A 230,686-nucleotide genomic window follows, 5' to 3' on the forward strand; every position below is an offset into this window, starting at 1 on the left:
ATCTCGACACCCGGCTGCCCCTGGAAACGCCGCAGGAACGCACCACCAACAAAGCCGGACGCGCCGGTCACAAGAATGCGCAGGCTCATCGCCACTCCGGTTGGTAACGGTCAAGACTGGGTTGGCAATGCGACGGCAGGATTGCCAGCTCCGGATGCGACTGCGACAAGGCGTGCAAGTGATGCACGGTGCGCTGGAATGCTTGCCAGTCATGCATCAGCAAACGCGTGGGCCACGCTGGCCATTGCAGCGTTGTCCAGGTGGCCGACGACCACACTGCGTCCGCACACAGCAACACCCCGCGGTCGTGCTGGTCGCGTACCAATAGCCCCATTTGGCCGGGCACGTGCCCCGGTAGCGGTACCGCGAGCACGCTGCCGTCTGCGAACAGATCGTAGGCAGGGCCGAGCGCCTGCCAGGCACCGGTCAATGCACGCTGCGATGTTTGGTCGGCAAACTGCAGCCGTTGATCGAAGTCGTCGGGTAGCAATTGCGGTAGCAAGGCGCGACGCAATCCACCCACGCGTGAACAGCTGCGCAACTGCTGGTAATCGGCACGCAGGCAGATAAAGCGCGCATGCGGCAGATCGCGCAGACCGCCCACATGGTCGGCATGGAAGTGGGAAATCAGGCACCAGGCAATGTCATCCAGCGCCACGCCGCGTTTGGCCAACTGCGCGCCCAGGGTTTCGTGGGTGGGCAAGGTCACTGGTGTGGTCCAGCGGTACAGACGCTCCGGCCACGCATCGGTGGCGCGAAAAAAATGCGTGGCGTAGCCGGTGTCGTACAACAGCGCGCCACGCTGCGGATGTCGGATCAACACGCTCAATGCGGGGAATTCCACTGCATGCCAGTGGCCATCGGCACGCACCATGCGTTCGCAATGGCGACAGTGGCCGACGCGCAGCAGCTCGAGCGAGACGCGCACGAGCATCAGTAGCGCAACACCATGCCGCCGATGGCGAGCCCGGCGCCGGTGCCGAGTAGCGCGACCAGATCGCCGCGCTGCAGGCCCAGTTCGACGCATGCATGATGCAGCGCATGCGGCAACGAAGCGGCGACCTGGTTGCCCGTGCGTTGCAGGATGCGCACCACCTGATCGGGGCGCAGTTGCAGTGCCTGCACGACATGATCCAGGCCTCCGCCGGAGGCCTGATGCGGGACCAGGCAACGCAAGGCTGCAGGGGTGGTACCGGCCTCGCGCAACAGCTGTTCCCAAAACGCCGGCAAATGCCGCGCGGCGAAGCGGTAGGCGCCGCGCCCGTCCATGCAGAACACGCGTGAGGCATCGGGGGGGCTGTCTTCGCCGTGCGGATAACGCGTGCCGCCGCCGCGAATACGGCACAGCTCCGCGCCACTGCCGTAACTGGACAGCCGGCTGGAAAGCAGCGCCGAGCCCTGCCCTGCGTCGCTGCGTCCAACAAACACTGCCGCTGCGCCATCGCCGAACAGGCCGGCCGTGGCCGGGGTCGCCGCATCCAGCCCGGCCGATGCGACCTCGCTGGAGACGATCAGCACGCGCTTGTAGCGTCCCAGCGCAAGCGCATTGGCTGCCATATCCAGTGCCACCAGAAAACTCAAGCAGGTGGCATTGACGTCGAATGCGGGAATGCCCGAATCGCCGAGGCCGAGCGCGCGTTGGATCAACACCGCCTGGCACGGGATCGGCTGCTCCATGACGCTGCAGGCGGAGATCAGGCAATCGATTTGACTGGCATCGAGACCGGCGCTGGCCAAGGCCTGTTGCGCGGCGGCTGCACCCATCGACGATGCGGTCTCGCCCTCGCCCACGTAATGGCGGGTTTCCACGCCCAGACGTGCGAACGTGGTCCCCGCCGGCAACTGCCAGCGGGCGTCCAACTGGCGCGAGGTGACTTCCGTCGCCGGAACATGGCACCCGGTGCCCAGAATGCGCAGCGGCAATGCGTTCAACGCGGAGCTCTCAAGACACAAGGCGCGCAGCATACCGTGGCGGCATCGGCAGGACTAACCTCGAAGGGGATAGCCGATGCAGCACTGCGATGGTTGGCGCGCACGTCTTGCATGGCCTGCCATTGAGGGCAGCGGCAGACGCTAGCTGACGGTCAGCCTCTTCGCTGCCAGACAGGCGATATCCGTGACCTCACGCAGGAAGGCACCAGAGGCTGCAGGGAGCGGCAGGCGGCTTCGCATCTGCGTCGCAGCTGCTAGTGCCGCTATCCGGACATGCAGTACGTCGGACCTTGAGCAGGACGCCCCTGTCTCCAGACGCTTAGCCACACGACGTGTACCAGGCCACGCCGATACGGGCGCCGCGCACAAGCACGACAACCGCATGACAGAACGACCGACCCGTGCCTGTGCTTGCCTCCACGGAAACAGCATGGCACGCAGCGAGCCTCACCAAACCGGCTTAGGGCGCTTCCACCTCATAGCCCAGCGCCTGCAGGCGCGCCAGATAGCCATCTGGGGCGGTCAGCCGGCTAATCGGCAGCACCGCGAAGGTGCTGCGATTACGTTGTAAGGCAGCGGCGGCGATGCTCAGCCAATGCTCGCGCATGCGCCGTTCCAGATCGTCGATGCCGCGCTTCTTCGCGGCACCAGAGCTGGCCATCGCCCCCATGCAGGCGGCCTGCGGGTCTTCGCGCGGAAGCTGACGCAAGGCTTCGATATCACCCACCGACCAGGCATTGGCACGCTCCACCATCGTGGGAAGATCGCGTTCCACCGTCACCAAGATGCTGCGGAAGCATGCGGTATCGTCCATGCCACCGGCACGGAATTCCTTGAGCGCCTGGCGCGGGTCCGCGATCTTGTAGTCCAGCGCCGTGGGCGTCGGCTTGATGCCTGCGCGCTTGGCGGCACGCTCCACGACCGACCAGATCACCGGCGAGCGGGCCAGGCCCGAGCGCTTCAGCGCCGCCTGATACAACTCGCCGGCTGCCAGCATCGGGCGCTTGCGCTCGACACCGCGGTCGCCGCCGATGTAGCGGGCCTTGGCCACGCTCCAGCGCGCATATAGATCGGGTGGCAGCACCTCGCGCAGTTCGCGGCCATGCTCGTTCTTCACTGCCTTCATTGCCAATGGCAACAACGTCAGCCTGCCGAAGAACCCCATGCCGACATCGAGCTCGATGGTCGGCGCCATCAATACCTGTTGGGATTGGCCGATGATGGTTTCCACTTCGGTCGATTGCCACTGCAGCCGCTTAGGCAATGGTGACAAGGTGGCCAGTATCCACAACACATGGTCGCCCTTGCTGACCTTCCACAAGCCCGGTCCGGGCTGCACGCCGCGCACGACCATGGCCTCCAGATCCACCACCGGCGGAGGCGGTGGCACAGTCTTCGGTGGCGCAGTCTTGCCGGCGGTCGCCAACAGCGACACCAGCATCAAGCCCACTCCCCATCCCGCTACCTTGCGTTGCATTGCGTGTCGCCCCCTATTTGAGGCGGACAGTACGCGAAGCCGGCAGCGGCCGCGTTAGGGAAGCGTTCGGCCGTCCTCGTCCTCGGTGTTTAGCGTGGAAGCAGCGTGTCCAGGTGCGTCGCCAGCGGCGAGGCCGCGTCGAGCAGCGCGAAACCTTCCCACACGAAACCCGGCGATACCGTGCAGCCCACCAGGCTGAAGTCGCCGAGCGAACGCGCCGCCTGCCAGCAACCAGCGGGCACCACATGCATCGGTTCACCGCGCTCGGCGGCATCCACGATCACGCGCTGCAATTGCGCGCCGGAGGGGTCGTAGATCAGCAGTTCCAGCGCATCGCCCTGCTGCCAATGCCAGGTCTCTTCGGCATCCACACGGTGCCACGCACTGCATTCGCCTGCGCTCAGCAAAAAGCGGATGGCGGTCAACGCCGGGCGGGTTTGGCCGTTGTCGATGACCTGGCGTGCGGAAGCATAGACGCGGCGATAGTGCCCGCCTTCGGGATGCGGGGCGAGGTCCAGCGCGTGGATCAGGGCGGCTGCGGTCGGATGCATGCGTGCATGCTAGGCCAGAGGCGCCACCACTGCATCAGGGCAGCTGTTTGCCCGCGCGCAAACAGGTGCGGAAGAACACCAGCAGATCCCAGCTATAGCGCTTGAGCAAACGGCGGGGCTCGTTAAGCAGCCGATACATCCATTCCATATGCAGGCGCCGCACCCACTCGGGCGCACGCTTGGCGGTACCCGACAAGAAGTCGAGCAACGCGCCCACACCGAAGACCAGCGGAACGCTCAGCGCCTGGCTGTGATCCAGGATCCAGCGCTCTTGCAGTGGATTGCCGAACGCCACCAGCAACACATCGGCACCGGAGCGATTGATCCGCTCGGCTAGACCCTCGCCCGCCGCAGCGAATTCGCCGTAGCCGTCGCACATGCCGACCACCTGCTGCCCCAACGTCCCGGTCAGCGTGGCTGCAGCGGTCTTGCCGACGCCGGGACGACCGCCCAGCAGAAAGAACTTGAGCGGCTGTGCACTCTCACGGCACAGATACGGAATCAGGTCGGTGCCATTGAGGTTACCGGCGAAGCGACGGCCATGGATCAGCCGCGCGGCCAGATCCATGCCGATCCCATCGTTGACGATGCGCACGCTGGGCTCGCGCATGCGCATCCGCAGTGCCTGGCACTGCACGATGAAATTGGTATTGGCGAAGAACACCCGACGCGGCTGACGGGCTGCCAGCGCATGGAACAGATCCAGCGCGAACGCTTCCTGCGTGGTGGACAACACCGGAAAGCCACCCAGCGGAATCACCACACCGGGCGGCGTGGTCCCGTTGGCGATTCCCGTTGTTTCCATGTCCACGCGCTGGCCCTGCATCATCGAATCACCAAAGGTCGTAAGGGAATGCAGCCAACAGCCCGGCCTGCAGTTTTTCCAAATCGAAATCGCCGTTACCGCCCAACTGCAGACACTCTTCCACGCTATTACCGGAATGCCACTGCATGCGTCCGGTACCGTTGTAGTAGTCGTCGTACTTGAAGCGATCTTCGCCGTTGCCCCAATCCAGATACACCGCGGGGATTCCGTAGGCTTCGGCAAGAATAAGGCCGTGCAACGAACTGCTGATCACCAACTCAGCGCCAAGCAACGCGCTCATGAAGGTTGCAGGCTTGACGTTGGGAAAGACCAAGTGGTCCTTGTACGCGCTGTACTTTTCGACCGGCTCGTTGAAGTGCGGAACGATGGCGAACGGCCGCTTGTTGATCGGGCCGAGCGCGTCGGCCGGGAAGAACATCGGCGTTAGCAGCCCGGGATCGCCATACACCTCTGGCACCGCAATGCCGCGATCGAGCAGAAACTTGCGCGTCTTCGGCCCGCGCACTGCACGCACGTCAAGCGTACTAAAGGTGTTGCGTTCGGCAGGAATCTGGCCGTTGATGCCACTGCCCCAGACGGTGTCACCGTCTTTGGCGAAGTGCAGCACCGAGCCGATCGCAATCAGCTTCTTGCTCAGATCCTGCTTCTCGATCAGCGTCTTGTCCTGCAAGGACAGCACGCAGGAGACGATCACCTTGGACAGGTGGTCTCCCATATTCACGCCAGCGTTCTTGGGCTGCCACCAGAACAGTGCACGACGTTCTGCATGTTCTATCCATTTCTGCAGCAAGGCGTTGGCCATAAGGTATGAATCTCCTAAGAAGAAAAGATGTGCGCGGCATCAATGCGAGAGCGCAGCCTCCGACGACGCATGCACCGTTGCGCTTTGCTGTGGATACAAACGTGTTTCCGCATACGCGCTAGGATTCAGCACGCGATCGGTGGTGTCGGACCAATTCAGGCACTGGCGATAACGTACGCGCGGTGCTTCCAGGGCGCGGCCAATTGCCGAAATGACAGAATCAGCGTTGCCAGGAGTGTAGCCGAAACGCGATTGATACGGCCCGACCACGGCATTCGGACACACCGCAGGCAAGCCGAAGAAGTCGTACTGCAACAACTTCATCGAACTATCGGCCAGGTACACCGGCACCTGCTCGGACGCGTAGGGCGCAATTCCGAAACGTGCGTGTTTTATGTAGCCAATCGTCTCGGCGTGCTTCATCTCGCCGTAGACCACGACGTTATCGCCATAGCCCGGATGCCGGCCCATGCCCGAGCCGATCACGTGAAACGTCACCTGCGGAAAGGCCTTGCTGGCGACCACGAAGAACTCCGGATCGAACAACATCGAACCGACAGCGACCGCATGAATGCCCTCACCGTACGGTGATGGGTCGCCGAGCTGATCAAGGTTGTGATCCACGCCATGGCCCACGTGATAGACGTTGTCGCGGCTGGCGATTTCGTCTGCCATTGCCGGCGACACCAACGCGATCACATCGAGCATGGGCGCGACGCGGTCGAACTCGCGTTCGATATAGTACGCAACATTGATCGTGCTCAGTCCATCGGACGCGCGATAGACCAGCTTCGCCCCCGGATTGATGCGTTTTGCCAGTTCGATGAAAGCGACCGCAATGCCGCTTTCGAACACGATCACATCCGACTCGCGCATCCAGTCGAGCAGTTGGCGTGGCGGGTGTGCGGCGTACCAGCGGAACATCGCATCCTCGACCGAACGTAGCCATGGACGGCGCGTATTGAACGGATGCACCGTCGTGCGCCACAGGTAGCACTCGACACCCTTATGCGAGACGACTGTATTTGCCGTCTCGTCAAGCGGCAGCCGCATATCACCCTTCATCCGCGACAACCGGCTGTAACGCAGCGAGAAAAACCGCGTGGTTCCGCGCAGTGCCAGTTGATCGGTGATGAAATGGATATTGGCGCGTCGCGGCGTGCGGTAATCGTGGGCGGACAAGACCAGATAGCAAGGCCGGCGGATGCCGGAAGCGGCGGCGGGTGTGTCGCTCATGGGCCGTGTCCTATGAATGAGTGAGAGAAATGATGCCTGATTGCAGGCGAAAACAATGTCGACTCATCGACGCGCCTTGGCCTGCATCAGCAGCCTGCGGATGTTGATGATGGCAATCACATCGCGACGGAATGCAGGCCAGATCGCCAGGGCGAGCAGGCAAACCGCAGCCATCGCCGCTGCGCCGACGGCCAGCTGTTCCCAGAGCGGACCGCCAACGGTGATGGAGGCGTAATACGCGCATCCACCCGCAATGCCGTACGCGGTCATGGCGCGCATCGCATTGGTGAAGAGAGCCCCGACCGGCGCATCGGAAATCTTGCCAATCCATATCAGCGATAGCGGCCAGGTGAGCAACAGACCGAACGAATAGCCGATCGCCACGCCCATCGCGCCCCAACGCGAGCCGACGAAGATGCAGGCGATCAGCAGGACGCGGCTGACCAGCGAATACACCAGCTGCGCGCGCATCAATCCCCGCGCAAGGAACACCCAGTACGTCGCATAGGCGGCCGTCTGGAAAATACCGCCCAGCGTGAGCACCTGGAACAGCGGCACAGCCTCGCGCCATTGCTCGCCCAGCACCAGCACAATCAGCGGCATCGCCAGTGCGCAGGCGAACGAGAACAGCGCAAAGATCAGATGCACCATCACGGTTTGCCCGCGCAATAAGAATGCGCTGAAGCGTTCGCGGTCATCCTGTAGCTGCGACAATACCGGCAATGCCACGCTGGTGGCCGGCGCATTGATCTGGTTCAACGGCATCATCAACAACTGGAATGCGCGGTTGTACAAGCCCAGCGCGTCTGGCCCGGTCCGCCACCCGATGATCACCTGCCCCACGTTGCGACTGGCATAGCCCAGCAACTGCGCAGCCATCAGGTTCCAGCCGAAATTCATGAAATCGCGCATCGGTGCCGAACGCTGATAGCCACCCGGCAACCAGCGTGCGCAGCTTGCGGCGATAACGAAATTGACGATGGCCTGCACCACCTGCTGGACGACCAGCGCCCAATAGCCCCAGCCCAGCAACGCAGCAGCAACCGCTGCGCCGAGGCCAAGCACCTGCGAGCCCACGTCGCTCAGCGCGACCTGCCCGAAGTGCAGCCCGCGGCTCAGATGCGCGCGGTACTGCGTGGTCATGCCGTTGATCAGGAAGGTGACCGCCAGTGCCTGGGAAATCGTCACCAGGGCCGGCTCTTTGTAGAAGTTCGCAATCAGATGCGCCGACGCGAACACCACCAGCGACAGCAGCAAACCAATGCCGCTATTGATCCAGAACAGGTTATCGCGTTGCTCGCGGCTGACATGCTTGGCTTGCACGGCCGCTGCCGACAATCCGAAATCGCGCAGGATCTCGGCAGCGCCCACAATCGCGGTGACCATTGCCATCAGACCGTAGTCGTAAGGCGTCAGCAAGCGCGCCAGCAGAATGATGCCGCCGAACTGCACCACCATCTTGGCCGACTGGCCAAGCATGGTCACCGCAGCGCCGCCGGCAGCGCGCGAGCCCAGGCTGCGTTGCGGAGGCGACGGTGGTGTGGAAGATGTCATCGTAGGTGTCTCTGCGGTCACAGCGCGGCGTCTCCATCCTTGCCCAGCGCTTCCAGATAAGTGCGGTAATGCAACTGCCCGATACGTGGCCAATCACGCTGCGAGAGATCCGGTACCGGCCCGCGCGGTGCGGCACGCACCTTGTCCAGCATGCCGGTCAGCAGCGCCGCATCGAACTCACCGTCATACAGGAACACCCAGCCAGGGCCGACTTCTTCGGCGATGGCCGCGTTGGATTCGCTCCAAGGCGCCAGCACCGGACGCGCCAGCGACAACGCCAGCAGTAGGGTGCCGGAGTTATGCATCTGCCGATACGGCAACACCACCAGCTCGGCCTCACTGACTTCGCGCGCCAGCACCGGCTCTTCCACATAGGCCAGCAATGCGCTGATGCGCGGATCCTGCGCGCAAGCGTCTTCCACCAAGCTGCGCATCTGCGGCGTGGCCGGGTTGCCGACAATGCGTAAGGTCACGCGGGTATCGTCGACCTCGCGCATGACATCCAGCAGGGTTTCGACGCCTTTGTACGGGCGAATCAGACCGAAGTGGAGCAACCGCCCCGGCACCGTGCTGCCCTGCTCCATCGTCGCGAACCAGTCGCGATAGTGGCCATGCAGAATCGTATCGGTGAACGGCGGACGCGGCGGCGTGGTCGCGTTGATGCGGATCCAGCGACGTGTCAGCCGGTCAATCCAGCGCAGAAGGCTACGTTCACGCCAACCGCGGTCTTCATGCGGCGCAAGATTGTGCAGTGTGCGCACCACCGGCGTGCCGGTCAGCTGCAGCTTGAGCAACAACACGGCAGCACAGACCTGCTTGGCCAGGGTGCCGGCAGCGGTTGGATGGCGCAGCAGGTACTCGGGCCAATGCAGATGCAGCACGTCGTAGCGCGACAACAAGGCATCGCGCATCGAAAAAAAGCGCGGGTGCACTGCGGCGGGCAATGCGTCGTAAAGCTGGGTCAGGTACGGGTTGGTGCTGGCATTAGGTTTTTCGGTGGAAAACAGCACCGTGACCTGCGGCTGGGTTGCCGCATGCGTCATCGAAGGAGAGGCCAGCGCGCTCATCGCACCGCCTCGTGCACGCGCGGGATGCCCAGCGCATCGTGATATTCGTCGATGTAGCGCCCGACCACGTGCTTCCAGTCGTAGCGGCTGACGTAAGCCATGGACGCGGCACGACGCGTGTCGAAATCGCCATCGGCCTGCAGCGCAAGTGCCTGCACTTGATCGGCGGCGGCCTCGATCTTGTCGCGATTGACGATCAGGCCCTGGCCCGATTCGCTGGCAAGCCGCACGAACGGCGGAATATCGCTGAGGATCGGAATCAGACCCGCACTCATCGCCTCCACTGCCGCGATACCAAAGCCTTCATGCCGCGACAAGCAGACGAAGAAGTGCGCCTGCCGCATCAGCGCGCGCAATTGCTCCTGAGAAGGCGACATGCTCAGCTGCACCTTGTCCTGCAAGCCACGCTCGGCAATCGCCTTGCGCAAATCGGCCTCGTTCAGATCGTACTCGCGACCGGCGATGATCAGCCGCCATTGCGGGTCACGCTTGAGCGCGGCTTGCAACAACTCCAGCGTTTCGATCAGCCCCTTGTTGACCGACCAACGCCCGAAATACAGCATCGTTCGGCCGGGCGTGGCCGCACCCTGCCCTGCATACTTCTGCACATCCACACCGTTCTCGATCACCCGCAACCGCGATGGTGACACCACCTTGGCAAACAGGTCGCCATCGTTTTCGCTGGTAGCGATCACACGTGCATAGGCCAGTGCCGAGGTGCGCGTCAGGGTTTGGAACCACAGCTGCTTCATGCGCGATGCGTAGGCAGTGTGGAAAAACCCGCCATGCGTGGACACCACCATCGGCTTGCCATGCAGCGGCTTGGTCAACGCCAGATAGTCGTAAAAAAAGTCGATGCCGTGCAGATGGACAACGTCGGCCGAACGAATCGCACCCAGTACCGACGGCGCCAGCGGATAGCGCGACGATCCACGATAGCCAATCCGCCGGATTGGCAGCCCTTGATGCGTGTCCTGCGCTGAAAGCTGAGCGCTCGGATCGGTGAACACACGATCCAGCGTCACGACCTCAACCGTATCGGTACTATTGGCTTGATGTTGGCGGGCAACATTGAGAACGACCTCTTCCATGCCTCCGATCGAAGGATGGAATTGGCGGACGACATGCACCACTTTCATTACGCCAATCTCCTTTGCCAGCGACGCGCATCGAGTTGCTGCGACGGCTGATGATTCTGAAAACTCGTCATTTGCGTTTCAATCCCAACATCCACGGCGCCACCCGCACCAGCACCGCGCGCATCGGCACGCTCGTCGCGATCGCGAAAGCACTTAGCCCCAACGCCCAGGCGGGCGTACCGATTGCGCTGCGTGCGATCAGGCCCGTACGTGCCACCACGCTGGTGGCCACCAGGAAGACCAACGTATGCGTGCACAAAATCAGCAGCGTATTGGTACCGATCCACTGCACCCAGCGCACGCCCCGAATGAAATAGGCGACGCAAAACGTCATCACCGTTCCTAGCAGGCTGACCAGCAGGAACACGGCCGCCGACTGCCCGAACTGCAGGTTGTTCACGTCCACCTGCCCGTTCCAGCCGGCCAGCCACCACCACCCTGCGGCCAACGGCAACAACGCCAGCGCCCACACCTGCGCGCCCAGCAATCGCAACGCATCGGCAAAGCGCGACAGCCAGCCGCCGATCGCAATGAAGAACAACGCGACCGGCAGCACATCCAGCGCGAGCGGCAAACGCAACTGCAGCGACGGGAACCAGCCGGCCCATGCCAGCGCCAGCGGCAAACTGACCGCCGCTACCGCGGCCGCAGTCAGTCGCGCACGCAAGGCAATGTAAGCGAGCGTTGTGACAAACAGCGCGGGAAGAAACCACAGCGCCGGAAGCACATACAGACGTGAACCATTGGCCCACAGCAATCCTGTGAGTGGGTGCCACAACGGTCGCGTCTGTGGATGCCCCGAGTGCCCATCGAGCACAGCGGTCAGCAACCACAGCGCATAGGCCACCATAAAGAATGCGAGGTACGGAACCAGCAAGGTGCGCGCCAGCTTTGCAACCGTTGCCCCCGTCAATGCGCGCTGCCCAAACCGTTCGCCAACCCAGCCCGACAACACGAAAAACAGCGGCACATGAAAGCTGTAAGCGAACAGCTTGTACGCGGACGGCATTCCACTGGCGTGGCCCAGCACCACTAGCGCGATGGCCAGCGCCTTCGCAGCATCAATCTGCCAATCGCGCGTCGGCCGGGCGTCTGCCGGGCTATGCGCACGCGCGACGAATGATGGAGAGAGTTCGCTTGTCATGCCAAAACGCCGCTCATGCCGCCACCCGGCGCGCACCCAGCGTCCATGGGACGAAACGCATCAAGATCCAACGCAGCGGCACGCAGGCGGCCAACGCAAACAACGTGACGAAGACTGCCCAGCCAAGTCCCGGACGCGCACCGCCGAACCCACCGGCCAGTGCCGCAACCCCGGACAAAACAAAGAACACCAACATATGCGTGCAAAGAATCAGCAGGGTATTGCGGCCGATCCACTGCAGCCACGCCCAGCTCTGTACCAGCCGCGCCGCGCAGATCACCATCAACGAACCAAGCACCGAGCTCACCAGGAACAGTGCGTGGTTGTGACCGAATTGAAGCATGTTGACGTCGATTCGCCCGTTGACTTTGGCCAGCCAAGCCACCGCTAATGCCAACACGACGGTCGCCAGGGCGCTGCCAGCCAAGGATGTCGGCAGGCGCGGCGCCACATGGATCAGCAAGGCGCCCAACGCGTAGAAATACAGCGACACCGGTAGCACGTCCAAGCCGAAAAAAATCCGCACCTGCTGTGCTGGGAGCCAGTTCATCCAGAACCACGCCACGATCAATGCCAGCCCTGCGATCAATATCGGCGACATCAGACGGCGCAATACCATGTAACTCACCACGGTCACCAGCATTACCGGCAGGAACCAAAGCGGAGGCTGCACATACAGGTCCGGGCCGATACCGGTGAACATCGCCACGATCGGCTCCCACCAGGGATGACTTCCCCAGCGCGCAGCCTTCTCGCCGATATTGCGTGTCAGCAACCAGTACGCGTATCCCAACAGATAAAAGGTGACGTATGGCAGCAGCAGGCTACGTGCCTGCTTGGTGATCGTCTGCGTCAAGCCGGTATTGCGCGAGGCATAACCCGCTGCCAACCAACCCGACACCAGGAAAAACAGCGGCACGTGGAAGCTGTAGGCAAATAAAGTCATGCCATGCGGGACGCCCTTGGCGTGGCAGAACACCACGAGCAGGATGGCGATCGCCTTGGTGGCATCGATGCGCGGATCGCGGGCGCGACCAGTAGTTGCAACCTGCGCGCCGGCGGCCGGCAAAGCCGACAACCAGGCCGGCGTTGCCGCCGCGCTCATCGTGCCGCTCCCGCAGGCAATGGCAACTGCGCGCCATCTACCGTTGGCTCGTCCTTGATCAAAGCAGCCTGGGTGCCGGACGCAGACAAGGTCGGCAACATGTGCCACATGCAACCACAGACAAACCACCACAGCGCCGACGTCTTGATCGAGAAGTAGCCATTGGACACCAGCAGACTCAATGCGAACGCAAAGATCGCCAGGTTCTTGAACAGCTGCCCTTCCTTGCTTGGCATCAGCAGCAGGAAGGAATACGACAGCAAGAACGCAAGCACGCCTACGATCGATTGCGATGCGATGAAGTAAGAAATACCACTGTCGAAGTAGCGGTATGCCTGATCAAAATCCAGTCCCATCCAGGACTCGAACGACAGGTTATTCATCGAATACACGGTGAAGAACACGCGCCCCATCGTGGTGTCCTGGTAGGCGGTGATGCCAGTCACCCAGACCAGCAACCACGCGCTCATGATCACCAACAGAAACACCAGAAACGCCAGTCGTTGATCCAACCGTTTCAATAGTGGCGACAGCAACACCATCAGCACGCAGGTGCCCGCCGCTAATCGTCCGTCCGAGGCCACGATCATGAAGCCGATCAACCCGACCGACAGGATCAGCGCCGCCGGCCGCATCCATCGCCAGAACACCAGCACAATCGCGGTAAAGAAGCAGATGTAGTTGCCCATCGTCACCGGCTCGATGAACATCGAGGAGGCGCGCGGCAAATTGGAACCCGGCAGGAAGTTACGCTCACCCGGGCGCGTGGCGCTGACGAACAGATTGCTGTCTTCGTTCCAGAAGCCTTCGGCGCTCATGCCACGCGCATTAACGAAGAAACTCTTGGGATTGATCAGATCACCGTACTTCACCGGCATCGCCAGCTCAAAGGCGGCGACCAGCGAGACGATGATGGTCATGCGGATGAACAGCTTGGGCACTGAGCCGGTGTAGGCCGAGCCAAGCACAACGAAGGCGAACACCACCAACGCGTCGCGGAAAAACTTGGGGTCGACCTGCCAATTCACCAAAAAACGCACGAACATCAGCGCGACGATGAAGCCGAGTCCACTGACGATCAGGGCAATGCGCTTGCGGCTCATTGAGCCTAGGCCCAGCAAGAAGCAGGCTGCGTAGACCATGAACTCGACTGCGTAGGTAATCACCGGTCGCACGGTGAACACGTTCGCATTGATGAACGCCAGCACCAGGTTGTAACCCACGCCCACAAGCAACGTCAGCTCAATCAGCAGGTTGTGCCAGCGGACGCGAGTTTCCTCGCTCATTCGAATCAGCATGCAGCCGCCTGCTTGAAAGAGGCGACTGCGATGCAGCCGCCTGCGGCGCCGAACGCGCCAGGTCGCACGCTCCCCACCATCATCAGTACGCGGTCTTCTGTCCGAGCACGCGCACTGCGGTCAGTACGATGATGCGGATGTCCAGCCACAGCGACCAACGACGGATGTAATCGAGGTCGTACTGAATACGCTTCTTCATGGTGCGAAGTTCCGGGGTTTCGCCACGGAAACCGTTCACCTGCGCCCAACCGGTGATACCCGGCTTGACGTAGTGACGCTGCATGTAGTGGTTGATCAGCTTTTCGTAGTGCGTGTTGTGCTGCGCGGCGTGCGGACGAGGGCCGACAATCGACATGCTGCCACCCAGCACGTTGAAGATCTGCGGCAACTCGTCCAGGCTGCTACGGCGCAGGAACGCACCGAAACGCGTGATACGTGCGTCGTTCTTGGTGGCCTGCTGGATCGTGGTGCCATGATCGTCATGCACGCGCATCGAGCGGAACTTGAACATGTAGAACTCGCGGCCACCCAGGCCATGACGGCGCTGACGGAAGAACACCGGGCCCGGCGAGCTCAGCTTGACGCCCACTGCAATCGCAGCCATCAGCGGCCACAGGCCCATCAGCGCGATGACAGCAAGAATCTTGTCCTGCAACGCCTTGGCCACCACAAAGTAATTGTCGCGGTCCACGCCGCCCTGGCGCAGGTTGATCACCGGCACGTTGCCGATCTGCTCGCCAGACTGATTGAGCAAACCGAAATCGAACAGGTCCGGCACCAGCTTGACGTTGATCGGGTACCGGTCCAAGCGCTGCAGCAGCTGCTTGATATGGTCGCGCTCACCCAGCGGCAGCGAGATCCACACCTGCTCGACCTGGTTTTCCTTTAGATAGTCGATCAACGCATCCGGCTCGCCCAGGCACGGCAGCGACTGGCGCTGCTCGGTCACAGCAATGTCGTACGGCGTGCGGAAATAACCGACCAGGTTCATACCGACCCACGAGTTGCGGCTCAGGTAGTGATTGATCTTCATCACCGGGTGACGCAGACCCACCACCACCACGCGTTGAACGTCCACACCTTGGGTACGCAGATGATTCAAGAAACCGCGCAGCACCGTGCGGGCAGCGACCAACGAGGCCAGGCCACCGACGAACCACAGGCCGATCCACCCGCGCGACACCTGCTCGCCCACCTGCACGATCAACGCATGCACGGCGAACAGCGCGAAGACACCGCCGAACGCGCCGCCCAGCACCATCAGCTCGCTCAACAGGCCACGGCCGCGCCAGCTGCGGTACAACGGGAACAACGCAAAGCAGATCACCGAATACAACAACGTGGTAGCGATTGCCAGCCGATACGGCGCTGCCGGCACCCAGGAACCGAACACAATGCGGTAAGCGACCAGACCGGACACCACAACCATGGTCAGGTCGAAGACGCGCAGAACCAGATCGGCCGCAGCCGAATATTTGGACAACAATCGCGGCGAGGAAGTTGTGTAAGTCGCGCTACTCAAGTCTGCTAAAAGCATGGGGATGTCCTCCAAACTCGATACGACGCATGCGGGGGAACATACGAATCGCACGCGAGCTTTCAATCATCTCCGTCAAGCGATCACCGCGGTAAAACCTACCGACCCCAGATCACTCGACAGCCCTTTGTTTCAACAGAGACAAACCTTCGAACGAGGGAGCCCAAAACATACGGGGTCCCACCTTTTCCACGCTGAATCAGTTGTCACTTTAATTAACCATCGTTTTGCAACATCACGATGTCAGTCCAACTGCGTTTCCTGCCCATTGACGCGCAGGAAGTACCGCACGAGAGCCACCGCCAAACCTAGGAATACGCCAAAGATGAGACCTAAAGCGAGGTTCAATTTCAGTTTCGGCGAAGTCTTCGACGTAGGCACATCTGCGGTATCGACGATGGTCACGTTGTTGGCGCCGACATTGCCTGCAACACCGATTTCTTTGTAGCGCTGAAGAAGCGCATCGTAGAGCTGACGGTTGGTATCGACGTCGCGCTTGAGCATGTTGTAACGAATGCTGCGGCCCTGCAGATCGAGCTCGTTATTGCGCAAACCAGCAATGCGTTCGTTGAGCAACTGCTCCTGATGCACCGACGCGTCGTAGGTAGCCTTCAGCGACTGGCGAACATTGATGACCTCGCCGTTGATTTGCCGACGCGACTCTTCGATCTGCGCCTTCAGGCGCTGCATCTCCGGGTAGTCCGGCTTGAAGGTCGAAAGCTTCTGCTGGTATTCGCTGGTCAGCTGCACTTGCTGGGTGCGCAGGCTTTGGATCAAGGGGCTGCTGAGCACCTGCGGCAGCGACATACCGTCGCCACTTTCCGCCTGACGCCAGGCAGCCTCGGCCTTGATCCGGGCATCCTGCGCCGAAGCCAGCAATGCGTTGAGATCGGTCAGATTCTGCGCAGGCAACGAAGGTTTGTCGTCGCCCACCGAAACAATCTGCTCGTCGGTCGAGTACGCAACCAACGACTTTTCCGAGTCCTCCACCTTGCCGTGCAACTGCTCCAATCGCTCAGCGAGGAACTTGGTCGCAAAGGAGGACGCCTTCATGCTGCGCTCCTGCGTACTGATGATGAACATCTTCGCGTAGGTATTGGCGACCTTGGCCGACAGCACCGGGTCCGGTGAATCGTAATTGACGTAGACCAGGCGCGAATTGAGGATCGGCTCGACCACCAGACCGGCCAACAGCGTATCGATGAGGCTGCGCTCGATGATTGCCTGGCGCGAATCCACCGATTTCCCCGCTTCGGGATTCTTCGCCGCGGCCTTCTCCAGCGCCTCGTCCACCTGGTCCTTGAACGCCGGCTCCTTGTCGAGTTTGGCTTCGCGGATCACGGCACGTGCCAGTGAACGGCTCTGCAGTAACTGATACTGGGTCTGGTAGAAGTCGCGATCCTGCGGCGACTCCACCGGCATCAGGTTGTCGACATTCACCACGTTAAGCGAATCGCGTTCGATCTGCAGCGTGCTGGTCGCGCGGTACTTCTCTGGCATGAGCAGCGTAATGGCCAGCGCCAGCAGCAACACCGCCAGCGTGATCGCAATAATCAACCAGCGCTGCGATACCAGGGCGCGCCAGTAGTCGAGCAATCCCACATCGGCAAGTTCGAGATGCCCATGGCGCTGCGACGAAGAGGAACGATTGTCGGAATTCATGCTCATCGGTAAGCGCGCCACACCATCACAAGAGGAGTCAGTTCCAGCATGGTGCGCAACCACACGCGCGCATCCGAGCGGTACACCACGACAATGTCACCGCCATAAATCTCAGGATCCGGATTGGTCCCCTTCTCGATTTCGGTCAGGTCGAAGCGCGCGAGCATCTTCTGCCCGTTGACCATGCGGAACACGATGACATTGCTGCGGCTGGCGACCGTACTCACACCCTTGGCCTGCGCAATGGCCTGCTGCAAGGTCAGGTTGGCGCCGATCACCGGATAAATGCCCGGCTCGTCAACCGCCCCGGTCACGGTGACGCGACGGCCGTTGGACTCCTGCACGAACACCGACACCTGCGGATTTTGCAGATAGACGTTGCGATACCGGTCGGCCACCATCTTTTCCAACTCACCGACGCCCATGCCGGCCGCATTCACATCGCCAATGAGCGGCAACGAAATGTGGCCGTTCTGATCGATACGGACCTGCCGCTCCAGATCATCGATCTGAAACACCTTGACCAGCAACAGGTCGCCTGGCGAAAGCCGATACTCGGGCTGCACTGCCGACATTGCGAGCGGGTCAGGCAGCGGCAACGAGGTCGCCATGTCTTTCCCAGTGCTGCAAGCGCCCAGTGTTATCGAGCAGATCAACGCCAGGCTGAGCGCTTGGCAAAATCGTCCGATCAGTTTCTTCATGCGTGTGGCTGGCTGCCTCGGTTGGGTGGGACAGGAGCTCGCGCAGCATTCAACCGGCCAAACACGCCAGCACGAACGTACGACAAGAGAATTCATCCCAAGACATCGGGATCACGACAGCTAAGGCTGTGTTGCAGTGCACTATGGCACAGAAAGATTGCACTGCAAGACACTAAACGCCAGTTTTTTGACGGCGTTGGCCTATTGATTCAAGTTCGTCGATATCGCGTTAACGAATCGTGATCCGCGTTCTGATTTGGCCTCAAGGTTTTAGAGCTTTTTCGGACACTTAGCATCATTTCGTGACGCAAGTCCATAGCAAACCGAGCCGCAAAAAGCGATGACTAGCGTAGTGTTCATGCTCCAGTACGATATGCCGATCTACATATGCATAGAGCCAGGCGCAGACACAAAAATGTAATGTTGCATCGCAACAAAAAAGCCCATGACGTGGCGTCATGGGCTCGATGTTTGGTCGGGGTAGCCGGATTCGAACCGACGACCACTAGTCCCCCAGACTAGTGCGCTACCAGGCTGCGCTATACCCCGAAGATGCTGCATTCCGCTGCGAGAGCGGCCTGCGATTATAGCGGCTTTGTAAAACATTTTCCTAGCGGCGCAGCAGTTGCAGCACTTCTTCCAGCTCCATCCGCACCTGCTTGATGATCTGATTGCTCAGCGCGGACTCGCTCTTGGCACCCTCGCCCTCCAGGCGTAGGCGCGCACCGCTGATGGTGTAGCCCTGTTCGTACAACAGCCCGCGGATCTGACGCACCATCAGCACGTCATGCCGCTGGTAGTAGCGCCGGTTGCCGCGCCGCTTGACCGGCTCCAGGCTGGGAAATTCGGTTTCCCAGTAGCGCAGCACATGCGGCTTGACGTCGCATAGCTCGCTCACCTCACCGATGGTGAAGTAGCGCTTGGCCGGAATCGGCGGTAGCTCGCGATTACTGCCCGGATCCAGCATAAGCCTCCACCCGTTCCTTGAGTTTCTGCCCGGGGCGGAAAGTCACCACCGTCCGTGCCGAGATCGGAATTTCTTCGCCGGTCTTGGGATTGCGACCGGGCCGTTGGTTCTTGCGCCGCAGATCGAAATTGCCGAAACCGGACAGCTTCACCTGACGGCCCTGCTCCAGCGCATCGCGCAGCACATCGAAGAACGCGTCGACAAATTCCTTTGCCTCACGCTTGTTCAGACCGACCTCGTCGAACAGACGTTCGGCCATCTCCGCTTTCGTCAATGCCATGCCAATCCCCTGGTTACCGCCTCAACTCCGGATCCGGGCGCGATGCTCGCGCTCGATCACAGCCACCACATCGGTGACGACCGCATCAACGTCCCGGTCGGTGAGAGTGCGCGAGTTATCCTGCAAAATCAAGCCCATAGCCAGACTCTTGAAACCTGGCTCGACCCCTTGCCCGACGTAGCGGTCGAACAGTTGCACCTCACGCAACAACGGCCCGACCGTGGTCCGCACGCTCGCCGACACTGCCGCCCAACTCACCTCTTCCGGCACAAGGAAGGCCAGATCGCGGCGTACGGAGGGAAAGCGCGACAGCTCGCCGGCACGCGGCAGCGCCCGCTGCACCAACGGCGCCAGCTGCAATTCGAATGCGACCACGTCCACATCGATGTCCAGTGACTTGGCCAGGCGCGGATGCACCTGCCCTATCCAGCCGATGCAGGCACCGTCACGGTAGATATCGGCCGACCGGCCCGGATGTCCGAACGGCTGCGCGGATGCCTGGAACTCCAGCTGTGCGCCACTGGCCGCGGCCAGTGCCATCAGGTCGCCCTTCAAATCGTGGAAATCCACCTTGCGCGCAGCCTCGCCCCACTGCAGCGCCAGCGCATCGCCGCACACCGCCGCGGCAACGTGCTGCGATTCCAGCGGTGCTGCACCTGGCTCGGCGGCAGCGGCAAACACCTTGCCCAGCTCGAACAAGCGCACCCGCCCCGCCTGACGGGCCGCGTTACGGCCCAGGGTCGCCACCAGGCCCGGCAACAGGCGCGGCCGCATGATCGCCAGCTCCGCACTGAGCGGGTTGGCCAACGGCACCAGGCCATCGGTGACCTGCCAACGCTCCAGCAAACCGGCATCGACGAAGGCGTAGTTGATGGTTTCCTGCAGCTCGCGCGCCACCAGCTGGCGGCGCACGCTGAGTTCGTCCAACTGGGTTTCGCTCGGCATCGCGATACGGCTGGCGCCACCGGGCAGCGTGGTCGGCACCCGGTCGTAACCGTGGATGCGCGCCAACTCTTCAATAAGATCCTCTTCGATGGCGATATCGAAGCGACGGCTCGGCGCCATCACCTCCCAGCCCTCGGCAACTGCATCGAGTTGCATGCCAAGCGCACGCAACATGCGCACCACGTCGGCATCGTCGATCTGGATGCCGAGCACCCGTGCGATACGCGCGCGACGCAACAGGATGCGCGCCGGCTGCGGCAGATGCTGCGGCAGCTGTGCATGCACCACCGGACCAGGCGTGCCGCCAGCCAGTTCCAGCACCAGGCGCGTCGCCACTTCGATCGCCTGTGGCGGCAACGCCGGATCCACGCCACGCTCGAAGCGATGCCCGGCATCGGTATGCAGGCCGAGTTTGCGGCCGCGCCCCATGATCGCGGCCGGGTCGAAATATGCCGACTCCAGGAACACATTGCGCGTGGTCTCGGTCACGCGCGTGTCCAGCCCGCCCATCAAGCCGGCCAGCGCCACCGGACGCCCGGCATCGGTAATGGTCAGGAAGCCGTCGTCCAGCGTGACCTGGCGTCCATCGAGCAACGCCAGCTGCTCGCCGGCACGCGAACGACGTACGCCGATCGGACCGTGCAAGGTATCCAGATCGAACGCATGCATCGGCTGGCCGAGTTCCAGCATCACGTACTGGGTGATGTCCACCAGCAACGAGACCGGGCGCACGCCACTGCGGCGTAGGCGTTCGGCGAGCCACACCGGCGTTTTCGCAGATGGGTCGATCCCTTCGATCACACGACCGCAATACCGCGGCGCTTGCTTGCCGGCATCCAGCTCCACTGCCAGCGTGCGCGTGGAGACCGGCGCCACGGCACCGGCGTCGAATGCCACCACTTCACTGGCGCACGCGGCGGCCACGTCGAAGGCGATACCGCGCACGCTGAAGCAATCGGCGCGGTTCGGAGTGAGTTTGATTTCGATGCTGGCATCGGGCAGGCCCAGATACTCGGCAAGTGCCTGCCCCACCGGCGCATCGTCCGGCAGCTCGAACAGGCCGGAGGCGTCGCTATCCAACCCCAGCTCCTTGGCCGAACACAACATGCCGTTGGACGCCACACCGCGCAGCTTGGCAGCGGTAATGGTCAGCTCGCCGATCTTCGCGCCGACCAATGCCAGCGGCGCCACCAGACCCGGGCGCGCATTCGGCGCGCCACACACGATCTGCAGCAACTCGCCCTGCCCTGCATCGACGCTGCAGACCTGCAGACGATCGGCTTCGGGATGCCGCACCGCCTCGACGATACGCGCCACCACCACTTGGCCCAGCGACTCGCCCAGCGGCGTGACTTCTTCGACTTCCAGGCCAATCGCCGTCAGCGTCGCGGCCAGTTCGTCGCGCGCGGCCTGGATCGGAACGTGGCTACGCAGCCAATTTTCAGAGAATTTCATGAGAGGCCGGGAATCGAGAATGGGGAATGGGGAATCGCAAAAGCGGGGTTGTCAGGCTTTGGGGAGCGAACCGATGGAGCACAAGGCTCTTACGATTCCCGATCCCATTCCCGACTCACCGCCGTCAAGCAAACTGCCGAAGAAAGCGCACGTCGTTCTCAAAGAACGCGCGCAGGTCGTTGACGCCATAGCGCAGCATCGCGAAGCGCTCCACGCCCAGGCCGAAGGCGAAGCCGGTGTAGCGCTCAGGGTCGATGCCGACGCTGCGCAACACATTCGGGTGCACCATGCCGCAGCCCAGCACTTCCAGCCAGCGCGTGCTGCCATCGGGCTGCTGCCAGGCAATATCCACTTCCGCGCCAGGCTCCACGAACGGGAAATAGCTGGGGCGGAAGCGCATTTCGAAATCGCGCTCGAAGAACGCACGTACGAACTCGGACAAGGTGCCTTTGAGGTCGGCGAAGTTGGAATGCTCGTCCACCAACAGGCCTTCGACCTGATGGAACATCGGCGAGTGGGTCTGATCCGAATCGGAGCGATACACCTTGCCGGCCGCGATCATGCGCAGCGGCGGTTTGTGTGCATCCATGTAGCGCACTTGCACGCCCGAAGTGTGGGTGCGCAACAGGCGACCGTCGCCGAAATAGAACGTGTCGTGCATCGCGCGCGCGGGATGGTGCGGCGGGAAATTCAGCGCTTCGAAGTTGTGCCAGTCATCCTCGATTTCCGGGCCGTCCGACAATTCATAGCCGAGCCGCGCGAAGATTTCAACGATGCGCTCCAGCGTGCGCGTCACCGGGTGCAGACCACCGCGTTCGCTGCGGCGGCCCGGCAAGGTGATGTCGATGCGTTCGCCAGCCAGACGTGCGTCCAGCGCGGCGGCTTCCAGCGTGCTCTTGCGCTCGGCCAATGCGGCAGTCAGCGCGTCGCGCGACAGATTGATGGCCTCGCCAGCGGCCTTGCGCTGATCGGCGGGCAAGGTGCCGAGCTGCTTGAGCTGGGCAGTAATGCTGCCGCTCTTGCCTAGCAACGCAACACGCAAGGCTTCCAGTTGGTCCGGCGTCTGCGCCGCGGCAACATCGGCCAGCGCGCGTTCGGTCAGGGATTGAATCTCACTCATTGCACTTGCGCCTCAAACTGCTAGCCGAACGGTGTTTCCGGATACACCGGAACGCATTGTCACTGCATTAACCTGTCATCGCCCACTTGGCGACTTCGCTAAAACGCAAAAGGGGAAGGACTCGCGCCCTTCCCCCTGCATCTCTGCGTTTCACCTCATCGAAGCAGCACACCAAGTGTGACCACATCCGATGACTCGCTTCTTTGAGCAGTCCGCACATGGATGTGCGGGCTCCTGCGAGGGACTCGCACATACCGCGTGCGGGCTCCTGCAGAGGGACCTGTATTTACGCAGCCAGCGCGCCCTTTGCCTTCTCTGCCAATGCGGCAAAGCCGGCGGCGTCGTGCACGGCGATATCGGCCAGCACCTTACGGTCCAGGGTGATACCAGCCTTGAGCAGGCCATTCATGAAACGGCTGTAGCTCAAGCCGTTGATGCGGGCAGCCGCGTTGATGCGGGTGATCCACAGCGAACGGAAATTACGTTTCTTCTGCTTACGGCCAATGTAGGCGTACTGCTGTGCCTTGATGACCGCTTGCTTGGCAACGCGGAAGACCTTGCGGCGAGCGTTGTAGTAACCCTTCGCAAGGGTCAGAATTTTCTTGTGGCGGCGGCGCGCCTGCACACCACGCTTTACTCGTGCCATGGTTCAGTCCTCAGAGATAGGGAAGCATACGATCGAGCCGGCCTGCGTCTTCGGCACGGACGTGATTCGGCTGCCGCAGGTTGCGCTTCCGCTTGGTCGCCTTCTTCGTGAGGATGTGGCTACGGTTCGCGTGGCCGCACTTGTACTTGCCGGAGGCGGTCTTGCGGAAACGCTTGGCCGCCGCCCGGTTGGTCTTGATCTTGGGCATTGCAATGTCCTTAATGATGTTTTGTCACTGACATGGGCGGCAGTCTTGCGACCACGCTTTCCATCCTTGCCCTTGCCTGCTTGTAAGTCCTTGATCGAACACGATCCGGACAGGTCCTGGTGCCGCTCGCACGGCGCCCCAATAAAAGCGGGCCGCGCATTCTACCCGTTGCCGGGAATTCTTGCAACTGATTGATCTTGCAACCACAACGGCCCCGCCGAGGGGCCCGTGCGGCAACGAAGAAGATCTTCAGATCTTTTTCTTGGGCGCGATCATCATGACCATCTGGCGCCCTTCCAGGCGCGGACGCGACTCGATAACGATGTCGTCGCCCAGATCGGCTTCGATCCGCGCCGCCATCTCGCGGCCAAGCTCCTGATGGCTCATTTCACGGCCACGGAAGCGGATGTTGACCTTGACCTTGTCGCCCTCTTCCAGGAAACGGCGCATGTTGCGCAGCTTGATCTGGTAGTCACCCTCGTCGGTGACCGGGCGGAACTTGAGTTCCTTGATCTCGACCTGCTTGGTCTTTTTCTTGGCCTCGTTGGCCTTTTTCTGCTGCTCGAACTTGAACTTGCCGAAATCCATGATCTTGCAGACCGGCGGATCGGCCTGCGGCTGGATTTCGACCAGATCCAGGCCTTCTTCGTCGGCCTTGGCGAGCGCTTCGTCGCGCGACAACACGCCGACCATCTCACCGTCGCTGCCGATCACGCGAACGCGCGGCACACGGATTTCTTGGTTCTTGCGGTTCTGTTTGTTGTCAGGGGTACTGATATTGCAATCTCCCAGAGGAATCGAACCGGCGCATCCGGATCATCCAGACCGGCCGGGGTTGGCTCACGCTGCCTGCTCTGCCTGCAGGCGTTCAACGAAGGCCGAGACCGTCATGGTCCCAAGGTCCTCACCCGAACGCGTCCGCACGGCGACAGCGCCATTTTCCTTCTCACGGTCACCGACCACGAGCAGATATGGCACGCGTTGCAGCGTATGCTCGCGAATCTTATAACCGATCTTCTCGTTACGCAAATCGGCGCTGACACGGAAGCCTTGATTTGCAAGGGTTTTCCGCACCGAGTCGACATATTCAGCCTGAGCGTCGGTGATATTGACGACAACGACCTGCACCGGGGCCAGCCAGGACGGGAATGCGCCAGCGTGGTGTTCGATCAAAATGCCGATGAAACGCTCCATCGAACCCACGATCGCCCGGTGCAGCATGACTGGATGCTTCTTCTGGCTGTTCTCGTCCACGTACTCGGCGCCAAGACGGCCCGGCATCATGAAATCGACCTGCATGGTGCCCAGCTGCCAGGTGCGGCCGATGGCGTCCTTGAGGTGGTATTCGATCTTGGGACCGTAGAAGGCGCCCTCGCCCGGCAGTTCCTGCCATTCCACCCCGCACACGCCCAGCGCACTGCGTAGCGCGGCTTCGGCCTTGTCCCAGGTGGCATCGTCGCCCAGTCGCTTTTCCGGACGCAGCGCGATCTTGATCTGGATGTCGTCGAAGCCGAACGCAGTGTAGACCGCCAGCGCCTGCTGATGGAAGGCGGTGACTTCAGACTCGATCTGCGATTCCAGGCAGAACACGTGACCGTCGTCCTGGGTGAAACCGCGCACGCGCAGGATGCCGTGCAGCGCGCCGGAGGGCTCATTGCGGTGGCAGGCGCCGAACTCGCCGTAGCGGATCGGCAGGTCGCGGTAGCTGTGCAGGCCCTGGTTGAACACCTGCACGTGGCCGGGGCAATTCATCGGCTTGACCGCGTAGGTGCGCTTCTCCGACTCGGTGAAGAACATCGCATCCTGATAGTTGTCCCAGTGGCCGGATTTCTGCCACAGCGACACGTCCAGGATCTGCGGGCAGCGCACTTCGCCGTAGCCGCTGTCGCGATAGACCTTACGCATGTATTGCTCGACCACCTGCCACAGCGACCAGCCCTTTGGGTGCCAGAACACCAGGCCGGGCGCCTCTTCCTGCAGGTGGAACAGGTCCTGCGCCCTGCCGATGCGGCGATGGTCGCGCTTGTCGGCCTCTTCCATGCGCAGGATGTAGGCGTCCAGCTGCTTCTTGTCGGCCCAGGCGGTGCCGTAGATGCGCTGCAGCTGCTCATTCTTGGCATCGCCGCGCCAGTACGCGCCGGAGATGCGGGTCAGCTTGAAGGCCTTGAGGAAGCGCGTGTTGGGCACGTGCGGGCCGCGGCACATGTCCACGTATTCTTGGTGGTAGTACAGGCCCATCGCAGTGATGTCCTCGGACATGTCCTCGATCAGGCGCAGCTTGTACTCCTCGCCGCGCTGGGCGAACACCTCGATCACCTCGGCGCGCGGGGTGACTTTCTTGATCACGTCGTAGTCCTGCGCGATCAGCTCCTGCATGCGCTGCTCGATCACGGCCATGTCTTCCGGCGTGAACGGGCGTTCGCTGTAGATGTCGTAATAGAAGCCTTCGGCGATGACCGGGCCGATCACCATCTTGACCTCGGGATACAGCTGCTTGACCGCATGCCCGACCAGATGCGCGCAGGAGTGACGAATGATCTCCACGCCCTCGGCATCCTTGGCGGTGATGATGCGCAGGCTGGCGTCATGGTCGATGACGTCGCTGGCGTCGACCAGCTGGCCGTCGACCTGGCCGGCGATGGTGGCCTTGGCCAGGCCAGCGCCGATCGACTGGGCGACTTGCATCACCGAGACGGGGGATTCGAATTCGCGGCGGCTGCCGTCGGGGAGCGTGATGTTGATCATGGGCAAGAATGAGGTCTGGTCGGGCTGCAGCGGTCTGCTGCAATGAGAGATCTACCCATTGCCGGGCAGGCTCGAAATAGGGTTCGGTAGGCTTGAAACAGAGGCGCCACCACGCAGGCGCGTTGCGCGCTGGCGCAGGCAAGGATCAGCAGTGGGCGGTGGTAGTGCTCATGTCGCACGCTGGGCCGGCGCTGGGCGCGGGCCACCTTCTCGCAAGGGGTCTTGGACGTGAATGGTAAACCAATCAGCCGGCCGCTGCGTGCGGCGGCACGGTGCAGGCGGGCGCGTGGCGTGATGCCGCGACTGAACAGGTCGACTACACCCGCGGCGATTACGCAGCGGCGCTGATGAAAGGACGCACCGATCCGCAGGCCACCGAAGCGATGCTGCAGCAGGTCACCCGCATGACCGGGCTGGACCCGGCATACGTGCGGCGCTCCGGCGGGCGCCTGGAAACCCAGGCCTATCTGCGCGAGGTGTTTCTCGACAAGGGCGAGTTGGGCAGTCGTTACGATTCCAACGTGACCGCCTTCGACCCGTTCCCCAACGATGCCGAACAACGCGCCAACGACCCGCTGCTGGACAGCAGCATTGCCCCCCCACCACCGCGATGGTGGACTTCGTCACCCGCGTGGTCGGCTGGAGGATCGATGCGCAATATCGCGCGCTCAACTACGACGTGAACAAGCTCTGGGACTGGAACGACGAACTGCGCAAGGGTGCGGTGACCCAGTTGCGCCAGGCGGTGGCGATCGAGCCGAAGCTGCGCGTGTTGATCGCGCATGGCTGGAACGACCTCTCCTGCCCGTTCATGGGTTCGGTCTTGACGGTCGATCAGATGCCGGCAATGGGCAGCGACTTGAAACGCGTGCGGGTGCGCGAATATCCGGGCGGCCACATGTTCTACAACCGTGCCGACAGCCAGGCTGCGTTCCGCAACGACGTCAAGGCGATGTACGAAACGCGCTGAATGACTGGATCGCCGAGCAACTCAACGTCCTGCGATGCACGAGCGAAATAGGCTGGTGCCTACACTGCGCCAGGCGCGGTCGCTTTCACGTTCCAGCCCATCCATTGGTAGAGCTGATAACGCGCAATGCCGAGGTATTCGTGCAGCGCCACATCGGCCAGGGTGAAGTTGTAGCTCTGCGGCAGGATCGACCAGCTGGCGGTCAGCCAATCGGCGCGCACCGGCGTGGCATCGATACCGAAATGGCGGAAATACAACTCGGCGCGGCGCAGATGCGTGGCCGATGACACCAGCACGATGCGATCGGGCCGGTATGCGCGCAGCAGGGGCTGGCTGAACTGCGCGTTCTGCCAGGTATTCATGCTCGACGGCTCCAGGATCAGGTCCGCCTGCGGAATCGCCAGGCCAACCAACACGCGCTGATACACCACCGCTTCGGACAACCCCAGGCCGCGTGCATCGCCGCCGCTGATTTCGATCTTGCAATCGCCACCGCTGTGCCGGCATTGCTGATACAGCCGCGCCGATTCGACGATGCGGCCGTAGGCAAACATGTTGGCTTCGGCCACCGCGTCACGACCTTCCGGGCGCACGGTGCCGGCGCCCAGCAACACGATGACGTTACGCCCGCCCCAGGCGTTGAAATCGTTGACCCCGGTGTGCTGCAGGCGTTGCAGCATCCAGGAAGGCAGCGGACCGCAGCCCACCGCAAACACCAGCAATAAACTGGTGAGACCCAACACGCGGGAAAAGCGCCGCAATCCGCGGCGGTCGATCAACCAAGCGAAGCCGAACAACACGCACACCAAGGCCAGCATCATCGCGGAAGGGTCTCACTCATAACGTGCGGACGGACCCACCGAAAGCGGGTCTACGCGGTACGGCATCGCAGCGTGCCCATGGTGCGTGACCGCACCGCGAAACGGCTCAGGTCCAGCCGAACAGTTCGAACAGCATCAGGATCAGATACGCCACGCCGCCGGCGGCCGGGATGGTCAGGATCCAGGCCCAGACGATGCGCTCGATCACGCCCAGGCGCAGCGACCGCGGGTTCTTGGCAAACCCCACACCCATGATGGCGGTGGAAATGCTGTGCGTGGTGGACACCGGCATGCCGAAATGCGCCGCCACGGTGAGCACCGTTGCCGAGCTGGTTTCTGCGGCAAAGCCGTGGATGGGATGCAGCTTGACCATCTTGTGGCCGAGCGTCTTGATGATCTTCCAGCCGCCCGACGCGGTACCGGCGGCCATCACCACCGCGCAGGTCAGCACGATCCACATCGGGATACCGGCGCCAGCTGCCAGGCCGGTGCCCGGATGCAGGAACGACAGCCAGCTGGGCAGGTCATCCAGTGCACCGGCCGACTGCGCGCCGATCAAGGTCATCGCGATGATGCCCATAGTCTTCTGCGCGTCGTTGTGGCCATGCGCATAGCCCATGTACGCGGCCGAGGCGATCTGCGCCTTGCCGAAGAACGCGTTGACCCAGCGCGGCCGCGCCAGCCGCCCGATGCGGCCACCGAGCTTGGACATGCCGGCGATGATTGCCCACAGCAGCACCATCACCACGATGCCGAGCAGGAAGCCGGCGATCGGCGAGGTGATCATTGGCACGAATACCTTCCACAACAGGCCCTTGTTCTTGGCCCAGTTGCCGATGTTTTCCGACCAGATCAGCGCGTCCCAGTTGTTATGCGCCGCAGCCAGGCCAGCGCCGCACAGGCCGCCGATCAAGGCGTGCGAGGACGACGACGGCAGCCCCTTCCACCAGGTGATCAGATTCCAGATGATCCCGCCCAGCAGCGCGCACAAGATCACCTGCGGGGTGACTTCGACCACGTTGGTGTTGAGCAGGCCCGAGGCAATGGTCAGCGCCACGGCGGTGCCGGTCAGCGCGCCGATCAGGTTCATGCCGGCCGCCAGCATCACCGCCCAACCGGGCGAGAGCACCTTGGTGGCGACCACGGTGGCGATGGAGTTGGCGGTGTCGTGGAAGCCGTTGATGAACTCGAATACCAACGCAGCCAGGATGACCACCAGAACTAAGCTAAGCACGCGGCGACCTCAGCTGTTCTTCAGCACGATCTGGTAGACCACCACACCTGCCTCGCGGCAACGGTCGATGGCCTTTTCCAGAATCTCGAAGAACTCCTTGAGCAGGAACATCTGCAGCGTGTCCAGGCGGCCGGAATAGATGTCGCGATACAGCTCCAGCATCAGCCGGTCGGCTTCGTTTTCTAGCATGCGCAGCTTGTCGTTGAGCGCGGTCATGCGGTCGATGTTCATCTGTGGCAGGTCGGTCACCATCTCCACCACCACGCCGGCGGCCTGCTCCAGCATCGCTGCGCGCGGGGCGAAGTCGATGTGTTCCAGATGCTTGGTCGCCAGCGAATAGCGGTCGGCGAACTTTTCCACCTGCTTGGGAATCTTGTATAGCGCCGAGCCCAGCGCTTCGATGTCTTCGCGCTCGATCGGGGTCATGAAGCTGTCCACCAGCGCCTGGCCGATCTTGTCGGAGGCGGCGCGTTCGCGCAGGCGGGCCAGCTTGAAAGCGTCCAGCGCGGGTTGGCGGTCGGACTCGCGCATCAGAGCGTGCAACGCCTTGGTGCTGTCGTAGGCGGCCTGCGCCGCTTCGTTCAGAAGCGAATAGAACTGCTTGCCGGAACCGAAGATGGTCTGCAACGAGAACATGGGTGGACAACTTCCTGCCGTCGAGGGAGAGACAGCGCCAGGCGCGAATTATGACCGTTCCATGACCTCTCTGGGTATCTCGCGCCAAGAACTTGCCTTCACATCGGCATTTCCCGGCTCGAACCACCCTGTGGTTTGCTAACATGCCCCCGCGCCTTCGGGTGCACCCTATGGAAGACGACCCTATCCCCCCGTGTTGCCGCCCGGCCTGTTCGCCCGCCGGCAGACCCAGTGCTCCCCCGCCCTCCCCTTCACTGACCGGGGAAGACGCCCGTGGTTGAGTTTTTAATCGTCATTGCCCTGATTGTGTTGAATGGCTTCTTCGCCATGTCGGAGATGTCGTTGATGACCTCGCGCAAGAGCCGCCTGAAGCAGATGGCCGGCTCCAGCAAGCGCGCCGCACGGGCGCTTGCATTGGCGGAAAGCCCGGAAAACTTCCTCTCCACGGTCCAGATCGGTATTACCCTGATCGGCATCCTGACCGGTGTGTTCGGCGGCGAAGCGATTGGTGAGGCCATCGCCAGTTGGCTGCAGGGCGTGTTCCCGGCCCTGGCGGCCTCGTTCGAACTGGTCGGCAAGCCGCGTCCTTATTCGGTCGTCATCGGCAGCACCCTGGCGGTGGCGCTGATCACCTTCCTGACGCTGATCTTCGGCGAGCTGGTGCCCAAGCGGTTGGCGTTGCGCAATTCCGAAGACATCGCAGGCTTCGTTGCGGTGCCGATGGCCTGGCTGGCCAAGATTGCTGCGCCCGGGGTGTGGGTGCTGGCGCGCTCCACCCGGCTGGTCCTGCGGATGTTGGGCATGGGCAAGAATGAATCGGCATCGGTGACCGAAGAAGAGATCCGCATGCTGGTGGCCGAAAGCCACGAAGCTGGGGTGATCGACGCGCACGAGCGCGACATGATGAATCGCGTGATGCGGCTGGGCGACCGCACCGCCGACAGCCTGATGACACCGCGCAACCGCATCGCCTGGCTGGACGCCAACGCCGAGCCGGAACGCAATCTGCAGGTGATGCGCGAGCACGAATTTTCCCGCTACCCGGTCTATCGTGGCAGCGACCAGGACATTGCCGGCGTGCTAGAAGTCAAATCGCTGGTCACGCGCATGGGCGGGCACGGCGAGAACCTGTTCCAGGCACTACGCGATACCTTGTTCGTGTCCGAATCCACGCACGCGATGAAGTTGCTGGAAATCTTTCGCGAAGAACAGCAGTCGATGGCGCTGGTAGTCGACGAATACGGCGAAATCCGCGGCTTGGTGACCATCAGCGACCTGATGGGCGCGGTGGTCGGCCGTCTGCAGGCGGTCGAAAATACCGACGAAGACGCGCTGGTGATCACGCGTGCCGACGGCTCGCTGCTGATCGACGGCTCGCTGCCGGTAGAAGAACTCCGCGAAGTGCTCGGTGCCGACTTGCCGGACGCCGACGAAGGCGATTACCACACGCTTGCGGGCCTGTGCATTTACTACTTCGGGCGCATTCCGCAGGCCGGCGAATTCTTCGATTGGGCCGGCTGGCGCATCGAGATTGTCGACCTGGATGGTGCGCGCGTGGACAAGCTGCTGTTGAGCCGACTAGGCGACGAGGACAGCGATGACATCGTCGGATGACGGCAGCGCGCCGCGCGACGACACCAGCGAGCAGATGCGTTACCGCAACGAAGGCATCCGCAGCTTGTTGGCGGCCTTCAGCGAGGGCGACCCGGACCAGGTGTTACGTGTCCGCGAGATCTTGGCAGACCTGCAGCAAAGCGCTTTCGGCGTGTTTTTGTTCCTGGCGATCTTGCCCTCGTTCATCCCGATTCCCGGCGTGGCCGGTGGCATCAGCGGCCCGCTGACGGTATTGATCGGCCTGCAAATGATGTGCTGCCTGCGCAAGCCATGGGTGCCGCGCTTCATCGGCGAACGTGGGCCGCGCCGTCGCACTAGCCAGCGCTTCGTCTCCAAATTGGGACCGACGCTGCAACGCCTGGATCGCCTGCTCAAACCACGTCTGCATGGCATGCTGGACCGGATGCCGGCGCAGGTATTCACCGGCGTGCTGCTGGTGCTGGTCGGCATATTGCTGACGCTGCCGATTCCGTTGACCAACTATCTTTTCGGGTTGATCCTGCTGCTGTTCGCGCTAGCCCTGCTCGAACGCGACGGTGCGCTGATGCTGGTGGGCTGGGCCGCTGCGCTGATCTCGGTGGCCGTATTCGGCGTCACTTCCGACCAGCTGGTGGACCTGATTCGCGACTGGTGGCCGGACGCCTGGCGCTGAGCGCAAGACGTCCGGCGCGTGTCTGACGCAGTTACTTCAGATCGACCACACGGTTGTCCGACAGGCTGGCGGTATCGTCGGTCACTGCCGTCATAACGAAGTACAGCGCCTTGCCGAGCAACCCGCTGGGGCCATCCCAGTATTCGGCCGATTCGGCGCGCACGTGGATCAGGCGCAGGTTCGGGTCGTCCTTGCCGCCCGGGAAAAACACCTTCATTGCCGGGGACCACAGTGCGTCGATCTTGGCGCGGTCATGGACCACGCGTGCGGTACCGGCCACCGAGACATAGGTGTTTTTCGATGCCGATGCATAGGCCACGTTGACGCGCGGATCGGCGGCGATTTCCGCCACTTTCGGGCTGTCGGCGGCGGTGGCGAACCACAGGTCGCCGTCGAACTCGACTTCCTGCGTGCCCAGCGGGCGGCTCACCAATTTACCGTCGGCCGACACGGTGGTGAACATCGCGATGTCCACGCCGCGAATCAATTCGGCCAACTGCTTGATGCTCTCGCTGCGTTCCTGAAATTGCATGCTTGTCTTCCAAATGGATGTGCACTCATCACAGCGGATCGCCGCGCAAAGCGACGTGAATCACGCGGTGGTCACGTCCAGTTCGCGGCATGCGGCCGCGGCAATTTCGAAGGAGCGCAAACGTGCTGCGTGGTCGTAGATGTTGGCGGTGAACAACAGTTCGTCCGGCGTGTGGCGCTCAATGAAATCGGCCACGCCTTGGCTGATCTGCTCGGCATCGCCGAGGACAGTGCAAGCCAATGCCCGCTCCACACCCACGCGCTCATGCGGCTGCCAGAAGCTGTCGATGTCGTCGATGGGCGCGGGAATCTTGCCCGGCTTGCCGCGACGCAGATTGACGAAGCTCTGCTGTTGGGTAGTAAACAGACGGCGTGCCTGCGCTTCGGTGTCGGCCGCCACCACATTCAAGGCCAGCATCACGTGCGGCTTGGCCAGCTGTGCCGACGGGCGGAATTCGCGGCGATAGATCGCCACCGCTTCGTCCATCGCGTCGGGTGCGAAGTGCGAGGCGAACGCAAACGACAAACCCATCGCTGCCGCCAGACGTGCACTGAACAGGCTCGACCCCAGCAACCACACCGGCACCTCAAGCCCTGCGCCGGGCACGGCCTGTACGAGCTGCCCCGGCACCGCCGGTGCGAAATAGCGCATCAATTCAGCCACGTCCTGCGGGAAGTGGTCGGCGCTGTCGAAATAGCGACGCAACGCGCGTGCGGTGGGCTGGTCGGTACCGGGCGCACGGCCCAGGCCCAGGTCGATGCGCTGCGGATACAGCGAGGCCAGCGTGCCGAATTGTTCGGCCACCTGCAGCGGGGCGTGATTGGGCAACATGATGCCGCCGGCACCGACGCGGATGGTCTTGGTGCCGCCAGCGACATGGCCGATCAACACAGCAGTGGCGGCGCTGGCGATGCCCGGCATGTTGTGGTGCTCGGCCAGCCAGTAGCGTTGATAGCCCCAGCGCTCGGCGTGCTGAGCCAGATCGAGCATATTGGCGAAGGCCTGGGTGGTATCGCTGCCCTCGCAGACTGGCGCCAGATCGAGCACGGAAATGGGGGTCATCGGGTGACTCCGGAGAAGAGTGATGTGCAAGAGATGGGGCTGGCCTGGCGGCTTTGCCAGCGGCTCGGAGGGTGCTGAGGGGATTACAGCATTCCAGCAGTCGGACAACGGACGGATTGATGGGCTCGGACAAGCAGCAGCTGGACTGTTGAGCTTGCTGCTGGCAGAGCGCGCTGTATCTGCGGGTTGGGTGGTGCTTCGGTGCCGATGTGGTCGCATTCGCTCCGTTTGCGCGACCACATCATTTCGATACAAGCGAATACTCGGCACCCTCCCGCGCGCAGACGAACGCATCGACTGCGCGACGAAGCGTGGCCGCTGTGCGAGCTGGACGCTGGCTATCATGGCGATGCCCTGCCTGCGGTTACCTGCCCATGTCTCCAACTGCCTCGCCCGCCCCTGCACAGCCCTCACCTGCAGCACAGATCGCGGCGCGGATCGATCGGTTGCCGGCCAGTGCGACGCTATGGCGATTGGTGGGGTTGCTCGCACTGGGAGGGTTCTTCGAGTTTTACGACCTGTTCCAGACTGCCTACATCAGCCCCGGGCTGATGCGCGACGGCATTTTTGCCAGCGGTGCGGATGGCGCGTTCGGCATGTCCGATCAAGCCGCATTTGCGGCGGCAACCTTCCTCGGGCTGTTTGTCGGCGCCGCGTTATTGAGCCCGTTTGCCGACCGGTTCGGGCGTCGGCCGGTGTTTACCTTCGCCTTGATCTGGTACACCGCTGCGACTGTCGCGATGGGCCTGCAGAGCACTGCTACCGGGGTGATCGTGCTGCGCTTTGTGGTCGGCATCGGGTTGGGGATCGAGCTGGTTACCATCGACACCTATCTGTCCGAACTGGTGCCGAGGCACATGCGCAGTGCGGCGTTTGCATTTGCATTTTTCGTGCAATTTCTGGCGGTGCCCACGGTGGCGCTGACTGCGTGGATGTTGGTGCCGTATGCGCCCTTGGGTGTGAGCGGCTGGCGCTGGGTGGTATTGCTCAGCGGTGTGTTTGCGCTGGCGATCTGGTGGCTGCGCAGCCGCTTACCAGAATCGGCGCGCTGGTTGGCCGCGCATGACCGACATGCAGAAGCCGATGCAGTAGTGACCGAGCTGGAAGCGCGCTGCATGCGCGATGTGGGTGCGCCATTGCCCGAGCCGCAGGCAGCCGCACCCTCGCCTGCCGGCGTCATGCCGACATCGCTGCTGTGGCGCGCGCCATATCGCGGGCGCATCGGCATGTTGGTGGTCTTCCATGTGTTTCAGGCGATCGGCTTCTTCGGTTTCGGCAACTGGCTGCCGGCGCTGATCTCGGCACAAGGCGCTGACGCAGGGGTGACCAAGAGCCTGGCGTATTCCTTTGCAATCTCGCTGGCCTACCCGCTGGCGCCGTTGCTGTTGCTGCGGTTTGCGCAGCGCTGGGAAAACAAATGGCAGATCACCGCATCGGCGTTGGGCGCGGTGCTGTTCGGCGGGCTGTTCGCGTTACAGCATGAAGCCGTCGGCATGGTGCTGTGTGGGGCGATGGTTGCGTTCTGCAACGCCTGGATGAGCTTTGCCTATCACGGCTATCAGGCAGAGCTGTTCCCGACCGGCTTGCGCGCGCGTGCGGTGGGCTTTTGTTATTCGTTCAGCCGCCTGTCCACCGCGGTGAGCAGCGTGCTGATCGGTTGGCTGCTTGCGCAAGTCGGCAGCCATGGCGTCCTGGCCTTCATCGCGCTCAGCATGTCGATCGTGGCGAGCGTGATTGCAGTGTTCGGGCCGCGCACACGCAATCGTGCACTGGAAGAGATTGCGGGTGAAAACGGCTAAACGCGGTGACTAGGCGCACGCCTGGCGTGCGCGGCCGGTGCGCAGCGCAACCAGCCCATCAAGCGCCTGCGTGTTTTCGACTTGATCCTGATGATTGCGCGCTCTGTGTTGTGAGCGACTTCCGGAGCGAACGACCCGCCAGCGTGTGACGCGCCTAGCGCACGTCGTACGGTGTGGCAATTTCCGCCGAGCTGATATGCACTCGTCTAGCAGGTGCACCACCCAAGGTCACCGTGCGATCCGCCACCGCGGCCAGGCTGGTGCGATGCGACACCACCACCAGCACGGTATGTGGCAGACGCGCGCGCAAGGTGCTTAGCAGCTGATGTTCGGCATCGGCGTCCAGCGCGCTAGTTGCTTCGTCCAACACCGCCAGGGTCGGCCGCCGCAGCAAGACCTGCGCCAACAACAGGCGTTGCGACTCGCCGCCAGAGAGGCGCCCGTCCTGCGCATGGATCGGCGTGTCCAGGCCTTGCGCATCGCGCTGCAGCCGCGCACACAGGCAAACATCGGCCAGCACTTCCCACATGCGTGCGTCGGAGGCACCGGGCAGCGCCCACTGCAGGCAATCGCGCACCGTGTGTTGCCACGGCCGGACGCCCTGGCCGATATAGGCGCTGTGTCGCACCAGCTGTCGATAGGCGGAAAACGTGAGCCGGCGCCCGCCCATGTGCGCAACGAATTGCGCCGGCAGCGTCTGGCCGGAAAGCACGTCCATCAGACTGCTCTTGCCCACGCCGGAGGCGCCTACCACTAACGTCATCTGACCCGGCACCAGCAAGATTGATTCGAGTGCAAGCTGCGGCAGCGGAGGTGACAGCCCAATGTGTTCGATATGTACCGCGGCCGGCAATGGTTCGGCGGTTTCTTCCGGCACATGAGCACGCGCAACGCCCAGGTCCACATAGCGGCGCCACAACTGCAGCGCCGGCCATGCCGAACGTAATTGCTGCACGCTCTGCCGTGTGGTGACCAGGTACGGCAGCAAGCGGCCAAGCAACAGACTGACGGTGATCAGCGCAGCGCGATCGGCCCCCTGCCAGCGATTGGCCAACACCAGAATGCCCGCAATGGCGACCACCGCAGTGAGCTCGAGCAGCAGTCGGCTGCCGGCAACCAGCTCTTGCTGTTGCGCATACCCCTGCCCCAGCCGCGCCGAGATGCGCGCGTAATGCGTTGTCTCGACGTTTTCACGCTGAAACGAACGCACGTGGCGCAGACGACGCGGAAAATCTTCGCTTAGCCAGAACAGCTGCGTCATGTCCGCCACATAGGCACGACTGATACGTGACTGTGCATCGGCGCTGGAAATACGTAAGCCCAACCACGCCAGCACCGCCAGCAGCGGTGCGGCGATCAATAGCGCAGGGGCGATCAGCACTGCGATGCACACGCTCACCAGCGCAGTGATGGCCGCGACCAATAGCTGCAGCACCGCGCTAAAGCCTTGCGTGGCGATCTCGATGTTGTAGGTGAGCACATTGGCGATTTCTGCCGAACTGGCACCGGACAAGGCAGGCAATGGCGCATCGATCAGTGCCGCATGCACGCGTGCCCGCAGACCGATGGCATAGCGGCTGGTCAAGCGCGCGGCCAGCCGTGCGCTCTGCCAGCGCAAGGCGGCAAATAGTACGCTCACCGCCACAAACAGGCTCGCCTGCATGGCTAGCCCGCCCGGTAATGCCAAACGATAGCCGGCCAGTTGCACGCTGTGACCGGGCTGCACCAGCGGCAGCAGACACACGGCCACAATGCTGCCGACCAACGCGGCGGCCAACGATAACGCGACGTAAAGTGCAATCGCCGCCATGTCTGCCGGCACCAGCGTGCTCACGAAGTGCTGCAGCTTGGTGCGCATGCGCTGCTGCGCTGTCATCGCCGGCATCTCAGGTGCGTACAACATGCATTTCCCAGCGTGTTACCACGGGTTGTCGCCTACTTGCGCTGCGGCACGCTTGCGGGCAACTGCTCATTGCAACAACTGCAGCAGCGCATCCACCGATGCCTGCGGGTGCGTGCCACGGTGCAAGGTAAACATGCCGATGCGCTGCACCTGTTCGACAAACCGCTGCCAGCCGGGCTGACCAGCGGCATAGGGTTGATCGTGGGCCAGGGAAGCAGCGACCTGCTTTGTCGGTACCGCCACCAGGCGCTGCGCCGAGACGCTGGCCGGTGTCCTTGAAAGCATCACCACCGCGTGCAACTGCATGGGCTTAGCCGCGAGATGCGCACGACCATGGCGGATATCGACCTCGTACTTTTCCACACCGCTGCGGCGGCGGATTACCGGCGACGCGCTGATCCATGCGTGCGTCTGCGCATCGACCAGGCCCAGCGCTTCGGCGCGCAGATGCAGGAAATTGGCAACGCCGGTGGTCAGCAGGCTGTCCGGCGCCACGAAGACGCCGTCTTCAGCAATGAAGTCCAGCCCGTGGAGCAGGCTATGCAAGGCCAGCGTCGATTTACCCGCACCACTGGCGCCGAGCAGCAACACGCCGCGGCCGCGCTGACCGACGCAGGCGCCATGCAACGGCACCAGCCCGATGCCACGCGCGGCCAGCAGGAACACGGCGAATTCGATCAACTCGTAACGCACGTGATACGCGTGGGCGAGCATGTCTTCGGACACGACCAGCATTGCGCGGTGCTGCGGCACCGACAGCATCAGGTAATTGCACGCATCCATGACGCCGCATAACAAGCCACCGCTGGCATGCGTGCGCACCGGTGGCGGTTCTGCACCGATGCTGCCCGGCGCACGCGGCAGCAGGTCCAGCGTGACGTGAAATTCTGGTGCGCCCGGCAAGCGATGCGCGGGCAAGCCGGCATAGGCGGTATCGACCAGTGCCAGTAGCGCTTCGCTATCGCTTTGGAAGTGGAACAACGCGCCGAGAATCTGCCGACGCACGGTCAAGCACCGCGGACGCTGCTCGCCGAACGGATCCGCAGCCACTGCAGCCCCTGTTGCGATAGCAGTTGTGCCATCGCTCAACGAGATGTGTTCCGCCCATGCAGCCAACTGCGGCATGCCTGTATCCAATGCACTGAATCAGCCGATGTGTGTCGATTCTCTACAGAAAGGTTGCGTCGCCAGCGGCTGTGTCTGCGCAAACCACTACGCAACCAAAGGCGCCTGCATGCGCACCTACTGCCGAGCCGAATGCCGGCGTCTGCGCACGCCGCCGCTGCGCCCGCCTGGCGACAGAACGAGAGCCTTGTGCAGATGCTAAAGATCCAGGTCAGTCATTCGTATTTCCTGCGTTACGACTCCAAACAATGGGAGCGCGGCAAGCCGTATCCGCCATTGGCAACGTTGCAAATCGCTGCGCTGCTGCGCGAACGCGGGCATGCGCTGAGTCTGTTCGATGCGATGCTGGCCGACGATGTGGAGGACTACACCCCCGCACTGCATGCGGCGCAGCCGGATCTGGTGGTGTTCTACGAAGACAACTTCAACTTCCTCACCAAGATGTGCCTGAGCCGGATGCGCGACGCTGCCTGCCGCATGATCGGGCAAGCCCGCGCCGCCGGTTGCCGCGTGCTGGTGGCGGGCTCGGATGCCTCCGACAACCCGGATGTGTTCCTGACTGCCGGCGCGCATGCCGTGTTGATCGGCGAAGGCATCGCTCCGCTGCTTACGTTGCTTGAGCGCGTGGAAGCACAGCCGGACATCGCCACCGAACATTGGCTGGCAGGCGTTGATCGGATCGCCACCAGCCTGCCTGCGACACCCCATGTGCATCCTGGCGCGCAACCGCCGGACGCACGCCTGAGCGGGTTGCCGGCCTGGGATCTGGTCGATATGCCGCGTTACCAGCGCTTCTGGCAACAACGACACGGCTATTTCAGCTTGAACATGGCCGCCTCGCGTGGCTGCCCGTTCCGCTGCAACTGGTGCGCCAAGCCGATCTGGGGCAATCACTACAAACGCCGCGGCGCCGAAGAGGTGGCCGCAGAAATGATTCACCTCAAACGCAGCTTTCAGCCTGACCATATCTGGATGGCCGACGACATCTTCGGCTTCCATATCGATTGGGTGGAAACCTTTGCGCAGCAGTTGAGCGATGCCGATGGTGCGATCCCCTTCACCATCCAGACCCGCGCCGACCTTGCCAGCGAACGCATGGCCGCAGCGCTGGCACGTGCCGGTTGCGCGGAGGCGTGGATCGGTGCCGAAAGCGGCAGCCAGCGCATTCTCGACAAGATGACCAAGGGTATGCAGGTTGGCGAAGTAATCGCCGCGCGTGAGCGCCTGGGTACGCAAGGCATACGCGTAGGCTTCTTTATCCAGCTGGGGTATCTGGGCGAGGAACTTGACGACATCCTGGCCACGCGCGCACTGGTGACGCAGGCTAACCCGGACATCATCGGCGTCAGTGTGTCGTATCCCCTGCCCGGCACCAAATTCTACGAAGAAGTAAAAAATCAGCTCGGCAGCAAGACCCATTGGGAGGACAGCGATGATCTGGCGATGATGTTCCGTGGCGCGTACGACTCCGAGTTCTATCGCAGCGTGCGCGATCTATTGCACACGCAGGTCGATCTACAACAGGCGCGCGTCACGATGACGGCCGATGCGTTTGCGCAGGCATCGGATCAGCTGGAAGCACGCTGGTCGGCCTTGATCGCCAGCGAAGGCCAACACCGCACCGAGCCGCTGACCTACAGCGTTGCGCTTCAGCCACGGCAGTTGGCCACCGTGCTGGTGGGCTAACCCTCGCCTGCTCTGAATCTGTTTCCTCCATCGCTTTGCCTGACCGGACCACGCGCATGCAGCCCTCCCTTCGCACCATCAAGCACCGCCTGCACACGGCGACCGAGCGACTCGCTCAGGAGCTGGCCCAGCCGGGCGACGCATTGCCGCAGTGGGACCGACTGCAATGGCAGCTGGCGGCCGCAGCGGCGGCGGCGCATGGCATCTCGCCACTGCTGCAACGCCGTTCGTTGTGGCAGGACGCCGAATGGAACACCTTCCTGGGCGAACAGCGTGGGCATGTGGAAGACCGCCATCGGCGGATCGCGCTGTTGCTAACCCGCATTGACGCAGCTGCACGCAGTGCCGGCATCGCGCTGGTGGGCCTGAAAGGCACCGCCTTGCATCGGCTGGGCCTGTATCTGCCCGGCGACCGCCCAATGGCCGATATCGACCTACTGGTGGAACCGGAAAACGCGCCTGCAGTGGCCGTTCTGTTGTGCGAACTCGGCTATATCGCGTCTTTCGAACAGTGGAAGCACCAGGTCTTCAAACCGGTGCAGGGCGAGGCCGTGGCGGGACTGGGCGAACACCGCGATGCGCCGATCAATATTGAATTGCATACGCGCATCCAGGAGCGCTTGCCGGTGAGTAGCGTGGAGATCACTGCACGGATTTGGCCGCAGCACCCGCAACCGGGCTTGAACCCCTACCCGTCCATCGGCGCATTGATGTGCCACTTGCTGCTACACGCGGCGGGCGGTATCTGCCATCGCACTATTCGCCTGATGCATCTGCATGATCTGGCCTTGCTGACCACGCGCATGGGTCCGCGCGATTGGGAGGAATTGCGGGAAGACAGTTCCATGCCACCGTGGTGGGCGCTGCCGCCACTGCTGTTGCTGCAGCGTTATTACCGCGCCGTGGTACCGGCTGCGGTGATGGCGCGCCTGCATGCAGCCTGCCCTCCACTGCTACGGCTGCGCGCAGCTCGGCAAACGCTCACCGCTGCATCGTGTTCCAACCTGTGGCTGTCGGCGTTGCCGGGGATTGAATGGTCGCGTTCGTTCGATGAGGCGCGGCAGTATCTGCGCAACCGCGTCGTGCCTTCAGCAGAAAGCCGCAAAGAACGTGCGGACATGCTGCAGACGCAGTTATGGCTGCAAGATCAGCCGTGGGTGCGACAAACCCAGGTACGCCGCTTGATGACGCGCCTGACTCGACCAGTGCCCCGCACCGACATGTTGTATGTGGTGCGTGCGGCGCTGGATGGGTATCTGCAGCCGGCGTGAGGCTGGGCAAAAAGGTTTTGTCCAGCACGCTCCTCAATCAAGACGCGGGTGCACAAGAGCACCGAAGAAAACTCCCCGCATTGTCACGCGCATCAATGCAGTCAATACAGTGGTCGCTGCTCACACCAACTGGCGATACAGCTGCTCGAACAACCGCGTCGTCAACGCAGCATCTTCGCGGACGGCACGACACTGCGCCGCCCAGGCCAGACGCAAGCGCAGTTCGTCGTCGCCGAGCACCTGGCGGATGGCCTCGGCCATTCCGGCCCAGTCGCCTGGTGGCACCGCCAGTGCCGCGATCGGTGCCCATTCGACCAAGTGCCCGACAGCAGTGCCCACCGTTGGTACACCGGCAACGGCGGCTTCCAGCAGCACCAACGGCCCGGCTTCATGCAGCGAAGACAACACCAGCAGATCGGCCGATAGCATAATCGGGCGCAACTCGCGCTGGGTCTTGAAGCCGAGAAAGCGCACCTGTTGCTGCAAGCCGAGTTGCTGCACCAGGCGCTGCATGGCGCCGTCCAATGTGTCGACGCCCACCATGTCCAGGGTGAAGGCAACACCGGCACGCTTGAGTGCGGCCATCGCCTGCAACATGGTGGTCTGGTCCTTGACCGGATTGAGGCTTGCGACATGCAGCAGCCGCGCAACCGATTCAGCGCGCGCCCGCGGCGCTGCAGGCGGCCAGGCGCGCAGATCCACGCCCAGCGGCACGCGTTGCGCAGCGATGCCAAGTGCCTGCAGCGAATCGATGATGGGCGCGCTGGCAGCCGTCACCCGATCGGCAAGCCGCAAAATTACCGCTTCGCGCAGACGCCCGCGCCAACGCCGGCGGCCGCCGTAGCCGATGCGATGCAGTGCGACCAGCTCGCCACCGGCGATATGCACCACGCTGGGACGGCGCAGCAACTTTGCCGCAATCACCGCAATCAAGCTGCAATAGCCCGAAAAAATTGCCTGGATCACATCGAACGGCGCACGCCGGTGTTCATCGCGAATGGCAGCGATCGCGCGCAGCCGTGTGCGGCGTGCACCGATGTTATGCACGGTGGCGCCGCGCAGGCTCCAGGTGCCGGGCTGCGGTTCTTGATGCAGCACGAAGACGTGTACTGCATGGCTGCGGGCCAGCCACTCGATCACGGTCAGGAACACCGGGATCACGCGGACTTCCCCACTGCGATCCACGCCACCGGGTACCACCAGTGCCAGTTTCATGCGATGCGCTCCGGCGCGGCGGCGCGTAATTGGGTGTATGCCTGCGCCCAGCGCTGACCCACTGCGGCAAACGACAGGCGTGCGTCGAAATGCTCGCGCACCTGCGCGCGCGAGGGGCGTTGCCAGCTGACGCGCAGCAACAGTTCCGACAATGCCGAAGCATCGCCCACCGACCACAACTCGCCCATTGCGCCGTCATCGCTGAGCGCGCGGAACGAGGCAATGGCGGTGAGTAGCGGCAGGCAGCCGCAGGCATAGGCTTCCAGAGCGGCGTAACCGCAGCTTTCCGTATGGCTGGCAGACACGAACAGATCGGCCGCGCGCAATAGCTCCTGCACGCGCGCATGCTCGACCTTGCCCAGCAACTGCACGCACTTCGCCAGCTGCGGGTCGCTGCGCAAGCGCTGCTGCACCTGCTCCATCAACGGCGCCTGGTCGAACACACACCACAACCGCAACCCGGGCACCATGCGCGCAGCCATGGCTACCGCGTCGAGCACGCATAGCGGGTCCTTGGCCGGGCTTAAATGTCCTATCCACAGCACACACGGATCGCCGTGCAAGCGTGTCTGCTCGCGTGCCTGCAGTCGATCGCCCGGGGTAAAGCGGCTGCTCGATTCGGGGATTGCAAACAATTGCGTGCTGCGACGGAACAGCCGCGAACGCGTGAACGGCTGCGCCAGCTCCAGCGAAGTGAATGCAATGCCAGATGCGGCCGCATAACGGGTGCGCCACAGGCTTCTGCTCCACCAGCGCGGCGGCCGGTTGGCGTGATCCTGTAGCAGAATCGGCAGCTCCGGCAGCAGGCGCGTCAGACGCCGCGCATCGCCTGCGAATTCCAGACCGTGCACATGCAATACGTCAGCATCGATCTCACCCAACAGTGCGGCAAGCGTGCGCGCACGACTTGCGCTGCCACGTCGTTGCAGATCGGCAAAGCGGTAGTCCACGCCCTGATGACGCAGGCGGGTGTTCAAGGCAGATGCCTGGATCACCGACACACGCACACCTGCGCTGGCGACGGCCTCGGCGATGTCGGCCAGCGATTGCCATTGCGCGAATACCTGCTCCGCGCTTAAGCCATCGGGCGTGGGAACCAGATTCAGCTGTGCGACGTGCAGGCTCATATGGATGACAGCACTTGCACGTCGATCAATGTGACGACACCGCCATACGCCGCACTCGCGGCGTGCCAATGAATGGCTGCGCATACCGCACAGACAGCGACCACCGCGTGCAATATCTTGCTCATGCGACGCGCCGCAGACGCAGCACCAACGCAACCGGTACCTGTAATGCCGTCTGGTCGAAACGCGCGCCTGCGGGAATATCGGCGGGGTCCAGCATCGGCTCGGCAACGGCTTCGATTGCAAAGCCGAGTGCGGTGCATGCCGAATGCCAGTGGCTGTAGAGATGCTGGGTATGCCGCACTGCGTAGTGCTGCCCGTCCGCTTTGAAGTCGCGGCGCCAGCCCAGCGCGTGACCGATCGGATGCACGTCGCTGCACAGCACGATGCCGCCGACGCGGGTGACGCGATGCAGTTCTTCCAGCGCGGGCCACAGCCGTTGCAGATGCCCCACCACCAGACCGCACACGCTGAGATCGGCTACCGCATCGGTCAGCGGCAACTGATCCAGACTGCCTTGTTGCAAGTCGATGCGTGCGGCCGGCCAGTCCTGTACCAACTCGGCGCCGGCACGCTGCAGCATCTCCGGCGACAGATCGACACCGCTGACGTGCCGCGCGCCGCGGCGCAATGCGTGCAGGATGTAGCGGCCGCTGCCGCAGCCGGCGTCTAACACGTGCTGGTCCTGCAGGTTGGCAGGCATCAGGGCGAGCATGGCGCGTTCTTCGGCCAACATCACCGGGTTGTGCGCGTGCGGCGGATACGCCTGCGCCCATAGTGCATATGCCGCGGCGGGTTCGAGGACCGGCACTGCGCTCACGAAAGTGCTCCATTGGCAGCCAGCGCATGCGCGATCTGCGCAGTGGCCTGCGGTGGCTGCTCCAGCGACACGCGCTGCAGGCCGGGTTCGAGCGCCAGCACCCCCGGGTCGGCCAATGTGGCGTCAAGTAACTTGGGCCGCCCATCCAACAAGACCGGCACGGTCTGGATGCCGGCCGCGTCGAACCACGGCGCAAAATCTGGATCGGCAATGCGCGGCTTGCCATTGCGTATCACTGCACGCAACGCACTGCGGTCACAGCCGATGATGCTGTTGGCATGCCCGCCGCCGCGGTCGCGCACGATCAGCAGATCTGCAACGGCACCGGGGGCGATACGTCCACGCGTTGCCATGCGCAGGATGCGTGCGGAGTCAGTGGTGACCATGCCAAACAACAGATCCGGCGCCAACCCACTCTCGCTGGCAACGCGCAATTCTTCCAACAGGTCGCGTGCGCCACTGATGCGCGAATCGGTGCCCAGCGCCAACCGGCCGGCCGTGCACAAGCGCCACGGATCGAGCGTGCGCCCGAGCAGCGCCCGATTGCTGGACGGGCACCACACCACGGCGGCGCCACGCGCAATCACCCGCTCGATATCCTGCTGGCCCATGCCCACGCCATGGATCAACACCGTGTTGGCGGCCAGGCAGCCAAGCCGGTCGAGTTCGTCCAGCTCGGCACGCGCTACGGCGTCGGTACCTTCGGCCAGATGGATCATCCAGGGATGCGCAGCAGGAGTTGCGGCAAAACTGCGTTGCACTGGCGGACCGTAGCCGGTCCAGCCCAGCGCATAGCTCCAGCCGAATTTGCGCAGCAGGCCCACCGGGAAATTCGCTTCATCCAGCGTGGCGTGCCATGGGTCATGCTGGGCCACGCAGGTGACGCCGGCCAACAGGTTCTTCAAGCCACCATGGCGCAGCCGCACTGCCTTGGGCACGCGCAGTGCGGCGGCAACGTCTGGGTGCTGAAAATGCGCCTGAAATGCCTCGATCCATGCATAGCTGTTGGCGAACGGCGCGGTCTGCGGCAGCGGCGGCACGCAGTTCACCTGCAAATGCTCGTGCGCGTTGATCAGGCCCGGTGCCAGCACATGCCCTTGCAGATCCAGCCGCAAGGTGCCGGTGCCGACGGTGCCGCCGAAGTGCCCCGCACGGATGGTCACTGCGGTGCGCGACGGACCCGCTTGTGTCACCGTGCGCGCGCCTTGCAGGCAGACATCGGCCATGGCCATCGGCATCTCCACTCAGCGCTTGCGCATCACGATCAGAAAGTGATCGCCCATGTCGCGCAGCAGCGGCAGCCCGCCCATGCGGTCGTCGCAGCGCCCAAGGCGCTCGGACAGGCGCGGATTGCGTTCGCAAAAATCCACCAGATACGGCGGCGGCAGGAACAAGCTCAAGGCACGGTAACTTTCCAGCACGAAATGCTTTTCGAATGCGCGGTAGAACTCACGCGGCAGGTGATACCAGGTCCAGATGGTATGGCCGTTCATGCCCACCGCAATTGCCCCTTTGGCGGCACGCACCGCGGCGCGCTTGAAACGCCCACGCAAGGCGTAATGGCCGATTTCCCAGGGACAGATCCGCCCGATCACTGAAAACACCAGGCAGCCATCGGCGCGCAGCAGACGTGCGCATTCGGCGGCGACGGCCGGCAGATCGGGCGCGCAATTGAGCGGGCCGAAATTGGAGTACATGCCATCGAAACTGCCTTCCAGCCGATCAAGCTGCTGAATACCAACATGCGCGGCGGTGAGGCGTTCATCCAGACCCTGCGTTACCGCGCGGTGGCGGGTGCGCTCGACCATTGCCGGCGACCAGTCAGTGGCCAGAACGGAATACCCGCGGCGTGCGAATTCGCCAGCATCCAGGCCGGTGCCGCAGCCCAGATCGATCAGCCGCGAACCCACCGGCAGCTCGGCTGCCACCGTGTCCCACAACGTGGTGCGCATGCGCTGGATCAGCGCGTTGTTACCACGTGGGCCATCGTAGTCGGGAGCCACGCTATCGAACGCGCGTTGCGTTTCCAGCAATTGTTCCGGCGCAACCGTGCCACCTCGCGCCGCATGCTCATTGATTGACGACATGCGCAGCCTCCCACACCAGTCCTGCTGTTCTCACGACCCTCTCCGGACGCAACGCCGCCAACGCGGCATCGCTTGATAGACCTGTGAGTGTCAGGTGCTGCCTTTTTGGTTGCAGCGTGGTGGGTAAAACGCACGCTGTTCAGGCGATCACGTTCGACACGAGTACGTGGGCTCGACGCACAGCAATGCACAGTGCGGCCTACCTTTTGCGGCCATAGCACTTAGCACCTGCGTAACGCGCAACTCAACCCATCGCCATTGTGCCGATGCTCCACCGCAGCCGTTAAGCAACAGCGCTTACAGCGGCTGCGCACGGCGACGTACCGCATTGCGCAGCACCGCGACCAGCACGCCCAGCCCTGCCCCGGCCAGCAGGCCGGCTGCCCAGGCGGTGATCGCGTTCGGATACGCCTGGCGGTCGGGCACATACAGCGGCCATGCCAGCGAGGTCTGATAGGTGTAGCGCGCGGTCAGGCGTGCCACCAGATCATCGCGCTCACTCTTCAAAGCACGAATGGTGGTGTTGCTGTCGGTCAACAACACGCCGGCCAGTACCTGCGCAGGCGTGGCAGCGGAACTGCCCTGCCCGGCTTGCAACTGCTTCTGCGCCTGCTCGCGGTTGGTGGTGGCCGCACGCAGATCCTCGCTCAAGCCTTGCAGGCGCGCACGCGCAAGCTCGAGCGCAGCCGTATTGGTGTCGCCATGCAACATCTGCAGTTGGGTTACGGTGGCCATCGCCAAGGTGCGCGCCTGCTGCGCCGACTCGGCGCGAATGGTCACACCGATCAGATTGGCGTATGGGTCGGGGTCCGGCTTCAGGCTGCCGCGATACAACTGCGCAGCGCGGCCCGTGAGCGGCACCTGCGCCTGACGCAACACCGCATCCTGAAAGAGCCGCGTCTTCATGCGGTCGATGACGCGTTGGAACGGCTCGACCTTGGGGTCGCGGCCAGCAGGGGTCGGGCCGATCTCGCCAACCTGGATCCATGCGGTGGCTTCCCATTGCGGTTTGGCCAGGTGGATGAATGCAAAGGTCAGGCCCAGCACCACCACCAGCGCCGCCGCTGCCCAGCGCCATTCCCGGCGCAGGATGCGCCACAGGTCGATCAGATAGATTTCGTCGTGTTGATTCATGGGGTGCGGCTCTGCAATGGGGCGAAGAATGGCGTGCTGCGCGCTTACGCGGCAGACGGACATGCGGACAGGCGGTTGGGCAACAACAGCGTGCAGGCATGCAGCACCAGGCACAGCGCAATGAAGCCGAAGTTGGTCCAGGTGAATGCCTGTGGCGCGAAAGGCGACATCAAGCAGGCGTAGGCGATGCGCAGGAAGATCAGTACATGGAAGATCGACAGTGACCCATTGAGCCGGCGCACGCTCCAGACCAAGCCGGCATACAGGGCAAACAACGCCATCAATGCCCCTGGTGCGCCCCATGCCATCAAAAACGGAAAGAACTCGGTGCCCACATTGATGTTGGGTGCATCCAGCGGAATGCTGGTGTCGGCAGTCGCAATCGAACCACTGAACGGCACCAGCTGATTGACCAGAAAACTGGCATTGATGTAGCCCTTGGCCACGATCGCGCCGAAGTTGTACGGCCCGGCGCTGATGTACAGCAGCAGCCATTGCACGCCCTGCGGCATAGCGCGATAGAACGCACTGAACGGCAATGCCACCGTCGCCAGGGAGCCGGACCGAAACGCGCCAAGGATCGAAAACACCCCGCCACCCGCCAGCACTAGCAGACCGACGGTTTTCCACGGCAGGCGGCGTGCCGGGTCGCGGCGCAACAGCATCATCAGCACGAACGAGAACAGGCCAGCGAAGATACGGTTGCGGTCGATCACCACGATCGGGAACACGAACCCCAGCGTCACCATCGCTGCGCGTAGCCCGCGATGGCGCACGCACAGCAGTGCAATCGGCGGCAGGATCCAGCACATGTTGGAGATATGCCGCACATGCGCGCGCAACGGGCTCAAGGTGGCGTACGACGACGGATCGCTGAATAACGGAATCGGAAACAGCACCACGTCGGCGATGCAGAACACCGTCACCACCGCGGCCAAGGTCATCGCCAGGAATGCATCGCGGGTGCCGGCATAACGGTAATGGCGAAAGCGCTCAACCGACGGCAGCTGTGTGCGCAACGCCGCATCAAGCGCGAAGGTTGCCGCCGCCGCAAGCGCGAGTAACACAATGCCTTCTACGTACCCGTCCGGTAGCGCGTAGGTCAGCCACGTCAACGCGCAGCTGAGCAGCATCGGAAATGCGAGATAGGTCGCCGGACGGCGTAGCAGCGCGCTCATGCAAGCTTTGCCGCGCGCGCGGCGCGCTTGGGCCACCATCTCGCTGGCAGCGACAACCATGCGTAGGCCAATAACTGCATGACCACCTGGTGCGGCCGGCGCCGCAGAAACGCGACCTTGGCTGCGATGTAGTGCGCCTGTGCATGCGCCAGCGTGCGATCAGGCTCGCCGAACAATGGCGCGCAACGCAGCGCCACCTGCTGCGACTCGCGCAGGTTGGCGATGCGCGCCGGTACATGCACGGTCTTGCTGAGGTTGTTACCATGCAGGCGGTACGCGCACACCGGTAGATCGACAAAGCCCAGTGCATTACGTGCGGCCAGGCGCAGGAAGAAATCCCAGTCTTCGATACGCAGCGACTCATCCCAGCCGGTGCATGCATCGAAGGCACTACGCCGCAGCAGGGCCACTGCCCCGCTGACCGCCCAGTGCCGTATCACCGCGCGACGGATGCCGGACTCGGAGCGATACAGGTCCGTATCCACCCCGTGCAGATCGCGCATGGCGCTGCCATGCAGCAGTTGCCCATGCTCATCGACCACACAGGCATCGCCAATCACCGCCAGCTTTTGCGGGTGTGCGCGCAGGTAACGCACCTGCGCGTCCAGCCCGCCGGGCAGAAGGTAATCGTCGCTTGCGCCAAGCCGCAGATACTCTCCCCGCGCACGCAACGCCAGTTCGTTGAGCGTAGCGGCTACACCACGATTTTTGCGCTGCACGAAGTGCACCGGTAGCCGCTGCCCATGATCGCTGATCCACTGGCTGATCGTTTCGCCGGTGGCATCGCTGGAGCCGTCGTCGATGATGACGATCTCCTTGCATGGATACGGATCTTCCAACACGCTATCCAGGCAGCGCTGCACGAAACGCTCATGATTGAACGCCGGAATCAGCACCGACACCAATGGCCAGCGTGCATGTGCCGATGCAGTCGCCTGATCGTTCATGCCGTGCGCCCCAGATAGCGCCGCACCACCACAATGTTGAACAACAGATACAGCACGTAGTTGGCGGCGAAGGCATACATCGCACCGATCAGCCCGAACCGCGCGGTGAACACGTACACCAGCGTCAGATAACTCGCCGCAAACACGCATTCGGAGATCACGAACAGCCGCGTCATTGCCTTGGCCAGCATCACGTACGACAGCACGAAGGCGGCGATCTTGATTACGTCGCCCAGCAATTGTGGGCCATACAGCGGCGCTGCCGCGGCAAATTGTGTATCGAACAGCAGCCAAGTGACCCAGTCACGACACACGTAAACGCCGAGTGCCATCACGATCACCGCCGGCATCACGTAGCGATATGCACTGCGAAGTTCCTGGCCCAAGGCGGCAGAGCCGCGCAGCGAGGCCAACTTGGGCAAGTAGTACACGTTGATGGCAGTGGTGAAGAACAGCAGATAGGCATCCGAGACCCGGCTCACCGACTGCCAGTAACCGACTTGCTCCCAGCCGAACAGCAGCGCCAGATGGTCACGCACCAGGATGGTCACCAGCTGCGGCACCAGCGTAGAGGTGAGCGTCATTACCGAAAATGCTGCCAGCTGGTAGGTCATTTGCGCATCGAAGCGCATCCGCCACATGGCAGGCTGAAAATACGGGCTACGCCGCAGCGCCGGGACCGCGGCCAGTAGCCACAGCACCTGGCCTAGCACCAGTGCCAGCAACGCGCCGTGCAACTGTGCCCGGCTGGAGAGCCACGTGACCAGTGCAACGCTCAGCACGGCGCCAGACACTTGCACGAAGGCGAGCCGCCGCACATCCATAAAGCCGTTGATCACCGCCAGCGTGTAATTGAGCAGTGCGATGCCTAGCTGCGCAATCGCCAACACACAAATCAGCGGGCGGTAACTCGCATCACCCAGCAGGCGCTCGGCAATCGCTCCACTGAATACAACCGCCAGCAGTGCCATCACGCAGGCCGCGCAGAACGCATACCAGAGCGCTGCACTCAGCAAGCGCGCCAACGCGGGCGCGTCGTCACGGTACTGCGCCACATACTTGACGATACCGGCACTGATGCCGCCGCCGGCCACGACCGCCAGCACCGACATCAGGTTGAGAAACTGGCCGAGCCGGCCCACGCCCTGCGGCCCGGCATAGACGGCAACCAACTTGACCAGGACCAAACCCGCCAGCAGCTTGGCCAGCGTTGCAACGCCGGTGTAGGCGCTGCTGCGCACGACATTCATGTGCCGCAACCGAACGACCGACAGGCCGCAATCACGTGCGCAACCGCTGCGTCATCCAGCGCCGGCCCCATCGGCAGGCTCAGCACCTCTTGATGCAAGCGCTCGCTCAGCGGCAGGCAGGCCTCCCCCAAGGTGGCGTACGCCGGCTGCCGGTGCGGCGGCACCGGGTAATGAATCTGCGTCTGGATGCCTTGCTGCAACAGATGCTTCTGCAATGCATCGCGTTGCGGGCTGCGCACCACGAACAGATGCCAGACGTGCTGCTGCTCGGCCACCAGTGTGGGTAGCACGATCAACGGGTTGTCGATGCCTTGCAGATAGCGCTGCGCCACTGCTCGCCGCAGCGTGATCTCTTCTTCGAGATAGCCCAGTTTGACGCGCACAAATGCAGCCTGCATTTCATCCAGACGCGAATTCACGCCTTGGCAGAGGTGGTGATACTTCACCTCCGAGCCGTAGTTACGCAGCGCGCGAATCCGCTCGACCAGGCGCGCATCCGAGGTCGTCACTGCACCACCATCGCCCAGCGCGCCAAGGTTCTTGGTCGGGAAAAAACTAAATGCCGCTGCATCGCCGAAAGCACCGGCGCGTCGCCCCTGTGCGCTTGCACCGTGGGCTTGCGCGGCATCTTCGATCAGCAGCAGGCCGTAGCGGTGGGCCAGTGTCTGCAAGGCCTGCATATCAGCCAGCTGGCCATACAGGTGCACCGCGATGATGGCGCGCGTGCGTGGCCCGATGGCCTTCTCCACCTTGGCGGGATCAAGGTTGAAGGTGATCGGGTCTGGTTCCACCGGCACCAACACCAGCTGGTTCTGGCTGATCGCCAGGAACGTCGCGATGAAGGTGTTGGCCGGCAAGATGATCTCGTCGCCTTCGCGCAACACGCCCAACTCGCGATAGCCACGCAGGATCAACGCCAGCGCATCCAGCCCATTGCCCACGCCCACTGCATGCGTGGTACCGCAATAACTGGCGAATTCGTCTTCGAACGCAGCCAGCTCTTGACCGAGCACATACCAGCCAGAATCGACCACCCGCGCCGCGGCGGCTTTGAGTTCATCCGCATAGCGCGCATTGACGGCGCGCAAATCCAGGAAAGGCACATCCATTACAACGTCCATCGATAGAAATCCTGCACCACGGCGCGCGCGCCGAAGCGTTCCTTTTGTTCCACCAACCCTTCGTTGAGCACCTGTCCACCCTGCTCGGTCGAGATGCCAAAGCTGAAGTAGTCGCGCTGCGCGTACACATCGGTAATCAGCTCGGCCAGCAGCAGACTCAGCGCATCCAGCTGGCGGCCCTGTTCGGACACCGCCAGATATTGGGTGTGCACACTGCGGCCGAAATCGAATGCCAATGCGGCCGCCACCAGCTGCCCGTCAGCGCGCGCTTCATGCAGCACAATCTGCTGTGCAAACCGGCCTTGCAGCAGTTGCAACTCATCCAGCCGATGCGTCGGCGCTACGCCATGCCGCTGTAATACGTGGGTCAGCAAGGCATGAAAGGCGTCCAGCTGAGTTCCGCGCTGAATCTGCACGCCGGCCTTGCGGGCCTTGGCGATGGAGCGCCGCCTCTCGGCACTGAAGGCAAGCGGCTTGCGTAGCGCAATGACCGACGAAAGATCGCGCCGATAAAGCTGCGCGCCGACCCGATGCAACGCGTACAAGTCTTCTTCGGCCGGATACGCATGAAAGATATGCGGCACTGGCTTGTAGACAATCTGGCGCACGCCAAGCGCTCGGTAGTGCGCGGCAATCTGTTCAAACACCTGCGATGTCGCGCCGGCGCGCAGCGCCATCGACGACAACAGCCCGGCATAGGTCAACCCGGCATGGCTACTGACGCAATCGCCGTGCACGTTGGCCGGGAACACCGCTACAACCTCGCCCGCGCGTTCCACGAGCAATGACGCATCCACAAAACGCGCGGCGTGATAGTCCATATAGCCGCGCCGATGCAGCAGATTGCCATTACGCGACGACGCCACCAGGTCATCCCACGCGGGCGCATCGCCTGGCACGTACGGCCTAACCGAAAACATGGCCGCCCTGTAACGCAACCGGCAACGCCGCCTCTGCCAGGCCGAAGCCCGCCTGCCCCATCGCGTTGCCGTTGTAGAACATCAACACGCGCTGGCCGTGCTGAATCAAGGCGGGGTAGCACAGCGTTTGCGCATCCCAGCCGTCATCGGACAATGCAAGCCCCAACTGGCGGTCGTCGCGTTCCCAGTGCACCCCATCGCTACTGAAGGCGATGCCGGGAAAGTAGCCGCCCTGGAGGTCGCCACGGGTGAAATACATCAGATAGCGCTCGCCGAGCCGGTACACGCGCGGACGCCCGATACGGTATTCGTCGCCGCGTGGACGCAGGCACACAGCATCGTCGGCGGGGATGCAGCGCAGGTCGTCGGCCTGGGCGTAGCGGATGTGGTAACGCGGATATGGCTGGCCGCCGATCGTTTCCCAGTCATCGCCCACCGCGTACCACAATCGCCAGCGGCCCTCTTCGTAGCGTGCCGAATGCACTGCGGCAATCGTGCTGCGACCGGGGGCGCGATCGAGCAGCGGCGTTTCCTGCCGACGCTGGAAGCTCTCGCCCCCGTCGCAGGAGACCGCCAGACCAGTGAAGGCGAGAAACTTGGCCTTGGCCACCCGCTGGAACCCGACATAGAACATGTACAGCCCGTCCGGCCCGGCCACCACATCACCCAGGATCATGCCGTTGTCGTCGAAGCACCCATCGCGGCCGATGTCGAGCACTGGTTGCTTGCTGACGCCGACGATCTGCGTGGGTGCGTCGGCGCGCACATCCACATAACCAATGCGGCTCACGCCCTGCGCATCGCGAAAGCCGGCGTACACGCGCAGCACCTGTGCGGAGAGACGGTGCGGCGTGGGCGTCAATGCGGCATGGTGCATCCAACCGCCTACGCCATCACGTGCGACATCGAACACCAGCCCGCGTTTTTTCCAGGCAAACACGGCTCAGAGCTCCACGTCGAAGCTGGATTTTCCCGCCACCGCGCGCGCCGGCGAGCCCACGTAGACGCGCTCGGCTTCGGTATGTCGGGTCACCAGCGCGCCGGCACCGATGACATTGTTTGCTGCAATGCGCACCTTGTCGCTCAACGTAGCGTTGACGCCGATAAAGCTGCCCTGCCCGATCTCGCAATAGCCGGAAATCACCGCATGCGAGGCAATGAACACATGATCCTGCACCACCGTGCGGTGACCGATATGGTTGCCGCTCCACAACACGCAGTTATCGCCGATGCGGGTAAATGGCTGGACCACGTTACCCTCGAAGATGAAACAATTGGCACCAATCTGCGCGTTATGCCAGACGAACGCACGCGAACTCAAATAGCTGGCGCAGCGATAGCCGCGCTGCACCACGTGCTGAAAAAAGCGCGTGCGCAGGCGATTGAGGTGGGTCGCCGGAATCGCGACGAACACCGCGTACCGGTCAGGCGGGTAGCGTTGCTCCAGTTCTTCGTAAGCCACCACTGGCAACCCGGCTAACGTGCGCCGCAACAGAAAGTCGCGCTCCACGCTGAAGGCCACCACGGTGTAGTCGCTGTCGTGCCGGAAGTATTCGCAGGCGATCTGCGCGAACTCGCCAGCGCCGACGATCACCAATGGTTTTGGTGCGCTCATGCTTCCAACCTGCAGGCTTGCGGCTGCGTGCTACTGCGCACTTCGCTCACGAATTGGTCGTAATCCAGAATGTAATCGCCCGGGTCGTAGAGCTGGTCGGCCAGCACCATCAGCACGCAGTCGGCACTGAAGCGGTACAGATCGCGCCATACCATGTGGCCGAGCAGCAGGCCTTGCGAGGGGTCGTCCAGCACCACTTCGCTGGCACCATCGCCGTTGCCTTCGTCGAGCAGAATCGTCACCGAACCGTGCAAGGCCACTGCAAATTGATTGAGCTGGCGGTGCGCGTGCTGGCCACGATGCACGCCGTCACGCGTGCCGAACAGGTAATACACGCGACGGATCTCGAACGGGATATTGCGCTGCTGCTCCAACGAAATGAGCAACCCGCGATCGTCACCGTGGGTGTGCAACTGGATGCGTTCGATGGCCATGATCGGAGAGGCGTAACCGCTGACTGCACGTGGTGCGACATGCCTGAGTGCGCCGGGTTGCGCGAAAGGTTGCGCGCGGTCGCGACCCTGCGAAGCGATGTCCGCGCAAGCGCAATCGAGCGTGCCGAAGCACCGCGACATGCAGCGCGTGCCAGCGATGTGCAGAGGCGATGCAACCTTTTTCCGACATCGCCGCACCCATCGGTACACGTTCACCTGGCCGCCATTCGGCCGGCGTGGGGAGCCAGGCCTGGCAGCACAGCACGTTGCCGGAACCAACGACCGCCACCGGAAGACAGATCAGATGAGTTCATCCCCACAGGCGCCCGTCGGCGCTCCCGCCTCCGGCGCAGGCACCTCGCCCCTGCCAGAACAGACGCCCCCATCTGCGCGCGTGCTGCCGCTGCCGAAATCGATGCGCGTGCTGCATTGGCTCACAGTGCTGTGCCTGATCATGGCAGCCACGCTGATCCTGCTGCGCGCCGAACTGGATGGCCGTGCATTGCGTCAGTGGCTGCTGGAAGGCCATCGCCATTTCGGCCTGCTGGTGCTGCTGCTGTTCGCGTTGCGCATCGGGTTGCGCATGCGTCTGCGCACGCTGCCGCCCGGCCCACCCGCGTCGCTGCCGATGCGTCTGGCTGCGGGTGCCACACATGTAGCGATGTACGCACTGATGCTTGCGCTGCCGTTGCTGGGCTGGTCGCTGAGCAGTGCCTACGGCAAGCAGGTGTATTTCTTCGGCATCCCCTTGCCCGCGCTGGTCGCGCCGGACGGCGACCTCGGCGATACCCTCGGTACATGGCACTTGAATGCCGCCTGGGCGTTGCTGGCGCTGGTGCTGCTGCATATCGGCGCCGCGCTCTGGCATCACCTGGTGTTGCGCGACGGCCTGTTGCGCCGCGTGCTGCCGGGCAAGCGCGCATGAACCGTCGCGCCCCGCCTTCTGTCGTTCGTTTACTCGCCCATTCCCGCACCGCTGCCTCCCGCACCGTCGAACAAGGACTTTCCATGCCCATTTCCCAGCCCATTCCGCGTCGCACTGCCACGCGTACCGCCTCCCTGACCTCCTTGTTGTGCGTGTCCGGCCCATTGCTGCTGCTGGCCAGTACGCAGGCGCAGGCGATTCCCTCGTTCGCACGTCAGACCGGCTCGTCCTGCGCGGATTGCCATGTCGGCTCCTACGGCCCGTCGCTCACGCCCTACGGCATGCGCTTCAAACTCGGCGGTTTTACCGATACCGATGGCGACGGCACCAAGATTCCGGTGTCCGGCCAGCTCACCTGGTCGCGCAACAACCCGAACCGTGGCGATAGCACCTCACGTCTGCGCGAAGCGGATCTGTACCTGGGCGGCCGCCTCAGCGACAACATCGGCGGCTATTCGAAGATCCGCTCCAGCAACAGCGGCAATGCGACTTTCGATACGCGCCTGGACGATGTCGATCTGCGCTTTGTCAGCAAGCCGTTCCAGATGGCCGGCAAGGACACCATTATCGGCGTCAGCGTCAACAACAACCCGGGCATTTCCGACCCGGTGCACGTGTTGCCGAACGCCTCCACGCTGAACCCGGCTTCCAACGGTGGCGCGTCCACCATGCTCAGCTCCTCGGCGCTGTCCAACCGCGTCATCGGCGCGAGCGTCTATGGGCTGTACGACCGCAATTGGTACGGCGAAGTGGGCAGCTACAGCGCGCTGTCACCATCGGCGCAGGATCGCCTCGGCTGGCCGGTCAACGGCGACCCGGGCAAGCTCGGCGGCACCAGCTATGCGCGTCTTGCCTATATGAAGGACATGAAGCGCCAGTTCTTCTCGGTGGGCCTGACTGCGCTCAATACGCGCCGCCAGCCGCTGCGTGTCGGGCCCAGCGACGACCTCACCGATTTCGGTTACGACCTGACCTACCAATTCCTCGGCACCCGCGAGCACGTGCTGTCGTTGGCCTACGTCAACATCTATGAGCGTCGCAAATACGGCAGCCCGCTGATGTCGACCGACCCGACCATGCCGGCACTGGACCGCGGCAGCGTGCGCGATCAGACCATCAGCATGAACTACGCCTTCAAGCAGTCCTACGGCGTGCTGGCCGCGCACATGATCAACACCGGCTCGTTCGATGCGGCGCGCTATTCGCCGGTGGGCATCCCCGACACCACCAGCAATTTGATCCTGGTGTACTGGACCCCGTTCGGCAAGGAAGGCACCTACACCTCGATCGCCAACCTGCGCGTGTCGGCTGGCTGGTTCCGTTTCGACAAGTTCAACGGCAGCACGTCCAACGTGTTCCGTAGCGCGCCGATCACCAATCCGCGCGACCTCGACAGCTTCACCCTGTCGGTGAACCTGACCTTCTAATCCCCCCCACTTGTACGGATCTCCATGAACTCACCCCGCAAACTCTCCCTGTGGTGCGCGCCGCTGGCTGGCCTGTTGCTGGCAGGCGCACTGCCCATGCCCTCGGCACACGCTGCCGACGGCGCCGGCATCCTCCTCACTGAATGCGGCGAATGCCATAGCGCCAAACAGGGCAAGAACAAGAAAGGCCCATCCCTGTTCGGCGTGGCTGGCCGCCCTGCCGGCAGCGTGGCGGACTTCAGCGGTTACTCCGACGCGCTCAAGAACAGCAAGTGGACCTGGACCCCGGCCCAGCTCAAGACCTATCTGTCGCAATCCTCGACCAAGGCCCTGCCGGGCACCAAAATGAAGTACGACGGCCTGGACGATCCAAAGCAGCTGGACGCGTTGATCGCCTACCTCAACACCTTGAAGTAGGGTCGATCAGCGCGTGGCGCGTCGGCATCCGCCGGGCGGACGGATGCCGCACGGAACCGCAACGCACGTTGCCTGCCTGCGGTTGCAGTCTTCGGCATCGCGTGCACGGCGCCACAGCCGCGGCGGCCTTCGCTGGCACCGTGGTTGTAGTTGATGCGCTTTCCAGCCGCGGCGGCCTCTCCGTCGGCCGGCTGTCCAGTCCGGATCTGGAGAATCCTGCACGGGCCGGACAGGGCGGATGTGCGTTGCCGGACGTTGTGCCTTCGCGTATACGGACGAAATCGCCGCAGCCGCGGCGGTCTCGCTCACCGTCATAGTTCACCATCGCGCCCCGTCTCACGCCCAGCTCTCACCCCAGTGCAGACCGTTCCAACTTCCAAGCCGCTCCCCCTGCGACCGCAACGCCACTGCGCCCGTGGTAGTTTTCCGTGGACGCACTGATGGGCATTGCCGTCCGCCACGAACATGCCGAGGCCCCGCTAGCCGCGCCCACTCAGCGGCACGCGCGCCTGCAGATGCAACGCAGGCAACCCCGGCTGTTCCAATGGCTGCTGCTCACGCTGGCATCTGGCTGCTGCGGCGGCGCCCTGGCCAACGACCTCGGCGGCGAGGTGGCGGTGACCTCCAGCCTGATCGACCGCGGCATCTCCATCGCGCCCAACAAGGTCACCGTGCAGGTGGCCGGTTACTGGCTGCCCTCCCCCGGCTGGTCGGTCTCTACCTCGGTCGCGCTGCAGTCGCCCGACTGGAGCGACCCGGTGGCAGTCGCCGCCCAGGTCGGGCGCGCCTGGATGCTGGGCGACCGCTGGCAGATACAGGCCAGCCTGCTCTACTACGGCTACCCGACCGACCGCTCCACCCGTACCTTCAACCGCCAGGAAGCCAGCCTGGCCTGGTCCTACCGCGACGTACTGACGTTTGCGATATCCACCTTCAACTTCCCGCGCGCGGACCAGTCGCCGTGGAATGCGGCATTCGACATCACCGCCAACATCCCGCTGCGCAACGATTTTAGCCTGTTGCTGGGCGCCGGCTCCTCGCGCTTTCCGGCCATGGCTTACGGCGCGGCGCACTCCGGCCGCTATCAGTACGGTCAATTGGGCCTGAAGTGGAGCCGCCTCGGATGGACGTTGAAAGCCGAGCGCATCCTGACCAGCAGCAATACCCCACGCATGCAGGGCGGCCCCGGCGAAACGCCATGGCTGGGCACGGTGTCCAGAGCGTTCTGATCCTTACGCAACCTTTTGCCCGCCTACGCGCACTAACGTGCGTTACCCGCCATGCCTGCCTTGATGAATGACACCGACACCCTGGGCGATGCCACCGACCGCATGCTGTTGCGCCGCATGGCTGCGGGCGATCGCGACGCGTTGGCCAGCATGTACCACAGCTACCACGGCCGGCTGTGCCGGTTCCTGTCGCGGCTGACCCGCCGCCCGGACATCATTGAAGAAGCCATCAATGATTGCTTCTGGATCGCCTGGCAGAAAGCCGGCGACTTCCGCGGCGACTCGCAGGTGTCCACCTGGATCATGGGCATCGCCTACCGCTGCGGGCTCAAATGCCTGCGCCAGCATGACGGCGAAGCCATCGACGACACCGCGGTGGTGGAGGACCACGCCCCCAGCGCCGACGACAACGACGACCGCGAACTGCGCGACTGGCTGGACAAGGGCATGGAACGGTTGTCGCCAGACCAGCGCCTGGTGGTCGAACTGGTCTACGGCGTCGGCCACAAGCTCGAAGAAGTGGCCGACATCATGCAGTGCCCGGTGGGCACCATCAAAGCCCGGCTGTTCCACGCCCGGGTCAAATTACGCAATGTGCTGCCCGGCCTGGCCGGCAGCGCCCCTTACACGGAGACCATGCAATGAAGACGTTTTTCATCGCGCCTGGCAAGGAATGCTCGCACGCCTGGGAATTGATGCCGGCGGTGCTGCTGGACAGTGCTACCGAGGAAGAAAATACCTGGCTGATTGCGCACGTGGCCAAGTGCGCCTCGTGTAGCGCCGAATTCGCCCAGCAGAACCGCCTGCGCCAAGCATTGGCGCTGCCGTCTGCCGTCAAGCTGGACCCGAACGCCGGGCTGCAACGCCTGCTCGGCCGCCTGGATGCACCGGAGCAGCACACCGCACCTGCGCGTGTGCCGGCAGCCCGCCGCTCCGGCAGCTGGACGGTGCGTGCGCTGGCCGCAGCAGCGCTGGTGCAGGCCATCGGGCTGGGCGTCATGGGCGTCAAGCTGGCCTCGCCCGCGCCGTCGCACGACTACCGCACGCTCAGCAGCGCCACCGCCCTGCCGGTGCCGCAAGGCGCCATCCGCGTGGTGCCGGACGCGAAGATGACCGTGGCCGACTGGGACCGGCTGCTGCATGCGCAGCAGTTGCAGGTGGTTGGTGGCCCGAACGACATGGGCGCCTACACCGTGGTGCCTGCCGCACCGCAGCCGCCCCTCCAACCGCAGCAGACCGTGCAGCAACTACGCGCCAACCCGGACATCAGGCTGGCTGAGATCGTCTCGGCGCCATGAATCGTCTGCTCGCCATCGGCCTGATCGCCGCACTCGTTGGCCTAGGCGCGCACACAAGCGCACACGCTGCCGCAGTTCTCCAGGAGCCAGCAACGGACGGCGCCGGCTCCGCCACGCCGTCCGCAGATGCGCAGATGCCCGACAGCAGCCGCGACATCCTGCTGGCGGTGGCCAACCCGCTCGCTGCACCGCCAGCCCGCGCCGGATCCAGCCTGATCGGCTATGCATCCAGCTATTACGGTGCCGGCCAGAAGGCGGCCGCGCGCATGGACAGCATCAAGCAACGCTACAAACTGCGCGAAGTCTCGGCTTGGCCGATCACCTCGCTGGGTCTGTATTGCGCCGTGCTGCAACCCCCGCCTGGCGTGTCGCGCGATGAACTGGTCAGTGCACTCGCCGACGACGAAGGCGTGGAGCTGGTGCAGCCGGTGCAGGATTTCTCGGTGTTCTCGGCCGACGCGTCGGAACAGACCACTTCGCTATCCGGCTATAACGACCCGTACGTGGACATGCAACGCGGCTTCATCGACACCGATGCCGCCAGCGCGCAGACCGTCACCCAGGGGCGCGGCGTGGTGATCGCAGTCGTCGATACCGGCGTGGATACCAACCACCCGGATCTGAAGGCGCGCATCCGCGACGTGCACGATCTGGTCGATGACACACCGGTGACGACCAGCACCGATTCGCACGGCACCGAAGTGGCCGGCATCATTGCTGCCGGCAGCAACAATCACCAAGGCATCGTCGGCATGGCACCCAAGGCCATGTTGAGCGTCTACAAGGCGTGCTGGTACGCGCCCACGGTCGGCGCCACCGCACGCTGCAATACCTTCACCCTGGCCAAGGCGCTGGCGGCGATCAACAACAGCTCGGCGCGGGTGATCAATCTGAGCCTGGGCGGCCCCGCCGATCCGCTGCTGAGCAAGATGCTGGAGCAGTTGGTGCAACAGGGCCGCATCGTGGTGGCGGCAATGCCGCCGAACGGGCGTCTGGACGGATTTCCCGATGACGTGCCCGGCGTGCTGGTCGTGCGCAGCAGCAGCGCAACTCCGGCCATGCCGGGCGTGCTCAGCGCGCCCGGCAAGGACATCCTGACCACGCAGCCAAACGGCCGTTACGACTTCACCTCCGGCTCGTCGATGGCCACTGCGCATGTCAGCGGCATGGCCGCGCTGCTGTTGTCGCTGCAACCGTCGATGGATGCCAACGCATTGCGCGAACTCATGCAGCGCACCAGCAAGGTCTCCGACGGGCAGTTGCAGGTCAACGCCGGCGCCGCAGTGCAGGCGTTGGCGCCTCACGCCAAACATTCCAACTGACGGCACCGGCATGGCCAAGTGGATTCCCCTGTGGCTGCATCAACTCAGCTCGCCGCCCACGTTTTATCGCGTCGCCGGTAGCGTGCATCCGTGGGCGCTGGGGCTGGCGTTGCTGCTCGGCGCAGTGGCCGCATACGGCGGCCTGGTGCTGGCACCGCCGGACTATCAGCAACACGATGCCTATCGCATCATTTTCATCCACGTGCCCAGTGCCTGGATGAGTCTTTTCATCTACGCGGCGATGGGTGTTTCGGCATTCATTGCGCTGGTGTGGAGGATCAAGCTGGCCGAAGTGGTCACCATGGCCTCGGCACCAATCGGTGCGGCCTTTACCTTCATCACCCTGTGCACCGGCGCACTGTGGGGCAAGCCGATGTGGGGCACCTGGTGGACCTGGGATGCGCGGCTCACCTCCGAGTTGCTGCTGCTGTTTCTGTACCTGGGCGTGCTGGGTCTGTATTACGCCGTGGAGGACCGCCGCCAGGCGATGCGCGCCGCCGGCTTGCTGGCGCTGGTGGGCCTGGTGAATCTACCGATCGTGCATTACTCGGTGGTGTGGTGGAACACGTTGCACCAGGGTTCTACCGTACGCCTGCTCGGCCCCTCCAAAATGAGCGCAGACATGCTGTGGCCGCTGCTGACCATGATGCTGGCAACCAAGTGCTATTACGTGGCCAGCTTGTTCGGCCGCGTGCGCGTGGAATTGCTGGCGCTGGAGAGCGGCAAGGAGTGGGTCCGCCGCATCGTGTTGACGGAGCGCACCGCATGAGCACCGTTCTGGCGATGGGCGGCTACGGCCACTACGTGTGGACCGCTTACGCGTTGTTCGTGCTGGTGCTACTGGCCGATCTTGCAGCGCCGTGGCTGCGGCGTCGCCGCTTGCCGCGCGAACTGCACGGGCAGTTGCAGCGACAGGTACCGCGACGCGTGCGCGATCAACCCGCCCCTGTGCTGGAGCGGGACGCGCCATGAATGCCACGCGCAAACAACGTCTGTGGTTGGTGATCGGCGTCCTCGCCGCCGCCGCGCTGGCCGTTACGCTCATCGTGTTCGCGTTGCAGCGGAACATGAGCTACCTGTTCACTCCCAGCCAGGTGCACGCTGGCGAAGCAACCGGCTATCAGCAGTTTCGGCTCGGCGGCATGGTCAAGGCCGGCTCGATCCAGCGCGCCGCCGATTCGCTGAAAGTCAGCTTCACCGTCATCGATAAAAACGCTGCGACCCAGGTGGAGTACACCGGCATTCTTCCGGACCTGTTTCGCGACAACCAATCGGTGATCGCCAACGGGCGCATGCAGGGCGGGCGCTTTGTCGCCAACGAAGTGCTGGCCAAGCACGATGAAACCTACATGCCGAAAGAGTTGAAGGATGCGATGGCCGAGGGCCACGTTGGAAAACCAATCCCCGCCAGCGCCGCACCGCTAGCCACGCCGCGTTGATGCGCTTCTGGTTGGTGCCACGTCCGTCGATGATTTCCCTCCATTCCACCCTGCGATTCGCCCATGACGCCTGAACTCGGCCAGATCGCACTGATCCTGGCGCTATTGTTATCGCTTGCCCAGGGCGTGCTGCCGTTGATCGGCGCGTGGCGCGGCAATACCGCGTTGATGGGCATTGCGCGGCCTGCGGCGGTGGGCCAGGCGGTATTCGTGTGGATGGCGTTCGGCTTGCTCGCCTGGTCGTTGTTGTCGCTGGATTTTTCGGTTGGCTACGTCGCCGCCAACGCCAACATCGCCCTACCCTGGTACTACCGCTTCGCTGCGGTGTGGGGCGCGCACGAAGGCTCGTTGCTGTTGTGGATCGCCATCCTCGCCACCTGGACGGTGTTGCTGGCCGCCCTCAGCCGGCATCTGCCGCAGCATTTCGCCGCCCGTGTGCTGGCGGTGCTGGGGCTGATCTCGGTGGGCTTTCTGGCCTTCATCCTGCTGACCTCCAATCCATTCGGGCGGCTGTCGCCGATTCCGCTGGATGGCAACGAACTCAATCCGGTGCTGCAGGATCCGGGCATGACCTTCCACCCGCCGGTGCTGTACACCGGCTATGTCGGCTTTTCGGTGGCGTTCGCGTTCGCAGTGGCGGCATTGCTCGGTGGCGAACTGGAACAGGCCTGGGTGCGCTGGGCGCGGCCGTGGACCAATGTGGCATGGGCTTGCCTCACCGCCGGCATCGTCGCCGGTAGCTGGTGGGCGTATGCGGAACTGGGCTGGGGCGGCTGGTGGTTCTGGGATCCGGTGGAAAACGCCAGCTTCATGCCCTGGCTGGTCGGCACCGCCTTGCTCCACACCCAGGCAGTGACCGAAAAACGCGGTAGCCTGCGCGCGTGGACCATCCTGCTGTCGATCCTGGCGTTTTCGCTGTCGCTGCTGGGCACGTTCCTGGTGCGCTCGGGCGTGCTGACCTCGGTGCATGCCTTCGCTGCCGATCCGCGTCGCGGCTTGTACATCCTCATTTTTCTGGTCGCGGTGGTCGGCGGCTCGTTGCTGTTGTATGCGCTACGCGCGCCCAAGATTGCCAGCGGCAAACCGTTCGCTGCCGCCTCGCGCGAAACCGGCATCCTCATCGGCAACCTGCTGCTCACCGTGGCTGCCGCCATGGTGTTGCTCGGTACCTTGTTCCCGCTGATTGCCGATGCGTTCGGCCTGGGCAAGGTGTCGGTCGGGCCGCCCTACTTCGGCCTGCTGTTTCCCTTATTGATGTTGCCGGTGGTGCTGTTGCTGCCGTTCGGCCCGTACCTGCGCTGGGGCAAGGCCGAAGCCGCACCGTTGAAGGCACTCGGCACGCGCGCCGGTATCGCCGCGATCGCCTGCGCGTTGGTCGGCAGCGTGGTTGCCGATGGCCAGGCCAAGGCGATTGCTGGCATCGGTGTCGCCGCATGGGTGGCCGCCGGCACCGCGTTGTACGTGGTCAAACGCTGGCGAGACATGCCGCGTGGCCGGCGCTTTCCGGCTGAAATGGCCGGCATGCTGATCGCGCATGCGGGCGTTGCAGTGTTCGTTGCCGGCGTGTTGGTGTCCGAAAGCCTGTCGGTGGAACGCGATGTGCGGTTGTCGCCCGGCGAGAGCGCGCAGATTGCCGGCTACCGCTTCCGCTTCGACGGCGTGCAGTTGGTGGATGGGCCGAACTGGAAGGCCGAACAAGGCGGCGTGCAGGTCAGCCGCGACGGCCAGGTGGTCGCGCAATTGCATCCGCAAAAACGCCTGTACAGCAGCGAGCGCATTCAGACCGAATCGGCGATCGATCCCGGCGTCACCCGCGACCTGTATGTGGCACTCGGCGAGCCGCTGGATGATCAGCACATCGAAAACGACTGGACACTGCGGTTGTACTACAAACCCTTCATTCGCTGGATCTGGGCCGGCGGCCTGCTGATGATGCTGGGTGGTTTTGTCAGCGCCTGCGCACGTCGATTTCGTACGCCGGCGACCGCAATCACATCGGCCGCATCTGCAGCACATCCGGCTGTCGTCATCGCACAGGAATCGCTCCCGTGAATCGTCTACTGCCCTTGCTGGGCTTCCTGTTGCTGGCAGCACTGTTCGGCTTCGGCATCTTGTGGACGATGCAGCACAATCCGCGCGATGTGCCTTCGCCGTTGATAGGCAAACCGGCACCAGCGTTCTCGTTACCGCGACTGGATCAACCCGAACAACGCGTCAGCCGTGATCAATTGCTGGGCAAGCCGTACGTGCTCAATGTGTTCGGCAGCTGGTGCGCCGAATGCGTGCACGAACACCCGGTGCTGATGGCGCAGGCCATCCGGTTGGGCGTGCCGCTGATCGGCTACAACTACAAGGATGTGCCCGCCGATGCCACCGCCTGGCTCGCGCGACTCGGCAACCCGTATGCGCTGATAATCGCCGATGAAGCCGGCCAGACCGCCATCGACTTCGGCGTCTACGGCGCGCCGGAAACATTTCTGATCGATGCGCAGGGCATCATCCGCTACAAGCACATCGGCGTGCTGACCCCGGATGCCATCAACGATGAGTTGCTGCCGGCCATTGCCGCGCTGCCCAAGGGAACGCCGTGATGGCGTCGGCGCGTCACACACTGCTGTTGCATTGGCGCACAGAAGGCCGGCGTGTGCGCCTGCTGCTGGTGTTGCTGCTTGGTGTGCTGCTGGCGCCCTCGCTGGCGGCGCAGGCGGTGGACCCGCTACCGTTCAAGAACCGCAGCGAGGAGGCGCGCTATCAGCATTTGACCGCGCAATTGCGTTGCCTGGTGTGCCAGAACGAAAACCTGGCCGATTCCAATGCCAGCCTTGCGCGCGACCTGCGGCATCAGGTGTTCGCGCAACTGCAGGCCGGCAAGAGCGATGCGCAGATCAAGCAGTACATGGTGGAGCGCTATTCGGATTTCGTGCTGTACGACCCACCGGTCAAGCGCGGCACCTGGCTGCTGTGGTTCGGGCCGGCGCTGATGTTGGTTGCCGGTGCGGGCGTGGTGATCCACACCGTGCGCAAACGCGCGCGCGCCGGGACACCGGTGGCGCCGCAGGCTGAGGAAGAGTGGTGATGATGGGTTTTTATGTCGCAAGCGCAGCCCTGGTGGTGGTGGCGTTGCTGCTGTTGTTGGTGCCACTGCTGCGCCACCCCACCGGCAATACAAACGCGCGCTACAGCTTGTCGATTTTATTGGTGCTCGCCCTGCCGTTAGCCACTGCCGGTTTATATCGGCTGGTGGGCGCGCCGGAGGCGATGGCCACGCGTGTGTATGCGTCACAGCCGCCGCAAGCCGAGGCGACAGCACCAGCTACCGCGCAGGCGCAGGCTGCAAGCACCGCTGCCGCCCCCCAGGAACAGGCGCTGGAACGCTGGATGCAGCAGGCCAAAACGGACGAGCAGAACGACCGCCCAGCCGACGCGCGTGAGGCCTATGCGCAGGCGCTCAAGATCGCGCCCGACATCAGCGCCGCCATTGTCGGCTGGGTGGCAGCAGATATGGCCACGCATAGCGACTTCGCCATTGATGCAGCCTCGCGCACACGATTGCAACAGGTGATTGCACGCGAGCCGGACAATCAGCGCGGCCTATGGTTGCTCGGCATCAGTGATTTTCAGCAGCAGGACTTTGCCGCGGCCACCGCACATTGGCGCCATCTGCATGGCTTGCTGGAAACTGGCTCGCCGATGCAGAAAGCGGTGGCAGACAAGATCGCGGTGGCCGAATCGATGGCCAGTGCGCGGCAGTCCGAGCGTGGCGCGCGCTGAGGCAGGCGGCTGCTGGGTGGCTGGCCCTGATGCGCGATGGCTGCCACGCGAGGCGATTAAACAGCGCACGTATTAGGCGAGTAACAGGCTCCATGCGATGTCCATGCCCAGCTGACGACACTCGCTAAGTTGTGCTACTCACTCTCAGACCGACGGCCCCAGCACTTCGTGCAGCTTTCCGCTGAACTCGCCCAGGGTGAATGGCTTGGCGATCATACTCATACCTTCGCCGAGAAACTCGCCACGGTCGCGCGCCGTTTCCGCGTAGCCGGTCATGAAGATCACCGGCAAATCGCGCCGCGACTGCCGCGCGATCTCGGCCAACTGGCGCCCGTTGAGGCCCGGTAAGCCGACATCGGTGACCAACAGATCGATCTGTCGTGGCGAGGCCAGAATCGGCAGCGCCGCGTCCGCATCGGCCACCACGTCGGCCTGGTAACCCAGTTCGCTGAGCAATTCGGTGACCAGCAACCGTACCTGTTCGTCGTCTTCCACCACCAGCACTTGCTGGCCCTGCCCGGCCAAAACTGCATCGCTCTGCGTGGGCGGCAACACGCTTTGCACGGAAATCCCGGCGGGCAGATACAGGCTGACCGTGGTGCCCGCGCCTTGCTGCGATTCCACCCACACCTGGCCGTTGGACTGCTGCATGAAGCCGTAGATCATCGACATGCCCAGGCCGGTGCCCTGGCCGGTCGGCTTGGTGGTGTAGAACGGCTCGAATACGCGTTCCCGCACATCCGCCGGCATGCCGGTTCCGGTATCGGCCACCGACACCACCACGTAGTTGCCAGGCGCTAACGCGATGCCACGACCGAGTTCCAGCGGCTGATCGTCCACCTGCAGGTGGCGCGTCGCGATGCGCAGCTGCCCACCATCGGGCATGGCATCGCGCGCGTTGATGGCCAGGTTGAGTAGCGCGCTTTCCAGCTGATTTTCGTCGACGTACGCCTGCGGCAGATCTGCTTGCAGATCGGTTTCCAGGCGCACCGACTCGCCCAGCGTGCGCGTCAACAACTCCTGCAGCGACACCACCAGATCGTTCAATTGCAGATGCCGCGCTTGCAGCGATTGCCGACGCGAAAACGCCAGCAGCCGCTGGGTGAGCGCGGCCGCGCGCAAGGCCGACGCCGAGGCCACATCCAGAAAGCGGCCCAGCCCTTCGGTGCGCCCCTGGTCGATGCGCAGCCGCGCCAGATCCAGCGCAGACAAAATGCCGGTGAGCATGTTGTTGAAATCGTGCGCGATGCCGCCGGTGAGCTGGCCCACCGCTTCCATCTTCTGCGCCTGGCGCAATGCTGCTTCGCTGGATTCGCGCGCCAGCATCTGTTGCTGCAGTTCAGCGGTGCGTTCGACCACCTTGGCTTCCAGCACGCTGGCCTGCTGCTGCATCGATTCCAGCGCCAGCGCGCGCGCGGTCACATCGGTGGCGAACACATGGAAACCATCCACCTGGCCATCCGCATCGAAGCGCGGCATGTAGCGGATTTCTGCCTCGCGGCGGCGCCCATCGGCATGCGGCCAGCTGGTCTCGATGGTCAATGTCTGCCCCGCCAAGGCCGCCTCGATCCAGGCGTGGCGCTCTTCGACCATCGCAGGCCCCACCACGTCCGCCAGCGGCTTCCCGATCACATTGGCAGGCGGCACGCCGATCCAGTCTTCGTAAGAACGATTGGCGAAGCGGTACACCAGGTTCTTATCGATAAAGGCAATCAGCACCGGCAGCGCATCGGTCACGCGGCGCAGTTCGGCTTCGCTCTGCGCAAGGGCCGCACGGCTCTCGGCCAACTGCGCCATCTGGTCGCGGATCACGAACTGCTTCTGCCGCGAGCGCAACGCAGTGGAGATGGCGCTCAGCAACGAGGCCGAACTGAGTGGCCGTTCCAGCTCGATGACATTGGTCATCTCCGCCGGTAAACGCATATTTCGCTGGTTATGCGCACCACGCGGCGTGCGCAATAACACGAACGGAATGTCCGACCACGCCTGCTGGTCCTGCAGAATGTGCGACAGCGCATGCAAGTCGCCGCTGATCGCTTCGTCGGTCAGCACCACCACGCCGGAGGCGTCGTGCAGATCGCCCGCCAGCGCGGCCAGCGTGGCGTAGACGCGACGCGTCAGCCCACGTTCGCCGACGATGCCGGCAATGCTTTCGGCATCGCGGCCGAACGGCGCGATGATGTGGACGATGGAGCCGTCCGGGTCACAGATAGTCAAGGGGACGATCCAGCAATGGCTCTTCGTCTCCAACGAACTGCGGCGTCCCGGTCAACACACCGTGGAATTTCTCCAGCGGCTGGCTCAGCTGCAGACCATTGCTCCCGACGCGCAATTCACGGATCGCATCTTCATGCGCACCGCTGCGATTCTTGATCACCGACAACGCCTTGCGAATGCGTCCCTTCGCCTCGAAAAAGCGCAGCAGGATGACGGTGTCGGCCATGTAGGACACATTGAGACTGCTGCTGGTCGCCATGCTGCCCACCAAACCCTGCTGCGGATTGATCAGGAACGTGGTCACGCCGCTTTGGTTGAGATACGACAACAGCTCGTGCATTTGCAGCATCAGCTGCTTTTCCTGCGGCATCGACGACAGATACCCGTTGAGGCTGTCGATCACCAGAATGCGACAGCCGCGCTCTTCCACGCTGTCACGCACCGTCCAGGCGAACTCGCCCGGAGTGAGTTCGGCCGGGTCCATCTGGTGCAATTCCAGCAGTCCCAAATCCAGATACTTGCGCAGATCCATGCCCAGGCCTTCGGCACGCTTCAACAAGGTCCCGGTGCGCTCATCGAACTCAAGCACGCAGCAATGCTCGCCGCGCTCACACGCCGCCACCAAGTACTGCAACGCCAGGTTGGTCTTGCCAGCCCCGGCAGGCCCGGTCAGCAAGGTACTGGTGCCGCGCAACGGGCCGCCATGCAGCAATGCATCGATACGCTTGACACCACTCGGCACTGGCTCGCCGACGAACGGGGTATGGTGATCGGAGGCGATCAGACGCGGATAGATACGCATGCCGCCGGTGACGATGGTCAGATCGTGATACCCGGCGATGAAATCCACGCCACGCAATTTCTGCACCTGCATGCGCCGCCGCGCTGCGCCGAAATCCAGCGTCATGCGCTCCAGCGAAATCACCCCGTGGCACAAGCTATGCAGATGCGCATCGCGCTCACCATTCTCGCCGGTGAGATCGTCCACCAGAAACACCGTGATGTTGCGCGGCGCGAAATACTGCTTGAGCGCCAGCACCTGGCGGCGGTAGCGCAGCGAATCCTGCGCCAGCAGGCGCAACTCGGACAGCGAATCGAACACCACTCGCGTTGGCTTGACCCGGTCCACTTCGGCCTGGATGAGCTTGATGGTGCCATCCAGCTCCATTTCCCACGGATGCAGGATGGATTGTTGCCGCCCATCGCCCAGAAACGCCTCTGCCGATGCCAGTTCGAAGATGCCCAACGCATCCAGCGACCAGTTGTGCGAGGCAGCCACCTCGGTGAGCTCGTCGATGGTTTCAGACAAGGTCACATACAGGCAACTCTCGCCCTTGGCCGCACCATCCAGCAGGAACTGCAGTGCGAGCGTTGTCTTGCCGGAGCCAGGTTGGCCTTCGAGCAGGTACAAACGATTGGGCGGCAGACCACCACGCAAAATGGTGTCGAGCCCGGTGCTGCCAGTAGTGATGCGGTTTGCGCTCATCGGCTTCACGTTCTTCATAGACCTGAATTTATCACGCAGGCGTTACGAGTCAGTACGCGCGCGACTGAATTCATCAGCTTGCCGCGCTTGACGCGGCGCTGCAATCGCTGACGTGACCTTCGTCGCAAGACGGCGCCGACATGGCTTCTTGGATCTTTCTTCTGCTATCGAATGGACGGACAAACGACTTCGTTACAGCAACTTTCGTTATCCCACGCCTCCATCACGCAACCGCGCCTACCGTGACCGGAGAAGCACACCGCAACTGTTGCGATTAATCGAGGACCGCAGTGACTGACGCATCACCCAACGCACGCATCCTGTTGGTCGAAGACGACGACGCAATCCGCGAAATGGCTGCAGATATTCTTGGCGACGAGGGCTACCACGTGGTGGCGTCCGCCGACGCCGAACAAGCGCTGACGCAACTCACTAAAGCATGTCCGTTCGATCTGCTGCTGTCCGACATCTGCCTGCCTGGCATGAACGGACGCGACCTTGCCGATAAAGCACGCATCATTTGCCCCGCGCTGCCCATTGTGTTCATGACCGGCTATGCGGGCGAAATCGCCAAGCGCGCTGACTTCCTCGATGCCGGCATGCGTCTTTTGACCAAGCCATTTTCGTTGCGCGATCTGCTGGGCATCGTCCAAACGGCACTGTAAGCAAACACAACCGCACCTAAAAGCTGGCATCTGTTGCGCCAGCTTTTAGGCGATCGCGTGACGCACGTTGTCAGGCTGCATGTTGTTACTCGTAGCTAACGCGACTCGCAAAGCTTACTGCACGCGCCGCTCCAGCAATTGCGCCATCCGTCGCTCCAGCTCGATTGCCTGGAAGGGCTTGGTCAACACCTCCATGCCCTCATCCAGCTGCCCTGCGCCCACCGCAGCCGTGGCGGCATAGCCGGTGACAAAAAGCACCGGCAGTGCCGGCCGCGACTGCCGCCCAGCATCGGCAACCTGGCGCCCGTTGAGGCCGCCGGTCAGGCCGACGTCCGTCACCAACACATCGATGTGCTCGTGCGAGCGCAAACGCTCTATCGCCGCATTGCCCTCGGCGGTTTCGATCACGCGGTAGCCGGCTTCGGTGAGCACCTCGGAGATCAAAACGCGGATCGCGGTTTCGTCTTCCACCAGCAACACGGTGTAACTCTGCGAAGCGTTGCGCTGCAGCGGCCGGTTCGAAGGCGTTACGTCATCCTGCGGCAATACGCCGGTGAAACGCGGCAGATACAAGGCCATGGTTGTGCCCACGCCCACTTCCGAATCGATGCGCACGTGCCCGCCGGATTGGCGGGTGAATCCATAGATCATCGACAGGCCCAACCCGGTGCCCTGGCCGATCGGTTTGGTAGTGAAAAAAGGTTCGAACACCTTGGCCATCACCTCGGCGCTCATGCCGGTCCCGGTATCTTGCACGCTCAGGCACAGGTAATCGCCGGCAGGCAACTCCAGCTGCTGGGCGGCCGCGACATCCAGCGTGCGGTTATGCAGGCTGATGGTGAGCTCGCCGCCATCGGGCATGGCATCGCGCGCGTTGATGCACAGGTTGAGCAGCGCGTTTTCCAGCTGCGGCGCGTCCACCAACACCTGCCACGCTTCGTCAGCCGGACGCAGCTGCAAGGCGATCGAAGGGCCCAGCGTGCGCGCGATGATGTCGTGCATGTCGCGCACCAGCGCCTCCACGTCCACCGCGGTCGGCGCCAGCGTTTGTCTGCGCGAAAACGCCAGCAGCCGCTGCGTCAACGCGGTGGCACGCGCCGCGCTGGATTGCGCCATCTCCACATAGCTGTCCAGGCGGTCGTACTTGCCCTGCTCGATGCGCGTCTGCAGCAGTTCCAGGCCAACGCTGATGGCGGTGAGCAGATTATTGAAATCGTGCGCCAGCCCGCCGGTCAGCTGCCCCACCGCTTCCATTTTCTGGCTCTGACGCAGCTTTTCTTCGGCCAGCAACAACGCCGCGCTACGTTCGCGCACGCGCTCTTCCAGCGTTTCGGTGAGCTGGCGCAGCTGCTCTTCGGCGACGCGCTTGTCGGTGATATCGGCCGAGGTACCGAACCACTCGGCAATCCGCTCTTGCTCATCCAGCAGCGGAATCGCGCGCATCAAGGTCCAGCCCACGCGTCCATCAGCGCCGAGCACGCGGTATTCCACATCCACGCCGGACCTGTTGGCAGTCGTCTGCGCCAGCACGTCTGCCAACCGCGCGCGGTCGTCCGGGTGCACCATCTCCTGCCAGTGTGGCGTAGCCGAAACCGCCTCACTCAACACACCATCGCCCACCAGTTGGCGCAGCTGGCGCCAATCTGCGCTGGCGGAAAAAATCGACTGCGAGGAGGCGCGTACCAATGCATCCAGGCGCCGTTCGCTCTTTTGCAAGGCTTCGCTCGCCAGCCGCTCGGCGGTACGGTCGCGCAGCACCTTGACGAACCCGATCGCCTCACCGGTTTCTTCGCGCAGTACCATCAACGAGCCGTTGGCCCAGAACCGCTCGCCGGATTTGCGCACGTGCCAACGCTCGTCCATGCCGCTGCCGCTTTCCAGCGCCGCCGCAGCTTCGATCAGCATCTGGCGGCGCTCGACATCTTCCGGAGTGAACGTGCGCTGCAACGATTGGCCGAGCATTTCGGCCTCGCTCCAGCCCAGAATGCGCCGCGCGCCTTCATTCCAGGACGTCACCCGCCCGTGCATGTCGGTGGCGATGATGGCGTAATCCATCACGCTGTCCAGGATCTGCCGGTTACGCACCTCGGCCTCGCGCACCGCGCGTTCCAGGCTGATGCGATCGGTGATGTCCAGGCCCTGCACGAAGATGCCGGAGATGGTGCCATCGGCGCCGGCGATCGGCTGATAAACCAGATCCAGCAGGCGCCGTTCGCTGGGGCCGCCCGGCACGGCTTGCACGTTGTACGGCAGTGCATTGGCCGCAAACGCACGCCCAGACCGATACACCTCATCCAGACGAAGCAAATGCCCCTGCTCCGCTGCATCGGGCAGTGCCTCGGCCAGCGGCCGCCCGATCACATCGCGATGGCCGATCAGCCGTGAATAGCACGGGTTGGCGAACTCCACCCGATGCTGCGGCCCGCTCAAAAAGGCCATGAACATCGGCGCCTGCTCAAACAGCCGAATCAAGCGCTCGTGTTCGTCGGCCAGCCGCGCTTGCGCCAGCTTGCGTGCAGTGACTTCGTTGGTCACGCAGAACGCGCCGCCCACCTGGCCATCGTCCAGATAGATCGGCGAGAACGAGAACGTCCACCAGGTCTGCTCCGGCACGCCGTAGCGGTTCATGCCGATCGGCAGTTCCTCGAAGCGCGAGGCCTGGCCTGCGAACGCTGCCTCGATCGGCGCACGCACGGCCTCCCACGCATCGGCCCAAAATTCACGCAGCGGCGCGCCCAGCGCCTGCGCATGGCGCGGGCCCAGGATCGGCGCATAGGCATCGTTGTAGAAAAAGGTCAACGCATCGCCCCACACCACATACATGCTCTCGGGCGAACCCAGCATCAGCTCGATCGCATTGCGCAGCGGAGATGGCCACTGTGCGGTGGGTCCCAGCGGGCTCACCGCCCAGTTGCGGTCGCGCACCGCCTGCGCCATGACGCTGTCACCGTGCGGAAACCTCGTATTCATAGGGTGCTTGCCTGCACTGCGTCTGCGCGCAGGCAACCGCTCCGGCAGGCGCCGCGCATGACTGCGGCGTCGCCTGCTATGCGCTTATGCATTGCCCATCCGTACATCGTTTCCAACCGTTGAAGCCGAGGTAGCCAGCTTGCGCATCACTTGTCGGCGAGACGGAGTGCGCACGCGGTCGCCCATCATCTGGCCTATGACAGTTGGCGTCCAGCCACCTCGGGCGCAGTGACTGAACAAGTAGCTTCCCCTGCCGTGTTTGCGACACCGTGCAGCGTGCGCAACGGCCAACGCAGTTTTTGGCCTGCACGCATTTGAGCGTGCCCGGTTGCGCGCCGCTCAACAGCGCAATTTCGCTTCAGCAGCCAAGCGGCCAGGCATTTGCGCTTGGCCAAGGGGCACCTAAGGATGGTCTGATCAACGCGACCGGAAAACGAAGCAACCGCATCCGCCGCGCTGAGGGCGCTCAAATCGCCGATTTTTTGCCGGTTTCGGCACGTTTGCGGGGTGTTGCCTGGATTACAGGCACAGCTTCCCCGCAGCAGGCATTAACGCTTTGCGCGTCAGCCACAGATTCGATAGTGCAAACAGCGTCAGCACCTGTGCGGTGTTCTTCGCCAAACCGCGATAGCGCACCTTGACGTAACCAAACTGACGCTTGATCACCCGAAACGGGTGTTCCACCTTCGCACGCAGGCTGGCTTTGGTGTGCTCCCAGCGCTTGGCCAACTTCAGTTCGCGCTTATTCTTGATCTGCTTCAGCTTCGAGGGCTTCTCCGCGATCAGGTAGCGCAGCGTGCGCTTGCCCTTCATCTCATCGCGCTTGTCCAGCCCGGTGTAGCCGCTGTCGCCGCTCACAGTGTCTTCCTTGCCGTGCAGCAGCTTGTGCGCCTGCGTGATGTCCGCTGCGTTGGCCGCCGTGCATTCCACGTGGTGCACCAGGCCCGACTCATCGTCCACCCCGATGTGCGCCTTCATCCCGAAGAAGTACTGGTTGCCCTTCTTGGTCTGGTGCATGTCCGGATCGCGCTCGCCATCCTTGTTCTTGGTCGAACTTGGCGCCGCAATGATCGTGGCATCCACGATCGTCCCGCCCCGCAGACTCTGCCCTTTACGCGACAGGTGCGCGTTGACCCGGTTGAACAGCTTGCGCGCCAAATCATGCCGCTCCAGCAAATGCCGGAAGTTGAGAATCGTCGTTTCATCCGGCACCTCATCCAGCCCGCCGATCTTCGCAAAACGGCGCATCGACACCGTGTCGTACAGTGCTTCTTCCGCCGATGGATCGCTCAGTGCGTACCACTGCTGCAAAAAGTGGATGCGCAGCATCGTCTCCAGCCGATACGGCTGTCGCCCCGGCTGCCCCGACTTCGGGTAGTGCGGTTCGATCAGTGCCAGCAGATCCTTCCACGGCACGACCTGGTCCATCTCGGCCAAGAACACCTCACGCCGCGTCCGCTTGCGCTTGCCGTTGTACTCCGCATCGCCGAAGGTCAGTTGCATCGTCGTTGTCCCGTTGCGTCTGTGTGATTGTCGCAGGATCAAGGGGAGTTGTTCAGAGTTTCCCTAACGGCATACGCGCTGCAGGACACGTAAAATCGCTGGAGGCTCCAGGCAATACACGGTCGTACAGATGCTGGATCAGAATGAACTCATCCATCCGCACGCTGCGGTCGCGCCTGGTTATCTGGCCAACCACGCAGCGCGGGTCTTCAGCCGCCTGTTCGATGCCGAACTGCGGCCGCGCGGCGTTTCCGCTGGCACTGATCGGCCCGATCATGCTGCTGTCCTGGAAAGGCCCGATGTTGCAGCGTGACCTGGTCATCGCCTGGGCCGTGAAACAGCCGGCCATGTGGCGCTGCTCGACAAGTTAGAAGGCCTGAAGCTCATCAAGCGCACACCTACCCGCAGGATCTCCGCGCCGCGCTGGTGGCGCTCACCGCACGCGGGCGCAAGATTGCCGAAGTCGGCAGCCGTGCTTTGTCGGGCATGAATGCAGTGGCGTTGGAAGGCTTTTCCGAAGACAAAGTGCGGCAGACCGTCGTGCTCATGCACCGGCTCATCGCTAACTTGAAGTGTTGTGGTCAGGACGTGTAATACCGCTCTGATATTTCATCCCACGGGTGACAACAATGCCGCGTCGGCTCCTCGTCACCGGCGTCAGCATTGCCGGCAATATCGCCTGGCCCCTCATCCATCATGGCGTCACCGCCTCGGCATCCACCTGCTGCATGGCGCGCTCAAACGCGCCAGCCAGCCAAGCGAGCAGCACATTGCAATCACGTGGGTGACGCCCGCGATCTAGGCGCCGGATCTTTCGCACTATCGGTAAGCGCTGTGACAGCACTGATGACCCGCGCACGGCAGCGCCACGGACGCAAGCGCCATGGGTTATTTCGCAACGTAATAGCCAGCCCCACCAGCACCTGAATCAGCAGGCGCAATGGCTTCAGTTCCAAAGCAAGAGGTCGCTAACGAACGAGTCGAGACACAACAGAAGCAGCGGCAGTTGCGCTGGCTCCTGCGGCGTCGCGTGCGCATTCGTCCCTGCTGTTGCTGGGCCTTCCCGCTCTTCCGTTAGTCGGATCCCGATCGAACCCCTATGCATTTCATCTCAAATTTGCGAATTGGACAGCGCCTGGCCCTCGGTTTTCTCGCGATCATCGTGTTGATGGTGATCCTGACCGTGGTCGGCATCCAACGCGTTCGCAGCATCGACCAGCAGCTCACTGCCATCAATGAAGTCAACAGCGTCAAGCAGCGCTACGCGATCAACTTTCGCGGCAGTGTCCACGACCGCGCCATCGCCCTGCGCGACGTCGTGCTGATGGACGACCTCACCAACCGGCACGCCGCAGAACAATTGATCGACAAGCTCGCTGCCGATTACGCACGCTCCGCGCAACCGCTCGACGACATGATCGCCAATTCAAGCGATGCGAAAGAAAAAGACATCCTCCAGCAGATCAAGGCCATCGAGCAGCGCACCATGCCACTGATCGCCCAGGTGCGGGGCTTCCGCGATGCCAGTGATAAGCCGCATGCAGAACAGCAGCTGCTGCAGGAAGCGCGCCCGGCCTTCATCGCCTGGCTGGCCAGCATAAACGCCTTCATCGACCTGCAGGAAACCAAGAACCGCGCCGCCGCCAAGCAAGCCGTCGCCACCGCCGGTGGCTTCGCGACGTTGATGGTTGCTTCCACCATCATCGCGCTGCTGCTGGGCGCCGCCATCGCTTTCCTGCTCACGCGCAGCGTGGTGTTGCCGCTGCGTCAGTCGCTGCGCCTGGCAGAGCGCATCAACGACGGCGACCTGCGCAGCCAAGATGCACCGACCAGTAACGACGAATCCGGACAACTGCTGCGCGCCATGCAACAAATGCAGCGACGCCTGCAGGAAGTGATCTCGGCGCAACGCAATATGGCCGCGCGCCACGACGTCGGCGAAATCAGCTACCGCACCGATGCACAACGTTTTCCCGGCGAATACGGCGACATGGTGCAAGACACCAACGCACTGGTGCATGCCCACGTGCAGACCCAGTTGCGCATGACCCAGGTCATGGGTAGTTACGCGGTTGGCGATCTCACCCAGGACATCGAACAGTATCCCGGCGAAAAAGCCGCCATCACTGCCACCATGCAACAGGTCAAGCGCAACCTGCAGGCCATCAACGCGCAGATCCAGGAACTCACGCAGGCCGCATGCGCAGGCAACTTCGCGCTCCGCGGCCAGCCGAAAAAATTTGAACACGACTTCCGCCTGATGGTGGAAAACCTCAACACCATGATGGCTACCTCCGACACCAACCTGGCCAAGTTCTCCGAGCTGCTGCGTTCAATCGCCGATGGCGACCTGACGGTGCGCATGTCCGGCAACTTCCAAGGCGTGTTTGCCTCGATGCGCGACGACGCCAACAGCACGGTGCACCGCCTCACCGACATTGTCACCCGCATCCAAACCACCACCAACAGCATCAGCTTCGCTGCAGAAGACATCGCCGGCGGCAATCAGGAACTGGCGCAACGTAGCGAACAACAGGCCGCTAGCCTCGAAGAAACTGCCGCCTCGATGGAGGAACTGACCTCCACGGTCAAGCAGAATGCCGAACACGCAACCCGCGCCAACCAGCTCGCTCGCGGCGCAGCCACCATTGCCTCGGAAGGGCGCGACGTGGTCGGCCAGGTGATCGAACAGATGTCCAGCATCGAAGCCTCGTCCAGGCGCATCGCCGACATCATCTCGGTCATCGACGGCATCGCCTTCCAGACCAATATCCTGGCCCTCAACGCCGCGGTCGAAGCCGCACGCGCGGGCGAACAAGGCCGCGGCTTCGCCGTGGTCGCCTCCGAAGTGCGAACCCTCTCGCACCGCTCCTCCGATGCAGCGAAAGAAATCAAGCGGCTCATCGACGACTCGGTACAACGCGTCGCCGACGGCTCTACCTTCGTACACAAGGCCGGCACCACCATGGGCGAGGTCGTCACCAGCGTCCAACACGTCACCGACATCATGGGCCACATCTCCGCCGCATCGCAGGAACAGGCCGGCGGCATCGAACAGGTCAACCACACCATCGCCCAGATGGAAGAAACCACGCAACACAACGTCCGTCTGGTGGAAGCAGCAAGCACCGCCGCGCGTGCGTTGGAAGCGCATTCTGCCCAGCTAACCGGCGCTGTGGAGGTGTTTAAAGTCAGGGCTACCGTGATCTAGAGCGCGCGCAGAATGGCTCATCCCGTGGCAAACCGTCTGTCGCTGCCACGGGGCGACTCGGCGGCTAGGAAGGACTAGCGGGCTCTACCCACAACCATGGACGGTTTTTTAAAATTGGAAAACTCACATCCTGTCTGGCGGTCGTTCGCCGCATCTTGGGTTGTGATGCCGCCCGAAGATTCGGAAAGATCAACTCTCACTACATCGGGTGTCTGGTCTCTCGGCGGTAGACGTGTCGTTTGAGCGAGCCGAGCAAGCCTTCGCAGATCACGCTCTGCCGCAGTGCCCACCGCGCTCATCAGCAGGCGCACTGATTGTTCTCTGCACAGTTCTGTTAGCCACGACAGCGAACTGACTTCCACACTCGAAGGGATTACGTTCCTGTTGCTGCCAGACCGCCATCTGAACTGTCCATCGTGGAGTCGTGGGACACTTGAGCCATCGTGGGACCCGCCGCCAACCATGCGAAACAATCAACGAAATGCTCTTGTGGTCCCATGGAAGCGATCCAGGATACTGGCGGGTCTGGCGGTCATTTCACTTGCAGGATGTGTAGCGGCCGCCCCCAAGGTCCATCCCCTCGAAGGCCCCGTGGGCCTGGGCAAAGTTGCGGCAGTCGACGGCCCCAAAGTGCGTCCCGACCGCATCATCGAAGACAGCCGTTGTCCCCCTGACGTGCAATGCATCGTGGAGGGCCGGTTGATCGTCAGGGCAACCGTGTTCGGCGGTGGCTGGTCAAAGCAGGTCGAGCTCACGCTAGGTATTCCGGTGCCTGTCGCTGATGGCATGTTGACACTTGTCGACGCTACACCCGTACCGATCAATCAGACCGCCGCAGGGTCGGCGGCGCGTTTCACGTTCAAGTTTCAGGGCGGCCGCTAGCAAAGCATCGGCTGCACGTCCTCCGGCTAGCGCGTACCTTCTTGTAATCCATGCGAATTCAAGAGTTCGTTGATTTGCCTTGTTACGCGTTACTGCGCACGGCAAAACTTAGTTGCCGGAACTCCCCGTCTACAGACCTGCAGGCCTGACGCGCGATCGCCAACGTCTTAGCGGTGTTGCGTTCAAAGCTCGCAAGGCCGCTGACAAGCATGCAGAGCGTTGGTTGGCGTCTTGCACCATCTCGATCACGGTCGTCGTAGACGCGACAAAGCACGGACCACCTACGAAAGTCATGCGAAAAATCATCTTTCTCTCGCAGCATGGCTACACAAGTCGGCGCGGCGGCGGCCCTCAAACGATGCCTTGATGTGGCATGCCCTTTGGCACACGGCGCCAGACGTAGCCTTAGCTAACCTCGGACATCCATCCATCAGCCCTGCTCTACATGCGCCGCACAACACACGTTACAGCTCAGCCCTCTGACCATCCGAATGCTCTGCATCCGTTGCTTCGGTTAGCACTGTTCCTTTCGATCCTTGCTCTGGCATATTTCCCGTGGCTAGCTTTCCCTTGGCGTATGCCGCTCGTTGGGCTCATCGGCTTAGTAGTGATTCGCTGGGAGACGCACTCATTTGCGGCAGCCGGTATCAGGCGCCATAGCGCAACACGGTCACTGATCTGGATTGTCGTTTTGACGGCAATCATCATCGGCCTCGTCACGCCAGTTCTGCAACCCCTCATCGACCAGCTGACCGGAACAAAGACCGATTACAGCGCCTATGGCGCGCTGCGAGGAAACATTAAGGCAAGTGTTCGGTTGATCGGATTGGCTTGGCTTAGTGCAGCACTGGGAGAAGAACTGGTGTTCAGGTGCTTCCTAATGCATCAACTTGAACGGCTACTTTCAACATTTCGAGGAGGTCAAATCACCTCCTCAATTGTTGGCGGTGCCATCTTCGGCTTGATGCATGCAGCGCAGGGGATCGCAGGCGTTCTGCTGACGGGAATCGTCGGCAGCATCTTTTGCTTTGCTTACCTCAGATCTGACCGCAATGCTTGGGCGCTGATCGTGGCTCACGGCCTGATAGATACCTGGGGTGTATTCACCCTATACAAGGGCTGGTATTGACCCGAAAGCTTGAAGAAGGCAAACGCAACTTCAATGCCGTGCACCTCACTATTGACCGGGGATGATTCCACAGCTGATCAGAAGGGAAATGCTTTTCTGCAACCGGAGGACAAGCGCTCTGCGCGGAAGGGACTAGCCAGTTGATCTGACATCATTGTTTACTCCGCGCGGCAGCTCCACTTCGTAAAGGCAGTAACCAAGCACGCCACATCTTTGAGCAAAAAAACACACCACTTCAATGTGCTGGTTTGGACCGATCATTGGCGGCGGCGCTGCTCGAAGTTTTGGAGATGCCGGTCAATGTCGCGATGAGCCATCACGCGGCTCCATCTCAGGCCTGACCCGCGAAACGCCGCGGGGATCGTCACGTTTGTCCGTGCTGACGATGAGATACAAGCCAGGCCCGCCTGCAAGGGCTTGCTCAACGTAAACTGCTGACTTGAAGCTCACCGCGTTCTGGTCACGCCGAACAATGTCCATACATCGCTGTTGCAGTCCAGCGTCACCAGATGATCTGGGTGAAGATCAGGCTATGCTCCTTTGCCGCTAGGCTGGTGTGCTGACAGCCACCGATGACCAAGTGGTTGCCTGGCTCAGCTGCCTTCGATCGCAACGTGCCGGCGTCGGGAAGCTCATCGCGATGCCATCCCCCGCTCAAGAGATAGAGCGTTCGGAATTGCATGCCCAAGGATGTGACGGCCTGGACTAGTCCAAGCTTCACTTTGCGCCGCATCGTGCTAGGCAATCTTCGCGACTAATGACGACGATTTCGGCCTAATGGCATTGCGAGCAGGCATAATGCAAACACCAAGCGAAAGGAGTTCTGCGTGCCGATATACATGGTTAGTTTCGAATGCAAGAACAACACAAAAGATTACACAAGTTTATTTTCAAAAATAAAAGAAATTGGACGCCCTTGGTCTAACGACATAGGCTCGACTTGGCTTATCGGCCATCTGGGAAATGCGAGCACCATACGCGACGTGTTAAGGCGGCACCTTGATCAGGAGGATCCCCTTCTGGTTGCTAAGCTGGCAAAGAAAGACGCTGCGTGGTCCGGCTTTTCAACGATGGGTGCCGAATGGCTGAAGCGACATCTCAGTTAGACAGCATCCCTCCAGCCTATGAGACCGCTGCGTTAGGCATAGGCGACAAGCGTGGTCATCTGGAGTCTGTGCTGTAAAGCGTCTGCCCCCGCACATTCTAAATTTAATATACCCAAAAGTGCATAGCACCATCGGGGAGGATCACTGTTGAGTTTTATAGCAACTCGGCACGTGGGCGATTACCTGCTCACAGCCCACATCACCCCGTCCGACGAAAATTTTTTACCAGAGCTCCTAATTTCGAGACCAGGCGGTATTACGCTGCACCGCTACTTGGTCCCGAGTGTCGCATTCCCCGATCGGGACGCAGCGTATGCCTACGCCAAGCAATGGATGATCATGTGCCATGTGTCGAGCACCGGCTTGGTAAGCTCAGCCTGACGATCACTTGGTTTCAGCCCTGGCGTTCCGCGTCTGTTAGCCCATGCCAGGACAGGATTTCCTCAGCTCGGCGACTGACAAACTGCGCGTCCTCGCTCGTCATCGCCTTGCTCACAATGGCAGCGACGATGTTGGCAAAAGCTTGCCAACGTGGTTTAGATCAGGAATGGAGGCCTGCAATGCGGGCACCGCAGTATCCAGGCGTTCGAGGTGAAGGCGCAGCTCGGCTCTGTCCCTAAAGCTCAAGTATCGGCAACGCTGTCGCACCGCTTGAGACGTATCTGACCTCCTCCCTATAACTTGGACCAGCCAGAACTAGAAGATTCGGCGACACTCAGGCCCAAGCAGGCCCGTCGCCATGAAGAAGTCCAAGTTCACCGAAGCGCAGATCGCGTTCGCCCTGAAGCAGGCCGAGACCGGCACCACGGTCGAGGCGATCTGCCGCAAGATGGGCATCAGCCAAGCCACGTTCTATGCGTGGCGCGAGAAGTTCGGCGGGCTCGGCATTGCCGAACTACGCCGGCTACGCCAGCTTGAGAATAGAACCGCAAGCTCAAGCAGCTGGTCGCCGATCTGAGCCTGCGACGTCCCCCCGCCCTGAGTAGCGGCCGCGTTTAGAGTCCGGGGTTGATGATATCGGTGTTTGCCAGATGTTGGGCATAAGCGGACGGCGTCATGCCGCCAATTGCGTTCTTGGGTCGGTCCTCGTTGTATTCGCGTCGCCAGCGTTCGATCTCATTGCGTGCATGCAGCAGCGTTGGGAACCAGTGTTCGTTGAGGCATTCGTCGCGCAGCCGGCCGTTGAACGATTCGACGTAGGCGTTCTGGTTTGGTTTGCCCGGCTGGATGAGCCGTAGCTGCACACCCCGGTCATGCGCCCAGGCAACCATCGCTTTGCCGCAAAACTCCTTGCCGTTGTCGGTGCGGATCACCTGCGGCAGGCCGCGACTGTGTGCCAACCGATCCAGCACGCGCGCAACGCCGTGCCCGGAGATCGCGCGTTCCACCTCGATGGCGACCGCTTCGTGCGTTGCGTCGTCCACGATCACCAGACACTTGATCACTCGGCCGTCGGCGGAGCGGTCGAACACGAAGTCCATCGACCACACCTGGTTGGCCTGCGCTGGCCGCAGCAGCGGCTGACGCTCGCCAACCGGTACCTTCTTGCGCTTGCGGTGCCGCACTTGTAGCTGCTGCTCGCGATACAACCGCTCCACGCGCTTGTAGTTCACCAGGCGTCCTTCCTGTCGCAGCTTGAGATAGATCATCCCCACGCCGTAGCGGCGATGGCGATGCGCCAACGCAAGAATGCGCTCGCGCAGTTCGCCATTGCGGTCTTGGCGTGGGCAATAGCGCAGCGCGCTGGCGCTCATGCCAATCGCCGCCAAGGCACGACGCTCGCTAGCACCACGCCCGATCCACTCGCGCACCAGCGCACGACGCGCCGGTGCGCTCACCACTTTTTTCGCAACGCATCCTTGATCAGGTCATTCTCGAACAACTGCTCGGCCAGCAACCTCTTTAGCCGCGCGTTCTCGGCCTCAAGGTCCTTGAGCCGCTTGGCGTCGGGCACGCTCATGCCGCCGAACTTGCTGCGCCACAGATAGTACGAGGCCTCACTGAAGCCATGCCGCCGGCATAAGTCCTTGATCGCTATGCCCGCTTCGGCTTCGCGCAGGAAGCCGATGATCTGCTCTTCGGAAAAACGCTTCTTCACGTCCAATCTCCTTGGGGTAGGGAATTGGACTCCAAACTGAGGTGCTACTCAAAATTGGGGGGACGTCGCCTGGACAAGGTCATTGCAGGACGTGCTGTCAAAAAAGTTCTAAGGCCCGCGCAGCGCAAGACGCGCGTCGGCCATCTGGTCGATCGGTATCGCGTTGGGGTTCGTCGAGCCTGCACGGTCGTCAAGCAGAGCCGGTCGGCGAGCGTTGGCGTTGAAGCGCCCTTCTCGCGCATGTCCTGAAACCATCGAGCCAGATCTGAGCGGGTGATGGCGTGGACCTTTGCCTTCGATCCCAAGAAGCTCACCAAGGATTCGACCGCCGTCTTTTTGATCGTGTAAGTCTTGGGCAGCGTTGAGCCCTTGAGGGTCGCCAGGTACGCGTCCCGAGCCTTTCCCAACGTCATCGTCTCAATGGCCGGCGCAGATGACTGCCGAGCCGGGGGTGGCCTGGTGCGACGCTCCGAATGCGTTGAAGGCCGCCACCGGGAGCCGCGACGCTTGGGCGGTTGCCCCACCCCGTGCTTCCAGTTCCATCAGCTGCCGATAAAGCCTCAGGTCCTTCGGGCTGTCGATCTGCCACTGCTGTGTCACCGTCCCATCAGGCTGGCGGGTGCGGTTGAGCGTCAGCTCCTGGAGGTTCTCGGCGCTCGTCAGTCGAGTAATAAGCAGGTCAGCGTCCGATTTGCTGAGCTTGGCCACGCGTTGATCCTTCAACTGTGCGAAGAGCCGAGCATAGCCGGCCCCGAGCACCACCGCACGTACATGCGCTTGCGCCAAGTCCTTCGTTTGCAAAGTGCGTTTGATAAGCCGGCAGCCCATCATGATTTGCAAGTCGACAGGCACACGTTGGACAAACGACCAACGACCGGTCGGAGAACGGCTCAGATGATGAGGGATGCGCATGCGAGTGTTTCCTCTGCATGCTTCCTGCCTCCAATCAAACCAAGTCAGATTTTTATGTTAAAAATCAATACCTTGGAAACAACTGGCGGAGAGAGTGGGATTCGAACCCACGGAAGGTTTGACCCTTCGCCGGTTTTCAAGACCGGTGCCTTAAACCGCTCGGCCATCTCTCCGATGCTGCTGCACGTGACCGCCGAAGGCTTCGGTTATCACGCTGGCGCCCGCATTACGCGGGTGACGCCCTATCGGTGACCGCACAGAGATCTTGTGCGCGTCCACTACTCCCAGGATTGCTCCCGGGCGCGCATTCTCGCATGCCCGGACGCGTTTTGCTTGGTTACGCCGCGCTACTTTTGGCCGGCGCAACGTTCTGCGCCGTCACGTGACCAGGCCGCCGCCTGGTGCGGGCCACCTGGACGCACCCGAGCACGCACGCAGCGCCCCAATGTTCGAAGCGCGCTCACTGCCGAGAAGCAAGCGACTGCCGATGACGCATCACCTGCTCTAATGGCTACCCGCAGTGCTCAGCCAGCTTCGGCAACAATCAAGCGCGGCGCCGTGCCGGCCGCACGCTTGAGCTTTTCGGCAAGTTCGGCGCAGTTGCCACCGCAATCCAGACGCGAGCGTTCGATTTCCTGCGGCAAGTGTTCGGCCAGGAAGTCGATGAACACCCGCACCGCCGGCAACAGGCCGCGGCGCGAGGCGAACACGGCGTGGCAGATACCTTGCGGCAACGACCAATGCGGCAGTACAACTTCCAGCTCGCCGCTGCGCACTGCTTCGGCACACACGGTTTCCGGCAGCATGGTGATGCCGAAGCCGTCGCGCGCCATCGATTGCAGCAGCGGAAAGTCGAAACCGGCCAGGCGCGGCTGCAGGTCGACGCGGCGCATTTCGCCGTTCGGGCCGTGCAATTCCCAGCGCTGATGCGCTTCGTCTTCGCTGGTGCTCATGGTGGTGTGGTTGGCCAGCTCGCTCGGGTCCTTGGGGCGCCCGGTGCGGTCCAGATATTTGGGGCTGGCGACCAGCAATTCCTGCACCTGGCCAAAGCTGCGCATCACCAGGCTGCCATCGTCGTCCAGGCGCGAACGCACGCGTAGCGCGATGTCATAACCCTCATTAATCACATCGACGCGGCGATTGCTGATGTTGAGCTGCAGCCGTACCTTGGGATATTTGGCCAGAAATTGCGGCAATAACTTGGGCAACTGAATCTGCGCGAGCGAGACGGGCACGCTCACACGTACAAGACCACGCGGCTCGGCGCTGAGACGATCCACCACCTCGCGCGCAGCCTGGGCCTCGGCCAGCATGGTCTGTGCGTGGCGGTGCACGCTGGTGCCGACGTCGGTGACCGCGAAGCGGCGCGTCGAGCGCTGCAACAGGCGCACACCCAAGTCGGTTTCGAGCTGGCTGATGCGCCGGCTCAAGCGCGACTTGGGGATGCCAAGCGCCCGTTCGGCGGCAGCAAAACCGCCGTGGTCGACCACCATCGCAAAGTAGTAAAGGTCATTCAGGTCGTGCATGGCAAATGAATCCATGGATAGAACGATAAGTGATATTTAAGCACATTTATCCCAACAGAGCAACGACCTAGTCTGCACACCTCCGCGGCGCTGCCGCTTGCCACAGGTCACTGCCATGAAGCTGCTCCACCTCGATTCCAGCGTGCTCGGCGCCAATTCCATCAGCCGCGAGCTCAGTGCCGCCATCGTGGAGCAACAGCGCCGGCTGTATCCCGAAGTGGAGGTGTCCTATCGCGACCTCGACCGCGACCCGATTCCGCATCTGACCTCGCAAACGCTGGCGCAGACCGATCCGGCAGAGGCTGCGGCCGCCGAAGCGGTGATGCAGCAGTTTCTGCAAGCCGATGTCATCGTGATTGGCGCGCCGATGTACAACTTCGCCATCCCCACCACGCTCAAGGCGTGGATCGATCGCATCGCAGTGGCCGGGCGCACCTTCCAATACACCGCCAATGGCCCCGAAGGGCTGGCCGGCGGCAAGCGCATCATCATCGCCAGCGCGCGTGGTGGCATTTATGCCGAGCCGACCAATGATTTTCAGGAGCCGTATCTGCGCCAAGTGTTCGGCTTCCTGGGCATCGACGACATCAGCGTTGTGCGCGCAGAAGGCGTGGCGTATTCGCCGCAGCATCGCGCCAACGCATTGGCCTCGGCGCTGGCCGGGCTGCGTGAGGAAGAAGCCGCTGCTGTTAGCGCGTAAGCCTGCGGCGTGACGCATTGATGCATCGAAGGTTCGACACGATGCGATAGCCCATAAACAAAAAACGGGGCCATCGCTGGTCCCGTTTTTTTGCCTCAACATCTAGTAGCACCGTGGCTGGTAGTAGCACCGTGACTGGCGATCAGACGCACTCAAACGATGTGCGACAGATGATGCGAGCTGTGCCTGGCCCGCCCCACTTGAAGCCGCGACCACAACGTAGCGAACACTTATTCGATAGGCGTGCACCGTGCAGCAACCGAAGTGCCCGAATGGCACGTGCCGCACTGAACACCTGAAGCACCCCGAGCGGCAGGGAGCGCAGGCGTGCCGTTGGTCGCGCTCAGCCGATCCGCTCGATGCCGCCCATGTACGGGCGCAGCACCTGCGGCACGTCGATCGAGCCATCGGCGTTCTGGTAGTTCTCCATCACCGCGATCATCGCGCGGCCCACAGCAGTACCGGAGCCGTTGAGCGTATGCAGCAATTCCGGCTTGCCGCTGACCGGGTTGCGCCAGCGCGCCTGCATGCGCCGCGCCTGAAAATCGCCGCAATTGGAGCACGACGAAATTTCGCGATAGGTGTTCTGGGACGGCAACCAGACCTCCAGATCGTAGGTCTTGATCGCGGAAAAACCCATGTCGCCGGTGCACAGCAGCACCTTGCGATAGGGCAGGCCAAGTTGCTCCAGCACCAATTCGGCGCAACGCGTCATGCGCTGATGCTCGGCGTCGCTGTCTTCCGGCGCGCAGGCAGTGACCAACTCCACTTTTTCGAATTGGTGCTGGCGAATCATGCCGCGCGTATCGCGGCCGCCGCTGCCGGCTTCGGCACGGAAACACATTGAATGCGCGGTCATGCGCAGCGGCAGACGCTCGGCGTCGACGATCTCGTCGCGCACGATGTTGGTCAGCGGCACTTCAGAGGTGGGGATCAGATAACGCCGCGATTCGCCCACTTCTGTCTGAAATAAATCGTCTTCGAATTTCGGCAGCTGCCCGGTGCCGCGCATCGAGTCGGCATTGACCAGCAGCGGCACGTTGGTTTCTTCGTAACCGTGCTCGCCCACATGCAGGTCCAGCATGAATTGCGCCAGCGCACGATGCAGACGGGCGACCGGGCCGCGCAGCACGGTGAAACGCGCGCCCGACAATTTGGCTGCCGTTTCGCCATCCAGCCAGCCGTGCGGGGCACCGAGCTCCACGTGGTCCTTGACCTCGAAATCGAACTGGCGCGGCGTGCCCCAACGCGATTGTTCGACGTTCTCGCTCTCGTCCTTGCCAAGCGGCACATCGTCGGCCGGCAGATTGGGCAGGCCCAGCGCGATGATCTCGAGCTTGGCGCGGATCGCATCCAGCGCGTCTTCGGACGCCTTGAGCTCATCGCCGAACCCGGCCACTTCGGCCATCAGCGCGGCGACATCTTCGCCCTTGGCCTTGGCGTGCCCGATCGCCTTGGATTTGGAATTGCGCTGACTCTGCAGTTCCTGCGTGCGCACCTGGAGACGCTTGCGCTCGCTCTCCAGCGACTCCAGTTCCGCAGTGTCCAGGGAGAAACTGCGCGTGCTGCGCAGGCGCTCGGCAAGGTCGGCGGGGTGTTGGCGAAGCAGGGCCGGATCTAGCATCGGAATATGTGCGTCAGTGGGATAGCGCGAGATTATCGCCTGTTCCGCCACCTGCTGCGATCGATTCACCGCGGCTATGCCAGAATTACGACGATTCTTCAGGTGAGTCCTATGCCCGCGCCCCGTCCTGCGTCCGATCGCCATATCGTTCTGCGCCTGCCCCGCCACACGCTGAAAATTGCCGGCATCGCCTTCGCTGCCGGCCTGCTGCTGTTCCTGCTGGTCTGGGCCACCGGCCGCAAGGACGACTTCTATAAACCCTCGCCAGCACAGCCAACCGCAAGCGCGCAGACCGAGGACACCATTGCACCGCTGCCGGCGCCGTTGCCGGCCCAGGACGGTGCCAGCGACATGCCGCAGGCCAAGCCCCCGGCCGACACCCCAACCCCGGTAGACACCGCGCCAGCCGCCCCGCCCGCGCCGACGCCGCTGCCGGAAGATGCAGCGCCGGGTGCGCCTGGAAGTGCGGCGCTGTCGAAGGCGCCGGTTGCCGGCGGCGATCGTCCGGTGCCGATCCAGGGCCAGATGCCGCCGCCCCGCTACCCGTCGGCCGCATTGCGCCGCGGCGATGCCGGCGATGTGGTTGTGCGGGTAGATGTGGATGCTGCCGGCAATCCCGGTGGCGTGACTCTGGTGCAGCGCAGCGGCTCGCGCGATCTGGACCGCGCGGCCATGGAAGCAGTGCGGCATTGGCGCTTCCATCCTGCACAACGTAATGGTCAGCCGGTGGCCGGCAGCACGGACATCCCATTCGAATTCAAGCCTGCGCAGTAAGCGGGCTAACCACTTGCTTCGGTGTTCGCGCCGATGTGAACGCCATCGCAGTGCAGTGCAGGCCTCTGCTAACGCAGTCCAACCAAAATATCCATGCCGCTTTAACCTGATCGCCTGGCCAGCTTGACTAAGCTGAATCTCCACGAAGCCTTGGTGCTTCGCACGCCCGATGCCTTAGCTGCCCCTCAGGTAGTGCCGACCAGACTGGCCCTGTCATCACACAGATGCGCCAGGAGGTCGGCCATGTCCTTCCCCGCTAATCCTTCATCTGCCCACGCCCCGTCACTGTCACGGCACGAAACTCACCGTCAGGATCGCCAACAGGTCACAGAAAATGAAGGCGCTTCACCTTGGCTGTGGGCGACGCTGCTTGCGTTGTTGATCGTGGTACCCAGCTGGTGGTGGGCGCGACACAGCGACGAATCTTTCGCTACGGATACGCAGGCGGTGCCCGCGGCGAGCCGTCAGATCCTTCCCACCACCGACGGCCCCCGCGCTATGACGATGGTGGCGCACCAACCCGCGCGCGCGGCGATCAGCAGCGTGGAAGCCAAGCCGCTGCCCGGCAATGCCATGCCGAGCTACCCGCCCGCGATCGCGCGTGCGGGTCTCCAGGGCAGCCGCACTGCACGCCTGCAGCTGGATGTGCAGGGCAAGGTCAGTAACGTCACCATCGTCGACCGCAGCGGCAGCGACGATCCTCGCCTGGACGCGGCCGTGGTGGAGAGCCTGCGTCAGTGGCGCTTCGAACCCGCAACGCGCGATGGCCACGCCGTGGTGAGCAGCGTGCAGGTGCCGGTGGAGTTCACCGCGCAGCGTTAAGCATTTGCCCGCGAGAGCGCCTTACCGGTGGTCAGCAGCCTGTAGCCCAAATCCGGCGCCCTGCGCCAGGGTGTTGAAGCCTGGGAACGAAGTCGCCACATTCGCTACATCGTTCACCTGCACGCTGCCGGTGGACAGCTGGCCGGCGATAGCGAACGCCATCGCAATTCGGTGGTCGCCATGACTTTCGATCACGCCGCTGCCGATGCTGCCGCCGTGGATAGTGGCACCATCCGGCGTTTCGTCGACCTGCACGCCGAGCGTGCGCAGGCCGGTAGCCATCGCCGCCAAACGATCGGATTCCTTAACCCGCAATTCGGCAGCGCCGGTCACCACGGTCTGCCCGCTTGCCGCGGCCGCGGCCACGAACAGAGCCGGGAACTCGTCGATCATGTCCGGCACCAGCGCTTCTGGAATCTGCGCGCCGCGCAACGGCGCGTAACGCACGCGCAGATCGGCGACCGGCTCGCCGCCATGTTCGGCATGATTCTCTTCGTCGATATCCGCACCCATCAAGCGCAATGCGGCCAGCAGTCCTGTACGACGGGGGTTCAAGCCGACCGCACGCAGCACGACTTCCGAGCCGGGAACAATACTGGCAGCAACGATAAAGAACGCAGCCGACGAAAAATCCGCCGGTACCGCTATATCGGTCGCGCGCAACCGCTGCCCGCCGCGCAAACGTGCCTTACCCGGCGAAAAATCGATGTCCACGCCGAATGCCGACAGCATGCGCTCGGTGTAGTCACGGGTGGGATGCGGCTCGGTCACCGACGTCTCACCTTGCGCATAAAGACCTGCCAGCAGCACCGCAGACTTGACCTGCGCACTGGCAACCGGCGAGACAAAGTCGATGCCGTGCAGCGCCTGCACACCGTGCACGCGCAACGGCGGAGTTCCATCGTCCTGCGTGTCGATCCGCGCGCCCATCTGCGCCAGCGGGCCGGTCACGCGCCGCATTGGCCGCTTGGATAACGACTCATCGCCTACCAGCACGCTGTCGAAGCGCTGTGCGGCCAGCAAGCCGGCTAACAGGCGCATGCCGGTGCCGGCATTGCCACAATCCAGCGATTCGGTCGGCGGCTGCAGACCATCCACGCCCACACCGTGCACGATACGCTGCGACGCCGACGGCGTCTCGATGCGCACACCGAGCTTGGCGAAGATGGCGGCGGTGGAGCGCGTGTCTTCGCCTTCGAGGAAACCGTCAATCTGCGAAACGCCATCGGCAAGCGCAGCAAACATCACCGCGCGGTGCGAGACCGATTTATCGCCAGGAATGGCCAGGCTGCCCTGCAATGCGGTGCCGCGTCGGGCGATCCAATGCTGCGTGCTGCTGCTCATGCATGTAATCCGATGGCTGCGACATCGCCAACGCTGGCGATGTGCCTTGAAGAAAATTGCGGCGCTGCCGCCACCAAGATAGCGGCGTGCCAGCGTTGACAGTCGTATCGAGCGTCGATGCTTAAGAAATGGCCACCGGATACGACCCCAACACCTTGATCTGTGCCGAGTGCGCTTTCAATTCGGCCAGCGCCTGCTTCATCGCATCGTCTTCGACATGGCCGACCAGATCGATAAAGAAGCCGTATTCCCACTTGGCCTGATGCGAGGGCCGCGATTCGATGCGGTTCATGCTGATGCCGTGGCGCGCGAACGGGCTAAGCACGTCGAACAATGCGCCCGGCTTGTCGTGGATAAACACCAGCACCGAGGTGCGGTCGTGCCCGGACGAAGGAAAGATCTGCCGGCCGATCACCAGAAAGCGCGTGGTGTTGTCGTCGTCGTCTTCGATCGATTTCATGATGACTTTCTTCAAGCCATACACGTGCGCCGCGCTCTCGGCACCAATCGCTGCTGCATCGTCTGCATTGCGTGCGCGGCGTGCGCCTTCGGCATTGCTGGAGACGGCGATCTTCTCCACCTTGGGAAGGTGCAAACGCAGCCAACCGGCGGTCTGGGCGAACGATTGCGAATGCGCGTAGATGCGTTCGATGTCTTCCAGCCGGCCGTTACGCGAGAGCAGATACTGATGCACGCGCAGCTCGACTTCGCCGCAGATCTTGAGGTTGGAGGTCAGGAACATATCCAGGGTGACCTGGATGGTGCCCTGCCCGGAATTTTCTACCGGCACCACGCCGAAATCGGCGTTGCCGGCTTCCACTTCCTGGAACACTTCTTCGATAGTGGCCATCGGCAACCCGACTGCCGAACGACCGAAATGTTTGAGCACCGCCTGCTGGCTGAAGGTGCCTTCCGGGCCGAGGTAACCAATCTTCAACGGCTCCTGCTGGGCAAGGCAGGCCGACATGATTTCGCGGTAGACGTGCACCAGCACTTCGTCGCTGAGCGGGCCTTCGTTACGGTCCACCACCATGCGCAGCACCTGCGCTTCGCGCTCGGGGCGGTAGTAATCCACTGCTGCCGCGAGCTTGCCCTTGGCCTTGCCGACCTGATGCGCAAAGTTGGCGCGCTCGGCAATCAGCGCCTGGATGTTGCGGTCGATCTCATCGATCTTGGCACGCACATCGGCCAGCACCGGCGCCGCTGTCTTGATCGCAGATGTGTCAGCAGTCGTGTTTGCAGCATTGCGGCCTGAAGCGCCCGCGGATTTCTTCGCCGGCTTGTTTTTGCCGCCAGTGGCGGACGTGGGCTTGTTGGACTTGGGAGCCATCGCTGGGCATTCCTAAAATGGCGGCGCATGTCCGCTGGCCGCGCATGCGCCTGCGCGGCAGACGCCGCAGGTAATAAAGATTCAGCCGTGACGCTGCTGGAAGTCGTGCATAAAGGCAGCCAGCGCTTGCGCGCCCGCTACCGGCATCGCGTTGTACAGCGAGGCACGAATGCCGCCGACGGCCTTGTGGCCCTTCAACGCGAGCAGCCCGGCGGCCTTGGTTTCGCTGACGAACAGCGCATCCAACTGATCGTCCGGCAGAAAAAACGGGATGTTCATGCGCGAGCGCACCGCCGGCTTGATCAGGTTGCGATAGAAGCCGCCGGAGCCATCAATGGCGCCATACACCAGCGCGGCCTTTTCGGCATTGCGGCGCGCGAACTCCTGCACCCCGCCCTGCTCCAGCATCCACTTTACGGTGAGCCCGAGCAGATACCAGTTCCAGGTCGGCGGCGTGTTGAGCATCGAATCGCGCGCAACATGCGAGGCGTAATTGAAGATGTCCGCACGGGGCTGCCCGGCGCGCTCCAGCAGATCGCGCCGCACGATCACCACCGAAATGCCGACCGGGCCTAGATTCTTCTGAGCGCCCGCGTAGATCAGGCCGTAGCGCGAGATATCCAGCGGCTCGGAGGCAATCGACGAACTGAAGTCGGCAAACAACGGCAGCGTGCCCACGTCCGGGATCTCGCGAAATTCGACGCCGTGGATGGTTTCGTTGGCGGTGATGTGCACGTAGGCCGAGTGCGGCGACAGGGTCCAGCTGGCCGCCGGCGGGATGTCGATAAAGCCATCGGCCTGCGCGTCGGCGGCGATGCGCGCATCCACATATGGAGCCGCCTGCTTGATCGCGGTCTTGCCCCAATGCCCGGTGATCACGTAGTCGGCCGCCTGGCCGGGCGCCGCGAAGTTGAGCGGCAGCAGCGCCTGGATGGTGGTGGCGCCACCGGCGGTAAACAGCACTGCATACTCGTCGGGAATCGACAACAAACTGCGCAGATCGGCTTCGGCGGCGGCGGCTACCGCCATGAAATCCGCGCTGCGATGGCTGATTTCCACGATCGAGGCACCAACGCCGTTCCACTCGACCATCTCCGCCTGCGCCTGTCGCAGGACCGATTCCGGCAATGTCGCAGGGCCGGCACTGAAATTGAACGCGCGTGTCATGGCACACCTTGTCGAGCTAGCCTTCTAGTATGCCGCAGCGCATCGGGCTTGGCAGCGGGCAAAAAAGTTGCAGCTGCATCCTTTTGGCTGAGCCTGACGTAACGTAGGCGTGCATCAAGCGAACTTTTGTCCTGATTCGTTACTCTCACGCTGCAGCCACTGCCGGAGCCTGCCATGCCGTTTCGCGATGCTTTCAAATTGCCGTCCAGCGAGATCACCGATGAGGCCGTTTATCGCGACCGTCGCCGGCTGCTGCAGTTATTGGCGTTGACCCCGGCGCTGGGTGTGGCCGGGTGTGCCGAGGCTGATCCGCCGCCGCCGCCCAAGACCGTAGTGACACCGGCGCAGGCGCGCAGCGGGTTCCGCACGGCCGAGGAACTGACCCGGCTGGAAGACGTCACCAATTACAACAATTTCTACGAGTTCGGCACCGACAAGACCGATCCGTCCAAGGCTGCGAAGACCTTGAAGCTGTCGCCGTGGACGGTGAAGGTGAGCGGCGAGTGCGAGAAGCCCGGCAGCCTGTCGCTGGACGAACTGCTCAAGGGCATCACGCCGGAGGAGCGCATTTACCGGCTGCGCTGCGTGGAAGGCTGGTCGATGGTGATCCCGTGGACGGGTGTGCCATTGGCCGAGGTGCTCAAGCGCTTCGCACCGACCTCCAAGGCCAAGTATGTGGCGTTCACCACGCTGGCCGACCCACAACAGATGCCGGGCGTGCGCTACCGCTCGATCAACTGGCCGTATCGCGAAGGCCTGCGTATCGACGAGGCGATGCACCCGCTGACCTTGCTGGCCACCGGCCTGTACGGTAAGCCGCTGCCGCAGCAGAACGGCGCGCCACTGCGGCTGGTGGTGCCGTGGAAATATGGCTTCAAGAGCATCAAGTCGATTGTGGAAATCCGCTTCGTCGAAAAAATGCCCGAGACCGCTTGGCACGATCTGCAACCTTCCGAATACGGCTTCTTTTCCAACGTCAATCCAGCGGTGGACCATCCGCGCTGGAGCCAAAAGACCGAGCGTCGCATCGCAGGTACCGCCAGCAAACTGTTCGCTGAGCGCATCGCGACAAAGCCATTCAACGGTTACGCGGATCAGGTCGCTTCGCTGTATGCGGGCATGGATCTGAAGAAGTGGTTCTAGGGTGATTGCTCGATCAATGTGAGCTTGAATCACTGTAGAAACGCGCTGGCGCGCGACCAGGCGTTCTCGGTAGCGTTTCATCGCGCGCCAGCGCGCTCCTACGACGCATGACACGTGACGGCATCACCCGCATCCTGAGGTAGGAGTTGCAGAGCGTGATCGAGCAGGACCTGCCTCTGTTCGCAATGCATCGCCGCGCATCACCGGGCTGCGCACGCATCCGCTCTCCAAGGCTGCCGTGCATGACGCGCAGCCACGCAACCTTCCTTCGCAAACCGCTTTCATCGACGAGATCGCATGGCCAAGACCTCCACTTCCGTGATCGCTGCCAAGACGCTGGTACATGTCGCCGCGCTGACGCCGATCGCCCTGCTCGGCTGGCAGTTGTGGCAGGTGTGGCAGAGCGGTAGCGATGCGCTGGGCGCCGACCCAGTGGCCGAGATCGAGCATCGCACTGGTCTATGGGCGTTGCGTTTCCTGCTGATCACGTTGGCAATCACGCCGTTGCGCCAACTTACCGGGCAGTCAGTGTTGATCCGCTTCCGCCGCATGCTGGGCCTGTATGCGTTCTTCTACGCCACCGTGCACCTGGCGGCGTATCTCACATTGGATCTGCGTGGGTTCTGGACGCAGATTTTTGAAGAGATCCTCAAGCGCCCCTACATCACGATGGGATTTGCAGCGTGGCTGCTGTTGATGCCACTGGCAATCACCTCCACCCAGGGCTGGATGCGTCGGCTCAAGCGCAACTGGGGCCGCCTGCACATGCTGATTTACCCGATCGGGCTGCTGGCGGTGCTGCATTTCTGGTGGCTGGTGAAATCCGATATCCGCGAGCCGGCGCTGTATGCCGGCATTCTTGCGGTGTTGCTGGGCTGGCGCGTCTGGAAAAAACTCAGCGCGCGCCGAACCACAGCAAGGCGCTCAGCGCCGCCGCCAGCAACACCGCGCTAAGCAGCAACCAGGGCCAACGGGCCACCTTCATCGGTGCGCGCGTCGGCTCTGCAACGGCACGCGGCGGCGGCAGTGGTTCGGTGTCGGGCAGGTCCCAGGTGGTGCTGTGGTGGGTACGCGGTACTTCCACCACAAATCGGTGGCGCGCATCGAACACCACCTGATCGCCGGCCTGCAGCCAGCCGTCGCGCACCTGCACGCCATTGATCCAGCTGCCTTCTTCCGAGCCCAGATCGCGGATCAGCACACGGTCGCCATGACGCTCTAAGCGCGCATGCTGCGCAGCGAACGCAGGGTCGTCGATAACGATATCGGCGGCGGCATCGCTGCCGACCAGACGCGAGCGATCCAGGGTGAAACTCCGCCCGTGATGACGACCGCCCACCCCACGCAGCAACAGGCAGACCTCGCTCAAGCCGGCCGTGTCTTCCTGGATATCGTTGGACGGCGCAGTGGAGGGCGCACTGCGCAGCAGCATCTCCATGCCATCGGCATAGATCGCATCGCCTGGACGTAGCAACGCCATGCGGCGCACCGGGCGCCCATTGACGTGGATGCCGCGGATGCCGTTGGCCACTTGCAGCCACAGGCCGCGTTGGTCAAGGCAGAACTGCGCCAATAGCAACGCCCCCTGTGCATCGCTGACCACCCGCACGCTGCCGGAGGCATGACGCACGATCCGGTGGACGCCGGGCTTGAGGGGATGATCCGGCTGCTGCCGGTGGGTGAAATGAACTTGCAGGTCGCGCACCGGCCGCAGCCTAGCAGGTTTGCTCCCGCGCGCGGCCATCTTGCGTGATCGGGGCGTGCCGGGGTGCAGCCACGCGCGCTTCCGGAACGCGATGCAGGCTAGGCGAGTGTGTGCAGTGGCAGCGCGCGGGGCGCGGCGCAGACCCGCATTCCTGACATTGTCAGCGCCGTGGTCCACGGCCGCACTTGGAGCTAGGCCCGCGCATGCGCACAATGCGCCTCACTTTTCGCATGACCCATCGCCCCCATGTCCAGCATCGATATCCGCCACGACCATTCCTTGACGCCGACCCAGGCCCGCGCGGCTATCGACGAGGCAGCGCGCAAGCTCACCGATCGCTACGGCATCGCCTCGCATTGGGAAGGCGACACCTTGCGCATCGCACGTGCCGGCGTGGACGGGGCGATTGCGCTGCTACCGCAGCAAGTGCGCGTCACCGCCGAGCTCGGCTTTTTGTTGTCGGCGATGCAGCCGATGGTGGAATCGGAAATCCGCCGCTTGCTGGCCGAAAAACTGGCCTGACCGCACCTGTGGCGCAGCGCTGCTTCAGCGCCAAGTCACCTGCCCTGGCGCTTACCGGTAGATGCTGACCACACCCCTGATCGGGCAACGCTTCACCTGCCCGATGCAGGGTCGGCACTAGGGTGAAGGCAACGTCACTTTGGCAACGTATAGGAGCATCGCATGACGACCGGATACGATCGGAACGGTAACCGCGACAACGCGGCCCACGGCTTCCAGGCGCAGGCGGAACAGATCTCGCGCCGGCTCGGCGAATCGGCGCAGACCGTGTGGCTGGCAGGTTTGGGCGCACTTGGCCGCGTGCAGAGCGAAGGCGGCAAGCTGTTCGACTCGCTGGTGCGCGAAGGCGCTGCCTACGAACGCACCGGCCAGCGCAAGGCGGCCGAGAGCGTTGACGAATTGCGCGACGAGGTGGAAACCCAGTTCGAACAGGCGCGCGACACCGCGGTGCGCGGCTGGGACAAGCTGGGCAAGGCCTTCGACGAGCGCGTGAAAGGCGTGCTGCGCACACTCAACATCCCCGAGCAGGAAGAGCTGGAAAACCTGCGTCGCGAGGTCGAATCGCTCAAGGCCCAGGTCCGTGCCAACACCGCAGCCACCAAGCGTGCCAACCGCACTGCCAACCAAGCGGCACAGGCCGCTAGCGGCGAGACGACTGCTGCCGGCGGCCCAGTTGCCGGAGCGACTTCCGCGTCGGGCAACCCGGGTGCGTTCGACCCGGAATAAGCAACGGTAAGAGCAACCGCGCCACCGTGCGGTGGGCGGTTGCTTTCCCTGCGGCAAGGCAGGACAGCTGAGGCACGAGAGATGTTTCGGCGCCGCTCACGGGCGCTGAGCGCGGGCTCGGCTGAAGAACCACCCGACCCGCCCACGATGCCTCAGCGTCGACTGGCGGCATTGACCCCTTGCAGGCACTCCGGCCTTACCCGAGTTCTTAAGCCGCGCCAGCTTTGAGGCAGCAGTTGGCACAGTGGCGTTGGATTGGTGTAGGCGCGTGGCACTGTCCGTGTGCGAGTGACATCTAAAGATGGGCTTTGGAATCAGTTCGTTAGCTCTCCAACACTACTCCGACGCCCAATGTTGCAAAGCAACATGTTTTTTTGGACAATCAGGAACGACCCGCCAGTCCGGCGTTACGAAGTCCGTTTGCTCCCCTCCCCTCACGGCTTCTGACTGGCGGGTCTTTCGCTATCTGGATCACGGCTCGCGATATCGCTCATAGCGATCCATTGACGAATCTTTCGCGAAGGATTCTTCTAGACGCACGATTCGTTATACGCGCCATAGCTTGATGCTCACGCCTCCCTGGATTTTGGCGCCATTGGCTGCACTGCTGCTCTGGCTGGCGGTGTGTGTTTATCTCTGGCTGGTGCGGCGACGCGCCAGTGAAGTGCACGAAGGCGTCCGTGCGTTGTCCTCCATGCACTGGCGCGATTTTTCCGCCGTGGTGCTGCGCGTTCTGCAGGATCAACGCGGATGGCAGCCGGTCCAGTTGCCGCAGGACGGCCTGCCCAGCGCCGATTTCATGATGCAAACCGAGCATGGCACCCGCCTGGTGGCCTGCAAGCACGGGCGCGGTTATCGCATCGGCGTGGCAGCAGTGAACGAACTGGGCGCGATGGCGCGCCTGGCCGGCGCCAACGGCGGCGTGATGGTCACCGAAGGCCGCATGGAGCGCGAAGGTATTGCCGCCGCAGAAAAACAATCGGTCGAAGTGCTGGACGGGACGCGCCTGTGGCCGCTGCTTAAACCGTATCTGCCTGGCGATGTGGAAGCCGGCGTGGTCGGTACGGCGCGCCGCCGCGCGATCCAACACAGCATCATCGCCGGTGCCGCGCTGGCAACGCTGGCGGTCATGGCAGTGCTGGCGCTGCGCCCGCCAGCTGCGGCGCCGGCCGCATCGCGCACTGCGGTGTCCTCGCCGGTTCCTGCACCAGCACGCGTGGTGGCTTCCAGTACGCCCGCAGCGCCGACAGCGCAGCCGACGCTGCCTGCTGCGGCATCGACACCAACCGCGCCGGCAACGCCGGCAGCCGGCGCAGAACCGGATGCCGCCACCATGCAGGGCTATCAGCGTGAGGTGTCCAAGGCATTGGCGCATACGCCGGGCCTGGTACGCGGCATCTGGCTGACTCAGGCAACGCTGGTGGTGGATCGCACGGTGGAAGACAGCGCGGCATGGCCACTGATCTGCCGCGAGCTGGAACGCTACCCGTACCTGCGCACGGTGCGCGTGCAGCTCAACCCACGTCCGGGAGTCGCGGAGCCGGTGCGCTGGCGTCAGTGCACTACGGTTTGATCGTAACGCGTTGGCTGCCGCGTTTGCGCTGTATCGCGCGGACGGGCCAAAGCTGCGAATAAACGACTGCACAGCCGCCAATCCGGCGCGACCAATCTCGGAATCGGCATTACCGCGTGAATCTCCCGGTGCGTGCGCGCAACCCGCGCCCACCTGATGCTGTTTGCCACGTTTTGGTAGCCGTTCTTAGTCAAGCCGGATTCGTCGTGGGCTAGCGGCAGCCGCACAAGCGTGCGCCCACGCAACACAACACTGAGCATGGATGGCGACGCAAACTGCGTTGCCGCACTTCCAGCCTGCCGACATAACTTCAGCGCATTCCCGGCGCAAACCGCGCCACCAGATCGTACGAGCCGCCTAGAAATATCTGGCGCACGTAGGTGACCGGCTGGTCGCCGCGCCAGGTGTGACGGTCGATCACCAGACAGGCCGCGCCAGCGTCCGCCTGCAGCCGTTTGGCCTGCGTCGCGTCGGCGCCGATTGCGCTGATGCGGTGCTCGGCGCGCGTCCATGGCACGTTGCGCAGTAACCAGCTGCCCGGCGCCACCTCAGTGAATGGCTGGTCCAATGCCTCGGGCACGGTAGTGATATCGATCACGCGCTGCTCCAGCGCAAACGGGCGTCCGTCGGCCAGGTGCACGCTCTGCAACGCCAGCACTTTGCCGATGCTGCCCAACGCACATTCCTGTGGCACGCGCTGCCGCACGTTGCGCAGCTGCCGCGACAACAACGCGAAGCGATAGACGTGGCCGCGTGTGGTCATTTCCACTTCGATGTCCGGGATCGAGAGCGCTACTTGTTCCAGATGCGGCCGCGCCACGAACGAGCCGGTGCGGCGGCGGCGTTCGATCATGCCGGCATCGGCCAGCAAGCCGAGCACTTTGTTCACGGTCATGCGCGAGCAGCCGTATTGCGCCATCAACTCGTGCTCGGGCGGCACGCGGTGCCCGGGCGGCCAGTCGCCGCTATGGATGCGTTGTTCCAGATCCTGACGAATGCGCTGATGCAAGGTGCCGGGCGCGATGGGGGGGGGGGCGATCAAGCTCAGGTCTCCGAGAACAGCGGCTATCCAATCGGCAGGCCACACCGTGGGGCGGGTGCGCGATGTGCACGTTGCGCCATACACCGTGCACACGCTGCAATGAAGTAAGAGCACTGCGTGCATCTGCCCGGCCGGCTGCAATGTTTCAGTGGCTCCAGAGGCGGCATTGTGCGCGCATCCGCTCATCGCAGCGAAGAACACTAACGCGCAGGTCTGACCGGTGCAGCGGCTGCTCGGAATCGGCAGGTACACCGCGTACACCCCGATTGCTGCGCGCTATTGGCATCAGCCTGACAACTGCTCGCCAAGTTTTGCTAGCCGATGTCATTTGCCCAGCAGGCTGCGCAACACCACAGCAAACCGTGTGGCAACACGCGCGCGGTCGACATGCTGCCCGTCGTGCACCACCCAGCGCCCGCCGCGCCAGACATTGCGCACCGCGGTACCGCGCGCGGCGAACAGCCAACTGTCCAGCAAGGCGTCGTCGCTGCGCGCCAGCAGGGCCGGATGTGCCGTGTCCAACTCGATCAGATCGGCCGCTGCGCCCCCACGGATGCCGGTTTGCGCGACACCCAGCGCCTGCGCGGCACCAATGCCGGCCTGATCGTAGAGCCAGCGCCCGCTGGAGACTGCCCCCCGCGCTAACACATTGCGCGCTTGCAGCGTCAGGCGCTGGCCGTATTCGAGCAGGCGCAGTTCTTCGGCCGCATCGATCAGCACATTCGAATCCGAGCCCACGCCGAAGCGTCCGCCCGCAGCGGCAAATGCCTGCATAGGGAAGAGGCCGTCGCCCAGATTCGCCTCGGTGATCGGGCACAGACCGACCACCGCGCCGCTATCCACAATCGCCTGCATTTCGCGTGCATCCACATGCGTGGCATGCACCAGGCACCAACGCGCATCCACCGGCGCGTTGGCCAGCAGCCACTGCGCCGGGCGCTGATTGGACCAGGCAAGGCAGGCGTCCACTTCGCGCTGTTGTTCGGCGATATGGATGTGGATAGGTCCGTCGGTGAGCGGCACCAGCGCCGCCAGTTGCTGCGGGGTGACCGCGCGCAGGCTGTGTGGCGCCAGCCCAAGCACCGCGTCTGGCAGCGCTTTCAGGCTGTGCCTGCAGTCGTCCAGCAGGCGCGCGAAGCCGTCGATATCGTGGATCAGACGACGCTGCGCAGGGTTAGGGGCGGCACCACCGAAATCCGAATGCGCATAGAACACCGGCAACAAGCTGAGCCCGATGCCGGTATTGGCGGCCGCGGCGGCAATGCGCTCGGACATTTCGCCGGCATGCGCGTACGGCGCGCCGCTGACGGTGTGGTGCAGGTAATGGAATTCACCGACGCGCGTGAAGCCGCTTTCGAGCATTTCCACATAGGCCTGTTCGGCAATCACCTGCAGGCTGTCCGGGTCCAGCTGGTCAACGAAGCGGTACATCAGCTCGCGCCAGCTCCAGAAGCTGTCGCCGCTGCGCCCGCCAACCTCGGTCAGCCCCGCCATGCCGCGCTGGAAGGCGTGGCTATGCACGTTGCCCAGGCCAGGCAGCAACACCTCGCAGCGCGTGTCGGTCACGGCAGCAGGCGCATCGGCCTGCACCGAGGCAATGCGGCCCTGCGCTACTGAGATCCGCACCCCGCTGGCCCATCCGTCGGGCAACAAGGCCCGGGTGGCCCAGAACACCTGCATCTGTTGATCTGCCACTGGACACCCTCGATTGCCGAATCTATTGTATATACATATCAGACACCCCGAGCCTGCGCCATGCATTGCGACGTTCTCTGGCACAACGCGCAACTGATGACCCTGGATGCCGCCGATGGCGTCCTGGGCATCGTGGACGACGGCCTCGTCGCCTGCCAGCAAGGCCGCATCGTTTACGCCGGCCCGGCCGCACAGGCACCAGCGCTGCAACCCGACAGCACCCACGACTGCCAGCGCCGCTGGATCAGCCCGGGTTTGATCGATTGCCACACGCACCTGGTGTATGCCGGCAACCGCGCCAACGAATTCGAGCAGCGCCTGCGCGGTGCCAGCTACGCCGAGATCGCCGCGGCCGGCGGCGGCATCGTGGCGACCGTGCGCGCGACTCGCGCCGCCGACGATGCGGCACTGCTGGCTGCCAGCCTGCCGCGCCTGGACGCGATGCTGGCCGAAGGCGTGACTACGCTGGAAATCAAATCCGGCTACGGGCTCACGCTGGACGATGAAATCAAGCAGTTGCGCGTGGCGCGCCAACTCGCCGCGCTGCGCAAGGTGGAAGTGGTGCCGACCTTCCTGGGCGCGCATGCAGTGCCGCCTGGCGGCGATGCGCAGCACTACATCGACGAAGTCTGCACGCAGATGATTCCGGCGATCGCCGCGCAAGGGCTTGCCGAGGCCGTGGATGTGTTCTGCGAGCATCTGGCGTTCTCGCACGCGCAGGCCGAACAGGTGTTCATCGCGGCACAAGCGCATGGCTTGCACATCAAGATCCACGCCGAACAGCTGAGCAATCAGCACGGCGCGGAACTGGCTGCACGCTACGGCGCGTTATCGGCCGATCACATCGAATACCTGGACCAGGCCGGCATCGCGGCGATGGCCGGCGCCGGCACGGTGGCAGTGCTGTTGCCGGGCGCGTTTTATTTCACACGCGACACCCAGGTGCCGCCGATTGCTGCGTTGCGCGCGGCTGGCGTGCCGCTGGCCTTGGCCACCGACTGCAACCCAGGCACCTCGCCGCTAACCAGCCCGTTGCTGGCCATGAACATGGCAGCGACGTTGTTTCGCATGACCGTAGACGAATGCATCGCCGGGTTCACCCGCGAGGCCGCGCGCACGCTTGGGCGTAGCGCACGCCTGGGCCAGCTGCGCGCCGGCATGGACTGCGATCTGGCGATCTGGGACATCGATGCGCCGGCCGATCTGGTCTACCGCATGGGCTTCAATCCTCTTCATGCACGCGTCTGGCGCGGGCATCCCTGCTGAATCCGGAGTCGTCATGTCTGTTTCTGTTGTCTTGCAACCAGGCCAGGTCATGCTGGCGCAATGGCGTGCGCTGTATCGCGGTGCCGAGGTGGCATTGGACGATGCATGCGCTGCTGCGGTGCTGCGCAGCGCGCAAACGGTGGAGGCCATCGTTGCGCGTGGCGAGCCGGTGTATGGCGTCAACACCGGCTTCGGCAAGCTGGCCAGCGTGCGCATCGAGCGCGAGGATCTGCAGACCTTGCAGCGCAATATCGTGCTCTCGCACGCAGCCGGTGTGGGCGAGCCCACGCCGGTGCCGGTGGTGCGGCTGATGATGGCGCTCAAGCTCACCAGCCTGGCCCAGGGCGCTTCCGGCGTGCAGCCGGACACGCTGACATTGCTGGAAGCGATGCTGCGCGCTGGCATCACCCCGGTGGTGCCGTGCCAGGGCTCGGTGGGTGCCTCCGGCGATCTGGCGCCGCTGTCGCATTTGGCCGCAGTGATGATCGGCGTTGGCGAAGCCTTTGTCGGCGCGCAGCGTTTATCTGCTGCCGACGCGCTGGCACAGGCGCAGCTGCAGCCGCGCGTGCTGGGCGCGAAAGAAGGCTTGGCGTTGCTCAACGGCACCCAATTTTCCACCGCCTGCGCCTTGGCCGGTCTGTTTGAGATCGAAACCGTGTTGCAGGCCGCGCTGGTCACCGGTGCGTTGTCGGTGGAAGCGGCCAAGGGCTCTGATACGCCGTTCGATGCGCGCATCCACGCACTGCGCGGGCAGCCTGGGCAGATCGCCACTGCGGCGGCGTTACGTGCCTTGATGGCGGATTCGGCCATTCGCGAATCGCATCGGCTTGGCGATGTACGCGTGCAGGATCCGTACTGTCTGCGCTGCCAGCCGCAGGTGATGGGCGCGGCGTTGGACATCATGCGTCAGGCCGCGCGCACGCTGGAGATCGAAGCCAATGGTGTCTCCGACAACCCACTGGTTTTCAGCGATACCGGCGAAGCCTTGTCTGGCGGCAACTTTCACGCCGAACCGGTGGCCTTCGCCGCCGACATGCTGGCCATGGCGGCGTGCGAAATCGGCTCGATCAGCGAACGCCGCACTGCGATGCTGGTCGACCCCGCCTTGTCTGGCCTGCCCGCCTTTCTGACCCCGCGCCCGGGCTTGAACTCCGGCTTCATGATTCCGCAGGTGACCGCTGCGGCGCTGGTGTCGGAAAACAAACAGCGCGCGTATCCGGCCAGCGTCGATTCGATTCCAACCTCGGCCAATCAGGAAGATCACGTCTCGATGGCCGCGCACGGTGCGCGCCGTCTACTGGCGATGGCAGAGAACGCCGCGCACGTCATCGGCATTGAGCTGCTGGCCGCGGTGCAAGGCTGCGATTTCCATGCGCCGCTGCGATCCAGCACCGCGCTGGAAGCCGCACGTGCCCTGCTGCGCGCGCAGGTACCGACGCTGCAGGACGACCGCTATTTCCATCCCGACATGCTGGCCGCCAGCGCCTTGGTGCGCTCGGGTGCGCTGGCGCAGGCAGTGGCGATCACGTTGCCGGGTGTGGAGCAGGACGCATGAGTTGGCAACTCTTATGCAGCGCGTCGATACCTGCATCGGCGCAGTCGCACTTGCAGTCTTTTGCGACCTCTGCATGCACGCGCGCAGAAGATGACGCGGCGCCATGCACGCGACGCATCCGCAACGCCCAGCTGCGCACCGCATGCCGCACGCTCGCAGCACTTACGCATGGAGCGCAGCGATGAACGCCCTGCCCGACTGGTTGGAACTCCACCGCGGCGATGCGCCGCTGATCATCAGTTTTCCGCACACTGGCACCGAGTTGCCGGAGGAAGTGGCCGACCAGTTCGTCTCGCCATGGCTGGCCCGCCGCGATACCGATTGGTGGGTGCATCAACTCTACGATTTCGCACAGTCGCTGGGCGCCACCACGCTGCGTACCGCGATCTCGCGCTCGGTCATCGACGTCAATCGCGACCCCAGTGGGGCATCGCTGTATCCGGGCCAGAACACCACCGGTCTGTGCCCGCTCACCACCTTCGACAATCAGCCGCTGTATGCCGATGGCGCAGCGCCGGATCAGGCGCAGATCGCGGTGCGTCGCACGCGCTGGTTCGACCCGTACCACGCGGCGCTTGCCGACGAGATTGCACGCCTGCGCGCACAGCACGCGAAGGTCGTGGTCTACGACGCACACTCGATCCGCTCGTTCATCCCGCACCTGTTCGATGGCGAATTGCCGCAATTCAATATCGGCAGCAACGACGACCGCAGCTGCGACCCACGCCTGGTCGATGCGGTGGAGAGCCTGTGCCGCAGCAGCGGCTCCAGCACGGTACGCAACGGGCGCTTCAAGGGCGGCTGGATCACCCGCCACTACGCGCAACCCGAGCACGGCGTGCACACATTACAAATGGAACTGGCCTGCCGCGGCTACATGCGCGAACCGGACATCCTCGCTCCCGAGAACTGGCCCATGCCGTGGCAGCCGGTGCACGCCGTCGTATTGCGCGCGGTATTGCGCCACGTGCTGCTGGCCTGCCTTCAGTTCGCCAACACCCCCTCTTCCGACGCCGCGCCGCCTGCGGCCAACCGCTGATTGAAAGGAACCGGCATGACCCGTCACGATGCAACCCGCGTCATCCGCGCCGCCACCGGCACCACGCTCAACGCCAGGAGTTGGCTCACCGAAGCGCCGCTGCGCATGTTGATGAACAACCTCGACCCGGACGTGGCAGAGCGCCCGCAGGAACTGGTGGTGTACGGCGGCATTGGCCGCGCTGCGCGCGATTGGGAATCCTTCGACGCGATCGTCGCTGCGCTCACGCGTCTGGACGACGACCAGACCCTGCTGGTGCAATCTGGCAAACCGGTGGGCGTGTTCCGCACCCACGCCGATGCCCCGCGCGTGCTGATCGCCAATTCCAATCTGGTGCCGCGCTGGGCCAGCTGGGACCACTTCAACGAGCTCGATCAAAGAGGCTTGGCCATGTACGGCCAGATGACCGCCGGCAGCTGGATCTACATCGGCGCGCAAGGCATCGTGCAGGGCACGTACGAAACCTTCGTCGAGATGGGCCGCCAGCACTACGCCGGCAATCTGGCCGGCAAGTGGTTGTTCACCGGCGGGCTTGGCGGCATGGGCGGCGCGCAGCCGCTAGCTGCGGTGATGGCTGGTGCCTCGTGCCTGGCGGTGGAGTGCCGCAAGAGCAGCATCGACATGCGGCTGCGCACCGGCTATCTCGATACCTGGACCGATTCGCTGGATGAAGCACTGCGCTTGATCGAGGAGTCATGCACAGCCAAGAAACCGCTCTCGGTCGGCCTACTCGGCAATGTCGCCGACGTGCTGGACGAACTGCTGCTGCGTGGGATCAAGCCAGACCTGTTGACCGACCAGACCTCTGCACACGACCCGGTCAACGGTTACCTGCCGCAGGGCTGGAGCGTCGAAGAATGGGATGCAAAGCGGGTGAGCGCGCCGAAGGAAGTGGAAGCCGCTGCGCGCGATTCGATGGCCAACCACATCCGCGCCATGCTCACTTTCCACGCACTGGGCGTGCCCACCGTGGACTACGGCAACAATCTGCGTCAGATGGCGCTGGAAGCCGGCATCGAGAACGCATTCGATTTCCCCGGCTTCGTGCCTGCCTATATCCGCCCGCTGTTTTGTCGCGGTATCGGCCCGTTCCGCTGGGTTGCGCTCAGCGGCGACCCGGACGACATCGCCAAGACCGACGCCAAGGTCAAGGAGCTCATGCCCGACGATGCGCATCTGCATCGCTGGCTCGACATGGCGGCCGAAAAGATCGCCTTCCAGGGCCTGCCCGCGCGCATCTGCTGGGTGGGCCTGGGCGACCGCCACCGCCTGGGTCTGGCCTTCAATGCAATGGTGCGCAGCGGCGAGCTGAAGGCGCCGGTGGTGATCGGCCGCGACCATCTAGATTCCGGCAGCGTGGCCTCGCCCAATCGCGAAACCGAAGCGATGGCCGACGGCTCGGACGCAGTCTCCGACTGGCCGCTGCTCAACGCCCTGCTCAACACCGCCAGCGGCGCCACCTGGGTCTCGCTGCACCACGGCGGCGGCGTCGGCATGGGCTTCTCGCAACACGCCGGCATGGTCATCGTCTGCGACGGCAGCGAAGCCGCCGACAAGCGCTTGGAACGTGTGCTCTGGAACGACCCAGCCACCGGCGTGATGCGCCACGCCGATGCCGGTTACGCCATCGCCACCGAGTGCGCGAAGGAAAAAGGGCTGGATTTGCCGGGAATCTTACTTACCAAAGGTTAATCCCTATGCAAAAACCCTCAGGTGGCAACAGCATCACCCCGGGCTGGCGAAGATCCTGCTGTCGACTCCCCGTAAAATTGATCCATCCATAGTTAGAGGTCTCCGGGCACACTAGCCACCAAGGAGACCAACGATGCGCAAGAGCAAGTTCACCGAGAGCCAGATTGTCGCCACGCTGAAGCAGGTCGAGGGCGGCCGCCATGTCAAGGATGTGTGCCGTGAGCTGGGTATTTCCGACGCCACGTACTACGTCTGGAAGTCCAAGTACGGTGGCATGGAGGCCGCTGATGTCCAGCGCCTTCGCGACCTGGAGACCGAGCACAGCAAGCTCAAACGCATGTACGCCGAGCTCGCGATGGAAAACCATGCATTGAAGGATGTCATCGCAAAAAAACTGTAGACCCGGCGCATAAACGCCCGCTTCTTGCCTGGCTCGTCGAGCAGCATGGCTGGAGCGAGCGCCGGGCCTGTGCAGTCGTTGGCGTGGCTCGCTCGACAGCGCGCTATCGGCGCCGTCCTGATCGCAACGAGAAGGTCATTGCGCTGCTGTCCGAATTGGCCGAGCGCTTTCCCGAGCGTGGGTTTGGAAAGCTCTTTCAGATCATCCGCCGTCGCGGACACGTGTGGAATCACAAAAGGGTCTGGCGTGTGTATTGCCTGATGAAACTCAATCAACGGCGTCGCAGCAGGCGCCGGGTCCCGACCCGTCATCCACAACCGTTGGCATGCGGAGCACACCCCAATGCCGGATGGTCGATCGACTTCATGTCCGATGCGCTGTGGGATGGTCGACGCTTCCGTACGTTCAATGTCATCGACGACTTCAGCCGGGAAGCCTTGGCGATCGAAGTGGACTTGAATCTTCCGGCCGCCCGCGTCATCCGCACTTTGGAACGCATCGCGGCCTGGCGCGGCTACCCCGGCAAACTCGTTTGGACAATGGCCCGGAGTTTGTCGCATTGGCCTTGGCCGAGTGGGCCGAGCGCAAGGGCATCGCCTTGGACTTCATCGAGCCGGGGCGTCCAATGCAAAACGGTTTTATCGAACGCTTCAACGGCAGTTACCGGCGTGGCGTGCTGGACATGCATCTGTTCCGCACGCTCAGCGAGGTCCGCCAACAGACCGAACACTGGCTGACCGACTATAACCAGCAGATCCCGCACGACAGCCTGGGCGGGCTAACGCCCGCCGAGTTCCGTGATCAACATCAACCGCAGACCTCTAATTTTGGCTGGCACTGAATTGCGGGGAGTCGACACTGCGACTGCTGGCTGGGGGTCGAGGCTAATTAGGTCCGCTTTTCCACTTTTTCACTGCGGCGATCAACTCTTCTTTTTTACTTCCATCGATCGGCCACCCATGAATTTCAGCCACTATTTTCTTGTCACGAAAGAAGTAAAAGCCCGGGGTCGACCAATCCGTTATCCGGCTCCAATCAAGCCAGTCATACACCATCGCCATTTTTTGCTTCGCATGAGTCGAATTCCACTCATCAATTTCTTCGAGATGAAGACCAGACTCAGGGGGGACAAGCCAAAGCCCGTCCTTCAAATCGCCACTCAAACCGGTATCACGGACAATAGCGTCGCTGGCAGTGCGCGTAAAATGGCATAAAGGACTAGCGACAATGACGATCCCAGAATCGAGCATTCCTTGATCAACAGACTCAATGATAAGCGAATTGCCGACATGCCTGATTATCGCCGGCGCACTCGTTGCAGCGCCTCGCCCATCCAGAACCGGTGGAATCGCGGGCTCAATACCGTGCAACTTCGAAAAGTCCTTGGCGATCTTGAACTGCCGGGATTTAACCAATACTCCGACGATATCGTGCAGGTCACGCTCAGTGGCCACATGCCGCTCATCAAGAAAATCGTAAAGACTGGCGGCCTCTAGCGAAATAGCCGGATCCTTCGAATAGAAAGCGGTCGTTACCGCAGCATCGAAGCGCGCCCTCGTCTCCGGCAGATCATGCGAACCTAACTTTTCAGGATAAAAATTCCTGTACGAATCGACAAGCATCTGACGCTGAATATTTGGGGGCAGTGTTCGCACAATGCCTGCCAACTGCTCGATTTTTACCGATGGACCTATGACAGGTGCCGACTGAACCTCAGGGATGATCAATAAAGTTACGAGCCTGATTATGATGAGGAAATATTTCATTTTGACCGGATTGGAAGCGAGCGGCAAATGCTGCCGCTCTTAGTTCGTAAAGACTAGCAGTTTGAAGTACATGCCGACCTCTGGCTTTCTCCACAGGTTGCTCGCTCCTCACAACGATATCCTTCCAAAAAATCCCCGTTTTGCATAAGAGGCTCCGCATTCACATCCTTGTCTAAACGCGTACGAGGTGCCGCGTTGATCTTATAAGCCCCCTCTTCCAATCCAAATAGAGCGAGAACGCTATACACCTGTGTTGGCGAGAGCTTCTTAAAAGACGATGTATCAAATTCCGTTAAACCCTTCTCATTGAATTTCAGGCTATTAATAAACTCATCTCTTAGCATTGGCGAGATATCTTTGAACGCCGATATCTCCTGAGGCACTGATTCAATGTATAAATCCAAGGCGTGCCTTGTCTTTATGGGAGCCATTTGCAGAGAAATACGTTCAGCATCAACGATTTGCTTCGCGGCAGCACTCACAGCCGAGTCCTCCACATCTGCAGCTTGCAACTGAGTTGCACCAGGAGACGCCAACACCAGGAAAAAAACAAGCAAGAATGATTTCATTTGATCCTCCAGCACGGTTTAATTTCTGAACATGACTGCAACTTCCTCTATTAACATTTTTTTGACACATCACAAAATCAGTAAAAATTTTTACAAAATATTGATACCTATGGTTCAAAAAGCGTGAACCCAGCGCACCGTCAATAAATAATCTATTGTTATATTAATTTTCGATTGAACCTATCTTTTTTTATAACAAATTAATAAAATAAGTGAAGAGCGACGCCTTGCAGTTCAGGCCATCATGCTTGCTGTACGGGCCTCGACTTCAAGCTGAAGGGCGGCACTTGGTCACATCTGAAAAGACACGTCATCAAGAATGTAACCCTCGGGCCGACAAGGTATGCAACGTTTCGAGGAATCTCCCATGGGCATCCTGATCTACCTGGTGCCTGCATTCGCACTCTGGGCGCTGATCGCCACCGGACTGGCATTCATGCGCGGTCGCCAGTTGCGTGCCGAATCCGGCGAGCTTGCCAGCACGCAGGACAGCCTCGGCCACTATCAGGCGGCGCTGTCGCAACTGAAGGCGCGTGCGGCGGCCACCACGCTGGAACTGGAATCGTTGCAGCGCAGCTATGCCGTGCTCAAGCAATCGCTGGAGCAGCAGGAGCAGAACGCCTCGGAGCAGGCGGCCACTGCCGGCCAGGTGATTCCGATGGTGCTGGTGCAGCGACTGGATATCGCCAACGAGATCGGCACGCTGTTCGAGCATGTGGCGCGCGTGGCCCGCAGCCTGCGTCGCTACAGCGCCTACAGCCGCGGCCACAATGCACCCGAGCCGGCTACAGCGCGCTACGACCTGCACTGGCTTGCCGATTGCCTGCACAGCTTCGATCAGCTGGGTCACGCACTGGTGCGCGGCAATGTCGCTGCACTGATCACGGCGTGCCAGGATCTGCTGTCGATGTACGAGCATTACTTGAAGGATGGCTCCGGCTACAACAGCCGCGATACCTTCCAGCGATTGAGCAACGATGTGCCGCTCTCCGAAGCCACCGACGCGATCCGCTCGATCATCGCCAAGGCGACGCTGGCGCAGGATGTGCAAGATGCGGTGCAGGAGGATGAGGTGGCGGCGAACGTTGGGTGAATCGGGAATCGGGAATCGGGAATCGGGAATCGGGAATCGCAAGAGCGTGCGGCCTGACGCGTTGCGTTAGGCCTACAACATCGTACAAAGATAGCTAAGCCCCTTGCCTTCCGATTTGCTGCAAAGAAAAAAGCGCACCTTGCGGTGCGCTTTTTCTATTTCATGCTTCGACATTCTTGGGTAGCTGACGATGATGCTAGCGGCAGCCAACATAAGCGGGCGGCGCGGCAGACATCGGAACGCACGCATTTTTGCGTTCCGATTCGAACACGGCCGCGCAGTTCGGCACACTGCACGGCCGTATCGCTAACTGACTAGCCGCCGATCTTCATCCACTCCCAAAATCACGGCGCCTTCTGCGGTAACGCATAAGCGATCAACGCATCGCCCGCCGGGGTTTCCATGAAGTGATGCCCGCCGGCCATGATGACCAGATATTCGCGGCCACCATACTCGTACACCATCGGGTTGGCTTGGCCGCCGGCCGGCAACTTGGCGTGCCACAGCTCCTTGCCGGTAGCCAGATCGATGGCGCGGATCAGGTCGTCAGTGGCTGCTGCGATAAAGATCAAGCCGCCTGCCGTCACCACCGCGCCGCCATTGTTCGGCGTGCCGATCTCGATCGGCAGACCGGAGCGAATGCCGAAAGGGCCATTGCCGCGCGCACTTCCGAACGGGCGGTCCCACAGCGTCTTGCCACTGGCCAGGTCGATGGCGCGGATGCCGCCATACGGCGGTTCCTTGCATAGCAACTTAGTAAACGGCAGTCGCCAGCCGGCGTTGACGTTGATCGCATACGGCGTGCCGGCCTGCGGGTCGCCCGCGCCCTCCGCACCGCCAGCATCGCCACGCACTTCATCGCGTGGTGCCCAGCCCAGCTTGTTGGCCTTGGCGCGCGGTACCAGCAGGTTGTAGTTGGGCATGTCGTTGTAGTTGGCCACGATCACGCCGCGCTGCGGATCCACCGCCACGCTGCCCCAATCCGAACCGCCGTTGTAACCGGGGTATTCGATCGAATGGCGGTCGGCTTCCGGCGGCGTGTAAATGCCCTTGTAGCTGGCCTTGCGGAACTGGATACGGCAGACCAGTTGGTCGATCGGCGTCATGCCCCACATGTCGCGCTCGGTCAGATCCGGCTTGCGCAGCGTGTGATACAGCGAGAACGGCTGTGTCTTGGCTCGCATCTGCGGCTCCACACCGCCGCCCGGCACGGCACGCTCTTCCACACCCACCAGTGACTTACCGGTGCGCCGATCCAGCACGTATAGCTCGCCCTGCTTGCTCGGCAACAGTACCGCCGGCACGTTGACGCCGTCCTTGGGGAAATCGATCAGGCTCGGCTGCGAGCCCAGGTCGTAATCCCAGGCATCGATGTGGGTGGTTTGGAAATTCCACACCGGCTTGCCGGTGATCACATCCAGCGCCACAAGCGAGGTCGCATAGCGATTCTCCTGCGGCGTGCGCGAGCTGCTCCAGTAATCGGCGGTGGAATTGCCCATCGGCAAATACACATAGCCCAGTTGCTCATCGGCTGCGGCGGTGGTCCACATATTGGGCGTGCCGCGCGTCCAGCTCTGGGCCGGCGGCGGTGCGCCGTTCCATTCCGGATGGGTCATGTCCCAGGCCCAGCGCAACTTGCCGGTCACCGCGTCGAAGCCTTCGATCACACCGGAGGGCTCGTAACGCTTCTGCCCATCAAGCACTTGATGACCGGTCACCACCACGCCGCGCACGATGGCCGGCGGCGAATTAATCGACACATAGCCCGGCGGCGTCTCGCCCATGCCGACAGTGATATCGACTTGGCCGTTGTTGCCGAAATCCGGGCACGGCGTGCCGCTGCGTGCGTCCAGCGCAATCAAGCGCCCGTCCAGCGTGCCTTCGATCACGCGCGTGCGGCACAGCGCTGCCGACGGCGTTGCAGTTGCAGCAGCAGTGTCGGTGGCCGCCGGCAGCTCGTAGTACGACACGCCGCGGCATGCCGCCGTATACGGAATCGCCTCGTCCTTGACCTTGGGATCGTAGCGCCAGCGCTGCTTGCCGCTGGCAGCATCCAGCGCAATCACCTGGTTGCGCGCAGTGCACAGATACAGGCTGTCGCCCACCTTCAACGGCGTGGTTTCTGCACCCCAGCGCTTGCTCGGCAGATCGCCGGTGTGGAAGAGCCAGGCCTGCTGCAACTGCGCGACGTTGTCGCGATTGATCTGCTGCAGCGGCGAGTAGCGCTGACCGGCCTGGCTACGTCCATACGCGGCCCAGTCGCCATCGGCAGGCGCGTTCGCCGGCTGTACACCAGACGCTGCAACCGAGGCGGACGCGCTGCGATTGACCATGCCACCGACCACACCGGCCGCGTGCGCCAGCGCGCTATCAGCTTCGGTGACGCCGTGCGGCATGAAGGCCAATACGAACGCCACCACAAACACCACCGCCAGCGCACCGGCCAGGCTGCGCGATACCGTGCGCGACACCGGGCGATGCAGTTTCGGCAGCAACAGCGAGAGCACCAATGCCAGGCCGACAATCAGGCCCAGCCGCGGCACCCAGCGCCAGTAATCGCTGCCTGACTCCCACCATGTCCACAGCAGCGAGACCACCCCAACGCCGGCAAACCACCAGGCACCGGCATTGCGGCCGCGAAACAGCAGCACACCGGAGATCAGCATCGCGGCACCGGCTGGTGCGTAGTACCAGGAGCCGCCCAACGCAGCCAGCCACACGCCGCCGGCAAGTAACACTGCGCCCAGTAATGCAATCACGCCTCCCAAGGTCGCCAGCGCCCAATGGCCGCGACCGGAAGGACGATCCAGAATCGTCATCAGTTGTCCCTCTTCGACTTCAGCGGCGACGCAATGCCGCTGCACCGCCAACAACCTTCGACCCGCCGCGGTGAAAGAGCCGCGATCTTTGCTTTGAACACGTGAAGACATTGCGTTGCAGATGTCAGCGCCCGCCATAAAACATCACGCTAAAAACGACGCAATAAAAAAACGCCGGCTTTCGCCGGCGTTTTTCGTCTGCTGCATTCGCTGACGTGCTGTGCTTACGCGTCCGTCGGTGGTGCGTCGCTCACGCTTGCGCTTGCTTCGTCCACCACATCTTCCACTTCGTCCAGCGATGCATCCAGGCGTTCGACTGCCTGCAACTTCTCGCCCTTGGACAAGCGGATCAGCGTGACGCCCTGCGTGTTACGACCCACACGCGAGATCTCCGAAGCACGTGTACGCACCAGCGTGCCGCCGTCGGAAATCAGCAACACTTCGTCGGTGGCGCCCAGGAGCACCGCACGCACCAGCTTGCCGTTGCGCTCGGTGGTCTGGATGCCGATCACGCCCTGCGTGCCACGCCCCTTGCGCGGATACTCGGTCAGCGGAGTGCGCTTGCCGAAGCCGTTCTCGGTGGCGGTCAGGATGTAGGCAACGTTGCCGTCATCAGCGACCTCAATCACCGCTGCTTCAGCGCCATCTGTGGTTTCGACCACATCATCGACATCGTCGGCTTCGATTTCTTCTTCGACACCGCCGGCACGCTCAGCCACGATCAGGCTGACCACCTCTTCACCCTTGGTCAGACGGATACCGCGCACGCCGGTGGCAGTGCGACCCATCGAACGCACGGTGGATTCACCGAAGCGCACGGTCTTGCCGTTGGAAGCGAACAGCAACACATCGCGGTCGCCATCAGTCAAGGCCACACCGACCAGCGCATCGCCTTCGTCCAGGTTGATCGCGATCTTGCCGCGTGCCAGACGGAAAGCGAATTCGCTCAACGGCGTCTTCTTGACCGTGCCGTTGCGCGTGGCGAAGAACACGTAACGGTTGTCGGCGTATTCGCGCACCGGCAGCACCGCCTGCACGCGCTCGCCGGGTTCCAGCGGAATCCAGTTGATGATCGGGCGGCCACGCGCATTGGAGCCGGCTTCCGGCAACTGATGCACCGGCAGCCAGAACACCTTGCCGCTGCTTGTAAAGGTCAGCAGCGTGTCATGCGTGTTGACCAGCCACAACTGGTCGATGAAATCTTCTTCCTTGGTCGCTGCGGCAGAACGGCCGCGGCCACCACGGCGCTGCGCGCGATACGCACTCACCGGCTGGCGCTTGGCATAGCCGGCGTGCGACAGCGTCACTACCACGTCTTCCGGCGCGATCAGATCCAGGATATCCAGATCTTCTTCGCTGTGACGAATTTCGGTGCGGCGTTCGTCGCCGTATTCTTCGCGGATATTGATCAGCTCGTCGCGGATCACCTGCAACAGCACATCCGGGTTTTCCAGGATGCGGATCAGGCCTTCGATGACGCCGAGCAACTGCTTGTACTCGTCGGTCAGCTTTTCCTGTTCCAAGCCGGTCAGGCGATGCAGACGCATTTCCAGAATCTGCGAGGCCTGCACTTCGCTGAGCTGGTAAAAACCCTTGATCAGGCCCACACCCGGCGGCAGATCTTCCGGCTTGGAGGCTTCCGCACCGGCCGCGCCCAACAGAGCGCCGACCAGACCCGGTTGCCAGGTCTTGGCAAGCATGCGCTCGCGCGCTTCCTGCGGGTTGGCCGAGGTCTTGATCAACTCGATCATTTCATCAATGTTGGCCAACGCGACGGTCAGGCCTTCCAACACGTGCGCACGCGCACGCGCCTTGCGCAGTTCGAAAATGGTGCGGCGGGTGACCACCTCGCGGCGGTGGCGAATGAACGCCTCCAGCATCTGCTTGAGGTTCATCAACTGCGGGCGGCCATCGATCAGCGCCACCATGTTGATGCCGAACACCGCCTCCATCTGGGTCTGCTGATACAGGTTGTTGAGCACAACCTCAGCCGATTCGCCGCGCTTGACTTCGATGTAGATGCGCATGCCGTCCTTGTCGGACTCATCGCGCAGCTCGCTGATGCCTTCGAGCTTCTTTTCCTTGACCAGCTCGGCGATTTTTTCGATCAGCCGCGCCTTGTTGACCTGGTACGGGATCTCGGTGACGACGACCGCCTCGCGGCCGTTGTCGGCAACTTCCACCTCGGCCTTGGCACGGATGCGCACGCGGCCACGGCCGGTGCGATAGCCGGCGGCAATGCCGGCGGTACCGTTGATGATGCCGGCGGTGGGGAAATCCGGGCCCGGGATGTATTCCATCAGGCCTTCAACATCCAGTTCCGGCGTGTCGATCAGCGCGATACAGGCGTTGATCGCCTCGGTCAGGTTATGCGGCGGGATATTGGTGGCCATACCCACCGCAATACCGGCCGACCCGTTGACCAACAGGTTCGGGAACCGGGTCGGCATGACCGTCGGTTCCTGTTCCTTTTCGTCGTAATTGGGCTGGAAATCGACGGTTTCCTTTTCGATATCCGCCATCAGCTCATGCGCCAGCCGCGACATGCGCGACTCGGTGTAACGCATCGCCGCAGCGGAGTCGCCGTCGACCGAACCGAAGTTACCCTGGCCGTCCACCATCATGTAACGCAACGAGAACGGCTGCGCCATGCGCACCAGAGTGTCGTACACCGACTGGTCGCCGTGCGGATGGTATTTACCGATGACGTCGCCGACGATACGCGCCGACTTGAAGTAGGCCTTGTTGCTATGTGCGCCCAACTCATGCATCGCGAACAACACGCGTCGGTGCACGGGTTTGAGGCCATCACGTGCATCGGGGAGTGCGCGCCCCACGATCACGCTCATCGCGTAATCGAGATAGCTCTTGCGCATCTCGTCTTCCAGGTTGACCTGGATGATTTCCTTGGCGGTTTCTGCCATTCGGGTTCCGTAAGTGAGGTGGCGGGTGAGCCGGAAAGCCGCGTCGGGCGCGCCCTTGCATCAGGCTGCCTTCCCTACGCTCCCGCCGATCGATTCAAGCGCCGGATTGTACCACGGCAGGCCACTCCGATGCCTCCGGTTTACCAGCCAGAAACAAGCACTTGGAGGGAGTTTCAGCGGCGTTGGCAGCCTGTCGGCGGCGCGCGTGACTCAGCTGCCGAAGGCCGCCTGCATCCGCGCCAGGTCCGGCTGCGTGATCACGCCGCGTTCGGTGACGATCGCATCGATCAGATCGCCGGGGGTCACGTCGAACACCGGGTTCCAGGCATGGATGCCGTCGGCCACCGTCCGGACCCCGCCCACGCCGAACAATTCGCCCGGATCGCGTTGCTCGATCTCGATCTGGTCGCCGCTGGCGGTGGCCATATCCACCGTCGACGACGGCGCCACCACCATGAATTTGACGCCGTGGTGGCGTGCGGCGATCGCCAACTGGTAAGTACCGATCTTGTTGGCGGTATCGCCATTGGCACAGATGCGATCGGCGCCCACGATTACCCACTGCACCAGCCCGGACTTCATCAGATGCGAGGCGGCCGAATCGGCGATCAGGGTGGCGTCGATGCCATCCTGCTGCAGCTCCCACACGGTCAGGCGTGCGCCCTGCAGCCACGGCCGCGTCTCGCCGGCGAACACCTTGGCGATGCGCTGCTGCGCCATGCCGGCGCGGATCACACCGAGCGCGGTACCGAAACCGGCGGTGGCCAGCGAGCCGGTGTTGCAATGGGTCAGCACGCCGCTGCCTGGCGCGATCAGTGCGGCGCCAAGCGCGCCCATATGACGGTTGGCGGCCAGGTCTTCATCGGCGATGGCCTGCGCTTCACGCGCGATCACCTCGCGCCAGTCGGCGCCGGCCGCAGCCAGCACCCGGCGCATGCGCATCAGCGCCCAGGCCAGGTTGACGGCGGTCGGACGCGCCGCGTTGAGCCGCAGCAATGCCGGCTCGAGCTTCTGCAGCGCGGCGCTGCCATCATCAGCGTCGATGTCGCGCGCGGCCAGCACCACGCCCCACCCGGCCGCAATGCCGATCGCCGGCGCACCGCGCACGGCCAGCGAATGAATCGCTTCGGCCACCGTGTCGCTACTGTCGCAATGCAGATGCTCCACCACGAAGGGCAGCTTGCGTTGGTCGAGCAATTCCAGGGCATCGCCGGTCCACAACAGTGGGCGGATGTGGTCGTAGCGGGCGTAATCGATATGGGCGCTGTCGTTCATTGACCTATTGTAAGGCGCGCGGGCAGCGCAGTCAGTGGACTGGCAATGCTCAGTCCGCCGTCCTGGCGCAGCAATCATCAAGCGCGACAGCCTGGTTGGTCGAGGGTGCTGTGCTCTCGCCACTCGCCAGACGCGCCGCAAGCACGTCCTTGTCGGCGCTGTGGCTGCATCAATCCCGCGATACGATCCTGCAAGCGGCAAGGGCACAGCACCAGAAAGTTTGCCGGTTGCATTTGAATGCCTAGCTGCCGATCGCGTTGCACTGTGACGCTGATCCAACGCGGTGTGATCGAAGCAACACGCCGGCTGCCCTTGCAAGCGTGCACGCCGAGCATCTCGACTGGCCCCTGCCCGCCCAGCATCACGGGACCTTATGCGGCATGGATGCCGCCTAAGAGCTTAGAGGGACGGACTTGCAGCAAGTCCCGCGCCGCTGGGCGGGCAAGGGCCCTGCAGCCAAACCGCAGATCGATCGCCCCACAGCGAAGACGTCAATCTTCCGCCTAGCGATACCGACGTGCCGGTAGCGCAGCAGCCTTGCCACCCGCTCAGTCGACGATGAACTCGGCGCGGCAGCCGTCGTTTACCCATACCCCGTCACGGCTCCAGCCCCAGGTCTGGCCTTCCACGCACGGCGTTTTGGACATCTGCCGGCCCAGGCGCACCGCACGTTCAACCGACACGCCGCAAGTGCGGCGCGCGCTCTTCTTCGATTCGCAGGTGATCATGCGCGGCACCGAGACGAAGCCGGAGCCGTCTTCGGCGCCCACCTCGAATTCGCCATCGCAGCCACGCGACACCCAGATCTCGTTGCGGCGCATGCCCCAGGTGCGCCCTTCCTTGCACGGCCACATCGAGCGTTGCCGCAGCAGCCGCACCGGCGCACCACGCAGCAGCACCGGGCACGCCACCGTTCCGCCATTGGAATCACAGCGCACCACGCGGCGCATCACCGTTGCGGTTTGCGCGCGGGATGCTGCGAATTCGGCGCGACAGCCCTGTTCGACCCACACGCCATCGCGTTCGACATCCCATTCGCTGCCGCGGATGCAACTGGTTTCGGAGAGCTGGCGCACCAGCTGCACGCCTTGGGAGGTATCCATCTCGCAGTGCACGCGCGCCAGGTCCTTGGACTCGCAGCGCACCACGCTGGCGGCGCGGTCGGAAGCACGCGCATCGGCGAGCATCAGCAGCGGCAAGCACCACAGACCGCATAAGCTGATCAGCCACTTCATGCCGACAATCCTCACCCCGAAACGAATCTTCGTCGCGCCCCCGTGGACGCGAAGATGAGAGCATCATCGATGTGAAGAAAGCAATACGGCGCCGATGACAGCGCGATGACTCAGGCGTGGGCGAAGTCGAACGCCAGCACGTCGGCAATCTGTGCGGTGCCGCGCAAGGCCATCAACAAACGGTCTACGCCTACCGCCACACCGGCGCAGTCGGGCAACTGCGACAACACAGCGAGCAGGCGTTCATCCAGCGGCAGCTGCGGCAATCCACGCGCCGCACGCACGGCGTTGTCGCGCACAAAGCGCGCACGCTGTTCCTGCGCATCGTTTAGTTCGTGATAGCCATTGGCCACCTCGAAGCTGCCCAGATACAACTCGAAGCGCTCGGCCACCGGCGGGTCGTCGTTGCGCACACGCGCCAGTGCGCATTGGCTAGCCGGCCAATCGTGCACCACCGTCAACGTGTCGCTGGCAAAGCCCGGCTGGATGCGATGGGTCATCAGCAGGTCCAGCCAATCGTCGCGGGTGAGGCCAACCGGATCGATGGCCACGTCATGCAGCGCGGCGCTTAGCGTTTGGATCGGATCGCGCAGCGGGTCGATGCGCAACGTCTGCAGGAACAGTTCGCGATACGTCAGCACCTGCACTGCGGCCTCGCGGCCGACCAGCGCCAGCGCGCGGCGTACCAGCGCGATGGTTTCCTGCGCCAGGCTGCGATCGTTCCAGCCCACCCGATACCATTCGAGCATGCTGAACTCGGGGTTGTGACGGCCACCCGCTTCGCCATTGCGAAACACCCGCCCCAGTTCGTAGCAATCGCCCACGCCGGCCGCGAGCAAGCGTTTGAGCGGATATTCCGGCGAGGTGCGCAACCAGCGCAGCGGCGCGCCGGCATCCACATGGCCGGTAAAGCGCGTGCTGAAACTTTCGATATTCGGTTCGGTGTTGCCGGCCTCCGAAAGCACTGGCGTTTCCACTTCCAGCACGTTGCGCTCAGCGAAAAAAGCGCGGATCGCGGCATTGAGCTGCGCCCGCAACTGCAGCGCAGCCAGATCGACCTGCGCCGCACTCATGGCTGTTGGCCGTGTTCGCTCAGAAAGGCCAGCAAGCGGGCTTCGTCCCAGATGTCCACGCCCAGCGATTGCGCCTTGTCGAGCTTGGAACCGGCTTCTTCGCCGGCCACCAGAAACGCGGTCTTCTTGGAGACACTGCCAGCGACCTTGGCACCCAATGCTTCCAGCCGCTGCTTGGCGGCATCGCGCGTGAGCGCAGCCAAGGTCCCGGTGATGACCACGCTCTGGCCATCGAGCGGGCCGGTCTGCAGCGCATCGGCTTCCGGTAGACGCGCCAGCACTGTCTCCATCGCCTGCTGCGCGGCGCTTGCCAACGCGGCGTTTTCTGGGCGATCCAGCCATTGCAGCAAGGCGGCCACCACGGGCGCAGGAACGCCGGCCTGTTGCAAGGCATCGGCACCGGCCGTGCGCAACGCAGCGAACGAATCCACCGCAGCGGCAAGCTGCTGCGCGCGCACCGGCGTCACCTTGGGGATGTCCATGTCTTCGAGCACGCTGGCAAAACTCAATGCCTCGCGCAGCTTGGGCGATGGCGGATGCGTGTCGCCGATGCGCACGCCACGCTGCAGCAGATCGTCGATGGCCTGCTGATTACCGGGCTGGTCGAGAAAGTGCCCGAGCGCACGCGCCACTTCACCACCGATGTCCGGCACGCGCTTGAACAGCGGCCACGGCAGATGGCGAATCAATTCCAGATCGCCAAACCAGGCCGACAACGCCTTGGCTGTGCTTTCGCCCACATGCTCGATGCCCAACGCAAACAGGAAACGCTCCAGCGTGGTGTCGCGCGATGTTTCGATTGCCTCGATCAGATTCTCCGCCCACTTGGTGGCGATTTTTTTGCGATTCCAATCGAACTTTGGCAGACCTGCGCGCAGCAGATCGGCCTGCCAGGTCGGCGGCACTTCGCGCTCGCCGGCCATGTCCACGCCGATGCCGACCACCGTGGTTTCCAGCTGTGCATACGCGCCGCTGGCCAGATGCTCGCGCGCTTCGCGCAGGAACGCATGCGGGCTTTCGGCGGTGCTGATCATGCGCAGTTGCAGCAGCTGATCCACAGTGAGCAGATAGATATCGGCCACACCTTGCACCAAGCCGCTGTCGACCAGCACTTCGATGAATTTTTCGCCCAGACCATCCACATCCATCGCGCGCCGCGAGACGAAATGCCGGAAGGCTTCCTTGCGCTGCGCCGGGCAGGTCAACTCGCCGGAGCAGCGCCACACCGCCTGGCCCTCTTCGCGCACGATTTCCGAACCGCACACCGGGCATTGCGTGGGCATCTGCCACGCCTGGGTGCCGGGCGGGCGCTGGTCGGCCACGACCGCAGCCACTTCGGGAATCACGTCACCGGCGCGGCGCACAATCACCGTATCGCCCACGCGCACATCCAGCCGCGCAATCTGGTCGGCGTTATGCAGCGTGGCATTGGTGACGATCACCCCGGCCACATGCACCGGCTTCAAGCGCGCCACCGGCGTGGCCGCACCGGTGCGACCGATCTGGATCTCGATGGCCTCTACGACAGTCAATTGCTCCTGCGCCGGAAATTTGTGTGCTATTGCCCAGCGGGGCGCCCGGGAGACAAAACCCAAAGTCTCTCGCCAGTCATGACGATCAACTTTGTACACAACCCCATCAATGTCATAAGGCAGGGAATCGCGCTTATCTTGAATATCCCTATAAAAATTAATACACCCAGATGCACCTAAAACAACCGACGTCTCTTTGGCAACAGGAAAGCCGAAATCTCTCAAAATTTGGAGCACGTCCGATTGAGTTTCAGTTAGCGTGAACCTCTCCAGATCAACGCCCCCATAGGCGAAGAATTTGAGCCCCCTCTTTTTGGACTCTTTTGGATCAAGCTGCCTCACCGCACCTGCAGCACCGTTACGAGGATTTGATAACGGTTTTATGTTATTTAACAACGCATACTCATTATACTTCTCGAAACTAGAGCGAGGCATATAAACCTCCCCTCTCACCTCAATAACCCCTGAATCCGGCACTTTACCGCGCAGCCTCGGCGGAATACCACCTGCAGCCCGGACAGAGTGAGTAACGTCCTCCCCGAACGTGCCATCGCCGCGTGTAACTGCACGGCGCAAGACACCATCGATATAAGTAAGGCTTATCGCTAGCCCATCGAATTTTAGCTCCGCGGAGTATTGAACCGAGTCCGCGTCCGGCAGAGACAGGCTTTGCCTAACACGCCTATCGAAGTCGACCACTTCGCTCTCATTAAAAGCGTTCCCTAATGACAACATTGGAGAATTATGCTTAACAGCCAGCAGCGAAGAGACTGGGGCACCAACTCGCTGCGTCGGGGAATCAGGCGTTAGAAGATTTGGATGGCTAGCTTCCAAATCATCCAACTCTCGTAGAAGTCGGTCGTAATCGACGTCCGGAATCAGAGGCTCATCCAGCACGTGATAGCGGTAATTTGCATCTTCGATCAAACGACGCAGGGTATCGATACGTTGGACAGGATCCGGGCTGACAGTCATCGGGGGGAGAGGCAGTGGCAGAAACGACTCGCTATTCTACCGAGTGCATCCTTCCACGGACGTGCAGAACGATAGCCAGCATTTGCCGGACCGGCGATCGGACAGAAAGCCCTGGCGGGTATTTTCCGATAGGCAGACAGGCACAAACCGGCTAGCGTGGCGCCCTCTTTGCCGCCGCCTCTGGAGTTCAACCGTGTCGTTGCCCGTCTCGCGCCGTTCGTTTCTCAGCCTGGCCACCACCGGCGTGGCGGTTTCCGCACTGGGGCTAGCACCCACGGCCGAGGCGGCCCGCAAGCGCGCTGCGGCACCGGCAACCCCTGGCGTGGCCGCAGCGGCCGGCACGGTGTACCTCAACCTCAATGAGCACCCGCTCGGACCTACCCCGGCGGCGATTGATGCTGCCACGCGTTCGCTGCCGCGCTCGGGCCGCTACCTGCTCGAGATGGAGCAGGATCTGCGCAACCTGATGACCGGCGAGCTGCAGCTGCCGAACGATCACCTGTCGCTGTTCCACGGCTCGCGCGACGCGCTGAACCTGGCTGCCAGCCTGTTGACCTCCGCGCGCGCCGGGCTGGTGGTGGCCGACCCGAGCTTTGACCCATTGGTCGAAAGCGCTATTGCCCGCGGCGTGGCCGTGCGCAAGGTGCCGCTGCGTGCCGACGGCGCGCACGACGTCAAGGCAATGGCCAAGGCCGACCCGACCGCCGGCCTGATCTATCTGTGCAACCCAGGCAACGCCAGCGGCTCGATCACTGCGCGCGCCGACATCGAATGGCTGCTGGCCAACAAGCCGGCCAGCGCCGTGCTGGTGGTGGACGAGGCGTACATCCACTACAGCAACGAGCCGTCGGTGGCCGATCTGGTGCGTCAGCGCCAGGATCTGATCGTGCTGCGCAGCTTTTCCAAGCTGTACGGCATGGCCGGCCTGCGCCTGGGCGCCGCCCTGGCCCCGCCCGGCCTGCAAACCAAACTCGCCGCATTCGGCAGCAACCCGTTGTCGGTTCCGGCGATGGCCGCCGGCATCGCCAGCCTGCGCGACCCGCTACTGGTACAGACCCGCCGCGCCGACAACGCACGCGTGCGCGACGAAACCATCGCCTGGCTCAAGGGCAAGGGCTACACCTGCCTACCCTCGCAAGCCAGCTGCTTCCTGCTGAACGTCAAGCGCGATGCAAGCGTGTTCGCCGATTCGATGCAAAAGCAGGGCGTCATCGTCGGCCGCAGCTGGCCGATCTGGCCCAAGCGCGTGCGCGTCAGCGTCGGCACCGAGGCGGAAATGCTGCGCTTTCGCGAGGCGTTCGGTAAGGCCAAGCGCTAACCTTTCTTCTTTGGAAGAAAATGGCTTTGCTGTGACCGCTCACCTTCTTCCCTTGGGATATTGCCCGGCTTCCACGGGGGAGAAGGTGCCCGCAAGGGGCGGATGAGGGTGCCAGCGAAGCCTGGCGTTGTTCAACTGCACGAGTGCTTCGCCCGGACCCTCGCCCCAAACCCCTCTGCCGCGGGGAGAGGGGCCCTGGATTTCTACTGATCAACCGCCTCAGGCTCCGGTGCCCGCAGCGTGCGCCGGATCCAGAAATAACTGATCACGAAAGTCAGTGCCATCGAGCCGGCGTTCCATAGCAGCAGCTCGCGCAGCATCGGTGGGCCTTGCAGGATGTGCAGGTAGTAGCGGCGATCCAACAGGGCGATGGCATGCGGCATGAACACGCTGACGAAGGGCGTTGGCACCGGCGCGACCAGCAACGTAATCACCGCAGCAAAGCCCACGACCAGCCAGGGTGAATTCCGCGGGCGTTTGCGCAGGCGCGTGGCGATCCTGGTAAATATCCACAGCAGCGGCATTGCCAAGATCGCCCACAAGACCAGCAACAACGCCACCGCCAACACGCCCTGCAAACTCAACATTTCAACTCACCAGCGCGGCGACTTGGTCAGCGGCGGTGCCTGATGCTGGCGGTCATAGGCACGCAACTCGTCGCGGATATGCGCCACACGCTGGCGGCCCAATGCGTTGCGGCTGTCGTCCAGCACCACGCCATCGAGCAGTTCGGCCATGCGCTGCACGGTGGGCAGCATTTTTTCCCAGGCATCCAGCGCGGTCATCGGCGCCGGCAGCGTGAGGAAGAACGCAATCGCCGGCGTCTGCATCTCGCGGATGTTGGCCATGTCGAAACTGCCGGGCTTGAGGATGCTGGCCATGCTGAAGATCGGTCCGCGCTCCGGGTGCCCTTCCACCAGGCGGTGAAACACGTTCATGTGGCCGAACACCAGCCCGGTCTTCTCGGCGGCCACCACCACGTCTTCGCCACGCAGCACCTGGCCCGCCTTGGCGGCAACGAACAACGACACGATCTTGTCGAAATCCTGGTTCGGGCGCTTGCCCACCTCGTTGCCGCCGGAAGCATCATGCCCCTCCAGGTTGAGCTCGCTCTGCTCGATGCCTTCCGCGCGTTCTGCTGCGTCACCTTCCGCACCGAACTCGCTGGAAATCACCGGTTCGCGCCGTTCGCGCGGCTGGCCTTCGTCCTTGTCGACCCGGCGCCCTTGCGGCGATTTCTTCGGGCGACCAAACAGGAAGATGGCCGCGACCAGCAGCAGTCCAGCGATCAGGATCCCGATCCGGATCATGGCCATGTCGGACATTCAGCGTGCCTCCGCATAAGAGTGACAGGTGTCTATATTCCAATAAGCATGGCACGTCATGCCGCACCCGCCAAACGTGCGGCTTCTTCCAGGTCCACGCTGACCAGGCGGCTGACGCCCGGCTCGCGCATGGTCACGCCGGAGAGCTGACGCGCGGCTTCCATCGTGGCCTTGTTGTGGCTGACGAACAGGAACTGCACCTTCTCGCTCATCTCGCGCACCATGTTGGCCAGGCGGCCGACATTGGCTTCGTCCAGCGGCGCGTCCACCTCGTCGAGCAGGCAGAACGGCGCAGGGTTGAGCTGGAAGATCGCAAACACCAGCGCCACCGCGGTCATCGCCTTCTCGCCGCCGGAGAGCAGCGAAATGCTCGACACGCGCTTGCCCGGCGGACGCGCCATGATGGTCACGCCGGTGTCGAGCAGGTCTTCGCCAGTGAGCTCCAGATACGCATGCCCGCCGCCGAACAGCCGCGGATACAACGCCTGCACGCCTGAGTTGACGCGGTCGAAGGTGTCCTTGAAACGGCCGCGGGTTTCGCGGTCGATCTTGCGGATGGCTTCTTCCAGCGTTTCCAGCGCGGTATTGAGGTCCAGGTTCTGCGCGTCCAGATATTCGGAGCGCTGCGCGGCCTCGCCGTATTCCTGGATGGCGGCCAGGTTGACCGGCTCCAGGCGCCGCATGCGCCCGTCGATCTGGCCGACGGTTGCTTCCCATTCGGCCAGGTTGGCCGACTCGGGCAACCCGTTGACCACGTCTTCAAGCACGAAACCGGCTTTGACTACCGCTGCCGCCAACTGCTCGGCGTTGAGCACCAGCGCCTGTTGATCGAGCTTGCGCTGCGAAATGCGTTCGCGCTGCGCCAGCGCCTGTTCGTCGCGCTGCTGACGGGTTTGTTCGAAGCTGCGTAGCTCGCTGTCGATGCTGTCGAGCATGGTGCGCGCTTCGCCCAGCGCGCGTTCGGTGCGCACGCGCTCGCTCAAGGCGGCTTGATGTTCGTGCTCCAGCGTTTCCACCGGCGAATCGCCTTCACTGAGCTGTGCGACAAGGTCTTCCAGGCGCGTGTCGAGCTGGCCGCGCTGGCTGTCCATGCGCTCCAGCGTCTGGCTCAGGGACGCAATCTGGGTACGTTGCGACTCCAGCGTCAGCGCCAGTGCATGCATCGCATCGCGCACGCCGCGTGCGGCATCGCGCGCTTGATCGCGTGCATCGGTGAGCTGACGACGCTCGCTTTCCAGCGCTTCGCGCGTGCCCTGCAGATCGCCCATCAAGGTGACCGCATCTTCGAGCTTGGCGCGCGCCTCGCGTGCCTGTTCGCGGCTGGTGTCCAGGGTTTCCAGCAGCTGCGACAGCTCGGTTTCGATGCGCTCGATGCGCGTGCGCGCCGCATCCACCTTGCCTTGCTGACTCTGCAATTGCCCAGCGAGTTCGGAGACGCTGCGATGCGCCATGTACAGCTGGCGCTGTGCGTCCTCGCGTTGCTGCTCGGCCGCCAGCAGTTGTTCGCGGAAACTGGCGAGCTGATGCTCCAGCTCGGCTTCGCGCTCCTGCAAGGTTTCGATCTGCGTGCGCAACTCCTGAATCTCGCGCTCGCGCAGCAGCGCGCCCTGCTTGGCCGCGCCGGAGCGTGAGACGCGCACCCAGCCCTCGCCCAGCCGCTCACCACTGCGGGTGATGACGGAATCGCCTTCGGGCAGGCTGCGTTGCAGAGTACGCGCGGCGTCCAGATCCTCAGCGGTGTGCAAGCGCGCGAGCAGGCGCCGGATCGCGATCGGCCCCTGCACCTTGGCGGCCAACGAGGTCGGCGCGAAGCGCGCGTCATCCGTCGCGCTGGACACCAGCGCGATGCGGCCATCGCCTAATTCACCCAGCGCATCGACCAGTTGCTCCGGCGCATCCACCAGCACGCCTTCGATCAACTGCTCCAAGGCGCCTTCAACTGCATTTTCCCAGCCGCTTTCCACGCTGATGCGCTCGCCGACGCGCGCTGCAGAATCCAACCCGCGCGACTTCAGCCATGCCACTGCGGCGCCCTGCTCCTGACCGAGTGCGGCTTGCTGCAAGGTTTCCAGCGACGATAGCCGGCCACGCGCAGCCTGTGCCTGCTTGCGCACGTCGGCCAGCTCGCCCTGGCTGGCACGCTGCTGTTCCTGCAGCCCGCCGAGCGCGTGCTTGCGCGCCTCGACCTGCTCGGTCAATCCATCCAACGAGGTCTTCTGCGTTTCATGGCGCAGTTCGATCTGCTCGAACGCCTCGGCCAACGCATCCAGGTCCAGCCCGGCACGTTCGTTGACCAACGCTTCGCGGCGACGATCGGCTTCCAGCGCCTGGCGGTCCAGGTAATCGACGCGCGTGCGCTCCACTTCGCCGGCGCGCGAGGCTTCGCCGGTATCGCGGTTATGCGTCTCCCAACGTTGCTGCCAGTCGGCCAGCCGCGCTTCGGCTTCACGCAGCGACTCCTGGCGGAATTCGTGGTCTTCGCGCAGTTGTTCCAGTTGCGGCTCGGCAGCGGCCACCGCTTCGCGCAGCACACTCAATTTGGCCGAGTCGCCGCTGATGTGCTGGGTCAATTCCTGCAGCTGGCTCTGCGCCTCATCGCGCGCCTTGTGCAAGCGATGCGAGAGTTCGCGCTGATGCTGGATCTGCTGCTCGATGCGCGCCAACGCACCACCGACCTGGTAGACATCGGCCTGCGCCTTGGCCACCGCTTCGGCGGCCTCTTCGCGGCGCACGCGGCCGGTCTCGATACGCGCTTCGGCATCGCGTTGTTCGGCGATAAATTGCTGCAGGCGGGTCTCTTCCTGATTCAACTTTTCGCGCAGGCCCTGTAGCTGTCCATCCAGGCCGCGGTATTCCAGCGCCTTCCACTCGGCATCCTTGATCCGGCGCTCTTCCTGCAACGCTTGGTACTGCTCGGCCTGCCGCGCCTGGCGCTGCAGATGCGCCAGCTGCTTGGTGATTTCTTCGCGCAGGTCGCCCAGGCGGTCGAGGTTTTCGCGAGTATGCCGAATACGCGTTTCGGTTTCCTTGCGGCGTTCCTTGTACTTGGAAATGCCGGCGGCTTCTTCCAGATACACGCGCAGATCTTCCGGGCGCGCTTCGATGATCTGGCTGATCATGCCCTGCTCGATGATCGAGTAGCTGCGCGGCCCCAGACCGGTGCCTAAAAACAGATCGGTAATATCGCGGCGGCGGCACTTGGTGCCGTTGAGGTAGTACGCACTGGTGCCATCGCGGCTGACCAGGCGCCTGACCGAGATCTCGTTGAACGAGGCGAACTCACCGCTGATGGTGTGATCGGAATTGTCGAAGATCAGCTCCACCGTCGCCTGCGACACCGGCTTGCGCGCCGACGAGCCGGAGAAGATCACGTCGGTCAGCGAGTCGCCGCGCAGGCGGCTGGCCGAGCTTTCGCCCATCACCCAGCGTACCGCATCGATGATGTTGGACTTGCCGCAACCATTGGGGCCGACGATGCCGGTCATATTGGTGGGCAGGTGCAACGTGGTCGGGTCGACGAACGACTTGAAACCGGACAGCTTGATCGTAGACAGGCGCATGGGGACTGGAGATTCCGGGCACCGCGCGGACCAAGCCGGCAGGCGCTTTTTCCTGTGAAGCCAGCGCCCAAGCCCTTGATCCATAAGATCTGCGGGCCGTGGAACCGGCAATGGGGCATGAGTATAACGGGCATGCCAGCACTGGCGGCGGCGCCCCAAAAACGAAGGGCGCCTAACAAGGCGCCCTTCGGATCACACATACGGCTTGGATCAGGCGTCGGATTCGACGATGACCTTGACCGTGGTTTCCACGTCTGCGTGCAGGTGCAGCACAACGTCGTACTCGCCGACATTGCGGAATGCGCCTTCGCCCAGGATCACTTCGCTCTTTTCCAGCGGCAGGCCGGCGGCGGTGAACGCCTCGGCGATGTCGCGCGGGCCAACCGAGCCGTACAGCTTGCCTTCGGTCGACGCGTGCGCACCGATGGTGACGCTGGCGCCTTCGAACTTGGTGGCGCGGCTCTGTGCGTCGGCAAGGATGCTGTTCGCCTTGGCTTCGTACTCGGCGCGCTTGGTTTCGAACGCTTCGACGTTCGCAGCGGTGGCCGGCACGGCCTTGCCCTGCGGCACGAGGAAGTTACGGCCGTAGCCCGGCTTGACACTGACCTTGTCGCCCAGGTTGCCCAGGTTGGTCACTTTCTGCAGAAGAATCAGATCCATGGTGGTGCTCCGTTATTCGTTAGCGCCGGCATGTGGCGGGCGCAACGGGTGCTGTCCGAAAAGACGGGATTCGGGAATCGGGATTTGGGAATCGCAAGAGCACGATCAACACCGCATCTCCAATCACCAGGCGTCTATCAATTCAATCACCCGCACATGGATGTGCGGGCTTCTGTGAGGGACTCACACAAAGCCTTGCGGGCCTTTGTGAGGGAGTCACATCAACGACTTAAACGTCGTGGTTGTCCGTGTACGGGATCAGCGCCAGGAAACGCGAGCGCTTGACGGCCGTCGCCAGCTGACGCTGATACTTGGACTTGGTACCGGTCACGCGGCTCGGCACGATCTTGCCGTTCTCGGTGAGGTACTGGCGCAGGGTGTTGAGATCCTTGTAATCGATCTCTTTGACGCCCTCGGCGGTGAACTTGCAGAACTTGCGACGACGGAAGAACTTGGACATGACAGCGCTCCTTAAGCGGCTTCGGCGTTGTCGCCGTCGGTATCGGTGGCAGCGGGGGCATCGCCCTCTTCATCGTCACGACGACGACGCTCGCTACGCTCGGGCTTGTCGCCCTTCTCGTCCTTGCTCTTCATGATCAGCGACTGCTCGGTGTCCGGGCCATCGCGCTTGACGACCAGGTGACGCAGCACCGCATCGTTGAAGCGGAAGCTTTCCACCAGCTCGCTCAGCACGGCCTGGTCGACTTCGATGTTGAGCAGCACGTAGTGCGCCTTCACCAGGTTCTGGATCGGGTAGGCCAGCTGACGGCGGCCCCAGTCTTCCAGACGATGGATGGTGCCGTTACCGCCCTCGATCAGCGACTTGTAGCGCTCGATCATGGCCGGGACCTGCTCGCTCTGGTCCGGATGGACCAGGAACACGACTTCGTAATGACGACTCATGTTGTTTTACCTTTCGGATGTGGCCACGTGGGCCGGACAGCTCCCCGGACATCCGCGCAAGCGGCCGGTGGAGCAAGGGTTCCACCCGGAACCGGGCAGGAAGCAGGAAATTATGGCAGTTCAGGCGGTTAGCCGCAACTGACCGAGCAAGGGGGGAGACTTTCAATGCCCTCTCCTGCGGGAGAGGGGTTGGGGTGAGGGTACGGGGCAAAGCCACGCATGTCGTTCAACCACGCGAGGCTTCGCGCCGCACCATCATCCGCGTCTACGGGGCACCTTCTCCCCCATGAAGGAGGACAATGTCCCGCAGGGAGAAGGGATAGCGCGCTGGCGGGCTCAGCGATGCTCGTCCGCCGTGGTAAAGCTTTCCCCGCAGCCGCATTCGGCGGTCGCGTTGGGATTGCTGAAGGTAAACGTCTCGCTGAGGCCGTGCTTGCCGAAGTCGATGCAGGTGCCATCCACCAGCGGCAGGCTGGTGGGGTCGACGAAGATGCGCACCCCGCCCTGTTCGAATACCGCGTCGTCGTCGCGCGCCTCGCGCGCCAGGTCGGTGACATGGCCCCAGCCGGAACAACCGGTCTTGGTCACGCCAAAGCGCAGACCCAACGCACCCGGGGTCTGCTGCACGAAACGCTGCACGCGCTCCAGCGCGGCGGGGGTGAGGCTGACGGCCATGGGGGCACTCCAAAACAGTGGTGGCAAGTATAACGAGGCCGCAACGACCCGGCGCAATGCTGAGCGGCGGCGTCTGCAACAGATGGGGGCAGCACGCGCCTGCGACAAGCGCAGCCGTCGGCAACCCGTTCAGACGCTCGCGCCGGCGCAGTCGCAGCCAGTAAACTCGCAGACCATTCAAGGTCGCTACGGCGAGGAACAGTCATGACGGTGGTCAGCGTTGAACATGCGCTTGCGGGGAAGCTCCCCGACGGCGGCGAAGTCACGGTACGGGGGTGGGTGCGCACATTGCGCGGATCTGCCGGGCTGGCCTTCATCAACGTAACCGACGGCTCGTGCTTCGCTCCGATCCAGGTAGTGGCCAACGATACGCTGCCCAATTTCGATGAGGTCAAGCGCCTGACCAGCGGCTGCTCGCTGATCGCCAAGGGTGTGTTGGTGAAGTCGCAGGGCAAGGGCCAGTCGTTCGAGATCCAGGCCAGCGGTGTGGAGATTGTCGGTTGGGTCGAAGACCCGCTGACCTATCCGATCCAGCCCAAACCGATGTCGCCGGAGTTCCTGCGCGAAGTGGCGCATCTGCGTCCGCGCACCAACCTGTTCGGTGCGGTCACCCGCATCCGCAACTGTCTGGCGCAGGCGGTGCACCGCTTCTTCCATCAGAACGGCTTCAACTGGATCAGCACACCGATCATCACCACCTCCGACGCAGAAGGCGCCGGGCAGATGTTCCGTGTTTCCACGCTGGACATGGTCAACCTGCCGCGCGATGGCAGCGGCAATGTGGATTTCAGCCGCGATTTCTTCGGCAAGGAAACCTTCCTGACTGTGTCCGGCCAGCTCAATGTGGAGGCGTACTGCCTGGCGCTGAGCAAGGTCTACACCTTCGGCCCGACCTTCCGTGCCGAAAACAGCCACACCACACGCCATCTGGCCGAATTTTGGATGATCGAGCCGGAAATCGCCTTCGCCGATCTGGCCGAAGACGCGCGTCTGGCCGAGCAGTTCCTCAAGTACCTGTTCCGTGCAGTGCTCGACGAGCGTGGCGACGACCTGGCGTTCCTGGCCGAGCGCGTGGACAAGAACGCAATCGCCAAGCTCGAAGCGTTCATCAATGCACCGTTCGAGCAGATCGACTACACCGACGCAGTGAAGTTGCTGCAGAACTCCGGCAAGAAATTCGATTTTCCGGTGGAATGGGGCCTGGACCTGCAGACCGAGCACGAGCGCTGGTTGACCGAAGAACACATCGGCCGCCCAGTGGTGGTGACCAACTATCCCGAGCACATCAAAGCGTTCTATATGCGCTTGAACGACGACGGCAAGACCGTTGCGGCGATGGACGTGCTGGCGCCGGGCATCGGCGAAATCATCGGCGGCAGCCAGCGCGAAGAGCGCCTGGACGTGCTCGACGCGCGCATGGCGCAGTTTGGCCTGGATAAGGAGCACTACAGCTGGTACCGCGACTTCCGTCGTTACGGCTCGGTGCCGCATGCCGGCTTCGGCCTGGGCTTCGAGCGTTTGGTGGTGTACGTGTGCGGGCTGAGCAACATCCGCGACGCGATCCCCTACCCGCGCGCGCCGGGCAGCGCGGAGTTCTGAGGTGACGGATGCGGCGGCCACGGTCACCATGTACCACCCGCTGGGGCAGGAGGAATACGCCTTGGTGCGCGACTCAGGCAACCGCCGCTGGCCGCCACGGTTGCCTGAGCAACCGATCTTTTACCCAGTCACCAACCAGCGCTACGCCGAGGAAATTGCGTCGCGCTGGAACGTCAAGGACAGCGGGCTTGGCTATGTTGCGCAGTTCGAGGTAAGCGCAGCGTTCGTCGAACACGATGCCATCCAAAACGTCGGCGGCGCACACCACACCGAGTGGTGGATCCCGGCCGAAGAGTTGGATGCGTTGAATGACACTATTGCCGGCCTCAATGACATCATCGGCCAGTTCGATGCCCGGCCCACGGAGCACGAAACATGACTCTGTTCTTCGCACTGTGTTTCGTCGGAGTCGCCGTCGCCGGGTTGACCGCGCTGCTGATCTTCTGGCCGCTGACCCTGGTGCACATGCGCGACCGTCATCCGGATGCGTTGGCCAGTTTCGGCGACCCGGCCTTCATCAGTCCCGTGGCGTTGCGCTGGTTGCTGGCGCGCCGTTACCGCAGCTACCGCGACCGTGCACTGTCCGGTCTGGCCACACCCGCCTGGCTATCGCTGCTCACCATTTTTTTCGGCCTGGGCATGGCGGCCCTGCTTGGCCTGCTTTCCAAGGTAATGCAATGACAACGTACGAAGACACCACGCAGGGCGCGCACGACTCCTGGTGGCTGGCCACGATCGGCCGCACCCTGATCTGGGCGCGCCTGCGCGTCAATGAAGCTGGCACCGCCGAAGTGTTGGACAGCGATGGCAAGACGCTGCCCTACGACAGCGAAGACAGCGCACGCGCGGCATTGTTCGACGCCGAGTTCGTCGCGCTGGATGGGCTGGATGAAGAAGACGCGCTGATCCGCGGCTTTTCGCTGCATGAAGTCTCGCCGCCGCAGGGCGACGACGATGCCGACCTGCGTGCGCGCATGGTGGTGAACATGGGCGGCCGCGCCTGATATGTATGCCCCGCGCGCGTTTGCGCAGACCGATCTGGCCTTGCTGGACTGGCTGTTTGCACGCGATGCATTCGTCACCCTGATCAGCCAGGGCGATGACGGCCAACCGGCGATCTCGCATTTGCCGGTGCTGTATCAACGCGATGGGCAGGCTGTCGTGATCGAAGGCCATTGGGCACGCCCCAATCCGCAGGCGCGCACTCCTGGCGATGCCGTGATCGTGCTGCAAGGGCCGCATGCTTACGTGTCGCCCAGCTGGTATCTGGACAAGGAAGCGGCGGCGCGCGTGCCCACCTGGAACTACGCGGTTGCGCATCTGCATGGCCGCTGCAGCCAGGTCAGCGATGAAGACGCGCTGGGCGGGTTGATCGCACGCATGAGCGCGCATTTCGAGCAGCGCGTCGGTAGCGATTGGCAGTTCGAGATGGAGCGCGACAGTCATCGTAAGCAACTGCGGGGTCTGGTTGGCTTCCGCTTCGTCCCAAGCCGCATCGAATTGACCTTCAAGCTGAGTCAGAACCACCCGGCCGGCAATATCGCAGCAGTGAGCGATGCGCTGGCGCAACAGGCATCGGCCGATTCGCACGAGGTCGCCACACTGATGCGCGATGCATTGCGCGCACGCGATGGCGCAGCCTGAGAGCGGCGCGCCGAGAGTTTTCTCGCATCACGGTTTCAGGGCTCTTCTGCATTCCCCTCTTCCCTTGTCGCTGGAAAATTTCGCGCATGAACGAACTCAACCATTTACTTGAAAACAACCGCGCATGGTCCGAGCGTATCCGCCGCGAAGACCCGGAATTCTTTTCCAAGCTGTCGACCCAGCAAACCCCGGAATATATGTGGATCGGCTGCTCCGATTCGCGCGTGCCGGCCGATCAGATCATCGATATGGCACCGGGCGAAGTCTTCGTCCATCGCAATATCGCCAACGTGGTGGTGCATACCGATCTGAATTGCCTGTCGGTGATCCAGTTCGCAGTGGACGTGCTCAAGGTCAAACACGTGCTGGTGGTTGGCCATTACGGCTGCGGCGGCGTGTTCGCCAGCCTGACCCAGAAGCGCATGGGCCTGGTCGACAACTGGATCCGGCACGTCACCGACGTGGCCGACAAACACGAAGCCTGCCTGCACGACGCCGGCGATCTGCCCGTGCAGCACGCGCGTCTGTGCGAGCTCAACGTGCTCGAACAGGTGGTCAACGTGTGCCGCACCACCATCGTGCGCGATGCCTGGGAGCGCGGCCAGGAACTGTACGTGCATGGCTGGGTGTATAGCTTGCGCGATGGCCGCGCACACGACATTGGCATGTCGATCGACCGCCATGAGTTGCTGCAGGAGCGCTACGATGCGGCGCTGGCGAAGATCCAGGCCGATCGCGCCGAACGCTGAGCCGCACGCAAATGCACGGCCAACCGCCGCATCCATGTGGGGCTGCCGGTTGGCTATGCTGGACACCTTCTCCGCCGAGGAACCCTCGATGCTGATTCCGCCGATCAACCTGCATGCCTGGATCGAGGAACACCGCCACCTGCTCAAGCCGCCGGTGGGCAACAAGTGCATCCAGCAGGATGGCTTCATCATCATGATTGTCGGTGGCCCGAACGCGCGCACCGACTATCATTACGACGAAGGCCCGGAATGGTTCTTCCAGCTCGAAGGCGAGATGGTGCTGAAGGTGCAGGACGATGGCGTGGCGCGCGACATCCCGATCCGTGCCGGTGAAATCTTTCTGCTGCCGCCCAAGGTGCCGCACTCGCCGCAACGCGCTGCCGGCTCGATCGGCATCGTGATCGAGCGCGTGCGTTTGCCACATGAGCAAGATGGCCTGCAGTGGTACTGCCCGCAGTGCAATCACAAGTTGTACGAGGCGATGTTTCCGTTAAAAAACATCGAAACCGACTTCCCGCCTGTGTTCGATCATTTCTACCGTTCGCTGGGGCTGCGCACATGCACCAAGTGCGGACACGTGCACCCTGCGCCTGAGCGCTACGCCACCGCCGAACAATGAGTCGGCGGTGATGAAATCCCCGCCGACACTTGCGCCATCGGCACCATGCTGCGCGCACTGATCGACCTCAAACCGCGCGACGTGCCCTTGCGCGTCGCGCTGCGCAACACTGCCGCAGTGGTTTTGCCGCTGGCGATCGGCGTGGCGACCGGGCATGTTGCCGCCGGCTTGGCGGTGTGCAGCGGCGCACTCAACACCATGTTTTCCGACCAGCCGGGGCCGTATCGCGCACGCCTGCAACGCATGCTGATGGCAGCGCTGGCGGCTGGCATGGCTGCATTGCTCGGCATCTGGGTCGGCCACAACACGCCAGCGTTGGTGCTGGCCGGCCTATTGCTCGGCCTGGGCGGCGGCTTGCTGGTGGCGCTCGGCCCGGTGGCAGCGCGGGTCGGCCTGACCAGCATGATCCTGCTGGTCGTCAGCGCAGACATGCAACTGCCGGTGCAGCAGGCACCCGGTGTGGCAGGCCTGATCTTCGCCGGCGGCTTACTGCAGGTATTGCTGGCGCTGGCGGCGTGGCCGCTGCAGCGCTATCGCCCCGAGCGTTTCGCACTGGCGGAGTTGATGCGCCAGCTGGCCGGTATCGCGCGGCAGCGCCCGGAAGCCAGTGCAGCGCCGCCGGCAACGCAAGAAGTGCTCGATGCGATGGTGATGCTGCATGGCGAACATCGCTCGCGCGCGATTGCGGTGCAGAGTTTTCGCATCATCGCCGAGCTCTGCGACCGCGTACGGTTGGAGTTGCTGTCGCTGGCCGATGCCGATACGCGCCTGACCGACTCGCAGGCGCGGCCGGCGATCGAACGCGTGCTCGAACGCAGCGCCATCGTGCTGGAGCAGCTCGCGCATGCGATGACCGTGGGCGAAGACCCGGTGGCCGCCAACGCGTCGATGACCGGCTTCGACGACTTGGTCGGTGCCTTGGCACAGTTTCAGCACGACAACGCCGATACCCGCGAACGTCGCTTGGTGCGCGTGGCAGTGGCACGTGCGCAAGGTTTGGGCGGCCAGCTGCGTGCGTTGATCCGCAACGCACACTGGGCCAGCAGCCGTGGCGAAATCCAGGCGCAACTGGCCGAAGCGCGCCTGCCGGCAGCGCTGCGCCCAGCCGCGACCTGGGCCACCTTGCGGGCGAATCTGGACCTGTCGTCGGTGGCCTTCCGGCACGCCTTGCGCTGCGGTGTGTGCCTGGCACTGGCCATCGCCTTCCAACGCTGGCAGCAGATTCCGCACGGCTTCTGGATTCCGATGACCACCGCCATCGTGCTCAAGCCGGATTTCGGCGGCACCTTCAGCTTTGGCGCATTACGTGTCGCCGGCACCTTCGTCGGACTGTTGCTGGCTACCTTGCTTGCGCACCTGGCCATGGATGGCGCCAGCATCCGCATGGTCCTGCTGGCGCTGTTTTGCCTTGGGTTTCGTTTACTGACGCAGGTGAACTACGGCATCGGCGTGGCGTTTCTGACCGGCATGCTGGTGCTGCTGCTCTCGTTCGAAGGCGTGTCGCCGGGCGAAGCGGTCGGCGCGCGGTTGCAAGCCACCGTGGCCGGCAGCGCGCTGGCGCTGATTGCCTACGCGTTATGGCCCACACGCGAACGCCGGCAGATTCGCGCCTCGCTGGCGCAGTTGCTCAGTGCCTACCGCGACCATTTGCGCCATCTGTTGCTCGGCAAGATGGACGACCTGAGCGATACCCGCGCCGCCGCGCGCGTGGCACGCACCAATGCGCAGGCCTCGATCGAGCGTTTGCGCGGCGAACCACGCAGCCGGCGCAATCTGCAGGAACTCAAGCTGGCCGAATCGCTGCTGGCCAATGGCAACCGGCTGATCCGTGCCACCTTGTCGCTGGAGGCGGTGCTAAGCGACGGCCACCCGCTGCCCACGCTGGAGGCGTTGCCGGCTTTTGCGCAACAAGCCGACCAGGCACTGTCCGAGCTGATCGATTGCCTGCGCAACGGCGGCGTCCCGGCTGCGGCCACCTTGCGCAATGCCGAGCGTCAGCTGTCCGATGCGCTGGCCGCCTTGCCCGACAGTTCGCCAACTACCGCCGCGCTGGCCGACACCATCGACCGCGTCACCGACAGCATCGGCACGCTCACCCACTTGCTGCGCCCTGCCCGACCGGCCTCGGCCCAGGCACCAGCCCTGCATGACGGCGCGCACGGTGCCGGAGGGTAAACTGCCGCCCTGATCCGTGTTGCGAGCCCGACGATGACCGACCTGCTGTCCCGCGCCCATGCCGATGCACTGGATGCCGCCGACCCGCTGCGCAGCCTGCGTGATGCCTTTGTGTTCCCACAGCACGGCAATCAGGATCAAATTTATTTCGTCGGCCATTCGCTTGGCCTGCAGCCGCGCGCGGCGCGCGCGATGGTGGACGAGGTGCTGGATCAGTGGGGCGCGCTGGCGGTGGAAGGTCACTTTACCGGCCCCACCCAATGGCTGACCTATCACCAACTGGTGCGCGACGGGCTGGCCCGCGTGGTCGGCGCGCACCCTGGCGAAGTGGTGGCGATGAACACCCTCAGCGTCAATCTGCATTTGATGATGGCGAGCTTTTATCGCCCAACGCCCGAACGCGGCGCAATTCTGATCGAAGCCGGCGCGTTCCCATCCGACCGCCACGCGGTGGAATCGCAGTTGCGACTGCACGGGCTGGACCCGGCCACGCATCTGATCGAAGTGGAAGCCGATGAACCCAACGGCACGTTATCGATGGCTGCCATTGCCGATGCCATCGCGCAGCACGGTCAGCGCCTGGCGTTGGTGCTGTGGCCGGGCATCCAGTACCGCACCGGTCAGGCCTTCGACCTGGCCGAGATCGTGCGGCTGGCGCAGGCGCAAGGCGCGGCGGTGGGCTTTGACCTGGCGCATGCAGTGGGCAACATCCCGCTGACCCTGCACGACGATGGCGTCGATTTCGCGGTGTGGTGCCACTACAAATATCTCAACGCCGGCCCCGGCGCGGTGGGCGGTTGTTTCGTGCACACGCGACATGCCAACTACGATCTGCCGCGCATGGCCGGCTGGTGGGGACATGAGCAGCAGACCCGATTCCGCATGGACCCGCAGTTCGTGCCCTCGCCCGGCGCCGAAGGCTGGCAGCTAAGCAACCCACCGGTGCTGGCGCTGGCACCGCTGCGCGCATCGCTGGCGTTGTTCGATCAAGCCGGCATGGCCGCGCTGCGCAGCAAATCCGAACAGCTCACCGGGCATCTGGAGCAATTGATCCACGCGCGCGTGCCGCAGGTGCTGCAGATCGTCACCCCGGCCGAGCCGGCGCGACCCGGTTGCCAGCTGTCGTTGCGGGTGGCCGGAGGACGCGCGCAGGGACGCTCGCTGTTCGAGCATCTGCATGCAGCCGGTGTGCTCGGCGACTGGCGCGAACCGGACGTGATCCGCATTGCGCCGGTACCGCTATACAACCGCTTCCGCGATCTGCACACCTTCGTGGACCAGGTCGAAGCCTGGGCGGCTGCCTGAGCGCGGCAGGCTGACTGCATTGCCACCAGACCACCCGCCCGGCATCTAGAATCACCGCACGCCCACGTACACTCCGAGCCCGCCCAGGGCTGATGCGAGGGCGGCTGTCACTGTCAGTCGCTGTCTTCCCCTTTTCGCCGGCACTGCGTCCGGCTGCTGCCGGACATTGCATTGAGCCCAGTTTCTCCGCGTTCCCTGACCTTGATCGGCGCCGGTCTGGCCGGTTGCCTGCTGGCCATCCTGCTGTCGCGTCGCGGCTGGCAGGTCACCGTGTACGAACGCCGTGGCGATCCGCGCATCAAGGGCTACGAGTCCGGCCGCTCGATCAATCTGGCGCTGGCCGAACGCGGCCGGCATGCGCTGCGCCAGGCCGGCGCCGAAGAGGCGGTGATGGCCAAGGCAGTGATGATGCGTGGGCGCATGGTGCACCCGCTGGTCGGCGAACCGCAGCTGCAACGCTACGGGCGCGACGACAGCGAGGTGATCTGGTCGATCCACCGCGCCGCGTTGAATGTCGCGCTGCTCGATCTGGCCGAACAGGCCGGCGCACAGGTGCATTTCTACCGCCGCCTGCATACGGTGGACTTCGACGCCGGCTACGCGCGCTTTATCGACGACCGCGATGACCAGCCGCACGAAATCCACTTCCAGAGTTTGATCGGCAGCGATGGCGCCGGCTCGGCATTGCGCGCGGCGATGCAGCGCAAATCGCCGCTGGGCGAACGCACCGAATTCCTGGATCACTCGTACAAGGAACTGGAAATTCCGCCACTGCCTGGCGGCGGTTTCCGAATCGAAGGCAACGCATTGCACATCTGGCCGCGCGGGCACTACATGTGCATCGCACTGCCCAACGATGGCGGCACCTTCACCGTCACCTTGTTTTTGCCGAACGCCGGCGATCCCAGCTTCGCCACTACGCGTACCGGCGATGAAGCATTCGCTCTGTTCGCGCGCGATTTCCCCGATGCATTGCCGCTGATTCCGCAGCTCAAGGAACATTGGGAAGAGCATCCGCCTGGACTGCTTGGCACCCTGACCCTGGACCGCTGGCATCTGGATGGCCGCGCGTTGCTGATCGGCGATGCGGCACACGCGATGGTGCCGTTCCACGGCCAGGGCATGAATTGCGCGTTCGAAGATTGCGTGGCGCTGGCAGATCAGCTGGATGCGCATGACGATCTCGCCGGTGCGTTCGCCGCCTTCGAAGCTGCACGCCGCGATGATGCGGCGGCGATCCAGCAAATGGCGCTGGAGAATTACCTGGAAATGCGCGACCGCGTCGACGACCCCGACTTCCTGCTGCAGCGCCAGCTTGAACAGCAGTTGCAGGCGCGCTGGCCCACCCGCTTCGTGCCGCACTACACCATGGTGACGTTCCTGCGCACGCGCTATTCGATTGCGCTGGCGCGCAGCGAGATCCAGCGCGAGATTCTGGTCGAGGCCACGCGCGGACACACCGATCTGTCGCGCATCGATTGGGATGCGTTGGAAGCAATCGTGCATGCGCGCCTGGGACCGCTGGACGGCGCGCACTGAGGTCTGCGACAGGTGTGGCCTGCGGCGTCGCTGCCTACGCTGGCGCGCGGCTCCCTGCCGTTTCCTCGGTGACGTCTCATGGATGTGTCGCTGGCTCTAACTCCATTGCGGCAGCTCCCGGACACTGACCACCGCCACATGCGAGCGAGCCAGCTAGAGCCAAACCGACAGCCGGCACAGCGGCAACCGCACCGGCGCTTTGCTTAAAGGGGCGGCCAGCCCAACCCGCACAGCCGCCCCAAGCGTGCGGGCGCCGCGATGAGGGATACTAGGCGGCACCGGCAGCGCATACGCCGTGCGCTGCGCATCTGGATGTTGCACCCGCATGCCTGACAGCTTTCTGTTCTACGACCTGGAAACCTTCGGCCAGGACCCGCGCCGCACCCGCATCGCACAGTTCGCTGCGGTGCGGACCGACGCGCAGCTGCGCGTGATCGAAGAGCCAATCAGCTTCTTCGTGCAACCGGCCGACGATCTGCTGCCCTCGCCCTACGCCACCATGGTCACCGGCATCACCCCGCAACATGCGTTGCGCGAAGGCATCACCGAGGCCGAGGCGTTTGCGCGCATCGCCGAACAGATGAGCCGCCCGCAAACCTGCACGCTGGGCTACAACTCGATCCGCTTCGACGATGAGTTCGTGCGCTGCGGCCTGTTCCGCAATTTCTACGACCCCTACGAGCGCGAGTGGCGCGGCGGAAACTCGCGCTGGGACCTGCTGGATGTGTTGCGGATGGTGCATGCGCTGCGTCCGGACGGCATCGTCTGGCCGCAACGCGAAGACGGCGCCACATCGTTCAAGCTGGAACACCTGGCCAATGCCAACGATGTGCGCGAAGGCGATGCGCATGAAGCGCTGTCGGACGTGTACGCTACCATCGGCATGGCACGCAAATTCCAGCAGCATCAGCCAAAGTTGTGGGACTACGCGCTGCGCCTGCGCGACAAGCGCTTCGCCGCCACGTTGCTGGATGTCATTGCCATGCAGCCGGTGCTGCATATCTCGCAACGCTACCCTGCCTCGCGTCTATGCGCCGCTGCGGTGCTGCCGCTGACGCGCCATCCACGCATCGACAGCCGCGTGATCGTGTTCGATCTGGAAGGCGACCCGGAGGTGCTGTCGCGGCTGAGCCCCGACGAGATCGCCGACCGCCTGTATATCCGCGCCGCCGATCTGCCGGAAGGCGAGCAGCGCATTCCACTGAAAGAAGTGCATCTGAACAAGTCGCCCGCGCTGGTGGCCTGGCAGCATCTGCGCGCTGCGGATTTTCAGCGCCTGGGTGTAGATCACGAGGCGGTATTGGCCAAGGCGGCACGCTTGCGCGAACTGGGGCCTGCGCTTGCCGAAAAGGTGCGCCAGGTTTACGGCAGCGAGCGCGCACCTGCAGCAGCGACCAACGATGCCGACGCCTCGCTCTACGATGGCTTTCTGGCCGAAGGCGACAAGCATCTGCTGACACAAGTCCGCACCAGCGCACCGGCCGAACTGGGCGCGTTGGAGTCACGCTTTCGCGACCCGCGCCTGATCGAACTGCTGTTCCGTTATCGCGCGCGCAACTGGCCGCAGACACTGTCGTTCGAGGAACAGGAGCGCTGGAACGTCTACCGCCGCCAGCGCCTGCTCGAAGATCGCGGTCTGGGCGAAGTCATCCTGGAGCAATACCACGCGCAGATCGCAGATTTACGGCTTGCTCACCCCGACGATGCTAACAAGCAAGCGCTACTCGACCAGCTCGCCGCCTGGGGTTCGGACCTCCAACGCACGCTATGACCACCTACTTTTCCGACGCCAGCTTCAAGTTCCTGCGCGCCCTGGCGCGCCACAACGACAAGACATGGTTCAACGATCATCGGCATCAGTACGAGGCGCATGTGCGCCAGCCGTTTCTGCAGCTGATTACCGATCTGCAGCCGGCACTGGCGCAGGTCAGCGAACAGTATCGCGCCGATCCCAAAACCCAGGGCGGCTCGCTGTTTCGTATCTATCGCGACGCGCGGTTTTCCAACGACAAATCGCCGTACAAGAACTGGCAAGGCGCGCGCTTGTTTCATGAGCGCCGCCGCCAGATGCCGGCACCCTCGTTCTATATCCATCTGCAGCCAGGCGAAAGTTTTGTCGGCGCGGGTTTGTGGCATCCGGAACCAGACACGCAACGCAAGCTGCGCCAGTTCATTTTCGATAACCCCGGCAGTTGGAAAGCCGCCGCGCACAACCCGAAATTGGTGCGCAAATTCACCCTGGACGACAGCGAAAAGCTGGTGCGTGCGCCGCGTGGATTCCCCAACGATTTCGAGTTCATTGACGATCTTAAACACCGCAACTGGGCGTACTTGCGTCACCTGGACGACAGCATCATGACCGGGCCGCGGCTGCGCCAGACCATTGAAGCGGACCTGGTGATTCTGGCGCCGTTCGTCGATTACCTGTGCGCTGCCTTGGATCTGGAATTTTGATGACGCAGGAGCTACCGCTAGGCCAGCAGCGCAGGACGTTGGGCCGCACCCAGCTAGTGGTCTCGCCGATCGGTTTGGGGTGTTCCGGCTTTTGGGGACACCGCCGCTTCGACGAAGGCGCCGCCGCACGGGTGGTCGAGTACGCGCTGGCGCGGGGCGTGAACCTGCTCGACACCGGCCATAACTACTCCGTCTTCCATGCGGAACCGCGTCTGGGACGCATACTGCGCCCCCTGCTGTCGCAATATCCGCGGGATTCGCTTGTCGTCTCCAGCAAGGGCGGTACCTTGACCGGCCAGGCCGGTATCAATGGTGCAGAACAGCGTGACTTCTCTGCAGCAGCGATCACTGCCAGTTGCGAAGCATCGCTGCGCAATCTTGGCCTGGACTATCTCGATATCTACCAGCTACATGGCGCCAGCGAGCACGACATCAATGACGATCTGCTGCTGGCGATGCAGCGTTTGCGCGAGCGCGGCCTGATCCGCCACATCGGTATCAATACGCATTCGGCATCGACCCTTCACTGGATGATCGCCAACCCCAACGTCTTCGATGTGGTGCTGCTTGACTACAACGCGCTGCAGCAGGACCGTGAACCGCTGATCGACCAGCTGCAGAATGCGGGCGTTGGCGTACTGGCCGGCACCGTGCTTGCGCAGGGCCACCTCTTGCCCACGCGTGCGCGCCTGCCACGCCTGGCCGACGCCTGGTATGTGGCACGCGCTTGGCTGAAGCCCAGCAGCCGTGCCTTGATGCAGTGCTCACGCGACATGCGCCGTGCAGTAGCTTCGATCGATAGCCAGCGCCCCGCGCAAACGGCATTCGCTTATGTCCTGCAACACCCGGGTGTGGCCTGCGGCATCCTGGGCACCACCCGCATCGGCAATCTGGATGAAGTGCTACAGACCCGTGTAGAGGCACTGGATACCGCACAACGGCAACGTCTGGTCGCCGCCTTCGGCGATGGCCGCGGTTCACCCAGTCACTGATCTTCACCTGCGGCGGCCGCGATTGCGGCAGTCTGGGCGCCATGAAAAAAACCATCGGCCTCCTCATTGCTGTCCTGTTGACCGTCACTGCGTGGTGGTTCGGCGGGCCTTACATGACCATGCATGGCCTGTCCAAGGCCATCGAGCAGCGCGACACCGCTGCATTGGAACGCTACGTCGATTACCCGCGCGTGCGCAGCAGCCTGCGCGCCCAGCTCAACGATTATCTGGTGCGGCAAGCCGGACCAGACATCGCCGCCAGTGCGTGGGGCACCTTGCTGTATGGCCTGGGGAACCAACTCGGTGGTGCGGCGGTGGATACGCTGGTGACGCCGATCGGCGTCGGCGCGCTGTTGCAGGGGCATGTGCTGTGGAAGCGCGGCCGCAATGAACTGCAGGGCAGCGATGCCTTCGGCCCTACCGAGCCAGCGCGACCTTTCAAAAACGCCAAACATCACTTCGAGGCGCTGGACCGCTTCGTGCTCGACGTCGAACGCGACCCGGGCGAACCACCACTGAAGGTGGTACTGGAACCACAGGGGTTGCGCTGGAAGGTAGTGGACCTGCAGTTGGGGATAGCACCGGCGCCAGATGCCACTGAGTGACGCGACCGCCGTTGCATTAGCCCTCGTTCGCTACGCCATGCGGCACATGGCCGGCGGCCACGTGCTGATGTTGGCGCGCGCTGTCGATGTTGTGCTGCGAATCGTCGAAGAAGATATCCGCGCCAAACGCCTCCAGAAACGGTCCTTTATGGCGCCCGCCGAGGAACAGTGCCTCGTCCAGACGCACGCCCCACTCGCGCAACGTGCGAATCACCCGCTCGTGCGCCGGTGCCGAGCGCGCGGTGACCAGCGCGGTGCGGATCGGCGAGGCCTCACCGGGCGGAAACGCCGCCTGCAAGGTGTGCAGCGCCGACAGGAAATTGCGAAACGGCCCCACCGACAACGGCTCGCGTGCACGTTCGCGCTCGTGACGCCCGAAGGCTTCCACGCCCTGTTCGCGCGAGATGCGTTCGCTCTCGTCGCCGAAGATCACCGCGTCGCCATCGAAGGCGATGCGCAGCTGCGTGGACAGCCGGCTATCGTCGTTGTCCACGATGGCTGCGGCGGCCTCGGCGCGTTCACCCGGTGCGCGCGGCATGATGGTCGCCGCGGCAATGCCATGGCTTAGCGCGCGCCGCACCGATTCCGGGTTCGCCGACAAAAACAGATCGGTGCCGAATGGTTTGACGTACGGCCAGGTCGGCTGGCCCGAGGTAAACGTGGCACGCACAATGCCCAGGTTGTAATGCTGGATCGAATTGAAGATGCGCAGACCGGTATCGGCAGAATTGCGCGACAACAGAATCACTTCTACGCGCGGTGCATCTTCGGGCACATCGTGATTGAGCGCCAGCAGCTTGCGCACCACCGGGAATGCAACGCCCGGCTGCAAGACATCGTCCTCGTGCTCGCGCTGGAACGCCGAATACGCCTCCACCCCATCGGCCTCGAACAGCGCATGGCCTTCTTCAAGATCGAACAGGGCGCGCGAGGTCACCGCGACGGTCAATAATCTTGGGGAGTTGTCGGGCATTGGAGAGCTAGGGATGGTCTGATCAACGCGACCGGAAAACGAAGCAACCGCATCCGCCGCGCTGAGGGCGCTCAAATCGCCGATTTTTTGCCGGTTTCGGCACGTTTGCGGGGTGTTGCCTGGATTACAGGCACAGCTTCCCCGCAGCAGGCATTAACGCTTTGCGCGTCAGCCACAGATTCGATAGTGCAAACAGCGTCAGCACCTGTGCGGTGTTCTTCGCCAAACCGCGATAGCGCACCTTGACGTAACCAAACTGACGCTTGATCACCCGAAACGGGTGTTCCACCTTCGCACGCAGGCTGGCTTTGGTGTGCTCCCAGCGCTTGGCCAACTTCAGTTCGCGCTTATTCTTGATCTGCTTCAGCTTCGAGGGCTTCTCCGCGATCAGGTAGCGCAGCGTGCGCTTGCCCTTCATCTCATCGCGCTTGTCCAGCCCGGTGTAGCCGCTGTCGCCGCTCACAGTGTCTTCCTTGCCGTGCAGCAGCTTGTGCGCCTGCGTGATGTCCGCTGCGTTGGCCGCCGTGCATTCCACGTGGTGCACCAGGCCCGACTCATCGTCCACCCCGATGTGCGCCTTCATCCCGAAGAAGTACTGGTTGCCCTTCTTGGTCTGGTGCATGTCCGGATCGCGCTCGCCATCCTTGTTCTTGGTCGAACTTGGCGCCGCAATGATCGTGGCATCCACGATCGTCCCGCCCCGCAGACTCTGCCCTTTACGCGACAGGTGCGCGTTGACCCGGTTGAACAGCTTGCGCGCCAAATCATGCCGCTCCAGCAAATGCCGGAAGTTGAGAATCGTCGTTTCATCCGGCACCTCATCCAGCCCGCCGATCTTCGCAAAACGGCGCATCGACACCGTGTCGTACAGTGCTTCTTCCGCCGATGGATCGCTCAGTGCGTACCACTGCTGCAAAAAGTGGATGCGCAGCATCGTCTCCAGCCGATACGGCTGTCGCCCCGGCTGCCCCGACTTCGGGTAGTGCGGTTCGATCAGTGCCAGCAGATCCTTCCACGGCACGACCTGGTCCATCTCGGCCAAGAACACCTCACGCCGCGTCCGCTTGCGCTTGCCGTTGTACTCCGCATCGCCGAAGGTCAGTTGCATCGTCGTTGTCCCGTTGCGTCTGTGTGATTGTCGCAGGATCAAGGGGAGTTGTTCAGAGTTTCCCTAGGATTGGAGATTGGAGATTAGGGATTGGTTTGGAGCAGCAATCGGGAACGTGAAATCAGGCGTGCAGTCACGTGCGCCGCATCGTAACGTGCCGGCGCAATCACAGGCGGACGGCATAGCGTGCTCCCGCGGTTGCCAATCCCAAATCCCGACTGCCCAATCCCCGCCCTCATACCGCGAACTGCTCGCTGAAGATGCGTTCTTCCAGGTTGTGTTCGGGGTCGAACAACAACGTGACCTGGCGCTGCGTGGATTCGCGGATGGTCACTTCGACCACATCGCGAATTTCATGCGAATCGGCGGTGACGCTAACCGGGCGCTTGTACGGGTCCAGCACGCGGAAGCGCACTTCGGTATCGGCCTTGAGGATGGCGCCGCGCCAGCGTCGCGGGCGATACGGTGCGATCGGCGTCAGCGCCAGCGTGTGCGAGCCCAGCGGCAGGATCGGCCCATGCGCCGAATAGTTGTACGCCGTACTGCCAGCCGGGGTGGCCACCATCACGCCATCGCCGATCAGCTCGGCAATGCGGGTCTGGCCGTTGAGATCGATGCTGAGATGCGCCGCCTGCCGGGTCTGCCGCAGCAGCGACACCTCGTTGTAGGCCAATGAGCCGGCACTGGCGCCAGATTCGGTCTGCACCTGCATTTCCAGCGGCCGCAGATACGCAGGCTCGGCGCGTTGCAGGCGCTCCAGCAGGTCGTCCTCGTCGTCGCGGTACTGATTCATCAGGAAGCCGACGGAGCCCAGCTTCATGCCGAACACCGGTTTGTCGGAGGCGCCATGCCGATGCAGCGTCTGCAGCATGAATCCGTCGCCGCCCAATGCACAGACGATGTCGGCGCTATCCAGCGCATGGTCACCATAGCGCTGCACAAGGCGTGTGCGCGCGGCCACCGCCGGCTCGGCGGGGCTGGCAAGAAAGGCGATGCGAGGTGGTGCGGTCATCTTTGACTCCAAAGCATGCGAATCAGCATACCGCAGCCCTGTGCTGGGCTTGTTGTGGTCATGCTCTGCCCTCGCATAGGCAGCAGCGATTGGGGCTACGCGTTCAAGCGCGGCTAGGCACGACCAATGCGCAGCCGCCCGGCAAACGCGGCCGGTGCTCAGTGCAACATTTGCCACTTTGCCAGTCGCACCCTGTGGCTCTGGGTGCGCCCTACAAGACCACCTAAGGCCACCTGACGACTGCTTGCTACGTTTGGGTAGCCGCTTTAGGCGTCAGCGGCATGCCAACGCGGCAAACACGCTTGCTGGCTCCATCGCGAAGCCGTGAAGCACGCCATCGCACGCGACCGGCCTGAACTCAGGCCGTCAACCGCCAGGCGCGATGGATACGCGCATGCCGCTCGAAATCCGGATCGATGGTGCGCGGGCTGATCTCTTCGCACTGCGCGAACTCTGCCACCAGCTCCTCGTCCAGCTTGAAACGACGGAAGTTGTTGGAGAAATACAACGCACCACCGGGCGCCAACCGTGCCACCGCCGCGCGCAACAGGCGCACGTGCTCGCGCTGGATATCGAAATCTTCCGCACGTGCAGAGTTGGAGAAGGTCGGCGGGTCGCAGAAAATTACGTCGAAATGCGCGCGCTCGGCTTCCAGCCAAGCCAGTGCATCGGCCTGCACCAACTTGTGCTTGCTGCCGGCCAGCCCGTTCAGCGCAAGATTATCGGCGCACCACTGCAGGTACGTTGCCGACAGATCCACGCTGGTGGTGGACGCCGCACCGGCCACGGCCGCTTCCACGCTGGCCACACCGGTGTAGCAGAACAGGTTGAGGAAGCGGCGTCCCTTGGACTGCTGCGCCATGGTGCCGCGCAGCGGGCGGTGATCCAGAAACAGCCCGGTATCCAGGTAATCAAACAAATTCACGCGCAGCAACGCGCCGTGTTCGCGCACGTGGACGAATTCGTTGCGCTGCTCGAAACGGCCGTACTTGCTACCGCCCTTGCCGCGTTCGCGCGACTTCAGCGCGATGCGCTCGGCCGGCACCTCGAAGACCTCGCGTGCGGCCGCCAGCAATTCGTTGAGACGACGGCGCACATCGGCTTCCGGAATCGTCGCCGGCGCTGCGTATTCCTGCACGTGCAGGAAGATGCGCCGGTCGCCATCGGCTTGCTGATACACGTCGATGGCGGCGGAATATTCCGGCAAATCGGCGTCGTAGGCGCGGAAACATTCGATGCCTTCGCGCGCGCGCCATTTCTTGAATTTCTGCAGATTCTTGCGCAGGCGATTTGCCACCATCTGCGCGCCTTCGCTGAGCGTTGTAGGTGCCGCCAGCGGGGTGCGCCGCGGCACTGCGATCGGGTCGCAGACGATCAACGCGCATTCGATCGCGCCGTTGAACACCTGGTATTTCTTGCCCGCGCGCAGGCCGGTGGCATAGGCCAGCTCGGCATTGCCGCACAGCAGGCTGGCCCGCCACTGCGGCACCGCACGCTGCAGGGTATCGCCCAGGCGGCGATACAGCGCCGCATCGGCGGCCAGGCGCTCGTCGTAGGGCGGATTACACACCACCACGCCGGTGGCCTGCGGCGGCGTCTGCAACTCGCCGACTTCGCGCACGCCGAACCAGATTGCCTCGGCCACACCGGCCACTTGCGCATTCTCTTTCGCAGCACGAATTGCGTGCGGGTCCATGTCGCTGCCGTGGATCACCTGCTTGAGCGCAGCGCGGCCAACGCTGTCGCGTTCGCGCGCTTCACTGACCAGCTGCTGCCAGCCATCGCGGTCGAAACCGCGCCAGCGGCTGGGCACGTCGCTGCCGTAGCGCTGCAGGCCGGGCGCAACGTCCGCGGCCATCAACGCACCTTCGATCAGCAACGTGCCGCTGCCGCACATCGGGTCCAGCAAAGCGCCGCCATCGGCATAGGCACGCGGCCAGCCACCGCGCATCAGCACCGCGGCGGCCAGGTTTTCCTTCAACGGCGCCTCGTTCTGCGCCATGCGCCAACCACGCCGATGCAACGGGCCGCCACCCAGGTCCACCGAGATGGTGGCGCGGCCCTTGCGCAGCGACAGGTTCAAGCGCAAGTCCGGGCTTTCCACGTCCACCGATGGGCGCTCCAGGCCCTGCCGGCGCATGGTGTCGACCACGGCGTCCTTGATGCGCTGCGCCGCGTAGCGGGCGTGCGTGATCGCGGTGCCGGACACATGCGCATCCACTGACAGCGTGTGCCCCACCGACAGATGCGCGTCCCATGGCAGTTCGGCCACGCCGGCGTACAACGCGTCTTCGTCCGGGCAATCGAACTCGGTCAGCGGCCACAGCACGCGGCTGGCCAAGCGCGACCACAGCACGGCGCGCTGTGCATCGCGCAGTTCGCCTTCGACGTTGACGCCGGAGATGGTGGCGGTGGCCTTGCTGGCACCGAGCGCAAGCAGCTCGTCGGCAAGCAGGTATTCCAGGCCCTTGGCACAGGATGCGAAGAATTTCACGTAGGCAGGTATCGATAAAGACGCTGGCCGCGGCGGCGAGCGTGAAAGCAGGACGGCGGGCCGGCTCCCTGGTGGGCAATGCCGCGGCCGCCGTGGACGGCCGCAAATGGTCGGCCATCGCGACCGGCATTACCAGCCCGGCCGCCGGATCGCCCGCCGCACGGTTCACCAGGGTGCAAGCCGCCATTTGGCTTGCGCGGTGTCCAGGCGCTGCTGCAGGCCTAGCCGTTGCAGAAAGTCTGCGTCGTGCGAGGCGACGATCAGCGCGCCCTGGTAGCTGCGCAGCAGCGCTTCGATCGCTTCCACCGAGGCCAGATCCAGGTGGTTGGTCGGCTCGTCCAGCAACAGCAGTTGCGCCGGCTGAGCCCGGTACAGCGCATAGGCCAGCGCCGCCTTGAGCCGCTGGCCGCCGCTGAGCTGGCCGCATGGCAGGTCGACACGCGCCGGGTCCAGCCCCAGCAGCGCCAGGCGCAGCCGCTGTACATGCGCCGGCACACTTGGGTCTGCATCCTGCAGCTGCGCAGCGGCCGAACGCATCGGGTCCAGCAGCCCCAGGTCCTGATCCAGATACGCCACTGGCACGTGCACCTCGCACTGGCCCGCAGTTGGCTGCAAGCACCCTGCCAGCAACTGCAGCAACCCAGACTTGCCGCTGCCATTGGGACCAACCAGACCAATCCGCGGCTGCCCCTGCAGCAGCAACTCCAGCCGCCGCCCGCCAAGCCGCCCATCCAGTTCCACTTGTTTCAGCGTGGCCAGACGCCGCGATGCGCTGGTTGATGCGGTCGGCGCCAGCACAATGATCGCCTGGTCGGCCTCCACCTGCGCTGCAGCCTGCACCGTCGCTTCACGCAGCCGCGCCTGTTCGGCCTGACGCTGCTGTTGCAGCCGGCCTGCGTTGACTTCGCTGCGTTGCTTCTGCCCGCCCAGCAGGATCGCAGCCTGATTGGCCAGCCCCGCAGCACGCGCGCCGCGCGCCTGGCGCTGCTGTTGACGTTGAAGCTGCTCGCGCAAAGCCTGCTCGCCGCGTGCGCGTGCATGCTTGCGCTGGGCCAGCAGATCGCTGGCCGCTTGCTGCTCGATGGCGCGCTGCTGCGCATACAAGGCGTAGTTGCCGCCGTAGCTGCGCAGCCCCTGCGCGGACAGCTCCAGAATGCGCTGCATCGCGTCGAGCACGCTGCGATCGTGGCTGATCACCAGCAAGCCGCCGCTCCACGCCAGCAACTGATCCATCAGCCGCTGGCGTTGCGGACCATCCAAATGATTGCTGGGCTCGTCCAGGATCAGAACGTCCGGCCGGGTCAGAAATGCGCCAGCAAGTGCCACGCGCATCGCTTCACCGCCGCTCAATTGCGCGGCCGGTGCACGCGGATCGCGCCCGCCCAGGCCTTGGCGTTCGAGTTCGGCGGCAAATTCCGCATGGGCGCTCCAGCGCTCGCCGACGCGTTCAAAATCGGCAGGCGCAACGCTGCCAGAGGCGATACGGTCCAACGCATCCAGCAGCGGCGCGACACCGGCCAACCCGGCAATGCTTTGCTCCGGCGCAACGCTCACCCGCTGCGGCAAGTAGTGCACGCTGCCGCTGCGAACGCAGCGCCCGGCACTGGGCAACAACTCACCGGCCAGCAGGCGCGCGAGCACGCTCTTGCCCACGCCATTGCGCCCCACCAGGCCGGTGGCGCGCTGGTCGATGTAGAGATTCAGATCGGAAAATAGCGGGCTGCCATCGGGCAGCACATACGCAACGCTTTCCAGGGTCAGCGACGGACGGGTCATACGGGTCTCCATTGCATGCCAGCACACGCGCCGATCCAAGCGGACCAGCAGCGGGTTAGGCCGTCATCACGACGGCGGCATCAATGGCGCATTGGACCACTCCTCAAAAATTCACGTGCGGCCAGTCTAACCTGCAGCTCCAACGACGACATTCGCGCGGTCCACTAGGCGCATGCAGTGAGCGCTCAGCCCAGCCCGAACGCAGGGTGATACGCCACATCGGCCAGCGGCAGCAACCGGTCGCCGAAGGCCAGCGCCTGCAGTTCCGATGCAGGCACGTCGGGAAATACCAGGCCGGGTTCGACCGCAAAGCCCAAACGCCGGAAAAACGCTGGCTCGCCCAGCGCCAGGCAACCTGCAGCGCCGCGCTCGCGCAAAGTAGCAAGCGCCGCCTGCACCAGCCGCGTGCCCAGACCCTGCCGCTGATGCCCTGGCCCCACGGCCAGCGGGCCGAGCGCGAACCAGCCGGGCGAATCGTCCGACAGCGTCACCGGCGACACAGCCAGGTGGCCCACCACATAACCATCGTGATCGGCCACCAGCGACAACGCCAGCGCGCCGTCCTGGCGCAAGCCGGCAATCACCTGGTGCTCGTCATGCCGGCTGTGTTCGGCGCGCATGAAGGCCACCATTGTCAGCAATTCGATAGCGGCGGCATCGCCTTCGCTCGCTTCGCGAATCAACACATTCATGACTGGCACCGCACGCAGCCCTGGCTCGAAAGGGTCGGCATCACAGGCTCTGCAACAGTTCTGCGAACGCGCGTGCCGATGCGTCGACGTGCGAGGCCAGGCGATGGTCGTCGTCGACCAGCAGCAAGCGCGCATGCCGTGCCTGCGCCCAGGCAATCACGTCGGCGGCCGGAATCAACTCGTCGCGCCAGGCATGCACGATCGAGATCGGCACCGGTGCGGCGTCCAGCGCCGGCATCGGGCCCATTTTGGTCGGCGGCACCATCAGAAACAGGCCGCGTGTGGGCACCTGCAACGACACCCGCCCGGCGATATACGAACCCAGGCTGGAGCCGACCAGCACCAGCGGGCCCTTGTCCGCAACCGCGCGTGCGATCTCCAGCAGGCGTTGCAGCCGGCCTTGCACATCGCCCAGCGTGCTTACCTCGCGGCGTGCATCCAGGTCGGTGTAATCCGGGCGTTCGTGGGTCCAGCCCAACTGCTCGGCCACGCTGGCCAGCGCGGTCACCTTCAAGGCGTCCGGGCCGCTTTCGAAGCCGTGCGAAAGAATGCAATGTCCACGACTCATAGCGCCTGCACCGTATCGCCGATGCGCAGCACACCGCCGCGCAGGATGCGTGCGCACAGCCCGCCATGCCCACGCATGGCGTTGTAGCCGCCCGCGCCCAGGGCATCTTCCATGCGCGAACATGGGTCGCACGGGTCGGTGCCTTCCAGCTCCACCTCGCCAATCCGAAACCGCCGCCCTTTCAGCGCGATCAACGGAATGCCGGACACCACCAGGTTGCGCCGCAGCGTGGCCGGGGCGATGGTCGCGTGCCCTGCCAGTGCCGCAATCACCGGCAGATGCTCGGCCTGGATCAGGGTCACGCCGCGCTTGCCGCTGCCGCCCTTGTAGCGGTCTCCCACCAGGCCAATACCGGTGGTGACTTGCACCGCGTCCACCTCCAGCATCGCCACGTCGCGCGCCGGACGCACGCCGATCCAGGTCACCTGACCGGTCTGCGGCAGCGTCGCCATCAATTTGCCCAGAGGGCTGTCGGGATTCAAAGCCATCGCCGAATGCTAGCATCCGCTCCATGTCCGATGCCCTCCTGCCGTCGCCGCCGATCACCTACGCGCCGTTGTCCTACGAATCGCGCTTGGCCAAACGCGCGCTCACCCAGATCGACATGGTGGTCATCCATTGCACCGAGTTGCCGGACATGGCGATGGCGCGCGAATACGGCGAGCGCGTGCTCTACGACAGCTGCACCGGCAACAGCGGGCATTACTACATCGATCGCAACGGCAGCATCCAGCAATACGTCGCGCTGGAGCGCGTTGCGCATCATGTGCGCGGGCATAACCCGCATACGCTGGGGATCGAACTGGTCAACCGCGGCCGGTATCCGCACTGGTTGGATTCGCGCCATCAAGAGATGACCGAACCGTATCCCGAAGCGCAGATCGCAACGCTGATCACCTTGCTGCAATGGCTACAACAACAGCTGCCGGCGGTACGCCGCATCGCCGGCCATCAAGCGCTGGACACTACCCAGGAAGCGGCCAGCGACGACCCGGCGCGCAAGATTCAGCGCAAACTCGACCCCGGCCCGTTGTTTCCGTGGCCGCGCATCGAGGCGGCGGTAAGCTGGTTGCATACGCCGCGTTAGAAAGCATTGAGAAACGACCCAATGCCTGCGTACATCACGTGTTAGTCGCGTTGGATCTCCGCCGCGCACGGCCCACCACTGCAGCACGCTCAACGCTCCGTCGCACGGTAGGTCTTCTCGCCTGCATTCACCGCCACGTCCAGTCGATTTTCGGGCGGCGCGATCGGGCAGACCACATGCGGCGTCAGTGCGCACGGCGGATTTTCGGCCAGATTGAAATCCAGCACGACGCGGCCATCGCGGGGCAACGCGGCATAGAGATAGCGCGCGCCGCCATAACTTTCCTTGCCACTGGTGCGGTCGGCAAACAGGAAGAACAGGCCTTGTCCATCTTCCTGTAGCAGCGGCTGCAAGCGGTATTCGCGGCCGTTCCGCGAGAACACTGCTTCTCCCGGTACCTCCACGGTAAGTGGCGTGCCGATCGACGTCAGCAAGGTGGTCGTGCGCGGTGTCGGATAGGGTTGCCACTGCGCCTGGATGCGCCACTGCGGATCGGTCGGGAAATATTCCAGCCCTTCGAACTGCGTCAGCGCCGGCGCTGCCGGGTCGCGGAAGCGCCATCCGTACAAGGCGCCGGTCTGCACAAGATAGAACTGCCGGCCATCCACGTCCAACCGATCGCCGCGCTGCCCTGCCTGCTCCGGTTCCAGACGGACCTCATCGATACGCTGCCCATTGAGCGTCACCGGCGCGGCGGCGTCTGCGCAAAAGTGGACCTGCCCCGCAGCATCCAATGTCAGTTGCCCCAACTGCGCAGGCCCGGCAGGCAAGACGATATCGCTGTGCGGGTCGCTGCCCACACGGTACTGACCGGCGCGCACGCGCCCCGAACCGGTATAGCTCAGCCACCCGTCGGGTGCACGCAACTGCGTCAATCGCTCCGCGCGCGCGCGCGCCAACGCGACCTGATACACACCGTGCTGCGCCACATTTCGATGACCGGCAGCAGGCGCATCGCTGACATCGGCGGTCGATTCCGCCGAACAGGCAGCCAGCGTCCACACCGCGACGCACAGCGCGCCAACCCGTAACTGCAACCGCATGGTTCACCCACTGCAAGAAACTGCGCTCCGCGCAGCGAACCTGCGTCCCCACAGGCCACCGTTCCTGCCGCTATTGTGCCTGCAATCAGGCGCCGGTCGCGACCGGACGCGACGCGTCGTGCAGCCAACCGCTCCAGGAACCGGCGTAGACGCGCGCGCCGGATAGCCCCGCCACTTCCAACGCCAACAACAGATGGCATGCCGTCACGCCGGACCCGCACATCACCACCGCCTGCTCGGGCCGGTGCGCACCTAGCAACACGGATAACTCGGCGCGCAGTTCCGCAGCTGGCTTGAAGCGGCCATCGTGCAGGCTCAGCCCCAACGGGCGACTCACCGCACCCGGTACATGCCCGGCCACCGGGTCGATCGGCTCGACTTCGCCACGAAAACGCTCGCCTGCGCGCGCGTCCAGCAGCCAGCCCGGCGCCTGTTGCAATCGCTCCACGATCTGCGCGGCATCCACGATCGCGGCGGTATCGAAACTGCCGGGATACGCAGCGCCATCATGCACTGCAGGTGGCTCGGTGCTTTCCACAAAACCGGCAGCACGCCATGCAGCCAAGCCACCATCAAGTACTGCCACCCGGCGATGCCCCATCAATCGCAGCATCCACCACGCGCGCGCGGCCGCCATGCTGCCATCGCCCGCGTCGTACACCACCACCTGGCTATGCGGATCGATGCCCCATTCGCCCAGACGTTTCGCAAATGCGGCGCTCTGCGGCAACGGATGCCGCCCCTGCGCCGGCCGCGACAGGTCTGCCAGATCGTGGTCGAGATCGGCGTAATACGCGCCCGGCAGATGTCCCTGCGCGTAAGCCCTGCGCGCGGCGTCCGGGTCTGGCGCGGTTGGTGGCGCAGCGCGCGCATCCAGCAGACGCAGCTGCGGATGCTGCAACATCGCCGCCAGGGTGGCGGCATCGACCAGCGTGCTCCAGTTCGGATCGACACTCATGCAACCTGCTCCAGGCGACGACGAAGATTGAGAAGAATGGCCGCCGTGGCGCCCCAGATGCGGTGGCCAGGCCAGTCGTATTCCAGCACGCGCCGCGGCCGCCCGCGAAATTCCAGTTCCACACTGCGCAAATTGTCCGGGTCCATCAGGTAAGCCAGCGACACTTCGAAAACGTCCGCCACTTCATCCGGCTGCGGTACCGCCACGAACGCCGGGTCGATCACCGCCACCACCGGCGTCACCCGGAATCCGCTGACGGTCAGAAACGGATCCAGATACCCCAAGGCATGCACCTGCTGTGCACCCAGCGCGATTTCTTCGCAGCTCTCACGCAGAGCCGCGGCGGCGGCATCGGCATCGGACGGTTCCATGCGTCCGCCCGGGAAGCTGACCTGCCCGGCGTGATGGCGCAGGCTGTCGGTGCGTCGCGTCAGCAGCACCATGGTGCCCTGTTCGCGCGGCACCAGCCCGCATAGCACCGCCGCCTCGGCAGACGCATCGGCGTCGGTCAGATCGATCAGTTCGGCGTGATTCCAGCCCGGCCCGGCGGGCGCGGTGTCCAGCGGATACAACGCTCGCTTCAGCTGCGCGTACTCAGGCAGCTGCGCCGTCAGCGCGCGTGCGGGCAGCACCATATGCAGATAGTCCTGGCGTTCGGCGTCGCTCATGCTCATCCAGCGTGCAATTTCATCCAGGCTGCGCAAGCAGCCGACACAGCGCGACTGCGCGTCCAGCGAACATACACCGATACACGGACTTGGCAGCCGGCCGGCTGCGAAATCGGGATCGGGATCTGCATCGACATCCGTTTGGACATCGCTGCCGCTCATTGCTGAGTCCTACGGCCGCTGCATCGTTTCATCGTCATCTTCAGGCAATCGGTCGACCAAAACGACAACGCCGGCCTGGTGGCCGGCGTTGTCGTTACAACATCGAATCAAATTACTTGACGCTGACCAGCTTGATCTCGAACTGCACAGCTACGTTCGGCGGGAACGGCGTACGCGGGTCGGCACCATAGGCCTTGTCCGGCGCCAGGGTCACTTCCCATTTGGAGCCGGCCGGCATCTGCAGCAGCGTGTCGCGCATGGCCTGCATTTCGACTTCGCTGACCTTGATGGCCGGGATCTGCTGCGCCGGACGTGCCTTCTCGCGGTCGCCGAACGGGAACGGACCGGCCACTTCCAGCTGCACGGTGCTGGCCAGGGTCGGCTTGGCGCCCTTACCGGCTTCGATCACGCGGTACTGCACGCCGCTCGGCAGCGTCTGCACGCCAGCGGTGCTCTTGTTCTTGGCCAGGAACGCATCGCTCTTGGTCTTGTTGGCGGCAGCGGCCTTTTCGTACTCGGCCTTGGCCTGCTGGGCACGGCCCTGCTCGCGCTTCTGGAACGCTTCAACTGCCGGCTTCAGCTGGTCGGCGGTGATCGCCGGCTGCTTCTTGGCATAGGCGTCTTGCAGACCCTTTACCACCGAGTTGATGTCGAGCTGCTCGCCGCGACCGGTGAGCTCGGCAAGGTTGTTGCCGTAGTCATAGCCAAAGTAGTAGCTCAACTTGCCCTTCTCGGACGTCGTGTCCTGGGCCAGTGCATTGCCCGTCAGGGCCAGGGCCGCCACAGCGACCGCGATAGAACGCAACTTCATCAAACAATTCTCCAGGGTGGTGGCACAGGACGGGTCTGCCGCCTGAGATGACGCGCTAGGATAGCGGCCGCGATACCGAACCGCTACTTATCACGAAAGCTAAGACCAGCAAGGCTTTCGGAAGTTCCGTATTTACTAATTTTTTACGTTCGCAAGGGTTCACATGTCCAATCACGTCATTCTGATCGCCGATCACGCCAGCATCCGGACGATTACGGTCAACCGGCCGGACAAACTGAACGCCTTGAACCAGCAGACCATGCAGGCCCTGGATCAGGCATTTCAGGACGCAGCCGCCGCAGACGACGTACGTGCGGTGATTCTCACCGGCGCCGGCCCCAAGGCGTTCGTGGCAGGCGCAGATATCGCCGAAATGAGCGATCTGTCGGCGATACAGGGCCGCGAATTCTCGCTGCTGGGCCAGCAGCTGATGCGCCGGATCGAGCGCATGCCCAAGCCGGTGATCGCGATGATCAATGGTTTCGCACTTGGCGGCGGCCTGGAGCTGGCAATGGCCTGCCATCTGCGCATTGCCGCGGCCAGCGCGCGCCTGGGGCAACCGGAAATCAACCTCGGTCTGATACCCGGCTTCGGTGGCACGCAGCGCCTGCTGCGCCTCACCGGCCGCGCCGCAGCGCTGGAACTGTGCCTGCTCGGACTGCCGATCGACGCCGCGCGCGCACTGCAACTGGGTTTGGTCAACCGTGTGGTTGAAGCGGATGCCTTGCACGAAGAAACTCTCGCACTGGCACAACGCCTGGCAGCTGCCGCGCCGCTGGCACTGCGCGGCATTCTGGATGCGGTGGTGTTCGGCGGCGAATGCGCCATCGAAGAAGGTCTGCAGCTGGAAACCGCGCAATTTGCGCTGTTATTCGCCACTGACGACATGCGTGAAGGCACCCGTGCGTTTCTCGACAAGCGCCCTGCTCAATTCAAGAACCGCTGATCATCGCCATGACGCTCGACCCCATACCGGCACCGCGTCCGTTGCCACTGCAGTTGTTCGACTGCGTGCAGGCGGACGATCTGGATCGCGCTTTGGCACTCGGCTTGATGGCGTATCTGCCCGACCCGCAACACGACGCGCTGGACGCCCACTGCCCGCAGGTCTGCGCTACGTTGCTCGATGCACAGCAGCGTTTGCGCAATGCATGGGCCGCGCGCGAACGCTATCGCGCACGCGCAGCACGCCTGCAACGCCGTGCTGCCGAGCGCGACGCGCGCAGGACACCTGCCCCGGCACCCAGCCAACCGGCAACGCCGGCATTGCCGCCGCTGGCCGCTGCCATCCTGGCGCGTGCCAAAGCCAAAGCAGCGGGCGGAGCGCAGCCATGAACACACCGCAAGCAACGCCACCGGCGCGTCGCGGCAGCAACATGCGCAAGCCCGAGATACAGGAGATGTTCGAGCGCCTGCGCGAACTCAATCCGTATCCGACCACCGAGCTGGAATACACCACCCCGTTCGAGTTATTGATCGCCGTGCTGCTCTCGGCGCAGGCCACCGATGTCGGCGTCAACAAGGCCACGCGCAAGCTGTATCCGGTGGCTAATACACCACGCGACATTCTCGATCTGGGTGAAGAAGGCCTGAAGCGTTACATCTCCACCATCGGCTTGTTCAATGCCAAGGCCAAGAACGTCATTGCCACCTGCCGCATCCTGCTGGAGCGTTACGGCGGTGAAGTACCGCACGACCGCGCTGCGCTTGAGGCGCTGCCTGGGGTCGGCCGCAAGACTGCGAACGTGGTACTCAACACCGCATTCGGCGAGCCTGCCATGGCCGTGGACACACATATCTTTCGCGTCTCTAACCGCACCGGCCTTGCGCCAGGCAAAGACGTACGCGCTGTCGAAGACAAGCTGGTCAAGGTGATTCCGGCCGAGTTTCTGCACGACGCACATCACTGGCTGATCCTGCACGGCCGCTATGTCTGCAAGGCACGCAAACCGGATTGCCCTAGCTGCGTCATCCACGATCTATGCCGCTATCGCGACAAGACCCAGCCGGACCCGGAGCGCACAACAAAGACCAAAGGCTGAGGCAGCCACGGCATCAGTGCAAGGCCGGGGCAAAATAACGGCGCGGCAGAGCCTTATACACACCAGCAGAAGCACAGCCGCAAGCTTTTTCGATTCCCGATTCCCGATTCCCGATTCCCGATTCCCGATTCCCGATTCCCGATTCCCGATTCCCGGGCCAAAAAAATCGCGACCGGATGATGCCTCTTTCGGCGCCATGCATCATGCGGTCACGATGGGGGTCACCCCGCGCGAACGCCGGGCGTTTACAACAACTTAGGCAGCTTTCGCTTGCTCGATGCGCGGCTCCGCCGACGTACGCTCCACTGTCGGCCGCCCTTCAACACGTCGCTCCAGTTCCTTCCAATCCACCACCAGCTCACAGCCGCGCGAGGCCGCATTCCGGCTCCAATCGCGCAACAATTCAATGCAGGCATGGTCGACGTGGTGCAGCTTGGCCACATCCAGATGCAGCGCAGTATTCGGCGGCACGCTTTCCAGCGTGCGTGCCATGGCCGGCACCTTCAGGAAGGTGGCCGAGCCCTGCAGGGTCAGATGCATCTCGTCCTTCTTGTCGGCGTGCTCGCGCACCTCGACCTTCAGACGCGAGGAATGCAGTGCCAGACGGAACAACGACAGACCAAATCCGATCAGCACACCGGTCAGCAGGTCGGTTGCCACAATTGCGAACGTGGTCGCCAGATAGATCGCAGCCGTTCCACGGCCATAGGTCGCCAGTTCCTTGACCTGCCCGATCTTGATCATCTTCACGCCCGTGTAGACCAGGATGCCAGCCAGACACGCCACCGGCGTCATCCGCAACAGCCACGGCAACAGCATGGCGAACACCAGCAACCAGCTGCCGTGCAGGATGGTCGATGCACGCGTTGCCGCACCGGCCTGCACATTGGCCGCACTGCGCACGATCACGCCGGTCATCGGCAACGCGCCAAGGAAGCCGCATAGCATATTGCCAACGCCCTGCGCCGCCAGCTCACGGTCGTACTGCGTGCGCGCGCCCTGATGCATCCGATCCACCGCCGCCGCCGACAGCAAGGTTTCCGCGCTGGCGATGAAGGCAAAGGTCACTGCCGATACCAGCAACGTGTGGTTGAACACGCCAAAGATGTCGGAAATGCTGGGGATGCTGATTGCAGACAACAAATTGGTCGGAACATCGACCTTGTTGACGTTCAAGCCCTGCAGCTGCACGGCCGCTGTCACCACCACCACCGCAATCAACGCACCCGGCAAGAATCGCAGACGCTGCGGGCGCAACTTGTCCCACGCCAGGATGATGCCGATCGTCGCCAGACCCACCAACAACGCATCGCGGCCGGTGCCTTCGCTGATCGCCTGCCACAACACGGCAGGCAAGGCGGCGAAGTTTTCCAGACCACGCGCCTTGGGCGCGGCATCCATCAACACATGTGCCTGCGAGGCCACGATCAGGATCCCGATACCCGACAACATGCCGGCCACCACGGCCGGCGATGTCATCCGGAACCACACACCTGCGCGGCACAGACCGGCAATGAGCTGGATTGCGCCGGCCACCAGAATCACCGGCCCAAGCGCGGCAGGACCGTGCTCACGGACCAGTTCGAACACCAACACAGCCAGGCCGGCGGCCGGCCCGCTCACCTGCAATGGAGAGCCCGCCAGAAAGCCAACAACCAGACCACCGATGATGCCGGTGATCAGGCCTGCGGCCGGCGGCATGCCGGATGCGATCGCGATACCCATACACAACGGGAGCGCGACAAGGAAGACCACGACAGACGCCAATAAATCACGCCCAAACAGTCCCTGACGGAAATATCCGCCGATGCCTGATGTGTTCATGGTGCGCTCCGTCAAGCGAGTTCAGCGCGCACGACTTGCTGCAGTCGCGGACGCGGAGTGGCTTCGGGAGTGCTTTCAGCCAGGAGCGGCCGGAAGCCACCCTTTTCGGCATCGAAGGCGCGGATCTCCCCGTGCGCGATATCGTAGATCCAGCCATGGATACGCAACGTGCCTGCGGCCAGTCGCGCGGCCACCACCGGCTGCGTGCGCAGATGGTCCAACTGCGAGACCACGTTTTCTTCGGTCATGCAGCTCAACGCGTCCTGGCTCTGCGGATCGTGCCCGTGATGCGCGGTGACATGACGCGCCGCGTCGGTGTGCTTGAGCCACGCTGCCACGGAAGGCACGTCTTCCAGCGACTCCGGCTTGAGCACGGCCTTCATTGCGCCGCAATCGCTATGGCCGCAGATCACGATATGACGCACGCCCAGTACTGCGATGGCGTATTCGATCGCTGCCACCACGCCACTGACATGTTGCGAGTAAGGCGGCACCACGTTGCCGATATTGCGGTAGACGAACAGTTCGCCTGGCTGCGCGGAGAAGATGAGCTCCGGCATGACGCGCGAATCGGCGCAGGTAATGAACAGCGTATGCGGGCTTTGGCCGCCTGCCAGTTCCTGAAAGCGCGCACTCTGACGTGGATAGACTTCCTTACGGAAATGACGAAAACCTGCTAGCAAACTTTCCATGGGATATTCCTCTAGGCAACGAATAGCCGTCCGCGGCGCAAACCGCGAATTGCAAAGACAAACAAATCAATTGGGAATCCGGTGCGGAACGCACCAGGTGCAGCGACAGCGTGGATCAGCCAAGCAGTGCGTTTGGAGGGCGCAGCTGTGGGATCAGGTCGCGTTTTTGATTTGCCGGCGCGTGATGCGCATGCCAAGAAGGGGAATACCGCGCCAGCATCGGCCATGCTTGGGAGAGCAAGGGGATATCGTCTGCAGACTGTGTATCGACTTGGCTTTGTGTCTCGCCGTCGTCCTGCGCATCTTCTGCTGCATCGCGTTCTTCGCCAGCTTCCACGATCGCCGCCGCGCTATCACTCACAAACGCATCATGGATGCGCGCGTGTGCGCTGGCTGCCGACCACGCGATAAGCGCGAGCAAGCAAGCCAGAAGCAATGGCAGGAATCGAGGAAACATGGCTTCGAAACTAACAAGTTAGACACTGCGTATGCAAGTGGTGCATTGCACAAACTGACACACAGGTTCAGATAGCGCTGCATGCCATTCAGAGCTGGGGCGATACAGCAGGCAAATCCGGGATTTCAAGACCAAAACAACGCACTAACATAGACTGCATGCGTTCAGACTATTGACACACAACGACATAGTTTAAACATCCGTAAACTCTTGTCATTGTTGGCAGAAATAAATTGTTACGTTTCCGTTGTTTTGTCACATTAACGCAACTTTCACACCATAGCCTGCGCCCACTTTCTCAGGTCGCAAGGCATCTATGAAACTCGCTCCCACCCTGCTTGGTTCCGCGCTGCTGCTGGCACTCGCCGCTCCTGCAGCACATGCCGAAATCGCCATCGATGTGATCGGCGGCTCGGAGATCTCGCTGGAAGGCCTGGTCCAGGCCGACGGCAACTGGTTCCACAACGATGTCCAGGACCTCAATGGCGCGATCGGCGCCAACGGTGACAATACCGAATTCAGCATCCGTCGCGCGGAGTTGGTGCTCAAGGGCAAGGGCCCGGGCAACTTCGAATGGGTGGCCGGGTACGATCCGAGCGTGCTGAAGGAAGTCACCATCCGCGGCACCACCGTGCGCAGCACCGGGCGGTTCCTGGATACCAACATCAAGTACAAGTTCGGCGGCAACGCGAACAACTATCTGCAGATCGGTCAGTTCAAGCAGCCCAACAGCCTGGAAGAATTGTCCAGCACCAAGAACAACGATTTCGTTTCCAAGGCGTCGGTCACCAACACCTACGGCATCTCGCGCCGGCTGGGCGTGGCCTACGGCATGGGCGACAACAACTGGAGCGTGACCGCCAGTGCGTTCGGCCGCGAGCTGACCCGCAACCAGGCCCACGGCAGTGGCTATGGTGCGCGCGGCACCTGGGCGCCGATCAACGAGACCGGCAACGTGCTGCACTTTGGCCTCAGCTACCTGACCTACGACACCGATGACGACACCTTGCGCCTGCGCGCACGTCCCGATGCCGACCTGACCACCGTTCGCCTGATCGACAGCGGCGCCATCACCAATGTCGACAACGTCGGTGTTGCCGGTGCCGAGGCGATGTGGATCACCGGGCCATTCAAGCTGCAGAGCGAGTACTTCCAGGAAAACGCCAATCGCATTGGCGCCAACGCACACGACTATAGGAGTGATGGCTGGTACGTGAGCGGCGTCTGGAACCTCACCGGCGAAACCTGGGGCTATAAGGCCGGCGTGCCGACCACCCCGCTGCCCAACGAGCCGGCATCGGGCATGTGGCAGCTGGCAGTGCGCTACGACACCCTGGACCTCAACGACGGCCATTTGGTCGCCAACGGCAACACGCCGTTCGTCGATGGCGTGCTTGGCGGCAAGATGAATATCTGGACGGTCGGCGCCAACTGGTATTGGCGCTCCAACTTCAAGTTCGCCCTCGACTACGCCAAGGTCGACAGCACCCGTCACAACAGCACCACGCGCGGCCTGGTAGACGACAACCCCTCGATCATCGAAGCACGCGCGCAGTTCTATTGGTAAGCGCATCGCCACCGCATGTGCTCGGTCGAGCGCACGCGGCGGCCTCCATTTGCTACCGGTCTGAACATCCGACGGCGCAACGCCGTCATCGTCTTGTCATTTCTCAGACACCGCACGGTCATGCCGTTGCCCTGCAATGGCGCCACTGCGGGACGTTCTCATCCCTTCACTACTGGAGCTGTTCCGTGATCCACTCCTTCAAGACCCGTCTGGCCGTCGGCGTACTCGCCGCCTCGCTGGCTTTGTGCGCCCAGGCTGCCGATGTCACCGGCGCTGGCGCGTCGTTTATTTACCCGGTGATGTCCAAGTGGTCGGCCGACTACAACGCTGCCACCAAGAAGCAGGTCAACTATCAATCGATCGGTTCGGGCGGCGGCATTGCCCAGATCAAGGCGGCCAGCGTGGACTTCGGCTCGTCCGACGCCCCGCTCAAGCCGGAAGAACTGGCTGCTGCCGGCCTGGCGCAGTTTCCCTCGGTGATCGGCGGCGTGGTGCCGGTGGTCAACGTGCCGGGAGTCGCCGCCGGTGCGCTCAAGCTGGACGGCAAGACCCTGGGCGACATTTTCCTGGGCAAGATCAGCACCTGGAACGACCCGGCCATCGCCGCGCTCAATCCGGGCGTGAAGCTGCCGGAAGGCAAGATCACCGTGGTGCATCGCTCCGACGGCTCGGGCACCAGCTTCAACTTCACCAACTACCTGTCCAAGGTCAACCCGGACTGGAAGAGCAAGGTGGGCGAAGGCACTGCCGTGCAGTGGCCGACCGGTATCGGCGGCAAGGGCAACGAAGGCGTGGCTGCCTACGTGAAGCAGATCAAGGGCGGCATCGGCTACGTCGAGCTGTCGTACGCGCTGCAGAACAAAATGGCCTACACCGCAATGAAGAACGCTGCCGGCAAGTTCGTACAGCCGTCCGATGAAACCTTCGCCGCCGCTGCCAACAGCGCCGATTGGGGCAGCAGCAAGGACTTCTATCTGGTGATGACCAATGCGGCGGGCGACAACGCCTGGCCGATCACGGCGACCAATTTCATCCTGGTGCAGAAGAAGCCGAAGAACCCGGCTGGCCTGAGGAACACGCTGGAATTCTTCCGCTGGATCTACACCAAGGGCGATGCGCAGGCCAAGCAGTTGGACTACGTGCCGCTACCGGACACGCTGGTGACCCAGATCGAGGCCTACTGGGCCAAGAATCTGCCGCACTAAGAGCAGACCAGAACTACTGCACAACCGCCAGGCGGGCACGGCCGGTGCTCGGAACCGGCATGTACCACTCATCCACTCCGGTTCCTCCGCGCCGTCCCGGCCACCTGACGGCTGCTCGCCACGTTCTGTTACCGCTCTAAGCACCACGCACATCGGTAACACAGCGACAGGCGGGGCATGCGATGTTTCAGAGCAGGGGAGTCAAATGTCCATCCGACTCCCCTGCCTCAGCTGATACAGATGTGCCGTGTAGTGCCGCCCTGGCGGCAGATTCGAAAACGCGCGCAAAGGAACGACGCAGTCTCTCTCCCGGCGTCGCCCCGGGACGCGGATCCCGGAGGGTATGACGCCCTCCGCGGTCCGCGTCTTTTTTTGTGACAGCTTGGCCGCAAGGCGCTGTCATGCGGGTGTAACAAAAACATCATTTCATAGCGTGGCCTGCCGGATACCCCGGCCAATCCAGCCTCGGAGCTTCCATGAAATTGCAGTCGGCCAGCCTGACCGCCCTGTCCCTCACCATCGCCCTCGCCCTGGCCGCGTGCTCGCCCGGCAAGGACGCACAGTCCGGCGACGCCGCAACGGGCGCACCGACCGCAGGCGCCACTGCCAGCGACACCAGGGGTGCTGAAATCTCCGGCGCCGGCGCTTCCTTCATCTACCCGCTGGTGTCCAAGTGGTCGGCCGACTACAACGCCGCCACCGGCAACAAGGTCAATTACCAGTCGATCGGCTCCGGCGGCGGCATTGCACAGATCAAGGCCGGCACCGTGGACTTCGGTTCGACCGACAAGCCGCTGGACAGCGCCGAACTCGCGCAGGCCGGCCTGGGCCAGTTCCCGTCCGCCATCGGCGGCGTGGTGCCGGTCGTCAATCTGGAAGGCATCGCACCGGGCAAACTGCGCCTGACCGGCGCCCTGCTGGGCGACATCTTCCTGGGCAAGGTCACCATGTGGAACGACGCGGCCATCGTCGCGGCCAACCCGGGCGTGACCCTGCCGGCCACCAAGATCAACCTGGTGCATCGCTCGGATGGTTCGGGCACCACCTTCAACTTCTCCAACTACCTGTCCAAGGTCAGTCCGGAGTGGAAGAGCAAGGTCGGCGAAGGCACGTCGGTGCAGTGGCCGGGCGGCGTGGGTGGCAAGGGCAACGAAGGCGTTGCCTCGTACGTGCAGCAGATCAAGGGCTCGATCGGTTACGTCGAGCTGGCCTACGCGCTGCAGAACAAGATGCCGTACACCTCGCTGCAGAACGCGGCCGGCCAGTGGACCGAGCCAAATGCGGAAAGCTTCGCCGCCGCCGCTGCCAGCGCCGATTGGGCCAACGCGAAGGACTTCAACCTGGTGATCACCAATGCACCGGGCGAAAAGGCGTGGCCGATCACCGCCACCAACTTCATGCTGATGCATAAGCAGCCCAAGGATGCTGCGCGCAGCAAGGCGACGCTGGATTTCTTCAAGTGGGCGTTGGAAAACGGCCAACCCCAGGCCAGCGAACTGCATTACGTACCGCTGCCGCCGGAGCTGGTGAAGCAGATCGAAGCCTATTGGGGCAGCGAGTTCAAGTAATGCCTGCACCCGCCCTTTCGGCGGGGTGCGCTGCGGCGAGGTGCCTGACGGTGCCTCGCGGTTCCTGCTGTCTCACGCTCCCGCCGTTGCGCGGGTGACGAGTCCAATCGAATGAATGCCACCGCCATTCCCGAAGCGATGACCGCGCCACGCGGCCGCGACCTGCGCGATGCACGCGCCGATCGCCTGTTCAAGCTCGCGCTGGCCGCTACGGTCGTTTTTGTCCTGTTGGCGCTCGGCAGCGCGGCGCTGTCGATGCTGTGGGGCGGACGCCATGCCCTGCAGATGCAGGGCCTGAGTTTCTTCTATTCCTCCGACTGGAATCCGGTCGAAAACAAATACGGTGCGCTGGCACCGATCTACGGCACCCTGGTCACCGCAGTGATTGCGATGCTGATCGCGGTGCCGGTGAGTTTCGGTATTGCGTTCTTTCTCACCGAAGTAGCGCCGCGCTGGTTGCGTGGCCCGGTTGGCACCGCCATCGAACTGCTGGCCGGCATCCCGTCGATCATCTACGGCATGTGGGGCCTGTTCGTGCTGGTGCCGGTGATGACCGAGCACGTGACGCCTTGGCTCAACGATCATCTCGGCACGTTGCCACTGATCGGCCCGTTGTTTCAGGGCCCGCCGCTGGGTATCGGCCTGCTGACCGCCGGTTTCGTGCTGGCGATCATGGTGATTCCCTTCATCTCGTCGGTGATGCGCGAAGTGTTTCTGACCGTGCCCACGCGCCTGAAAGAATCGGCCTACGCGCTGGGCTCCACCAAGTGGGAAGTGAGTTGGGACATCGTGCTGCCCTACACCCGCTCGGCCGTGATCGGTGGCGTGTTTTTGGGGCTGGGACGTGCACTGGGCGAAACCATGGCAGTTGCATTTGTGGTCGGTAACACGGTGCGCTTGTCGCCGTCGCTGCTGGAGCCCGGCACCACCATCGCAGCATTGATCGCCAACGATTTCGGCGAGGCCACCGAAACCTACCGCTCGGCCTTGCTGCTGCTGGGCTTTGTGCTGTTTATCGTGACCTTCATCGTGCTGGCCATCGCCCGCTTCATGCTGATGCAGCTGTCGCGCCGGGAGGGCAACTGATGTCCACCGCTTCGGTGTCGCAATCGCTGTACAACCGCCGCCGGTTGACCAACGCCATTGCGTTGCTGCTCTCGTGCGTCACGGCCTTGTTCGGCCTGTTCTTCCTGGCCTGGATCCTGTGGACGCTGTTGTCCAGGGGCGTTCCTGGCATCGACCTCAATTTGTTTACCAAGATGACACCGCCGCCGATGCAGAAAGGCGGTTTGCTTAATGCGTTCTTCGGCAGCGCAGTGATGTGCGGGCTGGCGCTGGCCATCGGTACACCGCTAGGCATTGCTGCAGGCACCTGGTTGGCCGAATACGGCAATGCACGCAAGACCGGCGTGGTGGTGCGCTTCGTCAACGACATCCTGTTGTCGGCGCCCTCGATCGTGCTTGGCCTGTTCGTCTACACCTTGTACGTGATGCAGACCGGCGGGCGCTTTTCGGCATTTGCCGGCGCATTGTCGCTGGCCTTCATCGTGCTGCCGGTGGTGGTGCGTACCACCGACGAAATGCTGCGGCTGGTGCCAGCGCAGATGCGCGAAGCGGCATTGTCGTTGGGCATTCCGCAGTGGAAGGTCACCGTGCAGGTGTTATATCGCGCCGCCTCGGCCGGCATCCTCACCGGCATCCTGCTTGCGCTGGCACGCATCAGCGGCGAAACCGCACCGCTGCTGTTCACCGCGTTCGGCAATCAGTACTGGAACAGCAATATCTTCCAGCCGATGGCCAGCGTGCCGGTGATCATGAATCAATTTGCCGGCAGCCCGTACGACACCTGGCAGACCCTGGCCTGGGCCGGTGCACTGGTGCTGACCGTGTTTGTGTTGCTGGTCAGCCTGGGCGCGCGTGCCCTGCTGTTGCGTAACAAGATCTCCAATGACTGACCTTTCTTCCGGACGCCCGACATGAACGATCTCCAAAACGCCAAGCCGATGCATCGCATCGCTGTTCCGGCCGCCAAGGGGGTGCCAACGGCGCAGGCGGCAGTGAAGGTGGCCGCACGCAATCTGGATTTCTATTACGACAAGTATCACGCGCTCAAAAGCATCAATATCGAGATCCCGGAAAAGCGCGTGACCGCGTTGATCGGGCCTTCGGGTTGCGGTAAGTCGACCTTGCTGCGCATCTTCAACCGCATCTATGCGCTGTATCCCAAGATGGAAGCCCGCGGCGAGGTGCTGCTGGACAACGAAAACATTCTGTCGCCGAAGTATCCGATGAACCGCCTGCGCAGCAAGGTGGGCATGGTGTTTCAGAAGCCGGTGCCGTTTCCGATGACGATCTTCGAGAACGTCGCCTACGGCATCCGCCACCACGAAAAACTCTCCAAGGCCGACATGCAGAGCCGCGTCGAGCAGGCGTTGCGTCAGGGCGCGCTGTGGGACGAGGTCAAGGACAAGCTGGGGCAAAGTGCATTGGGTCTTTCCGGTGGGCAGCAGCAACGCCTGTGCATCGCACGCGCGGTGGCACTGCGTCCGGATGTGTTGTTGCTGGACGAACCCACGTCGGCGCTAGATCCCATTTCCACCAGCCGCATCGAGCAACTGGTGGAAGAGCTCAAGCGCGAATACACCATCGTGATCGTGACCCACAACATGCAGCAGGCCGCGCGCGTGTCCGACTACACCGCCTTTATGTACCTGGGCGATCTGATCGAACACGACCGCACCGAAACCATTTTTTCGCAGCCGTCCAAGCAGCAGACCGAGGACTACATCACCGGTCGTTTCGGTTGATGTAAGCCGCGCCAGCGTAACGCCGCACTGAAGCAATTCCGTCGCGCCGCCCGGCACGACATTTGCATCATGTGCCAAGTCGCCAAGATCACGGCGGACATTCACCACTGCCACGAATCGAGATCACGATGAACCAGCACCTCAACGACCATATCGTCAAAAGCTACGACGAGGAGCAGCACCGTCTTATCGCCGAGATCGTGCGCATGGGCGACACGGCGGTGGCGCAGCTGGAAGCCGCACTGGATGTGGTGGAGCGTCGCGACGACAATGCCGCGCATCGCATCGTGGTCAACGACGAGGCGATCGACGCGCTGGAGCATGCGATCAGCCATGACGTGATGCGGCTGGCATTGCGCGGCCCGATGGCGCGCGACCTGCGCGAGATTCTCGCCGGCCTGCGCATTCCGGCCGATATCGAACGCATCGGCGATTACGCGGCCAACGTGGCCAAGCGCTCGATCGCACTCAATTCCGCACCGCCGCTGCCGCAGACCGTTGGTCTGCGCGCACTGGGCCAGATGGCCGCCACCGCGGTGCGCGATGCCGTGCAGGCGTATCGCGACAAGGATGCCAATGCGGCGATCCGCGTCCGCGATGAAGACGCGCGCCTGGATGCGCAATACACCGCGCTGTTCCGCGAACTGCTCACCTACATGATGGAAGACCCGCGCAATATCAGCCCGTGCACGCATTTGCTGTTCATGGCCAAGAATCTGGAACGCATCGGCGACCACGCCACCAACATCGCTGAGAACGTGTGGTTCCTAGTGCATGGCGAACAGCCGCTGCCGCCGCGTGTGAAGCGCGACGACACCAGCAGCACCGGCGTCATCTAAGCTGCGGCAGCGCTGCATCGCTGCCGCGCTAGCCGGCGAAAAAGCGCCAAAACGCGCTATTTCATTACGTTTTCAGCTTCAATTCCTACGGTGGAGTTGCACAGGCGGTTCCTGTGACGCAGGAGTCCGCTGATGAAACGTTTCGTTGGATCTTTGATGGCTTTGTCGCTGCTGACTTCTGGCGCAGCGGTTGCAGCGCCGCAACAGCACGACCACCTCGATCATGATCGTGACTGCATTGCGCAGCATAAAGACGATCATGGCCCTGACCGCCGTGACGACCATCGCGATGACAGACACGACGACCGGCGCGATGATCGACGCAATGCGCATGACGATCGCAACGACCGCCGCGGTCCGCCGTATCGTCGTGGCGAGCGTCTGGCACCGGACCATCGTGGCAACCGCGTTGCCGACTACCACAAGCACCATCTCAAGCAACCGCCGCGCGCGCACGAATGGCGTCGCGTGGATAACACCTACGTGCTGATCGCAGTGGCCACCGGGCTGATCACCAGCGTCGTCGCCGGTCGCTAACAGCGCGCCTACTGTGTCGTTAGGGAGGCCCGGTCCGTGGCAACGCGGATCGGGCCTTTTTAATGGTCGGGCTATGGTCGGGCTGGAGCAACCGACGCTGTGTGATCGGCACTGCGATCATCAGGTCGGCGCCAAGGGCGCGCAGGTATCGAGTAGCAGTGATGCGTGCCGACTCTGAAAAAATGCAAGGCGCGCGCACGGGACGGCGGCCCCCTGCAATGCATTGCGCTTCCACCCCAGGACAACTGCAGCCTTGTGTCCATGGCAGAGCCTGGGGCGCGACCTGCTAGGCTATGCGGATGAATGAACCGGTCGATGCACAGCCTGCCCCCTCTTTTTTGCCGATGTCGCGCCGCTTTCGCGGGTATCTGCCTGTGGTGGTGGACGTCGAAACGGGCGGGTTCGACTGGAACAAGCACGCGCTGCTGGAAATCGCCTGCGTGCCGATCGAAATGGATGCCGCCGGACGCTTCTTTCCCGGCGACACTGCCAGCGCGCATCTGGTACCTGCGCCCGGGCTGGAAATCGACCCGAAATCGCTGGAAATCACCGGCATCGTGCTCGACCACCCGTTCCGCTTCGCGAAACAGGAAAAGGACGCACTGGACCATGTGTTCGCGCCGGTACGCGCGGCAGTGAAGAAATATGGTTGCCAGCGCGCGATCCTGGTTGGCCACAACGCGCATTTCGATCTGAACTTTCTCAACGCCGCAGTCGCGCGCGTGGGCCACAAACGCAACCCGTTTCATCCCTTCAGCGTGTTCGATACAGTGACGTTGGCCGGCGTGGCTTATGGCCAGACCGTACTGGCCCGCGCGGCCCAGGCCGCAGGCCTGGACTGGAATGCCGCAGACGCGCACAGCGCGGTCTACGACACCGAACAGACCGCACGCCTGTTCTGCACGATCGCCAACGCCTGGCCGGGGCCGGTTTAGGGTTGGGATTTGGGATTGGTAAACGCGTTGTGTTTCCTTAGTTGGCAGCGCTGGTCGCGCGGCTACCAACCACGAATCACGACTGCCTAGTCACAGCGCGGCACCGCTGCGTGCTGTCGTACCCTCATCCGCGCTTCGGGCACCTTGTCCCGCAGGAGAAGGGAAGTGGCAGGCGCGTCGCTTTTGCGATTCCCGATTCCCAAATCCCGATTCCCCGCCGCTAACCCACACAAATCCGATCGCGCCCAGCGCTCTTGGCCTCGTACAAGGCGTGATCGGCGCGCTGCATCAGCGAAGAGCCGGTGTCGTCGTCGCGCAGCTCGGCCACGCCGGCACTGAAGGTCACCTGCAAGCCCTCCACGCTGCCCCACCAGTCGTGGCGGGCATGGAACAGCGCACGGATGCGCAGGCAGAGCGCCTGGGCCTCCTCCAAAGTGGTGTCGGCCAATAGCAGCGCAAATTCTTCACCGCCCAGGCGTGCCGGCAGATCCGAGGCGCGTGCGGCCGCTGTGAGCAGCACGCCCACCTCGTGCAACACCGCATCGCCGCTGGCGTGGGAGTAGTGGTCGTTGATGCGCTTGAAGTGATCGATATCCAGAATCGCCAGCACCAACGGCCGCGCACTGCGCCGTGCACGGCTGATGTCGCGCGCCAGCGCTTCATCGAAGTGGCGACGGTTGGGCAGCCCTGTCAGCGCATCTTCGTGCGCCTGGCGCTCGAAGACATCGGACTTGATGCGCAGGCGCGTCAGCAGCTCGCTCTTTTCCTGATTGGCCTGCAGCAAGCGCTTCGCCTGCAGTTGCAAGTCTTCAGTGCGCTTGCGTACCAGCTCGGCCAAGCGCGCATTGTGGGTCTTATAGCCATGCAGCAACACGCGATACAGCAAAGCCAGCAGCAGGAGCGCGCCCAGCACCGCGGCAATGTGCACATCCTGGCGTTGCCACCACAGCGGCAATACCTCGAACGCCCACACCGCTTCGTGCGGGCTCCACGCCCCGCCAGGATGGCGCGCAGCCACCTGCAGGCGATAACGCCCCGGCGGCAAGCCGATGAATTCCACACTGCGCTGCCGGCCGCGTTCGGTCCAGGTAGTGTCCAGGCCCTCCAACCGGGTTCGGTATTCGATTCGCTCCGGCAGCAAGAAGCTCATGCCGACATAGGACACATTCAAACGGTGCCCGCCAGCCAGCTGCTCGCGCTGGCTCCATGCCAACGGGCGGCCATCCTGCTGCACGCTTTCGATCAATGCCGGCGGCGTGCGGCGTTCGCGGAAGCGCTGCAACCGTGCCGGGTCGACCATGCTCACGCCGCCGGCTGTGACCACCCACACTGTGCCGTCGGCACGCCGCAGCAGGCTGGGGCCGGAACTGCCATTGGCCTGCGCATTGCCCATGCCATCAATCTCGCCATAGCGTTCGATAACGAGCGCGCCGTGCCCATCGGCCACTGCATTAAGTGTCTTGAGTTCGGTGAGCAGCATGCCGCGATTGCTGCTGATCCACGCATTGCCAAGCCGGTCTTCGACAATCTGGAACACCGTGTCGACCGGCATGCCCTGCTCCAGACCCACGCGTGCAAGCACGCCGTTGCGCTCGCGATACAGGCCGCGATCGGTCGATATCCACATCGCGTCGCCGATAGCCTGAAAACCGAACACGCTGCGCGCGCCGCCCAGGCTTTCCAGATTCAACTGCTGCAGCTTGCCGTTGCGTAGCACCACCGCGCCGTCGACCGAGCCGATCCACAACCCACCATCGACGCTGGCCAGCGCCATCACCACGCCCGTGGGCAATCCTTCGTTCGCCAATGGCGCGTGCTTGCCGTCTACCAAGCGCACGACGCCACGCTGGGTCGCCAGCCACACTGCACCGTGGTCGTCGATCACAATCGCGCGGATATGCCCGCGGGGAATGCCATCGGCCTCACCGTAATGCCGTAGCAAGCGTCCATCGCGCAATACGAAGACGCCATCGGCGTAGGTGCCTACCCACAGGTCGCCATGCCCGTCCAGCGCCAGGCTAAGCACCGACGGGCGCCGGCCGGACGGTGTGACCACCGGCACCGGCACGATGCGCCCGTCCGGCAGCATCCGGTCCAGGCCGGCAGTTCCGGCGATCCACAGACTGCCGTCGCGGTCTTCCAGCAGCGCGCGGCTATAGTCGCCGCTCAAGCCGTCACGGTGACTGTAGCTACTGAACAAGATTTCGCGCAGCCGGAACAGCCCGCCGTTGGCGCCGACCCAAATGCTGCCTTCGGCATCTTCGCGCAGGCTGACAATGCGCCCGGTCGGCAGGCTGCGACCAGCCGGCAGATGCTCCACGCCATACGGCCCGATCCGCAGCAGCCCCTGATTTTCGCTGCCCAGCCACAGATCGCCATGGTGATCCTGCAGCATCGCGGTGAAGTGGCCCTGCCCCGGCACCCGATGCACCAGCTCGGCACGCTCGCCCTGCAGGCGGTACAGCTGGTCGCCCGCGACCACCCACACCGTGCCGTCCGTCGCGCGATACGGCCATGCCAGCCCCGGCGGAAACCCGAATGTCGCTGGCGCGCGGTGCATACGCCCATCCGGTTCGCGGTAGATCAGCCCATCGAAGGTGCCGATCAACAAGCGCCCCTGCGCATCGAACACCATGCGCGGAAAGCTGCTCTGCAGCGGCGCGTCATCGTCCGGCGGGAAATAGTCGAAACGTCCATCCGGCCACAGGCACCCCAGCCCATGCCCTTCGAACAACAGCCACATGCGCCCTTCGGCGTCCATGGTCATGGCATGGATCAATGCCTGCGGCCATTGCTCGCGCCGTTGCCACTGCTGCCACTGCCCATCGGCACCGTGCCGGACCAGATTGCCACGCGCATCGCTCAGCCACAGCGCACCATCGCGGTCTACATACAGCGCGCCAACGCCGTTATCGGGTAGCCCCGTGCGCGCGCTGCGATCGATCACGCTGAATTCCAGCCCGTTGTAGCGCACCAGGCCTTCCCAGGTGGCGAACCACAGATAACCGTCGCGGGTCTGGGCGATGGCGCGCAAGGAGTTGTGCGGCAGCCCGTTACGCGAGCTCCAGCTATCGATGGCGTAGTCGCGTAAGCGCGCAGCGCCAGGTGATGCCGCGAACGCTGCGAGCGAACAAAGCGCCAATAGCAGGCAGGCGCCGGTACCGAAGCAGCGCAGCCACCGTCTGTTTGCTCGTCGTGCTGACGCCTGTGCGCCGCAACTGATCTCGCCTGTTTGCCAGGCGCCCACCCCATTGTTCATCACACACAATGCGCCGTTTGCTGGCGATATGGTAGGCAAAAACGCTACGGCGCGTTCGCCCACTGGTGCCTGTGGATCGAAAGGCTTGCTGCAACGCCCTGCGTGTAGACCGCCTGACGTCTTGCGCCCGGCAACTGCGCAGAAGTGCGCAGATGCCTGTCAGCGATGGGCCGATGGGGAACTGCGGCTGACTTACCTGACGCGAGACGTGTGCCATACAGAGGCCAACACGCCTGCGCTCGACCCTGCCGCACGCGGGCGATTACGCACCCAGGCGCTGGCGCACGACCTCGAACAGGGTCACACCGGTGGCGACCGACACATTGAGGCTCTCGATCTCGCCCGGCATCGGAATCTTGACCAAACCATCGCAATGCTCGCGCGTGAGACGGCGCAGGCCATCGGACTCGCCACCAAGCACCAGCCCGACATTGCCGCGCAGATCCACGCTGTACAACGATGCCTCCGCCTCGCCGGCCAGGCCATACAGCCACACGCCCTGCTTTTGCAGGTCGCGCAGGCAGCGCGCCAGATTGGTCACCGCCACCACCGGAATGCGGTCTGCTGCACCGGCAGAGGTCTTGCGCACGGTCGCGTTCACCGTGGCCGACTTGTCCTTGGGAATCACCACTGCGGTGACGCCAGCAGCAGCCGCGCTGCGCAGGCAGGCGCCGAGGTTGTGCGGATCCTGCACGCCGTCGAGGATCAGCACCAGCGCGCGCCCTTCTGCGGCTTCGACCAGGCCTTCCAGTTCGTTCTCGGCCCACAGCCGTGCCGCCGCATAGCGCGCGGCCACGCCTTGATGGCGCACCTGCCCGCCTACGCCGTCCAGCGCCTGGGTGTTGACCCGGCGCACATCGATGCCCTTGCGACGCGCCTGTTCCTCGATCTCGGTGAGGCGCGGGTTCTTGCTGCCGGCCTCGATCAATACCTCGCGCACGTTATCGGCGTCGTTCTCGACGGACGAGGCGACAGCATTGACGCCGACGATCCACTGGTTCTGCTTGCTCATTGCGCGGGCATACGAAGAGATAAAGGGGAATGGTAGGGCCTGCGGCCGGTTACGTCACGGTCGAGGCGTAGGAGCGGTGGCGACGCCGACGGAGCCGCGAGGGCAATGGCATCGGCGCTGGGGGCGGGGAGTGTGCGGGGTCTGGCTAGCGCGTGCCTGCCTTGAACGCATGCCGGTCGCGTAGATCAACGTGCCGATGGACAGCTATCAAATGGTGCGCTGGCACGTCTCATCGCGGCGAATAAAGTCAGCGAGCGCGGTAACGCCGTTGATGCTCGTGTCCCGCGATCAACAGCACAACGCAACCAAAACGACGCCTCATACCGGCCACTGCTCGGTGTCATGATCCGGATGCTGCCGCGAGACCACGCTGACCAAAAAGGCTTCCGCAGTGGCATCGTCTTCGGGTGGGCGCGTGGGTAGCTGCGCCAAGGTATCGACGAATGGCAGCTTGCGATCCAATCCGTACTGAATATGCGGCGGCAACTGCTCTGGCGTATCGAATGTACCTGCCGCAACTGCCACGCCATCGGGCGCTTCATAGGTCAACGGCGTACCGCACTCGGCGCAAAAACCGCGCTGTACGACCGACGAGGAGGCAAAGCGCTTGGGCGCGCCACGGGTCCAACGAAACTCGGTGCCGCGCACCGACACCAGCGGTGCGTAGTACGCCCCGAAGGCCTTCTGGCACATGCGGCAGTGACAGATCGACGCGTCTACCAACGCACCGCGCACATGAAAACGCACGGCACCGCACTGGCAGCCACCGCTGTATTCGCTTGAAGTGTCCATCGTCTGCTCCGCACATCAGTCTGTTACGGACGCCATTGCGCACAAGCAACGCTCGCAATGAATGCACCTGCATTCAGATCAGCTCACGCAAGGAATGCCCTGACTCAGGCGGTAGCGACCGGTTCCCGGATTGGGCGGAAAACGCTCGCATGCGGCGGTTCCTGAGCACCGTCCACGCCCACCTGAAGACGGCTCGCGATGTTGCGGTAAATGCTCTTGCTGGCTACTACGCGCATCGCGGGCGCCACCTCGGCCGCCCGCAACGCCATCGGCTCAGTACGACTTCTTCTTGCGCTTGGTCGGCTTTTCGCGTGGCGGCAGCGGCGCTTCGGGCGCTGCGGGCGCTGCGCCATCTTCGGCCAGGCGGAAATCGATCTTGCGCTCTTCCATGCTGGCTTTGAGCACCAATACGCGTACCGGGTCGCCCAGACGGAACTCGCGGCCGCGGCGCTCGCCGCTGAGCGTCTTGCGGATCGGGTCGAACTGGTAATAGTCCTGCGGCAGCTGGGTGACATGCACCAGGCCGTTGACCTTGGACTGCGTCAATTCGACGAACAGACCAAATCCGGTCACGCCGCTGATCACGCCGTCGAACTGACCACCTACATGCTTTTCCATCCACGCGGCGCGGTACCGCTCGTCCACTTCGCGCTCGGCTTCGTCGGCACGCCGGCCACGTTCGGAGCATTGCAGGGACAACGCCGCCATCTGGCGCGGGGTGTAGATGAATTTTTCCGGGCTGGCGCCGGTCAAGGCGTGCTTGATCGCGCGATGCACTAGCAGATCCGGGTAACGGCGGATCGGCGAGGTGAAGTGCGCGTACGCCTCCAATGCCAGACCGAAGTGGCCGTTGTTCTCGGGCGAATACACCGCCAGGCTTTGGCTGCGCAGCAGCACCGATTCCAGCAGCGCTGCATCGGGTCGCGCGCGCACCTTCTTCAGCAACTTGGTGTAGTCGCCGGGGCGCACCTTGCTCCATGCCGGCAGGCTCAGCTGGAATTCCTTGAGGAACTCCAGCAGGTCTTCGAACTTGCTCTCCGGCGGCCGCTCGTGCACGCGGTACGGCGCGGGCACATGCATGCTCAACAGATAGCGCGCCGCCTCGACGTTGGCGGCGATCATGCATTCCTCGATCAGCTTGTGCGCATCGTTGCGCACCAGCATGCCGGCCTGAGTGACTTCACCTGTGTTGTCGAGCACGAAGCGCACTTCGGAGGTTTCGAATTCGATCGCACCACGATGCGTGCGCGCCTTCGACAGCACGTGATACAGCTGATGCAGGCGCTGCACTTGCGGCAGCAACGGGCCGATCAAGGCCTTGGTATCCGCATCGTCTTCGCCCACCGCCTTCCAGACCTGGTTATAGGTCAGGCGCGCATGCGAATTCATCACCGCTTCGTAAAAACGCGAGCCGGTCACTTCGCCATCGCGTCCCACCTGCATGTCGCAGACGAAGCACATGCGATCGACCTTGGGCATCAGCGAGCAGATGCCGTTGGACAGCGTTTCCGGCAGCATCGGCACCACGAAACCCGGGAAATACACCGAGGTGGCGCGCTTTTGCGCTTCGTCATCCAGCGGCGTACCGGGACGCACATAGTTGGACACGTCGGCGATTGCCACCACCAAACGGAAGCCGTCGGCGTTGGGTTCGCAATACACCGCGTCGTCGAAATCCTTGGCGTCTTCGCCATCGATGGTGACCAGCGGCATTTGCCGCAGATCCACGCGCCCGCCGATCATCTGCGGCTCGACCACCAGCGGCACCGCTGCGGCTTCGTCCAGCACTTCCTGCGGGAATTCATGCGGAAGTTCGTGGCCGTGGATGGCCATTTCGACGACCAGCGACGGGGTCAGCTTGTCGCCAAGCACCGCGATGATCTTGCCGATCGCCGGGCGGCGCGCGTCCGGCGGCGCGATCAGTTCGCAGACTACCAATTGGCCTTCGCGCGCCTCGCCAATACCGTCCGGCGCGATCTGCACATTGCGCTGGATACGCTTATCGTCGGGGTCCACGTAAGCCACGCCGTGCTCATAAAAGAAGCGCCCCAGCATGCGCGACATGCCACGTTCGAGCACGCGTGCAATCGCGCCTTCGCGACGGCCGCGACGGTCGATGCCGGTGACGTTGGCCAACGCGCGGTCGCCGTGCATGACCTTGCGCATTTCGAACGGCGGCAGGAACAGGTCGTCGCCGCCCCCATCGGGCTTGAGGAAACCGAAGCCTTCCGGGTTGGCGATCACCACACCGGCAATCAGGCTGGTCTGCTGCACCGGCGCGTAACCGCCACGGCGGTTCTGCACCAGCTGTGCTTCGCGCACCATCGCGGACAGGCGCTTGCCCAGCGCATCGATGCGGTCGCTCAGGTTGAGCTGCTCGGCAATTTCTTCGGCGGTCTGCGGACCGTCGCAGGCTTCCAGCAACTGCAGGATCGCCTCGCGGCTGGCGATCGGCTCTGCATAACGCAGGGCCTCGCGGTCGGCATGCGGATCCTTGAATTCGGCAGCGGGGGTTGCGGCAGCCGGAGTCGTGGCAGCGGCGGGCGCGGGAGTCTGGAAGCGTTCCGGCGGCGGCGCAGGCGGGCCACTCTTGCGCGGATGCGGTGCGCGCGGAGCTGGCGGCGTGGGCAGTGCGTCCAGCGGTTGCGGCGCAGCACCGGCGGCTTTGTCGGCAGCGCGCTTATTGGCAGACTTGGTCGATGCGCCGGCGGCGGCGCGGACCAGGAAGTCTGGCATCCAGCCTGGCAACTTCTGCTGCTCGGCAGTGCTTGACTCGCCTGCGCTGGTGGATTTGCGGCGACTCGGCCGATCGGAATCTGGGGTTTTTTTCTTTGTCATTGCTTACATGGTACTGCGTGGCGCGGCGAGATGGGCAGCAAGGCCGGCGCGACCGCCGGCGATTGCCGCATGGAACCCATTGACAAGCCAGCCGGGGGCCTGCAAAATTCGCGGCTCACCTGCCCAGGTGGCGGAATTGGTAGACGCACTAGCTTCAGGTGCTAGCGGGGGCAACTTCGTGGAGGTTCGAGTCCTCTTCTGGGCACCAGTTTAAAAAGACCTCCGAGCAATCGGGGGTCTTCTGGTTTCTGGGGTTCGTCATCGTTGACGACCTGCGATCGGAGCATTCGGCGGCAACACTGGCGCGCCATCCATCCCATCGCGCGCGCGCGCCCGTTCGACTGCACGGCGGAGCCGGGCCCGGTCGCCGCTGTTCTCTGCAGCCGCGCCACGCTCGACGTAGCCGACCGCAGGCAACAGCCTCGCTCGCCTGTCGGCGAGCTCGGCATACCCCATCACCTTACGGCGCGGCAGTGATCCCGGCCTCGCGCAGCGCCTGCGCCCAGATGGCGTAGCCGGCTTCGCTGGGATGGGTCCCGTCCGGCATCAGTGCCAACGGCAAGGTGCCGTCTGGCTGCAGGAAGCGCGCCCCGATGTCGACCAAGCGGACTGCCGGACTGCCGGCAAAGTGGGCTTCCAGCAGACGATTGGTTTCCACGATCGGCGCCCGCTTGGGATCATCGGGCCGGGTCCCGCGCGGCAGAATTTGCATCAGGATCAGCTGACTGGCCGGCAGCCGACGGCGCACTTCGGAAACCACTGCCTCGACACCTGCAGCTGTTTCGGCAGGAGTGCTGGCACGCGCTTGTGCGGTTCCCACCAAATTATTGGTGCCGATCAGCAATACCACCCAACGCGGCGCCAAGCCATCCAGCTCGCCCTGGCGGATCCGCCACAACACGTTCTGGGTCCGGTCCCAGCCGAAGCCGAGGTTCAACACCGAACGTCGGCCGTACAACCAGCGCCAGGACTTGGGACCGTTCTGCCATTTGCCGCGCGGCACCCCGCCCCAGAAATGGGTGATCGAGTCGCCAATCATCACCACCTCCGGCTGCAGCGCACGCGCAGCCGCCAGCGCGGCATGGTGACGGCCATACCAATCGTAGGAATCCTGCTCCAGCCAATCGACCGGCATCAGCGAGGTCGCCGCATCCAGGCCCAGCTCGGCCACCGGCTTGACCGGTGCCTCACCGAGCATGCGCCCCAAGGTAGGCTCGATCGCTTCGGCCATCATGCGCTGCCCTTGGGTGTCCGGATGCAACGCGCCTCCGGGCGGACGCAGGCGGCCGTCGTAGAACAAGTCGCCGCGCAGCTTGCCGTCGCGCAGGAAGACGCTACTGACGTCCAGGAAGCTCACCCGCGGATTGTCGCCATAACGCACCGCCAGCTCCCGGTTGACCTCGGCGTCACGGCGCGACTTCTCGGCGGACACTGCACTAGGCAGCACGCTGAGCAACAGGATCCGCGTGCGCGGCAGTTTCTGTTCCAGCGTGGCGACCACAGCATCAATGCCCATCAAGGTGTGCTCGGCACTCTGGCCGAGGTAGCCGGTGTTGTTGGTGCCTATCAACACCACTACCGCCTTGGGCTGCAGGCCCGCGAGCTCGCCGTTGTTCAATCGCCACAGCACATGCTCAGTGCCATCGCCACTGAAACCCAGGTTGAGCGCGCCACGGCTGCCGTAGAACGGCTGCCACGTGGACTGAAAATCCTCGTCCGGGCCCTGCGCCTTTTCGTAGTTCTGAGTGATCGAGTCGCCGATCAGCAACAATGGCGCATCCGGATGACGCTTGACCTGCTCCAGCACCTGCGCATGCCGCTGCGCCCACCAGGGCTCCTGCAGGCGATCGGTGGGCACGATCGAGGCCGGCGGAGTGCTCTGGGCGAACACCGGCAATGCCGTCATCGGCAGCAGCAAAGCACAAGCGAGCCAGCGCCAGGCTGGGCGAAACCAGAAACGGGACATAGCACGTGCGCCGTTGGGGGATAGACGATTGTGGTCCGGCCATGGGACCTGCCACAAGCACGTTCGCACACCAGGTTCGGGAAGACGTGCATGCCTGCGCCCCGACATATGTACCGCCTTTCGCCGCCATGCGCAGTCGTGCGTGCTATATCGTAGGGGCTGGACAGTGGTCAAAGCTTCAACATGGCGCGCCTGCCATCACCACCGTCCTCGCCTTGCACGCACGGACGCAGCTGCAACACGCACATGCAGGCATGTCGCCGCCGTATTTGGTTTAGCGCAGCCCGGTCTCGCCGCGCGCAATCACTAGCCGCTGAATTTCCGAAGTGCCTTCGTAGATTTCGGTGATCTTGGCATCGCGGAAGTAACGCTCCAGCGGCATCTCTTTCGAATACCCCATGCCGCCATGAATCTGCACGGCTTGGTGAGTGATCCACATCGCCGCTTCGGACGCCGTGAGCTTGGCCACTGCCGCTTCGGTGCCGAACTTCTGCCCCTGCCCCTTCAACCATGCTGCACGCAGCGTCAGCAGCAGCGCTGCATCCAGCTTGCACTTCATGTCGGCGATCTTGGCCTGCGTCATTTGGAAGGTGCCGATCGCGGCGCCGAACGCCTTGCGTTCCTTGACGTAGGCCAGCGTGGCTTCGTACGCCGCACGCGCGATACCGACCGCCTGCGAAGCAATACCGATGCGCCCGGCATCCAGCACGCTCATCGCGGTCTTGAAGCCCTCGCCCTCCACGCCCAGCACCTCATCGGGCTGCGCGACGTAATCGGCAAACTCGATCTCGCAAGTGGCCGAGGCGCGGATGCCCAGCTTGGGCTCGGTCTTACCGCGGTGGAAACCGGCGCGATCGGTATCGACCATAAAGGCCGTGATGCCGCGCGAGCCCTTGTCCGGCTCGGTCACCGCGAACAACACGATGTATTTGGCCACCGGGCCGGAGGTGATCCAGCTCTTCTTGCCATTGATGACGAAGCTGCCATCGGCTTGCTTCACCGCGCGGCAGCGCATTGCCGAGGCATCCGAACCGGACTGCGGCTCGGTCAGCGCGAACGCGCCGATATGCGTGCCTTCGGCGATCGCGCGTACGTACAGCTGCTTCTGCGCTTCGCTACCGTTCTTCAAAATGCCGGTGCAGAACAGCGAGTTGTTGACCGACACGATGGTGGAGTGCGCGGCATCGGCGGCAGCGATTTCGATCATCGCCAGCGCATAGCTGATCGGGTCCATACCGGCGCCGCCGTATTCGGCCGGCACCTCGATGCCCATCAGTCCGTTTTCGCCCAGCAAGCGGATGTTTTCCAACGGAAATTCGCCGCTGCGGTCGAATTGCTCTGCGCTGGGCGCGATCTTTTCCTGCGCGATGCGGCGCGCCACATCCTGGATCATCAATTGTTCTTCGGTAAAGCTGAAATCCACGTCGCACCCCTCCAGGCCTGAGCTGAGCCCCATTGTAGCGTCAACCATTCGCATGCGTATGCAGTTGACCGCACCTGCTGCCCGGTCGAAAATATCTCCATATCGCGATATAGAGATATTCATGGATCTGGAAGACTGGTCGGCCCGCTTGAAGGTATTTGCCGACGCTACCCGAGTTCGCCTGTTGACCTTGCTGGAGCAGGAAGAACTCACCGTGGCCGAGCTGTCAGCTATCACTCGGTTGGCGCAGCCGCGCGTGTCCACGCATTTAGCCAAACTCAAGGAAGCCGCGCTGGTGCGCGACCGCCGCGCCGGGGTGTCGGCCTACTACCGCTTCGACGAAGTCTCACTGGACCCGGCCCAGCGTGCGCTATGGCTGGCACTGAGCACCGGCAGCGACGACCCGCTGCTGCGCCAAGATGCCGAACGCGTGGCCGCCGTGCTGGCCAACCGTGCAGCCGACCAGAACTGGGCCGATTCGGTGGCCGGCGACATGGAACGCCATTACTCGCCTGGACGCACCTGGGAGGCCTTGGCGCGCACCGCCCTGCCGCTGCTGGAAACCGGCGACGTGCTCGACATTGCCTCCGGCGACGGCGTGCTGGCCGAACTGGTGGCGCCGCACGCCACGCGCTACATCTGCATCGACACCAGTGCGCGCGTGGTCGCGGCCGCCAGCGAGCGCCTGCGCAAACTGCGCAACGTGGAAGTGCGCGAAGGCGACATGCATGCACTGCCGTTCCCCGATGCCAGCTTCGACCTGGTGGTGCTGATGCATGCGCTCACCTACGCGGCCAAACCCGAGCAGGCGGTGGCCGAATCGGCACGCGTGTTGCGCCCCGGCGGCCGCCTGCTGTTGTGCAGCCTGGCCAAGCATGAACACCGCGCTGCAGTGCATGCATACGGCCACGTCAATCTCGGGTTTGCCGCCAAGGAATTGCGCAAGTTTGCGGAAAAAGCCGGGCTGGACGTCTCCAGCCTGGAGACGGTGACGCGCGAAAAACGCCCGCCCCATTTCGAAGTGATCTCGTTGATTGCTGTGAAGCCGGGAATCGGGATTCGGGATTCGGGATTCGTGGAAAACAAAGACACTGCTGCGCGGAGAACCGGACTATGACGCACGCGCGAATTCCCAATTCCGAATCCCCGATCCCGTTTGCATTGCCCTGGCTGCATCCCGAGCGCGCGGCCAAGCTCACTGCCGCGCTCGCCGAGCGCATCCTCATCATCGATGGCGCGATGGGCACCATGATTCAGCGCCACGATCTGCAGGAGCCCGATTATCGCGGCACCCGCTTTGTCGAAGGTTACGACAGCGCGCATGTGCACGGCCCCGGTTGCGATCACGCGCATGCACCAGAAGGCCACGACCTCAAGGGCAACAACGATCTGCTGTTGTTGACTCGCCCGGAAATCATTGCCGGCATCCATCACGCCTATCTGGACGCGGGCGCAGACCTGCTGGAAACCAATACCTTCAACGCCACCTCGGTGAGCCAGGCCGACTATCACCTGGAACATCTGGTGTACGAGTTGAACAAGGCAGGCGCGCAGGTGGCGCGTGCATGCTGCGATGCTGTCGAAGCGCTGACGCCGCACAAACCACGCTTTGTGATTGGTGTCCTCGGCCCCACCAGCCGTACTGCGTCGATCAGCCCGGACGTCAACGATCCCGGCTACCGCAATACCAGTTTCGATGCGCTGCGCGAAACCTATCGCGAAGCCATCGAGGGATTGATCGATGGCGGCGCGGATACGCTGATGGTGGAAACCATTTTCGATACGCTCAACGCCAAAGCCGCGTTGTATGCGATTGAAGAAGTCTTCGAAGCACGCGGCGGACGTTTGCCGGTGATGGTCTCCGGCACCATCACCGACGCATCTGGCCGCACTTTGTCCGGACAGACTGCAGAAGCGTTCTATGCGTCCGTCGCGCACGGGCGGCCGTTGTCGGTCGGCCTGAATTGCGCACTCGGCGCCAAGGATCTGCGCCCACACGTGGAGACGCTTTCGCAGATCGCTGATGCCTATGTCAGCGCGCATCCGAATGCCGGCTTGCCGAACGCCTTTGGCGAATACGATGAAACGCCTGAGGAAATGGCCGAAACCTTGCGTGAGTTTGCCAAGTCCGGCTTGCTCAATCTGGTGGGTGGGTGCTGCGGGACGTCGCCGGACCATATCCGCGCAATTGCCGAAGCAGTGGCTGATCTGCCGCCACGGCAACTGCCTGGTGCGCAGGAGCTGGCAGCGTGATGCGTGCAACGCACTTACAGCGCGGGCCGCGTTTGTCGCATGCGCCTGCAGGACGCAACGCTGATCCAAAGGTGGTTGGTGCGTTACATCTACAGCGTTTCTTCCCGCGGCCCGCGCAGCCGTCTTCCTGCCTGGGTTTTGCATGAGCACTCCCCGCTACACCCGCCTGTCCGGCCTTGAGCCGCTGGTCATCACGCCTGACCTGCTGTTCGTCAACGTCGGCGAGCGCACCAACGTCACCGGCAGCGCGCAGTTTCGCAAACTGATCAAGGAAGAGCGCTACGAGGAAGCGGTGGAAGTCGCACGTCAGCAAGTGGACAGCGGCGCGCAGATCCTCGACGTCAACATGGACGAAGGCCTGATCGATTCGGAAAAGGCGATGACGCGCTTTCTCAACCTGATCATGTCCGAACCGGATATCGCGCGCATTCCGGTGATGGTGGATTCGTCCAAGTGGAGCGTGATCGAAGCCGGATTGAAGTGTCTACAAGGCAAGAGCGTGGTGAACTCCATCTCGCTCAAGGAAGGCGAAGCGGTGTTCATCGAACACGCGCGCAAGGTGTTGCGCTACGGTGCCGCCGCGGTGGTGATGGCGTTCGACGAAGCGGGCCAGGCCGACACCTGCGCGCGCAAGGTCGAGATTTGCACGCGCGCCTACAAGGTGCTCACCGAGCAGGTGGGTTTCCCGCCGGAAGACATCATCTTCGACCCGAACATCTTTGCCGTGGCCACCGGCATCGAAGAACACGACAACTACGCGGTGGACTTCATCGAAGCCACCCGCATCATCAAGGACACGCTGCCGCATTGCCATGTTTCCGGTGGCGTTTCCAACGTGTCGTTCTCGTTCCGTGGCAACGAAACCGTGCGCCAGGCGATCCACTCGGTGTTCCTGTTCCATGCGATCAAGGCCGGCATGGACATGGGCATCGTCAACGCCGGCGGCATGCCGATCTACGACGAACTGGACCCGGAACTGCGCGAACGCGTGGAAGACGTCATCCTCAACCGACGCGAGGACGGCACCGAGCGCCTGCTGGAAATCGCCGAGCGCTACAAGGGCACCAAAGGCGCGACGAGAGTCGAAGACCTGGCCTGGCGCGAAAAGCCGGTCCGCGCGCGCCTTGCGCATGCGCTGGTACACGGCATCGACGCATTTGTGGAAACCGATACCGAAGAAGCACGCCAGCAATCCACACGCCCGCTGGACGTGATCGAAGGCCCGCTGATGGACGGCATGAACGTGGTCGGCGATCTGTTCGGTGCCGGCAAGATGTTCCTGCCGCAGGTAGTCAAATCCGCGCGCGTGATGAAAAAAGCGGTGGCATATCTGCTGCCGTACATCGAAGCGGAAAAACTGCGCACCGGCGATGTCGGCAAGTCCAACGGCAAGATCATCATGGCCACCGTCAAGGGCGATGTGCATGACATCGGCAAGAACATCGTCGGCGTGGTATTGGCCTGCAACAACTTCGACGTGGTGGATCTGGGCGTGATGGTGTCGGCGCAAGTCATCCTGGATCGTGCGCGCGCAGAAAACGCGGACTTGATCGGACTCTCCGGACTGATCACGCCCTCGCTGGAAGAGATGTCGCACGTCGCGCGCGAGATGCAGCGGCAGGGCTTCGAGATTCCGTTGTTGATCGGCGGCGCAACCACCTCGCGTGCCCACACGGCATTGAAGATCGACCCGCACTACACCGCGCCTACCGTGTGGGTGAAGGACGCATCGCGTGCGGTGGGCGTGGCGCAATCGCTGATCTCGCGCGACCTGCGCCAGGCTTTCGTCGCCGCCAACGATGCCGACTACGCGGAAATCCGCGCACGCCACCGCAATCGCGGCGATGCCAAGCGCGTGGTGTCACTGGAAAAAGCGCGTGCGCAGCGCTTCGATGGCGATTGGGGGACCTATACCCCGCCTACCCCGCGACAGCCGGGCATCCACGTATTCGATGACTACCCGCTGCAAGAGCTCATCGACCTCATCGACTGGACGCCGTTCTTCCAGGCCTGGGAGCTGGCTGGCAAGTTCCCCGCGATTCTCAGCGATGAGATCGTCGGCACCCAGGCCAGCGAGCTCTATCGCGACGCGCGCCGCATGCTCAAGCGCATCGTCGATGAAAAGTGGCTCACGGCTAAAGCCGTGTTCGGGCTATGGCCGGCCAATAGTGTCGGAGACGATGTCGTCGTCCTGACCGAAGCGGCGGAATCGGGAATCGGGAATCGAGAATCGCAAAGCGATGCCTCCGCGCTCGACCATTCCCGATTCTCCATTCCCCATTCCCTGCACTTCTTGCGCCAGCAAGTCGACAAGCCTGTCGACCGTCCCGACTTTTGCCTGGCAGATTTCATCGCGCCGAAAAGCAGCGGCAAGCAGGATTGGATCGGTGCGTTCGCGGTCACTGCCGGCATCGGTATCGACCCGCATGTGGAACGCTTCGAAGCCGCGCACGACGACTACAACTCCATCCTGCTCAAAGCGTTGGCCGACCGTCTGGCCGAAGCATTGGCCGAGCGCCTGCATCAACGCGTGCGTACCGAATTCTGGGGCTATGTCGACGATGAAACCTTGGACAACGAAGCCTTGATCGCCGAGCGCTATCGCGGCATTCGTCCGGCGCCCGGCTACCCTGCTTGCCGCGAACACAGCGAAAAACGCACGTTATTCGATCTACTCGATGCCGAGCGCAACGCCGATATGTCGCTGACCGAAAGCTTCGCGATGCTGCCCACCGCCGCGGTCTCCGGCTATTACTTCAGCCATCCCAAGAGCCAGTATTTCGTGATGGGGCGTTTGGGCAAGGAACAGGTCGCTGACTACGCCAAGCGCAAGGGCATCACGCTCGCATTGGCCGAGCGTTGGCTGGCATCGAATCTGGATTACGACCCGGAATAAGAGCGACTACCTGCGGCTGGGCTGCAAGCCCACCATCGCAGGACACACGATGAGTAAGCAGGCACCAGTCGAGATGACTGGTGTGCATAGCTTTCAGTAAAGCTACCAACAACTATCGGGTGCGGTGATTGCGGTGATGCCGGTGCAGTGACTGCACTCGCCCCGATTGCGGGAAAGTTGGCGGCATGAATGCCGCCATGGCCCCACGGACGGATTTACGGCGTGTCGCGAGCGGTGAGGGCATCGCGCCCTCAACTGACCCAAGCGACTGACTCACGCTTTCGCCTGCATCCGAACGACGCTACGACCGAACTCGACGCACATAGCTTTCAAATAGGCGTACATATTAAGGATGCTGAAAACAGATCGCCGGGCAAAACCCGGCGATCCAGACTCAAAAGTCAGCACACCCCCGCCGACCTCATCGGATCACGCCGCCGGCCGCAACACGTTCAAGACTTCGTAGCACGCGCCCATCGTGTGGTAGTCGGTCTTACCCGCCGGGCTTTTCTCATCGCTGTACTTGCGGTTGTCCGCATCCAGAATGCGATACCACGCACCGTACTGATGGTCGATCATATGCGCCCACGAATAGGCCCATAGCTTGTCGTACCACTGCCAGTAACGATCATCGCCGCTGCGCTGGGCCAGCAATGCAGCGGCAGCCAGCGACTCGGCCTGCACCCAGAAATACTTGTCATCGTCGCAGACCTTGCCGTCAGGATCGAAGCCGTAATACAGCCCGCCGCGCTGCGCATCCCATGAACGCTCCACTGCCACATCGAACAGATGCTGCGCGGTCGGCAGCAACCAGTCGGCCGGCGCATAGCGATCCAGCAGCATCAGCAACTTGGCCCACTCGGTCTGATGGCCCGGCTGAAAGCCCCACGGACGGTACAAGTGCTTGGGATTGTCGCGGTTGTACTCCCAATCGATATTCCACTGCAGGTCGTAATGCTCCCACACCAACCCATCGGCCTTGGCCGCTTGGCGCTTGGTCATGTTCTCCGCGAGCACCAGTGCGCGATCGAGATAACGCTGCTCGCCGCTAGCCTCGTACGCGGCGATCATCGCCTCGCACATATGCATGTTGGCGTTCTGGCCACGGTAGCTGGTGAAGTTGAATTGCGCGTCGGCTTCGTCGCGATACAGCCCGAACTCCGCTTCCCAGAAGTGCTTTTCCAGCAGCTGCCAGGTTTCGTCCATCCACGCACGCGCCTCATCGACGCCGGCCTTCAAACCACACGAATACGCCAGCAGCACGAAGGCCACGCCGTAGCAGTGATTCATGTCGTCTTCGACTACGCCATCGCGCAGCGTCCACGCATAACCGCCGGTTTGCGGGTTGCGATGCACGTTGCGTAGATAGTCCAGCCCGTGGCGCACTGCTTGCAGATACGCCGCATCGCCAAACTCGCGGTAGGCCATCGCGTAGTTGAAAACGAAGCGCGTACTGCTGACCAGGTGCCGATGCCCGGCATCGTAGATCGAACCGTCATCGCGGAAGTACTGGAGAAACCCGCCCGCCGGATCGATCGCGCGCGGATGGTAGAACGCCATGGTGTCGGCGATGTGCTGACGCAAGACGTCAGCCGAACGGAAATCGGGTGCAGGTGTTGCAGGCAAACGGCTCATGATTGTTCCTGGATCAAAGAATGGACCTCATCGACGCTCGGCATCGCAGCGAACGCGCCCTTGCGTGTCACCGCCAACGCACCGACAGCTGCAGCAAAACGAATCACCTCGTTGATTGCCGCTGGATCGCCGCATAGCTGCTCCAGCGAAGATGCGCGCACGGCAAGCTGATACAGCAGGCCACCCACGAACGCATCGCCGGCAGCGGTGCTGTCGCGCACCTGCACGCGGAAGGCCGGTACCTGGCCGGAATCGGTACGTGTCTGCCAATGCACCGGACCGCCACCATCGGTGACCAGCAACCAACTGGCCTTGCCCTGCCACAGCTTTTGCGTCACCGCACTGGCATCGCTATCGAGCGTCCCCGCCAGATAGTCGAGTTCTTCGCGCGAGAGCTTGACCACATCGGCTAGCGCCAGCGCCTCCCACAGCAATGGCGCCGGGTCGACATCCTGCGGCCACAGCATCGGCCGCAGATTGAGATCCAGGCTGACGATGGCGCCATCGGCGCGCGCACGGCGCATGCCGTCGAGCGTGCATTGCGCAATCTCCGGCTCGGTCATGCTGTTCGAACACACATGCAATACCGCGGTTTGGGTAAACCCATCCGCAGCGAAGTGCTCGGGGCGGAACAACAGGTCTGCTGCCGGCGGACGGTAGAAACTGAAACTGCGCTCACCCGCTTCGTCCAGTGCAACGAAGGCCAACGCAGTCTTGGCTTGATCGGTGCGCACAATGCCATCAGTCACCACGCCAGACTGCTGCAAGCTCTGCAGCAAGAAATCGCCGAACATGTCGCGCCCGAGCATGCCGACGAAATGTGCAGCGCCACCCAAGCGCGCCACCGCAACGGCGACGTTGGCCGGCGCACCGCCGGCATATTGCGCGAAGGTCCGCGCTTCGTCCGGGCTGGCCTGCGGCAACGCCAGCATATCGATCAACGCTTCGCCGAAACACACCACCTGATGCTTGCTCGCACTCATGCGCGTGCCTCCGCCAGTGCGCCGCGCAAACGCGAGCCCCAGATACCGTAGAACACGATGTACAGGTAGCACAGCAGGGGCAGCACGAACGACTCATGCAAGCCAATGCTGTCTGCGAGCAGTCCTTGCAGATACGGCACGATGGCGCCGCCGACAATGGCCATGATCAACAGGCTCGACGCGCGACCGGTCAACGGACCCAGCCGCTCGATGCCCAGGGTGAAGATAGTCGGGAACATGATCGAATTGAACAGGCCGATCGCCACCAGCGCATACACCGCCAGCATGCCGCCGCTGGCCATGGTCAACCCCAGCAATACCGCATTGATCGCAGCGAACACCGACAACAATACGCGCGGCGACAATTTAGCCAGCAGTGCCGAGCCAATGAAGCGGCCGATCATCGCCAGCGTCCAGTAGGCCGACACATACTTGGTCGCCTCACGCTCGGTGAAACCGCCGATCTGCGGCAGCGAGAAGTAATTGACCATCAGGCTGCCGATCGCCACTTCTGCGCCGACATAGAAAAAGATCGCCAGCACACCGAAGCGCACGTGGGGATGACGCAAGGCATCAAGCAAGGAATGCTTGCTCTCGTCCTTCTGTGCGCTTGCATCGGTCAATGCCGGCAGACGAAACAGAAACACGAAGATCGCCAGCAGGAACAACACGATGCCCAGCCCGATGTACGGGCCTTGCACGGCTTGCGCTTCCTGCACGCGATACGCAAGTTGCTCGGCTTCCGGCAACGCCTTGAGCTGATCGCCACTCATCACCGTGTTGGACAGGATCAACCAGCCACCCATCAGCGGCGCGATTGCGGTGCCGAGCGAGTTCAACGCCTGCGCCAGCGTCAAACGGCTGGAAGCACTGCGCTCTGGACCCAGCAAGGCGACGTAGGGATTCGCAGCGACCTGCAAGATGGTGATGCCGGTGGCCAGCACAAACAGTGCACCGAGGAAAGCACCGTACACGCGCAATTCCGCCGCCGGCCAGAAGCCCAGCGCGCCCACCGCCGCCACTGCCAACCCGGCCACGATGCCCTGCTTGTAGCCCAAGCGATTTACCAACCAACCGGCCGGCAGCGACATCAGGAAGTACGCACCGAAGAAGGTGAATTGCACCAGCATCGCCTGCGCGAAGTTGAGCTCGAACACCGCTTTCAAGTGCGGAATCAGGATGTCGTTGAGGCAGGTGAGAAAACCCCACATGAAGAAGATCGTGGTCACCACCGACAACGCGACGCCGTTATTGACGGGCGCCTTGTTGCCGCTGGACACGGAGGATTGCGTGGAAAGGGAAACCATAGGAGTTGCCTGGTCAGCGGCCTGAGGCCTTGGTGGGGGAATGGGCGGATGGACCGCTTGGGGGAGGTGATGACATCTGCGCTGCTGGCGCGCAGGCGCTGCTTGCGCGAATTTTTAGGGCGACTGCTGCGGTCAACTGCTGCGCGGCGAGTTCGGGGCTGCCGATCCGCTGCAATACCAGTTGCGCAGCCTGTCTGCCACGCGCACGCGGATCTGCGGCCAACGTGGTCAATGCAGGCGTGAACAACGCTGCTTCGGCGATGTCGTCGAAACCGGTCACCGCAAAGTCGCGGCCCGGCACGATGTCCTGCATCGCCAACGCGGCCATCAAGCCCAGCGCAACGCTATCGTTGTAGCAGACCGCAGCAGTCGCCGAGTGCGCTTCACTGCTTAGCAAGCGCACGCCACACAGTGCAGCGTCCTGGCGATTGGGGGCCGACTCGACGTAGTGGGTTTCCAAGCCCGCTTCTTGCATCGCCCGCGCGTAGCCGGCGCGGCGCTGGCGGCAGGAGCTAGATGCAGCATGCCCACCAAAAAACACAATGCGCCGATGCCCTTGCGCGATCAGATGCGTGCACGCCAGAAACGCGCCCTGCGCATTGTCCAACGCCAGCAGATCCCACTGCGCCCCTTCTACCTCGCGGTTGAACAGCACCACGTTACGTTGGCGGCCGAGTACCTGGCCGAGTGCCTGCGCCTGGCTACCTTCGGCTGGCGATAGGATGATGCCCGCCGGTGTGTGCTCCATCAGCGAGGTCAGCACGGCCTGCTGACGCTGCGTGGATTCGCCAGTGCTGCCGAGCAAGGTCACATAACCCGCCGCGCCCAATGCCTCGTCGACACCGGCAGCGAATTCGGCAAAAAAGGGGTTGGACAAATCATTGATGACCAACGCGATGCTGGACGAGGTGCGCTGGCGCAAATTCGCCGCGGCGCGGTTGTAGACGTAATTCTGCCGATCCAGCTCGGCTTCCACCCGCGCGCGCGTGCTTGCATGCACCAGCGGGCTACCGCGCAGCACCAGCGACACTGTCGCCCGCGACACACCAATGGCCCCCGCGATATCGCGCAAGGTCACCGCACCGCGACGCACACGTAACGCGTCGATGTCCTCAGTCGCCTCGGATGTTGGCTCGGCTTGCGTCATGTGGCAAGCCTTGCGGTGAAAGAAATGCGCATGCATTGGCATCAAATTGGATCGATCCAATTAGGCCTTTTCTGCGCAATCAATGCATGCGGCAGTGCAACATAGACAATCGAGCAACCGCAGGAACACCAACGTCAAACTCGACTCGACCAGTGACCGGCTGCCACAGCTTCCTCGCGCTCATTCGAACGCGATCGACACCCCGATTCCGCCCTGCCAATCCGGGCTCTCCGACGTCAGGCCGCGCAATACTGACACGTCCAGCTGCATCGCGTGCGGCAGCTGCCAGGCGCCGCCGGCGCCAGCCACGCGCGAATGCTCGCTGCCGGTATCGAACCCCGCTTCCACGTAGCTGCTGAAATGATCGCCGGAAAAAAACGTGTAATTGGGCGCGAAGGTCCAGGTGTGGCCCTCATCGTCGCGCGCGTAATTGACGTACATCGCGATAGCGCGTTGCTCCGGTAGGTCCCAGGACGCGGTCACACCGAGTTCGCGCGAATAGCCCTCGCTAAAGGCCGGGCTGCCGGTCGGCACGCTATAGGTGCCCAGCGCAGCCCAATGGAAACTGTCCGAGCGCGACGGCAAGACCAACTTCAAGCCAATACTGCTGTCGCCACCACCACGCACCCGCGCGCCGCCGCCATGCTGCCAGTTGTAGCTGTCGCTCCCGAGCTGCAACTCGACGTTCTGGAACAGCCCCAGCCGCAGCAGCGTATCGGCGGTGTATTGGGTGGTGCGCTGCCCGTCGCTGCGATCGGTACTCGCATCCGGCAAGCCCTGTTCCCAGGCGAACCCACCTGGCTGCAATACCTCCGCCGAGAAGGGAATACCCGGGCGATCGAATGCCGGTGCATCGTCTGCCTGTGCCGCGACGTGGCCGCTAGCCAGACACAATGCGAGCGCTACAGCGGTCGAGACCGTTCGGCCTGTCGCCTGCACACGCATGCCACTAAGTGCACGAGCTTCCAAAAATCCATCGACATGGGAGTTCAAGGATTTCGACGATATGGACATACGCAGCACCATTGGCAGGACGGAGCAAGCAAGAAGGGGCGACGCCACAGCAAGATAATCCTGCCTGCATCGACCAGCAGAGGCACGCATGGTGCCGCGCTGGCCGTGACCGGCTTGTATAGCGGCCCCTTGTCTATTGTTTTCCCTTTTTTTCGCGGGTTACCGGCTGTGGTGCGCCTTGATGACATTCAAGGGGAAACCCTGCTCGACAACACCGCACGCGTGCTGCGCCCGACAAATTGATGCACGTGATGACGCTGCTCTGTTGCGCCCCTTCTGACTTTCGGTGACACGCAAACAAAAATGGGCACCCGCAGGCGCCCACTCACAACACACTCAATGTAGTGCAGTCTTACCAGACCAAGTCGTCAGGAACCTGATATTTGGGGTCTGCGTACGGGTCGTCTCCCGCCGGTGCGTTCGGGTCCACTTTCAAGGCGACCGATGGGGCGAACACCGTTTCGGCTTCGGCGAGTACCTCGGCAGTTACCAGCACATAGCGCCCGTTGAGTTGCAGCACGCCCAGCTCGCCGGCGTTGAGCGCCTTGAGTTGATCGGCGTTAACGTAAATACGCTTGATCTTGCCGCCATACGGAAAGTGCCGGGCGATATCCGCAGCGGCATCGTTCAAACCTTTGTCCTTCACCAGCTCTTCGAGCTTTGCCTTGGCTTCGCGACGCAGGCGTGCTTCTTCCTGCTTCACTCGCTCGGCTTCGATGCGCTCGTCTTTCTCGCGCTGCGCACGGATCGCATAGGCCTTGGCCAGATCGATATCTTCGCGGGTGCGTGCCGGCCTGGGGCCACGACGGTCTGCAGCGGCATGCTGCGGGCGCGGCGCTACGCCGGGCTTGCCGTCATGCCGAGGCTTGGGCCTGCCATTGGGTTTGCGCTCGCCATTGCCGTCGGCCGCCGCAGCGGCATGCGGCCGCTGCGGTCCCCTGCCCTGGCCCGGCCGATTGCCGCCGGGTCCTGGCTTGCCACCGTTGCCATGCGCACGCGCGGCAGGCCGTGCGTCGGGTTTGCGTTCGGGCTTGGGCGCGGACTTGAAGCCCAACCCAAGCAACTGGTCACGTAATGTATCACTCATGGCGGTGGCAATCTGCAATCAATAGTGCGGAGGCGGCGGTTCGTCCGCTGCATCGGCAAACAACGTGGAGCGCACCTTGCCCAAATCCTCGAGCAGGTGGCGGATCAGTTCGGCATTGCGGGCGCCCGTCAAACGGGCGTCCGCAAGTGCTTCACTCAGTTCGTTGAGCGCCTGCTCCTGAAAGGAAAGGCGCGTTTCCAGTTCAACCAACCGCGCTTCCAGTGCCTGGTCGCGCGGCGAGAGTTGCTCATGCATGCAACGAACGGCCTCGTCCGATGGCGTAGTACGCCAGACCTGCGGCTTCGATTTCCTGCGGGTCGTACAGGTTGCGACCGTCGAACACGACGTCGTCCTTCAAGGCCTGCTTGATCTTGCCCAAGTCCGGGCTGCGGAACTGCTTCCACTCGGTGACCACGACCAGTGCATCGGCGCCTTCCAGTGCGGAGAAAGCATCCTCGCAGAAGGTCAGATCGTCGCGCTCGCCGAAGATGCGCTTGGCTTCATGGGTGGCTTCCGGATCGTAGGCACGCACGGTTGCACCTGCTTCCCACAACTGCTCCATCAAGCGGCGGCTGGACGCGGCACGCATGTCGTCGGTGTTGGGCTTGAACGCCAGGCCCCACACCGCAAACGTCTTGCCGGCCACGCTGCCAGTGCCTTCGGTGCCGTAATGACGCTGCACCAGTTCGAACAGATGACCCTTTTGCGCGTTGTTGACGCTTTCCACTGCGTTGAGCAGGGTCGGCTGCATGCCGTACTGCTCGGCCGTCTTGGCCAGTGCCTGCACGTCCTTCGGGAAGCACGAGCCGCCGTAACCAGCTCCGGGATAGATGAAGTGCCAGCCGATCCGCGGATCCGAACCAATGCCGTTCCGCACGTGCTCGACGTCCGCACCGACACGCTCGGCAATATTGGCGATCTCGTTCATGAAACTGATCTTGGTCGCCAGCATCGCGTTCGCCGCGTACTTGGTCAGCTCGGCCGAACGCACGTCCATTTCCACAATCCGATCGCGGTTGCGATTGAACGGTGCATACAGACGCCGCATCCGCGCAATGGCCGCCGGCTTCTTGGCACCGATCACGATGCGATCAGGACGCATGCAGTCGGCTACCGCGTCGCCTTCCTTGAGAAACTCAGGGTTGGAAACCACGTCGAATTCATGGTCCACGCCACGCGCGTCCAGTTCTTCCTGGATTGCCACGCGCACCTTGTCGGCGGTGCCGACCGGCACGGTGGACTTGTTCACCACAACCGCGGGCCCATCGATATGGCGACCGACCGTACGTGCAACAGCCAGCACGTACTGCAGGTCGGCGCTGCCGTCTTCGTCCGGCGGCGTGCCCACGGCGATAAAGGTGATTTCGCCGTGCGCAATCGCCTCGGCAGCATCGGTGGTGAAGCGCAACCGGCCAGAGGCGTGGTTGGCTTTCACCATCGGCTCCAGGCCGGGTTCATAGATGGGAATCACCCCACGATTGAGACCATCAACTTTCGCCTGATCGATATCTACACAGATAACGTGATGACCGACTTCGGCCAGACAGGTTCCGGTGACAAGACCAACATAACCGGTACCAAAGATCGCAACTCGCATGGGTGGGGGTACTCCTGTGGGGGATCAGGGAAGGATACCCATCAGTTCGACATCGAACGTCAACGTTGCGTCAGGTCCGATCGGCCCCCCCTGCGTGCCGTTCGGGCCATAGGCCAGGTTGGATGGAATCCAAAAACGATATTTCGAACCGACCGGCATCAACGCAACGCCTTCGGTCCAACCGGGAATGACTTGATCCAGACCAAATTCGGCCGGCTGGCCGCGCTGGTAGGAACTGTCGAAGACCTGCCCGTTGAGCAGCTTGCCCTCGTAGTTCACACGCACCTTGTTGGTCCGCATCGGGCGCTCGCCGCTGCCCTGGCGCAACACCATGTACTGCAGGCCAGACGCGGTCGTGATCACGCCCTTCTCGGTCTTGTTCTTGGCAAGGAAGGCGTTGCCTTCTTCGCGATTCTTGGCACCGGCAGCGCCCTGCTTGGCAGAGGCGAATGCCTGCATGGTGGCCATCGCTTCCTGCTGGGTCAGACGCGTGGTGCCCTTGGCGAACACGGTACGCACCGCTTCCATCAGGATCGACAGATCGATCTCGTCCTTGATGCCGGCCAGCGACGGACCGACCGCGCGATCGCCGAGCATCAGGCCAACATTTTCCTTGGACGGTGCGGCCGGCGCGGCGCCCGGCGCCATGCCAGGCACCTGCTGGCCGTTACGGGCAGCGAGCGCGGTACGCAATGCGGTATCGGTGGCCTGAGTCTGCTCATCCGACAACAACGGCTTGCCGCCCTTGAATGCATTTTCGATGGCGCGTTGCATCGCGTTCACATCGATGTCCTGAGCAATCGGCTCGAACGAACGTGCCACGTCCATACCGATGGCGTAGCTGACGTTCTCGCGCGTGCTCTTCTCAGACGATGCATTCAAAGCTGGCTTCTCCTTGGTGGCCGCTGCGGCCGGTTGCTGCGACATCGCCGGCATCGATGCCGACATTGCCACCATCAGTAACGACGCCGCCGCGCCGCGCTTTCCCATCTTCATTCGATGCACTTCCCAAAGTGAAAAGACACGCCACCGATGGCGCTGAATGCGTATTGTCGCATGCGCGCGCGGCGATGCGAGCGCTGCACTCAGCGCGACGGCGCCTTGAGCTCGCGTTCGATTGCTGCCAGCACGCTCGGATCGTCCGGTTTGATCTTGCTGGGGAACTGCGCAACCACGCGACCATCGCGACTAATCAGGTACTTATGGAAGTTCCAGCCCGGCGCCACGCCGGTGACCTGGGTCAAGCGCTGATACAGCGGCGTTGCCTGCGCACCCAGCACATGCACCTTCTCAAACATCGGGAACTTGACGCCATAGGTCAGCGTGCAGAATTCCTGGATCTGTTTCTCAGATCCGGGTTCCTGGCCCTGGAAATCGTTCGACGGAAAGCCCAGCACGGTGAAGCCGCGGCTGCCGAAACGCTGATTGAGCGCTTCCAGGCCTTCGTATTGCGGGGTGAAGCCGCACTTGCTGGCCGTGTTGACCACCATGACGACCTTGCCGCCGTAGGTACGGTTCAGGTTGATTGGCGCCTTGCCGGCCAGCGGCCGGTAGTCGACATCCAGCACTGGAGTGCCAGCGGCAAGCGCCGAGGTTGCAAAAAAGCCAGTCAATACAATAGCTAGTAGACGATTGAGCAACATGAGCAATGCCTTGGAGAGTTGGGGCGGCGCACCTGTGAGGAGGTGCCATCAGTTGGGTATGACAAACAGTTGACTGCCTCCGTGTCGGTGTTATAGTTGAATACAACACCAGTCATCCAACGCAGGGGGAAAGCATGAACAGCACACGCTTCACGCGACCAGTTCCGCTGTTGCTGTTCGGCAGCACCCTGTTTGCTATTGGTTGCCTGGGAGCCGCTTCCAGTCAGGTGACGGAGTCTGGCGCTGATTATGGCGCCTCGGAGGCGGTTACGGAAAACGCGACAACTCCCCCCGAAGCGCGTTCGCGGCCTGGCCAGCATGTGCGCGCTTCGCTGTCGATGCCCTATTTCTCCTTCGCGCAAGCCCTGCGCCCACGGAGCTGATCATGAATGACATTCAGTGGAGCGACGGCGCTCCCATCTACCGCCAACTCAAGGAACGGGTAATTGCCATGATGCTCGATGGAATCTTAAAGCCCGGCGATGCACTGCCCTCGGTACGCCAGGTGGCCGCCGACTACCAACTCAACCCCATCACCGTCTCGCGCGCCTATCAAGAACTGGCCGACGAGAACCTGGTGGAGAAACGCCGCGGCCTGGGCATGTTCATGACCCCGGAAGCCGCACAGAAACTGCGTGGCAGCGAACGCGAGCGTTTCTTGAATGAAGAATGGCCCGCGGTGCTGGAAAGGATCCAGCGCCTGGGACTATCCATTGACGATCTGTTGCCACAGGGAAAAACACCATGACCGCCGTCTCCTCCGACCATGTGGTCGACGCACGTGGCCTGCGCAAGGCTTACAAGCATCGGCTCGCGCTGGACAACACCAGCTTCACCATCGACGCCGGCCGCATCATCGGCCTGATCGGCCCCAACGGTGCCGGCAAGACCACCGCGCTCAAGGCGGTGTTGGGGCTGACCGATTTCGATGGCGAGTTGCGCGTGTTGGGCATGGATCCGCGGACCCAGCGCAACGCGCTGATGAATGAGGTCTGCTTTATCGCCGACGTCGCGGTGCTGCCGCGCTGGCTGCGGGTTGGCGAAGCGATCGATTTCGTCGCCGGCGTGCATCCGCGCTTCGACCGCGCCAAGTGCGAGCGCTTCCTGGCCAACACCCAGCTCAACCGCAAATCGCGGGTGCGCGAATTGTCCAAGGGCATGATCGTGCAGCTGCATCTGGCGCTGGTGATGGCAATCGACGCACGCATCCTGGTGCTGGACGAACCGACCCTGGGCCTGGACATCCTCTACCGCAAGCAGTTCTACCAGCGCCTGCTGGAGGATTACTTCGATGAGCAAAAGACCATCATCGTCACCACGCATCAGGTCGAAGAGATCGAACACATCCTCACCGATGTGATGTTCATCCGCGACGGCCGCATCGTGCTCACCGCCGATATGGAAAGCGTCTCCGAGCGCTATACCGAGGTGTTGGTCGGTGCCGACCATCTGGATGCAGCGCGCGGCTTGAAGCCGGTCGACGAGCGCAGCCTGCCGTTCGGCAAGACCGTGATGTTGTTCGATGGCGCGCCGAAAGCGCAGCTCGCCCGTTTCGGCGAAACCCGCAATCCCGGCCTAGCCGACCTGTTCGTTGCGGTCATGAAGGGGACCTACGCATGAATGCAGTGACTAACCAAGCTTCACCCGCACGCACCTTCGCCTGGCTGCTCAAACGCGAGTACTGGGAGCACCGTGGCGGCTTCGTGTGGGCCCAATTCATCACCGGTGGCATCGCGGTGTTCTTCGCGCTGCTGGGCGCGGTGATCGGTGCAATCAGTGCACGCCGCAACATGGTCGGCGACAGCATCAACATGGACGATCTGGCCGAATACACGCGCACGCTGGGCCAGGTTGGCGACGGCCTGTTACTGGGCGGCATCGGCATCGCCTCGGTGGTGCTCGCATTCGTGGTGTTTTTCTACGCACTCGGCAGCCTGTACGACGACCGCCGCGACCGCAGCGTGCTGTTCTGGAAATCCTTGCCGGTGTCCGACCTGCAGACGGTGTTGTCAAAAGCCGCCTGGGCATTACTGCTGGCGCCGCTGATCTCCATCGTGATTGGTGCGGCAGTCGGCTTGGCACTGTGGTTGATCGCCATCGTGGGCGCTTTGATTGCCGGCGTGCCCAGCCCTTGGGCATTGGCAACCCATTCGCACCCGTTCTCGCTGCTGTGGCTATTGCTGAAAACCGTGCCGATGAGCCTGTTGTGGGCACTGCCGACCGTGGGCTGGCTGATGTTCTGCTCGGCCTGGGCCAACAGCAAGCCGTTCCTGTGGGCGGTGCTGTTTCCATTACTGGCCTGCGTGATGCTGAGCATTCTTTCGGCGATGCCGGGCGTGTCGCTGCCGATCGGCTGGATCTGGTACATCGTCGGCTACCGCGGCCTGCTCAGCGCCCTGCCCGGCACCTGGTCGCCACTTGCCGTCAGCGGCACTCTGGACAGCAGCACGCTGCAAAACCCCAGCGACTTGGTGCAGTGGGCGCTGCAGCACACCAACAGCACGCTCGTTTATGGCAGCCCGGACATCTGGATTGGCGCAGCCATTGGCATCGCCTTGATCGCCGCTTCCATCTACCTGCGCCGTCGGCGCGCCGAAGCCTGAGGGACATCCCATGCGCCTGACCTTGAGCTTGGCCATTTTGTTCGCACTGCCCTTTGCCGCAGCGGCAGAGGAGCAGTGCAAAGTCTCCGAACCGCGTAGCCTGGACTTGCAGCTGACCGGCGTGAAGTCGGTGCTGTTCGAGGTCGCCTCCAACGACCTGCATCTGGACGCGTCAGCGAGCAGCAACGGAAAACTGAGCGGGCGCGCCTGTGCTGCCAGGGCGGAGTTGCTCAAGAGCCTGACCGTCACCCAGAAGCGCGTCGGTGACAAGCTGGTGGTGACCTTGAAGGATGACCGCCGGTTTTCCTTCGGTAACAGCTATTCCTACCTGGATCTGCGCGGCAGCGTGCCCAACACGATGCTGGTGCAATTCGACGTGGGTTCCGGCGATGCGCAGATCAACGGGGCCGCTGCAGTGAGCGCCGACGTGGGCTCCGGCGAGATGACGATGCGTCACACCAAGGGCCGCGTGACCGCCAAGGTCGGCTCCGGCGATGTCGAGCTGGAAGATCTGGGCGCACTGCGCGTGTTGGCAGTGGGCTCCGGCGATCTCAAGGCGCGTGAGGTGCACGGCGCGGCAGAGGTGGCGAAAGTGCAGTCTGGCGAGGTCGAGCTGCACGGTGTCGCAGGCAACGTCAAGCTCGGCACGATCGGCTCGGGCGATGTCGATATCCGCGATGTGCAAGGCAACGTCAGCGTGGAGTCGGTCGCTTCCGGCACGCTGACTGTGCGCAAGGTGCGCGGTGATCTGAGCGTGGCGCGCAAAGGCAGCGGCGATATCAATGTAAGCGATGTCACCGGCAGCACGCGGGTGCCGGCAGACAAATGACGACTCTTTTCAGATTTCGGGGGAATTGCTGATGAAATTACTTGTTTCAGCGGTAGTGATGAGCGTGTTGCTGGTGGGCTGCGGTAAGTCCGAACCCACCGTCAACGTCTCCGGCCAGGCCAACAGTGCCGGCGTGACCTTCAATGGCAAGAGCTTGACGCTCAAACGCGATGGCCTGCCCGCGGCCACGATCAGTGTAGATGGCGCGCTCAGCATCGACGGCAAGCCGGTGGATTTGAACGAGGCGCAGCATAAGGCCATGCGCGATTACTACGCGCAGGTGCAGGGCGTGGCCAAGAAGGGCATCGATATCGGCACCCAGGGCGCGGCATTTGGCGCACATGCGGCGGGCGAAGCAATCAAGGGCGTGCTTAGCGGCAACTCCGATCAGATCGGCGACAAGATCCAAGCCCAAGCCGATACCTTCAAGAACAGTGCCATGCAGATCTGCGATCAGTTGGCCAGCTTGCGTACTGCACAGGATGCAGCTGCGCAACTTGTGCCGGCATTTGCGCCGTATTCGAGCCTGACGCAGCACGACATCGACGACTGCCGTAAGTAGAGCAGTTAGCAATACGACTGCGCTCACCGTCAGGCGGGCGCGGCCGGGTGTCCGGTGCGGCGTAGACCGCTCGTACACTGCCTCTACGAGCGCGCTGTCCACGCAAAGCTGCGACTGCTCGCTACGGTTTGGAAGCCGCTCCAAACACGGCGGTTCGGTGGCTGCGTGTGAACTAGGGCCTGCGCAGCTGCTGATCAATCGTCGACACTCGACCGTGATCGCCGGGAAGCGCAGCGGCGCGAGACTGCATACATGGCAACCAAGCGGGCAACGCCCTGCGACATTTTGGCGCGCACTCCGCTGGCACTTAGCCAATCCGCAGACCGGAGCGGGATTACACTAGTGTGCTATCCCTCACTCCATCGACCCCATGAACAAGTTCGTGATGCTCTGCATGGCGCTGCTGCTGTGCACGCTCGCCGCCTGTGGCGACCAATCGTCCCGCCGCGCCGAACGCGGCAAGCCGCGCGTTGCGATCACCACGCAATCGGTAATGATCCGCCGTCCGCCGGCTGCCAACGCTGAAATCACCCCCGACGGCACGCTCAAGATCGACGACATCGCGCTGCCCCAGAAGGAGCCGACGCGCGCCAAGTTGCAACTGCTGTTCGGCCACCTGCAGATGTTGCGTCAGCAGGCGGTCAACGATGCTGGACCGGATCCGGATTACAAGTCGATCAAGCTGACCGCCACGCCGGAAATCCAGAAGCTCAGTGGCGAGTTGCTGGATGAAATTCCGTCGCTGCAGCCATATCGCGAGAGTTTTGGTAACGTGCAGGCCGAGCGTCACTGAGTAGTAGCGAAGCAGCGCGAAAATCGCGGATTCGCGCAAGGCCGCTTAGGAGCGCGGTTGCGCACGACAGGGCGTCATCGATGATGCCCCGTCGCGCACATGTGCGCTCCTACTCACGCAGCAGTGATCAGCCGCCGCTACCACCGCCGGCCTGGATACCGCCAAGCGTCAACGCGGCCGGGTCGAGCAATCGCCGCAGCTCCGCTTCGCTGAGCCCGCTGTCTTCCTTGGCTACATCGAGTACCGGGCGCTGCTCCTTGTAGGCACGCTTGGCAATCGCCGCGGCCTTTTCGTAACCGATGATCGGATTCAGCGCGGTCACCAGGATCGGATTGCGGTCCAGCGCCTCGCGGACACGCTCCTGCCGCACCTTCAACCCGGCAATCGCCGTGTCGGCCAGCAGGCGCGAGACATTGCCCAGCAACGTGATCGAATCCAGCAGGTTGTAGGCGATCAGCGGCAGCGTCACGTTCAATTGGAAATTGCCGGTCTGCCCGGCCACGGTGATCGCGGTGTGGTAGCCGATGACCTGCGCACACGCCATCACGGTGGCTTCGGGAATCACTGGATTGACCTTGCCCGGCATGATCGAGCTGCCCGGCTGCAACGCCGGCAATTCGATCTCGCCCAGGCCCGCCAATGGGCCGGCATTCATCCAGCGCAGATCGTTCGCGATCTTGATTAGTGCCACCGCCAGCGCATTGAGCTGGCCGGACAATTCCACCGCATCGTCCTGCGCAGCGAGCCCTTCGAACTTGTTTTCCGCACTCTCGAACTTGGCCCCACTCAGGCTGGACAAGGCCTTGGTCACCTTGCCACCGAAACGCGGGTCGGCATTGATGCCGGTGCCGATCGCGGTGCCGCCCAACGGCAACCGCCGCAACCGCTTCAGCGCATCGTCGAGACGCTCCTGCGCCGAACTCAGCTGCGCCGACCATGCACCGAACTCCTGGCCGAAGGTCAGCGGCATCGCATCCATCAAATGTGTGCGGCCGGTTTTGACGATCTTGTCCAGCGATTTCGCGCGCTTGTCGATGGTCTTGCGCAGATGCTTTAGCGCCGGCTGCAGGTGTTCCTGCACAGCGAGCAATGCCGACACGCGAATGGCAGTGGGAATCACGTCGTTGGAACTCTGTCCGAGATTGACGTGATCGTTCGGATGCACCGCGTCCTTGCCAGCGCGCGTGGCCAATGTGGCAATCACCTCATTGGCATTCATATTGGACGAGGTGCCCGAACCGGTCTGGTACACATCGATGGGAAACTGCGTATCGAAGCTGCCCTCGGCCACTTGCAACGCAGCGGTCTGCACGGTTTTGCCGATCGATTTCGGCAGCAATCCAAGTTCGGCATTGACGCCGGCCGCCGCTGCCTTGATCAGGCCCAGCGCGCGGATGAAACCGCGCGGCATCGGCTGCCCGGACACCGGAAAATTCTGCACCGCACGCTGGGTCTGCGCGCCCCACAACGCATCGGCAGGCACTTGCAGTTCGCCCATGCTGTCGTGTTCGGTCCTGAAACGTTCGCTCATCTGCACTCTCCGCACATGGTTGGTTTGTGGTGATGGATGGCTGGCAGCGGGCGTACCCACGCTGGCGTGGCTGTCTACGATACTCGCTCGCCGCGTTGCGACGATGTCGTCGCGCGCCGTCCGCTAGGCTGCATGCTGATCAATACGAAGTACCAAGCCGCCATGGGCGACGAGCCTGACTGTAGATACGCAAACTCCATGTCCGCCCAATACCGCACCGCCGCGAGGGGTGCATTGGCGCGCAGAAGCAGCGCTTTCAGAGCGCACGGAGGCAGACATGTTAGGTAACGTTCTGCTGCTGTTCGTGGCGCTGTTGTTGGCGCTGTTGAATGGATTTTTTGTTGCCGCCGAGTTTGCGCTGGTCAAGCTGCGGCACACGCAGGCGGTGGGCCTGGCGCAAACCAACGGCTGGCGCGGGCGATTGCTGCTTGGTGTGCACGCACATTTGGACGCGTATCTGTCGGCCTGCCAGCTCGGTATTACGCTGGCCTCGCTCGGACTGGGCTGGGTCGGCGAGCCGGCTTTCGCGCATCTGCTGCAACCGGTCTTCGATACGTTGGGCCTGTCGCCGGAAGCGGCACAATTCACTGCGCTGGCGATCGCTTTCAGCCTGATTTCGTTCCTGCACATCGTGCTGGGTGAATTGGCGCCCAAGACCATGGCGATTCGCCGGCCGGAGCAGATGTCGCTGTGGACCGCTGCGCCGCTCTACGTTTTTTATTGGGCCATGTATCCGGCGATCTGGGTGCTCAATAACAGCGCGAATCGATTGCTGCGCCTGCTCGGCTGGGGCGATGCGGGACATCACTCGCACCGTTATTCGCGAGAAGAGCTGATGCTGATCGTTGGCCGCCAGGACCCGAACGCGGCCACGTCCGACCAAGGCCTGGCCTTGATGAGCCACGCATTGGAATTGCCGGATTTGGTGGCCGGCGATCTGATGCGTCCGCGCGAGCACATGCGCAGCCTGCGCGAAGGCATGAACCTGCAAGCGGTGTTAGCGGAATTCAGTGAGTCGCGCTACAGCCGCTACCCCTGGTTCGATGCCGATGGCGAACAGGTGCTGGGCATCCTGCACACCAAGGACCTGCTGGTGGCGATGGCACGCGGCCAGGACCTGGACGATCTGCGCCCTTTGCTGCGGCCACCTACCGTACTGACTCTGGAAACGCCGATTCCCAGCGCGTTGGAGCAATTCCGCACCGGCACCACCCATCTGGCGCTGTGCGTGGAAGAAGAAGGCCGCATCCTGGGCTTTTTCACCCTGGAAGACCTGCTGGAAGTGGTGGTCGGCGAGATCGAGGACGAGCATCGCCACGTGGTGCGCGATGCCCCGATCCGTGGCCAGGACGGCTCGCTACTGGTCGCCGGCAGCACGTCGATTTTCCGCCTGGAACGCCTGCTCGGCCAGGATCTGAGCGCGCCGGACCACGTCAATTCGGTCGGCGGGCTGATTCTGTATCAGCTGCAGCGGCTGCCCGAGGAGGGCGAAACGCTGGAGGTGGATGGCCACTTATTGACTGTGCGACGCATGGCCGGCCACCGCATCCAGGCAGTGACCGTGCGTCCGGTGGGCGACGCTGACGCCCCGGCCGGATGATGCCGTCGATTCAGTCGACGGACGCGCGAGGCGAATCGCCGAGGCGAAACCAATAGCGGTAATCGCGCGACTGCCCGCCGAAGCGCACCCCGCGGATGGTCACGTCGTAGATCACATCCGGCTGCAAGCGCGGCACCCGGAACTGCAGGCTATTGGGCACCCCGAAACCCTCGTGGTCGTCGCTCAGGTTGCGCACCTGCAGCTGGCGTCCACCGCGCTCGCTAATCTGCACCTGCACCTCGGCGTAGTCGACATCGCGATTGGCGAACTTGCGATTGCGGTCCGGCAAGGCGGTGAACGACAACAGCGCATCGTCGGCGTGGTAACGGCGTGGGTACTCACCGATCGGCCAGGCGATGAAATCGGCACGCGTCCGCGCCGCGCCGCCGACCGCCGGAACGAAGCGCAGCGCGGCGCCGCTACTGAACGCAGCGCCGTTGCGACCAGCCACCATGCCGAAGGCCACGCGTTGCAGAAACGGATCCAGCAGCCAACGGCGGTGCCCTAGTCCACCGGCGCTGACATTGTTGGCGTCGGTCAGCCATTCGATCACGATCTGTTCGGGGCTGGAGAAACCCAGCAGCGGCGAACTGACCCCGCCATAGATCAGGCTACGGCGCGCGCCCTTGGCCGCGATGTCGGAATAGCAGCGCCAGTCTGGCGTCGGCGTATGGCTGAGGCGGCCGTTGGCGGCAATGACCAAGGCGGCCTGGGTGGCTTCGGGCTCGGCCGCCGGGTCGTAGTCGACCGCGTCGAGACCGTGCAGCCGACGGATGTCGTTGATCAGCGCCAGCACGCGTTGTCGCTGCGCCGGCTGCAGATCGCCGGCACGGCAACCGGCGATCGCGGGCGGGGTGCGATACAGCGCCGCCGCCTGCGCCGCGAAGTCGGCCTCCTGCGCGGCGGCGGGCAGCGCGGCGGGCAAGATCGCGATGGCGAGGCGAGCGAAGATCGGGCGCATGGCAGGCCGGAACAGCGCGGGGAACTCTACCATAAAGTGCAGATCGCGCTGTGTCGGGCTCCTCTGCTGCGCAGGTAGCCCGCCATTCAGCCCACGCTGGCGTGGACTTGGCGACCCACTTGCAGCTCACCGGGCCTGCCCACAGCGCCGGCGGCGTAGAATATTGGCCCCACCGTCACCGCTGCCTCTCTTGCCCATGTCGGATTCCGCCCTGCTCGCCCTGTCCCCGCTCGACGGCCGCTACGCCTCCAAAGTGGATGCGCTGCGCCCGATCTTCTCCGAATACGGCCTGATCAAGGCGCGGGTCAAGGTCGAAATCGAATGGCTGCTGGCCCTGGCGGCCGAGCCGGGCATCGCCGAGCTGGCGCCGTTCTCGGCGGCTGCCACGCAGCGCCTGCGCGCGCTGGCTGACGATTTCAGCGTAGCCCATGCCGCGCGGGTCAAAGAGATCGAACGCACCACCAACCATGACGTCAAGGCGGTGGAGTACTTCATCAAGGAGCAGCTCAAGGACGACGCCGAGCTGGGCCCGGCGCTGGAATTCGTGCACTTTGCGTGCACCAGCGAAGACATCAATAACCTGAGCTACGGCTTGCTGCTGGAGCAGGCACGCCGCGCGGTGTTGCTGCCCAGCCTGGACGGCATTACCGCCGCGCTGCGCAGCCTCGCCCACGCCCAGGCCAGCCAGCCGATGCTCTCGCGCACCCACGGCCAGACCGCCTCGCCCACCACGCTGGGCAAGGAAATCGCCAATGTGGTCGCGCGCTTGGAGCGCCAGCGCAAGCAGATCGCCGCGGTCGAGCTGACCGGCAAGATCAATGGCGCGGTCGGCAATTACAACGCGCATCTGGTTTCCTACCCGGACCTGGACTGGGCGGCGTTCGCACAGCGTTTCGTCGAGAGCCTGGGCCTGGTGTTCAACCCCTACACCACCCAGATCGAGCCGCACGACAATGTGGCCGAAATCGGCGATGCCAGCCGTCGCGTCAACACCATCCTGATCGACTTGGCACGCGACATCTGGGGCTATATCTCGCTGGGCTATTTCAAGCAGAAGCTGAAAGAAGGCGAAGTCGGTTCCTCGACCATGCCGCACAAGGTCAACCCGATCGACTTCGAAAATGCCGAAGGCAATTTCGGCATCGCCAATGCGCTGTTCGAGCATTTTTCCGCCAAGTTGCCGATCAGCCGCTGGCAGCGCGATCTCACCGATTCCACCGTGCTGCGCGCGCTCGGCACCGCGTTCGGCCACACCCAGGTTGCACTGGATTCGCTGGCCAAGGGGCTGGGCAAACTGACCGTCAACCCCGAGCGTCTTGATGCCGACCTGGATGCGGCCTGGGAAGTGCTGGCCGAAGCCGTGCAGACGGTGATGCGCCGCCACGGCCTGCCCAACCCGTACGAACAACTCAAGGCCCTGACCCGCGGCCAGGGCATCACCGCCGCCTCGATGCAGGCCTTTGTGGAAAGCCTGCAATTGCCGGAAGACGACAAGCAGCGCCTGCGCGCGCTCACTCCAGGCGCCTACACCGGCCTGGCCGAACAGCTGGCGCGCGCGATCTGAACTGACCCGCCCGCAAGCCCTCTGTAGGCTTGCCGTGTGGATCAGCTCATCGACGATCATCAACGAGATGGCATCGGCATCACCACATGCCGATAAAGCACCGTAGAAATCAGTGACACCTGCGCCGCGGCACACGTCGCGTCGCATGCGTCATGCCTCGCTACCGGCCTGGATAGCGGACGCTGGCCTGCACATGGGTGACCGAGCGGACTGCTACCGTGCCGGATTAACTGATCAGCAGATCGGCGATGCCTGTCACTCACCCACCTTCCCTGTTGACGCTGGCAAGCGTCTTTACACTGAGCAGATGCGGCGGCGACGGCCCTGCCGCGCAGGCGCTGTCGGCGGTCTCGTCCACGTTGACCGATCCTGCCAGCGGCGCAGACTGCGCCGGCAAGGATGTCCGGCTGACCGCAATGACAGCGAATGGATCCTGCACGGCGAGTGCGGCATGGTCACCAGCACCGCCTCGCGTGGCGCCATGAATCTGGACACCGCGCGCAGCATTCGCCTGGAAAGAAGCAACTTCACGGTGCTCAACAAGCAACTTGGCCAGCTCAGCGTGACCGGTCACGACAACACGCTCAATCTGACCCATGTTGATAGTGTGGATATCCAGGGCAACAAGAATCTTGTGCTGGCGCGCGAAATGAAGCAGGTGCGGTTTTCCGGCAACGACAACACCGTCAACCCATCCAGCAAGCCCGCGCTGGACGACCGCGGCCGCGATAACAAGGTGATGTGATCTGTCGGCTGTGATGCGCGCCATGCAGGCGTACGCGCTCCAGATCAGCCGTCTGCACGTCGCTGCATGACCGCACTGCACGCAACGCCAGCAGGCATTGCTTTTACAAACGATGCGAATTTAGTGCGACTAACAACCCACTGCGTACACGCCAGGCTGGCGCGGCCGGCGCTCGCAATTCGCAGGAACCACTCGTACATTGCGGTTCCTGCATGCCCGCACGCAGCCACCTGACGAGGCTCGCCACGTTTAAGCCGTTCCTAGCGCGTCAGTCGGGCCGCCGGGCGGCCACCCGCGTCACTTCGCGCGGCTGGGCTGCACCGCGCACGATCACCAACCGCAGGGTCTGCCCGACCTTGCGGTTGACGGCCTGCTTGAGCACATCGGCCTTGCTTCCAGCCACCGTGATGCCTTGTGCGGACACGATCGCATCACCCACCTGCAGCCCCGCTGTGGCTGCGGGCGAGGCCAGCTTTACCGAATCGATCGTGACCGAGGTCAGCGTGGGATTGAACGAAAATCCATCGCTTCCACCGCGAAACTCAGGCCGAACCAGCCTTGTCATCGGCGGCCTGCACGGCGCCGTGCACTCCCACGTCGCACTCAACAACAGCTGCATCAGCGTCCGACGGTTCATGCACCCGGTTTCCAAAGCGAGGGAGCAGCACACCAAGACTGCGATGCCGCAGTGTTTCAGTGCAGGCGCTACCACTCATGTGCCATCGGACACCCTGACCAGTGCTGCGTGGCGGACGACAGCACGTGCGCGCCGCACCGGCACAGGTGCACATCCGGCTCAGGCAGTCGACAATAGGCCATTCGCGCCTGCCAACGCCGCGCGCCGCACTCTCTTCTACACCGTTCAAGGACCCCCAAAATGGCCGTACGTAAAGCGACCCCACTTGCCATCGAAGTCCAGGCCCGTCCGGGACAGCAGCTGGGCATGCCGGTCGAGCGTTTCCTGCGCAATTACTGGCACAAGCACCCACTTTTGATTCGCAACGCGTTCGCGGATTTCGCCTCGCCGCTGCAGCCGGAAGATCTGGCCGGGCTGGCCTGCGAAGACGGCGTGCTGGCGCGTCTGATCAGCCACGACCGCACCACCGACAGCTGGGACGTGCGCAGCGGCCCGTTCCAGGAAACCGATTTCCCCGGCCTGCCCGACCATGACTGGACTCTGCTGGTGCAGGACGTGGACAAATGGGACGCCGACGTGCGTGCCCTGCTGGAGCGCTTCCGCTTCCTGCCGCGCTGGCGCATCGACGACATCATGATCAGCTTCGCCGCCACCGGCGGCTCGGTGGGCGCGCATGTCGACCATTACGACGTGTTCCTGCTGCAGGGCCAGGGCCACCGCCGCTGGCAGATCGATGCGCGCATCGCACAGGGCCGCAAGCCCACCCCACTGGCGTTCCGCGACGATGTCGAGCTGAAGCTGCTGCGCGAGTTCAAGCCAACGCACGATTGGGTTCTGGGCCCGGGCGACATGCTGTATCTGCCGCCGTTGATCCCGCACCACGGCGTGGCCGAAGACGCCTGCCTGACGTTCTCCATCGGCACCCGCGCGCCGTCCTCGGCCGAGCTGATCGGCGATTACCTGGATACCTTGATTGCCGATGCCGACGAGGCCGTGCGCTATCACGACGAAGACCTCAAGGTGCCGGCCGACCCGTACGAGATCGACGTCACCGCAATGAACCGCGTGGTTGAAGCGCTCAACGCGTTGCGCATGAACGAGCCCGATCGCCTTGGCGACTGGTTCGGCCGTTTCATGACCACCTACCGCGCCTCCGGCGACGTGGTGCCGGCGCCAGAACCCATCCCGCGCGAAGCGGTCGAGCAGGCGCTGGAAGAAGGCGTGCTGCTGCATCGCCACCCGTGGTCGCGGCTGGCCTGGCGGCGTGCCAAGCGCGGCGCCACGCTGTTCTGCAGCGGCCTGGAGTTTGCGCTGTCGGCCAAGGACGCGTCCCGTCTGGCCGCGGCCGAAGAGATCGACGGCACGCTGTACGGGCAGTTGTCGCCACGTGGGCGTGAGGTCGTACTGGAGCTGCTGGCACAAGGCCATTACCAGCGCGCCCACGAAGACGCCGATGGGGATATCGCCGACGACGATGCCGTACATGCCCTGAGCGTGTCTTCCGACCACGACGAGGCAGACGCCGAAGACGAGGCACCGGAAGCGGACGACGCCATCGATGCCGATGCCGATGTCGAACAGGTCGCAGACGACGCCGGCAACCCGGCAGAGACGCTGGATGCCGTGCAGGACGCTGTTGCCGAAATCGAGAGTGACGACGCAGCCGAGCAGGACGACGCCAGCCATAGTGCCGACGACACCGATTCCGACGACAGCGACGAGACCACCAAACCCGCATGACTCCGCATGCCAGCCCGCAGATCGTCACGCTGAACCCGGCTTCCGATGCCGCGGCGCTGCGTGCACTGCGGCTGACCTGCGCCACCGACACCGCTGGCACCACCAGCGGTGCCGAATGGGATGCCTTGGACCCGCTCAGCCTGCATCTGGCAGCGCGCACCGAGGACGGCCAGTGGATCGGCTCGGTGCGAGTCACCGCCGATCGCCGGCTCGACCGGCTCGGCGTTCTCCCCCACTGGCGCCGCCGCGGAGTCGCCGACCAACTGCTCGCTGCCGCCGTCGACACGGCCCGCCAGCACGGCTGGCCCAGCCTGCACGCGCGCCCCAGCCCCAACGCGGAGGCGGTCTTCGCGCGCCTGGGCTTCCTGCCCGACACCACCCCACTTCCCTTCCCCGAGCGCTTCGGCCAGACACACGCTGCGCCCGGCATCGTCGTGCACCGTCGCCTCGATGGCCCAATGGCCGTCGAGACCCTCACCGCGGCCCTGGCCGCCACCACTGGTCTGCTCTGCGCTGCGCGCCGCCAAGTGCTGATCTACACACGCGCCCTGGACCCACCCCTGTTCGACAACGCTGCAGTGCTCGATGCGTTGCGCCGTTTCGCCACCGCCCGCCACGACAAGCGCGTGCATGTCTTGGTGCAAGACCCCACCAGCGCCAACGCCGGTAGCAGTGCAATGCTGAGGCTGGCACAGCGCCTGCCCAGCGTGTTCCGGTTCCGCGCGGTCAGCGACCCGGTCGATGCAAGTTTTGCATCGGTCTATGTCGTCGGCGACGACGCCTACTACTTTCGTCCAACAGGTCATCGCTTCGATGATGGCGAAACCTGGTTGTCTGGCGCAGCGCGTAGCCGCCAGTTAGAGCGCGCATTCGCGCAGATATGGGAGCGCAGCGCACTTTGGAATGAGCCACGCGCGCTCGGCATCTGACGCCGCAGCGTTCCTCGCACGTAGGCGTGTGAGCAATTGGCCTACCCCGCCGGTCAGCTCGCAGACGCCCCCTCACTGGCGCAAGAGGGTATAATTTTTCGAGATTTGAGACCGACCGATAGGGCATCTTGCCCTGCCGCTTCCGCACAATCATCCCCACAGCAGACCCGACTTACCATCGTGGATAATCTCCTAAAGCAGTTCGCGCAGTCATCGCAGCTCGCCGGCGGCAACGCCGCCTATATCGAGGATCTGTACGAGCAGTACCTCGTCGCCCCGGACATTGTCGATCCGAAGTGGAAGAGCTACTTCGATGGTTTCGAAGGTCGCAGTGCCGGTGACGTACCGCACTCGGCGGCCATCGCCCACATCCTCAGTGCGTCCAAACACGCAGCCAACGCCGGCACCGGTGCAGGCGTCAGTGACGAGCGCGAGCGCAATGTCGGCCGTCTGATCACTGCCTACCGCGCCCGCGGCCATCTTGGCGCGCAGCTCGACCCGCTGGGCCTGACCCCGCCGGTCAACCCGCCCGATCTGGATCTGCCGTTCCACAGCCTCTCGCAGGCGGACATGGACAGCGAGTTCAGCACCGGCGGCGTCGGCGGCCAGCCGCGGATGAAGCTGAAGGATCTGTTGACGCGCCTGAAGGCGACCTACGCCAGCAGCATCGGCGCAGAGTTCATGCACATCCAGGAATTCGACCAGCGTCAGTGGATCTACAAGCGACTGGAAGATGCCGGCGGCAAGATTGCAGGCGATGCTGCCAGCCGCAAGCGCACCCTGGAGCGGCTCACAGCGGCTGAAGGCCTGGAGCGCTACCTGCACACCAAGTACGTCGGCCAGAAGCGCTTCTCGCTGGAAGGCGGCGATTCGTTGATTCCGATGATGGACGAGATCATTCGCCGGTCCGGCAACGATCAGGTCAAGGACATCGTGATCGGCATGGCCCACCGCGGCCGCCTCAACGTGCTGGTCAATACGCTGGGCAAGAACCCGCGCAAGCTGTTCGACGAATTCGAAGGCAAGTTCGAGCACGCCCATGACGACCGCGCGCATACCGGCGACGTCAAGTACCACATGGGTTTCTCGGCCGACATCGCTGTTGGCACCGACAAGCAGGTGCATCTGGCGCTGGCGTTTAACCCCTCGCATCTGGAAATCGTCGACCCGGTTGTGGTGGGCAGCGTGCGCTCGCGTCAGGAACGTTTCGGCGATGCCGAACGCAAGACCGTGCTGCCAATCCTGATCCATGGCGACGCGGCATTCGCCGGCCAGGGCGTGGTGATGGAGCTGTTCCAGATGTCGCAGGCGCGCGGTTTCGCAGTCGGCGGCACGGTGCACATCGTCATCAACAACCAGATCGGCTTCACCACCAGCACCCGCGACGACGCGCGCTCCACGCTGTACTGCACCGACGTGGCCAAGATGATCGGCGCGCCGGTCTTCCACGTGAACGGCGACGACCCGGACGCGGTGATGTTCGTGTCCAAGCTGGCCTATGAATTCCGCCAGCAGTTCAAGAAAGACGTGGTCATCGACCTGGTCTGCTACCGCCGTTGGGGCCATAACGAAGCCGACGAACCGGCAGCGACCCAGCCGGTGATGTACCAGACCATCCGCAAGCACAAGACCACCCGCGAGCTGTATGCCGCCAAGCTGGAAAGCGACGGCGTGCTGAGCGCCGACGAAGCCAAGGCGCTGGTGGATGGCTACCGCAACAAGCTGGATTCGGGCGAATACACCACCGAACTGGCCAAGCGCAAGCCGGACGAATTCGCCATCGATTGGTCCAAGTATCTGGTCGGCACCGCTGCCGATCCGGTCGACACGCGCGTCAAGCGCGAGCAGTTGGACCGTTTGGCAAAGCTGATCACCACCATCCCCGAAGGCGTCGAACTGCACGCCCGCGTGGCGAAGATCTACGAAGATCGCGTCAAGATGGCTGCCGGCGATCAGCTCGGCGACTGGGGCTTTGCCGAAAACCTGGCGTACGCCACGCTGCTGGCGGAAGGCCACAAGTTGCGTCTGGTCGGCCAGGACGCCGGCCGCGGCACGTTCTTCCACCGTCACGCGATCCTGCATGACCAGAAGACCGACAACTACTACCTGCCGCTGCGCCAGCTGGTGCAGAACCCCGAAGACGCCACCGTGATCGATTCGCTGCTCAGCGAAGAAGCGGTGATGGGTTTCGAATACGGCTACTCAACCACCGACCCGAATGCGCTGTGCATCTGGGAAGCGCAGTTCGGCGACTTCGCCAACGGCGCGCAGGTGGTGATCGATCAGTTCATTGCCGCTGGCGAAGCCAAGTGGGGCCGCATTGCGGGCCTGTCGCTGTTCCTGCCGCACGGCTACGAAGGCCAGGGTCCGGAGCACAGCTCCGCGCGCCTTGAGCGTTTCCTGCAGCTGTGCGCGCTGGAGAACATGCTGGTCTGCGTGCCGACCACGCCGGCGCAGTGCTTCCACATGATCCGCCGTCAGATGCGCATGACCACCCGCAAGCCGCTGGTGGTGATGACGCCCAAGTCGTTGCTGCGGCACAAGCTGGCAGTGTCGAGCCTGGAAGAATTGGCCGAGGGCGAGTTCCAGCATCTGATCCCGGATGCCAGGGCCGACGCGGCCAAGGTCAAGCGCGTGGTGCTGTGCTCGGGCAAGGTCTATTACGACCTGCTGGAAGACCAGACCAAGCGCGGCCAGGACGACGTCGCCATTGTGCGCATCGAACAGCTGTATCCGTTCCCGCGTGCGCAGCTGGCTGCCGAGCTCAAGGCCTATGCCAATGCCACCGATGTGGTGTGGTGCCAGGAAGAACCGCAGAACCAGGGTGCGTGGTACCAGATCCGCCACCACCTCAACTTCTGCCTGGCCAGCGGTCAGAGCCTGCATTACGCCGGCCGCGCCCGTTCGCCCTCGCCTGCCGCCGGCCACATGGCCGACCACATCATCGAACAGCAGAAGCTGGTCGCCGATGCGCTACTCAATCCGTTCAACGACCAAGTCGCTGAATAACTCCTCTTCCCCAAAGAACGAAAACCCTAGGACGCTCCCCGAATGGCCACCGAAGTCAAAGTTCCGGTACTGCCCGAATCCGTTTCCGACGCCACCATCGCCAGCTGGCACAAGAAGGCCGGTGAAGCGGTCAAGCGTGACGAGAATCTGGTCGACCTGGAAACCGACAAGGTCGTGTTGGAAGTTCCTTCGCCGGTCGACGGCGTACTGAAGGAAATCAAGTTCGAAGCCGGCAGTACGGTCACCAGCAACCAGATTCTGGCGATCATCGAAGAAGGCGCTGTGGCTGCGGCTGCACCGGCTGAAGAGAAGCAGGCCGCTGCACCCGCGGCTGCTGCCGCTCCGGCAGCCGCTCCGGCACCGGCTGCCGCCGCTGCACCGGCGCCTGCGTCCAAGTCGGCTGCCGATTCACTGCCGCCGGGTGCGCGTTTCTCCGCGATCACCCAGGGCGTGGATCCGTCGCAGGTCGAGGGCACCGGCCGTCGTGGCGCAGTGACCAAGGAAGACATCGTCAACTTCGCCAAGGCCGGCGGCGTGGGCAAGGCCTCTGGTGCGCGTCCGGAAGAGCGCGTGGCGATGACCCGCGTGCGCAAGACGATTGCCAAGCGCCTGATGGAATCCAAGAACTCCACCGCGATGCTGACCACCTTCAACGAGGTCAACCTCGCCAAGGTGTCGGCCGCGCGTAAGGAACTGCAGGACGAGTTCCAGAAGGCACACGGCATCAAGCTCGGTTTCATGAGCTTCTTCGTCAAAGCCGCCGCCAACGCGCTGCAGCGCTTCCCGCTGGTCAATGCGTCGATCGACGGCGACGACATCATCTATCACGGCTACAGCGACATCTCGATCGCCGTGTCGACCGAGAAGGGTCTGGTCACGCCGGTGCTGCGTAACGTCGAGCGCCAGTCGTTCGCGGAAGTGGAACAGGGCATCGCCGATTACGCCGCCAAGGCGCGCGCCGGCAAGCTGGGTCTGGACGATCTGCAGGGCGGCACGTTCACCATCACCAATGGCGGCACCTTCGGCTCGCTGCTGTCCACCCCGATCATCAACCCGCCGCAGAGCGCCATCCTGGGCATGCACGCGATCAAGGAACGCCCGATCGCCGAGAACGGCCAGGTCGTGATCGCCCCGATGATGTATCTGGCGCTGTCCTACGACCACCGCATCATCGATGGCAAGGATTCGGTGCAGTTCCTGGTCGACATCAAGAATCAGCTGGAAAACCCGGGCCGCATGTTGTTCGGTCTGTAAGCCTTGAAGCCCCTCTCCCACCGGGAGAGGGGTTGGGGACGCCAGGCAACTGCGTCCGACTCAGCAATGAAGAACGAGCCGCCGCGAGTCACAGAGGCGAACTATCGGCTGTTCACTAACTCATTTCGCAGTGGCTTGCTTCATGTCGGGAATACCGGGCAGGCGACCACCGCACCCTCATCCGGCGCTACGCGCCACCTTCTCCCGCAGGAGAAGGGCAAGGCAAAGGACTCTAGAAAATGGCTGAAAACTACGACGTCGTCGTCATCGGTGCCGGTCCGGCCGGTTATCACGCCGCCATCCGTGCGGCGCAGTTGGGCATGAAGGTCGCCTGCATCGACGCGGCCCTCGGCAAGGATGGCAAGCCGGCGCTGGGCGGTACCTGCCTGCGCGTGGGCTGCATTCCGTCCAAGGCGCTGCTGGATTCCTCGCGCCAGTTCTGGAACATGGGTCACCTGTTCGGCGACCACGGCATCAGCTTCAACGACGCCAAGATGGACGTGCCCACCATGATCGGCCGCAAGGACAAGATCGTGAAGCAGTTCACCGGCGGCATCGCGATGCTGTTCAAGGCCAACAAGATCACTCCGTACTACGGATTCGGCCAGCTGCAGCCGGGCAACATCGTCAAGGTGACCCAGCACGAAGGCGGCGAGATCGAGCTGAAGGGCACCAACGTGATCCTGGCGGCCGGTTCGGAGTCGATCGAACTGCCGTTCGCTAAGTTCGACGGCGACACCATCGTCGACAACGTCGGCGGCCTTGATTTCACCGCCGTTCCCAAGCGTCTGGCGGTGATCGGCGCCGGTGTGATCGGCCTGGAGCTGGGCAGCGTGTGGAAGCGTCTGGGCGCCGAGGTCACCATCCTCGAAGCGTTGCCGGACTTCCTGGCGCTGGCCGATGCCGAAGTGGCCAAGACCGCGCTGAAGGAATTCAAGAAGCAGGATCTGGACATCAAGCTGGGCGCCAAGGTGAGCAAGACCGAGATCACCGGCAGCGGCGATGCCAGGCAGGTGGTGCTCAGCTACACCGACGCCGCTGGCGAGCAGACCCTGACCGTGGACAAGCTGCTGGTGGCCGTCGGCCGCAAGGCCGCGACCAAGAACCTGCTGGCCGAAGGCACGGGAGTCAAGGTCACCGACCGCGGCCAGATCGAGGTGGACGGACATTGCCACACCGGCGTGGACGGCGTGTGGGCGATCGGCGACTGCGTGCGCGGCCCGATGCTGGCGCACAAGGGCTTTGAGGAAGGCATCGCAGTGGCTGAGCTGATCGCCGGCCTGCCCGGCCACGTCAACTTCGACACCATTCCGTGGGTCATCTATACCGAACCGGAGATTGCCTGGGTCGGCAAGACCGAGCAGCAGTTGAAGGCCGAAGGCGTCGCCTATAAGGCCGGCAGCTTCCCGTTCGCGGCAATCGGCCGTGCGGTGGCCATGGGCGAGCCGGCTGGCTTCGTCAAGGTGATCGCCGATGCCGAAACCGACCGCGTGTTGGGCATGCATTTGGTCGGCGTGGGCGTCTCCGAGTTGGTGCACGAAGGCGTGCTGACGATGGAGTTCAACGGCTCCGCCGACGACCTGGCGCGTATCTGCCACGCGCATCCGACGCTTTCCGAAGCGATCCACGACGCCGCGATGGCAGTGAGCAAGCGCGCTATTCATAAGGCGAACTAAGGCCGGGATTAGGGATTAGGGATTCGCAAGAGCGGTCGTCCCCTTCCCGCATCTTTCCGGCAATGGCATGGCGCCGGGCGAAAGCCCGGCGTTGTGTTTTTCAGGCCCAGTCAAAACAATCGTGCAACGTGTATTCGACTGATTTCAGATGACATCGACGCGCCGCGCTCCGCTTTTAAGAATCCCCAATCCCAACTCCCAAATCCCATGAAAAGCATCTGCGTCTATTGCGGCTCCAACGCCGGCAACAAACCGGTCTATGCCGAACGCGCCACCGCGTTGGGCACGCGCATCGCCGCGCAAGGCCTGCGACTGATCTACGGCGGTGGCAATGTTGGTCTGATGGGCACGGTGGCCAACGCCGTCCTCGCTGCCGGCGGCCAGGTCACCGGCGTGATTCCCAAGCAGCTGGCGGACTGGGAAGTGGCCCACCGCGGCCTGACCGAACTGGAGATCGTCGGCTCGATGCATGAGCGCAAGATGCGCATGTTCGAGTTGTCCGATGCGTTCGTCGCCCTGCCCGGCGGCTTCGGCACCATGGAAGAGATCTTCGAAATGCTGACCTGGCGCCAGCTCGGCATCGGCAACAAGCCGTGCGCGTTCCTGGATATCGATAGCTTCTACGCACCGTTGATCGGCATGATCGATCGCATGGTCGAAGAGCGTTTCCTGCATCCGGACCAGCGTGCCGACCTGTGGTATGGCGCCGATATCGAGCAGATGCTGGAATGGATGCAGCACTACACCCCGGCGCAGGCGTCGAAGTGGATTGACGAGAAGCGCCGCTCCACCCTGGTGTAACCGAAGGTAGCCAAAACACACGTCGTCTCACTGCAAGTCTGCGGGGTTACCAAGGCGCGACTCACTAGGTTGCCCAGCACACGATGCCAGCCGCCGCCGCGGTGCCGGCAAGCGCGATGCCGCTGTGGACGCGTCGGCCAACATCACTCCGACACTGCTGAGGTAGTGCTGCACGACGGGGCACCTGGCACTGTTTTGCCAGCTTGCAACGGCAGTCACGATGGCCGCAGCAACCCGCAACAGCGCCTCGCATAGAATGGCGGCGATGCTCGATACCCTCGCCGCTGACGCGCACCACAGCCTGGACATCAAGCACAGTCGCTTTCTGGCCCACGCTGCCGCACTGGACACTCCCGCGCATGCGCTGGAGATCGTGCAGCGCGTGTCCGTGCCGGATGCCACCCACAACTGCTGGGCCTATCGGTTCGGGCAGGACTATCGCTCCAGCGACGACGGCGAGCCGAGTGGCACCGCCGGCCGGCCGATCCTGGCCGCCATCGACGGCCAGGGCTTCGACCGGATAGTGGTCGTGGTCACGCGCTGGTATGGCGGCATCAAACTCGGCGCTGGCGGGCTGGTACGCGCCTATGGCGGCACGGCGGCCGAGTGCTTGCGGCTGGCGACGCGGCAACCGCTGATCGCGTTGTCGCTGGTGCAGGTGCAGTGCCGGTTCGACGATCTGGGCCTGGTGCACGCAGCGCTGGCGGCCTTCCATGCCGACAAACTGGATGAACATTTCGACGCCAACGGTGCAGCGTTGCGCGTGCAACTGCCTGCGGATCAGCTCGCCGGCTTGAAAACCCGCCTGTGCGACGCCACTCGCAATCGTGTCAATCTCTCAACTCCGGAAGCCGCATGACCCAGCCAGCCGCTGCACGTCCCAACCCGTTGCGGAAGCTGGGCAGCCTGCGCACCCTGTGGCCCTTCATCCAACGCCAGCGTGGCCTGTTCGTTGCCTGGATGGTCGCGCTGACGATTTCCGCTGCCGCCACACTGAGCCTGCCGGCAGCGGTCAAGCGCATGATCGATCAAGGCTTCTCCGGCGACGCGCAGATCAACCAGGCGTTCGCGCTGTTGTTCGCAGTCTCGGTGGTGCTGGCGGTGGCGACCGCTGCCCGCTTCTATTTCGTCGCACTGCTGGGCGAAAAAGTGGTCGCCGACCTACGTGGCCGGCTGTACGCACACCTGATTGGCCTGGACGCCGGATTTCATGACCGCAGCCGCAGTGGCGAACTGGTGTCGCGCTTGTCGGCCGACAGCGAATTGCTGCGCGGGCTGATCGGCAGCACCATGTCGGTGGCCTTGCGTAGCTTAGCCACGGTGATCGGAAGCGTGGTGATGTTGTTCGTCACCAGCCCACGCCTGGCCGGCTTCACCTTGATCGGCATCCCGCTGGCGGTGCTGCCGATCGTGCTGGGCGCACGCCGCCTGCAGAAGATTTCGCGTGCAAGCCAGGACCGTGTGGCCGACGCCAATACGCTGGCGGCCGAAACCCTGGGCGCAGTACGCACCGTGCAGGCGCATGCGCGCGAGCGTTACGAAAGCCAACGTTTCAGTACGGCACTGCTGACCGCCATCGACACCGCAAAGCTGCGCATCCGCACCCAGGCCACCGTGACCGCAGTGGCGATCGTGCTGATCTTCGGGGCGATCGTTGGGGTGTTGTGGTTGGGCGCGCATGATGTGGTGTCTGGCCGCATGACGCCCGGCACGCTGGGCCAGTTCGTGTTGTACGCAATGATCGGCGGCGGTTCGGTCGGCGCGCTGGCCGAGGTCTGGAACGAGTTGCAGCGTGCCGCCGGCGGCATGGGCCGCGTAGGTGAATTGCTCGACGAACAACCGGCCATCGTGGCGCCGGCCACGCCGCAGCCCTTGCCGCGGCCGCTGCGCGGCGCGATCCATTTCGATCAGGTGGTGTTTCATTACCCACAGCGTCCGGACGCGCCGGCGCTGGATGGCTTCGATCTGCATGTCAGCCCTGGCGAAACCGTGGCGCTGGTCGGTCCTTCCGGGGCAGGCAAGAGCACGGTGCTGGCGATGCTGCTGCGTTTCCACGACCCGGTCAGCGGCAAGGTGCGCATCGACGACATCGACCTGCGCGACACCGACCCGGTACTGCTGCGCGAACGCATCGCGCTGGTGCCGCAGCAACCCACGCTCTTTGCCGCCAGTGCCGCCGACAACATCCGCTACGGGCGGCTGCAAGCCAGCGATGCCGAAGTGGAAGCGTCCGCCGCCGCGGCCGAAGCCGATGCCTTCATCCGCGCCCTGCCCCAGGGTTACGCCAGCGAACTGGGCGAACGCGGCACGCGCCTGTCCGGCGGCCAGCAGCAACGCGTGGCGATTGCGCGTGCGCTGCTCAAGGACGCGCCGATCCTGCTGCTGGATGAAGCCACCAGCGCGCTCGATGCCCAAAGCGAACGGTCCGTGCAACAGGCACTGGACCGGCTGATGGAAGGCCGCACCACGCTGGTCATCGCGCACCGCCTGGCCACCGTGCTCAAGGCCGACCGCATCGTAGTAATGGATGCCGGCCGCATCGTCGCACAGGGCACGCATGCGCAATTGATTGCCGAAGGCGGCCTGTACGCGGAGCTGGCGCGGCTGCAGTTCATCGATCAATAAGAGTTGCCTGACGCTGCGCTACCAGCGCTTGGCACTTGGAGCAGCGAACAAAACGACGGCGCTCATCGCCACGCGGGCGCGGCCGGTGTTCGGCATCGGCCCGCGTCACTCGTACACTGCAATTCCAACGCGCAGTCCACAGCCACCGGACGACCGCTCGCTCCACGTGTTAGCCACACTTCGCCCATCTTGCCTCACCGGCCACGCCGGCCGTGCGCTCCCACGCAATCCGATGTGACCCATGCCCCGGCCTAAAACCACGCTTCGCCAGCTGAGCTATTTCGTCGCACTGGCCGACACCGGCAGCTTCACCCGCGCGGCCGAGCAGATGGGCGTCTCGCAACCCTCGTTGTCGCAGCAGATCCGCGCATTGGAAGCCATCATCGGAGCGCCGCTGTTCGAGCGCGGCGCGCAGGCGCTCCTGACCCCGCTGGGTCGCGATCTGCTCGACCGCGCACGCAGCATCCTGCTCGGCGTCACCGATCTGGAAGAGGTGCGCGCCACCGCCGCCGACACCTTGGTCGGCACCATCCGGCTCGGGGTGTCGCCCACGCTGGGCGCCTATCTGATGCCGAGCCTGGTGGCACGTTTGCATCGCGAACATCCGGCCCTGCGCGTGCATGTGCGCGAGGGGCTGCCGACTGCGCTTGCCGCCGGCCTGAGCAGCGGCGTACACGATCTGGTCCTGGCGCAACTGCCGGTGGCCGGCCGCGGCCTGCATAGCGAGCGGCTGTTCCGCGAACTGCTGCATGTGACCATGGCCGCCGACCATCCGCTGCGCACCAAGACCTGCATCACCCCGGCCGATCTGCGCGGCGCCAACCTGCTGACCTTGATGCCGGAATACCGATTGGCAGAACAGGTCGCCGCAATCGCCATGGATGTCGGCGCGAATGTCTTGCGCGATTACGAAGGCACCAGCCTGGATGCGATCCGCCAGATGGCCGGCATGGGCATGGGCCTTGCTTTGCTCCCAGACCTATATGTCCGCCAGGAAATCCGCGAAGGCGATGATGTGGTGGTTCGACCAGTCAAAGGCGGACGCTACTATAGAGAGATTGGTCTGCTCTGGCGGCAGGGCGCCGGTCGTGCGCCAGCCTTCGGTTTGATCGCCAATCTGCTACGTGCGGTGGCGGCATAGGAAAATCCTATGCGGTACATAAGCGCTGCGGCCTTGTTGGAAGGCTGACAACTCGTCAATGTTTTACTGAACTCATCAACGGATAGCCAATGGCGGCCAAGCGGATCGGATGGCAGGAAGCAGCAAGCTGGCTGGCGGAAGTCGTCGGCCCGGATATGCCGTACGTACGCTTGACCTTGGTGTATGGCATTGCGATCAGCCTGCTGTCGCTGGCCACACCCATCTCGGTGCAGTTGCTGATCAATAGCGTCGCCAACACCGCATTGCCCACGCCGTTGTGGACCTTGTCCAGCCTGTTGCTCGGCCTGCTGTTGCTGGTGGCGGCGCTGAGCGCGATGCGGGTGTGGGTGATGGCGCTATTCGAACGCCGCCTGTTTGCACGGGTGGTCGCCGAGATCACCGTGCGCGCAGTGCATGCGCAGAACCCATTCTTCGCCGACCAGAACCGTGGCGACGTGTTCAACCGCTATTTCGACCTGGTGATCGTCCAGAAAGCGGTCCCCAGCCTGGCGGTTGGCGCCTTCACCATCGTGCTGCAGTCGGCGGTCGGCCTGATCGTCACCAGCTTCTATCACCCGTTTTTCCTTGGGTTCAACGCGCTGTTGTTGCTGGCCATCTTCTCGATCTGGATGATCTGGTCGCGTGGCTCGATCCGCACCGCGGTGGACCTGAGTCACGCCAAGCACAACGCCGCGCACTGGCTGGAAAGCGTCGGCGGCTCCAACGGCTTCTATAAATCCAGCCGGCATCTCAACTTCGCGATGGATCGCTCGGAAGCGGTGACCGCGGAGTACGTCGACCGGCATCGGCGCCATTTCCGCTACACCTTCACCCAGACGCTGGCGTTCCTGCTCACCTATGCGGTGGCCAGCGCGGCCCTGCTGGCGCTGGGCGGCAGCCTGATCCTGCGCGGCGAGTTGTCGATCGGCCAGCTGGTGGCGGCCGAACTGATCTTAAGCGCGGTGTTTTACGGCATCGCGCAGCTGGGCAGCTATCTGGACGTGTTCTACGACCTGGTCGCCAGCGCAGAGGAATTGTCGCTGCTGTATGCCATTCCTCAAGAGCGCCCGGTGGCCGTCGCCGGCGAAGCGCCGCGCAACAGCGCCGTGCGCCTGGATGGTGTGGTAATCGACGGCGCGCGTTTCGATTTCGCGTTGGAAGCTGGCGAGCAGTTGGTCACGCTGGCCGACGGCGGCGCCGACCGCTTGCTGGCCATGGTGCTCAAGCGCCACGTGGTTCCTGACCGCGGGCTGTTCATGGTGGGAGGCGCCGACCTGGCCACCTTCGACATGTACCTGCTGCGTTCGGAAGTCACCGTGCTGGACCGGCCGACCATCGTGGAGGTCACCATTCGCGAATATCTGGCGATGGCCTCGGCCGATGTGACCTCCGAAGCGATGCTGGAAGCGATCGATACGGTGGGCTTGCGTGCGCGCATCGCCACGTTGCCGCAAGGCCTGGATACCCGGCTTGCCGCGTCCGGCTTCCCGCTGTGGATTGGCGATGTGATGGCGCTGAAGCTGGCCAATGCGCTGCTGGTGCGCCCACGCGTGCTGATGTTGTCGCAGTTGTACGACCTGCTTCCGGCAGAACGTTTGGCCCGCATCCTGCGGCGCTTGAAGGACGCAGGAACCACGGTGTTGCTGTGCACCGGCCGGCCGGAGGACATCACCCTGGACGGCTGGTTCCGCCTGGAACCGGAGCATCAGCAACGCTATGCCACGCGTGCTGAATTGATCGCGTCCACACAGGAGGCTTCGCATGCCGCACGCCCCTGATCGGTTGGCGCATTTCCCCACCCTGGCGTCGATGCGGCCGCCCAGCATCGCCAAGGCGTTGGCATGGATGCTGTTGATCGGCGTTGCCATCGTCGGCGCGATCCTGGCGTTTGCGCCCTGGGTGCAGACCGCCAGCGGCAAGGGCCAGGTGGTCTCGCTGGATCCGGGCGACCGCCAGCAACAGGTCACCGCCTTCGTGCCGGGCCGCGTCGAACGCTGGTATGTGCACGATGGCCAGCATGTGGCGAAAGGCGACCCGATCGCGCGTGTCGGCGATCTGGACCCGGACCTGCTCACCCGCCTGGCCAGCGAACGCGCGCAGGCGCAGGCAGAAATCGCCGCCATCCAGCAGTCACGCGCAGTCGCGAGCATCGATATGGCACGCAGCAAGCAGTTGCTCGCCGAAGGCCTGGCCGGCCGCCGCGACTTCGAGCTGACCCAGATCAAGGTGGCCGAAGCCGATGCCAAGCTGGCCGAATCGCGCGCCAAGCTGACCCGCATCGATATCCAGTTGAATCGTCAGTCTGCACAGCTGGTGCGCGCACCGCGCGACGGCCGCGTGCAGCAGCTCAACGCCGCCAGCGGCAGCGCCATGGTCTCGCCGGGCACGGTGCTGGCGGTGATCGCACCGGAACGGGTGGAACGCGCGGTCGAGCTCTACATCGACGGCCGCGACGTGCCACTGATCCGTCCCGGCCGCCCGGTGCGGCTGGAGTTCGAAGGCTGGCCGGCGATTCAGTTCAGTGGCTGGCCGTCGGTGGCGCACGGCATGTTCGATGGCCGCGTGCGCGCGATCGACCCCAACGCTGCGCCCGATGGTCTGTTCCGCATCCTGGTCGAACCGATGCCGGGCAAGCCGGCGTGGCCCGCGCAGGAATTCGCCCGCCAGGGCGGCAAGGTGCGCGGCTGGGTGCAGGGCGAAACTGTCAAGGTCGGCTACGAACTGTGGCGCCAGCTCAACAACTTCCCGCTGGAATTCGGCCGGCGCCCGGCTGCGACCACGCAGGAAGACGGTAAGGCCAAACCGGCCGCGCCCAAGGCCGAAGACGAAGCGACGGGCAAGAAATGATCGGCCGTCTTGTTGTCCTGCTGATCGCACTCTGCCCCGGTGCGGCATTCGCCCAGGCCGATGCGCTGACGCTGGACGAAGTGCTGCAGTCGTCGGCCCGCTCTGCACCGCAGATCATCGAATCGCTGGCAAAGGTGCGCCAGGCCGAGGGCAAAGGCATCTCGGCCGACGGCTCCTTCGACACTGTGTTCGACATCGAAGGCCGCTCGCGCGAGGCCGGCTATTACGACGGCAGCACGATCGAAACCGGCGCCAAGCGGCCGTTCGAAGAAAACGGCGGCTATTACTACGGCGGCTACCGCTCCTCGCGCGGCTCCTTTCCCGTCTACGAAGACAAGTCCTATACCGACCGCGGCGGCGAAGTGAAGGTCGGCGCGCTGTATGCGCTGTTGCGCGACCGCGTGATCGACGAACGCCGCACCAAGCGCAGCATTGCCAGCACCGATATCGATGTGGCCAAGTACGAAGCGGAAATGGTGGCCATCGGCGTGCAACGGCGCGCGGTGGATGCCTACCAGAACTGGGTCGCCGCCGGGCTGAAGTTGCGCGCCTACAACGACCTGCTGCAACTGGCCGAGCAACGCCGCAATGCGATTTCGCGGCAGGTCACGCTCGGTGCGCGGCCGACCATTTTGCTCACCGAAAACGACCAGAATCTGGTGCGTCGGCGTGCGTTGGTGGTGCGCTCGGAACAGGATTTCGCCAGCGCCGCCAACGCGTTGTCGCTGTATCTGCGCGATGACGCCGGCATGCCGCTGATCGTCTCCGCCGAGCGCCTGCCGGCCGACACCTCGGCGCTGGAAGGATTAGCCGGCGCCAGCAAGATCACCGCACCGGTGGAGCGCCCGGATTACCGCGCCGTGCTCACCCGCATCGACCAGGCCACCGCACGTTTGATGCTGGCGCAGAACGATCTGAAACCGCGCCTGGATGTGAGCGTGGAAGTCAGCAAGGACCTCGGCCCACCCGGCGTTGGCGGCCCGAATCGCTCGCTGACCGATGCCGTCATCGGCTTCCGTTTCAGCGTGCCGCTGGAAAACCGCGCCGCCAAGGGCCGCGTGGCCGAGGCGCGTGCCGAGATCGAAGCGCTGGATCAGCGCAGCCGTTTTCTGCGCGACCAGATTTCGATCGAGGTCGAATCGATCGTCATCTCGCTCAACGCCGCCGAACGGCTGGCCACGATCGCCGATGAGGAACGCGGCCTGGCAGATCGCCTGGCCGCAGCCGAGCGGCGGCGCTTCGAGCTGGGATCGGGTGACTTTTTCCTGGTCAACCAGCGCGAGGAAACCGCCAACGACGCGCGCGTGCGCCTGATCGATGCACAAGCACGCATCGCCTCCGCGCGTGCAGAACTGGCCGCAGCCACAGCCGACCGGAATGCGTTGCAGCTGAGTCGTTGAATGCTTGGCTGCGCGTCGTGCGTACGCGACGATGCAGTCAATGGGCGATGCTTGCGCAGTGGTGCCTTTGCGATTTCTCGGCTGGGCATCTGTTGAGGCCATACAAAGCGTTGCATCCGCCCCGTCTCAAGCCACACAGTCGGTTGATTACTGCCCGCAATGACCTCGCTTCAAAAC

General features: G+C 63.3%; 197 protein-coding genes, 3 tRNA genes, 1 other RNA gene and 9 pseudogenes (1 of these 210 running past the window's edge). 97 read left to right on the top strand and 113 right to left on the bottom strand.

Annotated features, from left to right (window positions below):
• The 26 genes from KWO_RS13100 to thrS form a co-directional block, all read right to left on the bottom strand.
• Nucleotides 1-89: the beginning of an NAD-dependent epimerase/dehydratase family protein gene (locus tag KWO_RS13100; RefSeq protein ID WP_010378236.1), read on the bottom strand. 871 nt of this gene lie to the left of the window's left edge; only the first 89 of its 960 coding nucleotides appear in the window; the start codon lies at nucleotides 87-89; its stop codon lies beyond the left edge, outside the window.
• Nucleotides 86-934, bottom strand: a complete 849-nt coding sequence (locus KWO_RS13105; protein ID WP_010378238.1) for an MBL fold metallo-hydrolase — start codon at nucleotides 932-934, stop codon at nucleotides 86-88. The genes KWO_RS13100 and KWO_RS13105 overlap by 4 nt, the downstream gene beginning before the upstream one ends.
• Nucleotides 934-1,965 carry a 3-oxoacyl-[acyl-carrier-protein] synthase III C-terminal domain-containing protein gene (locus KWO_RS13110; protein ID WP_010363515.1) on the bottom strand — a complete coding sequence of 344 codons (1,032 nt, stop codon included), beginning with the start codon at nucleotides 1,963-1,965 and terminating at the stop codon, nucleotides 934-936. Before KWO_RS13110 ends, KWO_RS13105 begins: the two co-directional genes overlap by 1 nt.
• A 427-nt stretch (nucleotides 1,966-2,392) precedes the next feature.
• Nucleotides 2,393-3,409, bottom strand: coding sequence for a TraB/GumN family protein (locus KWO_RS13115; protein WP_017114610.1), 1,017 nt, complete (start codon nucleotides 3,407-3,409; stop codon nucleotides 2,393-2,395).
• 89 nt (nucleotides 3,410-3,498) lie between these two features.
• Nucleotides 3,499-3,960: a cupin domain-containing protein gene (locus tag KWO_RS13120; protein ID WP_010363518.1), complete on the bottom strand. Its 462-nt coding sequence runs from the start codon at nucleotides 3,958-3,960 to the stop codon at nucleotides 3,499-3,501.
• Nucleotides 3,961-3,994: 34 nt separating this feature from the next.
• Entirely contained in the window at nucleotides 3,995-4,789 is a 795-nt protein-coding gene (locus KWO_RS13125; RefSeq protein ID WP_017112201.1) for a WecB/TagA/CpsF family glycosyltransferase, read from the bottom strand.
• 4 nt (nucleotides 4,790-4,793) lie between these two features.
• The gene (locus KWO_RS13130) at nucleotides 4,794-5,588 is read right to left on the bottom strand and encodes a polysaccharide pyruvyl transferase family protein (protein ID WP_010378245.1); all 795 of its coding nucleotides are present in this window, start codon (nucleotides 5,586-5,588) and stop codon (nucleotides 4,794-4,796) included.
• 39 nt (nucleotides 5,589-5,627) lie between these two features.
• Nucleotides 5,628-6,824 (bottom strand): GumK N-terminal domain-containing glycosyltransferase, encoded by a 1,197-nt coding sequence (locus KWO_RS13135; protein ID WP_010378248.1) that lies wholly within the window; start codon nucleotides 6,822-6,824, stop codon nucleotides 5,628-5,630.
• 63 nt (nucleotides 6,825-6,887) lie between these two features.
• Nucleotides 6,888-8,378 carry a lipopolysaccharide biosynthesis protein gene (locus KWO_RS13140; RefSeq protein WP_010363528.1) on the bottom strand — a complete coding sequence of 497 codons (1,491 nt, stop codon included), beginning with the start codon at nucleotides 8,376-8,378 and terminating at the stop codon, nucleotides 6,888-6,890.
• 17 nt (nucleotides 8,379-8,395) lie between these two features.
• Nucleotides 8,396-9,445: a glycosyltransferase gene (locus tag KWO_RS13145; protein ID WP_010378250.1), complete on the bottom strand. Its 1,050-nt coding sequence runs from the start codon at nucleotides 9,443-9,445 to the stop codon at nucleotides 8,396-8,398.
• The gene (gene gumH, locus KWO_RS13150; protein ID WP_010378253.1) at nucleotides 9,442-10,584 is read right to left on the bottom strand and encodes a GDP-mannose:cellobiosyl-diphosphopolyprenol alpha-mannosyltransferase; all 1,143 of its coding nucleotides are present in this window, start codon (nucleotides 10,582-10,584) and stop codon (nucleotides 9,442-9,444) included. The genes KWO_RS13145 and gumH overlap by 4 nt, the downstream gene beginning before the upstream one ends.
• 67 nt (nucleotides 10,585-10,651) lie before the next feature.
• A complete protein-coding gene (locus tag KWO_RS13155) occupies nucleotides 10,652-11,728 on the bottom strand; it encodes an acyltransferase family protein (protein WP_010363534.1) in 1,077 nt (358 codons plus the stop codon).
• A gap of 13 nt (nucleotides 11,729-11,741) precedes the next feature.
• Nucleotides 11,742-12,833 (bottom strand): acyltransferase family protein, encoded by a 1,092-nt coding sequence (locus tag KWO_RS13160; RefSeq protein WP_010363536.1) that lies wholly within the window; start codon nucleotides 12,831-12,833, stop codon nucleotides 11,742-11,744.
• Entirely contained in the window at nucleotides 12,830-14,119 is a 1,290-nt protein-coding gene (locus KWO_RS13165) for a hypothetical protein (protein ID WP_017112204.1), read from the bottom strand. Before KWO_RS13165 ends, KWO_RS13160 begins: the two co-directional genes overlap by 4 nt.
• Before the next feature lie 94 nt (nucleotides 14,120-14,213).
• Nucleotides 14,214-15,668 carry an undecaprenyl-phosphate glucose phosphotransferase gene (locus KWO_RS13170; RefSeq protein WP_010378258.1) on the bottom strand — a complete coding sequence of 485 codons (1,455 nt, stop codon included), beginning with the start codon at nucleotides 15,666-15,668 and terminating at the stop codon, nucleotides 14,214-14,216.
• 243 nt (nucleotides 15,669-15,911) lie between these two features.
• Nucleotides 15,912-17,351 carry a GumC family protein gene (locus KWO_RS13175; RefSeq protein WP_017112206.1) on the bottom strand — a complete coding sequence of 480 codons (1,440 nt, stop codon included), beginning with the start codon at nucleotides 17,349-17,351 and terminating at the stop codon, nucleotides 15,912-15,914.
• Nucleotides 17,333-18,031: a polysaccharide biosynthesis/export family protein gene (locus KWO_RS13180; protein WP_017112207.1), complete on the bottom strand. Its 699-nt coding sequence runs from the start codon at nucleotides 18,029-18,031 to the stop codon at nucleotides 17,333-17,335. The genes KWO_RS13175 and KWO_RS13180 overlap by 19 nt, the downstream gene beginning before the upstream one ends.
• Nucleotides 18,032-18,503: 472 nt before the next feature.
• A tRNA-Pro gene (locus KWO_RS13185) sits at nucleotides 18,504-18,580 on the bottom strand.
• Between the two features lie 61 nt (nucleotides 18,581-18,641).
• Nucleotides 18,642-18,998 (bottom strand): MerR family transcriptional regulator, encoded by a 357-nt coding sequence (locus tag KWO_RS13190; protein ID WP_010363548.1) that lies wholly within the window; start codon nucleotides 18,996-18,998, stop codon nucleotides 18,642-18,644.
• Nucleotides 18,979-19,278: an integration host factor subunit alpha gene (locus KWO_RS13195; protein ID WP_002811076.1), complete on the bottom strand. Its 300-nt coding sequence runs from the start codon at nucleotides 19,276-19,278 to the stop codon at nucleotides 18,979-18,981. The genes KWO_RS13190 and KWO_RS13195 overlap by 20 nt, the downstream gene beginning before the upstream one ends.
• Before the next feature lie 21 nt (nucleotides 19,279-19,299).
• Complete coding sequence (pheT, locus tag KWO_RS13200) at nucleotides 19,300-21,678, bottom strand: phenylalanine--tRNA ligase subunit beta (protein WP_010378263.1); 2,379 nt, start codon at nucleotides 21,676-21,678, stop codon at nucleotides 19,300-19,302.
• A 124-nt stretch (nucleotides 21,679-21,802) separates the two neighbouring features.
• Nucleotides 21,803-22,798 carry a phenylalanine--tRNA ligase subunit alpha gene (gene pheS / locus KWO_RS13205; RefSeq protein ID WP_010363591.1) on the bottom strand — a complete coding sequence of 332 codons (996 nt, stop codon included), beginning with the start codon at nucleotides 22,796-22,798 and terminating at the stop codon, nucleotides 21,803-21,805.
• Nucleotides 22,799-23,084: 286 nt separating this feature from the next.
• A complete protein-coding gene (rplT, locus tag KWO_RS13210; RefSeq protein ID WP_003484828.1) occupies nucleotides 23,085-23,444 on the bottom strand; it encodes a 50S ribosomal protein L20 in 360 nt (119 codons plus the stop codon).
• Between the two features lie 10 nt (nucleotides 23,445-23,454).
• The gene (rpmI, locus tag KWO_RS13215) at nucleotides 23,455-23,652 is read right to left on the bottom strand and encodes a 50S ribosomal protein L35 (protein WP_010378265.1); all 198 of its coding nucleotides are present in this window, start codon (nucleotides 23,650-23,652) and stop codon (nucleotides 23,455-23,457) included.
• A gap of 249 nt (nucleotides 23,653-23,901) precedes the next feature.
• Nucleotides 23,902-24,444 carry a translation initiation factor IF-3 gene (gene infC / locus KWO_RS13220; RefSeq protein WP_080762940.1) on the bottom strand — a complete coding sequence of 181 codons (543 nt, stop codon included), beginning with the start codon at nucleotides 24,442-24,444 and terminating at the stop codon, nucleotides 23,902-23,904.
• Between the two features lie 48 nt (nucleotides 24,445-24,492).
• Nucleotides 24,493-26,397 carry a threonine--tRNA ligase gene (thrS, locus tag KWO_RS13225; protein WP_010378267.1) on the bottom strand — a complete coding sequence of 635 codons (1,905 nt, stop codon included), beginning with the start codon at nucleotides 26,395-26,397 and terminating at the stop codon, nucleotides 24,493-24,495.
• A gap of 299 nt (nucleotides 26,398-26,696) precedes the next feature.
• Here thrS and KWO_RS13230 point away from each other — a divergent pair.
• Nucleotides 26,697-27,367 (top strand): annotated as a pseudogene (locus KWO_RS13230) (peptidase S10); the annotation flags it as partial.
• 59 nt (nucleotides 27,368-27,426) lie between these two features.
• Here KWO_RS13230 and KWO_RS13235 read toward each other — a convergent pair.
• From KWO_RS13235 to KWO_RS13245, 3 genes are all read right to left on the bottom strand, one after another.
• Entirely contained in the window at nucleotides 27,427-28,188 is a 762-nt protein-coding gene (locus KWO_RS13235; RefSeq protein WP_010378270.1) for a YdcF family protein, read from the bottom strand.
• A gap of 106 nt (nucleotides 28,189-28,294) precedes the next feature.
• The gene (locus KWO_RS13240) at nucleotides 28,295-29,422 is read right to left on the bottom strand and encodes an inorganic phosphate transporter (RefSeq protein WP_010378272.1); all 1,128 of its coding nucleotides are present in this window, start codon (nucleotides 29,420-29,422) and stop codon (nucleotides 28,295-28,297) included.
• Between the two features lie 9 nt (nucleotides 29,423-29,431).
• Complete coding sequence (locus tag KWO_RS13245; protein WP_010363624.1) at nucleotides 29,432-30,058, bottom strand: DUF47 domain-containing protein; 627 nt, start codon at nucleotides 30,056-30,058, stop codon at nucleotides 29,432-29,434.
• A gap of 273 nt (nucleotides 30,059-30,331) precedes the next feature.
• Between KWO_RS13245 and KWO_RS13255 the strand changes: the two genes are divergently transcribed.
• Entirely contained in the window at nucleotides 30,332-31,672 is a 1,341-nt protein-coding gene (locus tag KWO_RS13255; protein ID WP_010363627.1) for a hemolysin family protein, read from the top strand.
• Nucleotides 31,656-32,324 carry an exopolysaccharide biosynthesis protein gene (locus KWO_RS13260; RefSeq protein ID WP_010378275.1) on the top strand — a complete coding sequence of 223 codons (669 nt, stop codon included), beginning with the start codon at nucleotides 31,656-31,658 and terminating at the stop codon, nucleotides 32,322-32,324. The genes KWO_RS13255 and KWO_RS13260 overlap by 17 nt, the downstream gene beginning before the upstream one ends.
• A 31-nt stretch (nucleotides 32,325-32,355) precedes the next feature.
• Here KWO_RS13260 and KWO_RS13265 read toward each other — a convergent pair whose 3' ends face one another.
• Both KWO_RS13265 and KWO_RS13270 read right to left on the bottom strand, forming a co-directional pair.
• On the bottom strand, nucleotides 32,356-32,856 hold the full coding sequence (locus KWO_RS13265) for a pyridoxamine 5'-phosphate oxidase family protein (protein WP_010363632.1): 501 nt from the start codon (nucleotides 32,854-32,856) through the stop codon (nucleotides 32,356-32,358).
• Nucleotides 32,857-32,916: 60 nt separating this feature from the next.
• Nucleotides 32,917-33,918 (bottom strand): LLM class flavin-dependent oxidoreductase, encoded by a 1,002-nt coding sequence (locus KWO_RS13270; protein ID WP_010363633.1) that lies wholly within the window; start codon nucleotides 33,916-33,918, stop codon nucleotides 32,917-32,919.
• Between the two features lie 374 nt (nucleotides 33,919-34,292).
• Here KWO_RS13270 and KWO_RS13280 point away from each other — a divergent pair, with 374 nt between their 5' ends.
• Nucleotides 34,293-35,717, top strand: coding sequence for an MFS transporter (locus tag KWO_RS13280; protein ID WP_017112208.1), 1,425 nt, complete (start codon nucleotides 34,293-34,295; stop codon nucleotides 35,715-35,717).
• Nucleotides 35,718-35,871: 154 nt separating this feature from the next.
• Here KWO_RS13280 and KWO_RS13285 read toward each other — a convergent pair whose 3' ends face one another.
• Together KWO_RS13285 and KWO_RS13290 are read right to left on the bottom strand one after the other, a co-directional pair.
• Nucleotides 35,872-37,593, bottom strand: a complete 1,722-nt coding sequence (locus KWO_RS13285) for an ATP-binding cassette domain-containing protein (protein ID WP_026113233.1) — start codon at nucleotides 37,591-37,593, stop codon at nucleotides 35,872-35,874.
• 93 nt (nucleotides 37,594-37,686) lie between these two features.
• On the bottom strand, nucleotides 37,687-38,745 hold the full coding sequence (locus tag KWO_RS13290) for a phosphoenolpyruvate carboxykinase (ATP) (RefSeq protein WP_010378281.1): 1,059 nt from the start codon (nucleotides 38,743-38,745) through the stop codon (nucleotides 37,687-37,689).
• A 132-nt stretch (nucleotides 38,746-38,877) separates the two neighbouring features.
• Between KWO_RS13290 and KWO_RS13295 the strand changes: the two genes are divergently transcribed.
• Both KWO_RS13295 and KWO_RS13300 read left to right on the top strand, forming a co-directional pair.
• Nucleotides 38,878-40,431: a B12-binding domain-containing radical SAM protein gene (locus KWO_RS13295; protein WP_010378283.1), complete on the top strand. Its 1,554-nt coding sequence runs from the start codon at nucleotides 38,878-38,880 to the stop codon at nucleotides 40,429-40,431.
• A gap of 56 nt (nucleotides 40,432-40,487) precedes the next feature.
• A complete protein-coding gene (locus KWO_RS13300; protein ID WP_017112209.1) occupies nucleotides 40,488-41,702 on the top strand; it encodes a nucleotidyltransferase family protein in 1,215 nt (404 codons plus the stop codon).
• Nucleotides 41,703-41,822: 120 nt separating this feature from the next.
• Here the strand turns inward: KWO_RS13300 and KWO_RS13305 are convergent, their stop codons facing one another.
• From KWO_RS13305 to KWO_RS13370, 14 genes are all read right to left on the bottom strand, one after another.
• Nucleotides 41,823-42,917, bottom strand: coding sequence for a glycosyltransferase family 4 protein (locus KWO_RS13305; RefSeq protein ID WP_010363646.1), 1,095 nt, complete (start codon nucleotides 42,915-42,917; stop codon nucleotides 41,823-41,825).
• Nucleotides 42,914-44,044 carry a glycosyltransferase family 4 protein gene (locus KWO_RS13310; protein ID WP_010378292.1) on the bottom strand — a complete coding sequence of 377 codons (1,131 nt, stop codon included), beginning with the start codon at nucleotides 44,042-44,044 and terminating at the stop codon, nucleotides 42,914-42,916. The genes KWO_RS13305 and KWO_RS13310 overlap by 4 nt, the downstream gene beginning before the upstream one ends.
• Nucleotides 44,045-44,165: 121 nt before the next feature.
• Nucleotides 44,166-44,864 (bottom strand): class I SAM-dependent methyltransferase, encoded by a 699-nt coding sequence (locus tag KWO_RS13315; RefSeq protein WP_010363648.1) that lies wholly within the window; start codon nucleotides 44,862-44,864, stop codon nucleotides 44,166-44,168.
• Nucleotides 44,861-46,096 (bottom strand): amidohydrolase family protein, encoded by a 1,236-nt coding sequence (locus KWO_RS13320; protein WP_026113234.1) that lies wholly within the window; start codon nucleotides 46,094-46,096, stop codon nucleotides 44,861-44,863. Before KWO_RS13320 ends, KWO_RS13315 begins: the two co-directional genes overlap by 4 nt.
• A 12-nt stretch (nucleotides 46,097-46,108) precedes the next feature.
• Nucleotides 46,109-46,951, bottom strand: coding sequence for a class I SAM-dependent methyltransferase (locus KWO_RS13325; protein WP_010363652.1), 843 nt, complete (start codon nucleotides 46,949-46,951; stop codon nucleotides 46,109-46,111).
• A gap of 297 nt (nucleotides 46,952-47,248) precedes the next feature.
• Nucleotides 47,249-48,085: a Wzz/FepE/Etk N-terminal domain-containing protein gene (locus KWO_RS13330; RefSeq protein WP_010363654.1), complete on the bottom strand. Its 837-nt coding sequence runs from the start codon at nucleotides 48,083-48,085 to the stop codon at nucleotides 47,249-47,251.
• Nucleotides 48,086-48,129: 44 nt separating this feature from the next.
• On the bottom strand, nucleotides 48,130-49,263 hold the full coding sequence (locus tag KWO_RS13335) for a hypothetical protein (protein WP_026113235.1): 1,134 nt from the start codon (nucleotides 49,261-49,263) through the stop codon (nucleotides 48,130-48,132).
• Nucleotides 49,260-50,210, bottom strand: a complete 951-nt coding sequence (locus tag KWO_RS13340; protein WP_010363657.1) for a glycosyltransferase — start codon at nucleotides 50,208-50,210, stop codon at nucleotides 49,260-49,262. Before KWO_RS13340 ends, KWO_RS13335 begins: the two co-directional genes overlap by 4 nt.
• Nucleotides 50,207-51,460: an O-antigen translocase gene (locus tag KWO_RS13345; RefSeq protein ID WP_010378295.1), complete on the bottom strand. Its 1,254-nt coding sequence runs from the start codon at nucleotides 51,458-51,460 to the stop codon at nucleotides 50,207-50,209. The genes KWO_RS13340 and KWO_RS13345 overlap by 4 nt, the downstream gene beginning before the upstream one ends.
• Nucleotides 51,457-52,569, bottom strand: coding sequence for a DegT/DnrJ/EryC1/StrS family aminotransferase (locus tag KWO_RS13350; protein ID WP_010378297.1), 1,113 nt, complete (start codon nucleotides 52,567-52,569; stop codon nucleotides 51,457-51,459). Before KWO_RS13350 ends, KWO_RS13345 begins: the two co-directional genes overlap by 4 nt.
• On the bottom strand, nucleotides 52,569-53,480 hold the full coding sequence (locus tag KWO_RS13355; protein ID WP_010378298.1) for a GNAT family N-acetyltransferase: 912 nt from the start codon (nucleotides 53,478-53,480) through the stop codon (nucleotides 52,569-52,571). The genes KWO_RS13350 and KWO_RS13355 overlap by 1 nt, the downstream gene beginning before the upstream one ends.
• Nucleotides 53,481-53,487: 7 nt before the next feature.
• Entirely contained in the window at nucleotides 53,488-54,441 is a 954-nt protein-coding gene (locus tag KWO_RS13360) for a glycoside hydrolase family protein (protein WP_010378301.1), read from the bottom strand.
• A gap of 3 nt (nucleotides 54,442-54,444) precedes the next feature.
• Nucleotides 54,445-55,116: an acetyltransferase gene (locus KWO_RS13365; RefSeq protein WP_010363668.1), complete on the bottom strand. Its 672-nt coding sequence runs from the start codon at nucleotides 55,114-55,116 to the stop codon at nucleotides 54,445-54,447.
• On the bottom strand, nucleotides 55,113-55,550 hold the full coding sequence (locus KWO_RS13370) for a sugar 3,4-ketoisomerase (protein WP_026112088.1): 438 nt from the start codon (nucleotides 55,548-55,550) through the stop codon (nucleotides 55,113-55,115). Before KWO_RS13370 ends, KWO_RS13365 begins: the two co-directional genes overlap by 4 nt.
• Nucleotides 55,551-55,854: 304 nt before the next feature.
• Between KWO_RS13370 and KWO_RS13375 the strand changes: the two genes are divergently transcribed.
• The 14 genes from KWO_RS13375 (at nucleotide 55,855) to KWO_RS13445 (ending at nucleotide 67,378) form a co-directional block, all read left to right on the top strand.
• Entirely contained in the window at nucleotides 55,855-56,475 is a 621-nt protein-coding gene (locus KWO_RS13375) for a cytochrome b (protein ID WP_174856805.1), read from the top strand.
• 83 nt (nucleotides 56,476-56,558) lie between these two features.
• Complete coding sequence (locus KWO_RS13380) at nucleotides 56,559-57,902, top strand: hypothetical protein (RefSeq protein WP_010378311.1); 1,344 nt, start codon at nucleotides 56,559-56,561, stop codon at nucleotides 57,900-57,902.
• A gap of 24 nt (nucleotides 57,903-57,926) precedes the next feature.
• On the top strand, nucleotides 57,927-58,319 hold the full coding sequence (locus tag KWO_RS13385) for a c-type cytochrome (protein WP_010363678.1): 393 nt from the start codon (nucleotides 57,927-57,929) through the stop codon (nucleotides 58,317-58,319).
• 440 nt (nucleotides 58,320-58,759) lie between these two features.
• Nucleotides 58,760-59,548, top strand: coding sequence for a TorF family putative porin (locus tag KWO_RS13395; protein ID WP_010363680.1), 789 nt, complete (start codon nucleotides 58,760-58,762; stop codon nucleotides 59,546-59,548).
• Nucleotides 59,549-59,599: 51 nt separating this feature from the next.
• Complete coding sequence (locus tag KWO_RS13400; protein ID WP_017112213.1) at nucleotides 59,600-60,193, top strand: RNA polymerase sigma factor; 594 nt, start codon at nucleotides 59,600-59,602, stop codon at nucleotides 60,191-60,193.
• Nucleotides 60,190-60,846, top strand: coding sequence for a zf-HC2 domain-containing protein (locus KWO_RS13405; protein WP_010378314.1), 657 nt, complete (start codon nucleotides 60,190-60,192; stop codon nucleotides 60,844-60,846). The genes KWO_RS13400 and KWO_RS13405 overlap by 4 nt, the downstream gene beginning before the upstream one ends.
• Nucleotides 60,843-62,168 carry a S8 family peptidase gene (locus KWO_RS13410; protein WP_017112214.1) on the top strand — a complete coding sequence of 442 codons (1,326 nt, stop codon included), beginning with the start codon at nucleotides 60,843-60,845 and terminating at the stop codon, nucleotides 62,166-62,168. The genes KWO_RS13405 and KWO_RS13410 overlap by 4 nt, the downstream gene beginning before the upstream one ends.
• A gap of 10 nt (nucleotides 62,169-62,178) precedes the next feature.
• Nucleotides 62,179-62,937, top strand: coding sequence for a heme ABC transporter permease CcmC (gene ccmC / locus KWO_RS13415; RefSeq protein WP_010378321.1), 759 nt, complete (start codon nucleotides 62,179-62,181; stop codon nucleotides 62,935-62,937).
• Complete coding sequence (gene ccmD / locus KWO_RS13420) at nucleotides 62,934-63,140, top strand: heme exporter protein CcmD (protein ID WP_010363690.1); 207 nt, start codon at nucleotides 62,934-62,936, stop codon at nucleotides 63,138-63,140. Before ccmC ends, ccmD begins: the two co-directional genes overlap by 4 nt.
• Complete coding sequence (gene ccmE / locus KWO_RS13425; protein WP_010363692.1) at nucleotides 63,137-63,607, top strand: cytochrome c maturation protein CcmE; 471 nt, start codon at nucleotides 63,137-63,139, stop codon at nucleotides 63,605-63,607. The genes ccmD and ccmE overlap by 4 nt, the downstream gene beginning before the upstream one ends.
• 63 nt (nucleotides 63,608-63,670) lie before the next feature.
• Nucleotides 63,671-65,659 (top strand): heme lyase CcmF/NrfE family subunit, encoded by a 1,989-nt coding sequence (locus tag KWO_RS13430; RefSeq protein ID WP_010378323.1) that lies wholly within the window; start codon nucleotides 63,671-63,673, stop codon nucleotides 65,657-65,659.
• Nucleotides 65,656-66,198, top strand: coding sequence for a DsbE family thiol:disulfide interchange protein (locus KWO_RS13435; RefSeq protein ID WP_010363696.1), 543 nt, complete (start codon nucleotides 65,656-65,658; stop codon nucleotides 66,196-66,198). The genes KWO_RS13430 and KWO_RS13435 overlap by 4 nt, the downstream gene beginning before the upstream one ends.
• Entirely contained in the window at nucleotides 66,198-66,683 is a 486-nt protein-coding gene (locus tag KWO_RS13440) for a cytochrome c-type biogenesis protein (protein WP_010363698.1), read from the top strand. The genes KWO_RS13435 and KWO_RS13440 overlap by 1 nt, the downstream gene beginning before the upstream one ends.
• Nucleotides 66,683-67,378 carry a tetratricopeptide repeat protein gene (locus KWO_RS13445; protein ID WP_017112215.1) on the top strand — a complete coding sequence of 232 codons (696 nt, stop codon included), beginning with the start codon at nucleotides 66,683-66,685 and terminating at the stop codon, nucleotides 67,376-67,378. Before KWO_RS13440 ends, KWO_RS13445 begins: the two co-directional genes overlap by 1 nt.
• 144 nt (nucleotides 67,379-67,522) lie before the next feature.
• Here KWO_RS13445 and KWO_RS13450 read toward each other — a convergent pair whose 3' ends face one another.
• Both KWO_RS13450 and KWO_RS13455 read right to left on the bottom strand, forming a co-directional pair.
• On the bottom strand, nucleotides 67,523-69,595 hold the full coding sequence (locus tag KWO_RS13450; RefSeq protein ID WP_017112216.1) for a PAS domain-containing protein: 2,073 nt from the start codon (nucleotides 69,593-69,595) through the stop codon (nucleotides 67,523-67,525).
• Entirely contained in the window at nucleotides 69,582-71,099 is a 1,518-nt protein-coding gene (locus tag KWO_RS13455; RefSeq protein ID WP_010378335.1) for an ATPase domain-containing protein, read from the bottom strand. The genes KWO_RS13450 and KWO_RS13455 overlap by 14 nt, the downstream gene beginning before the upstream one ends.
• A 302-nt stretch (nucleotides 71,100-71,401) precedes the next feature.
• Here KWO_RS13455 and KWO_RS13460 point away from each other — a divergent pair, with 302 nt between their 5' ends.
• Complete coding sequence (locus KWO_RS13460) at nucleotides 71,402-71,746, top strand: response regulator (RefSeq protein WP_026112085.1); 345 nt, start codon at nucleotides 71,402-71,404, stop codon at nucleotides 71,744-71,746.
• A gap of 114 nt (nucleotides 71,747-71,860) precedes the next feature.
• On the opposite strand, the gene KWO_RS13465 is transcribed toward KWO_RS13460, so the two are convergent.
• Together KWO_RS13465 and KWO_RS13470 are read right to left on the bottom strand one after the other, a co-directional pair.
• Entirely contained in the window at nucleotides 71,861-74,716 is a 2,856-nt protein-coding gene (locus KWO_RS13465; protein ID WP_010378337.1) for a hybrid sensor histidine kinase/response regulator, read from the bottom strand.
• Between the two features lie 519 nt (nucleotides 74,717-75,235).
• Nucleotides 75,236-76,219 (bottom strand): IS5 family transposase, encoded by a 984-nt coding sequence (locus tag KWO_RS13470; protein ID WP_017113471.1) that lies wholly within the window; start codon nucleotides 76,217-76,219, stop codon nucleotides 75,236-75,238.
• A gap of 130 nt (nucleotides 76,220-76,349) precedes the next feature.
• Between KWO_RS13470 and KWO_RS23030 the strand changes: the two are divergent.
• The 4 genes and pseudogenes from KWO_RS23030 (at nucleotide 76,350) to KWO_RS13495 (ending at nucleotide 81,441) form a co-directional block, all read left to right on the top strand.
• Nucleotides 76,350-76,813 (top strand): annotated as a pseudogene (locus tag KWO_RS23030) (MarR family winged helix-turn-helix transcriptional regulator).
• A 505-nt stretch (nucleotides 76,814-77,318) separates the two neighbouring features.
• Nucleotides 77,319-79,430 (top strand): methyl-accepting chemotaxis protein, encoded by a 2,112-nt coding sequence (locus KWO_RS13490; protein WP_010363719.1) that lies wholly within the window; start codon nucleotides 77,319-77,321, stop codon nucleotides 79,428-79,430.
• A gap of 462 nt (nucleotides 79,431-79,892) precedes the next feature.
• Nucleotides 79,893-80,312 (top strand): YajG family lipoprotein, encoded by a 420-nt coding sequence (locus KWO_RS22575; RefSeq protein WP_162832865.1) that lies wholly within the window; start codon nucleotides 79,893-79,895, stop codon nucleotides 80,310-80,312.
• 577 nt (nucleotides 80,313-80,889) lie between these two features.
• The gene (locus KWO_RS13495) at nucleotides 80,890-81,441 is read left to right on the top strand and encodes a CPBP family intramembrane glutamic endopeptidase (protein WP_010375328.1); all 552 of its coding nucleotides are present in this window, start codon (nucleotides 80,890-80,892) and stop codon (nucleotides 81,439-81,441) included.
• 1,500 nt (nucleotides 81,442-82,941) lie between these two features.
• Here the strand turns inward: KWO_RS13495 and KWO_RS23035 are convergent.
• Nucleotides 82,942-83,174: pseudogene (locus tag KWO_RS23035) on the bottom strand (hypothetical protein).
• 112 nt (nucleotides 83,175-83,286) lie between these two features.
• Between KWO_RS23035 and KWO_RS13510 the strand changes: the two are divergent.
• Nucleotides 83,287-83,510: pseudogene (locus KWO_RS13510) on the top strand (transposase); the annotation flags it as partial.
• Nucleotides 83,511-83,542: 32 nt separating this feature from the next.
• On the opposite strand, the gene KWO_RS13515 reads toward KWO_RS13510, so the two are convergent.
• Nucleotides 83,543-84,645, bottom strand: a protein-coding gene (locus KWO_RS13515; protein WP_100243780.1) for an IS3 family transposase whose coding sequence is annotated in 2 segments (ribosomal slippage) — nucleotides 83,543-84,387 and nucleotides 84,387-84,645 — 1,104 coding nt in all. Because the reading frame shifts where the segments join, the coding sequence is not laid out codon by codon here.
• Between the two features lie 69 nt (nucleotides 84,646-84,714).
• On the opposite strand from KWO_RS13515, the pseudogene KWO_RS23040 reads away from it, so the two are divergent.
• A pseudogene (locus KWO_RS23040) lies at nucleotides 84,715-84,852 on the top strand (IS3 family transposase); the annotation flags it as partial.
• On the opposite strand, the pseudogene KWO_RS13520 reads toward KWO_RS23040, so the two are convergent.
• From KWO_RS13520 to KWO_RS13530, 3 genes and pseudogenes are all read right to left on the bottom strand, one after another.
• Nucleotides 84,846-85,557 (bottom strand): annotated as a pseudogene (locus tag KWO_RS13520) (DUF6538 domain-containing protein); the annotation flags it as partial. The pseudogenes KWO_RS23040 and KWO_RS13520 sit on opposite strands and share 7 nt — an antisense overlap.
• A gap of 83 nt (nucleotides 85,558-85,640) precedes the next feature.
• Nucleotides 85,641-85,730, bottom strand: a tRNA-Ser gene (locus KWO_RS13525).
• A gap of 351 nt (nucleotides 85,731-86,081) precedes the next feature.
• Complete coding sequence (locus KWO_RS13530) at nucleotides 86,082-87,098, bottom strand: LysR family transcriptional regulator (protein WP_017112168.1); 1,017 nt, start codon at nucleotides 87,096-87,098, stop codon at nucleotides 86,082-86,084.
• A 100-nt stretch (nucleotides 87,099-87,198) separates the two neighbouring features.
• On the opposite strand from KWO_RS13530, the gene KWO_RS13535 reads away from it, so the two are divergent.
• Nucleotides 87,199-87,783: an FMN-dependent NADH-azoreductase gene (locus KWO_RS13535; RefSeq protein WP_010376522.1), complete on the top strand. Its 585-nt coding sequence runs from the start codon at nucleotides 87,199-87,201 to the stop codon at nucleotides 87,781-87,783.
• A gap of 343 nt (nucleotides 87,784-88,126) precedes the next feature.
• Here the strand turns inward: KWO_RS13535 and serS are convergent, their stop codons facing one another.
• Complete coding sequence (gene serS / locus KWO_RS13540; RefSeq protein ID WP_010365207.1) at nucleotides 88,127-89,407, bottom strand: serine--tRNA ligase; 1,281 nt, start codon at nucleotides 89,405-89,407, stop codon at nucleotides 88,127-88,129.
• 111 nt (nucleotides 89,408-89,518) lie between these two features.
• Between serS and KWO_RS13545 the strand changes: the two genes are divergently transcribed.
• Entirely contained in the window at nucleotides 89,519-90,181 is a 663-nt protein-coding gene (locus tag KWO_RS13545; protein WP_017112172.1) for an energy transducer TonB, read from the top strand.
• A 354-nt stretch (nucleotides 90,182-90,535) separates the two neighbouring features.
• Nucleotides 90,536-91,003: an energy transducer TonB gene (locus KWO_RS13550; protein WP_026113150.1), complete on the top strand. Its 468-nt coding sequence runs from the start codon at nucleotides 90,536-90,538 to the stop codon at nucleotides 91,001-91,003.
• Between the two features lie 21 nt (nucleotides 91,004-91,024).
• On the opposite strand, the gene aroA is transcribed toward KWO_RS13550, so the two are convergent.
• The 3 genes from aroA to serC all read right to left on the bottom strand — a co-directional run bounded on the left by aroA (nucleotide 91,025) and on the right by serC (nucleotide 94,844).
• Entirely contained in the window at nucleotides 91,025-92,347 is a 1,323-nt protein-coding gene (gene aroA, locus KWO_RS13555; RefSeq protein ID WP_017112174.1) for a 3-phosphoshikimate 1-carboxyvinyltransferase, read from the bottom strand.
• A 121-nt stretch (nucleotides 92,348-92,468) separates the two neighbouring features.
• Complete coding sequence (pheA, locus tag KWO_RS13560; protein WP_010365197.1) at nucleotides 92,469-93,677, bottom strand: prephenate dehydratase; 1,209 nt, start codon at nucleotides 93,675-93,677, stop codon at nucleotides 92,469-92,471.
• A gap of 81 nt (nucleotides 93,678-93,758) precedes the next feature.
• Nucleotides 93,759-94,844 carry a 3-phosphoserine/phosphohydroxythreonine transaminase gene (serC, locus tag KWO_RS13565; protein ID WP_017112175.1) on the bottom strand — a complete coding sequence of 362 codons (1,086 nt, stop codon included), beginning with the start codon at nucleotides 94,842-94,844 and terminating at the stop codon, nucleotides 93,759-93,761.
• A gap of 174 nt (nucleotides 94,845-95,018) precedes the next feature.
• Between serC and msrP the strand changes: the two genes are divergently transcribed.
• Together msrP and msrQ are read left to right on the top strand one after the other, a co-directional pair.
• On the top strand, nucleotides 95,019-95,987 hold the full coding sequence (msrP, locus tag KWO_RS13570) for a protein-methionine-sulfoxide reductase catalytic subunit MsrP (protein ID WP_010365191.1): 969 nt from the start codon (nucleotides 95,019-95,021) through the stop codon (nucleotides 95,985-95,987).
• 297 nt (nucleotides 95,988-96,284) lie between these two features.
• The gene (msrQ, locus tag KWO_RS13575) at nucleotides 96,285-96,941 is read left to right on the top strand and encodes a protein-methionine-sulfoxide reductase heme-binding subunit MsrQ (RefSeq protein WP_017115278.1); all 657 of its coding nucleotides are present in this window, start codon (nucleotides 96,285-96,287) and stop codon (nucleotides 96,939-96,941) included.
• Here the strand turns inward: msrQ and KWO_RS13580 are convergent.
• Nucleotides 96,883-97,692: an FHA domain-containing protein gene (locus KWO_RS13580; protein WP_010365187.1), complete on the bottom strand. Its 810-nt coding sequence runs from the start codon at nucleotides 97,690-97,692 to the stop codon at nucleotides 96,883-96,885. The two genes, msrQ and KWO_RS13580, sit on opposite strands and share 59 nt — an antisense overlap.
• 246 nt (nucleotides 97,693-97,938) lie before the next feature.
• On the opposite strand from KWO_RS13580, the gene KWO_RS13585 reads away from it, so the two are divergent.
• The 3 genes from KWO_RS13585 (at nucleotide 97,939) to KWO_RS13595 (ending at nucleotide 100,513) form a co-directional block, all read left to right on the top strand.
• Nucleotides 97,939-98,214 carry a polyhydroxyalkanoic acid system family protein gene (locus tag KWO_RS13585; RefSeq protein ID WP_010365185.1) on the top strand — a complete coding sequence of 92 codons (276 nt, stop codon included), beginning with the start codon at nucleotides 97,939-97,941 and terminating at the stop codon, nucleotides 98,212-98,214.
• Nucleotides 98,215-98,376: 162 nt separating this feature from the next.
• Nucleotides 98,377-98,940 carry a phasin family protein gene (locus tag KWO_RS13590; RefSeq protein ID WP_010365182.1) on the top strand — a complete coding sequence of 188 codons (564 nt, stop codon included), beginning with the start codon at nucleotides 98,377-98,379 and terminating at the stop codon, nucleotides 98,938-98,940.
• A 565-nt stretch (nucleotides 98,941-99,505) separates the two neighbouring features.
• Complete coding sequence (locus tag KWO_RS13595; protein ID WP_010365180.1) at nucleotides 99,506-100,513, top strand: restriction endonuclease; 1,008 nt, start codon at nucleotides 99,506-99,508, stop codon at nucleotides 100,511-100,513.
• Between the two features lie 310 nt (nucleotides 100,514-100,823).
• Here KWO_RS13595 and hutC read toward each other — a convergent pair whose 3' ends face one another.
• Nucleotides 100,824-101,522, bottom strand: a complete 699-nt coding sequence (gene hutC, locus KWO_RS13600; protein WP_010365178.1) for a histidine utilization transcriptional repressor HutC — start codon at nucleotides 101,520-101,522, stop codon at nucleotides 100,824-100,826.
• 357 nt (nucleotides 101,523-101,879) lie between these two features.
• Nucleotides 101,880-103,250, bottom strand: a complete 1,371-nt coding sequence (locus tag KWO_RS13605; protein WP_010376538.1) for a formimidoylglutamate deiminase — start codon at nucleotides 103,248-103,250, stop codon at nucleotides 101,880-101,882.
• Nucleotides 103,251-103,310: 60 nt separating this feature from the next.
• Between KWO_RS13605 and hutI the strand changes: the two genes are divergently transcribed.
• The 5 genes and pseudogenes from hutI to KWO_RS13630 all read left to right on the top strand — a co-directional run bounded on the left by hutI (nucleotide 103,311) and on the right by KWO_RS13630 (nucleotide 110,043).
• Nucleotides 103,311-104,516 (top strand): imidazolonepropionase, encoded by a 1,206-nt coding sequence (gene hutI, locus KWO_RS13610; protein WP_010376539.1) that lies wholly within the window; start codon nucleotides 103,311-103,313, stop codon nucleotides 104,514-104,516.
• A gap of 13 nt (nucleotides 104,517-104,529) precedes the next feature.
• Nucleotides 104,530-106,071, top strand: a complete 1,542-nt coding sequence (gene hutH / locus KWO_RS13615; RefSeq protein WP_017112178.1) for a histidine ammonia-lyase — start codon at nucleotides 104,530-104,532, stop codon at nucleotides 106,069-106,071.
• 181 nt (nucleotides 106,072-106,252) lie between these two features.
• Nucleotides 106,253-107,110: an N-formylglutamate deformylase gene (gene hutG / locus KWO_RS13620; RefSeq protein ID WP_010376540.1), complete on the top strand. Its 858-nt coding sequence runs from the start codon at nucleotides 106,253-106,255 to the stop codon at nucleotides 107,108-107,110.
• Between the two features lie 15 nt (nucleotides 107,111-107,125).
• Nucleotides 107,126-108,802, top strand: coding sequence for a urocanate hydratase (gene hutU / locus KWO_RS13625; RefSeq protein WP_017112180.1), 1,677 nt, complete (start codon nucleotides 107,126-107,128; stop codon nucleotides 108,800-108,802).
• A gap of 133 nt (nucleotides 108,803-108,935) precedes the next feature.
• A pseudogene (locus KWO_RS13630) lies at nucleotides 108,936-110,043 on the top strand (IS3 family transposase).
• 43 nt (nucleotides 110,044-110,086) lie between these two features.
• Here the strand turns inward: KWO_RS13630 and KWO_RS13635 are convergent.
• Both KWO_RS13635 and KWO_RS13640 read right to left on the bottom strand, forming a co-directional pair.
• The gene (locus KWO_RS13635; protein WP_010379601.1) at nucleotides 110,087-110,968 is read right to left on the bottom strand and encodes a hypothetical protein; all 882 of its coding nucleotides are present in this window, start codon (nucleotides 110,966-110,968) and stop codon (nucleotides 110,087-110,089) included.
• 53 nt (nucleotides 110,969-111,021) lie between these two features.
• Nucleotides 111,022-111,537: a hypothetical protein gene (locus tag KWO_RS13640; protein WP_010379598.1), complete on the bottom strand. Its 516-nt coding sequence runs from the start codon at nucleotides 111,535-111,537 to the stop codon at nucleotides 111,022-111,024.
• 367 nt (nucleotides 111,538-111,904) lie between these two features.
• Between KWO_RS13640 and KWO_RS13645 the strand changes: the two genes are divergently transcribed.
• A complete protein-coding gene (locus KWO_RS13645; protein ID WP_010379597.1) occupies nucleotides 111,905-112,630 on the top strand; it encodes a hypothetical protein in 726 nt (241 codons plus the stop codon).
• Between the two features lie 344 nt (nucleotides 112,631-112,974).
• Here KWO_RS13645 and KWO_RS13650 read toward each other — a convergent pair whose 3' ends face one another.
• The 6 genes from KWO_RS13650 to ligA all read right to left on the bottom strand — a co-directional run bounded on the left by KWO_RS13650 (nucleotide 112,975) and on the right by ligA (nucleotide 124,463).
• Nucleotides 112,975-115,449: a membrane-bound PQQ-dependent dehydrogenase, glucose/quinate/shikimate family gene (locus KWO_RS13650; RefSeq protein ID WP_017113395.1), complete on the bottom strand. Its 2,475-nt coding sequence runs from the start codon at nucleotides 115,447-115,449 to the stop codon at nucleotides 112,975-112,977.
• Between the two features lie 224 nt (nucleotides 115,450-115,673).
• A complete protein-coding gene (gyrA, locus tag KWO_RS13655) occupies nucleotides 115,674-118,373 on the bottom strand; it encodes a DNA gyrase subunit A (protein WP_010366603.1) in 2,700 nt (899 codons plus the stop codon).
• 210 nt (nucleotides 118,374-118,583) lie between these two features.
• A complete protein-coding gene (mtnA, locus tag KWO_RS13660; protein WP_010366601.1) occupies nucleotides 118,584-119,648 on the bottom strand; it encodes an S-methyl-5-thioribose-1-phosphate isomerase in 1,065 nt (354 codons plus the stop codon).
• A 548-nt stretch (nucleotides 119,649-120,196) separates the two neighbouring features.
• On the bottom strand, nucleotides 120,197-120,883 hold the full coding sequence (locus tag KWO_RS13670; RefSeq protein WP_010379590.1) for a DUF3011 domain-containing protein: 687 nt from the start codon (nucleotides 120,881-120,883) through the stop codon (nucleotides 120,197-120,199).
• Between the two features lie 110 nt (nucleotides 120,884-120,993).
• The gene (gene epmA, locus KWO_RS13675; protein WP_010379589.1) at nucleotides 120,994-121,956 is read right to left on the bottom strand and encodes an EF-P lysine aminoacylase EpmA; all 963 of its coding nucleotides are present in this window, start codon (nucleotides 121,954-121,956) and stop codon (nucleotides 120,994-120,996) included.
• On the bottom strand, nucleotides 121,953-124,463 hold the full coding sequence (gene ligA, locus KWO_RS13680) for an NAD-dependent DNA ligase LigA (protein WP_017113394.1): 2,511 nt from the start codon (nucleotides 124,461-124,463) through the stop codon (nucleotides 121,953-121,955). The genes epmA and ligA overlap by 4 nt, the downstream gene beginning before the upstream one ends.
• A gap of 193 nt (nucleotides 124,464-124,656) precedes the next feature.
• Between ligA and KWO_RS13685 the strand changes: the two genes are divergently transcribed.
• Entirely contained in the window at nucleotides 124,657-125,781 is a 1,125-nt protein-coding gene (locus tag KWO_RS13685; RefSeq protein ID WP_010379587.1) for a pyridoxal phosphate-dependent aminotransferase, read from the top strand.
• 203 nt (nucleotides 125,782-125,984) lie between these two features.
• Here the strand turns inward: KWO_RS13685 and KWO_RS13690 are convergent, their stop codons facing one another.
• The 7 genes from KWO_RS13690 to KWO_RS13720 form a co-directional block, all read right to left on the bottom strand.
• Entirely contained in the window at nucleotides 125,985-126,368 is a 384-nt protein-coding gene (locus KWO_RS13690; protein ID WP_010366588.1) for a hypothetical protein, read from the bottom strand.
• Between the two features lie 6 nt (nucleotides 126,369-126,374).
• A complete protein-coding gene (zipA, locus tag KWO_RS13695; protein WP_010366586.1) occupies nucleotides 126,375-127,106 on the bottom strand; it encodes a cell division protein ZipA in 732 nt (243 codons plus the stop codon).
• A 56-nt stretch (nucleotides 127,107-127,162) separates the two neighbouring features.
• Nucleotides 127,163-130,666 carry a chromosome segregation protein SMC gene (smc, locus tag KWO_RS13700; RefSeq protein ID WP_010379585.1) on the bottom strand — a complete coding sequence of 1,168 codons (3,504 nt, stop codon included), beginning with the start codon at nucleotides 130,664-130,666 and terminating at the stop codon, nucleotides 127,163-127,165.
• A 210-nt stretch (nucleotides 130,667-130,876) separates the two neighbouring features.
• Nucleotides 130,877-131,326, bottom strand: a complete 450-nt coding sequence (gene rplI, locus KWO_RS13705; RefSeq protein ID WP_010379584.1) for a 50S ribosomal protein L9 — start codon at nucleotides 131,324-131,326, stop codon at nucleotides 130,877-130,879.
• A gap of 229 nt (nucleotides 131,327-131,555) precedes the next feature.
• Nucleotides 131,556-131,786 carry a 30S ribosomal protein S18 gene (gene rpsR / locus KWO_RS13710; RefSeq protein ID WP_005991243.1) on the bottom strand — a complete coding sequence of 77 codons (231 nt, stop codon included), beginning with the start codon at nucleotides 131,784-131,786 and terminating at the stop codon, nucleotides 131,556-131,558.
• A gap of 11 nt (nucleotides 131,787-131,797) precedes the next feature.
• A complete protein-coding gene (gene rpsF, locus KWO_RS13715) occupies nucleotides 131,798-132,229 on the bottom strand; it encodes a 30S ribosomal protein S6 (RefSeq protein ID WP_005991245.1) in 432 nt (143 codons plus the stop codon).
• Nucleotides 132,230-132,565: 336 nt separating this feature from the next.
• Nucleotides 132,566-132,904: a HesB/IscA family protein gene (locus KWO_RS13720; RefSeq protein WP_010366576.1), complete on the bottom strand. Its 339-nt coding sequence runs from the start codon at nucleotides 132,902-132,904 to the stop codon at nucleotides 132,566-132,568.
• Nucleotides 132,905-133,108: 204 nt separating this feature from the next.
• Here KWO_RS13720 and asnS point away from each other — a divergent pair, with 204 nt between their 5' ends.
• The 14 genes from asnS (at nucleotide 133,109) to KWO_RS13795 (ending at nucleotide 146,585) form a co-directional block, all read left to right on the top strand.
• Nucleotides 133,109-134,503 carry an asparagine--tRNA ligase gene (gene asnS / locus KWO_RS13730; protein WP_010379582.1) on the top strand — a complete coding sequence of 465 codons (1,395 nt, stop codon included), beginning with the start codon at nucleotides 133,109-133,111 and terminating at the stop codon, nucleotides 134,501-134,503.
• 28 nt (nucleotides 134,504-134,531) lie between these two features.
• Nucleotides 134,532-134,882, top strand: a complete 351-nt coding sequence (locus KWO_RS13735; RefSeq protein ID WP_017113602.1) for a hypothetical protein — start codon at nucleotides 134,532-134,534, stop codon at nucleotides 134,880-134,882.
• Nucleotides 134,879-135,184, top strand: coding sequence for a hypothetical protein (locus KWO_RS13740; protein ID WP_010366568.1), 306 nt, complete (start codon nucleotides 134,879-134,881; stop codon nucleotides 135,182-135,184). Before KWO_RS13735 ends, KWO_RS13740 begins: the two co-directional genes overlap by 4 nt.
• Nucleotides 135,181-135,507, top strand: coding sequence for a hypothetical protein (locus KWO_RS13745; RefSeq protein ID WP_010366566.1), 327 nt, complete (start codon nucleotides 135,181-135,183; stop codon nucleotides 135,505-135,507). The genes KWO_RS13740 and KWO_RS13745 overlap by 4 nt, the downstream gene beginning before the upstream one ends.
• 1 nt (nucleotide 135,508) lies before the next feature.
• Nucleotides 135,509-136,147, top strand: a complete 639-nt coding sequence (locus tag KWO_RS13750; protein ID WP_010379580.1) for an FMN-binding negative transcriptional regulator — start codon at nucleotides 135,509-135,511, stop codon at nucleotides 136,145-136,147.
• Nucleotides 136,148-136,233: 86 nt separating this feature from the next.
• A complete protein-coding gene (can, locus tag KWO_RS13755; protein ID WP_017113603.1) occupies nucleotides 136,234-136,896 on the top strand; it encodes a carbonate dehydratase in 663 nt (220 codons plus the stop codon).
• 88 nt (nucleotides 136,897-136,984) lie between these two features.
• On the top strand, nucleotides 136,985-137,515 hold the full coding sequence (locus KWO_RS13760) for a 3-hydroxyanthranilate 3,4-dioxygenase (RefSeq protein ID WP_026112524.1): 531 nt from the start codon (nucleotides 136,985-136,987) through the stop codon (nucleotides 137,513-137,515).
• A gap of 45 nt (nucleotides 137,516-137,560) precedes the next feature.
• Nucleotides 137,561-139,690 (top strand): FUSC family protein, encoded by a 2,130-nt coding sequence (locus KWO_RS13765; protein ID WP_017113390.1) that lies wholly within the window; start codon nucleotides 137,561-137,563, stop codon nucleotides 139,688-139,690.
• Nucleotides 139,691-139,723: 33 nt separating this feature from the next.
• On the top strand, nucleotides 139,724-140,995 hold the full coding sequence (gene kynU, locus KWO_RS13770; RefSeq protein WP_010379574.1) for a kynureninase: 1,272 nt from the start codon (nucleotides 139,724-139,726) through the stop codon (nucleotides 140,993-140,995).
• A 171-nt stretch (nucleotides 140,996-141,166) separates the two neighbouring features.
• The gene (locus KWO_RS13775; RefSeq protein ID WP_017113389.1) at nucleotides 141,167-142,534 is read left to right on the top strand and encodes an FAD-dependent oxidoreductase; all 1,368 of its coding nucleotides are present in this window, start codon (nucleotides 141,167-141,169) and stop codon (nucleotides 142,532-142,534) included.
• A gap of 325 nt (nucleotides 142,535-142,859) precedes the next feature.
• Nucleotides 142,860-144,305 carry an exodeoxyribonuclease I gene (sbcB, locus tag KWO_RS13780; RefSeq protein WP_010379573.1) on the top strand — a complete coding sequence of 482 codons (1,446 nt, stop codon included), beginning with the start codon at nucleotides 142,860-142,862 and terminating at the stop codon, nucleotides 144,303-144,305.
• Nucleotides 144,302-144,988: a DUF2461 domain-containing protein gene (locus tag KWO_RS13785; protein ID WP_010379572.1), complete on the top strand. Its 687-nt coding sequence runs from the start codon at nucleotides 144,302-144,304 to the stop codon at nucleotides 144,986-144,988. The genes sbcB and KWO_RS13785 overlap by 4 nt, the downstream gene beginning before the upstream one ends.
• Nucleotides 144,988-145,980, top strand: a complete 993-nt coding sequence (locus KWO_RS13790; RefSeq protein WP_010366544.1) for an aldo/keto reductase — start codon at nucleotides 144,988-144,990, stop codon at nucleotides 145,978-145,980. Before KWO_RS13785 ends, KWO_RS13790 begins: the two co-directional genes overlap by 1 nt.
• A gap of 41 nt (nucleotides 145,981-146,021) precedes the next feature.
• Nucleotides 146,022-146,585 (top strand): DUF2939 domain-containing protein, encoded by a 564-nt coding sequence (locus tag KWO_RS13795; protein ID WP_010379571.1) that lies wholly within the window; start codon nucleotides 146,022-146,024, stop codon nucleotides 146,583-146,585.
• A 16-nt stretch (nucleotides 146,586-146,601) separates the two neighbouring features.
• On the opposite strand, the gene KWO_RS13800 is transcribed toward KWO_RS13795, so the two are convergent.
• The 9 genes and pseudogenes from KWO_RS13800 to KWO_RS13840 all read right to left on the bottom strand — a co-directional run bounded on the left by KWO_RS13800 (nucleotide 146,602) and on the right by KWO_RS13840 (nucleotide 155,696).
• Nucleotides 146,602-147,558, bottom strand: coding sequence for a 5'-nucleotidase (locus tag KWO_RS13800; RefSeq protein ID WP_010366538.1), 957 nt, complete (start codon nucleotides 147,556-147,558; stop codon nucleotides 146,602-146,604).
• Between the two features lie 124 nt (nucleotides 147,559-147,682).
• Nucleotides 147,683-148,666, bottom strand: a complete 984-nt coding sequence (locus tag KWO_RS13805; protein ID WP_017113471.1) for an IS5 family transposase — start codon at nucleotides 148,664-148,666, stop codon at nucleotides 147,683-147,685.
• A gap of 235 nt (nucleotides 148,667-148,901) precedes the next feature.
• Nucleotides 148,902-149,678 (bottom strand): NAD kinase, encoded by a 777-nt coding sequence (locus KWO_RS13810; RefSeq protein ID WP_010380112.1) that lies wholly within the window; start codon nucleotides 149,676-149,678, stop codon nucleotides 148,902-148,904.
• A 358-nt stretch (nucleotides 149,679-150,036) separates the two neighbouring features.
• Complete coding sequence (rlmKL, locus tag KWO_RS13815; protein WP_017114769.1) at nucleotides 150,037-152,172, bottom strand: bifunctional 23S rRNA (guanine(2069)-N(7))-methyltransferase RlmK/23S rRNA (guanine(2445)-N(2))-methyltransferase RlmL; 2,136 nt, start codon at nucleotides 152,170-152,172, stop codon at nucleotides 150,037-150,039.
• Nucleotides 152,169-152,359, bottom strand: a pseudogene (locus KWO_RS13820) (hypothetical protein). The gene rlmKL and the pseudogene KWO_RS13820 overlap by 4 nt, the downstream one beginning before the upstream one ends.
• Nucleotides 152,338-153,948, bottom strand: a complete 1,611-nt coding sequence (locus tag KWO_RS13825) for an ATP-binding cassette domain-containing protein (protein WP_010366523.1) — start codon at nucleotides 153,946-153,948, stop codon at nucleotides 152,338-152,340. The pseudogene KWO_RS13820 and the gene KWO_RS13825 overlap by 22 nt, the downstream one beginning before the upstream one ends.
• Before the next feature lie 185 nt (nucleotides 153,949-154,133).
• Nucleotides 154,134-154,640 (bottom strand): GNAT family N-acetyltransferase, encoded by a 507-nt coding sequence (locus KWO_RS13830; RefSeq protein WP_010366521.1) that lies wholly within the window; start codon nucleotides 154,638-154,640, stop codon nucleotides 154,134-154,136.
• Between the two features lie 40 nt (nucleotides 154,641-154,680).
• Nucleotides 154,681-155,208, bottom strand: coding sequence for an alpha/beta hydrolase (locus KWO_RS13835; protein ID WP_010380119.1), 528 nt, complete (start codon nucleotides 155,206-155,208; stop codon nucleotides 154,681-154,683).
• Complete coding sequence (locus KWO_RS13840; protein ID WP_010366517.1) at nucleotides 155,205-155,696, bottom strand: MOSC domain-containing protein; 492 nt, start codon at nucleotides 155,694-155,696, stop codon at nucleotides 155,205-155,207. The genes KWO_RS13835 and KWO_RS13840 overlap by 4 nt, the downstream gene beginning before the upstream one ends.
• Nucleotides 155,697-155,719: 23 nt before the next feature.
• Here KWO_RS13840 and KWO_RS13845 point away from each other — a divergent pair, with 23 nt between their 5' ends.
• Nucleotides 155,720-156,295 (top strand): N-acetylmuramoyl-L-alanine amidase, encoded by a 576-nt coding sequence (locus KWO_RS13845; protein ID WP_010380121.1) that lies wholly within the window; start codon nucleotides 155,720-155,722, stop codon nucleotides 156,293-156,295.
• Between the two features lie 89 nt (nucleotides 156,296-156,384).
• Here the strand turns inward: KWO_RS13845 and KWO_RS13850 are convergent, their stop codons facing one another.
• From KWO_RS13850 to KWO_RS13865, 4 genes are all read right to left on the bottom strand, one after another.
• Nucleotides 156,385-157,338, bottom strand: a complete 954-nt coding sequence (locus KWO_RS13850) for a DUF1684 domain-containing protein (RefSeq protein ID WP_010366512.1) — start codon at nucleotides 157,336-157,338, stop codon at nucleotides 156,385-156,387.
• 85 nt (nucleotides 157,339-157,423) lie between these two features.
• Nucleotides 157,424-158,296, bottom strand: coding sequence for a sulfurtransferase (locus KWO_RS13855; protein ID WP_017112815.1), 873 nt, complete (start codon nucleotides 158,294-158,296; stop codon nucleotides 157,424-157,426).
• Nucleotides 158,293-159,126, bottom strand: a complete 834-nt coding sequence (locus KWO_RS13860; protein ID WP_017112814.1) for a CoA pyrophosphatase — start codon at nucleotides 159,124-159,126, stop codon at nucleotides 158,293-158,295. Before KWO_RS13860 ends, KWO_RS13855 begins: the two co-directional genes overlap by 4 nt.
• A gap of 112 nt (nucleotides 159,127-159,238) precedes the next feature.
• Complete coding sequence (locus KWO_RS13865) at nucleotides 159,239-159,937, bottom strand: FKBP-type peptidyl-prolyl cis-trans isomerase N-terminal domain-containing protein (RefSeq protein WP_010366505.1); 699 nt, start codon at nucleotides 159,935-159,937, stop codon at nucleotides 159,239-159,241.
• Nucleotides 159,938-160,100: 163 nt separating this feature from the next.
• On the opposite strand from KWO_RS13865, the gene KWO_RS13870 reads away from it, so the two are divergent.
• Genes KWO_RS13870 through nth form a run of 3 tightly spaced genes read left to right on the top strand, consistent with a single transcriptional unit; the run spans nucleotide 160,101 to nucleotide 161,979 of the window.
• Nucleotides 160,101-160,883, top strand: coding sequence for an enoyl-CoA hydratase-related protein (locus KWO_RS13870; protein WP_010366504.1), 783 nt, complete (start codon nucleotides 160,101-160,103; stop codon nucleotides 160,881-160,883).
• An 8-nt stretch (nucleotides 160,884-160,891) separates the two neighbouring features.
• Nucleotides 160,892-161,272: a hypothetical protein gene (locus KWO_RS13875; RefSeq protein ID WP_010380133.1), complete on the top strand. Its 381-nt coding sequence runs from the start codon at nucleotides 160,892-160,894 to the stop codon at nucleotides 161,270-161,272.
• Nucleotides 161,269-161,979, top strand: coding sequence for an endonuclease III (nth, locus tag KWO_RS13880; RefSeq protein WP_010380136.1), 711 nt, complete (start codon nucleotides 161,269-161,271; stop codon nucleotides 161,977-161,979). The genes KWO_RS13875 and nth overlap by 4 nt, the downstream gene beginning before the upstream one ends.
• 255 nt (nucleotides 161,980-162,234) lie before the next feature.
• Here nth and KWO_RS13890 read toward each other — a convergent pair whose 3' ends face one another.
• The 3 genes from KWO_RS13890 to KWO_RS13900 form a co-directional block, all read right to left on the bottom strand.
• Entirely contained in the window at nucleotides 162,235-163,803 is a 1,569-nt protein-coding gene (locus KWO_RS13890; RefSeq protein WP_017115050.1) for a SulP family inorganic anion transporter, read from the bottom strand.
• 11 nt (nucleotides 163,804-163,814) lie between these two features.
• Nucleotides 163,815-164,495, bottom strand: coding sequence for a carbonic anhydrase (locus KWO_RS13895; RefSeq protein WP_010366497.1), 681 nt, complete (start codon nucleotides 164,493-164,495; stop codon nucleotides 163,815-163,817).
• Between the two features lie 115 nt (nucleotides 164,496-164,610).
• Nucleotides 164,611-164,931 carry a hypothetical protein gene (locus KWO_RS13900; RefSeq protein WP_010366495.1) on the bottom strand — a complete coding sequence of 107 codons (321 nt, stop codon included), beginning with the start codon at nucleotides 164,929-164,931 and terminating at the stop codon, nucleotides 164,611-164,613.
• A 337-nt stretch (nucleotides 164,932-165,268) separates the two neighbouring features.
• Between KWO_RS13900 and KWO_RS13905 the strand changes: the two genes are divergently transcribed.
• The 10 genes from KWO_RS13905 (at nucleotide 165,269) to rnt (ending at nucleotide 174,410) form a co-directional block, all read left to right on the top strand.
• Nucleotides 165,269-166,519, top strand: a complete 1,251-nt coding sequence (locus KWO_RS13905) for an OprO/OprP family phosphate-selective porin (protein WP_010380140.1) — start codon at nucleotides 165,269-165,271, stop codon at nucleotides 166,517-166,519.
• 185 nt (nucleotides 166,520-166,704) lie between these two features.
• On the top strand, nucleotides 166,705-167,724 hold the full coding sequence (gene pstS, locus KWO_RS13910; RefSeq protein WP_010366490.1) for a phosphate ABC transporter substrate-binding protein PstS: 1,020 nt from the start codon (nucleotides 166,705-166,707) through the stop codon (nucleotides 167,722-167,724).
• A gap of 59 nt (nucleotides 167,725-167,783) precedes the next feature.
• Nucleotides 167,784-167,858, top strand: a non-coding RNA gene (locus KWO_RS13915) — sX9 sRNA.
• A gap of 342 nt (nucleotides 167,859-168,200) precedes the next feature.
• Nucleotides 168,201-169,292 (top strand): phosphate ABC transporter substrate-binding protein PstS, encoded by a 1,092-nt coding sequence (pstS, locus tag KWO_RS13920; protein WP_017112812.1) that lies wholly within the window; start codon nucleotides 168,201-168,203, stop codon nucleotides 169,290-169,292.
• Between the two features lie 111 nt (nucleotides 169,293-169,403).
• Complete coding sequence (gene pstC, locus KWO_RS13925; RefSeq protein ID WP_010366487.1) at nucleotides 169,404-170,378, top strand: phosphate ABC transporter permease subunit PstC; 975 nt, start codon at nucleotides 169,404-169,406, stop codon at nucleotides 170,376-170,378.
• A complete protein-coding gene (gene pstA, locus KWO_RS13930; protein ID WP_010366485.1) occupies nucleotides 170,378-171,247 on the top strand; it encodes a phosphate ABC transporter permease PstA in 870 nt (289 codons plus the stop codon). The genes pstC and pstA overlap by 1 nt, the downstream gene beginning before the upstream one ends.
• 21 nt (nucleotides 171,248-171,268) lie before the next feature.
• Nucleotides 171,269-172,099, top strand: coding sequence for a phosphate ABC transporter ATP-binding protein PstB (gene pstB, locus KWO_RS13935; RefSeq protein WP_010366483.1), 831 nt, complete (start codon nucleotides 171,269-171,271; stop codon nucleotides 172,097-172,099).
• 128 nt (nucleotides 172,100-172,227) lie between these two features.
• Nucleotides 172,228-172,938, top strand: coding sequence for a phosphate signaling complex protein PhoU (gene phoU, locus KWO_RS13940; RefSeq protein WP_010366481.1), 711 nt, complete (start codon nucleotides 172,228-172,230; stop codon nucleotides 172,936-172,938).
• 132 nt (nucleotides 172,939-173,070) lie between these two features.
• Nucleotides 173,071-173,475, top strand: coding sequence for an RcnB family protein (locus KWO_RS13945; protein ID WP_010380148.1), 405 nt, complete (start codon nucleotides 173,071-173,073; stop codon nucleotides 173,473-173,475).
• 293 nt (nucleotides 173,476-173,768) lie between these two features.
• The gene (gene rnt / locus KWO_RS13950) at nucleotides 173,769-174,410 is read left to right on the top strand and encodes a ribonuclease T (protein ID WP_017112811.1); all 642 of its coding nucleotides are present in this window, start codon (nucleotides 173,769-173,771) and stop codon (nucleotides 174,408-174,410) included.
• Nucleotides 174,411-174,630: 220 nt separating this feature from the next.
• Here rnt and KWO_RS13955 read toward each other — a convergent pair whose 3' ends face one another.
• The 4 genes from KWO_RS13955 to rnr form a co-directional block, all read right to left on the bottom strand.
• Nucleotides 174,631-177,669 (bottom strand): ligand-binding sensor domain-containing diguanylate cyclase, encoded by a 3,039-nt coding sequence (locus KWO_RS13955; RefSeq protein ID WP_010380152.1) that lies wholly within the window; start codon nucleotides 177,667-177,669, stop codon nucleotides 174,631-174,633.
• A gap of 262 nt (nucleotides 177,670-177,931) precedes the next feature.
• Nucleotides 177,932-178,681, bottom strand: coding sequence for a 23S rRNA (guanosine(2251)-2'-O)-methyltransferase RlmB (rlmB, locus tag KWO_RS13960; RefSeq protein WP_010366472.1), 750 nt, complete (start codon nucleotides 178,679-178,681; stop codon nucleotides 177,932-177,934).
• Nucleotides 178,682-178,999: 318 nt separating this feature from the next.
• Nucleotides 179,000-179,473: a GFA family protein gene (locus KWO_RS13965; protein ID WP_010366469.1), complete on the bottom strand. Its 474-nt coding sequence runs from the start codon at nucleotides 179,471-179,473 to the stop codon at nucleotides 179,000-179,002.
• Between the two features lie 273 nt (nucleotides 179,474-179,746).
• Nucleotides 179,747-182,311 carry a ribonuclease R gene (gene rnr, locus KWO_RS13970; protein WP_017112809.1) on the bottom strand — a complete coding sequence of 855 codons (2,565 nt, stop codon included), beginning with the start codon at nucleotides 182,309-182,311 and terminating at the stop codon, nucleotides 179,747-179,749.
• Between the two features lie 121 nt (nucleotides 182,312-182,432).
• Here rnr and KWO_RS13975 point away from each other — a divergent pair.
• Nucleotides 182,433-182,519 (top strand) — tRNA-Leu (locus tag KWO_RS13975).
• A gap of 252 nt (nucleotides 182,520-182,771) precedes the next feature.
• Here KWO_RS13975 and KWO_RS13980 read toward each other — a convergent pair.
• Both KWO_RS13980 and KWO_RS13985 read right to left on the bottom strand, forming a co-directional pair.
• On the bottom strand, nucleotides 182,772-184,217 hold the full coding sequence (locus KWO_RS13980; RefSeq protein WP_227479905.1) for a GDSL-type esterase/lipase family protein: 1,446 nt from the start codon (nucleotides 184,215-184,217) through the stop codon (nucleotides 182,772-182,774).
• A gap of 334 nt (nucleotides 184,218-184,551) precedes the next feature.
• On the bottom strand, nucleotides 184,552-185,733 hold the full coding sequence (locus KWO_RS13985; protein ID WP_017113776.1) for an acyl-CoA dehydrogenase family protein: 1,182 nt from the start codon (nucleotides 185,731-185,733) through the stop codon (nucleotides 184,552-184,554).
• Nucleotides 185,734-185,821: 88 nt separating this feature from the next.
• Here KWO_RS13985 and KWO_RS13990 point away from each other — a divergent pair, with 88 nt between their 5' ends.
• The 3 genes from KWO_RS13990 (at nucleotide 185,822) to metH (ending at nucleotide 190,849) form a co-directional block, all read left to right on the top strand.
• Nucleotides 185,822-186,817, top strand: a complete 996-nt coding sequence (locus tag KWO_RS13990; RefSeq protein WP_010366462.1) for an ArsR family transcriptional regulator — start codon at nucleotides 185,822-185,824, stop codon at nucleotides 186,815-186,817.
• Nucleotides 186,814-187,953 carry a homocysteine S-methyltransferase family protein gene (locus tag KWO_RS13995; protein WP_010380164.1) on the top strand — a complete coding sequence of 380 codons (1,140 nt, stop codon included), beginning with the start codon at nucleotides 186,814-186,816 and terminating at the stop codon, nucleotides 187,951-187,953. The genes KWO_RS13990 and KWO_RS13995 overlap by 4 nt, the downstream gene beginning before the upstream one ends.
• Before the next feature lie 127 nt (nucleotides 187,954-188,080).
• Nucleotides 188,081-190,849 (top strand): methionine synthase, encoded by a 2,769-nt coding sequence (gene metH, locus KWO_RS14000; RefSeq protein ID WP_227479801.1) that lies wholly within the window; start codon nucleotides 188,081-188,083, stop codon nucleotides 190,847-190,849.
• 429 nt (nucleotides 190,850-191,278) lie between these two features.
• Here the strand turns inward: metH and KWO_RS14005 are convergent, their stop codons facing one another.
• The 5 genes from KWO_RS14005 to KWO_RS14025 form a co-directional block, all read right to left on the bottom strand.
• Complete coding sequence (locus KWO_RS14005; RefSeq protein WP_010380168.1) at nucleotides 191,279-192,484, bottom strand: AGE family epimerase/isomerase; 1,206 nt, start codon at nucleotides 192,482-192,484, stop codon at nucleotides 191,279-191,281.
• Complete coding sequence (locus tag KWO_RS14010) at nucleotides 192,481-193,467, bottom strand: carbohydrate kinase family protein (protein ID WP_010366458.1); 987 nt, start codon at nucleotides 193,465-193,467, stop codon at nucleotides 192,481-192,483. The genes KWO_RS14005 and KWO_RS14010 overlap by 4 nt, the downstream gene beginning before the upstream one ends.
• Nucleotides 193,464-194,774 (bottom strand): L-fucose:H+ symporter permease, encoded by a 1,311-nt coding sequence (gene fucP, locus KWO_RS14015; RefSeq protein ID WP_010380171.1) that lies wholly within the window; start codon nucleotides 194,772-194,774, stop codon nucleotides 193,464-193,466. Before fucP ends, KWO_RS14010 begins: the two co-directional genes overlap by 4 nt.
• 13 nt (nucleotides 194,775-194,787) lie before the next feature.
• Complete coding sequence (locus KWO_RS14020) at nucleotides 194,788-195,963, bottom strand: LacI family DNA-binding transcriptional regulator (RefSeq protein ID WP_026112518.1); 1,176 nt, start codon at nucleotides 195,961-195,963, stop codon at nucleotides 194,788-194,790.
• Nucleotides 195,964-196,101: 138 nt separating this feature from the next.
• The gene (locus KWO_RS14025) at nucleotides 196,102-196,947 is read right to left on the bottom strand and encodes a transporter (RefSeq protein ID WP_162832876.1); all 846 of its coding nucleotides are present in this window, start codon (nucleotides 196,945-196,947) and stop codon (nucleotides 196,102-196,104) included.
• Between the two features lie 93 nt (nucleotides 196,948-197,040).
• On the opposite strand from KWO_RS14025, the gene KWO_RS23045 reads away from it, so the two are divergent.
• The gene (locus tag KWO_RS23045) at nucleotides 197,041-197,178 is read left to right on the top strand and encodes a hypothetical protein (protein WP_157795336.1); all 138 of its coding nucleotides are present in this window, start codon (nucleotides 197,041-197,043) and stop codon (nucleotides 197,176-197,178) included.
• A 109-nt stretch (nucleotides 197,179-197,287) separates the two neighbouring features.
• Here the strand turns inward: KWO_RS23045 and KWO_RS14030 are convergent, their stop codons facing one another.
• From KWO_RS14030 to KWO_RS14050, 5 genes are all read right to left on the bottom strand, one after another.
• The gene (locus KWO_RS14030; protein WP_039441188.1) at nucleotides 197,288-198,022 is read right to left on the bottom strand and encodes a DUF2058 domain-containing protein; all 735 of its coding nucleotides are present in this window, start codon (nucleotides 198,020-198,022) and stop codon (nucleotides 197,288-197,290) included.
• An 18-nt stretch (nucleotides 198,023-198,040) separates the two neighbouring features.
• On the bottom strand, nucleotides 198,041-198,277 hold the full coding sequence (locus KWO_RS14035; protein ID WP_010380178.1) for a SlyX family protein: 237 nt from the start codon (nucleotides 198,275-198,277) through the stop codon (nucleotides 198,041-198,043).
• Nucleotides 198,270-199,619, bottom strand: coding sequence for a UDP-glucose dehydrogenase family protein (locus tag KWO_RS14040; RefSeq protein ID WP_010380180.1), 1,350 nt, complete (start codon nucleotides 199,617-199,619; stop codon nucleotides 198,270-198,272). Before KWO_RS14040 ends, KWO_RS14035 begins: the two co-directional genes overlap by 8 nt.
• A 24-nt stretch (nucleotides 199,620-199,643) precedes the next feature.
• Nucleotides 199,644-200,576, bottom strand: coding sequence for an FKBP-type peptidyl-prolyl cis-trans isomerase (locus KWO_RS14045; RefSeq protein ID WP_309546591.1), 933 nt, complete (start codon nucleotides 200,574-200,576; stop codon nucleotides 199,644-199,646).
• A 128-nt stretch (nucleotides 200,577-200,704) separates the two neighbouring features.
• Complete coding sequence (locus KWO_RS14050) at nucleotides 200,705-201,262, bottom strand: glutathione peroxidase (RefSeq protein ID WP_010366443.1); 558 nt, start codon at nucleotides 201,260-201,262, stop codon at nucleotides 200,705-200,707.
• A 134-nt stretch (nucleotides 201,263-201,396) separates the two neighbouring features.
• On the opposite strand from KWO_RS14050, the gene KWO_RS14055 reads away from it, so the two are divergent.
• The 7 genes from KWO_RS14055 to KWO_RS14085 all read left to right on the top strand — a co-directional run bounded on the left by KWO_RS14055 (nucleotide 201,397) and on the right by KWO_RS14085 (nucleotide 206,049).
• Nucleotides 201,397-201,645, top strand: a complete 249-nt coding sequence (locus tag KWO_RS14055) for a hypothetical protein (RefSeq protein ID WP_010366438.1) — start codon at nucleotides 201,397-201,399, stop codon at nucleotides 201,643-201,645.
• 2 nt (nucleotides 201,646-201,647) lie between these two features.
• The gene (locus tag KWO_RS14060; RefSeq protein WP_003483692.1) at nucleotides 201,648-202,010 is read left to right on the top strand and encodes a GntR family transcriptional regulator; all 363 of its coding nucleotides are present in this window, start codon (nucleotides 201,648-201,650) and stop codon (nucleotides 202,008-202,010) included.
• A complete protein-coding gene (locus tag KWO_RS14065) occupies nucleotides 202,007-202,882 on the top strand; it encodes an ABC transporter ATP-binding protein (protein WP_010366431.1) in 876 nt (291 codons plus the stop codon). Before KWO_RS14060 ends, KWO_RS14065 begins: the two co-directional genes overlap by 4 nt.
• A complete protein-coding gene (locus KWO_RS14070) occupies nucleotides 202,879-203,865 on the top strand; it encodes a hypothetical protein (RefSeq protein WP_010380184.1) in 987 nt (328 codons plus the stop codon). The genes KWO_RS14065 and KWO_RS14070 overlap by 4 nt, the downstream gene beginning before the upstream one ends.
• Nucleotides 203,866-203,875: 10 nt before the next feature.
• Nucleotides 203,876-204,694 carry a DUF4097 family beta strand repeat-containing protein gene (locus KWO_RS14075; protein WP_010366428.1) on the top strand — a complete coding sequence of 273 codons (819 nt, stop codon included), beginning with the start codon at nucleotides 203,876-203,878 and terminating at the stop codon, nucleotides 204,692-204,694.
• A 31-nt stretch (nucleotides 204,695-204,725) separates the two neighbouring features.
• Nucleotides 204,726-205,256, top strand: coding sequence for a DUF2884 family protein (locus tag KWO_RS14080; protein ID WP_017112801.1), 531 nt, complete (start codon nucleotides 204,726-204,728; stop codon nucleotides 205,254-205,256).
• A gap of 370 nt (nucleotides 205,257-205,626) precedes the next feature.
• The gene (locus KWO_RS14085) at nucleotides 205,627-206,049 is read left to right on the top strand and encodes a hypothetical protein (protein ID WP_010366424.1); all 423 of its coding nucleotides are present in this window, start codon (nucleotides 205,627-205,629) and stop codon (nucleotides 206,047-206,049) included.
• A 127-nt stretch (nucleotides 206,050-206,176) separates the two neighbouring features.
• Here the strand turns inward: KWO_RS14085 and KWO_RS14090 are convergent, their stop codons facing one another.
• Nucleotides 206,177-207,580 carry a class II fumarate hydratase gene (locus KWO_RS14090; RefSeq protein ID WP_010366421.1) on the bottom strand — a complete coding sequence of 468 codons (1,404 nt, stop codon included), beginning with the start codon at nucleotides 207,578-207,580 and terminating at the stop codon, nucleotides 206,177-206,179.
• 277 nt (nucleotides 207,581-207,857) lie between these two features.
• On the opposite strand from KWO_RS14090, the gene KWO_RS14095 reads away from it, so the two are divergent.
• Entirely contained in the window at nucleotides 207,858-209,180 is a 1,323-nt protein-coding gene (locus KWO_RS14095; RefSeq protein ID WP_010380187.1) for a hemolysin family protein, read from the top strand.
• Between the two features lie 10 nt (nucleotides 209,181-209,190).
• Here KWO_RS14095 and KWO_RS14100 read toward each other — a convergent pair whose 3' ends face one another.
• Nucleotides 209,191-210,174 (bottom strand): CAP domain-containing protein, encoded by a 984-nt coding sequence (locus KWO_RS14100; protein WP_017113896.1) that lies wholly within the window; start codon nucleotides 210,172-210,174, stop codon nucleotides 209,191-209,193.
• 163 nt (nucleotides 210,175-210,337) lie between these two features.
• Between KWO_RS14100 and purB the strand changes: the two genes are divergently transcribed.
• Nucleotides 210,338-211,705, top strand: a complete 1,368-nt coding sequence (gene purB / locus KWO_RS14105) for an adenylosuccinate lyase (protein WP_010380195.1) — start codon at nucleotides 210,338-210,340, stop codon at nucleotides 211,703-211,705.
• Nucleotides 211,706-211,953: 248 nt separating this feature from the next.
• Nucleotides 211,954-212,450 (top strand): annotated as a pseudogene (locus KWO_RS23050) (DUF3060 domain-containing protein).
• 268 nt (nucleotides 212,451-212,718) lie between these two features.
• Here KWO_RS23050 and KWO_RS14125 read toward each other — a convergent pair.
• Nucleotides 212,719-213,015 carry a PDZ domain-containing protein gene (locus KWO_RS14125; protein WP_172638568.1) on the bottom strand — a complete coding sequence of 99 codons (297 nt, stop codon included), beginning with the start codon at nucleotides 213,013-213,015 and terminating at the stop codon, nucleotides 212,719-212,721.
• Nucleotides 213,016-213,327: 312 nt separating this feature from the next.
• Here KWO_RS14125 and KWO_RS14130 point away from each other — a divergent pair, with 312 nt between their 5' ends.
• The 12 genes from KWO_RS14130 to KWO_RS14190 all read left to right on the top strand — a co-directional run bounded on the left by KWO_RS14130 (nucleotide 213,328) and on the right by KWO_RS14190 (nucleotide 230,509).
• On the top strand, nucleotides 213,328-214,827 hold the full coding sequence (locus tag KWO_RS14130; protein ID WP_010380204.1) for a ribosomal protein uL16 3-hydroxylase: 1,500 nt from the start codon (nucleotides 213,328-213,330) through the stop codon (nucleotides 214,825-214,827).
• Nucleotides 214,824-215,756, top strand: coding sequence for a GNAT family N-acetyltransferase (locus KWO_RS14135; protein WP_017112798.1), 933 nt, complete (start codon nucleotides 214,824-214,826; stop codon nucleotides 215,754-215,756). The genes KWO_RS14130 and KWO_RS14135 overlap by 4 nt, the downstream gene beginning before the upstream one ends.
• A gap of 180 nt (nucleotides 215,757-215,936) precedes the next feature.
• Complete coding sequence (locus tag KWO_RS14140; RefSeq protein ID WP_017112797.1) at nucleotides 215,937-218,765, top strand: 2-oxoglutarate dehydrogenase E1 component; 2,829 nt, start codon at nucleotides 215,937-215,939, stop codon at nucleotides 218,763-218,765.
• Nucleotides 218,766-218,807: 42 nt separating this feature from the next.
• Complete coding sequence (gene sucB / locus KWO_RS14145; protein ID WP_017112796.1) at nucleotides 218,808-220,019, top strand: dihydrolipoyllysine-residue succinyltransferase; 1,212 nt, start codon at nucleotides 218,808-218,810, stop codon at nucleotides 220,017-220,019.
• A 239-nt stretch (nucleotides 220,020-220,258) separates the two neighbouring features.
• On the top strand, nucleotides 220,259-221,695 hold the full coding sequence (gene lpdA / locus KWO_RS14150) for a dihydrolipoyl dehydrogenase (protein ID WP_010380220.1): 1,437 nt from the start codon (nucleotides 220,259-220,261) through the stop codon (nucleotides 221,693-221,695).
• A 207-nt stretch (nucleotides 221,696-221,902) separates the two neighbouring features.
• Entirely contained in the window at nucleotides 221,903-222,496 is a 594-nt protein-coding gene (locus KWO_RS14155; protein ID WP_010366391.1) for an LOG family protein, read from the top strand.
• A 256-nt stretch (nucleotides 222,497-222,752) separates the two neighbouring features.
• A complete protein-coding gene (locus tag KWO_RS14160) occupies nucleotides 222,753-223,355 on the top strand; it encodes an IMPACT family protein (protein ID WP_017112795.1) in 603 nt (200 codons plus the stop codon).
• Nucleotides 223,352-225,121 (top strand): ABC transporter transmembrane domain-containing protein, encoded by a 1,770-nt coding sequence (locus KWO_RS14165; protein ID WP_010366385.1) that lies wholly within the window; start codon nucleotides 223,352-223,354, stop codon nucleotides 225,119-225,121. Before KWO_RS14160 ends, KWO_RS14165 begins: the two co-directional genes overlap by 4 nt.
• A 241-nt stretch (nucleotides 225,122-225,362) precedes the next feature.
• Nucleotides 225,363-226,262 carry a hydrogen peroxide-inducible genes activator gene (locus KWO_RS14175; protein WP_010366382.1) on the top strand — a complete coding sequence of 300 codons (900 nt, stop codon included), beginning with the start codon at nucleotides 225,363-225,365 and terminating at the stop codon, nucleotides 226,260-226,262.
• 89 nt (nucleotides 226,263-226,351) lie between these two features.
• Nucleotides 226,352-228,040, top strand: coding sequence for an ATP-binding cassette domain-containing protein (locus KWO_RS14180; RefSeq protein WP_010380225.1), 1,689 nt, complete (start codon nucleotides 226,352-226,354; stop codon nucleotides 228,038-228,040).
• Nucleotides 228,024-229,109, top strand: a complete 1,086-nt coding sequence (locus KWO_RS14185) for an HlyD family secretion protein (RefSeq protein ID WP_010366378.1) — start codon at nucleotides 228,024-228,026, stop codon at nucleotides 229,107-229,109. The genes KWO_RS14180 and KWO_RS14185 overlap by 17 nt, the downstream gene beginning before the upstream one ends.
• The gene (locus tag KWO_RS14190) at nucleotides 229,106-230,509 is read left to right on the top strand and encodes a TolC family protein (RefSeq protein WP_010380228.1); all 1,404 of its coding nucleotides are present in this window, start codon (nucleotides 229,106-229,108) and stop codon (nucleotides 230,507-230,509) included. The genes KWO_RS14185 and KWO_RS14190 overlap by 4 nt, the downstream gene beginning before the upstream one ends.
• The last annotated feature ends 177 nt before the right edge of the window (nucleotides 230,510-230,686 follow it).

Source organism: Xanthomonas vasicola pv. musacearum NCPPB 4379 (genome assembly GCF_000277895.2).
Classification (GTDB): domain Bacteria; phylum Pseudomonadota; class Gammaproteobacteria; order Xanthomonadales; family Xanthomonadaceae; genus Xanthomonas; species Xanthomonas vasicola.

Bases quoted from the DNA above. Each gene is read 5' to 3' on its own strand.
- KWO_RS13105 (WP_010378238.1), bottom strand. From the start codon at position 934: ATGCTCGTGCGCGTCTCGCTCGAGCTGCTGCGCGTCGGCCACTGTCGC.
- KWO_RS13110 (WP_010363515.1), bottom strand. From the start codon at position 1,965: ATGCTGCGCGCCTTGTGTCTTGAGAGCTCCGCGTTGAACGCATTGCCG.
- KWO_RS13115 (WP_017114610.1), bottom strand. From the start codon at position 3,409: ATGCAACGCAAGGTAGCGGGATGGGGAGTGGGCTTGATGCTGGTGTCG.
- KWO_RS13120 (WP_010363518.1), bottom strand. From the start codon at position 3,960: ATGCATCCGACCGCAGCCGCCCTGATCCACGCGCTGGACCTCGCCCCG.
- KWO_RS13125 (WP_017112201.1), bottom strand. From the start codon at position 4,789: ATGATGCAGGGCCAGCGCGTGGACATGGAAACAACGGGAATCGCCAAC.
- KWO_RS13130 (WP_010378245.1), bottom strand. From the start codon at position 5,588: ATGGCCAACGCCTTGCTGCAGAAATGGATAGAACATGCAGAACGTCGT.
- KWO_RS13135 (WP_010378248.1), bottom strand. From the start codon at position 6,824: ATGAGCGACACACCCGCCGCCGCTTCCGGCATCCGCCGGCCTTGCTAT.
- KWO_RS13140 (WP_010363528.1), bottom strand. From the start codon at position 8,378: ATGACATCTTCCACACCACCGTCGCCTCCGCAACGCAGCCTGGGCTCG.
- KWO_RS13145 (WP_010378250.1), bottom strand. From the start codon at position 9,445: ATGAGCGCGCTGGCCTCTCCTTCGATGACGCATGCGGCAACCCAGCCG.
- gumH (WP_010378253.1), bottom strand. From the start codon at position 10,584: ATGAAAGTGGTGCATGTCGTCCGCCAATTCCATCCTTCGATCGGAGGC.
- KWO_RS13155 (WP_010363534.1), bottom strand. From the start codon at position 11,728: ATGACAAGCGAACTCTCTCCATCATTCGTCGCGCGTGCGCATAGCCCG.
- KWO_RS13160 (WP_010363536.1), bottom strand. From the start codon at position 12,833: ATGAGCGCGGCGGCAACGCCGGCCTGGTTGTCGGCTTTGCCGGCCGCC.
- KWO_RS13165 (WP_017112204.1), bottom strand. From the start codon at position 14,119: ATGAGCGAGGAAACTCGCGTCCGCTGGCACAACCTGCTGATTGAGCTG.
- KWO_RS13170 (WP_010378258.1), bottom strand. From the start codon at position 15,668: ATGCTTTTAGCAGACTTGAGTAGCGCGACTTACACAACTTCCTCGCCG.
- KWO_RS13180 (WP_017112207.1), bottom strand. From the start codon at position 18,031: ATGAAGAAACTGATCGGACGATTTTGCCAAGCGCTCAGCCTGGCGTTG.
- KWO_RS13190 (WP_010363548.1), bottom strand. From the start codon at position 18,998: ATGCTGGATCCGGGCAGTAATCGCGAGCTACCGCCGATTCCGGCCAAG.
- KWO_RS13195 (WP_002811076.1), bottom strand. From the start codon at position 19,278: ATGGCATTGACGAAAGCGGAGATGGCCGAACGTCTGTTCGACGAGGTC.
- pheT (WP_010378263.1), bottom strand. From the start codon at position 21,678: ATGAAATTCTCTGAAAATTGGCTGCGTAGCCACGTTCCGATCCAGGCC.
- pheS (WP_010363591.1), bottom strand. From the start codon at position 22,798: ATGAGTGAGATTCAATCCCTGACCGAACGCGCGCTGGCCGATGTTGCC.
- rplT (WP_003484828.1), bottom strand. From the start codon at position 23,444: ATGGCACGAGTAAAGCGTGGTGTGCAGGCGCGCCGCCGCCACAAGAAA.
- rpmI (WP_010378265.1), bottom strand. From the start codon at position 23,652: ATGCCCAAGATCAAGACCAACCGGGCGGCGGCCAAGCGTTTCCGCAAG.
- thrS (WP_010378267.1), bottom strand. From the start codon at position 26,397: ATGATCAACATCACGCTCCCCGACGGCAGCCGCCGCGAATTCGAATCC.
- KWO_RS13235 (WP_010378270.1), bottom strand. From the start codon at position 28,188: ATGATGCTGGCCTTGGTGTGCGTGTTGTTCGGCTTCGCTTGGTTGATC.
- KWO_RS13245 (WP_010363624.1), bottom strand. From the start codon at position 30,058: ATGTTCTCGTTGCAGACCATCTTCGGTTCCGGCAAGCAGTTCTATTCG.
- KWO_RS13260 (WP_010378275.1), top strand. From the start codon at position 31,656: ATGACATCGTCGGATGACGGCAGCGCGCCGCGCGACGACACCAGCGAG.
- KWO_RS13265 (WP_010363632.1), bottom strand. From the start codon at position 32,856: ATGCAATTTCAGGAACGCAGCGAGAGCATCAAGCAGTTGGCCGAATTG.
- KWO_RS13270 (WP_010363633.1), bottom strand. From the start codon at position 33,918: ATGACCCCCATTTCCGTGCTCGATCTGGCGCCAGTCTGCGAGGGCAGC.
- KWO_RS13280 (WP_017112208.1), top strand. From the start codon at position 34,293: ATGTCTCCAACTGCCTCGCCCGCCCCTGCACAGCCCTCACCTGCAGCA.
- KWO_RS13285 (WP_026113233.1), bottom strand. From the start codon at position 37,593: ATGACAGCGCAGCAGCGCATGCGCACCAAGCTGCAGCACTTCGTGAGC.
- KWO_RS13290 (WP_010378281.1), bottom strand. From the start codon at position 38,745: ATGCCGCAGTTGGCTGCATGGGCGGAACACATCTCGTTGAGCGATGGC.
- KWO_RS13295 (WP_010378283.1), top strand. From the start codon at position 38,878: ATGCCGGCGTCTGCGCACGCCGCCGCTGCGCCCGCCTGGCGACAGAAC.
- KWO_RS13300 (WP_017112209.1), top strand. From the start codon at position 40,488: ATGCAGCCCTCCCTTCGCACCATCAAGCACCGCCTGCACACGGCGACC.
- KWO_RS13305 (WP_010363646.1), bottom strand. From the start codon at position 42,917: ATGAAACTGGCACTGGTGGTACCCGGTGGCGTGGATCGCAGTGGGGAA.
- KWO_RS13310 (WP_010378292.1), bottom strand. From the start codon at position 44,044: ATGAGCCTGCACGTCGCACAGCTGAATCTGGTTCCCACGCCCGATGGC.
- KWO_RS13320 (WP_026113234.1), bottom strand. From the start codon at position 46,096: ATGGCCATGGCCGATGTCTGCCTGCAAGGCGCGCGCACGGTGACACAA.
- KWO_RS13325 (WP_010363652.1), bottom strand. From the start codon at position 46,951: ATGTCGTCAATCAATGAGCATGCGGCGCGAGGTGGCACGGTTGCGCCG.
- KWO_RS13330 (WP_010363654.1), bottom strand. From the start codon at position 48,085: ATGAATCAACACGACGAAATCTATCTGATCGACCTGTGGCGCATCCTG.
- KWO_RS13335 (WP_026113235.1), bottom strand. From the start codon at position 49,263: ATGAGCGCGCTGCTACGCCGTCCGGCGACCTATCTCGCATTTCCGATG.
- KWO_RS13340 (WP_010363657.1), bottom strand. From the start codon at position 50,210: ATGAACGATCAGGCGACTGCATCGGCACATGCACGCTGGCCATTGGTG.
- KWO_RS13345 (WP_010378295.1), bottom strand. From the start codon at position 51,460: ATGAATGTCGTGCGCAGCAGCGCCTACACCGGCGTTGCAACGCTGGCC.
- KWO_RS13350 (WP_010378297.1), bottom strand. From the start codon at position 52,569: ATGGATGTGCCTTTCCTGGATTTGCGCGCCGTCAATGCGCGCTATGCG.
- KWO_RS13365 (WP_010363668.1), bottom strand. From the start codon at position 55,116: ATGAGCGCACCAAAACCATTGGTGATCGTCGGCGCTGGCGAGTTCGCG.
- KWO_RS13370 (WP_026112088.1), bottom strand. From the start codon at position 55,550: ATGGCCATCGAACGCATCCAGTTGCACACCCACGGTGACGATCGCGGG.
- KWO_RS13375 (WP_174856805.1), top strand. From the start codon at position 55,855: ATGAGTTCATCCCCACAGGCGCCCGTCGGCGCTCCCGCCTCCGGCGCA.
- KWO_RS13380 (WP_010378311.1), top strand. From the start codon at position 56,559: ATGCCCATTTCCCAGCCCATTCCGCGTCGCACTGCCACGCGTACCGCC.
- KWO_RS13385 (WP_010363678.1), top strand. From the start codon at position 57,927: ATGAACTCACCCCGCAAACTCTCCCTGTGGTGCGCGCCGCTGGCTGGC.
- KWO_RS13395 (WP_010363680.1), top strand. From the start codon at position 58,760: ATGGGCATTGCCGTCCGCCACGAACATGCCGAGGCCCCGCTAGCCGCG.
- KWO_RS13400 (WP_017112213.1), top strand. From the start codon at position 59,600: ATGCCTGCCTTGATGAATGACACCGACACCCTGGGCGATGCCACCGAC.
- KWO_RS13405 (WP_010378314.1), top strand. From the start codon at position 60,190: ATGAAGACGTTTTTCATCGCGCCTGGCAAGGAATGCTCGCACGCCTGG.
- KWO_RS13410 (WP_017112214.1), top strand. From the start codon at position 60,843: ATGAATCGTCTGCTCGCCATCGGCCTGATCGCCGCACTCGTTGGCCTA.
- ccmC (WP_010378321.1), top strand. From the start codon at position 62,179: ATGGCCAAGTGGATTCCCCTGTGGCTGCATCAACTCAGCTCGCCGCCC.
- ccmD (WP_010363690.1), top strand. From the start codon at position 62,934: ATGAGCACCGTTCTGGCGATGGGCGGCTACGGCCACTACGTGTGGACC.
- ccmE (WP_010363692.1), top strand. From the start codon at position 63,137: ATGAATGCCACGCGCAAACAACGTCTGTGGTTGGTGATCGGCGTCCTC.
- KWO_RS13430 (WP_010378323.1), top strand. From the start codon at position 63,671: ATGACGCCTGAACTCGGCCAGATCGCACTGATCCTGGCGCTATTGTTA.
- KWO_RS13440 (WP_010363698.1), top strand. From the start codon at position 66,198: ATGGCGTCGGCGCGTCACACACTGCTGTTGCATTGGCGCACAGAAGGC.
- KWO_RS13445 (WP_017112215.1), top strand. From the start codon at position 66,683: ATGATGGGTTTTTATGTCGCAAGCGCAGCCCTGGTGGTGGTGGCGTTG.
- KWO_RS13455 (WP_010378335.1), bottom strand. From the start codon at position 71,099: ATGAAGAACGTGAAGCCGATGAGCGCAAACCGCATCACTACTGGCAGC.
- KWO_RS13465 (WP_010378337.1), bottom strand. From the start codon at position 74,716: ATGAATACGAGGTTTCCGCACGGTGACAGCGTCATGGCGCAGGCGGTG.
- KWO_RS13470 (WP_017113471.1), bottom strand. From the start codon at position 76,219: ATGCAACTGACCTTCGGCGATGCGGAGTACAACGGCAAGCGCAAGCGG.
- KWO_RS13490 (WP_010363719.1), top strand. From the start codon at position 77,319: ATGCATTTCATCTCAAATTTGCGAATTGGACAGCGCCTGGCCCTCGGT.
- KWO_RS22575 (WP_162832865.1), top strand. From the start codon at position 79,893: ATGCGAAACAATCAACGAAATGCTCTTGTGGTCCCATGGAAGCGATCC.
- KWO_RS13495 (WP_010375328.1), top strand. From the start codon at position 80,890: ATGCCGCTCGTTGGGCTCATCGGCTTAGTAGTGATTCGCTGGGAGACG.
- KWO_RS13530 (WP_017112168.1), bottom strand. From the start codon at position 87,098: ATGGATTCATTTGCCATGCACGACCTGAATGACCTTTACTACTTTGCG.
- KWO_RS13535 (WP_010376522.1), top strand. From the start codon at position 87,199: ATGAAGCTGCTCCACCTCGATTCCAGCGTGCTCGGCGCCAATTCCATC.
- serS (WP_010365207.1), bottom strand. From the start codon at position 89,407: ATGCTAGATCCGGCCCTGCTTCGCCAACACCCCGCCGACCTTGCCGAG.
- KWO_RS13545 (WP_017112172.1), top strand. From the start codon at position 89,519: ATGCCCGCGCCCCGTCCTGCGTCCGATCGCCATATCGTTCTGCGCCTG.
- aroA (WP_017112174.1), bottom strand. From the start codon at position 92,347: ATGAGCAGCAGCACGCAGCATTGGATCGCCCGACGCGGCACCGCATTG.
- pheA (WP_010365197.1), bottom strand. From the start codon at position 93,677: ATGGCTCCCAAGTCCAACAAGCCCACGTCCGCCACTGGCGGCAAAAAC.
- serC (WP_017112175.1), bottom strand. From the start codon at position 94,844: ATGACACGCGCGTTCAATTTCAGTGCCGGCCCTGCGACATTGCCGGAA.
- msrP (WP_010365191.1), top strand. From the start codon at position 95,019: ATGCCGTTTCGCGATGCTTTCAAATTGCCGTCCAGCGAGATCACCGAT.
- msrQ (WP_017115278.1), top strand. From the start codon at position 96,285: ATGGCCAAGACCTCCACTTCCGTGATCGCTGCCAAGACGCTGGTACAT.
- KWO_RS13585 (WP_010365185.1), top strand. From the start codon at position 97,939: ATGTCCAGCATCGATATCCGCCACGACCATTCCTTGACGCCGACCCAG.
- KWO_RS13590 (WP_010365182.1), top strand. From the start codon at position 98,377: ATGACGACCGGATACGATCGGAACGGTAACCGCGACAACGCGGCCCAC.
- KWO_RS13595 (WP_010365180.1), top strand. From the start codon at position 99,506: ATGCTCACGCCTCCCTGGATTTTGGCGCCATTGGCTGCACTGCTGCTC.
- hutI (WP_010376539.1), top strand. From the start codon at position 103,311: ATGCATTGCGACGTTCTCTGGCACAACGCGCAACTGATGACCCTGGAT.
- hutH (WP_017112178.1), top strand. From the start codon at position 104,530: ATGTCTGTTTCTGTTGTCTTGCAACCAGGCCAGGTCATGCTGGCGCAA.
- hutG (WP_010376540.1), top strand. From the start codon at position 106,253: ATGAACGCCCTGCCCGACTGGTTGGAACTCCACCGCGGCGATGCGCCG.
- hutU (WP_017112180.1), top strand. From the start codon at position 107,126: ATGACCCGTCACGATGCAACCCGCGTCATCCGCGCCGCCACCGGCACC.
- KWO_RS13635 (WP_010379601.1), bottom strand. From the start codon at position 110,968: ATGAAATATTTCCTCATCATAATCAGGCTCGTAACTTTATTGATCATC.
- KWO_RS13640 (WP_010379598.1), bottom strand. From the start codon at position 111,537: ATGAAATCATTCTTGCTTGTTTTTTTCCTGGTGTTGGCGTCTCCTGGT.
- KWO_RS13645 (WP_010379597.1), top strand. From the start codon at position 111,905: ATGGGCATCCTGATCTACCTGGTGCCTGCATTCGCACTCTGGGCGCTG.
- KWO_RS13650 (WP_017113395.1), bottom strand. From the start codon at position 115,449: ATGACGATTCTGGATCGTCCTTCCGGTCGCGGCCATTGGGCGCTGGCG.
- gyrA (WP_010366603.1), bottom strand. From the start codon at position 118,373: ATGGCAGAAACCGCCAAGGAAATCATCCAGGTCAACCTGGAAGACGAG.
- mtnA (WP_010366601.1), bottom strand. From the start codon at position 119,648: ATGAACGACAGCGCCCATATCGATTACGCCCGCTACGACCACATCCGC.
- KWO_RS13670 (WP_010379590.1), bottom strand. From the start codon at position 120,883: ATGAAGTGGCTGATCAGCTTATGCGGTCTGTGGTGCTTGCCGCTGCTG.
- epmA (WP_010379589.1), bottom strand. From the start codon at position 121,956: ATGAGTGCGGCGCAGGTCGATCTGGCTGCGCTGCAGTTGCGGGCGCAG.
- ligA (WP_017113394.1), bottom strand. From the start codon at position 124,463: ATGACTGTCAGCCCGGATCCTGTCCAACGTATCGATACCCTGCGTCGT.
- KWO_RS13690 (WP_010366588.1), bottom strand. From the start codon at position 126,368: ATGTTGAGTTTGCAGGGCGTGTTGGCGGTGGCGTTGTTGCTGGTCTTG.
- zipA (WP_010366586.1), bottom strand. From the start codon at position 127,106: ATGTCCGACATGGCCATGATCCGGATCGGGATCCTGATCGCTGGACTG.
- smc (WP_010379585.1), bottom strand. From the start codon at position 130,666: ATGCGCCTGTCTACGATCAAGCTGTCCGGTTTCAAGTCGTTCGTCGAC.
- rplI (WP_010379584.1), bottom strand. From the start codon at position 131,326: ATGGATCTGATTCTTCTGCAGAAAGTGACCAACCTGGGCAACCTGGGC.
- rpsR (WP_005991243.1), bottom strand. From the start codon at position 131,786: ATGTCCAAGTTCTTCCGTCGTCGCAAGTTCTGCAAGTTCACCGCCGAG.
- rpsF (WP_005991245.1), bottom strand. From the start codon at position 132,229: ATGAGTCGTCATTACGAAGTCGTGTTCCTGGTCCATCCGGACCAGAGC.
- KWO_RS13720 (WP_010366576.1), bottom strand. From the start codon at position 132,904: ATGGCCGTCAGCCTCACCCCCGCCGCGCTGGAGCGCGTGCAGCGTTTC.
- asnS (WP_010379582.1), top strand. From the start codon at position 133,109: ATGACGGTGGTCAGCGTTGAACATGCGCTTGCGGGGAAGCTCCCCGAC.
- KWO_RS13735 (WP_017113602.1), top strand. From the start codon at position 134,532: ATGTACCACCCGCTGGGGCAGGAGGAATACGCCTTGGTGCGCGACTCA.
- KWO_RS13740 (WP_010366568.1), top strand. From the start codon at position 134,879: ATGACTCTGTTCTTCGCACTGTGTTTCGTCGGAGTCGCCGTCGCCGGG.
- KWO_RS13745 (WP_010366566.1), top strand. From the start codon at position 135,181: ATGACAACGTACGAAGACACCACGCAGGGCGCGCACGACTCCTGGTGG.
- KWO_RS13750 (WP_010379580.1), top strand. From the start codon at position 135,509: ATGTATGCCCCGCGCGCGTTTGCGCAGACCGATCTGGCCTTGCTGGAC.
- can (WP_017113603.1), top strand. From the start codon at position 136,234: ATGAACGAACTCAACCATTTACTTGAAAACAACCGCGCATGGTCCGAG.
- KWO_RS13760 (WP_026112524.1), top strand. From the start codon at position 136,985: ATGCTGATTCCGCCGATCAACCTGCATGCCTGGATCGAGGAACACCGC.
- KWO_RS13765 (WP_017113390.1), top strand. From the start codon at position 137,561: ATGCTGCGCGCACTGATCGACCTCAAACCGCGCGACGTGCCCTTGCGC.
- kynU (WP_010379574.1), top strand. From the start codon at position 139,724: ATGACCGACCTGCTGTCCCGCGCCCATGCCGATGCACTGGATGCCGCC.
- sbcB (WP_010379573.1), top strand. From the start codon at position 142,860: ATGCCTGACAGCTTTCTGTTCTACGACCTGGAAACCTTCGGCCAGGAC.
- KWO_RS13785 (WP_010379572.1), top strand. From the start codon at position 144,302: ATGACCACCTACTTTTCCGACGCCAGCTTCAAGTTCCTGCGCGCCCTG.
- KWO_RS13790 (WP_010366544.1), top strand. From the start codon at position 144,988: ATGACGCAGGAGCTACCGCTAGGCCAGCAGCGCAGGACGTTGGGCCGC.
- KWO_RS13795 (WP_010379571.1), top strand. From the start codon at position 146,022: ATGAAAAAAACCATCGGCCTCCTCATTGCTGTCCTGTTGACCGTCACT.
- KWO_RS13800 (WP_010366538.1), bottom strand. From the start codon at position 147,558: ATGCCCGACAACTCCCCAAGATTATTGACCGTCGCGGTGACCTCGCGC.
- KWO_RS13805 (WP_017113471.1), bottom strand. From the start codon at position 148,666: ATGCAACTGACCTTCGGCGATGCGGAGTACAACGGCAAGCGCAAGCGG.
- KWO_RS13810 (WP_010380112.1), bottom strand. From the start codon at position 149,678: ATGACCGCACCACCTCGCATCGCCTTTCTTGCCAGCCCCGCCGAGCCG.
- KWO_RS13825 (WP_010366523.1), bottom strand. From the start codon at position 153,948: ATGACCCGTCCGTCGCTGACCCTGGAAAGCGTTGCGTATGTGCTGCCC.
- KWO_RS13830 (WP_010366521.1), bottom strand. From the start codon at position 154,640: ATGAATGTGTTGATTCGCGAAGCGAGCGAAGGCGATGCCGCCGCTATC.
- KWO_RS13835 (WP_010380119.1), bottom strand. From the start codon at position 155,208: ATGAGTCGTGGACATTGCATTCTTTCGCACGGCTTCGAAAGCGGCCCG.
- KWO_RS13840 (WP_010366517.1), bottom strand. From the start codon at position 155,696: ATGGCTTTGAATCCCGACAGCCCTCTGGGCAAATTGATGGCGACGCTG.
- KWO_RS13845 (WP_010380121.1), top strand. From the start codon at position 155,720: ATGTCCGATGCCCTCCTGCCGTCGCCGCCGATCACCTACGCGCCGTTG.
- KWO_RS13850 (WP_010366512.1), bottom strand. From the start codon at position 157,338: ATGCGGTTGCAGTTACGGGTTGGCGCGCTGTGCGTCGCGGTGTGGACG.
- KWO_RS13855 (WP_017112815.1), bottom strand. From the start codon at position 158,296: ATGAGTGTCGATCCGAACTGGAGCACGCTGGTCGATGCCGCCACCCTG.
- KWO_RS13860 (WP_017112814.1), bottom strand. From the start codon at position 159,126: ATGAGCGGCAGCGATGTCCAAACGGATGTCGATGCAGATCCCGATCCC.
- KWO_RS13865 (WP_010366505.1), bottom strand. From the start codon at position 159,937: ATGAAGTTGCGTTCTATCGCGGTCGCTGTGGCGGCCCTGGCCCTGACG.
- KWO_RS13870 (WP_010366504.1), top strand. From the start codon at position 160,101: ATGTCCAATCACGTCATTCTGATCGCCGATCACGCCAGCATCCGGACG.
- KWO_RS13875 (WP_010380133.1), top strand. From the start codon at position 160,892: ATGACGCTCGACCCCATACCGGCACCGCGTCCGTTGCCACTGCAGTTG.
- nth (WP_010380136.1), top strand. From the start codon at position 161,269: ATGAACACACCGCAAGCAACGCCACCGGCGCGTCGCGGCAGCAACATG.
- KWO_RS13890 (WP_017115050.1), bottom strand. From the start codon at position 163,803: ATGAACACATCAGGCATCGGCGGATATTTCCGTCAGGGACTGTTTGGG.
- KWO_RS13895 (WP_010366497.1), bottom strand. From the start codon at position 164,495: ATGGAAAGTTTGCTAGCAGGTTTTCGTCATTTCCGTAAGGAAGTCTAT.
- KWO_RS13905 (WP_010380140.1), top strand. From the start codon at position 165,269: ATGAAACTCGCTCCCACCCTGCTTGGTTCCGCGCTGCTGCTGGCACTC.
- pstS (WP_017112812.1), top strand. From the start codon at position 168,201: ATGAAATTGCAGTCGGCCAGCCTGACCGCCCTGTCCCTCACCATCGCC.
- pstC (WP_010366487.1), top strand. From the start codon at position 169,404: ATGAATGCCACCGCCATTCCCGAAGCGATGACCGCGCCACGCGGCCGC.
- pstA (WP_010366485.1), top strand. From the start codon at position 170,378: ATGTCCACCGCTTCGGTGTCGCAATCGCTGTACAACCGCCGCCGGTTG.
- pstB (WP_010366483.1), top strand. From the start codon at position 171,269: ATGAACGATCTCCAAAACGCCAAGCCGATGCATCGCATCGCTGTTCCG.
- phoU (WP_010366481.1), top strand. From the start codon at position 172,228: ATGAACCAGCACCTCAACGACCATATCGTCAAAAGCTACGACGAGGAG.
- KWO_RS13945 (WP_010380148.1), top strand. From the start codon at position 173,071: ATGAAACGTTTCGTTGGATCTTTGATGGCTTTGTCGCTGCTGACTTCT.
- rnt (WP_017112811.1), top strand. From the start codon at position 173,769: ATGCGGATGAATGAACCGGTCGATGCACAGCCTGCCCCCTCTTTTTTG.
- KWO_RS13955 (WP_010380152.1), bottom strand. From the start codon at position 177,669: ATGAACAATGGGGTGGGCGCCTGGCAAACAGGCGAGATCAGTTGCGGC.
- rlmB (WP_010366472.1), bottom strand. From the start codon at position 178,681: ATGAGCAAGCAGAACCAGTGGATCGTCGGCGTCAATGCTGTCGCCTCG.
- KWO_RS13965 (WP_010366469.1), bottom strand. From the start codon at position 179,473: ATGGACACTTCAAGCGAATACAGCGGTGGCTGCCAGTGCGGTGCCGTG.
- rnr (WP_017112809.1), bottom strand. From the start codon at position 182,311: ATGACAAAGAAAAAAACCCCAGATTCCGATCGGCCGAGTCGCCGCAAA.
- KWO_RS13980 (WP_227479905.1), bottom strand. From the start codon at position 184,217: ATGACGGCATTGCCGGTGTTCGCCCAGAGCACTCCGCCGGCCTCGATC.
- KWO_RS13985 (WP_017113776.1), bottom strand. From the start codon at position 185,733: ATGGGGCTCAGCTCAGGCCTGGAGGGGTGCGACGTGGATTTCAGCTTT.
- KWO_RS13990 (WP_010366462.1), top strand. From the start codon at position 185,822: ATGGATCTGGAAGACTGGTCGGCCCGCTTGAAGGTATTTGCCGACGCT.
- KWO_RS13995 (WP_010380164.1), top strand. From the start codon at position 186,814: ATGACGCACGCGCGAATTCCCAATTCCGAATCCCCGATCCCGTTTGCA.
- KWO_RS14005 (WP_010380168.1), bottom strand. From the start codon at position 192,484: ATGAGCCGTTTGCCTGCAACACCTGCACCCGATTTCCGTTCGGCTGAC.
- KWO_RS14010 (WP_010366458.1), bottom strand. From the start codon at position 193,467: ATGAGTGCGAGCAAGCATCAGGTGGTGTGTTTCGGCGAAGCGTTGATC.
- fucP (WP_010380171.1), bottom strand. From the start codon at position 194,774: ATGGTTTCCCTTTCCACGCAATCCTCCGTGTCCAGCGGCAACAAGGCG.
- KWO_RS14020 (WP_026112518.1), bottom strand. From the start codon at position 195,963: ATGCCAATGCATGCGCATTTCTTTCACCGCAAGGCTTGCCACATGACG.
- KWO_RS14025 (WP_162832876.1), bottom strand. From the start codon at position 196,947: ATGGTGCTGCGTATGTCCATATCGTCGAAATCCTTGAACTCCCATGTC.
- KWO_RS14030 (WP_039441188.1), bottom strand. From the start codon at position 198,022: ATGAGTGATACATTACGTGACCAGTTGCTTGGGTTGGGCTTCAAGTCC.
- KWO_RS14035 (WP_010380178.1), bottom strand. From the start codon at position 198,277: ATGCATGAGCAACTCTCGCCGCGCGACCAGGCACTGGAAGCGCGGTTG.
- KWO_RS14040 (WP_010380180.1), bottom strand. From the start codon at position 199,619: ATGCGAGTTGCGATCTTTGGTACCGGTTATGTTGGTCTTGTCACCGGA.
- KWO_RS14045 (WP_309546591.1), bottom strand. From the start codon at position 200,576: ATGGTGGCAATGTCGGCATCGATGCCGGCGATGTCGCAGCAACCGGCC.
- KWO_RS14050 (WP_010366443.1), bottom strand. From the start codon at position 201,262: ATGTTGCTCAATCGTCTACTAGCTATTGTATTGACTGGCTTTTTTGCA.
- KWO_RS14055 (WP_010366438.1), top strand. From the start codon at position 201,397: ATGAACAGCACACGCTTCACGCGACCAGTTCCGCTGTTGCTGTTCGGC.
- KWO_RS14060 (WP_003483692.1), top strand. From the start codon at position 201,648: ATGAATGACATTCAGTGGAGCGACGGCGCTCCCATCTACCGCCAACTC.
- KWO_RS14065 (WP_010366431.1), top strand. From the start codon at position 202,007: ATGACCGCCGTCTCCTCCGACCATGTGGTCGACGCACGTGGCCTGCGC.
- KWO_RS14070 (WP_010380184.1), top strand. From the start codon at position 202,879: ATGAATGCAGTGACTAACCAAGCTTCACCCGCACGCACCTTCGCCTGG.
- KWO_RS14075 (WP_010366428.1), top strand. From the start codon at position 203,876: ATGCGCCTGACCTTGAGCTTGGCCATTTTGTTCGCACTGCCCTTTGCC.
- KWO_RS14080 (WP_017112801.1), top strand. From the start codon at position 204,726: ATGAAATTACTTGTTTCAGCGGTAGTGATGAGCGTGTTGCTGGTGGGC.
- KWO_RS14085 (WP_010366424.1), top strand. From the start codon at position 205,627: ATGAACAAGTTCGTGATGCTCTGCATGGCGCTGCTGCTGTGCACGCTC.
- KWO_RS14090 (WP_010366421.1), bottom strand. From the start codon at position 207,580: ATGAGCGAACGTTTCAGGACCGAACACGACAGCATGGGCGAACTGCAA.
- KWO_RS14095 (WP_010380187.1), top strand. From the start codon at position 207,858: ATGTTAGGTAACGTTCTGCTGCTGTTCGTGGCGCTGTTGTTGGCGCTG.
- KWO_RS14100 (WP_017113896.1), bottom strand. From the start codon at position 210,174: ATGGTAGAGTTCCCCGCGCTGTTCCGGCCTGCCATGCGCCCGATCTTC.
- purB (WP_010380195.1), top strand. From the start codon at position 210,338: ATGTCGGATTCCGCCCTGCTCGCCCTGTCCCCGCTCGACGGCCGCTAC.
- KWO_RS14125 (WP_172638568.1), bottom strand. From the start codon at position 213,015: ATGACAAGGCTGGTTCGGCCTGAGTTTCGCGGTGGAAGCGATGGATTT.
- KWO_RS14130 (WP_010380204.1), top strand. From the start codon at position 213,328: ATGGCCGTACGTAAAGCGACCCCACTTGCCATCGAAGTCCAGGCCCGT.
- KWO_RS14135 (WP_017112798.1), top strand. From the start codon at position 214,824: ATGACTCCGCATGCCAGCCCGCAGATCGTCACGCTGAACCCGGCTTCC.
- sucB (WP_017112796.1), top strand. From the start codon at position 218,808: ATGGCCACCGAAGTCAAAGTTCCGGTACTGCCCGAATCCGTTTCCGAC.
- lpdA (WP_010380220.1), top strand. From the start codon at position 220,259: ATGGCTGAAAACTACGACGTCGTCGTCATCGGTGCCGGTCCGGCCGGT.
- KWO_RS14155 (WP_010366391.1), top strand. From the start codon at position 221,903: ATGAAAAGCATCTGCGTCTATTGCGGCTCCAACGCCGGCAACAAACCG.
- KWO_RS14160 (WP_017112795.1), top strand. From the start codon at position 222,753: ATGGCGGCGATGCTCGATACCCTCGCCGCTGACGCGCACCACAGCCTG.
- KWO_RS14165 (WP_010366385.1), top strand. From the start codon at position 223,352: ATGACCCAGCCAGCCGCTGCACGTCCCAACCCGTTGCGGAAGCTGGGC.
- KWO_RS14175 (WP_010366382.1), top strand. From the start codon at position 225,363: ATGCCCCGGCCTAAAACCACGCTTCGCCAGCTGAGCTATTTCGTCGCA.
- KWO_RS14180 (WP_010380225.1), top strand. From the start codon at position 226,352: ATGGCGGCCAAGCGGATCGGATGGCAGGAAGCAGCAAGCTGGCTGGCG.
- KWO_RS14185 (WP_010366378.1), top strand. From the start codon at position 228,024: ATGCCGCACGCCCCTGATCGGTTGGCGCATTTCCCCACCCTGGCGTCG.
- KWO_RS14190 (WP_010380228.1), top strand. From the start codon at position 229,106: ATGATCGGCCGTCTTGTTGTCCTGCTGATCGCACTCTGCCCCGGTGCG.